Source organism: Corynebacterium sp. TUM25015, assembly GCF_056393505.1.
This window is the reverse complement of the sequence record NZ_CM150783.1, coordinates 346,029-576,714: the sequence shown is the minus strand read 5'-3', so window position 1 is coordinate 576,714 and position 230,686 is coordinate 346,029. Positions and strand designations below refer to the sequence as shown.

Genomic DNA, 230,686 nt, shown 5'->3' with positions numbered 1-230,686 from the left:
GCCGGATGCTCCGGCTGAGAAGCCTGACTGGAAGGATGATTCCGGTAAGCCTGGCGACAAGGTTGAGATCCCGAACAACGGTGGCGATGTTCCGGCAGGCACCACGGTTGAGACCGAGGGTCCGGGTAAGGCTGAGATCGATGAGAACGGCAAGCTGATTGTCGACATTGATAAGGACGCTAAGCCGGGTGACAAGATCACCGTCGTTGTCAAGGACAAGGACGGCAATGAGATCGACCGCGTAGTCGTTGAGGTTGAGCAGCCGGATGCTCCGGCTGAGAAGCCTGACTGGAAGGATGATTCCGGTAAGCCTGGCGACAAGGTTGAGATCCCGAACAACGGTGGCGATGTTCCGGCAGGCACCACGGTTGAGACCGATGGTCCGGGTAAGGCTGAGATCGATGAGAACGGCAAGCTGGTTGTCGACATTGATAAGGACGCTAAGCCGGGTGACAAGATCACCGTCGTTGTCAAGGACAAGGACGGCAATGAGATCGACCGCGTAGTCGTTGAGGTTGAGCAGCCGGATGCTCCGGCTGAGAAGCCTGACTGGAAGGATGATTCCGGTAAGCCTGGCGACAAGGTTGAGATCCCGAACAACGGTGGCGATGTTCCGGCAGGCACCACGGTTGAGACCGAGGGTCCGGGTAAGGCTGAGATCGATGAGAACGGCAAGCTGGTTGTCGACATTGATAAGGACGCTAAGCCGGGTGACAAGATCACCGTCGTTGTCAAGGACAAGGACGGCAATGAGATCGACCGCGTAGTCGTTGAGGTTGAGCAGCCGGATGCTCCGGCTGAGAAGCCTGACTGGAAGGATGATTCCGGTAAGCCTGGCGACAAGGTTGAGATCCCGAACAACGGTGGCGATGTTCCGGCAGGCACCACGGTTGAGACCGATGGTCCGGGTAAGGCTGAGATCGATGAGAACGGCAAGCTGATTGTCGACATTGATAAGGACGCTAAGCCGGGTGACAAGATCACCGTCGTTGTCAAGGACAAGGACGGCAATGAGATCGACCGCGTAGTCGTTGAGGTTGAGCAGCCGGATGCTCCGGCTGAGAAGCCTGACTGGAAGGATGATTCCGGTAAGCCTGGCGACAAGGTTGAGATCCCGAACAACGGTGGCGATGTTCCGGCAGGCACCACGGTTGAGACCGAGGGTCCGGGTAAGGCTGAGATCGATGAGAACGGCAAGCTGGTTGTCGACATCGATAAGGACGCTAAGCCGGGTGACAAGATCACCGTCGTTGTCAAGGACAAGGACGGCAATGAGATCGACCGCGTAGTCGTTGAGGTTGAGCAGCCGGATGCTCCGGCTGAGAAGCCTGACTGGAAGGATGATTCCGGTAAGCCTGGCGACAAGGTTGAGATCCCGAACAACGGTGGCGATGTTCCGGCAGACACCACGGTTGAGACCGATGGTCCGGGTAAGGCTGAGATCGATGAGAACGGCAAGCTGGTTGTCGACATTGATAAGGACGCTAAGCCGGGTGACAAGATCACCGTCATTGTCAAGGACAAGGACGGCAATGAGATCGACCGCGTAGTCGTTGAGGTTGAGCAGCCGGATGCTCCGGCTGAGAAGCCTGACTGGAAGGATGATTCCGGTAAGCCTGGCGACAAGGTTGAGATCCCGAACAACGGTGGCGATGTTCCGGCAGGCACCACGGTTGAGACCGATGGTCCGGGTAAGGCTGAGATCGATGAGAACGGCAAGCTGATTGTCGACATTGATAAGGACGCTAAGCCGGGTGACAAGATCACCGTCATTGTCAAGGACAAGGACGGCAAGGTAATCGACGAGGTCACCGTCACGGTCACCGACAAGGATGACCAGGGTGGCAACCAGCCGGGTGGCCCGTCCGGTTCTCTGAACGATCCGAACAAGATCGGCGCCATCATTGGTGGCACGATTGTTGGCTCCGGCCTGATTGGTGCTCTGCTGGGTAACCACGGTGATGGTGCTGGCTCCTCTGCTCCGGGCAAGCCGGGTGAGGCTAAGCCGGGCAAGCCGGGTGCTGAGAAGCCGGGTAAGCCGGGCAAGGGTGCCGATAAGGGTGCTAAGCCGGGTAAGGCTGGCGACCAGGGTGCCGATAAGGGTGCTAAGCCGGGTAAGGCTGGCGACCAGGGTGCCGGTAAGGGCGCTGACAACGGTGCCGCTGGCAACCAGAGTGCTGGCAAGGGCAGCACTGGTGCTACTTCCCAGAGCACCGAGGCTGGTTCCCGTGGTGGCAGCCTGGCTGTGACCGGTGTATCCGGCCTGGCCATCACGCTAGGTGCGTCTGTGATCGCCCTGGCTCTGGGTGGTGCCCTGATGGCACTGCGCCGCCGCCAGAGCTAACCCCACAGAGTTAGCCCCCCAAAGCTAGCCCGCCCGGGCTAGCTACCCCGCCTAGCTGGCGCGGAAAACCTCCGCAACCAGCGGCAACTCCTCGAGCCCCGCTCCCGGTGTACGCACCAGGAGCGGGGCTCCTGGCATTCCAGAATCAAACCCCACCCACTTCAACCTCCGCGCATCCACCGCCCGGCGCCCCACCCTAAACCACCACAAAGCGTGCCCCACCAACGCCCACGAATCATCCCTAAAACGCACCACAAACACTCGATCCCCCAACTCCGCGCGCCGCAGCCCCTCCAGCGCCACCTCATTGTGCTCCGGAGCTACCGAAAACTCGGCAGCCGTCAGTCGCTCCACCACGCCTAAACGGTGCGCAAACCCCTCCGCATCCTCCACCACCAAAGGAGCCCCCGCCCGGCACGCCCGCACCGCCCGAAATCGCCACACCACCGGCTGAACCCCCGCTCGCCGGCCACGCACTACCACCCACCCCAGTGGCTCCCCTGGCTCCACGGAAAGCGTCACCACTGGCCCCGGATCGGCCGTCTCCACCACCACAGTGCGCGGCGCAGCTGAAGCCGAGGGGGCGTCACCACCAGGCGCAAAAGAATAAGGATGGCGGCGCAACAGCTCATCGCACGCCTCCACCAGCTCCGCATCAGTGGCGTTGAAACCCACCCCCACCGACTCCAACTGCGCCCACAATTGCGCAAACGGCACCGAAGGCTGAGCCTCCCACGCCGCGCGCAGACGTTCCACCACGGCGGGGATGCGCGTCGGATCCTCCGGATGCACGGCGCTAGTCAGCCTGCGGGGAGGTCTGCGGGCCAGCCGACTCAGCGCCCGCCCCAACCAACCCAGCGGCAGGCAACGCACGATCCAACGCGCGGAGCAGCACATCCGTCTCCTCCGCCGTCGTCACCGTCACGCGCACGCCCTCACCGGCGAAACACCGCGCCACCACGCCCTCGCGCTTCAGCGCCTCATCCAGCGCCTCGGCGCGCTCGCCTGCGTTCAACCACACAAAGTTCGTCTGCGACGGGTACGTCAGCGGCTCGCCATCTGCACCCGCACCGCCGGAAGCCGAATCCTCAGCGACCCCCGCCAGGTATGCCTCCACCCGCTCACGCTCCACGACCGTCGCACCCACACGCGCAGCCAGCTCGGCTTGCGCGTCCACACTTGCGACCCCCGCCGCCTGCGCCAACGCATTCACACCGAAAGGAATCCCCACCTTATTCACGGCCTCCACCAGCCCCTCCGAGCCGATCAGATAGCCCAGCCGTAGACCCGCCAGCCCATACGCCTTCGAGAACGTCCGGCACACCGCCAAGTTCGGGTAGCGCTGCAGCTCCTCCAGCGCCACCGGCGACTCCGCATCCCGGTTGTACTCCACATACGCCTCATCCAGCACCACCGTCACATCCTCCGGCACACGCGCCATGAACTCGCGGAACTCCTCGCGCCCCACCGTCGTGCCCGTCGGATTGTTCGGGTTGCACACAAACACCAAGCGCGTGCGCTCGCCGATCGCTTCACTCATTGCCTCTAGGTCATGACGCCCCCTCTTCAGCGGCACACCCACTCCCACCGCACCAGCGATCTTGCACAGGATCGGGTATGCCTCGAACGAGCGCCAGGCGTACACCACCTCATCGCCATCCTGACAAGTAGCCTGCACCAGCTGCTGGCACAAGGCGGAACTGCCGTTACCTACGGCGACATTGTCGAGGTCCACGCCCAACCACTGCGCCAACTTCTCCCGCAAAGCGCCCGAAGCCATATCGGGATAGCGGTTGAGGTGCGAGGTGGCGTCATTAATAACAGCACTCACAGAAGGCAACGGAGCCAGCGAAGACTCGTTAGAGGCCAACTTCAGTGCGCCCGGGATCGAAGCACCAGGGACGTAGGCGGGCAAGGATGAAAGGTCGGGGCGAATCATACCTATACAGTGTAATAGGCGGTAACGGGCGCAGTGGGCAGGGTAATGCGCGGGGATTTTGGGAGGGAGCGGGTGGTTGTGTAGGCTAAATGCGGTCGAGATTGTGGATACCTGAATCGGTATGCCGTGATACGACATCCGGAGGCGTGCCAGAGCGGCCGAATGGGGCTCCCTGCTAAGGAGTTGTCCCTTAGGGGACCGCAGGTTCAAATCCTGTCGCCTCCGCAACTTCGACAGAGTGCGTTACGCGCATGAGCTGCCCATAAAGCTGCCCGGTTACTTGTGGTGAGGTTCCGGGGCTAACAGCTGCGGACAGTGTTGTGGGGCGTGTGGTGCGCCTGTGGTGGTCCGCTGGGATTGTGCCGGCGTGTACGCACTTTGTCGAAGTTTCCAAGCGCCCGTAGCTCAACGGATAGAGCATCTGACTACGGATCAGAAGGTTGGGGGTTCGAATCCCTCCGGGCGCACGATTTCCTCGGTGCCGTCGGCTACTGAGTATGCGACATTCCTGCTGGTGAGGTGGGGATTTGTTGTTTTGTGCCCGTGGTGTGTAGAGTAAATCTTCGTTGCAAGGGCAACCTTGCAGCACAAACGTGATACTGGAAGCGGTAGTAGATATCGGCTCTGGTATTAGCAATGCGCCCGTAGCTCAACGGATAGAGCATCTGACTACGGATCAGAAGGTTGGGGGTTCGAATCCCTCCGGGCGCACCATTTCCCCCGTAGCTAGCGTTAATCCGCTGGCTGCGGGGTTTTTGCGTTGCTGGGTGCGGTGGCTCCGGGGTGTGGTGTGGGGGCTGTGCAGGGGCCCCAGGGTGGGTGCTGTGCGGTGGCTCCGGAGGGCGGTGTGACGGCCGGCGTGGGGCCAGTGTGGCTGGTGGGGTGGGGATGTCCAAAATTCCATATCTTAGAATATAACTATCCTGTTTGCGCAGGTCAGAGGCTTGCAGTTTTAGGCTTCGTACTTGCTACTTTTGATAACTCGTAGATTTTGGACATTGGGCCTCGTAAGGCGTGGAAAGCGGCACGGTTTCAGGCAGGTCGGGGCTAGGTTGGCGGAAACTTAGAAGGAACTAACAGGGGGCTCACAAAGACGGGGCAGTGGGGCTCAAGGATTGGAGATTAAAAAAGACAATCGTTCCGCTTTAGCGGGTCGGCGTGCGAACCCTGCGTGCCGACTGCCGCAGTGCGGTTTGTTTGAGAATTTGAGAACTAAAAAGGAGATAGCTGGGTGGTTAGCACACCTACCTCTAAGAGCGCCGCGCGGGAGCCCGGGAAGCGGCAGCGCATTCTCGGGCTAGACATTGCCCGCGGAGTCGCGATCATCGGAATGATCTACCTGCACCTTGGGCATCCGCTGTGGCAGGCGAAGGTGGTGCTCTCCGGACTCCCGGCAGCACTATTCGCCGTTATCGCGGGCGTGACCATGATGCTTATTTGGAACAACGCCAAGCGCAGGGCCACTGTTGCCTCTGCCGCCTCTACTGCCACCGTCGCCTCTGCTGCTACCACGTTGCAGACGGTAGCGAAGCTTGCTGCACGTGGAGCAATCATCACGCTCATCGGCCTGGCGCTGCTGCCGGTTGGTGGTGAAATCCAGGTGGTACTCGTCGTGCTGGGCATTACGATGCTCGCCACCGCCTGGATTCCTCCACTGCCCACAGCTGCGAAAGTTGCCCTACTGCTGCTTGCTACAGCCGCCGCAACGTGGCGCTACGCCCCGCTGGAACTGCCACTTCCATACCCTCACTTCGCGTGGGTCGCATACATCATCGCCGGGATGGTCCTCTTCGACGTGTACGTGGGGAAGGACGGCACTGGGGCTGGTGGCGTCATAAAGAAGGCAACGACTACCGCGTGCCTCATCATCGCAGGCATCGGCATTTACCTGCGCTTCCAGACGGACCTACCCGGCTGGGCGCGCACCACCGGCCACACGGGCGTGCTCGGCGAGATCGTGCTATCCGTTGCCGTCGCCGCTATCGTGCTGCATCTCTGCCTGGTCATTGGCCAGCGTATGCGGGCAACGAATCCGCTGGTCGCGCTAGGTTCCATGGCGCTGACGGTGTACATCCTGCACGTGCTATCGGCCTTCTGGTGGCAGACACACGTGGCGCTGCATTCGGACCTGTGGGCGGCGGCGTTTATCGCGGTGTTCCTGGTGTTCGCATGGCTGTGGAAGAAGCTCGCCGACGGCCCGGCGAATACGTTGTTTGCAGGACAAGGGCCGGCAGAGCGCTGCGTCGCGCAGACTGTCCGAGTGATTTCGGGGGAACGAGCATGAGCCGTGGAAGGACCAGCATGAAGAATTTTGTAACCAAGGGAGCTGCCGTAGCGGCAGTTGCTGCAACTTTGAGCGGCGCATGCATGGCGCCCGCCAGCGCAATGGAATTCGGCGAGCGCGCCGCGGACAACGCGGAATCGCGGGCCGTGGCCTCGCTGCGGATCGGGCGCGTAGGCAACTTCGGAGACTGCACCGGTACGCTCGTCGCCCGGCAATGGGTGCTGACGGCCCGCCACTGCCTGGAATCCGTCTCCAACGAGGGCACGCAGGCGCGCATCGGAGGTGCTGTGTATGACGCGGACTCGTGGTCGCTGTCTCCTGTTATGGACGCCGGGCTCTTGCACCTCACCCGGCCCGTCGAGGGAGTCGAGCCGGCGAAGTTGGCCGATAGTTCGCCAAAGAACGGCGACGAGGGGAACCTGTACGGCTGGAGTAGCAGCTCCCTGATGGCTCGCAAGGGTCAGCTGCCTGTGGCGCGAATGCGAGTGCGGGAGATTTTGACCGGGCCAGGCGCCTCCGGTTCGCCGGGCGGCAACGGAGGCGAAGGCGGTGCAGGTGGTGCCGCTGGAGTCGCTGGAGTCGCTGGATCGGATGGCAAGGTCGATGGCGGAGTTAAAGTGGCTCCGGGCGGCCCGGAGGTCCTCCACGGCGACAACTCCGAACTGATCCCCGGTGCACCTGCACCAGAGGCTTCCAAGAAGTCTGGCGCGAAGAAAGCCACTGAATCATCCAGCCCGGAGGGCGTGGAATCTGTTCCCGCAGACATTGCCATGGGTGGTGGGGCGATTCCCGCAGATGGAGCGGGTGGCGTCATGCCGAAGATCGCCGGGGGCATCCTTGAGGCAGAATCCCTCACGCGCGCAGCTATGCAAGGCGGCGACTCGGGAGCGCCATTCTTCGTCGGCGGGCGGCTCGCAGGCCTCGCAACCGCCGGTACCGCAAATGGTGACCCGGATCTGCCTTCGCCGACGGCGGCTATCACCACGCTGTCCGACGCCAAGTCCTGGATCGAGGACGTCACCAGCGGACGCGACACATCGAGCGTGCTGACAGCGGCCACTACCCCCACTCCGCCGAGAACCCCGCAGACCAGCGCCGATTACGTTGGGCGATATCTCGCGGGAGCACTGGCCGGGCTGGTGCTTACGGTGGCGATTGGCTGGTTTGGCCGACGGAAGGTGTCGGAGTTGCGTCAGGCCTGACCGGCGCCGGGCACTTGGCGCGTCTGACCGGCGCCTGGCGGGTCCCTGAAGTCCCTGGCTCGCGTCTGTAGCCCTCGCGGGACCGGGCCCCTGGCATCCCAGGGCGTCTCAGGTGCAAGGAGTCTTGGAGGGTAATGTCCCAAATTCCAGCTCTTAGAATATAACTATTCTGTTTTTGCAGGTCAGAGCGTTGCGTTTTTTTACTGCAAACCCGCTACTTTCAATAACTCGTAGATTTGGGACATTCAGGCTTTCACGACCGCGCCCGCTTGAGGGGTTTAAGCGTGGCGTCGTTGGAGACTAAGAGTATTGCTGCAGGGGGTTAAGAGTCTCTGCAATGGAAGTTGTACGGGGCGCAAGCATGGGGATTCCTGGCTAGACTGAACGCGATCGCTCTCGGTGGTGATTTGTCGCACAGTGGAAACGCTGCTCGGAAGCGTTGAGCGGCGGAACGCTGCGTGGTGAAGTGCTAGGCGGTGGAAACGTTGCTCGGAAGTGTTGCGCGGCTGAGCTGCTGTATGGCGGACGTGCCACGCGGCGGAGAATGCGCAGCCGAGACGGAAGAGTTCGAAGAGACTGCTGGTCAAGGAGGAAAAGTGGCGAGCAATGAACGCTCCGAAGAGAAGCCGCGGAGCGGAGGTGCCGGCGGCCGCGGTGCCAGCGGCGGACTCGTCGCGAGCCTCGGAGTGGGAGCCGCCGTCCTCGCCATCACGGTCGGTCTGGTAGTGGGGCTAAACGGCGGGGAAGGGGGCGTCGAGGAGAAGGGCGAAGAGAGCGCACCCGCCGCCAACACCGCCGCCGCGCCCGACAACGGCGGCAACGACAGCACTGACGGCGCAGACGCCACCCCGCCCACCGACGAGGAACAGCAGGCGAAGCTGGACAAGCTCGCCGCCGACATCGCCAAGAAGAACAATGTGCAGGTCGGCGTGGCAATCCTCGGTCAGGAAGGTCCGCTCCACGCGGGCACGCTCAACGCGGAGAGCGCCTGGTCGACCATTAAAGCCCCCATCGCAGGCGCCGTTGAAGAGAAACTGCGCTACGCCGAGGCTCACCACCAGCCCGCCCCGCGCGCGGCAATGGAAGCCGACATGGATGCGGCGATTCACTATTCGGATAATGACGCCGCCTTCCGCCTCTGGATGTACCTAGGCGACTGGTCCGACAGAACTGCCTCGCACAAAATCCAGGACTACCTCAAGCGCACGGGCGACCCGACCGCGCCGGGGAAGGAATACGACGAGGGGAAATACGTTGGATTCGGCGGGCTGACGTGGAAGCTGACGGATCAGGTGCGTTTCATGGATGGCTTCCGCTGTATGAACGGCTCCGACAAGGTGTTGGAGCGCATGGGGCACATCATCCCGGAGCACAGCTACGGCCTGTCGAAGATTAAGGGATCGCAGTTCAAGGGCGGCTGGGGGCCGGAGGACGACGGACGCTTTATATACCGCCAGCTGGGGCTGGTGCCCGGTAAGGACGGGGAAATGACGCCCGTTGCGATCATGGCGATCCCCAACGATGGCCTGGAGCCTACGTCGTGGGCAGGCGTGGATGCGCTGGCGAAAGGGCTGCCCGACCTGCTGGACGGCGCGCCCACCGCGAAGACGAAGGCGGACTGCTAGCTCGCGTAGCACTCCTGCGGTTGCTAGAAAATGCCGATCTGCGCGCCCATGGATTCCGCCGAACGCAGCTGATCTACCCACCCCGGCGCGCCCGGGCGCACGCGGATAATCGGACGGTTGGTGGCATCCCCCTTGTTGCGACCGGCCCGTGCCTCGAAGCGCCCGCGCGCTGCGTTGCCTTCCTCAGCCAGGGTTTTGAGGGAACTCTCTGGGTTGGCAATATCCTCGCGCGCGCCCTGCAGCAGCTCAATGGTCTGGTCCAGGGCATTGAGTACAGCGGGACGGTTGTTCTCCACCATCGCGCGGACTAGATCCGGCTCGGTGCCTGCCACGCGGGTGCCGTCGCGGAAACTCGACGCCGCCAGGCTCAGTGCCAGCGGGCCGCCAGTATCGCCTGCCACGGCCAGTGCCTCCGCCAGGATGTGCGGCAGGTGGCTCACGCGCCCGACGGCATCATCGTGCCTCCGCGCGATGGCGGGGACGACCGCCGCGCCAGCTTCCTCCGCCAGCCCGACCACGCGCACCCACGTGTCTAGCCAGCGCTTATCGTCCCGCGCGTTGTCGTACGTTACGACCCACACTGCCCCCTGGAAAAGTCCGTGCATAGTGGCCGCCCAGCCAGAGTTCGCCGTGCCCGCCATTGGATGCCCACCGACGAAACGGTCGGACATGCCCTTGGCCTCCACTAGGTCATGCACTTCCTGCTTCACACTGGTCACGTCAGTAAAGCCGCAGCTCGGGGCATGCTGAGATATGGCGTCAAGAAGGAAAGACAGCGCGGGCATCGGCACCCCAAGAATCAGCAGCGCATCGGCCTGTTCGGCGCGGCGCAGGGTGGCTTCCAGATCGCCCGAAACGTCGTAGCCGTCGCGACGCGCGCGGGAGACCGTTTTCTCCGATCGATTCCAACCGAACACGGGCCAGCCTGCTGTCTGCGCATCGCGCATCAGGGACCCGCCGATCAGGCCAAGCCCCAGGATGCACAGTGGTCGGCGATCCTCGGGGACGGTGCTAAGGCGGTAATCGGAAGAATTTTCGTGGCTCACGCTTCCCAGTGTTCCACAAAGCCGACTAGCGTTGGGGGACATGAGCACCGACAGCTTTGATAACGACGGCGACTTAACCTTCGCCGTTTCCGCCATCCGCGCCGACGGCCAATGGCACTTGCGTGAACTACCCACCCGAGCCACGGAAAACCTGCAGGATTTGGTCGAGGAGTTGCGCTCCTCGCGCGCGGAAGGGCCGGTCGTGGGACTGCTCTGCGTGGAGGATGACTGGTCCGCCGTGCTCCGCCCTGTGCCGGGTGGCGTGCGGATCTTACTTAGCGACGCCACCGCAGCGTTGGATTACGACATTGCCAGCGAGGTGCTGGATACGTTGGACATCGACGAGCCTTCGGAGGAGGAAGCCGACGCTTCCGACGAACCGTGGCCCGAGGGCGACTTCGACATGCTGGAGGATCTCGGAGCCAGCGAGCAGGTGATGTCCATTATCTTCTACGACGAGGATTTGTACGGGGCGGAGCAGGTGCTGCGCGTGGCCGACGAGTTGGGCTTCGCCGACGAGCTGGCGAACTTGGTTGGCGTGGAGCTGGAGTTTTAACAGGTGACGCGAAAGCGTGAAGCGGACGCTGCTGCAAGTGCCAGTGTGGATTCAGGGGGCGTAGATGCTGGGGTGGCGGCTTCAGGGGTCGTAGGCGCAGGGCTTCCGCGCCCCGAGCGGAGTGTGGACGCGGAGGCACGGATGCGCCGGGCTTTGGAGATCGCGGCGACCACACCCGCGGGGGATGTGCCCGTAGGCGCGGTGATCTTTGGGCCAGATGGCCGCGAACTAGGGCGGGGAGTGAACCGCCGCGAAGCGGATCGTGACCCGACCGCACACGCGGAGGTACTCGCCATCAAAGAAGCGGTGCAGCAGCTCGGAGACGCTTGGCGATTGGAAGGCTGCACCCTCGTCGTCACTTTGGAACCGTGCGCCATGTGCGCTGGAGCCCTGATGGGGGCGCGAATCGGCAACATTATTTTCGGAGCCTATGAGCCTCGCACAGGTGCATGCGGGAGTGTTTGGGATGTACCGCGGGAATCTCCACTGCATTGGGCGGACGTCCGCGGAGGCGTGCTGGCCGAAGAATGTGAGGAGTTGCTGCGGACGTTCTTCGCGGGCTTGCGGTAGACCGTTGGCGGTGGTTCCCCACGAGGCCTGGCGGACGGGCGGGGAAGGGGAGGACGAGGTGGCGTCCAGAACTTTTATAGAAAATTAACAACTGGTTCTGAACAGGTGTTTTTGGGGAGTTTGGTGGTTACCGAGCCCAGTGAAGCACCTCGACGGTGGCGAGAAACCGGAAGCGACCCTACTTTGGGTAGTGCGCTTCTGGTCGTACGAGTTGCGGCTAGGGCGCACAAATTAGAACTAAAATAGCTACCTCAAAAACAAGGAGAGATCAGTGGATCTGAACAAGGCAAAGGACCTGGCAGGCGAGCACCGCGACAAGATTCAGGACGGTGCTGACAAGGTTATCGACAGCAAGCTGGACGGCGACAAGGCTGACAAGGCTAAGGACGGCCTGAACAAGGGTCTGGACAAGGCTTTCGGCGAGAACTAAGTCTTCACGCCTTCAAGCGCTCCAAAGCGCTAAGCGGCAAGCTCGTTGCGAACTGGTGGAGGTTCGCAACGAGCTTTTTGCGTGCATAGATGCATAGGTACGCTGTTCATCGTAGGTCTCGCGCGCTGCATCGCCATGGTCTTGGTGTGGTCTGACCTGGCATGCGCCGACCGCGAGGCCACAGCCGTACTGGTGGCGATCAACTCCGTATTCCAGGTGGCCATGTTCGGTGTGCTGGGGAGCTAAGCGCAGCTGGACATGCCCGCTGATGCGCACGGTACCCTTGAGCGTTGGCGCACCGATGAACCTTCTACTCGCGGGATCGAGGGGGCTGAGAGGATGCGTTTGATTCGCGATGATATTGACGCCAGGATGCGTCAGCTCATTGAGGAAATGCTGAACGACTAGGGCTCCGGTTTCGGTATTTTTCGCATGTGGACAGGGGTTTTGTTGCGAAAATGTGGGGGTGTTACGCTAGTACGAGTCTGCAATTGTGGACTGGGGTGGCGTGTCCGAGCGGCCGAAGGTGCTCGCCTCGAAAGCGAGTGTTGTTAGTAGCAACCGAGGGTTCAAATCCCTCCGCCACCGCCAAAGTGCTGAACCGCGCGTTGCTGTTGGGATTTTCCCAGTGGCAGCGCGCGGTTTTCTTTTAGCTGTGGGGTGCTGCAGGTCTCGCCAGCCTGGTTGGAAACTTCTGCAACACGCGTAACATTGGTAACATTCCACCTGCGGATTTAGCTACGGTAGGATGTATATTTCGAGAACTATCTGCGAATGCTGCGCAGCTCAACTACACACCTCACAAGCCGGCGGAAGGTCAACCAGTGGCGAAAATCCTGTTTAACCTTGGGCGATGGTCCTACCTACACAAAAAGCGGGTGATCGCCGCCTGGCTACTGCTCCTCGTCGGCATCGCCGCAGCCGCCCTCGGGTTCCAAAAGGGCTTCAACGACGTTTTTGAAATCAAAGACGTCCCCTCCACACATGCCACCGAGATGCTGCAGGAGAAATTCCCAGGCACCAAGAACCCGGCTGAATCCACCGACGTCAACGTAGTCTTTGAAGCCCCCGACGGGAAGAAACTCGAAGACCCAGAGCTGATGGCGGCGATGGATGAGACTGTGGCGTCGCTAAAGAACAACGTGCCCGATTTCAAAGAGGGCATGCAGTTCGGCAACCCCGTAACCCTCAACAAGAAGCTCGGCACGATGCTGGTCGAGCAGATGACGAAGCAAGGGCTGCCCGAAGCTACCGCGAAGTCCGACGCCGAGAATCTGCGGATGTACTCCGCCGACGGGCGCTACGGCACGATGTCTTTCAGCTTCGATGTGCCCCTGCCTGCCGACGTGACCAAAGAAGACCGCCAGGCGGTGTACGACGCTATCCAGGTCTCGCGCGACGCGGGCATGACCGTGGAGGTCGGCGGCCCCGGCTTCGGCGATCCGATCGCTGTCGAACCGATCTCCGAGATCGCGGGCGTGGTGGTCGCGCTCGTTATTCTGGCCTTTACATTTGGCTCGCTGCTGGCGGCGGGATTGCCGCTGATTACCGCGATTGTGGGTGTGGGTATCGGCGCACTCGTGACGGTGGGGGCGACGGCATTCCTGCCGTTGAACTCCATCACCCCGACGTTGGGCCTGATGATTGGCCTGGCCGTTGGCATCGACTACGCGCTGTTCATCATGTCGCGCTACCGCGACGAACTGCGGCAGGGGCGCTCGCGCCCGGATGCGATTGGCTTGGCTGCAGGCACCGCGGGCTCGGCAGTAGTGTTCGCCGGGCTGACCGTGACCGTCGCGCTGCTGGGCCTGCGCCTGGCGAACATCCCATTCCTGTCGTACATGGGATACTTTGCGGCCGTTAGCGTGGTTGTCGCCGTGGTCGTGGCGCTGACGTTCCTGCCTGCTGTGCTTGGTGCGTGCGGCTCGCGGGTCTTTCGTAAGGACGCCACGTTCGGGTCACGGTACGCCTCCGCCCTCGCGGGGGAGGATGCGGCGCACGGGTATTTCACCGGTGGTCCGGCGGGGCTGGGCAACCGAAGCGGGCGTGCTGTACGCGCTGATGCAGAGGGCGACGGGGCTGGCGCAACCGCGGCGGCTACGGCGCGCGCGGTCCGCGGCGAGCACCAGCGCGTGGACGACAGTAAGCGCAAGCACGGCTTGGCGAGCCGGTGGATCAGGATGGTGTACAACTTCCCTGGCATTTCCATTGCAGTGGTCATGCTGGCATTGGCAGCGCTGACCCTGCCCGCGCTGAATTTGCAGCTTTCGCTGCCGAATGACAAGACGTCCAACGTGGACTCCACCCAGCGCAAGGCCGCCGAGATGACAGAGGCCGGCTTTGGGCCAGGGCGCAACGCCCCGTTCCTGGTGGTGGTCAACGGTGAGAACGCAAAACCGGATTCGCCCGCACTTGCCACCTACATCACCGGCCAGGCGGACATGCAGGCCAACAAGCCGGCTGAGGGCGAGGCTGGGCAGGGCGAGGCAAGTCAGAGCACGCCTGAACAGGGCGACGCCGGGCAGGGCGCCGGCGACTTGCGCAAGGCCGCCGCGCAGGCGTCATTCATGTACACGATGGAGAACCTCGGCAGCAACATCCATGTGAAGCATGCACAGCTGATCGGCCAGAGTGAAGACGGGCTGACCGCGCAACTGCTGATCACGCCCGAGGGTGGGCCGACCGACGAAGGCACCGCCGCATTGATCCACGCGTTGCGCAGCCAACAGAGCGTGATCGAGAACGAAACCGGCGTGGACATGGGCATCACCGGCCTGATCCCCATTCAGCAGGACGTTACGACACAACTTTCAAACGCCATGCCGGTGTACTTGGCGCTGGTCGTCGGCTTGGCGCTGGTTCTGCTGCTGATGATTTTCCGCAGCATCACCGTGCCGATCATGGCCGCACTCGGATTCCTACTCTCCGTCGGTGGTGCCTTCGGCCTGACCGTGCTGGTGTGGCAGGAAGGCTGGGGCGGCCTGTGGGACTCGCCGGGGCCGCTGATCAGCTTTATGCCGATCTTCCTCATTGGCGTGACATTCGGGCTGGCGATGGATTACCAGGTGTTTATCGTTTCGCGTATGCGAGAACGCTTCAAGCACGAATCCTTCGAGGCTGCTAAGAGCTCCAAGTACACACCCGTGGAAGACTCCGTGATCTTCGGATTCGGCATGGGCGCGAAGGTCGTGACGGTGGCGGCGCTCATCATGATCGGCGTATTCGCCAGCTTCATTTTCCAGCCACTGCCGTTCGTGCAGATCTTCGGCTTCGCACTGGGCGCGGCCGTGCTATTCGATGCATTCCTGGTGCGCATGACATTCATCCCCGCCATGATGATGCTGCTCGGCAAAGCCACCTGGTACATGCCCAAGTGGCTGGACCGCGTGCTGCCGACCTTTGACATTGAAGGCTCGCAGCTGGAGCGGGACTTCCGCTCCGGCGCCATCCAGCGCTTCGACAACGAAGGCCGGACGCTGGAGCGCGTGCGCTAGCGCGCAGGCGCGCGACATGCATGCCCGCGCCTGCCCGCCGACCATCCGGCCTGCCCGCGCTAGTGCTGACCCAGGCGCTCCTGCCAGGTTGGGCCGTAGTAGCGAGACATGAATTCCTCCCGGAACTCATAGAAACGCCCCTGCTCCATGGACTCGCGGATCCGGTCCACCAGCCCCACCATAAAGTGCAGATTATGCAGCGTGCACAGCGTGCCAGCGAGGAATTCCTTCGCCTTTAGCAGGTGGTGAATGTACGCGCGCGAATAATTCTCCGAGACGTAGCCGCCTACTTCGGCGTCAATAGGAGAAAAATCCCTCTTGAACCGAGCGCCCATAAGATTCAGGCGACCGTCGAGCGTGTACACGCCACCGCGGCGGCCCAGGCGGGTGGGCGCGACGCAATCGAACGTGTCGGCGCCGGCCTCGATCGCGGTGAACAGGTCGTCCGGCTCCGATATGCCCAGCAGGTGGCGGGGCTTATCCTCCGGGAGTTCCTCGGCGACCCAGCGGACGATAGTGCCGAGGTTTTCCTTCTCCAGCGCGCCGCCGATGCCGAAGCCGCCGAACCCGCGGTTGCCCTGAGCCTCCGCTTCGCGGGAGAGCTCCACCAGGCCGCGTGCTGCCTGCCGCCGCAGATCCTCGTACTGTGCGCCCTGCACCACGCCCCATAGGGACTGCAGTGGCCGGTGTTGGCGAATGTCCGTCAGACGCTGGTGTTCCGCCAGGCAGCGGCGGGCCCAGCGGTGCGTGCGGGCGACGGATTCCTCCTGGTAGGAGCGTGTATTCACCAGGGTGGTCAGCTCGTCGAAGGCGAACATGATGTCCGCGCCCAGCTGGTGCTGGATCTGCATCGACACCTCCGGCGTGAAGCGGTGCTTGCTGCCGTCGATGACGCTGCGGAAATCCACGCCGTCCTCGTCGACCACGGCCATGCGCTTCTTCTGCTGCTGGATGATGTCTGCCTCGCTGCGGCCTTTTGTGTCCATGGCCAGGACTTTTTTGTAGCCCACGCCGAGGCTCATGACCTGGAAGCCGCCGGAGTCCGTGTACGTCGGCCCGTGCCAGTTCTCGAATTCCGCGAGCCCGCCGCCTTCGTCCACGATGTCTGGCCCCGGCTGCAGATATAGGTGGTACGCGTTCGAAAGCATGGCCTGCGCGCCCGTCGATCGCACCTGCTCGGGTGTGAGGGTCTTCACCGTTGCTTTTGTCGCCACCGGGATGAACGCGGGGGTGCGGATCGTTCCATGCGGTGTTTCTATGACGCCCGTACGCCCCAGCGGTCCCGCTTCTCCCTTTTCGCGGGAGGGGCCGTGGGCTGCGGCCTCTGCGGTTGTGTCGTCGCTGGTGCTTGCGCCCCCGGTTGCGGTTCTGCGGGTTGTGCGCGTGCTGGCGCCTTGCGCGCCGGGGCTGTCAGCCAAGCGAGTGCATACCTTAAAAGACAGGTCCGCTGCAGCACTTTGGAGTCCCTGACCTGCGCGAACGTCATCGTCTGCGCCGGTGTTTTCCTGATCATCGGTCATGGCACCCCAGTTTATCGTCCGCTTCGCTGTTTCCACTTTCCGCGCTGCCGATTCCCCGCCGTCCCCAACCTCGGCGCTCTCATTCTCCGTCCTCGCGCCACTCACCCCGCCGTTTCTTGCTTCCTTTCGCGGGTGCCCCCTCGAAAGCCGTCACATCAACCCCATCGGTCACACGTCGCGCAGCTGCTGGCTCGGGCTAAAGTGCGGATGTCCAAAATCTACGAGTTATTGAAAGTAGCGAGTGTGCAGCACAAAATTGCGACGCTCTGACCTGTGCAAATAGATTAGTTATATTTTAAGACGTGGAATTCTGGACATTCCGCGTCGTGAGTGTCGGAAAATGTGCAAAACCTCCCCTGCTCGCCTGGCTGATCGGCGCGCCCCTGCCCCTGCCGGCGCATCAAAAATCGCTTAAACGGGCTGAGAATCGCTTAGCCGTCACGGGGCTTCCCACGCTGGCACGCCTCCCCGGTAGTTGGCGACGGGAAACTCGAGCCCATGCTGCGTCATCTGCCTGTGGATCCTGCATATGTCTGCCACGGCAGTGCCGTCGCGGAAGTTATCGCGGTCCACTCGGTAAATTCGCAGCCCCAGATTCTGCAGTTTGCGCTCGCGTGCGCGCTCGCTGATGATTTGCCGCGCTGCGAACACCTCTTCGTTGACCATCCCGCCAGGCAGGCCACCGGACAGGCCGCTGGACATCCTGCCGGACAGGCCACCGGACAGGCCGCCGGCCTGACCGGGTTGGTACTTGCTCTGACCGTCGTATTCGATCACCAGCCCGCACGGGTAGAAAAAGTCCACCCGACCTGCGAAGTAGCCCTCGTAGTGCAGCTCCACTTGTTGCATAGGCGCAGGTAGTCCGGCCTCCCAGAGCTTCACCTTCAGCGCGGATTCCCGTGGACTCTCGGACGCGCCATTGATCAGCCGAAGCGCTTCCCTCGCCTTCGCAATCCCCCGGAGTCTCCGCAGTCCGTTTGCGTCGGCGCGCAATTCCGCTATGAACTCCGGAGTTCCCAGTCCGCCCATTGCGGCTCGGGCTGCGAACTCTGCGGCCACGACTGCGTCTGCCACACTGTGCCACCGAGCGAGATCGATGATCGTATCGTTAACGCCGGTGAGCCGCACCTCCCGCAATCCGTTCGAGGTTTCTATTTGCAGCGTTTCAGCACGTTTGGCGGCGGTCGCGTGCAATGGCCGTGGGGTTCGGAGCTGCAATTTCGCGGTTGTCCCTTCCGGCGGATGGAAGCCGATTTCCGCGTTGGGGTCAGCCCGCCTGGCGATCGGCAGCCCCCACATCAACGCTGCGGACTGTCCGCAGAGGATCCCGTTCGTGCAGCTCAGCACATGTGCAATCCCGTGTAGTCGCAGTTTATCGTCGCGCGACAGTGCCTCCCATCGCGCGCGCTCGGCGTAGATCCCCGGCGCAATCTTGTAGTACCGCTGCCCGCGCCCAAGCCCACGCCGCGCACCGGGCGGGAGTCTCTTCCCCTCTATAAGCAGCGTTGTGGTTTTTGCTTTGTGACGCCCCCACGTCTCCAAACCCACATTCCCCCTAAAGGTCTGAACCATCCCCCTTTGGCTTAAAAGTATGACAGATCTACGGGTAGCCTTGCCAGGGAAGCGGAACAGGAGGCGTTGGCATGGAGGATCTGATGTGGCGAGGGGCGGGGCGGTACGCGCCCAGCCCCTCTGGGGATCTGCATTTGGGGAATTTTCGGACTGCTGTGCTGGCGTGGATGTTCGCGAAGCATGAAGGCCGTGAGTTTCGGATGCGCGTTGACGATATTGATGCTCAGAGGTCCTCTGAAGCCGCTGCGCATCAGCAACTACTGGACCTTTCCACTATGGGGATCACTTACGATGGGGAAATTCGGCGTCAACAAGAAACCTGGTCGGAGTACGAAAAAGCGTTAAACGATCTGCGCGAACAAGGGCTCGTGTACGAGTGCTATTGCTCGCGGAAGGACATCGCGGAGGCCGTTCGTGCGCCGCACGCCGCGCCGGGGGCATACCCGGGAACGTGTCGAAACTTAGGCGAGTCGGCGCGGGCGGAGAAGCGCGAGGAGCTGGCGGAGCGGGGGCGCGTACCGGCACTGAGATTGCGCGCGGGCGTTGGAGAATGGGAAGTCCGCGAAAGCTTTGCTGCAGGCCGGCGTGGGGGCGGAGCGTACCGCGGGGTGGTGGATGACATGGTGCTGCGGCGCGGTGGAAACGCTCCCAAGGGCGCGGGCAACGCCGGCGCTGTCGGCCACGAGGCGGTGAACCGGGATTACGCCTACAACCTGGCAGTCGTCGTCGATGATGCGCTGGCCGGGGTGGGGCAGGTTGTGCGCGGGGATGACCTGCTGAGCTCCGCCCCTCGGCAGGCGTACCTTGCGCACCTGTTGGGACTTCCACCTGTGGAGTATGTACACGTTCCGCTGGTGATGGGACCCGACGGGAAGCGTTTGGCGAAGCGGGACGGGGCCGTCACGCTTCGGGACTTCCCCGGCGGGGCGGAAGGGATGCTGCAGTGGATCGCGGAATCGCTGGGTCCGGCAGTGGATATCCGCGCGGCCGGAGGGGTGCAACCCGCCGAGCTGCTGGCGACCTTCGAGCCGGAGCAGCTGCCCCGCGAGCCAGTCACCTGGGCACCTGTGGATTAGCGCACCGCGCGGGGGCGGAACTTCGGCGGGACCTTCTTCTGCGCAGCCTTCCGCGCTATAGCCGCATTTTTGCCGACCAGCAGCCGTGCCTGGCGCAACCGCTCCTTGGCGAAGGTACGCCGCGGCCCAAGTTCCCACGTCTCGTCGACCAGCTTCTTCGCCAAGGCCACCGAATCCGGCGAGCGCTCGATGATCTTTCGCGCTAGTTCTTCTGCTGCTGCCAGCGGATCCTCGGCCACCTCGGCCAGGCCTAGCTCCGCGGCGCGTTCCCCGGAGAAGGTCTCCCCGGTCATGGCCAGCTTTTTCACCACGTCAACCGGCAGCAATTGCTTGAGGGACATGATCCCCGACATGTCCGGCACCAGGCCCCATTTCGCTTCCAACACGGACCAGTGGGCGTCATTGCTAGTAAACCTAAAGTCCGCACCAAGAGCGATCTGGACACCACCGCCGAAACAGTAGCCCTCTACCGCGGCAATCACCGGAAACGGCAGACGACGCCACGCCCACGGCGCTTCCTGGAAAGTGTTGGTGCCGCGCAGGGGACGCGGGATGAAATGCGAAAGCATACGGGGTGGGCTTTTCAGGGTATCCGCGAAGTCCAGACCGGAAGAGAAATTGCCGTCTGTGCCGGAGAGGATGACGGCGCGGACGGAGCGGTCGCGGCGCAGCGTGTGAGCGGTATCGATGAGCTGCTGGAGCAGGTCGATCGTCAGAGAGTTCAGCTTGTTGGGCCGGTTCAGGCGGACGTGAACGAGGCCGGGAATGGACTCGGAGTATTCCGTGGTGACGAGAGGGGCAGTGGTGGGGGGAGTGCTCGTCGGCGTGCTCGGTGCGTTCATGCATTCCAAACTAGGGCACGGGAAGGGGAGTGCGGGCGGGATTGGTGAATCAGTGAGAATGCGAAAACCGGCGCCCCGAAATCAAAGTTTCGGGGCGCCGGTTTCAAATGGCGGAGGATGTGGGATTTGAACCCACGAGGGATGTGACTCCCGCACGCGTTCCAGGCGTGTGACATAGGCCGCTAGTCGAATCCTCCATGGCGAACGGCAGAGCAAAAAGCAATGGCTCTGGCGTACTCGTGACAGGTTACACAACGCGGCCTGTGGTTTCCAAATCGGGTGCTGGCGGCTGGAAAGTGGGCGTCAATAGGGAAGAAGGGCAGGCCTTTGGAACAACGAGCGCACGTGCGTTACTATGGGCAACGGATTCCGCGCGGCGTGTATCTTGTGAACTCCCCCAGGGCAGGAATGCAGCAAGGGTCAACGAGCTCTGACGGGTGCGCGGGGTCCCCTTTTTTATCTATTACCGGGGGACGGGACTTGGGGTTCGGGAGCTGGACTATAGCCAGTTGTTGTGCTTAAACCACCACCACATCAACGCGACTACGCCAACCATCGCCGCTAAGCAGACGTAGTACGCGTAGTGCCACTGCAGCTCAGGCATGTTTTCGAAGTTCATGCCGTACACACCCGCAATCATTGTCGGGGCGGCGGCCATACCGACGACCGCGGAAATCGTGCGCATATCTTGGTTTTGACGCAAGGAAATGATCGCCGAACCCGCCTGAATAAGGGAGGACAGGCGCTCGTCGAAGGAATCGATCTTGTCCTTTGCCAACATGGCGTGATCCAGCACATCGCGGAAGAAAGCCCGAATCTGCTTGGACGTGAGGTCCTTATGATTTTGAATCAACGCGCGCAGGGCGGGGATCAGTGGGTCGATAGCATGCCGCATTTCCAAGATCTCGCGCTTGAGGGTGTAGATGTTCTCGATGTCGAACTCGTCCCGGAGGGTGAAGACCTCCTCTTCGAGATCATCGACCCGGGTTTCGAGCTGTTCGGCGATGCGTGTGTACTCGTCGACTAGATAATCCGAGATAGCCCACGCAATAGAGAGCGGCCCTTTGCTGCGTAGCTCCGGAGCCTGGTGGAGCCGCATCTCAGGGTTGGGGAGATCCGTGCCGTGGGAAATGACGATGATGAACTTCCGGCCAATGACCATCTGCACTTCGCCGGTTTGAATGATGTCGCGCCGGTCGATGATGTCCTGGTTATCCGCATATTGGACGGAGCGGATGACAGAAAACAGCTGATCCTCGTAGCGCTCCACCTTTGCACGCTGGTGGGCATTGACGGCATCTTCAACAATCAGTTCGTCGACGCCATAGCGCTGGGCGACACGCAGCATCTGTTCCTCGGAGGGCTCCTCCAGGGTCACCATGACAAAGTCCTGACTGGTGCCATCCGACAGCTCCTCGATGTCCTTGAGAGCCGTGATGTAGTTGGCCTGACCTGGGTACTGCTTGCCCTGTACATAAAGGCGACACTCGCGGATAGCTCGTTCGACGGGGACCCGGATCCGGTTTGGTTCGTGCTTTGCCATGGTGAGTCCTTTCCAACTAAACCCGGTGGTTCGCGCGGTGCTACACCGCTGCTTGTCCCTCGCAGCCTGTCGATATCCTAACCGTCAGCCCGTAGCACTGCAGATGTGGGTGCCGGTGCGCTGTCCGAGGGTTCAGTTAGACTTGCACACAAAGCTAAATCCAGTACGCCACAAGCGGGAGAGACATTTTATGAACATCGATAACGTCAACACCGACCTCCTCCTCAGCATGAAAGAGGATGTGCGCCAGGCTTACGAAGAACTACATTCTAAGGGCTTGAACCTGGATCTCACGCGCGGCAAGCCGTCGGCGGAGCAGCTCGATTTCTCGGTTGATCTGCTGAGCCTGCCGGGGGAGAACTTCACCTCCCCTTCGGGATTGGATGTACGCAACTACGGCGGTGGCGTAGGACTGACCGAGATTCGCGAGCTGTGGGCCGATGTGCTGGGCCTGCCGGTGGAGAACGTCATCGCTGGCGATTCCTCCAGCCTGAACATCATGTTCGACCTCATCAGTTGGGCATACGCCTTCGGCACAAACGATTCCGAGCGTCCATGGTCTGCGGAAGAAAAGCTCAAGTGGATTTGCCCTGTACCGGGCTACGACCGCCACCATTCCATTACGGAACTATTCGGCTTTGAGATGGTTACCGTCGATATGACAGACGAAGGCCCCGACATGGATCAGGTACGCGAGCTGGCGAAGGATCCGGCGGTCAAGGGCATGTGGGCCGTGCCGATGTTCGCCAACCCGACTGGTGTGACCTACTCCCAGCAGACTGCAGAGGCCCTGGCTGCAATGGAAACCGGTGCGCCGGATTTCCGCATCGTGTGGGACAACGCCTACGCAGTCCACACCCTGACCGACGAGTTCCCAGAGATCATCAACATCCTCGACGTAGCCGAGAAGGCGGGCAACCCGAACCGCTTCTGGGCTATGTCTTCCACCTCCAAGATCACTCTCGCGGGCTCTGGCCTGGCCTTCTTTGCTTCCTCCACGGAAAACCTGGAGTGGTACAAGAAGATCGCGAACGTGCGCGGTATCGGGCCGAACAAGGTCAACCAGCTTGCCCACCTACAGTTCCTGAAGGATGCCGAGGGCGTACGCGACCTCATGCGCAAGCACGCAGGCTCGCTGGGGCCGAAATTCACCCGTGTGGTGGAGATCCTGGAGCGCCGCCTGGGCGAGGCCAATGTTGCCGAGTGGACCGTGCCGGAGGGTGGCTACTTCATTTCTGTGAACCTGCTAGATGGCACCGCTTCTCGGGTGGTGGAGCTGGCTAAGAAGGCCGGCGTGGCCCTCACCGCAGCGGGCTCTACATACCCGCTGAAGCAGGATCCCAACGACCGCAATCTGCGCCTGGCTCCCTCCATGCCGACGATCGAGCAACTGGAGGTTGCCATGGATGGTTTCGCCACCTGTGTGCTGTACGCCGCCATTGAGATGGTCGAGCACGCCGCCGGGCAGCGCTAGATCCCACTGGAACCAACCAAGGGTTAGCCCCACAGTGAGCGCCATTAAGCAGGAGGATCGCCATTAACACCGAAGAAACATTCGTTTGGGTTCAGGGGTTGCTGCCCGGCGAGCCGACCATCGCACGCCGCAGGATCAACGATTCCTTCCCTGAGTTCGCTGTCGCCGAGGTGTTTCTTGGTGACGCCCCCACGGATCAAAACCCCTCATCCCATGAGGGCGCTGTAGAGGCCGTGCTGGCTGAGACGGTTGCCATGACCATCGACGCGGGGCGCATGGAATCCGGCCTGCAGACCGAGGACGGTTCCGATCTGCGCGTCGAATTGCTGACGGTGGTCAGCGGACACGACGATACCGCTGCTGATTTGTTGGCACATGCAGCCTCGATGATCTCCCAGGATCCAACTCACTGGCCGCCGCAACCCGGCACGCTCCTGCCCGACGTTGTCCAGCAGATGGACGCAGAATCCGAGCGGAAGATCACCGCCCGCAATGGCCTGTTGGTTGTGCCGTACGTATGGGACGATGGCGTGCCGCACGTTCACGAAGTCACCTCTGGCGGAGCGAGCCGCCACTCCAAGGAAGATGACGCGGACGTGGAGTTCACGCACCCTGGCCGACTGACCATCGCAGCTCAGCTGGTGATGCTCACCGATGAAGAGCTGGAGCTGGCGCAGACGGCCGGTGTAGCCGCGGTGCAGGAGCGGTTGGTACGTGAGGGCGTCAATATCAATGACATCTGGCGCTAGACCAACCGTAATGGGTCGTCGCAGGCGGAATGTAGGCTAGGTTCGTGGCACTTTATAGGAAATACCGTCCGGCAACATTTGCCGAGGTCGTGGGGCAATCTCACGTGACCGAACCGCTGTCCGTGGCGCTGGATAGCGGGCGGATTAACCACGCATATCTGTTTTCGGGGCCGCGCGGTTGCGGTAAGACTTCCTCCGCGCGCATTTTGGCCCGCTCTCTGAACTGCGTAAAGGGGCCGACGTCTACGCCGTGCGGGGTGTGCGAGTCTTGCGTATCACTGGCGCCGGGCGGGCCGGGAAACCTGGACGTCACGGAGCTGGACGCGGCGACGCATAACGGTGTGGACGATATGCGTGAACTGCGCGAACGTGCTTTCTACGCGCCAGCGGAATCGCGCTACCGGGTGTTTATTATCGACGAGGCGCACATGATCTCCACGGCAGGTTTCAATGCTCTGCTGAAGATTGTGGAGGAGCCACCGGAGCACCTGATCTTCATCTTCGCCACGACTGAGCCGGAAAAGCTGCTGCAGACGATTCGTTCGCGTACCCACAACTATCCCTTCCGCTTGCTGGCACCGCCGGATATGCGCGGGCTGTTGGAATCGGTGGTGTCCGGTGAAGGCGTGCCGGTGGAAGATGCCGTATATCCGCTGGTTATCCGTGCGGGCGGCGGGTCGCCACGCGATTCGCTATCCATCATGGATCAGCTGCTCGCCGGTGCCGGCCCGGAAGGCGTGACATATAACCGCGCGCTCGCTCTGCTGGGAGTGACGGATTCCACCCTGATCGACCGTGCCGTGGACGCGCTGGCGGAGCATGACTCCGCGGCATTGTTCGCCGTGGTCGACGAGGTGATCGATGCAGGCTATGACCCGCGCAGATTCGGCGAGGACTTGTTGGATCGTTTCCGTGACTTGTTGGTCGTGCAGGCTGTGCCGGATGCCTTTGACCGGGGGCTGGTAAATGCGCCGGAGGAGTCCCGTGAGACTTTGCGTGAGCAGTCGGAGAAGATGGGGCAAGCGACGCTGACCCGCTGTGCTTCCCTGGTAAATGAAGGGCTGGCGCAAATGCGCGGGGCGACGGCGCCGCGACTGCTGCTGGAGATTCTATGTGCCCGCATGGCGCTGCCTGCTGCGGGTATGACAGTGGAAGCACTGGCGCAGCGCGTGGAGGCTTTGGAAAAGGGGCGCGGTGGCGCAGCTACCAGCGCGGGTACCGGCACCGGTGTGCGCGGTAGTCGAGCGGAAATGTTTGCGCGCCGGAGGAAAGCTGCGACCCAGCCGGATCAGCCAGGCCAACCAGCACAGGAGGAACAGCCCGACGAGCAAGCGCAACAGTCGCAACAGCCGCGGCAGCTACAGCAGCCGCCGCAAATGCAGCCTGAGCAGCCTAAACCTGAGGAGGCTGGTCCACCGGTCGCAGGACCGACTGCGGAGGAAGAATCCCCGGCAATCGCTGAGGCGCGCCGGGCTCGGGACATCATGCAACGCCACCGCAGAGCCGGAGCTGCGGAACAAGCAGGATCAGCTGGACCAGCAGAACCAGTGGTACCAAAGGAGCCGACGGAACCAGTGGCTCCAGCGGCTCAGGCAGAGCCTGCTGCTACGGCAGAATCTACGGAGACGACTGACTCCGCTCCCGCCGAGCCTGCGCCGACGGCAATGGATTCGGAAACGTGGGCGCGGATCATGGATGCCGTCCATGACAAGGACCTGAGCGCCTGGATTGCGCTACGGGGAGCAAGCCCGCGTGCAACCCAGCCCACTGCAGGCGAACTGCATGTGAACCACCACACCGGATCGTTGGCGCGCCTTGTCGGTGGGCAGAAAAACGCAGGCGTCTACTCGGAGGCGATCAAAACCGTCACGGGGAGCCCAGCCCGCATCGTGGTCTACGTCAGCGGAAAACCTGTTGGGGACGAAGCCGCAGGAGGCGATGCAACGGGAAAAGCTGAACCGGCGGAGGCTCAGCCCGCCGCCGGTGAGGATCAGGAAACAGCCCCGACGTCCACCGCGCCCACTGCCACTCCTTCCTCCACCCCGGTGAACCCCGTACCAGCGGAAACGCCGATGGATGCGGTGGCCTCCCGCAGTGCCGCCAACAGCGCCCTGGAACGAGCCCGCGCGATGGAAGAAGCGATGCGCAAAGCCTCGCACTCTCACCGCAACGGTAAATCCAATGCTGATGCCAACCAAACGGATACTCCTGCGCAGGACGATCCGAACTCCGGCTGGCGTGCGCGCGCCGAGCGGGCCAAGGCGCGCAAGAAGTACAACATGGAAAATGGCTTTAACGGAGTGCCTTTGCCCGATGAGCCGCCTGCTGATGCTTTTGCCGACGGACCAGTCGACGCCTGGGACGGCAGCGCTGCCGCTTCCGTTGCCAACCCCGCCGACTCAGCTCGGGACTATGCGGCCGATGCTCCGCTACCGCCGGAACCCATGGAGGCCGAACCTCAGCCAGCGGAGAACCTCCCGCAACCCCAACGTGAGATTGGGGGAAAGGAGAGCGAGGGGGCGTCACAAAGAAATGAACAAAGAGAACGCGACGAGCTGCTCGCAGACATCGAGCGCGCCCCCGGCGAGCGCGATCACCGCACACCATTGGAAATCGCAGGTGAGCTGATCGAAAAGAGCCTCGGCGCGGAGCGAGTTCGCTAAGCGTGAACACCACAGCGACCACACGCGACGGCGCCTAACACGCCTGTCGGGACCGACCGGTAGAGTTGTGGAAGAGCAAAATCCAAGCATGGAAAACACCCCATGAAAAACACCAACGAAAGGTAAAAACACATGAGCCAGCCAGACATGAACCAGCTAATGCAGCAGGCACAGCAGGTACAGGCACAGCTGCAGGAAGCACAGCGCGAGATCGCAGCTTCCACCGTTAAGGGCGAGGCAGGCAACGGCCTGGTCACCATCTCCGTCGCCGGCACCGGCGAGGTCACCGACATGGAGATCGACCCCAAGATCGTCGACCCAGAAGATATCGACACCCTCAAGGACCTGCTGCTCGGCGCGTTCAAGGATGCGAACCAGAAGCTGCAGACCCTGGCTGAGGAGAAGATGGGCCCGCTGTCCCAGGGCATGAACGGCCTGGGCTTCTAAGCCTTCTAAGAACTCCAAAGAGAGATCTAGTTGTTCGAAGGACCACTACAGGACGTTATCGACGAGTTCTCACGGCTCCCCGGCATCGGGCCAAAAAGCGCACAGCGCATCGCCCTGCACCTGCTGAATGAGGAGCCGGAAGATATCGAACGCTTCCAAAGCGCACTCGGCCGCCTGCAGCGCGGCGTGACGTTCTGCCGTATCTGTCACAACATCTCCCAAGAGGACGTGTGCCGGATCTGTGCGGATTCCCATCGCGACAAGAGCATCATCTGCGTGGTGGAGGAGTCCAAGGATATTCAGGTCATTGAGCGCACCGCGGAGTATCGCGGGCGCTACCACGTGCTCGGCGGGGCGCTTGACCCACTCAACGGAATTGGGCCAAAGGAACTCAACGTAACCCCCTTGGTGCAGCGCATCGGCGGGGCACTGCCGGATGTTGCGCTCGGCGCGAAGGGCAGCGGTGCCTCACTTAGTGACGCCACATCCACCGTCGGTGACGATTCCCGCACCGGCGACGTGGAAAATGATATCGAGTATGACACAGCCCCCGAGATCGCCGAGGTTATTATCGCCACCGACCCCAACACGGAGGGCGAGGCAACGGCCTCTTATCTAGCTCGCCTGCTGCGCGACTTCCCCGGGCTGAAGGTCACCCGCCTGGCCTCGGGCATCCCGATGGGCGGGGACTTGGAGTTCGTCGACGAGCTCACGCTTTCCCGCGCGTTTGCGGGGCGCACCGCGCTGTAGTCTCTACACCCCTGTCGCCTGTGTACCCCTGTCGCACGGCGGGACTACAGTGGCGCCCATGAGTAAAAACCCTTTGCACAACGCCATCCGTCCGCACCACCTGTCCCGCGCGGCCGGCATCCGCTCCGCCGTATGGGGAACCGTCTTCGGCATCGCAGGCGTACTGCACTTTGTTAAGCCGGAGGGCTTCGACCAGATCGTTCCAGAGGAACTCCCCGGCACCCCGCGCGCCTGGACGCTCGGCTCCGGAGCCATGGAAATCGCCCTGGCCACCAGCATCGCGGCATGTAGCCTGAAGCCCGAATGGCGCCGCGCGCTACGCAGTACAATCGCCCCCGCCGCCGCACTCTTTCTAGTCGGCGTGCTCCCCGGCAACATCAAGATGGCCTGGGACTGGCGCGCCAAACCGCAGCCTGCGCGCGCCATCGCCTTCGCGCGCGTCCCCCTTCAGCTGCCGATGATCCTTAGCGTGGCCAAGCTCGGTGCTTAGAGGCGCTCCTTTCTTAACGACGCCACCTCACGGTTCAACTGTTCCGCCAGCTCACCTTGGAACTCGGGCAGCTCGTTGAATGCAACCCCCATCGCGCGGGCGAGCAGCCAGTCCGCCAACTGCGGATTCCTGGCCAGCACGGGGCCATGCATGTACGTTGCCACAACCGAACCCTGCACCGCGCCTTCGGCGCGAGTCTGCCGGTGAGCATCCTCGCCGGAGAGCCCGGCGGTCTCCGCACCATGGCTGTCGGTGTTGCCCGTGCCCCGGGTAAGGCGCCCCAGGGGCTCGGCATCCGCGCCCAGGATGGTGGCACCCATGTGGTTGGCAAATCCCGTCAGTGGTTCGGTCAGGCCTGTTTCCCCGCCGATTACGGCGGAGGCTGCCGGGGTGGAGGCGATTTCGCCGATCATGCGCTTGGCGAGTTGAGACGTGGTGGCGTCGATAAGCCCCAGTCCCTCAACGGTGCGACCGTGGCTGGTGAAAGACTCGCCAAACACCTGTAGACCAGCACAAATGGCCAGCACCGGGCGGCCGGCGGCGACGGCCCGGGTAATACCACCATCGCTGATAAGGTGCTCGGCGGCCAGAACCTGCGCGGTATCCTCGCCGCCACCGACGGTGTAGATGTCGAAGGTCTCTGGGACGGGCTCTCCCAGGTGGATTGGCTGGATCTCCGCCGCAATACCGCGCATACGGGCGCGCTGCCGCAGCACCAGGGCATTGCCATCGTCGCCATAGGTGCCGAGCACGTCGGGCAGGATCAGGCCGATGTTGAGGTCTGCAGGTTTGTTGGCACTGCTCATTTACGCTTCCCCTTCCTTGTCCAGCACCCGCTTCAAATCGCGGAACGCTGTGTAGTTCGCCAGAACCTCCACGCAGCCCGGCGGGCAGGAACGGATCGCCTCGACCGTATCCTTAATCAAGTTGTGCTCGACGGCGGCGTAGCCCAGGCGAACAGCCAAATCAGTACCGCGCTCGCCGGCGGCCACCACGTGCACGCCCTCGAAGTTCTCGAAGCGAACGTCCCATAGCCACGACAGGTCCTGCCCGTCGGCAACCTGACCATTTACGCTGATCACGAGGCTATCGGCGGTGCGGTCCACCATGGAAAGTGCCTCTTGCCAACCGGCTGGGTTCTTCGCCAGCATCAGGCGCACCTCGTGGTCGCCGAAGCGCACCACGGAGTAGCGGCCTGCGACATTATCCACCTTCTCAGCCGCGGCGATGGCCTGCTCGGTGGGGATCGGACGGTGCAGCAGTTCTCCCACGGCCACAGCCGCTGCGACGGCCTGCGTGGCATTGCCGCGGTTCGCGTTGCCGGGAAGGGTTAGATTCATGGGGTGCAGTTGGCCCTCACGGTCGATTAGCCCTTCATCCGTGATTCGCCAATCGGGGGTTGGCCTGCGGAATTCGCGACCGTCCGGGAGTTTCTTTGCGGCGAACCAGTCCACCACGCCATCCTCGCCGGTGCGGTGGATGATCGCGCCTTCGGTGCGCGGGCAGCTGGTGGAATCGCCCGCCCACCCAAAGCCGGCGCTGACCCACTGGACGTTTGGGGAATCCCAGGCGGCGGAGGTGACAGAAACGTCGTCGCAGTTCGCGATGATCTGCATGTGTGGGCGTGCTTCCACGCATGCCCGCAGTGCCCGTTCGATCTTGTTGATCTCGCCCACGCGGTCCAATTGGTCGCGTGAGAGATTCAGCAGCACCAGTACATCTGCGTCCAATTTCTCGGCAATGCTGGGGACGTGCAGCTCATCGACTTCGAGAACCAGCGCTTCGGCATCGCGCCCGGCGAGTAGAGCGCTAATAACACCAGCATCCATGTTGTCGCCGCCCTCGTTGGTGCAGACGGTGGCTGCAGAGCGAACGGCGCTGGCCAGCATGCGTGTGGTTGTGGACTTGCCATTCGTGCCCGTGACCAGCGCCGTTGGTCGCTTCACGCCACCTTTGCCCGGCCCCAGGCTCGCCATCAGCTGCGGGTCGATGGCCCCGCCGACCAGGCCGCCGATCATGCCGCCGGCTCCGCGGCCCGCTTTTCTTGACGCCCACGTGGCCAGTTGCGCCATGCGGATCGCCACGGAGCTGCGGATCCGCTGCAGGCTGGAGCGACGTGCGCCGGCGGGCTGCCGTTCTCCGTGCTGCGTGGAGCGCTGCGTGGCCGTGCGCTGTTCAGTGCCGGGCTGAGCGCCGGTTCGATCTGATTTACCCATGGGGACTAAGTGTACCCGCAGGGGCGTGCTGGAATTTGGAGGCTGGTGCGCCGGAGATGGCGAGCGTTAGTCCATTTGGAGAACAGCACGAAGTTCAGCGAAGAGTTCGGGCTTTACTAGGTGTGTAACAGTGCGACCTGTTCGGGCCTTGCGGAGCAGACCTGCATCGGTAAGCCGTTTTAGGTGATGTGAGACCGTGGGCTGGCTTAGTCCCGTGATGTCTGTTAGCTGGTTTACGCTGATTGGTTCGCAGCCTTTGGCTGCCAGATGGGAGAGTATTTGCAAGCGGGCGGGGTCGGATAGGACCTTGAACAAGGTGGCATAACGGGTGGCCTCAGGATCCGATAGCGGTCCTTTGCTCAAGGAGCAACATGTGGAGATGTCTGCGAGCGGGAAAATCTGCGGGGTGGCCATACGGGCATCTTATATTGACAGATATCAATATGTCATTTATATTGACGGACGTCAATATGTCATTTGGTTTTATATCGACGTGTGTCAATATCTAAGGAAGGTTGCATGACAGCTTCGTTGCGTCCACGGATGTCCTTTTTGGATAGGTTCCTGCCCGTGTGGATTATCCTCGCGATGGTTGCTGGGCTGCTCGTTAACCGGGTGGTGCCAGAAATCGGAACGAAGCTCGGGGAACTGGAGGTGGGAGGGATCTCGCTTCCGATCGCACTCGGCCTGCTGGTCATGATGTATCCGCCGCTAGCGAAGGTTCGCTACGACAAAACCCGGCAGATTGCGGCGGATAAGCGCCTGATGGCGGTTTCCCTCGTCCTCAACTGGGTCGTTGGGCCCGCGTTGATGTTCACCCTGGCCTGGGTATGTTTGCCCGACGAGCCTGAGCTGCGCACTGGGCTGATTATCGTCGGCCTGGCCCGGTGCATCGCGATGGTTCTGGTGTGGTCGGAGCTGTCCTGCGGGGATAGAGAGGTGACCGCCGTCCTTGTGGCGATCAACTCTGTGTTCCAAGTGCTCATGTTTGGAGTGCTGGGCTGGTTTTATCTGCAGATTCTCCCTGGCTGGCTGGGGCTTCCTACAACCTCGGCAGACTTTTCCTTCTGGTCGATCGTGGTATCCGTCCTGGTTTTCCTGGGTATCCCGTTGACGGCTGGCTTGGCTTCCCGCGTGCTCGGGGAGAGGCTGAAGGGGCAGCAGTGGTACGAGGAAAAGTTCTTGCCCGCGGTTTCTCCCCTCGCGCTGATCGGCCTGCTTTATACGATCGTGCTTCTGTTTGCGCTGCAGGGAGAGCAGATTACGGACCACCCGTGGACGGTGGCTCGCACGGCGGTCCCGCTGGTGGCCTACTTCGCTGGAATGTTTGCCCTGGCGCTGGCTGTGTCCAAGGCTGCGGGGTTGAATTACGCCCAGTCGGCCTCTGTGTCTTTTACCGCTGCGGGCAACAACTTCGAGCTTGCCATCGCCGTGTCTATCGGTACTTTTGGTGCGACCTCTGCGCAGGCACTGGCTGGAACGGTCGGCCCGCTGATCGAGATTCCGGTGCTAGTCGGTCTGGTCTACGTCATGCTGTGGGTGGGTCCTAAGCTCTTCAACGGCGATCCGACACTGCCCGTGCAGCACAGCAGTCCAGCACGTTCCGTCTCGATGGGGGAGGATTAAACCATGACCAATAAACCCAAGGTACTTTTCGTCTGCGTAGGCAACGGCGGCAAGTCGCAAATGGCGGCCGCTTTGGCGGACAAGCATGCTGGCGAGGCCATTGAGATTCATTCCGCTGGCACCAAACCGGCAACGAAGCTCAACACGGAGTCGGTGGAATCCATCAGCGAGGTCGGCGCGGACATGTCCGACGGCCGCCCAAAAGCAGTAGACCCGCAGTTGCTGCGAGAGGCTGACCGGGTGGTCATCCTCGGCAAGGACGCTCAGCTGGAGCTACCCGCCGACGCGCAGGGGACCCTCGAGCGGTGGGTTACTGACGAGCCCTCCGAGCGCGGTATTGAGGGCATGGAGCGCATGCGACTGGTGCGTGATGACATTGACGCTCGCGTGCGCGCACTTATCACCGAGCTGAAGGGCGACTAACCGGCGCCGAGCTGCCAGCTGGCTTTGGGGAGTGATGTCCAAAATTCCAGGTCTTAAAATATAACTAATCTATTCATGCAGGTCAGAGGGTTACGTTTTTGGGCTGCAAATGAGCTACTTTTAATAACTCGTAGATTTTGGACATTGACGCTCTAGCCGCCCCCTGCTCCGGCGCCTTCGAGGGGGCGGGGCACGCCGGGCTAGTTTCCGCCGTTGGCGGAACCCCCGGAACTCTTGCGGCGCCGACGCCTCCGACGATTTCGCTTACCGCTGGGTCCCGGGATTTGCCCCTCGCGGCCGCCAGAGGTGGCGTTGCCCTTGTGGCCGGAGTGGCCGGAGCTGCCAGAGTTGGCGTTGCCCTTGTGGCCGGAGTTGCTGGAGCGACCGTTCTTGTTCGACTTCTTAGACCTGCCGGATTTCCCCGAACCCGACCCGCCAGCGCCGCGCCCACTGGAGCCCGACCCGCTAGCGCCCGACCCGCCAGCGCCTGAGCCGCCACGCGGACCTGCCAGCCCACTGGTCCGGGGACGCGCGCCGGCACCCGGCTTCGTTGGCTTGGCCTCCTTCTCACCGGGCTGCACATTAGCCAGCAACGCCAGGAAGTCCTCATCGCGCACCAGCGGAATGCTCTTCCGGTCAGCGTGCATCGCCTTACCGCGCAGCTCGTAGTTCTCGTTGCACACCACAAGCGAGCTGCGACGATTTAGCTTTTCGCTATACGCCAGACCCGCGGCAACACCTTGGCCAATCAGCTCGTCCGGGTCGATTGCCACGTCCGGGCTGACCACAAACTCCATACCTTCAACCAGCGGCTCCCCGCTCTTCCACACGCCAGGATTCACGAAAGGCCGGGGAGAATTAGCGGCGTCAATACGAAGGCCACTGCGGCGCAGCCCGAACTGATCGGCTGCGAGGTCTTCGGGATCCAGCACCGTCAGCTCGCCGCCTCGCTGTTGTGCGACCGCGAGGGCCGCGGTGAGTCGCGCGTTTGCTTCTAGCAGCTCGTCGGGGTCGATCTCTCTCTTGGTTAGTGACGCCGCCGCACCAACCTCCGGCAGTGCTGTCGCAGGGACGTGCACGGCGGGCCTGCTGGGGCTTCCAGATGCGTTTGTGCTGGTGGAAGCCTCAGTCTGGGAAGCGTCACCGGCAATACCGTAGCTGGCGACGATAGCGCGCAGACGAGGGTCGGTGGAATCGATGGCCTGGCGGCGAGCGGTGGCGAGCGTGTCGATGATGGAAACCGGTGCGGGCATTGGAATGCGCCGCCCCCCGCGACCGCGGCCACGGCTGCGGCGGCCGCGGTTCGCGGAGCGTTGTACCAGCTTGAACTCATGAGTGAGGAAGCCCCACACATAATCGGACTCATGCATGATGAGTGTGCGCCCGTCCAGCGCCTGGTGGATCAGCTGCGCGCTGGAGTTAAAGCCGAGAGCTTGGGAAAGCTCGTTGACCTGGTAACCGTGGAGGTGCCAGGGGCCTGCGTCCTCGCCGGGGTTGAGGTGGCGGGTAAGCGCAGTGACCTCCTGGCCGATGTTGATGGTGGGCAGGTCGGCTGTGTCGGTGACGCTGGCAGCATTGTTCGTCGTGGGGGCTGCGCCGGGGCCGAAGAACACCACGGAAAGGGCCACCAGACGAGAGGTCTTCGGGTGGATACCGGACGTGGAGATGCTGACAGCCGCGAACGGCGCCTCTTCCAAAGACGGGAGGTCGTGCAGCGCGGATTCGAGTTCCTCGCGTGGGCTCGACTGGTCGGCGTTTTCGGGGGAGCCGGAGGAGTCAGGGGAGGAACCAGCGTCTACGTCAGCGCGTGAACCAGCGTTATGGCTTGCACTCACATCCGAAAAAGTTACAGCGAGAGAACCTGCCGGGCGGCTAACCCTCCGGCGCGGGCGCCGGCGGCGGCGCGCGCCGGTGTGCTCGGGGCCGGGGACGGCCGAGTGATCGTTCTCATTCATGGATTACATACTACCCAGCAGGGTGGGGGCTCCTGTGGCCAGGCTGCAGCCCGGCAGACAGGGCCTTTAAGCACCCTGGGAAACGCCCGCAGCAGCGTCCTGGGAACGGTTCACCGCAGAGGTAATGGCCTTCAGCGAGGCGTAGGTAATAGAGCTTGCAATGCCCACACCCCAGTACTTTGCGCCGTTAACCTCCGCCAGGACGTAGGCCGCAGCTTCGGCGTCATCGCCCGAGGTACGAGCGTGCTGGCTGTACTCCTGCACCTCCACGTCGTAGCCCAGCTCTTCCAGCGCGTTGCAGTATGCGCTGATCGGACCATTTCCGCGGCCCTGCACGGTCTGCGGTTCGCCGTTGAACTCGATCTGGCCGGTGACCTTGGCTTCCTCACCCTCACTCTGGCCGCCGTCGACGGTCAGAGAGATCGTCTCGATCGGGGAGACGCGATCCAGGTATTCGCCGGAGAAGATATCCCACATGGCTTTCGGGTTAACCTCGCCGCCTTCGGCATCGGTCACAGCCTGTACGACGGAGGAGAACTCCACCTGCATTGGCCGCGGCAACTGCAGGTTGTGGTCGGTCTTCATGATGTAGGCCACGCCACCCTTGCCCGACTGAGAGTTCACGCGGATCACGGCCTCATAGGAACGGCCAACGTCCTTCGGATCGATCGGCAGGTAAGGAACCTCCCAGGTATCTTCCGCGAGAGCGTCCAGACCCTTGTTGATCGCATCCTGGTGAGAGCCAGAAAACGCAGTGAACACCAGGTCGCCGCCGTAGGGGTGGCGCTCCGGCACGCGCAGCTGGTTGCAGTATTCAACGGTGCGGCGTACCTGGTCGATGTCAGAGAAGTCGATCTGCGGATCCACACCTTGGGTCAGCATGTTGAGCCCCAGGGTCACCAGGCAGACGTTTCCGGTGCGCTCGCCGTTGCCGAACAGGCAACCTTCAATTCGATCCGCACCGGCCATATAACCCAGCTCGGCGGCGGCCACACCGGTGCCGCGGTCGTTGTGCGGGTGCAGCGACAAAATGATGGAGTCGCGGCGGTTCAGGTTACGGTGCATCCACTCGATGGAGTCCGCGTACACGTTCGGGGTGGTCATCTCTACCGTGGAGGGCAGATTCAGGATGATGGGGTTCTCCGGCGTCGGATCCATAACCTCCACGACTGCATCGCAGACTTCCTTGGCGTAGACGACCTCGGTGCCGGTGTAGGACTCCGGGGAGTACTCCCAGCGCCAGTTGGTATCCGGGTAGTCGGCGGCGATGGTCTTGATCAGCTCGGCGGCGTCGGTGGCCAGCTTCTTGATGGCTTCCTTGTCTTTGCGGAACACGACCCTGCGCTGCAGCTTCGAGGTGGAGTTGTAGAAGTGGACGATGACGTTCTTTGCGTCCTCGCAGGCTTCGAAGGTGCGGCGGATCAGGTGCTCACGGGCCTGCACCAGCACCTGGATGGTGACGTCATCGGGGATCATGTTGTTCTCGATGATCTCGCGGACGAAGTTGAAGTCGGTCTGGGAGGCGGAGGGGAAGCCGACCTCGATCTCCTTGTAGCCCATGTTGACCAGCAGTTCGAACATGCGGCGCTTGCGCTCCGGGCTCATGGGGTCGATCAGCGCTTGGTTGCCATCGCGCAGATCTACGGCACACCACTGCGGGGCACGGTCGATGACCTTGTTGGGCCAGGTGCGGTCCGGCAGAGTGATTTCCTCTACCTCTTCGAAGAAGGGCTGGTAGCGGACGTGGGGCATGGAGGAGTTGCGCTGTTTGTTCCATGCAGGTTGATCCGCGGGGATCTCGCCGTTGGGGGTATTGATGCGGGCGGGTGCGGAGATGAAAGTGTCGTTAGACATAGGTGGGGGCTCCTGAAAAGACGGGGAAGAAGTTGTTTGTTCTTTGTCGTGATTCCCGACCGGCAACACCAAACTCCGCGACGGGGTGCCGGTCGGTGGGTGAGCTGTTTGCTCACTATCGCTTAAAACCTTTGAGCCCCGCCGCGTCACAGAAGCAGGTTGCGCGCTGGCGTAGTCATGTTTCCGACTATAACCCGACTATTAGCTACGTCACATGAGAATGATGTTTTATCCCACTATTTGGGATACGTGTCCCTCATTGTGGGGTGGTTGTTGTGCTATTTGGTGACGCCGTCATGTCGGTTGCCCCAGTTTCGGCGGTCGCATTAGTCGCGCTAGTCGTGGTTGTATTGGTCGTTGTATTGGTCTCTTCGTCGCCATCCTCTTCGAGAGACTTCCGGCTGAGAATCACTGTCGAGATCAGCATGACGGCGGTCGCGGCTGCCATGTAGGCGTATTCCCATTCTGTGATGCGGAACTTCTCGCCCAGCACGATATATCCCAGAATGAACGCAAAAATCGGCTCCACTACCGTCATTGCGGGCAGGGAATTCTTAAGTGGGCCGGCGTTAAATGACGCTTGTTGTACTGCCGTGCCCACTGCTGCGAAAGCGATGAGCGTCCATAGCTCCCAGGAGGCGAGAAGTGCGGGCGCCCCGGAATCACTAAAGACGTCCACCACAGCCTTCGATAGCACGGCCACATAGCCCATGATCGCGCCGGTGATGGATCCCAAAATCAGCGCGCGCAGCGCCGCTGCCTGCTCCAACGCGTAAACGAAGAAGGCTAGTAGAACTACTGCTCCAATGCCCAGGCAAATAAGCCAGACTGTCAGATCGGGCTCGCGGTGCCCAGGTGCGGGGTTGCCGCGTATCACCAGTACAGCTACTGCTGCGGTTAATAGTCCCGCCCATGCGGTTTCGGACGCCGATATCCGTCGTCCGTCGTACTTCGCCGACAGTGGCAGGGTGAACATCAAGGAGAGGACCAGGATCGGCTGTACTACCAGCAGTGTTCCGAATGCCAGCGCAATGATCTGCAGTAAGTATCCAAAAAGGGCGCTGGCAACACCGACCCACCACATGGGCTGTTTGATGGCATCCATGATGGCGCCGCTGCGGTTTTCGCCGGAAGCGATAGCGATGCGGTGGCGTACCACCGTCCCCCAGGCGATGGTGAGGGCTGAGCCGAGGGCGAAAACAACTGCAAGAGCGTTGTTTTCGATCATCGCGCCCCCTTACCTTTTCTATGCCGTTTCTATCTGCTGTGTTATCTGTGCTGCGTTGTTATCTGCACTACGTTTTTCTCAAAGCTTTACTGGGGTAACTGTATCGGACTCGGGGAGGGGAGTCGATTATTGGCCAGTGGTGCGCGTGTTACGTAAGTGGCGTATGTGATTGCCTGGGGTGGGGCGTCATAAAGAAGAAATAGTTCCCCGAAACCTAGCCTCAACCAAACAGACCAACTAGTCTAAAATCTGATTAAGAATAGAACCGGAAGGTGGCAACAACCAGTGGCGCTCATCGTTCAGAAATACGGCGGCTCCTCGCTGGAAAGCGCGGAGAGGATCCGGCGCGTAGCCGAGCGAATCGTGGAAACCAAGAAGCAGGGAAACGACGTGGTCGTCGTGTGCTCTGCCATGGGAGACACCACCGATGATCTGCTGGAGCTTGCCGAACAGGTCAACCCCGTGCCGCCCGCACGCGAGATGGACATGCTGCTGACCGCCGGTGAGCGCATCTCTAACGCGCTGGTCGCCATGGCTATTAACTCCTTCGGTGCCGAAGCGCAGTCCTTCACCGGTTCCCAGGCAGGTGTGCTGACCACCGAGCGGCACGGCAACGCGCGCATCGTCGACGTGACGCCGGGGCGCGTGCAGGAAGCGTTGGACAACGGGAAGATCTGCCTGGTCGCGGGTTTCCAAGGTGTGAACCGCGAGACGCGCGATGTCACCACCCTGGGCCGTGGCGGATCGGATGCCACCGCCGTCGCGCTCGCCGCCGCGCTCAACGCCGATGTGTGCGAGATCTACTCCGACGTCGACGGCGTGTACACCGCGGATCCGCGCATCGTGCCGAATGCGAAGAAGCTCGACACGATCTCTTTCGAAGAAATGCTGGAAATGGCAGCCGTCGGTGCGAAAGTGCTGATGCTGCGCAGTGTGGAGTACGCTCGCGCATTCGATGTGCCCCTGCGCGTTCGCTCCTCATACAGCACCGACATCGGCACCCTCGTCTCTGGATCAATGGAGGATATTCCCATGGAAGAAGCAGTACTCACCGGCGTGGCCCACGACCGCTCCGAAGCTAAGATCGCCGTCCTCGGTATCCCGGACTCCCCGGGGGAAGCGGCGAAGGTTTTCCGTGCCATCGCTGATGCGGAAATCAACATCGATATGGTCGTGCAGAACATCAGCAAGATCGACAACAACCGCACTGACATCACCTTTACCTGCCCACGCACGGATGCAACCCGCGCGATGCAGCTGTTGAAGACCATCAAGGAGCAGAACGACTGGCAGGACCTCATCTTCGACGATCACGTGGGCAAGGTGTCCTTGGTCGGCGCGGGCATGAAGTCCCACCCCGGCGTAACCGCCGACTTCTGCGAAGCTCTGCGCGATGTAGGTGTCAACATCGAACTGATTAGCACCTCCGAGATTCGCATCTCCGTGCTGATCCGCGACACCGACGTGGACAAGGCCGTACGCGCTATCCACGATCGTTTCCAGCTCGGTGGCGATGAAGAAGCCATTGTGTACGCTGGGACGGGACGCTAAAGTAGTCAAAACAGCAGCTCACATGTGCTGCATGGGCAGCTGAAGAGCGCTAAGCAACACCCCGAAAGATAGAAGAGGTAGATCCCCGAATGACCACCATCGCCGTCGTTGGAGCAACCGGCCAAGTGGGCCGCGTCATGCGCGACATCCTCGTCGAGCGGAACTTCCCGGCGGACAAGGTGCGTTTCTTCGCCTCCGCCCGCTCGGCGGGCAAGGCCCTAGAGTTCCGTGGCGAGCAGATCGTCGTCGAGGACGTCGCCGCCACCGCCACTGAGGATTTGCGTGGTATCGACATTGCCCTGTTCTCCGCAGGCGGCGGAACCTCCCGCGAGCACTCCCCGCGCTTCGCCGAAGCTGGCGCGATCGTCGTAGATAACTCCTCGGCATTCCGCAAGGACCCGGAGGTGCCGCTGGTGGTCTCCGAGGTCAACCCGGAGGATGCCAAGCACACCCCAAAGGGAATCATCGCCAACCCGAACTGCACCACCATGGCTGCCATGCCCGTGCTGGGCGTACTGCACAAGGCCGCGGGGCTGAATCGCCTACACGTCAGCTCCTACCAGGCGGTTTCCGGCTCTGGACTGGCCGGAGTGGACGCGCTGGTGCGTCAGGTGCTGGATAACCTGGGCAGTGATGTCAACGGCGAGGCCGACAATAGCGAGGTCGATCAGTCCGAGGGGCTGCGTAAGCTGGTCCACGACGGCTCTGCCCTGCACGCCGACAACCTGGAGCCATATGTAGCGCCCATTGCCTTCAACGCACTGCCGCTGGCTGGCAATCTCGTGGACGATGGTTCCGAGGAAACCGATGAAGAGCAGAAGCTGCGCAACGAGTCCCGCAAGATTCTGGGAATCCCCGAACTGCGCGTCGCTGGCACCTGTGTCCGCGTGCCCGTCTTCACCGGTCACACCATGACGATCCACGCAGAATTCGACCGCGAGATCACCCCGGATACCGCCCGCGAGCTGCTGGCCGAGGCTCCGGGTGTGAAGGTAGTGGACGTCCCCACCCCACTGGCTGCCACGGGCATCGACGAGAGCCTGGTCGGACGCATCCGCCAGGATCAGACCGTCGACGGCAACCGTGGCCTCGTGCTGGTCGTTGCTGGCGACAATCTGCGCAAGGGCGCGGCTCTGAACACCATTCAGATCGCGGAGCTGCTGGTTTAGCGGCTAAACCTCGCTACCGCAGCAGCCCGGAGCACACGGCTTGCCGTTGAACGTGTGGCCGAAATCCGGAACCGTGGTCAGTTCACCGACCACTCGTGCCGCCAGGTTTCGCGCGGCCAGCTGATCTTCAGAGAGGTTGGAACTGGGGGCGTCGCTACCAACAACAAGATCGACGACCATCTCGGCGAAACCGGCGGTCAAGCCCGGAGTGGCAACACGCACGAAGGGGATGCCCGCCTTCGCAGCGGCATCGCGTGCCTCGGTATCCAGGTCCCACTGCACCTCCACGTGATCGGTAATGAAACCGACCGGGCACAGCACGATAGCGCGCTTATTGCCAGCCGCAGCGCGCGCCTCAATATGGTCGCACACATCCGGCTCGAGCCACGGCACATGCGGGGAGCCGGAACGTGACTGCCACACGACCTCGACGTCGAGGTTCGTGCCGACGCCGACATCAACCCCTACCGTTTCACCCGTGTGAGCAGGGCCATCCCCGCGGCCACCGACGTTATCGTGCCGAGCCAAATGGCCGGTCCAGCCATAATCCGCGCCGCTGCCGGGGTGGTCGGCGAAGCTGCTGGACTGCTGAATCAAGCGCGAAGCATCCAACACCTGCTGGGAGTACAGATTCCCGCCGAACTTATGCGGACCGGCGGCCTTATCCGCCACAGTCGGCACGGAGTGCGCGGTGAAGATCAGGTCAGCCTCCTCCGCGATGTCTGCGCCATAATCAGCCCGCAGCTGAGCGCGGGCAGCATCCACTGCCTGGGAGAACTCTGCGATGAAAGTAGGGTGGGAGTGGAACTGCGGAAGTCGCTCCACGGTCGGGGGCTGCAGGCCAGCTTTCTCGCACGCATCGATCGCCCTGCGCAGATCTTCCTGGTACTGCGAACAACCCGAGTAACCACCCCAGGCACTGGTGGCGAATACGTAGACGTGGCGGATGCCATCACGGGTCATTTGCTGCAGCGTGTCCTCTACATAAGGCTCCCAATTGCGGTTGCCGAAGTAGACGGGAAGGTCGATGCCGCGCCGGGAAAGCTCAGCCTCGATATTGCGAATCAGCTGCTTATTTTGGTCGTTGATCGGGGAGCGGCCACCAAGCGCAAAGTAGTGCTCGCCTACCTTTTCCAGGCGTTCGCGGGGGATGCCACGGCCACGTGTGACGTTTTCCAGGAAGGGCACCACGTCTTCGGACTTCTCCGGGCCGCCGAAAGACAGCAGAAGGAGAGCGGAGTCGGGGGCGATGGGCTGGTTGCTGGCGCTCGTGCTCATGTAGACAAGCCTAGCCCTAGCTACCTGACATTCCTTAAACCAGCTGCGCGTCTTCTCGCCCCAGTTCGTGCCGCAGCGCAGCCTCCACAGTGCGGTAGCGGAATGGGTGGCCCAGTTCCTCCAGGCGCTTCGGCACCACGTGTTGGTCGGCCAACGCCAGCTCTCTAGCGCCCTGCTTTCCCAGTAGCACCTCCGGGGCCTGCCTGGGCACGGGGATCAGCGGGAAACCACCTCCGACCTTCGCCAGGATCTGTGTGAACTCGGCATTCGTCAGCACTTGCGGGCCCACCGCGTTCACCGGGCCGTGAAGGTTCGGGTCGATGGCCGCACGGTGGTACACATCCACCACATCGTCCAGAGCCACCCATGCGAAGTGCTGGCTGCCGTCACCTAGATGCCCACCGCCCATGCGCACGCTGGTGAGCAGTAAATCCAGCATTTGGGAACCGCCGCCCAAAACCAGCCCACTGCGAACATTTACTACCCGCTTACCCGCTGCACGAACCGGTTCGGTTGCCTGCTCCCAACCCGCTACGATTTCCGCCAATACGCCACCGCCCTGTTCTGCGGATTCATCCGCTAGGGTGGCGCGATCATTGCCGTAAAACCCGACGGCAGAGGCACACACCATCGTCTCCACGCTAGGGGTTTCCGCCACCAGTCGCGCCAGCTTCTCGGTCGGGCCCAACCGAGAATCGCGTACTTTCGCCACATGCTGGTCGGTGAACCGGCCTGCGATGGGGTGGCCACCCAAGTGGATCAGTACGTGCACTCCGTCGAGCAGACCGCGCGCCGGGTTTTCTGGGTTCCACTTCCGCACCGTATCGCTTAAGCCCCTACCCCCAGCGCCGTGGGCGCTGCCATTGCCGCGCTGCAGACGAATTACCTCATGCCCCGCCAGTTCCAATAGTGCGCACAGTTGCGTTCCTACCAAGCCACCAGAGCCAGTGACCGCGATGCGTAGTGGATCCTCGTGCAAACGCCGGGCGAAATTCAAGTGCTGCACATCAGCCTGCAGCTGGTTCTGCCGATATGCGAACACCCCTTCAAAAGCCTTTTTCGCAGCCCACCTCGGCAGATTGGTGTGCACAGTGTCAGTGATGACTGTCGCCGCTGCCTTGCCTTGTGTGTCCGCAGACCGGAACTCATGTGTGTGTTCCCACCCCGTGAGCGTGCCGAGCGCCGGGGTTGCGCACACATCGCGAAAAGCCCGCCGATCCGGTGCAGCTCCCTCATAACCTCCAGCCTGGTGCTGTGCCACCCAGGTCACCCCGCCGGGCAGCGCAAACGTCGTCACCCCATCGCGCAGGGACTCTGCCTGTTCGATGAGTTTCATGCGCGTGAAACCTGGCGTCAGACGACGAACGATTCCTGGGCGCCCGTGCAGCGCCCAGACGTCGTCCAAGCCCAAAGGAATGCGGTGAGAAAAGGCGATGGTGCTCATGCCCGCCACCTTATATAAAGCTAGGCTACCCCGAAGCGGCGCTTCGGGCTCTTCTGCCCTTCCTTGGTGACGCCACCGTGCCCCTCGCCGGCCATCTCAACCAAATCCGCACGTGCGCGAGCTACACGGGAACGGATCGTGCCGACGCGCACATTCGCGATCTTTGCGGCCTCGGCGTAGGTGTAGCCCAACACTTGCGTAAGAATCAGGGCCTCGCGCCGGTCGGCTTCCAGCCGGTCGATGAGGGTGCGGGTATCCACCCATTCCGCCCAGCTCTGACCGCCAGTGGTCTCAGCGGCGGGAGTGGAGCTGGTGGCGTCCTCGATCTCCATGACAGAGCTACGAGGACGAGCCATATCGTGGCGAACACTATCGACCCACACGCGGCGCGCCAGAGACAGGATCCAGGTGCGTGCCGTGGAACGCGCAGCGAAACGGGGGAGGGCACTTAAAACCCGCAGGTAGGTCTCCTGCGTTAGGTCATCCGCGCGGTCTGTATCTGCCAGGTGTGCCAGGAGGCGCCACACGTCGTCGTGTGTTGCAGAAATAAACTCCGTGAGTGCCTGGCGGTCGCCACTGGCGGCGCGCAGGGCGAGATCGGTGACAGCGGCATCGCGTGCCTGGCTGTCTGGTGCCTGGCTGGTCATGGAGTGATCCTAACACGCGGTGCTCGGAATTCTGGCAAGGTGGATTGAAGAGCCGACTCAGGTATCAGGAGGTACCCATGACTGCTACAAACGACAAACACAACAACACAGAGGCCATCACATCCGCGAAGGACGTAGCCTCTCGCGGCGTGTGCCCATACTCCGGGGTTTCAACGAACGTGAACGGTTCCCCGGTCAGCACCGAAGAGCACTCTGCCTCGGTGGGCGAGCAAGGTCCGCTGCTGCTGTCCGACGTACACCTCGTGGAAAAGCATGCGCACTTTAACCGCGAGCGCATCCCGGAGCGCAATGTGCACGCCAAGGGTTCCGGCGCCTTCGGCGAGCTGACGATCACCGAGGATGTATCCAAGTACACCAAGGCCGATCTGTTCCAGCCGGGTCGCGTGACCCCGATGTTGGCCCGTTTCTCCACCGTTGCAGGCGAGCAGGGCTTCCCCGATGCGGTACGCGACGTGCGCGGATTCTCGCTGAAGTTTTACACCCAGGAAGGCAATTACGACATCGTGGGCAACAACACCCCGGTGTTCTTCCTGCGCGATGGCATTAAGTTCCCCGACTTCATCCGTTCCCAGAAGCGCCTGTCGGATTCCGGTCTGCGCTCGGCGGATATGCAGTGGGATTTCTGGACCCGTTCCCCGGAGAGCGCACACCAAGTGACCTATCTGATGGGTGATCGTGGTATCCCGACCGATTTCCGTCACATGGACGGCTTCGGCTCCCACACCTACCAGTGGATTAACTCTGCCGGCGAGCGTTTCTGGGTGAAGTACCACTTCAAGACCCGCCAGGGTTGGAAGTTCTACAGCGATGACGAAGCCGCCGAGGTCATTGCTTCCGGTAACTTCGATTCTTCACGCCAGGATCTTTATGACGCCATCGAGCGTGGTGACTTTCCGACGTGGGATGTAAAGGTACAGATCATGCCTGTTGCCGAGGCCGAGGGCTACCGTTGGAACCCCTTCGACCTGACCAAGACGTGGTCGCAGAAGGATTACCCGTTGATCCCGGTCGGCCACTTTACGCTCAACGAGAACCCGCAGAACTTCTTCGCGCAGATCGAGCAGGCTGCTTTTGCGCCCTCGAACCTCGTGCCGGGTATCGGCCTATCCCCGGACAAGATGCTGCTGGCTCGCGCCTTCGCTTATGCCGATACGCAGCGCTACCGACTGGGTGTGAACTTCCACCAGCTGCCTTCTAACCGCTCCGTGGTGGCAGAGAAGAACTACTACACGGCCAAGGACGGCGCGGGTAACCAGGAGTTCCCACCGGCAGGTACGCCCGTGTACTCCCCGAACCGCTTCGAGCGCCCCGAGGGCGCCAACGACGTCAACGATGGTTCCGGCGCCGTCGAGCAGGGAGTTGGTGCTGGTGAGTCACAGTACGGCTTTGGCCGGGGCCAAGAATCCGCCCGCACTGCCGCCGAGGAGTTGGGTCTGTTTGATGACCTGCACGGCACCGACCTCACCCGTGGCGCCTATGTCCGCCACCCGGAGGATGATGACTTTATCCAGGCAGGCCAGCTGGTGCGCGAGGTATTGGATGACGCTGCCCGGGAGCGCCTCGCCGGCAATATCGCTGGCGCTATGGAGGGTGTATCTGACCAGGTGGCAGAACAGTGCTGGACTTACTGGGGCAAGGTGGACGAGAACCTGCGCGACCGGGTGAAGGAGATCTTCACCAGTAAGTAGGCACTATGCGCCCCGGAGCCATGCGGAGGCGCGAGGTAAGCGAGTTCACGTAGGCTGGTCGCCGAGCGGTGGCGACAAGATCACCCCGCCCAGAGCGAGCTTTAGAAATAACGCTAGAGATCACTTCGACAAGCAGATTGAAGAAAGGACTGTTCTTCACATGAGCGACGTACTGTACACAGCAAAGGCAATTTCTACCGGCGGTGGCCGCGATGGCCACGTCGCTACCGATGACCGTCAGATCGATCTGGATGTTCGCCCGCCGCAGGCACTGGGTGGTTCCGGCGAGGGCACCAACCCGGAGCAGCTTGTATCCGCCGGTTGGGCAGCATGCTTCAACGGCGCTCTGCAGAAGACCATCAAGGAAGCCGGCGTCGAGCTGGAGCAGACCCCGGAGGTTACCGTCGAAACTTCCCTGAACAAGGTTCCGGAGGGCTTCCGCCTGTCCGCTAAGATCACCGCCACCATTTTCGGCGTGGATCAGGCTAAGGCCGATGAGCTGGTCGCTGACGCACACGCGTTCTGCCCTTACTCCAAGGCCATGCGCGGTGAGATCGACGTGGAAGCCGTTGCCGTCGTCGGCTAAGAGTTTTTAGCTTTCGCGGGAGACCCCCGTACAGCGAATCCAAAACAAGGGAGCCAGCCCCCCACCTTTGCGTGGGCGCTGGCTCCCTTGATGTTTGCGAGACTGGGAATCTCGCTCTGCCTGGAAGCCTACTTCGGCTCCTTCGCTTTTTGACCGCCAGACAGCGGCACCGTGTGATCCCAGTGCGTGGCGTGCAGCGCACGGCCCATCACATACGAGCCGACAGCACCCACCACCAGCAATGCGGTAATGGCCACAATGGCGCGGATCAGCTCTCCTAGAATGAATCCCTCCGTCGACCAGGAGTACACAAGGTTGGAGCAGATCAGCAGCGGAAGTCCCACGCCGACAGCTGGGCCTACCATGTTGACCTGACTGAGGGCGTCCGGAGCAAGGTACATCGCGCGGGCAGAAACAAAGATAAAGATGGACCCCAGAATGGCAAGCACACCTGCGGTAATTGCGCCGAGCCACCCGGGCTCGCTGAACTCGACCATGTCGCCGGCAGCGGCGAGGAGTGTGGTGGACATTTAGCGCCTCCCTCGGGAAATGATGCGGGCATAAGCGATCGTCGACAGTGCGCCGAACAATCCGGCGAAGAGCGCGACCTCGTAGGTGATTGCTGTGCGGTGAAAGATCGAATAGCACAGGAACAACCCGGCCATCGCCATGAATACCATGTCGGAAAGGACGGCGCGGCGGGCGTCATTATGGGTAGACACCGCGCGCCACAGCACCGTAAACAGGGCGATAACAACGATGGTGGCGGCGATGCCCACCAGGATGTTGAGTAGGTCCTTGGGCTCCATCTACTTGCCTTTCTGCTTCGGGGTTTTCTTGGCTCTGCCTGGGTGTTCCTTCGGATACAGCGGATCGTACAAAGTCTCTCCGGGTTTGGTCTTCCCCTCCTGGTCGGGTAGCGACGCCCCCAGGTTGTCCCCGCGGAAAGTATCAATATCGGGGGTGGCGTTCGAGATCCGCGCCTTGGCGCGTTCCGCGTTTCGGCGGGCGATTTCGTAGCGCTCCTTTCGATCCATATCCCGCACGTCGGAGGGGTTCTTCTCTTCCTCATCAGACTGCAGGATCGCGGCAACGAAGGCAGCGGCGTGTGGGGTGGAATCCACCTTCTCCACATCGAAAACCGTCTCGTCGGAGGCGCGGCCGCCACGGGAACCTCGGAAACCGCGCGGACCGGGGCGCCCCTTCTCCACCAGGTACTGCACATCGAAATTCAGCGGCTTTTCCTTCACCGAAGGAGCGAGGTGCTCCTCCATATCCGCCAAGCTATCCAGCAGTTCCTGGGGATCTGAACCGTACATGGCGTGCACTGCCAGGAAGCGTTGTACGTGGTACAAACCGTGAGTGTTGAACTCCGAACGGGCTACGGCGAATGCGTCCTTTGAGTTGCGTTCGCCCGCCGCCGCGTCGTAGTCAACCTCTTTCGGGCCCGTCACACCCAAGGACAGGGTGCCGGGGGTCATGGTGATCGAAGCGATGAAAGCGGCGATATCCCGCTCGCTGGTTACGCGCAGCGGGTAGTAGATCACCACCGGTGCGATATTGCGGCCAGTGCCGAGGGTATCGATGGCCATCACTACAGATTCCTTGATGATCTGCCCCGTCAACCAGGTGGCGTACCACAGCGCGTGGCCGGTGGATTTCACCGCGTGGACAATACTGAACTTTGCCATGGCTTAGTGTTCCTCCCCGTGCTGGGTCGGTTGCTCTTGGTTCTCCCTTTCGACACGCTCCTTAAAGGCGTCATCGTTCGTCGAACTCCGAGCGTCCGTAGGGACGTTATCCAATCCGCTTGGCCCGGGCGGCAGAACCACGCCGATGGCCTCATCTGGATCGCCGAGCACCGCTTCAACGTAGGCCGTCGTATCGGTTAGGTTGTCGGCGGCTTTGTTGATCTGCTGGAAGACCGGACCGGCACCGATGAACATGCCGACGGAAATCAGCATCATCACTGCCGACGGCCATACGTAGCGGCTCGGCACGCGCAGCTCCGGGTTGGTTTCGTTGGCGTTCATTTGTCGTCCCCAGAACACCTCGCGCCATACGTAGATCATGGAGACCAGGGCACCAATTGAGGAGATGATGATCGCGCCGATGGCTACCCATGTCCTCCATGTACCGTCCTGAGCTACGCCGAAGACGAGGGCGAGTTTGCCCCAAAGACCGGAAAACGGAGGTAGGCCGACAATCGCCAGGGCGCCTGCGGCGAAGACAATGGAGACGAAACGGTCGCGGCGTAGCAGGCCCGACAGTTTGCGCACACGGCCGGAACCGTACGTTTCCTCGATCGCGCCGGAGGCCATAATCAGTGCCCCGGCGACGATCATGTGGTGCAGCATGTAGAACAGCCCGGCGCTGATCATCAGGCGCGCATTATCGCTCAAGAACGCCAGGCTGATCAGGATGAATGGGATGCCATTGACCATCTGATAGGCAAGGACGCTGCGCATTGTAGTTTCGCCAAGGCCGGCAAAGCCACCGATCAGCATGCCCAGCACCATGATCACCAGGATGGCCCACGACCAGGTGGGATCCCCCTCGAAGACGGTAAGGTACACGCGGAAGATGGCGTAGATGCCGACCTTGGTATGCAGGGCGGAGAATAGTGCCATCACCGCGGGGGAAGTTGAGGGGTAGGCGCGCGGCAGCCAGGTGTGGACTGGTGCCACGCCTGACTTAACGGCAAGTGCTAGCAGCACCATGCCAAGGGGGACTACCAGTTGCCATTGATTGCCGAACACGCCCTCGGCGAACTCGGTACCGCGCGGGCCGGCGGCGCCCGCCAGAGCCGCGAGGTTGGTGGTGCCCACAACTGCATAGACCAGCACCACGCCGGAGAGCAGCAGCAGGGAGGTCACCAGGTTCACGACAATGAACATCCTGCCCGCGGCCAGGCGTGCCCACGTGCCCGTCATGGCCAGCAGGCCGAAGGAGGGCATCAACATGACCTCGATAAACACAAAGAGGTTGAACAGATCCGCGGTAAGCAACGCACCCCACACACCGCCGATAAGCATCAGGGTGAGGGCAGGGTAGAAGCGGGTTCGTGTCTCCCCAACCACGTCGGCAAACCAATTGGCGACAAGAGCGACGACGGAGGTCGTCAGGATCATGATGCCCGCCAGATTGTCGGCGGCCAGGGGGATGGAGATACCACCGATAAAGCCGCCGACGTTATCGACCATCACCGTATGGGGTTCGCTGACCTTGGTCAGTACCCACAGGCTAGCGCCGATGCCGAACATGGGCACCAGCAGGCCGAGTGCGCGACGCACAGCACTCCATGGAGCCATCGCAGCGACGGCAGCAGAGAGCAGTGGAACGGCGATAAACAGGCTAAGTAGGGAGCTTCCGGTCATTACTTCTGTCCCTCCTGTAGGCCATCTTCGTCCGCGCTTGAATGCACCTCGGTGTAGTCGTTCGCGCCGAGTTTCTTGGACTTGTGCTCCTCGACCACACCGCCGTGCGTCTTGGCCTCCTCGTAGTTCTTCCACCCCATCGTCTGCAGGGTGCGCAGTCGGCGGGAGGCGGTCTCTACGTCATCGGTGCCGATAGTGTCATCGTCGCGGCCAAGCGCGGCCATGGCGAGCATGACGGCGGTGGAAGCCATTGAAATCACGATCGCGGTCAGCACGAACGCCTGCGGCAGCGGGTCGGCAGCCTGCTCCGGGGTAGCCCGATCCATGAGGGGATCCGTGCGCCACGCGCCAATGCCCGCGGCGAGGATCAGCAGGTTCACACCGTGGCCCAAGAGCGTGATGCCCATGATGATTCGCAGCATTCCACGCTGCATCACCAGGTACACGCCGCCGGCGACCAGGATGGCGATGATGGCTGCGATGATCACTGTTGCTCTCCCTTCTGCTCGTCTGGTTCTTCATTGGTGACGCCGTCAGGCTCATCTGCCTGCACAGTCCCGTTGTCTTTCTGCGTCGGCACCGGTGCACGGGCCGCTTCGCGCTCTGCCCGGTGGGCTTCTTCCTCCGCCTTTGCAGCGGCTGATACCTGGGAAGGATTCAACGGAATATTGCTGCCACCAACGGTGACGGCGACTGGCGAAGGTTTCTTGGCCGGGGTTTCCTTGCCCTCGATAGGGGCGGGGCGCTTGCCCTTGGAGTTCAACCCCATCTTCTGTTTTGCGTTCTGGGCACGGAACTTCGACTTCAGTGTTGCCGGGTCCGTACCCGGCCGTTCGCGACCACCCATCTGGTTGATAACAATGACCACCAGGCCGAGTACTGCCAAGTACACACCACCGTCGAAAATCAGCGAGGTGGATACGTGCTGCCCCAGAATCTCTCCGTGGATGGGGGCGAGGAAGCCGTCACTGATGTAGCCGATCAAGCCGGTGATAAGTGCCATCGCCATACCGGCACCGACGAAGGTGTAGGCAACCTGGTCAGTGAACATCTTCTTCGCCCGAGCCTGCGCCAGGTAGTACATGAAGATGCCACAGGCCGCGATCAGGGCGGCGACGAATCCGCCGCCGGGAGCCTGGTGCCCGCGCCAGAACGTCGCGGCAGACAAGAGCGCCAGGATCGGAACCAACGGATATAGCGTCATCCGGGAGTTAATTGAGTTCAAGTGCGTGGAACGCAGGTATTTGGAGTAGAACGGTGCCAGCTCCGGAACCTTGTGGACATCCGGAAACCGAGTGGAACCAGGCGCGCGGAATAGCTCTGCGGTAGAACCCGGGCCATAGCCCGGAACCGGGGAACGCGGGATGGACTTGATCAGTGCGGCAATCACAATGCCCGCCATGCCCAGCACCGACAGCTCGCCCAAAGTATCGAAAGCACGGAACTCAACCAGGATGACGGCGACGACGTTGTTGCCGCCAGAGATCTCCGGGGTCTTTTCCAAGTACCACTGTGCGATCTCGGGTTTGTCGTGGCGGCCGATAAGCAGCCACGACCCCAGGAAAGTAACTAGGCCAACGAGCACCGCCAGAACCGTGGCGAAGCGCGTGCGGTTGGCTCCTTCGCGCAGGTACAAGCGCGGTTGGTGGCGGATAACCAGCATCATGATGACCACCACGCAGAACTCAACCAGCAGCTGGGTCGTAGCCACATCAGGTGCGCCCAAGGTCAGCATGACCCAGGAAACACCCACGCCAACGATGCCAACCAGCACAACGGAGGCCAGACGCGAACGCGTTCCGATCATCGCCAATACACCCAAGCCAACGATCACCAGCCCCACCAAGTCGACGACGTTGTCGATTCCCTCGACCCGCGGGCTCAAATCCGCCAGACCCTCGATACGCCCCGGCCCCAGCAGGGCAAAGCCCGCCAGCAGAATCAGCATGGAGAAGATCCACACCACGTGCCGGTTGGGGTTCACAGAGTTCGCCAGGCGGCCAAAAGCGCGCCCGAACTTCGTGGAACGTTCGATGAATGCGGTAATCATCTCCGCGCCCGTTGCCACCCCGAGTCGCTTGCCCTCGAGCGGCTGGAGCAGGGGGCGTCGATAAATAACAACAATAAGACCCACGACCAGTACCGCGACAGAGATACCCAAAGGCACCGTCAGGCCATGCCAGAGCGCTAAGTGCGTATGCGCATGGCCGAGCCCTGTAGCCTCCACCACCTGATCGATCGTCTCGTCGAAGATGCCCATGAACGCGACAACCGGCAGCGATAGCACGCCGGGCAGTACGGCAGGCAGCCATAGATTCACCGGGGCTTCCTTGACATGCGAGACATCCTTGGGCCCGTCGACAAAGGCACCCAGCACATAGCGGGCGGAGTACACGAGCGTGGCGATTGCGCCGATACCCGCTGCGACCAGCAAGACGATGACGCCCACATTGCTCAGTGGCGCATCTTCGAAGGCAGTGAGCATGCCTTCCTTCGAAACGAAGCCGAAGGTTGGGGGAATCGCTGCCATTGACGCCGCCGCGATCACAGCGGAAACGAAAGTGAAAGGCATTTGGCGCCACAGAGGGCCAAGGCGGCGAATATCGCGCGACCCGGCTTGGTGGTCGACCACACCGGCGATCATGAACAGGGAGGACTTAAACAGCGCATGGGCGGCGGTATGAACCAGCGCGGCGCTGATAGCGAAGGGAGTGCCCACGCCGATGGTCGCGACGATCCAGCCCAACTGGGAGACAGTGGAGTAGGCGGTGAGCTTCTTTAGATCCGTCTTTTGGATCGCGAACACGGCGCCCATGATGGCGGTCGTCATGCCGATGACGATGAGCAGCGTATGCCAGGCCATGACGCCCTCGAAGAGGCCGGAGAAGCGCAGCAGCAGATACACGCCCGCCTTCACGACGGCGGCGGCATGCAGAAAGGCAGAGACCGGGGTGTCAGCGGCCATGGCCTCGGGCAGCCAGAAGTGGAAGGGGATTTGTGCGGCCTTTGAAAACGCGGCAAGGGCGATAAGGACGGCGACGATAGCCAGACGCACGTCCTGGCCGTCCCAGGCGGGGGAGTGCAGCATGGCCGTGAGATCCGTCGTGCCCGTGGTGACCACACCGATACCGAGTGCCGCCAGCAGGAACAGACCACCGACAAAGGTCAGCAGCAAGGTGCGGATCGAACCGGCCTCGCCGCCGGAACCCGAGCGGGCGATAAGGAAGAACGAAGCCAGGGAGACAAGCTCCCAGCCGATGAACAGCAGCGCTACGTCGTCCGCCAGTACCAGTAGTAGAACTGCCAGCATAAACGAGGTCATGAGCACGTAGAAGCTCATGATTTTGTCGCCCCTGTGCAGGTAGGCGGCGGAGTAGATAAAGACCACGGCACCGATAAGGAGAGCCAGGAGGGTGAAGAACAGCCCCAGAGAGTCCATCTTCAGAGACAGATCGAGGGCTGTTGAGTTGCCCGTGGATGCTGCGCCCGCGCTTGCGTTACCTGCGCCGCCCGCTCCGGATAGGAAGTTTTGGATCCAGGTGACAGACCACGTGGCAGTCTCGCCATTCAAGACCGGGTCGGCATGTTTGATCACGTACCCCGCGAGCGCCAGGAAAGTCAGGCCCAAGGGCCAGCCGGCGTTTCGGTCAAGAGTCTTGACCAACAGGGGGACGAGGATGAGTGCCACCGCTATGGTGGCGGGGACGGCCAACAATGCCACGTGTCTACAACACCCTAACCAACGAGTTCGACGACGATTTCTTAGGCAAACACATAATCGCCTTCAACGTCCCGAACTACGGAGCCGATCGATCGCTCCTAGTGTCCCCAAGATGCGCGGGAGTGTGGCTCCGGGGGCTAGAAAAAATTGGGCGGTCCGTCACGTCGGAACATGAACGGAAAAAAATTTATGTGACTCGCCAAGTTTAGCAGACCCTCAAATGGCTCTTGACGTGGTGATCGCTACAGTCCCATCGCCGGTGGGCGTGACAGTTCCATCGACTCGGTAGACTTCTCGCAACATGTTCTCGGTGAGTACTTCCTCCACGGCTCCGTGTGAGTAAACGGTGCCATTGTGGAGCACTACGATACGATCGGCGAAACGCGCTGCGTGCGATAAGTCATGCATCGTGACCACTACCGCTGCTGGCGCCTCGACGGCGTAGGTGCAGATATGCTCCATCAGTGTCAGCTGATTGCGCAGATCGAGGGCACTGGTTGGTTCGTCCAACAATAGGGCTTGGGGTCGGCGCACGATCGCCTGGGCGAAGCTCACCAGTTGGCGCTGTCCACCGGATAGCTGGGACATCGTCCGGGCTTGGAGGTTTTCCAGACCCAGTCGTGCGAGGACCGTACTGACTCGATCCTGTGTAGTTGTGGCCACTCGCAATCCTCTGAACCCTGTGCGGGAGTGTTGGAGCGCCAACAGCACTGATTCGAACACTGTAAGGGTGCTTTCCGGCGGGGGATCCTGTGGCAAATAAACCGCGTCAGGTCCGGTGATGCTGCCACTGAATCGGCACAGCTGAGCCATGCAGCGCAGCAGGGTGGATTTACCAGCGCCATTGGGGCCGACAAGGGCGGTGACGGTTCCGGCGTTGATCCCCGGAAGAGACACGCCATTCAGGATCTGCGCTGCTCCGTGGGAAAAACTGAGGTCGGTGACCTGCAGCGCGGTGGCTGACGGAACCGTGGCGGGCTGTTCCACGAGGTTGTCCTTTCTGGGGTGAGGGAGGGGCTGGAGCGAGAAGAAGTGGGCGCGGCGAGGGGGTATTAGGTTGGAGAGGAGACGGTTCGGGGGCGGCGCAGAACGATGAGGACGACGAACGCCGGCACGCCCACAATCGCCGTGATGATGCCGACGGGCAGGATCGCGCCGGGCTGGATCAGCTTGGAGACCACGGAGGCTGAGGTAAGCAAGAGCGCCCCGGAGAAGATGGATGTAGTGAGGAAAAAGCGCTGATCCTCGCCGACAAGCATCCTGGCGATGTGCGGGCCGACGAGGCCGATAAAGCCAATCGTCCCGGCCATCGAAACGGCCGTCGCAGCCATGAGGGAGACGCCCACCAGTGTGAGCGTGCGCAGCCTGTTGACGTTGATTCCCATGGACCTGGCGCGGTCGTCTCCCATTCGAAACGCCGTCAGTGTCCACGCGTTGCGGTAGAAGAATGCGATGACGATCAGCGAGACGAGTGCCAGGAGGCCGATCTGGGGCCACGTGGCGCGCGTGATACTGCCCATCGTCCAGAAGACCACCTGCTCTAGCTGGGTCTGCGAGGCGAGGTATTGCATCAGTGCCAGGAGAGCGTCGAAAAGGAACACGATTGCAATGCCTAGCAAGATCATTCCCTGCGTGCCGGCGCTCTTTGACCGGGAGAAGAGGACAATCACCGCGCATGCTGCGATCCCGAACACCCACGCGCTGCCGGCCATCCCCAGCGTTGCACCAATTCCTGCGGCGGTGAATCCGGAGACGGTGGCGAAGGCGGCGCCGAAGCTGGAGGCGGCGGAAATACCCAGTGTGTAGGGCTCTGCGAGGGGGTTGCCCAGGATGGTTTGCATCTCTGCACCAGCGGCAGCGAGGGCAGCGCCGATGAGGACCGCCGTGATGGTCATTGGCAGGCGAATATCAAAGATGATCTGTCGGTCAACAGGGCGGGAATCGCTGGGGTGAAATAGCACATATATCGCCTCATTAGCAGGCATGCTGCTGCCGATGAGGAAATCTGTGGCGGTGACTGCACATAGCAGAGCCGCGAGCCCGGCGATGATTGCCACCTTGCGCCTGCTGGCTGCTCGGTACCAGCTCACGCCGGGACGTTGACGTTGCGGGATGCTGTCTTTGTGATCCTTCCCGTTTACGGCAGGGATTGACCGTGTCGGGGCGACGTGGCTCATGGCAAACCAGTCCAGAAGGTGCCGCTCGCCTCCACGGGGAGGAATTTTTCGTGCAGTTCCTTCATGTCAGCCTGCGGGTCAATGTCGGCAAACAGGTCGGGGTGCATGGCCTTGGCGAACCACTCGATGGCCAGGTAGTTGTACGGAGAGTCGTAGAAGTGATGCCACGCGGCGTAGGCTCTCTTGTCCTTGACGGCTCGCATTTCCTTGAGGACAGGTTGCCCGTTAACGACGCGCTGAAAATCCCGGGCTGCCTGATCGGCGGACTCGTCGTAACCGAGGGGGATAAAGCCAGTCTTTTTTGGCTGCTGCTTGGCACCAGTCCAGTCAGCGCCAGTGGCAATGATGACGTCCGGGTCTTTTCCGGCCAGCGCTTCGGGGGATACTTGGCCTTGCTTACCTTCGATCATGTCGTCTCCCAGATTCTTGCCGCCTGCCGCCGTAACTAATTGAGCCAGGTTGGATTTCGCGAAAGTGGAGCAGCAGTCGAAGTAGCCGGGGGCTCGCCAGAGGAAGGTTGGGGTGGGAGTGGCCTTGGCTTTTTCCAACCGGTCGTGAACCATGTCCACCTTGGATTCGTAGAACCGGGCGTACTTCTCCGCCTCCTTTTCGTGCCCGAGTACTTTGCCGAGCAAGCGCACACTTGGTGCGGTGTTTTTTACTGGGTCAGTGAAGTAGTCGACGGCGACGGTGGGGATTCCGGCCTTGTTAAGACCGTCGACGATGCCGGCGTCTTGGGCGGCGTCGAAACTGTTCGCGGAAACAATGAAGACATCTGGGCGAGATTCCAGGGCCTGCTCGACGGACATCGAGCCATCGTAAACCTCACCGGTCTGCTTAATATCCCCGATCTCGGAGAATCTCTGTTGGTACTTCTTGTAAGTGCCGGGGTCGTTCTGCTGCAAGTCATCGGGCCAAGCGACGATCCCCTGGAGCGGGTTTTCCTTGTTGAGGATAGCGGTGGTGTAGAGCATTCTCTGTCCGCCCATGAGAACCCGCTCAACCTTCTTCGGAACCTCGACATTGCGTCCGAGGATGTCGGTGATCTGCTGTTTTTCTCCGTTGGTTGCGGAGTTCGTTCCATCACTGGCGCTACAGGCGGCGGTCATGAAAAGGCCGGTGGCGGCGACCGCTGAGACGACTGCGCGAGCTAGGCGAAAATGAGGGCGCATGGGGGAGCGGGGGCTGCGAGTTCTAAGTGACGTGAGGGTCAACTGCGTTCCTTTCTTTGGGTCGACTTACTTAGGTTAGTCACACCTTATTTAGATGGCAATGCTTGGAAGAGAATGTCGTCATTTCGCTGCCCCACACCCCGTTAGCTAAGTGAAGCGAGGCGTCGAGAAAAGGCTCGTAGTAGCAGCACCGCAGTGGTGGCGAAGCCGACAATCAACCCCCACCACACGCCGTAGCCCTCCCAATTCAGGAACTTGCCCATCGCCAGAATCCCGGGTACGCCGACCAGCCAGTATCCAATGAGAGTGCAGCGCAGCCCGGAAGTAGTGTCCTTGAGCCCCCTCAGTAATCCCACCGCCACATTCTGAATTCCCTTAGAGAACTGCTGTAACACCGCGAGGCACAGAAGCAGGACGGCGATATGGAAGGTGGTGGCGTCGGCATCTCCCAGGAACGGGCTCAGCACCCAGCGTCCCAGTAGGAGCCATATTGCGCCCATAACCCCCAGGTACGTGACCACGACGAGTAATACGCGCCGGGTCACCGCGCGTACCGCGTTGGCACCTTCGGCTCGTGCCCTCGTGATGAGCACCGACCCGCCGTGGGAGAAGCCGATGCAGACCTGGTAGACGATGTATGCCAGCTGGTTTACCACGTTGTGTGCAGCCAACATCTGCGGACCGAGGGTTCCCATTACCAATCCGGCGATTGTAGTAATCGCCGCCTCCGAGCCATAGGTCAGGCTGACTGGTACTCCGAGACGCACTAGGTGGCGTATAGTCGCCCCATCGCCTGCGCGGGGAAAGATGTGAAAATAGGGTTGCAGCTCAGGTATGCGCAGCACCATCACACGGAAGGCCAACAGGGTTAATAGTTGGACGATAGTCGTGGACAGTCCGATGCCCGCCACCTTCCATGCGTCCGACGTCGACCAGGCCATAAATGCCCAGTTCAGAGCTATGTTGACGAAGATTGATACCAGCGTGATGCCTAGAAGCGAGCCTGGTTTCCGCATGCCTACGGCGAACTGGCGCAAGACATTGAGCCACAACATAGGGATGAGTCCCGGCGCCAATGTGAGCGTCATGGCGAAGGTGAGACGGGCGACCTGCTCGTCGATGGGCAGAGCAAGAACCAGTGCCCCGAAGGAGATGGCTAGTAGCGCGCCGAGAATTGAAGTACCCGTGCCCACGGCGAAAGAGGAGCGCACGGCTCGGCGGATCCTCTCCGCGCTTTCCTCGGAAGGTGGATCTGAAGGATCCTTCCGCTCCATCTCTGCCGCAGCTTCGGCTACGAGATTTGAGCTGGCTGTCACCATACCCACGCACATCGTGCGGATCTGGTTGTAGAGCTGCATCGCCAGGCCACCGCCGGCGATCGCCATTACGCCCACGGATTGCAACATCAGAACGTCCGTGGTGGTCAGCGCTACCCCAGCAAGCTGCACCCCGGCGATGGGAAGAGAAATTCCCAGGACTTCGCGATACTTCTGCATGGAGCTCAACCTCGCGGCTACCTTCATCTCCGCACCGCGCTGCAGGTCTGCAAGGTCTGCACTCCTTCATGGATTGCTGCCCCGGCGGTTCCTCCCACCAATAATCCGTGTCGCCGGGCGAGTACACGCGAGGTGGCGAACATTATTTCCTCATGTCCCATTCTCCTAGGTTCATGTGTGGTTCCGCAGAATGCGCTGTCCGTGCCCACGACGGCGACGAGCACGTCAACGCTGTCCCGGTATGAACCGGAATTGGCTGAGCGTTCCATAGTTGTGCGTGTTGAGCCTTGTCTCGTGAGGGGGAAGTTTCCATTTGTCCCGGGCTGCCTGCGACGCAATCCCGGTGCCTCCAGAGGTGGCGATCACTTTGAGGGAGTGATCTTTTCGTGTAGCAGATGTTAGGTAAGGCTAGGCTACTAAACTCCGGGGCTAATAACTTCTTACACTGTGAGGGATAGGGGGCGCAAGGATACGAAAAAGCCCCAGCCTGTGACCTGTGTGGAGCCACTGACTGGGGCTATTGTTGGTCGGGATAACAGGATTTGAACCTGCGACCCCCTCGTCCCGAACGAGGTGCGCTACCAAGCTGCGCCATATCCCGGTCTGGAGCGGCACGTTAGTTCTGCGGACTGCGAGCAACCTCGCAAATGATGCAAAGCCAACGGCTGCAACTCGAACAACTATAGCCCGCAGAGGGGCCAATTTTCAAAATGGCTGTATAGAGGGCATTTTCCCCTCTTCTTCTTCGCCGGTTATTCCGACGGCTTCTCCACGATGTGGATCAGTGTTGCCGACGGGCGACAGAAGGTGCGGAAGGGCACATACTTCGAGTTACCCAACCCGTTGGTCACGTGCAGCCACATGCGCTCGGTCCAGCGCGATAGCCCACGCACACGGCTACGGTCGATGCCACAGTTCGTCACGATGGCGCGCCCACCAGGCAGGCACAGTTGCCCACCGTGCGTGTGACCGCTCAGTACCAGCTGATATCCGTCAGCGGCGAAGCGGTCCAGAACGTGCGGTTCCGGGGAATGACTGAGGCCGATGGCCAAGTCGGCGTCACTATTCGGACGACCAGCAATCTGCGAGTAGTCGTCGAGCTCGTGGTGAGGGTCGTCCACACCAGCGATGGCCAGCTTGATCTTTGCAGGGCTAGTAAGCGAACCCGTTGCCGCCGGGTCGATAGCGAACTCAACCGTGGCATTCGAGGCATCATGCCAGCCACGTTCGATAAAGGCGGCGCGCATCCCCTTCCAAGGCAGCTGCTCATCGGAAGGCTTGCGCTTCTTGCCAAGCAGATAAATGAAGGGGTTCACAGGGCGCGGCGCAAAATAGTCATTGCTGCCGAATACGAACACTCCGGGGCGTTCCAGCAGCGGACCGAGTGAACGGAGAACTCCCGGCACGCCCTCCTTTTCGCCCAGGTTGTCGCCGGTGTTGACCACCAGGTCAGGATCCAACTCGTCGAGTGCCGCAACCCATTCCTGCTTGTGGTGCTGCTTATCCAGCATGTGCAGGTCGCTTACGTGTAGCAACCGGAAGCTATCCCAATCAGCAGGTAGGGTGCCGGGCTCTAACAACGGCACGGTGACCTCGTGGAGCTGGAACTTGAGGGTTTCTCTATATGACGCCGCAGCTACCGCTACGCCAGCGGCTCCAAGTCCGGCCACGCACGCCAGCAGCCTGGCAGGAATTGAACGTTGCTTGTGGGGCTCAGTATTGGCATTGCGGGAGTTCTTTTTCACGTCTTCCAGAGTATCGCTTCGCGCTCTTTGAGGAAGGCGGTGGTCAGCCTGACGCTACTGGAACTGGCGCAGTAGATCGTTCAAATCGTTGAGCCCTCGCCGAACTTCAGGTGGCAGGTTGATCTCCGGAGGTGGGGTGTTGGTCTGCGGCGGCGCTGCGTTGTTTGTGCTGGTTCCGCCTCCGCCAGTGTTGGCTACGGGCGCGCCCCATTTACCGGGGTTCGTACCTGCGTCGTACTTCTTGTTATAGGACGGGAGCTTGCCACCACCGTATTTGTTGATAACCGGCTTGGAGGTCTCGAAGAAGATTTGTGCCGGCTCGTTACCACCGTAGAGATTGCCATTGCCACATTGGCGCACAGGCGCCGTGCACAGATTCTTGGCAGTGCCGCCGTCGTTGAAGATGTAGGAAGATCCAGCCCAGCCCGGGGTGAACCCTAAGAATGCGGCGGAGAAGCTGGTTTCCGTCGTACCGGTCTTCGCGGATACCGGGGCGCTCCATCCCGTTGCGCGCGCAGAAGCGGCAGCTGTTCCGCCTTGTACATCGCTACCCATGCCGTTGGCCAGCGCATCCGCAATATCTTTATCGATGGCTTGCTCGCATTTCGCTTCGTCGAAATCCACCTTCTTGCCGTTGCGATCCTTGATGCCTAGCACGGGAAGTGGCTCGCACCAGCGGCCGTGATCGGCGAGGCTGGCGGCAACGTTGGAGAGCTCCAGTGGATCCACGGCAGTGGGACCCAAGACGAAGGAGCCAAGGTTATTGTCCTTGATGTACTCCTCCACAGAGTGCTCGCCGTCGAAACTGCCTTTTTCCTTATAGGAACGCAGCCCCAGTTTGATGGCGATATCCACAATGCGCTTCATCCCGATCTTCTCCGCCATCTCGACGAAAGGCGTATTCGGACTTGTTGCTAGTGCTTCTTTTAGAGTCATGTTCGGCTTGTAGGAGCCAGCGTTTTCCACGCAGTACTTGCCTGGCGGGCAGCCGCGAGCGCCACCTGCACCCATGCCTTCGACCTCCGCGCGGGCAGGAACGGCGAGGTTAGTGTTCAACCCCATGCCGTCTTCCATTGCAGCTGCCGCGGCAAAGATCTTGAAAACGGATCCGGCGCCGTGGCCCTGCATAGAGTGCGTCAGTGGTAGCACAGTCTGCTGCTTGTCCTGATTCAACCCGTACTTGCGCGAGGAAGCCATGGCTAGAACTTGGTGCATGCCGTCCTTGGGAGCCAAGTAGTCGGTAGCCGCCGATACACCCTCCTGAGTCGGTGACACTTTGCTGCGTGCCGCCTTCTCCGCGCTTTCCTGTGCCTTCGGATCCAGTGTGGTGCGAATGGTGTATCCGCCCTTTGTGATTTCGTCCTTAGGAATGCCCTTCTTGTCCAGGTATTCCAGAACGTAGTCGCAGAAGAACCCGCTTCCGCCTGCGCCGATGCAGCCGTTAGTTGGGATCTTGGGGGCCTTCAGCACGCCCAGTGGCTTCTTGGCGAGAGCATCTGCCTCGCTCTGTGAGAGAGTCTTGGAATTCACACGCGTCTGGAGCACGGCGTTGCGTCGATCCTTTGCACCATCGGGGTTCGTATACGGATCCAAGGCGCTAGTCGACTGCACAATTCCGGCGAGGAATGCCGCTTGGTTATCGTTCAGATCTGCCGCGTTGACGCCGAAGTAGGTCTGTGCCGCAGCCTGAACGCCAAAAGCACTGTTGCCGAAGGAAACCAGGTTGAGATAGCGAGTCAGGATCTCGTCCTTCGTCAGTTTCTTATCTAGCTGGCCGGCCATCTTCATTTCGCGCAGCTTACGCGGCAGAGAAGTCTCGATCGCTTCCGCTGCTTGGTCCTCGTTTTCCGCCGAGATCAGCCACAGATAGTTCTTCACATACTGCTGATTGATCGTCGATGCGCCCTCGGAGACCCCACCACTGGAGATATTTGCCACCGCGGCGCGCAGGGTGCCACGGATATCCACGCCTTCGTGTTCATAGAAGCGCCGGTCCTCAATAGCGACAATGCTGTCTTTCATTGCCTGTGAAATCTTGTCCGATGGCACTTCGGTGCGGTTTTGGTTGTACACCCAGGCAATGGTTTTGCCATTCCGATCTGTGATCCGCGAGCGGAGCGGAACGGTGTTGTTCTCCGAAATGTCTTTCACACTGGAGTTCATCGTGTCCGTGCTGGCGTTAACCATCCAGCCGCCGGCCCCGGCAAACGGCAGGATGGCTGCGGCGAGCAGCACGCCACCGGCCAGGATGGCGAGGAATAGTCTTAGAAATGCCTTCGGTGCTTCCACGCGTATCACCATAACCCACGCCCCGGACAACCCTCCGCCCCTTTCTTTTTGACGCCTACATTCCAGCTGTCGGGGGTGATCCTTGAACTCTTGCATATACGCATTTCGTGGGGGAGGAGCGCAGTGCAGCGCAGGACAGGAAATTCGCTAGTTTGTGATGTGCGACACGTTTTACTGATAGTGCTGACCAGCGGGATCGTGAGGGCGTCAAAAGAAAAGCGCTTTGCGCAGTGTGTGATGTGGGAGGTTTTCCCTGGTTAATTGAATCCCTACTCGACAAGTGTCGCGTGGATATCAATTACCCCCAAAATGTGATGTATTCGACACTTCTAAAAACGTGTGAATAAAATTACTACTACAGCAAGCCTCATATGGCAGTTGGTGGTAAGAAACGACAACCGACGCACAAGGAGCGACGGCCACCCTGCCGAAAGGAACGTTTCGGAGGAGAAAATGACTGCATCGCTCGCCCACACAAAGGTCAGCAACGGTTCGAAGCCGACCTGCCAGCCTGCCGAACAAATCACGACCCGCGAGTCTTTCAATAATCGCGGCGAGTGGATTACCCAGGCGCACTGCCGCAACGTGGATCCGGACGAGTTGTTTGTAAAGGGTGCAGCTCAGCGCAAGGCCGTAGCTATCTGCCGCCACTGCCCTGTAGTGCTCCAGTGCCGTGCTGATGCACTGGATAACAAGGTGGAGTTCGGCGTGTGGGGTGGCATGACCGAGCGTCAGCGCCGCGCCCTGCTGCGCAAGCACCCCGAGATCACCAGCTGGGCAGACTTCTTCGCCGGCCAGCTGGAAGCAGCTAAAGCAGCTAAGTAAACCGCCGAACCGCTAAGGTGGTGGCCATGACTAACTGGGAATACGTAACCGTACCGCTGCTCACTCACGCGACGAAGCAGATCCTCGACAACTGGGGCCAGGATGGCTGGGAGCTCGTTTCCGTGCTGCCCGGACCGACCGGCGAGCAGCACGTCGCTTACATGAAGCGCCCCCTGGAGCAGTAACCATGGCGCAGCAGAACTTCCGTTCCAAGCTCGAAGAGCTCGGCCTGCAGCTCCCACCGGTGGCCGCACCCGTCGCCGCCTACGTCCCCGCTGTGCGCAGCGGCAACCTCGTCTACACCTCCGGACAATTGCCTTTCGTAGACGGTAGCCTGCCTGTCACTGGCGTGGTCGGCGCGGATGTCACTGAGGCGCAAGCCTATGACGCCGCCCGTACAGCTGCACTAAACGCCATTGCCGCGATCGATGATCTGGTGGGAATCGAAAACATTGAACGAATTGTAAAGGTCAATGGTTTTGTTGCCTCCACCGCCGGCTTTGGTGGCCAGCCCGGCGTAGTCAATGGCGCTTCCGAGCTGCTGGGAGAGATCTTCGGCGAGGCGGGAGTGCATGCTCGCGCAGCTGTCGGCGTGGCCGCACTGCCGCTGAACGCCCCCGTAGAGGTAGAAATCATCGCGCAGATCAGCGCATAGTTTGTAGGTTCGTTCTACACTGGGAGGCATGGAGCACCCCGCTTATAGCCAACTACGTCCCGTAACCCCGAACATCGGTGTCGTCCTCGCACCGAACCCCAGCTATGCAGCCTTGGAAGGCACGAACTCCTGGGTAATCAAGGGAGAAAACGACACAGTATCTGTTGTGGTGGATCCGGGTCCGCAGGATGAGGGCCACCTGAACGTACTCAACACTAAGGCCACCGATGGTGGCGCGGAGATCGGCGCTGTGCTGTTGACACACCGCCACGCGGATCACGCCAATGGAGCTCAGCGCTTCCGCCAGATTTCTGGCGCTCCGATCCGTGCCTTCGACAAGCAGTACTGCATCGCTGGTGAGGAGCTGAAGGATGGGGAGATTATCTCCTTCGAGGGCCTGACCCCTACCATCGAGGTCGTTCACTGCCCCGGCCACACCTCTGACTGCGTGGCTTTCTTTATCCACTCCAACGGCGGTACTGATGATTCCGACGTAGAAGGCATCATCACTGGCGATACGCTGGCAGGTCGTCACACCACTATGATCTCCGAAACTGATGGTGATCTAGGCGCTTACCTGGAAACGCTGGCCAAGCTGCGCGAGCGTGGCCAGGATAAGCCTCTGCTGCCAGGACACGGCCCGGATCAGCCGGATCTAGCTGCCGTGGCACAGAAGTACATCGACCGTCGTGAACAGCGCCTGGAGCAGGTCAAGGCCGCCCTAAAGAAGCTGGGCGATGATGCTTCGGTCAATGAGATCGTGGACGAGATTTACACGGACGTCGATCCGGTGCTGCGTGACGCTGCGGCACAGTCCACTCGCGTGACGCTGCGTTTCCTGCGCGGTGACGAGAACTAACACGACGAACGCTAACTCGTAACTGAACGAAAGCAAGCCCCGCTAGAACTCCTAGGAGGATCTCTAGCGGGGCTTTTGTTTCTACCCCAGTGGGCTAAAAGTTGCCTTTAGCGGGCGCGCTTAGCCAGGCGCTCGGTGTCGGAGATCAGCACCGACTTTCCTTCCAGACGGATCCAACCGCGGTGGGCGAACTCGGCCAAAGCCTTGTTCACGGTCTCGCGGGACGCGCCGACCAGCTGGGCGATCTCTTCTTGCGTGAGGTCGTGGTGGACGCGAAGAGCGGTGCCTTCTTGGGTGCCGAAGCGGTTCGCCAACTGCAGCAGAGCCTTGGCCACGCGACCGGGAACATCGGTGAAGATAAGATCAGCCAGGGAGTTGTTGGTGCGGCGCAGACGGCGGGCAAGCACACGCAGCAGCTGCTCTGCAATCTCCGGGTGCTCGCTGATCCAGTTGTGCAGCATGGTGGAATCCATCGACGCCGCGTGCAGCTCCGTCACGCAGACAGCGGAGGAAGTGCGAGGACCGGGATCGAAGATGGACAACTCGCCGAACATGTCGGAAGGTCCCATAACGGTCAGCAGGTTCTCACGTCCATCAACGGAGTGGCGGGCGAGCTTCACCTTGCCGCTGATAATGATGTACAGCTGGTCTCCCGGCTCACCTTCGTCGAAGATAGTGGTGCCACGAGGAAACTTGACGGTATCCAGTTGTTCGATGAGGGTACGCACGGCGGTGGGTTCAACACCCTGGAAGATGCCTGCCCTCGATAGTATTTCGGATACTTCTGCCATCCCTTGTTTCACTTCCGTTTCTGGCATTGCGGTGGCTGGGGTGAACCACCTCGCGTACATCTAGAGAAAAATATGTATCGTTCGTCTCTTCTGTTAGAGCATACCCAACTATGTCACAGCGCAATTCCACGGGAAGGTACATTTAAGAATATTATTGGCTGCCGTTTCCGACTGCGGAACGAGTATCCTCGCTGTTTTTTAAGTTCCTTCCTTCAGCCCTCGACATTCTAAAGGTTTTATGTCCCTCCCGTCTTCCCCACGAACCTCCCAGAATACAAACCAGAAGAGATCCCAGAAGCAACCGATTCCGCCAACCCTGCCGCGTATCGGCTCTCACATCGCTGCGAAGGGCGAGGAAACCCCGTTAGGCCGCAAGCGTCGTGCGCGCAAAATCAACCGCGCTCTCGCCGACGCCTACCCGGGGGCACACTGCGAGTTGGACTTCAAAAATCCCCTTGAGCTGCTGGTTGCCACCGTCCTTTCCGCACAGTGCACCGACAAACGCGTCAATGCCGTCACCCCGGCTCTGTTCCGTCGCTATCCCACCGCTGTTGATTACGCAGAGGCGAACATCGAGGACGTCGAACAGATCATCAAGTCCACCGGGTTCTACCGCTCAAAAGCCAAGAGTATTGTCGGCCTGGCCCAGGCAATCGAGGACAACCATGGCGGGGAGGTTCCCGGAACTCTCGAAGAACTGGTCAAACTCCCCGGGGTGGGGCGGAAGACTGCAAACGTGGTGCTCGGCAACGCTTTCGGAGTGCCGGGTATTACGGTGGATACCCACCTTGGTCGCCTGGCACGCCGCTGGAAACTCACGGAGCACGAGGATCCTGTGCAAGTCGAACGCGACCTTATGGAACTCATCGAACGCAAGGAATGGACCCTTTTCTCGCACCGGGCGATATTCCATGGCCGTCGTATCTGCCATTCGCGCCGCGCAGCGTGTGGAGCCTGCTTCCTCGCCCGCCAGTGCCCAAGCTTCGGGGTGGCGGGGCCAGCTGACCCGGAGGTGGCGTCAAAAATGATTAAGTCCGATGACCGCGACCACCTGCTGGGCATTGCCGGATTCTAACCGGTACGACGAACAGGCCGGGTACACTGACTTTTTGTTATGTCTGCACCTGCCGAACACTCTCCTCGAACACGCGCGATCATTATTGCCGTCACAGTGGTCGTTGGCATCGCCATTGCGTGCCTGCCGCTCATTGCAGCGCTGCGCGAGGACGCTCCGGACGATGCAGGTGCGACTAGTTCTGCCATGGGGGAGGACGCCCCCTCAGCGCCAGCGACCAACGGGCCTGTCGAGGTAGCGCAGAAAGTACGCTGCCCGGAAGGTGCAGGCAAAGATGCAGGGAAAGCACAGCTCAGTCCCAATGCGGAGCTGCGGGATGTGCGCCTACCGTGTTTGACTAATGGCGAAGGCGATGGCGCAGAAACCTCGCTGGCCGAGCAGCTGGCCGGAAAGCCCACGGTGGTCAACGTCTGGGCCTGGTGGTGCGCTCCCTGCCGTGAGGAGTTGCCGACGATTCAACAGCTAGCGGACAAGCACCCCGAGTGGAATGTCGTCGGCGTGCATCTGGATGCCAAGGCACAGGCAGGTGCCGATATGCTACGCGACCTGGGCGTAGATACTTTGCCGAGTTACCAGGATTCCAACCACACCTTCGACTCTGCAGCGAACCTGCCAAAAGTCGTGCCACTAACCGTGGTCTACAACCCGGACGGCACCCGCGCGCGGTTATATGCGCAGACTTTCCATGGTGCCGAAGAGCTAGAAGAGGCGGTGCAAAAAGCCCTATGACGCACCCGCACAAGCAACTTCAACAGTGGCTTACAAATATAGACATCCAACCGAGATTACCTTCTGACCTGCCCGAATGGCTGCGTGAATTTGCCCGCGACTGTCGCGAAGTGGACATCCACCAGTACCTGAATGACTCCGCTCGGATCGTGCCGGAGACGGACGACCAAGGGCGCCCTCCGCGCTATTCGGCGGTGCTGGTTCTGCTTTCTGGTGACGCCGACTTCCGCCGCCCTGCTGGAACCACAGGCAGACAAGCCTTCCCCGCCGATGCAACGATGCTATTGACGCATCGCGCACCGACCATGCGCAACCACAGTGGGCAGGTTGCCTTCCCCGGCGGGCGTGTGGAGGATGCTGATGCCGGGCCGATCGACACTGCCCTGCGAGAGGCGGAGGAGGAAACCAGTTTGGATCCGACGACGGTGGAGCCTTTCGCAATCTTGCGACCGATATATATTGACCGCTCAAATTTTGCTGTGGTGCCTGTGGTGGCGTGGTGGCGTCAACCTCATAAGGTAAGCTGCCCCACAACCGAAAACGATTGGGTCGAACCCTTTCCCTTAAGTGAGCTGGTGAATCCGCAACGGCGTTTTGAGGTCGGCTTCGCTGGCTGGCGCGGACCGGCCTGGAACCTGCACATCGGTGCGGATAGCCCGCTGGTGCTGTGGGGGTTCACGGGAGGCGTGATCAATGCGCTGTTACAACGTGCGGGATGGGAAGAGCCTTGGTCCAGTGGTGGTGCTAGCGGCGCGGATGAGCCGTGGAACCTCTTTGAGACCCTTGCCGGATCCGCTAATGGCGAAGCGCTGAAAGAGATGCAGGAAGGGTTCGACCGAGCCAATGAATCAGGCAGAAACGGAGGCGCACCATGAGCGGAACCACGGGGTCGCTAACCCTCGATATTGTGCTGGTCTTTTTGTGCCTCGGCGCTCTGCTATCCGGTTATCGACAGGGCGGATTTAGCGCCGTACTTAGCTTTGCAGGCGTGATCCTGGGCGGGTTCTTTGGCGTAAAACTCGTGCCCTTGGCAGTGCACCTAGCAGAGGATAAAGCACCGGATAGCTACAGCGCCCGATTCTTCGCCGCATTGCTCACCGTGACCGTGGTCGTGGTGGTGGGCTACGCAATCGGCTCGGGAATAGGAACCAGACTGCGGGACAAGATCCGCACCCGCGAGGCTTTGAGAGCAGAGTCCATAGTGGGCGCGATTGTGCAGGTCTTCACAACCCTGCTGATTGTGTGGTTGATCCTTGTACCCATCGCAGCCGGCAATATCGGCGGTCTAGGGAAAGCCATTAGAGGCAGCAAGATTTTAAGCAGCGTGGGCAATGCTGCCCCGGCGTGGTTCAAGCAGCTACCTGCCCAAACGTCGCAGCTGATTAACGACTCGGGCTTCCCCATGATCGCCGACCCGATGGAGAACCTGCCTACCGCAGAGGTCGACCCGCCAGATAACGCGCTGATGCGCTCGCCGGCGGTGACAAACACACGCGATAGCGTGCTGCGCGTCGTCGGTGAGGCAGAAAAATGCAAACGCCTTCTGCAGGGCAGTGGTTGGGTGGTTGCCGAGGACACCGTGATGACGAATGCGCACGTGGTGGCGGGAACCAATAAGGTGACGCTCGCTACGAAGGACGGTCCGCATGAGGCTGAGGTTGTGTACTACAACCCGCAGGTGGATATCGCCCTGCTGCACAGTGACAATCTGCCGTATGTGCCTATGAAGTGGGCTGAGGGAGAAGGCCAGCAAGGCCAAGACGCCATCGTGATGGGTTACCCGAACGGCGGTCCATTCAAGGCCTCGCCCGCGCGAATCCGTGAAAAGTTCGTGGTCAGCGGGCCGAATATCTATGCCGACTCCCGTGTGGAGCGCGAAAGCTACTCACTGCGCGGTTCGGTGGTGCAGGGGAACTCCGGTGGCCCGCTGATCGATACCGATGGTCACGTGTTGGGGCTAGTGTTCGGTGCGGATATGAATGAGAAGGACACCGGCTACGCCCTGACTAGGGAAGAAGTAATGAGCCACGTTGGAGACGTGACCTCCCACCGCGAGCCCATCGAGACTGGCGCCTGCGTGGCGGACTAGCGGCTTTCGGCGCGCATGTGTTCGCGGAGGAGCTCCGCGATGCAGGGTGGATCTTCCACGTGGGGATAGTGCCCCACACCAAACAAGAGTTTGCGTTCCACAGCTTCGGCGCGCTGGGCGGACTTTGCCGCCAGGGCCTCGTCAAAGATGGGATCCATGCTGCCGTCGATAGCCAACAGAGGAACTGGGGTGGTGGCGGGGAAGGTCCGCTCAAACCTCATGCCCTCGGGGCGGAAGCGACTGCGGAACGGCCAGCGCAGATACTCACAGGACAAATGCGCGACCTTATCCACCTGCATGGCTTCGCGGCGGAGTGCGGCATTTGTGAAGTAGGCGTCCGTATCCCTAAACCCCGGGGCCACACCGGCCCTAAAGATCTTCTCGGCGGCCGCGGCGTTATCCGCCAAAAGCTTGCGCTCCGGAAGGCGCGGCAGCTGAGCGGAGAGAACCCGGCGGGCAAAATTCGGCTGTGAGAACGGCTGAGCCAGGATGCCACGGAAACGCAGCAACGGGTTAATGGAAGACAGAGTGACAAAGCTGCGGACACGTTCCGGGGTATGAGCCACGAGCGTCCACGCGACCATGCCACCGTAGCCATGGCCGACGACGGTGGCCGTCGTGTGCCCGAGGCCGCGGATCACCCCGGCCATGTCACTGGCGGCGGTGGTGAGGTCATAGCCGCGCGGGGTCTTATCCGAGCGACCATAGCCCCGCAGATCCACAGCGGCGAGGCGGAAGTGCTCACCAGCTAGCTGCTGCATCAGCGGATGCCAGTCGAAAGCACCCCCACCGAAGCCGTGGATGAAAAGTATAAGCGGCGCCTTGCGGGGGCCTTGTACGTCCACGCGAAGACGCACACCCCGCGAATGCACGAAAGTGGCATGCGGGGTGTGCGGATCTGAAGCGTGAGTGTCTTCGGACGTCATCTAAGGAGCGGCAGTTTAGGTGTACATTCCCGGCTGACGTGCAGAGGCGCTGTTCCTGCCCTTCTGCGGGATGACGGACTTAAGCTCTCCGACGGACTCGATGGTCTTCTCCGGCTTCTTAACACCCTTAACCTTCTTCAGACCGATCAGCGCCAGGATGGCCACCAGAACCAGCATGAACAGGAAGACGACCAGGAAAGCCGCCCAGCGCCACATGAAGGTATCCAGTACCTCGGCGATGGTGAAGAAGAGGAAGAAGGAGCTGTAGGCCAGAATCACGGCAGCTGCGCCGAACAGGCCAGCGCCGATGCCCGCCTTCTTAGCGGACGTAGCGATCTCGGTCTTTGCCAGCTCAACCTCAGAGCGGACGAGGGAGGAAACCTGTGCAGAGGCATCCTTCACCAGGTCGCTGATACTAGCCTGACCCTTGGCATGAGTATCCACATCGGACAGTGGAATAGCGTTGACCTGCGGGTTGAAGCTATCGCGGTCTGTGAACATGCCCTCGCGATCGTTGTTGCTCACTGTAAAACTCCTGTGGTTACACCTAATTGACTTCCCCTAGTTTGCCAGACCATGGCAAAGAATGCGCGCGCGGGTGCATTATTGTCTTAAATATGGATGACAAATCTGCGCACGACCCGCTCGCTGGACTAGCCGAATTGCCCGGAGTGCCGGAGGCTGTGGCTCAGACTAATGACCACCTGGCGCGGCTACATCGCCACCCTGCAAACCTACGTGGGTGGGATGTCACGGGAGCCGAAGCGGTGCTACGCGGAGCACGCGCCTCGGCGCAGCTGGATGGTGGATCACCGCGTCTGCCAGAGGATGGCCAGGTGGAGGATCCGATCCTGGCCGGCGCGTTGCGTGCCGCTGAGTTTTTGGCGCCGGACGGGATCACAGAAACAGTGACTACGTGGCGCCGCGCCCCGCTGCAGATCATCGCTCGCATCAATGCAGTTGCCAGCCCCCAAATGTCCGATCCTGCATTCCGTCAAAAAGCTGCAGGTGATGCGGAGTTTTTGGTACCGGGGCGCCCACGCCGTTCGACCGATGCACGCCTGCAGCTGCTGGGTAAGTTCATTACGGGTGGCACCAAGGTGAATGCCACGGTGCTATCGGCAGTGATCCATGGTGAGCTGCTGACATTGCGACCTTTTGCGGACGCCACCGGCGTTACCGCTCGTGCTTGTTCCCGTCTGGCGACCATCGCCACTGGCTTGGATCCACGTGGTCTGGGTGTGCCGGAGGTGTGGTGGAACCGCAAGCGCGACGAGTATCTGGCTAAGGCCGAGGGGTTCGCCAGCGGCACCCCGGAGGGGGTGGCCGAGTGGATCGTTTTCCACGCCACGGGGCTATCCGAGGGGTCGCTGGAGGGTAAGTCGATCGCTGACGCCAAGCAGGGGTAGTGCGCTTGGGGGCGATTGAGGTTGCTTAGGCGTGTTTAGGCGTCCTCGTCGCGCCCGCGCCACCACATTGCAAGGCCAGTAGCGGCGATACCCAGCAGGGCGAGTGTGGCACCGGCGCCTGCAATAACTGCCGCCTGTGGGAACAGCGGTTCCGGGCGGTTGAACTGCTTGATCGGCCAGCTCTCTTCCGTAGCCCGCTTCTTTAGGGGGCGGTCCGGGTTCACGGCAACCGGGTTGCCCACCAGCTCCAGCATGGGGATGTCGGTGGCGGCGTCGGAATAGGCGTAGCTTTCGTCCAGGTCATAGCCGTGCTCGGCGACAAGTTCTCGGATGCGCTCGACTTTCGCGTGGCCTTTGTTGAAGTGCGTGACGGCGCCCGTGAACCGCCCGTCCTTTTCTTCTAGCTCGGTGGCAAAGAGGTGATCCACGCCCAGTTCCTTGGCGATGGGTTGCACCATGATGGACGCGGAGGCAGTGACGATGGCGATGCTGTGCCCTTGTTCGCGGTGCCATTCGATGAGTTCGCGCGCTTCGGCATAAATAAATGGAGTGATGACCTCTTGCAGTGCGTCTTGTGCGACCTGTCGCAGGGGTTCGGATTCACGGTCTTTAATGATCCTGGTCAGCGCTTCTTTTGTGGATTCTAGGCTGTCCTCGGAATGGGTCGTGAACATGTAATTGCCCAGCATGGCCATCATCTTCAGCACCTCGCCGGTATTCAGCAGGCCACGTTCGGCCATCGGGCGGCGGTAGGCCAGGGATGCCGACGTGTCGATGATCGTTTTATCGAGGTCGAAAATGGCCAGTACGCGCTTCTCGCCCGAGGTGTCGCGTGGTTCCTGGTGCTGAGTCACATTTGTCATTCTAATTACATTGCGACACTTGTGTCACTCTCATCTTTTTGCGTTGCGGGTTATCCACAGGATCCAGACCCTTTTTTATGACGCCATCCCGACTTTTCCACAGCTCAGAAATCAGGGGTATACCTACGAGTCCGAAGCTGCGAGTCTTTGGTTCATGGGTGGAGCGAAGAGACAGAGAAAAAGAAAAACGCCGGCCGCGACAGAGTCGCTGCGACCCGTAATCATTGATATCGCTGATCCCCTGTGGAACAACGAGGCTCGCATGGTGGTTGCGGTGACCCGGCGACCAATGATTATTCACGACGGCACGGCGGAATCGACCGCGGAGCTCTTACAAGAACTGGACCGGAAAGACGGGTTTGCCTGCCAGAACTCTGCGATTGTTCTGAGCGACAAGGAAAGCGAGCTCACCCGGCATCACTTGGTGCGAACCATCCGCGTGGATCGCCTGGAGCCCTCCCTGGATGCCGGGGGTGCGATGGTGTTAGCGGAGATGATCGGTTCGACAGATGCCCTGCGCATTGCGGTTAGCTCGGCGACTGGTGGTGCTGGATCAAGTTTGTTTGCGGCACAGTTGGCCTATTACATGTCCTGTGAAGGCAGGCCTGCGGTATTGGTGGACGCTGATCCCCACTCCTGTGGTTTGGATTTGGTGCTGGGCAAGGAACGGCGACCCGGCCTGACGCGTAACCAGATTCCCGCCGATTGTGATTTCGATCAGCTGCGCAGCCACCTGCTGATGCTGGGTTTCGACAGTGCAGGTGGAAAGAAGATCGATGCAGAAGGTGGGGCGGTACCCGTGATCTACGCTGACCGATATCCGACTTTCGGCGCGCACAGCGGCGGACGGGGGCTCGACATCGGGCAGATCGCGCACCTTATGCACGCTGACGACCTAGTCGTGGATTGCGGACGCAGCCTGCCAGTGGCTGATAGTGCGAGTGCAGGGTGGTCAGAACAGTGGGGCGCAGCGGAACCCGACGTACACGTAGTTGTGGCTCCATTGACCATCCAGGGTGTGACAGCCGCCGGTGCGTTGCGTAACCGGATGCTCGAAAACGACCGAGCACAACCACTGATAGTCCTCCGTGAGATCCCTGGCGCATCGACCTCTGTGGCCGTCGCCGCGATGATGCTGGATGAGGTTCCCGTGGCCGTTATTCGGCACGATACTCACTGCACGCCGGCGTTGGATAGGGGAGAGGCTGAGTACTGGATCGAAAGCTCACTGAAGAACGACCGGGTTCGTGGGCCGGTGCGTGAGGTATGGGAGAAGATCCTGCACATCGTTGGCGAATGTGCACTGCCGCTAGCCAGTTAGTGGCCTCAAAGAAAGGGGGAGACGTGGGGGCGTCACGAAGAAAGAATACTGAGCTGAAGAAGCTTAAGAAACAGCAACAGCGAGAATCCGCGCGTAGTCTTCTCGCGATTGTGCGAGATGACCTGGCAGAACAAGGAATTAGCAGGCCGGACGAGCGAGACCTTTCGCAGAGTTTGCACTTGATCGGCAAAGCGAGCGTGGAGAATGTACGCACACTCCAGCGCGAGTTCAGTGGGCTGGGACCCCTGGCAGAGCCGCTGCAAGATCCGTTGGTGACGGACGTGGTGCTAAACGGTGATGGCAGCGTGTGGGCAGATCGTGGCGAGGGAATGCAGCGAGTTGACGGGGTGAACATCGGAGTAGAAGCAGCACGTGAACTGGCTGTTCGAATGGCAACAATGTGCGGGGAGAGACTGGATGAGGCAAGACCATTTGCAGACGGGGTGCTGCGCGAGCTGCCGCCGGACGTGGCTGCCCAGACGATCCGTATACATACCTTGCTGGCTCCTCCGGCAGCGGGAGGGAGCTGCATTAGCTTGCGTGCGATCACCGGGCAGAAGAACAAGTTGGATGCGCTGGTTGCAAATGGACTGACGAGTCCGGATATGGCAGATGTGCTGCGGCGAATTGTGCGGGCGCGACGCAACATCCTGATTAGCGGCGGGACGGGTGCGGGAAAGACCACCCTGTTGGCGGCGTTGTTGGCGGAGGTGGCGCGCGATCAGCGGTTGATCGTGGTGGAGGATACCCCGGAGCTGCTGATCGACCATCCACATGTGGTGGCGCTAACCACCCGTGAGGGCAATGCGGAGGGTGCGGGTGCGATCTCCATGACTGCATTGGTGAAGCAGAGTCTGCGGATGCGGCCGGATCGCATCGTGGTGGGGGAGATTCGTGGCCCGGAGGTGGCAGATTTGCTGGTGGCGCTCAATACCGGGCATGCGGGCAGTGCAGGAACCATCCATGCTAACGATCCGGCGAGCGTTCCCGGACGGTTGGAAGCGTTGGGTGCGATGGCTGGCCTGGATCGGATGGCTCTTTCGCGCCAGGCGATCGACGGGATTGATGTGGTGCTGCACGTTTCCCGCACGGAGAAGGGCCGGCGACTAACGCACATCGCGCGATTGGTCGGGGATGAACGGGCACGCATCGAAGTGCTGTGGCAGCGGCGGGGTGGGCAAGAATGTGTGCCGGAGGGTTTTAAGGAGTTCTGCGATGAACTGGGCTGAGGGAACGCTCATGATCTCCGTTTTGGCGGTCGTTGCGGCAGCGCTGATGGTCGCTTTTACGTTGAAGATCGTGATCGGGCGTGTGCTGAAAACCCGCCGACACATGAAGACTTTGGCCGAGGTACGTGACGCCGTGGATGCCATTGCTCGCGAGGTGATGGCCGGCGGGCGACCATTGGATGCGGTTGAGCACGCCACGTCGGGGCTGAAGTCTGAGACTCTGCGTCGCGAGTTGGATGTTGCCTGTGTGAAGGTGCGCTTGGGAGCCGCGCCGGGCCCGGACATTGCGGGAGCAGAGGTGAAGGAGAGCGACGCCTCCAGTTTCTTCGCCCACCTTTTCAATATTTGGGGAATTTCCCACCGTCACGGTGTGGGGCTGGCTGGACTGGCACAGTCGCATGTTACCGACATAGATGCACAACTAGCCCACATTTCTAAGTCCACGTCCGCGACAGCGGGAGCACGACTGACGGTAACGGTGCTATTGGCATTACCGATCGGCGCGGTGGGATTGGGACAAAGTAGCGGGCTCGGCACTCTGAGCTTCCTGCTGACCAATGTGCTGGGGGTGCTGCTCTTTCTCACTGGGACTGGTCTGGTGTGCGCGGGCACTTTGTGGACGGAGCATCTCAGCGAATCACTGACTACATCACCGCTGGGAGGAGTGGGTGTGCGGGCTGGACCGTCTAGCTCCACACCCATGGGGCCACTGGATGCTGCTCGCGCCCTCGATGTCACAGCCGCAGCATTACACGCCGGAAAGGCACTGCTACCTGCGTGGACGCTAGGGGTGGGACCGCTTGCCCAACAGGACGAAGGAACGCTCAGGCACGCTATGGCTCTCCTGCATCTCGGTGGAGGAGCCCAGGCGTGGCTCACTCTGGCTGACCATCCCCTGCTTGGGGCCATTGCCCGCCAAGCTGCACAGCAGACTCGCGCCGGAACATCACTGGCCGATGGAATGCACCAGCAGGCCGAACATCTCCGGCGCATTGCCGCAGACAAGGCAACTGCCGGAGCTGAAAAGGTCTTGATAGCTTTGGCGGCCCCGTTGACCCTCTGCTTCCTCCCAGCCTTCGTTTTTGTCGGCCTCATACCACTGGCCATTGGCATGGCTTCGTTATGAGGCTTTGGGAAGGGGAGATAGAGGTGTTCCTCAAATGACTACACCGACAACCGAAAAAGGGTGCGCGGACACTGCGACCCGGGAAGGAAAACTGACCATGACTACTTCGACTCTGACCACACCGACTCTGACCACATCAAACATTGAACACACCGCTTTCGAGCCGTGTGCCCATGTGCTCGCCAACGATCAGCTCAAGGCCGCGCCCGTAAAGACGGACCCCGCTTCGGGCGTAAACTGCGAATTCTCTGAACAAGTCAACCCACTCAGCAGTTGGTGGAACCAGATTATTGGTGCAATCTACTCTCGCTACACAGATGAAAAAGGAATGTCCACTATTGAGTACGCCCTTGGATGCGTTGCGGCGGCCGCTCTTGGCGCTCTCCTCTACACGGTCGTCACCTCGGACACCGTAGAGCAGGCACTCAGTGGAATCTTCGAGAAGGCGCTGAACACGAAGTAACCGAAGGGCTTAGGAACTGCCCACTTTCCGTCGTGCCCCCTTCGCGCGAGTCTGATCCGAATGGATCGGGCACGCAAGAGGGGTGACACCAAAACATAAATCAACATCCAAGAATATCCAGGAACACTGATGAACACAGTTGAAGGCGCCATCGTCTTGTCTGCCATGACTCTTGTCGCCGGAGGAGCCGCTGCGGGCTTGACCACCATGTCACAGGCGGCTACGGCACAATCACTCGCGCGGACAGTCGCCCGGGTCGAAGCGCGCGGCGGAGATGGGGTTGCTCTGGCTCGGCAGCTCGACGCCAACGCGAGCGTCTCTACTACTCGCGAAGGTAGTGCGGACTCGTCGCTTGTGAGGGTAAAGGTCTCCAAAGACGGAGCATTGTTCGACGTCCATGGTGAAGCCGTCACGATGGTGGAGCCTGACGAGGGATAAGGGGAGGCAGGGAACCAGTCCATGAGTACCGTGTACGGGGCGCTGATTACCCTCGGCATTCTTTCGATCGTTTCGCTTCTTGCCCTCGGTGCGGCGATGCTGGGGCATAAGGAACAGGCGAGCACCGCTGCCGATATGGCTGCACTATCGGCGGCCATGGCTATTCAAGCTGGTGAGAATTCGCCGTGCGATACTGCCCGGAGCATTGCCGATGCAAATGGGGCGAACATGGAGAACTGCGAGGTCAAAGGAGAGTTTGTGACGGTGGAAGTTGTCACCCGCCCAGGCTCGAACTCCCGTATCCTTCCACAGAAAGCGCAGGCCATGGCCGGGCCAGTGGAATAGGGAGTGGCCTAGGCCTTGCGGAAAAGATCGGCTAGGAACGGGGTGGAGTGCTGCTGCGATACGGGCACTGTCCCGCCATGGTCGGTGGGGTACCAGTGAACCTCGACACGCTTATTCCGGCTGCGCATGTCGCCGATAAATTGGTGGATCCACATGTCCGAGTTCAGCATGATGCCGATGGGAGTGGGAACGTCCTTATCCATGAGGCCATGGCCTAAGAAAACAGGTTTGTCGTAGCCAGTGGCGGGAGTCTGCATGAACGCTCGTAACGCAGGCTCCAAACCCGGCACCTCGCGCAGTGGCTTCGAGAATGCACGAGCCACATTTGTGCCCTTTAAGGCGGACGATAGCTCGTGGTAACAGGATCCCTCGGCGGCCTTTACCATCTGCTTGCCCTCCGGGGTGAGCGCCGAATCGACATCGATGTTTGGGTTTGCCTCACGGAAAGCGGCGAGAATGTACATCGCATAAGTGTTCAAGCCAGCTGGTAGAGGAACAGGTGGGAAGGTTGGACTACCTGCCAACACAATCTCCTCGACATAGGCCGGGGCGCCTGTCGCGACTGTGCCTACAAAGTTCAGATTCGCCTCCTTGCTACGGCTCGTCGCGCGCAACGCAACATGGAGAGCCGCGCCGCCACCCTGAGACTGGCCAATAACTGCCCAATTGCGCGAAAGCTTCTGCTTTCGCTGCTTCACCACAGGTAGCCCCTGGGCGGCGATGACGGAATCCACAACGTTAGCTGCAGTGGACTTACCGTTGAGGTAGCTCATGAGACCATCGGTGCTCATCCCGGCATAGTCGCTGGCTACGATGGCATAGCCCTGGTTCAGCCAGTGATTCAGATAATCCGTATCCCGCGCAGACCGCGGATTCATGGATGGGGTGCACTGATCTGCCAACCCCACGGTCCCGTGAGCCCAGGCCAGCACGGGCCAACCGCCCGCCGGAGGCTTGCCCTTAGGGAAGAACATCGCACCTGTGGAAGGGGCGACCGTGCCGTGCTGATTGGTTGTGGAATAGCTAAACCGGAACTGCTGCCCCGCCGCCGACAGCCCAACATTCGGGTCGAGGTGAACAGTGTTCATAAGCATTCCCGGTTTGGCGGGTACCTTGCCGATTTTCAGACCACTGTCGAAAGTAGCGCCCGCATAGGGGGCAGGAGTTCGCATGGCTTCCCCACGATTGGCCAACGAAGCGGCGCTGGAATGCACCCCAGACGGTGCTAATGGCTGCGCTGCAGCAAGGTTAGTTGAACCGAAAGATACCGCTAGAGCTGTAACTCCGGCGATGGTTGCTGCGGCTCCTTTGCGCAAGTCAGAATGATTTTTCCCAACAAATGACTTCATGAGGGAAAGTATATGGTTAAAGCAACCTCCCCGTGTGGCGTCATAAAAAATCGGCGAACTAACCCGCGGCATTGGCCAGCGCCCGCAGCAACAACACCGCACCTGCCTTAAACAGTGGATCGTTACCATTACCGCACTTCGGCGATTGCACGCAGGAAGGGCAGCCGGACTCGCACTCGCAAGTCTCCACGGTCTCGGCGGTGGCGACCATCCACTCGGCAAAGCGCGCGAAGCCTTGCTCCGCAAAACCTGCGCCACCGGCATAACCGTCATAGACGAACACCGTCGGCAGACCCGTATCTGCATGCAGGGCAGTGGACACCCCACCGATATCCCAACGGTCGCACGTCGCGATCAAAGGCAACAGGCCAATCGCCGCATGCTCTGCGGCGTGCAAAGTGCCCGGCCAGGTCGGCTCCGGCAGGCCCAGATCCAGTAGTAGATCTGGTTCCACTGTGTAAGCCACCGCGCGGGTACGCAAGGATTCCGGCGGCACATCCAGCGGCACGGTTTCTAGGATTTCGCCACCCGGCAAACGCTTCCGGTAGCCACTGACGGTGTGGGAAACCTCCACATCCACATCTGCCAGCCACACCCCATCGCAGATCCTGTGCGTGCCTCGAGTACGCCGCACCGTGATGTCCGTATCGCGGATCACCTGCGTGGTGTACTCAGGAAACTCGGGGCGGACCCATGCTACGGATTCCTCTAAATTCAACAGCTGCACCACGAATGTCTCGCCCTGGTGCATATACACCGCCCCGGTGTGCACATCCGACGTCGCCCGCGACTCATCGACAGTGCCCAGCAGGCGCCCGGAATCGGCCTCCACGATCGCCACCTGCTTCGCCGCGCCCCCGCGGATAGAGACCTGCGCATGCACCTGCTCGGCAGCCTGCAAGTCCGCAAAAATGCCCCGTGGTCTGCGCTTCAATACACTCCGGCGCAAAAGGTGCTCCACCACGCGCTCGGCACCCCAGTGGGTAACCTCCGCCTCCGACAGCGGCTTTTCCGCGGCTGCGCACACTACGTGGTCAGCCAGCACATAGGGGTTGCCCGGGTCGAAGACCGTGTTTTCCACGGGGCGATCCAGCAGAGCCTCTGGATGGTGCAGTAAATACGTATCCATCGGATCATCCGCGCCCACCAGCACCACCAGCGCGCCCTGGCCGCGCCTGCCTGCACGCCCTGCCTGCTGCCGGAAACTCGCAATCGTGCCAGGGAAGCCACTGGTCACCACAACATCCAACCCGCCAACATCGATGCCCAGCTCGAGCGCATTCGTCGAGGCGATTCCCAACAGCTCACCATTATCAAAACGCCGCTCTAGTTCACGGCGATCCTCCGGGGTGTAGCCCGCCCGGTATGCTGCCACCCGCACCGCATCCGCACTGCGGCCCATCGCCCCCAGTTTCTCTGCAGCGGCGACGGACACCACCTCCGCACCGCGCCGGGAACGTACGAATGTCAGCGTCCGCGCACCCTGGGCGATCGCCAGCGCCATCACATCTGCGGCCTCGGAGTTCGCGGCTCGTCGCACCGGCGCACCATTTTCTCCCTCAACTTTCGGCAGAAAACCCGGTTCCCATAGTGCGATGGTCCGCTCACCAGTGGGTGCGCCGTCTTGCGTCACCGCCACTACGTCCTCGCGACCCGTCAGTCGGCGGGCATGTGCTGCCGGATCCACGCTGGTCGCGGAAGCTAGCACAATCGTCGGTGCCGTCCCGCATAGTCGCAGCAGTCGCCGTAGAACCATCGCTACATGTGCACCGAACACACCGCGGTAGACGTGGCACTCGTCGATCACCACATAACGCAAGGTGCGCAGCAGTCGGCTCCACGACTGCGGATTCCCCAAAATCGAGGCGTGCAGCATGTCAGGGTTCGTCACGATCACCCGTGCCTGGTCGCGGATCACCCTACGTGTCTCCGGCGGGGTATCGCCGTCGTACGTGGCTACCATGATGTCGTTTAAGTTCGCTGTGCCCGCACACATCTTGGCCAGCGCCGCCCGCTGATCCTGCGCCAGCGCCTTCGTCGGTGCGAGGTATAGAGCCGTCGCGGTGCTCGCTGTTGCCAGGTCGCTCAAAACGGCCAGCTGGTAGCCAAGGCTTTTTCCTGACGCCGTGCCGGTCGAAACCACCACATCCTGGCCCGCATGGGCGTGGGTAGCGGTCTCTACCTGGTGCGACCAGGGCGCGAAAATTCCCTGCTCGTGCAGGTATTCCACTACTGATTCGTCGGCCCATTCCGGCCACTTGGCTGTCTGCGATGGACGGGCGGGGATGGTGCGTGTGTGGGTGACCGTGGAGCGTGGAAACTCCGGCGTCAGGTCGGCCAGTAATTCCTCACCGAACGACGGCGCAGAGCTGGTGGCGTTGCTAGACCCAGAGCTGGGCGCAGTGCCGGACGAGGAATCGACGGCGGAACCAGAGGTAGGGGGCGTGAGCTCGGACATTAACGATAGTTCTAGACCCCATTAGGGGGTGGATACAAGTCAATTGTCTCCCGGATTCCGCACTCGCCTGATCGTTCGCTCCGTGGACATGGCAAACTGGCCAATGGTTTTTAAAATCCTCGGTACTTTTCCGCTCGCCTCGGCGTGAGGTGGGGTCTCGTTGGGTTTTAGCCGATTGGGTTGGAAACGAAGTATCTTCCGACCTCGGCGTTTGGTGGTCTCAGCAGACTTGCGCCGGACAGATTCAACAAGATAGGTAGAAATTCATGGCACAGGGAACCGTCAAGTGGTTCAACGCGGAGAAGGGCTTTGGCTTCATCGCCCCGGACGACGGATCTTCCGACGTCTTCGTCCACTACTCTGAGATCCAGGGCAGCGGCTTCCGCACCCTCGAGGAGAACCAGAAGGTTGAGTTCGAGGTTGGCGAGGGCGCTAAGGGGCCGCAGGCTCAGAATGTCACGGCTCTATAAGACCCACAGGGTTGAGCAAGCCCTCGCCTCGGCGCCTCGCGCGCCTGGCGGGGGCTTTGCCTTATCCATGCTCCCACCCCGGTTGCAATGGAATTGCGGAAACCGCGTAGTGTCACTTAGAAATGCGTAAGTGGCACCATTGAAATAAATCTGTAGAACAATGGCACCCGGCAAACCCATAGATTCTTGAAGGATGTGTGAATTCAACCGATGGGAAACGATGGCGTCAAACGTCTAGTGATCGTTGAGTCGGCGACGAAGGCGAAGAAGATCGCACCGATCCTGGGAGCGAATTACATCGTCGAGGCTTCCGTCGGGCACATTCGCGACCTTCCTCGGGGCGCCGCAGACGTTCCGGCGAAGTATAAGAAGGAACCATGGGCACGGCTGGGCGTCAACGTCGATAAGGACTTCGAGGCGCTCTACGTTGTTAGCCCGGACAAGAAAAAGAAGGTCGCTGACCTCAAGGCAAAGCTCAAGCAGGTAGACGAGCTCTACCTCGCGACAGACCCCGACCGTGAGGGTGAGGCAATTGCCTGGCACCTGCTGGAGGTTCTGAAGCCAAAGGTGCCGGTGCGCCGCATGGTCTTCCACGAGATCACGAAGAATGCCATCCTGGAGGCAGCGCAGAACACCCGCGAACTCGACTACGACCTGGTGGATGCTCAGGAATCCCGCCGTGTACTGGATCGCCTCTATGGATATGAGGTCTCGCCGGTGCTGTGGAAGAAGGTCATGCCGCGCCTGTCGGCGGGTCGCGTACAGTCCGTCGCCACTCGCGTGATCGTCGAGCGCGAGCGCGAGCGTATGAAGTTTGTCCCCGCCGAGTACTGGGACTTGAGCGCTACGTTCGGCCTGGTCGATGCTCTTTCTTCGTCTCTTGATGACGCCGCCCCGGATTCCTTCGAAGCACGGCTGACTGCGGTCGCGGGCAAGCGCGTGGCGCAAGGGCGTGACTTTAGCGATGACGGCACGCTCAAAGCCAGCGCAAAGGATACTTTTGTGCTGGATGGGGCGAAAGCAAAGTCCCTGGCTGAGGGGTTGCAGGGGCAGGAGTTCGCTGTGACTGCGGTGGAGGAAAAGCCCTACACTCGCCGCCCGTACCCGCCGTTTATGACGTCTACCTTGCAGCAGGAGGCGGGTCGTAAGCTCCGTTTTACCTCGGAGCGCACGATGCGCATTGCGCAGCGTCTGTACGAAAACGGTCATATCACCTATATGCGTACCGACTCGACGACCTTGTCGACTGCCGGTATTGAGGCCGCACGTAAGCAGGCGAAGGAGCTATACGGTGCGAGGTTCGTTGCCGATGGCCCGCGTCAGTACACCCGCAAGGTGAAGAACTCGCAGGAGGCTCACGAGGCGATTCGCCCGGCAGGCGAGACTTTCCAGACCCCTGGCCAGTTGAGCGGTCAGCTGGATGCCGAGGAGTTCAAGCTCTACGAGCTGATTTGGCAGCGCACTGTCGCCTCCCAGATGGCCGATGCAAAGGGCCAGTCGATGAAGGTCACCGTCGCAGGTGATGCGAAATCGGGTGAGAGCTGCGAATTCAGCGCTACGGGCCGTACCCTGACCTTCCCAGGCTTCCTCAAGGCCTACGTGGAGGTCAGCCGCACCGCCGATGGTCGTGATGTGGCCGACAATGCGGAAAAGCGTCTGCCGCAGTTGACCGAGGGGGACGAGCTGAACGCCCGGGACGTGGAAGCCGACGGGCACTCGACGAACCCGCCAGCCCGCTACACCGAGGCTTCACTGGTCAAGAAGATGGAAGAGATGGGCATTGGTCGCCCGTCGACTTACGCTTCCATCATCCGTACCATCCAGGATCGTGGCTACGTGCTGCCGCGCGGTAATGCGCTGGTGCCTTCATGGGTGGCGTTTGCCGTGGTGGGTCTTTTGGAACAGAGCTTCGGCGCGCTGGTGGACTATGATTTCACTTCCGCCATGGAAGACGAACTGGATGCCATCGCAGCGGGCGACGAGGATCGTGTGAACTGGCTTAAGGGCTTCTACTTTGGGGATAACTCTCGCCCGGAGGCTCCGGGCGCCGTTGTCCCACGCCTGGGCGGCTTGAAGCACATTGTGGGCGACAATCTGGAGCAGATCGACGCCCGCCGGGTGAACTCCCTGCACATTTTCGACGACGAAAACGGTGTGCCGATTGTCGTTCGCGTGGGCCGCTATGGCCCCTACCTGGAGCGCATCAAGCCGCTGCCGGAGGACGCCCCTGAGGGCACGGAACCCGAGGTACAGCGCGCGAACCTGCCGGAATCCATGACCCCGGATGGTTTGACGCTGGAGGTTGCCGAGAAGCTCTTCGCCACCCCGCAGGGCGGTAGGGAACTGGGCGTCAACCCCGACAATGGGCGCACCATCGTTGCCCGAGAGGGACGCTATGGCCCTTATGTCACCGAGGTGCTGGGCGAGGACGAGGAAGCCCGCGTGGCCGAGGAGGCCGTGAAGACGTGGGAGGCTGAGCGCGACGAACAGGATCGCGCTCGCGAGGCCGAGGGCAAGAAGCCTCTGAGTCGCGAGACAAAGACTGCCCAGTCGCAGAAGGAAAAGCGCGTCAAGCAGATCGTCGAGGAGACGCTGAAGCCTAAGACCGCCAGCTTGTTCAGCGACATGGAGCCCTCCAGCGTGACACTGGAGGAAGCCCTGAAGCTTATGAGCCTGCCGCGCGAGGTGGGCGTGGATCCCAGCGACAACGAGCTGATCACCGCCCAAAACGGTCGCTATGGCCCGTATCTGAAGAAAGGCAATGATTCCCGCTCTCTGGCCAATGAGGAACAGATCTTTAACATCACCCTCGACGAAGCTCGCCGCATCTATGCCGAGCCGAAGCGCCGGGGTCGCGCCGCCGCCCAGCCGCCACTGAAGCAGCTGGGTGATAACGATGTTTCTGGCAAGCCCATGTCCGTCAAGGACGGCCGTTTCGGCGCCTATGTCACCGACGGAGTCACCAATGCATCGTTGCGCAAGGGCGATACCCCGGAGACTATTACTGACGCCCGCGCGAATGAGTTGCTCTCCGAACGCCGCGCCAAGCAGGCTGCAGAGGGCCAGGCACCTGCAAAGTCGAGCCGGAAGGCCACCAAGAAGTCGACCAAGAAGTCCACTAAGAAGACCGCCAAGAAGTCGACCAAGAAGACGGCTAAGAAGCCGCCGACGCTGACGAAGCGCACGGTGAAAAAGTCCCACTAAAAACGGTCATACTTTTGGGTGGGAACTGATAAGTTCGGGAGCATGAATCAGCTCCCGAGCTTTAGCGTCGTTACCCTTGCCCCGAACCTTCCCGGCCCCGTCGCTGCAAAGCGTCTGCAGGAATTGGGTGGCACCGTCATCAAGGTCGAAGGCCCCGGCAAAGCCGCTGACCCCATGCGCCTGTACTGCGAGCCGTACTACCAACACTTGGTAGACGGGCAGGATGTGCGCCATATCGACCTCAAGGCGGAGCCTGGCCTCCAGGAGCTGCATGAGCTCCTGGAGGGGGCAGACCTACTGCTTACGAGTTCCCGACCGGCCTCGCTGGAACGCCTCGGATTGGGGTGGGAGGATCTGCACGCTCGTTTCCCTGTACTGTCGCAGGTGGCGATTGTCGGCCACTCCGGTGAGCACGTTGACGTAGCCGGGCACGACCTCACATACGAGGCGCACGCCGGCACGCTCTCCTTCCACGGGGATACACCCGCCATGCCGGTAGTTCCCATCGCTGATCTGGCGGGTGCAGAGCGTGCAGTCTCCCAGGCTCTGGCCGCTCTGTGGCAGACTGCGGCCACCGGGCAGGGAAGCTACCACGAGGTGGCGCTGGCGGACATGGCTACTGAATTTGCCACTCCGGCCCGCTTCCGGCTCACCGGTCCCGACACACTGCTCGGTGGTCTGTTGCCGGGGTATGGACTCTACCAAGCTCAATGCGGTGGTTGGGTGGCGATTGCAGCGCTGGAACCGCACTTCTTTGCAGGCCTGATCGAAGCCTTGCATGTGGAAGGGCTGCTACCTACGCAGGCCACTGTCGCCCAGCTGCAGTCGGAGGGGATCACCGCAGAGCAGCTGGCGGCAGCGGTGGGGCAGAAGACGGCAGCGTGGTGGGACGGGATGGCGTCGGAAAGGAACCTCCCTATCGCATCCGTGCGGCGAGGTTAGCAGTGTCGCCTTGTGGCAGTGTCGCCATAGGGCACGCGCCTAGAACGTGGATCGATCGGCGAGAGTGGCGCGAATAGGACGGGCGATCTGGGTCATCTCACGGCGACCGCGCAGTTCCACGGACTTCATCATGGTCCAACGAGCCTGCTCAGCTTCATTGGCTGCGCGTAGGGTCGCTGCGCTGGTGAGAACCTGACCGGGGGTCTTCTTCGCCAGATCCGTCAGGCGGGCGGCCTGGTTCACAGCATCGCCGATGACGGTGTATTCAAAGCGATCCTTCGCGCCGATGTGACCCGCAACAACGGAGCCAGCGGCAACTCCAATCCCGGCGACGAACTCCAGCCCTTGCAGCTTGGCCTTCAATTCGCGGGCGGCAGCCAGAGCGTGTCCGGCCACATCGTCCAAAGGCAGAGGGGCGCCGAACACTGCCAGGGCCGCATCGCCTTCAAACTTGTTGATGATGCCCTTGTTCGCGTGCACAACCTCCACCACTCGGTCGAAGAACTCGTTGAGGGCTTTCACCACGTGCTCTGGTTCCTTCTCAGTAGCGAAGCCGGTGGAGCCAATCACATCGACGAAGAGCACTGCCACGTGCCGAGCCTCGCCACCCAGCTCCGGTTTTTCCTCCAGCGCCCGGCGCGCGACCTCAGTGCCGACGTAACGGCCAAAAAGATCCGATACGCGCTGGCGCTCTTGTAACCCGCGCATCATCTCGTTAAAGCCAGCTTGCAGCACTCCGATCTCGGAGGAATCGTAGATCCGCACGGTCGTATTCACCTCACCGCGACGGACGCGGTTGATGGCGTACTGCAACTCACGGATCGGGTCGGCCACAGCCATGGAGAACAAGGTGGTGCCCATGAAACCGGTCAGCAGGGTGGTCAGCGCCAGCGCCAGCATCGCCGGGATGATGCCACGGGAGTTCTCAGGGTAGAAGTCGGTAGCTGCCGCGAACAGCAGCAGCACCATGCCCAGCACCGGCACGGCGGAGGTCAGCGCCCAGGTCGTCATCAGCCGGTGAGAAAGCGGGGACAGGCGCGAATGATCCGGGGCACCCTTGGCTAGAGCCTTCGCGGCGACGGGACGCACCAGGCGTTCGGCCTCCATATAAGTCATTAGGCTCACCATCATGCCGCCCAACGTGGCCGTCACAGCGACGGTGATGCCCCATTCCGTACTGTGCCGACAGGCCACGACAGTAAACAGCACCACACCTATTGCCCACAGCACGATGCCCGTGATGGTCTGCAACAGGGGGATGCGCAGCACCAGGTCGCGCACCATATTCGGATCATAGGCTTTTGGTGTGCGCTGCCACCTCAGCACGGGCGCGAAGAAGTACAAGGTCATTGCAATGCCAGCCAAGACGGCCACACCGAAATAGATGATGTACAGCGTGGCAATAGTGGTGTCCGGACTTGTTAGTTCGCGCGCGGCAGGCAGAGGGATGAGGAAACGCAGGAACGTGGCCACTGCAGTGGCGCCGATGACATTGGTGGCTAACACGGTTGCTGCGTACAGGGGCCAGGAGGTTCCCCAGGCCCAGGACAGGTAGCGCAGCAGTTGTTTCATGCCATTCAGACTATCGCACCGGCACCCCCGCCGGGTGCGTCTACCTATGCCCTACCTATGCCGAGGACACGCGGAGGGTGGTCGGGGCGAATAGCTAGACTAAGTAACCATGATGGAAACCACGGCGCCAGCCACACCGGGGCACGCAGCGGGAGTCTTTGGGCGGATCACTGCGGAATCTGTCCGCCGTCCCCTGCAGCGGGCCGTGGAGGATCCGCAGGCGATGACTCACTCGTGGTTGTTCACCGGCCCTCCCGGCTCCGGGCGTTCTATCGCGGCGAAGGTTTTCGCCACGGCTCTGGTGTGCCCGCACGGCGGTTGTGGGCAATGCGATCAGTGCCGTAGCGCTGCTGCGGGAACCCACCCGGACATCCTGTGGGTGTCCACTACTGGTGTGGTTCTTTCGGTCGACGAGATCCGCGGGGCCATCCACGAAGCCGCGAACATGCCCACTGTTGCGCGCTGGCGTGTGGTGGTTGTGGAGGATGCTGACCGGCTCAATGACGCTGCCGCCAACGCTTTGCTCAAGTCGGTCGAGGAGCCCCCAGCCCGCACCGTCTTTCTGCTGTGCGCGCCGTCAACAGATCCATCGGATATTGCAATCACGCTGCGGTCGCGCTGCCGTCATGTTTATGTGCCTACTCCTTCTCCGGCGGCGGTGAAAGGGGTCTTGCTTAGTGACGCCACCCTCGGACTCAGCGAAAGCCAAGCCCAATGGGCCGCCGATGTGTCAGCCGGCCATATTGGTAGAGCTCGACACTTGGCCAGCGACGAGGCCGCCCGAAACAAACGCGCCACTGCTCTAAAACTGCCGAAGCTGGTGTACGAGCCCAATGCGCTGTACCGTTTCACGTCCGAGCTGGTAGCCAAGGCAGCTGAAGAGGCCGCCAGCGAGTTGGAGAAATTGGATCAGCGGGAACGCGAAGATTTGGAGAGCAGCCTTGGCGTAGGCGCGAAAGGTAAGGGTGCTGCAAAGGCCCAGCGGGGGGCGTCGGGAAGAATGAAAGAGCTAGAAAAAGAACAGAAGAACAGGCGCACAAGAAGGACCCGTGATTCGTTAGACCTGGCGCTGATCGACATCGCCGGGCTGTATCGCGACGCGATGCTTCAGGCCGCGGGTGCAGTGGACGACGAAGGTGTGCCGGTAGGTGGACACCAGCATCCAGACATGGCAGCGACGTCGAAGGAACTGGCGCGGCGCAACAGCGCGTCTGCGTTGGTGAGCTGCATCGATGCGGTGATGGAGTGCCGCGAGGTGCTGGGCTATAACGTGCGGCCAGAGGTGGCGCTGGATGCGATGGCGGGGCGCCTACAGCAGTGCTGCGGGGTGGCTTAACGAAGGTTCCGAGCTGGCTACTAAGTGTGTTTTGGTGCTCAGGGTTTGCGTCGGCTAGGATAACGCTTCGTACTTAGTGTACGCGCCGCTTTAGCTCAGTCGGCAGAGCGTTTCACTCGTAATGAAAAGGTCGCGAGTTCGATTCTCGCAAGCGGCTCCATGTGATGTCCCACAGTATTCTTGACAGTTTGCTGTGGGACATTTTGATTGCTAGCGACTGCTAACGTTTCGCCACTCATAAGCGTTTGGTTAAACAAAGCACTTCTAAGCTCGCGAGTTTGCGTCCAATCATTAATGGAACCGTATCCGGGGCAAAGAAGGTTTTTGCACATCTCTACCCGAACCCCTTCAGAAAGGATTTTTCCCCAATGAAGATTCGCAAGTCGCTCATCGCCGGCGTTACCGCCGCAACCGTCACCGCGTGTCTCGCCGCACCTGCCCAGGCCGAAACCCACACCCCCACCACCCAAGTACAGGCTGCGGAAACTCCGAACACTAAGTCCCCGCTCGGCTCAGTGAACACCATCTGGGAAAACACCCCGGCTTGGCTGCGCGGCCCCCTCTTTACACCGCTGGCACTCATCTGGGCCATTATTTACGGCCTAGTTGGCGCTAAGAACTCCACAGCGCCATCCGGCAGTCTTTCTCTCTAAGGCGACAGCGCGAACCCTAGTAGCTCAGTGGATACAGCATGCCTAACCGGCACCTCAGTTGTTTTTGTTATGGGGTGCCGGTTAGCCGTGCTGTTGGTGCATTCGCGGCGAGCTTTATTAGAGGGAGGAAGGCAGGGGCAGCTTCTCGAAGGGGCTCAACCCACGGATGGCGGAATTGGCGAAGCTGGCCACCACTAAGATCGTAAACATTACGGTCGCCGACAATAGCTGCACTCGGGAACCCGGATCCGTCAACATGAGGACGGCCAGGCTGGCGAGCACTGCGAGCGTGACGATGGTCAGAATAGGGAAAGCCCACATGCGGATTGGCAGCGTTCCACCGGCATGCCGCTCTAGTCGACGGCGCAGACGCAGCTCGGAGACGGCGATGAACGTCCACACGATCAACAATGAGGCACCTGCAGAGTTCAACATGAAGGTCAGCAGCCAGCCCGTGTCCAGGTAATTCAGCACCACCATCACGATGGAAAGCGCGACGGAAAGGATAATCGCGTTGACCGGTACGCCTCGGCGGTCAACGCGGGTGAAGATCTTTGGTGCCTCGTGGCGCTTAGCCAGGGAGAACATCATGCGGCTGGAGGCGTAAATCTGCGCATTGAAGGCTGACAAGAGCGCCAGAACGATGATGGCTTCCATAAAACCGACGACGCCCGGAATGCCCGCCAGGTTCAGTACTCGGGTGAAGGGACTATCGGCCGCGCTTTCTGCCTGCCCCAGTGAAGAGTGGGGGAGCAGGAAGGTAATCACCAGTACCGAGCCCAGGTAGAACAGCGAGATGCGGGTAATGGTGGAACGCACGGCATTGATCAGCGACTGCTGCGGGTTTTCAGACTCCGCAGCGGCGATAGCAACCACCTCGATGCCGCCGAAGGCGAAGGCTACGGCCAGGATTGCCGTAGCTACACCGCCTACGCCGTTGGGCATGAATCCATCGGCGGTGAAGACCTCCGTGCCGATGAATGTGTGCCCCGGTAGCAGGCCGAATATCAATAGGAAACCGATGACCAGGAAGGCCACCAGTACGGCCACCTTGATGAACGCGAACCAGAACTCGAACTCGCCGAAGGCTCGGATCTGTAGCAGATTCACCACGCCGAAGAAAAGCACGCAGATGGCGGCGGGGATCCAGGCGTCAATACCGAACCACGCACCCATAAAGCTCGCCGCACCAGTAATTTCGGCGCCGAGTACCGCGACGGTGGCAAGCCAGTAAATCCATCCTTGCGTGAAACCAGCCCAGCGTCCAATGCCGTGCTCGGCGTACTCGGAAAAGGAACCCGAGGCAGGGATGACGGTGCCCATCTCTCCCAGCATCTGCATGACAAGAATGGCGATGAGTCCCGCGACGATATAAGCCAGCAGTACGGCCGGCCCAGCCGCTTCGATCCCCACGCCGGTGCCCAGGAACAGCCCGGCGCCGATGGTGGAACCCAGACCCATCATCGTGAGGTGACGGACTTTCAGACCATTGCCGAGCTTCGCATCGCCGGAACGGGAGTCCGGGTGCGAGCTGGCGCTATTTGGGGAGGTGGAGGGGGTGGAGGTCATTCTCTAAGAATACGATGTGGGGTTCGCGCTAGAGAATGCAGGTGTTGGAAAGCCCGCCTATCCCTCCTGCCCGGCGGCGGGGTCGGACTCGTACTTCGGCACCATCGCGTCGTAGTCCTCCATCAGCTTCAGCTCTGTGATGTGGTCCGGGATGCCGAAAGCATCTACCAGCGTCTGCGACCACGGCCCCAGGGAATCCACCAGGTCGTTCAGAGCGGCACGTGCAGCCTTGGTGCGGGTACCTGTAAGCAGGTTCTGCTCGAGGTACCAGCTTGCGTTGTCCACGATGCAGCTGAGGAAGTACACGTCGCGAACCTGCTCCAGCACGCGCTGGGCGTCCTCCGACTCCAGCTTGGACTCGGCCTCCACGAAGGCCTCGAAGACAATGCGATCCACGTGGGCCCAGCCGACGGCCAACAGGTGATCTTGTGCGCGATCCACGAGCTGGGCTGCTTCAACCACTTCCATCTTGCGGGCCGGGCGAAGGCGCCGGGCGAGCGAGCGCATTAGACGATCCTCCCGTTCGGTGAGCAGGTTGATTTGGTAGGCCGGGTCGAATAGCGAGGTCTCCTCGGAGTCGCTGAAGGTATCCACCAGGTTCTGGATCAGCGCATCTGCGGCGGTGCGGCGGCGCAGCAACGTGCCGAAGCTATCCAGCCCGAAGCGCACCATTTCCATCGGGTTCAGGCCGCCGAGTTCCTTGGCGAAGCCGGTCATCAGTTCCTTGGCGGCAAGTTGCATCATCACGACGTTGTCGCCCTCGAAGGTGGTGAACACATCCGAGTCGGCCTTCAACGTAGTTAGCAGGTTTTCCGCCATGTACCCGGCGCCTCCGCAAGCTTCGCGGACTTCCTGGATCGTGTCGGTGGCGTGGGCGGTGTTGGCGGCCTTCAGCGCTGCAGCGTGCGCCTCAACCTCGCGTTGGTCGGCCTGCTGTTCCTTGGTGTGCTGTGTGGGATCCAACCCGAGCTGATCCAGCTCGTGCACGCGCGCGATCAGCTTGTTCGTAGCGAACTGCAGGCCGTAGGCGCGCGCTACACGTGGGATGAGGCGCAGGCGGTGCCATCGGTGTTCGATCAATCGGTTTTCTGGAAGCGAATCGTCGGGAGCGAATTGACGCCGCAGGTTCGCGTACGTTACACCGATGTCTAGCGCGGTGCGGGCGGCCGCACCGGCGGCAGCTCCCACAGTCACGCGGCCGCGCACCAGGGCTCCGAGCATTGTGAAGAAGCGTCGGTTTGGGTTTTCGATAGGGGAGCTGTAGTTACCTTCTTCATCAACGTCGGCAAAGCGGTTCAGCAGCGCTTCGCGTGGCACGCGGTAGTTATCGAAGCTGATAGTGCCGTTGTCTACGCCTTTCAGCCCGCCCTTGTAGCCGTGGTCGCCGATGCGTACTCCGGCGATGGCAGAACCATCGTCCTCGCGGATGCGCACCAGGAGGCAGTGCACACCCTGGGAATCGGACGGGGATTCTTCCTGTCCTTCGGCATTGTCGTTGTTGGGAACGATGAGCTGCGCAAACACAGCAGCCCAGCGACCATCGCGTGCGGCGTTACCGATGTACCACTTTTCGGCAGAGGCAGTGGGGGAGTTGATGATGAACTCCCGCGTCGCCGGGTCATAGGTTGCCGTGGTCTCCAACTGCTGCACATCGGAGCCGTGGCCGCGCTCTGTCATGGCAAAGCAGCCAAGCGCGTCGAGATTCATTAGCTGCGTCACCATCTCCTGGTGGCGTTCAGTGCCCAGGTTGCCCACGGCACCGCCAAATAGACCCCATTGCACGCCGGACTTCACCATCAGGGAAAGGTCTGCATGGCCCAGCATCTCAATTGAGGTCAGGCAGTGGCCCGTGTTTCCCGTGCCGCCTTGGTCTTTGCGGAAGGCATCCTTTGGCATTCCAGATTCGCGAACTTGCTGAAGTTGTTCGGTAGTGCGGGCGCGAGACTGTTCGAGGTCAAGATCCGCACGCGGGAGAATGTCGGGATTCGCCAACACCTGGCGGGTCGCTGCACGCGCGGTGGGGAAGTCACCGTCGAGAACAAGCTTTAGCTCTTTTGCTATCGACGCCTGCTCTTCAGCGTTGGGAGCGCTGGCCAAAGTCTTGGGCGCCGACGTCGATCGGCGGAGTGCAAAGCCCGAATTGTCGGAAATTCCATCAACTTTCTTTGATGTGACCGAGTTATCAGTCGGAGTGGTGCTTTCGGTAGCGTTTTTGGACTGGTTTGGTGACATAGCCTCAAGGGTACGTAAAAATGTGATCTGCGACTCAAAAAATTAGCAATAAAATTATGTCTAAATTGGCTAGCTTGGAGACTTCGACTTCGATAGTGCGTTGGTAGTCCCCAATGAGGGTGGCTAGGCTCTTCCCTATGACCGAGGACACATTCGACGAAGCACAGCAGGAAGTGAAGCAACCCGCGCAAGGCCAATCCATGCAGCGTGAAGCTATGCGTAGCCACAAAGTCAACCCCTCCACTCGCGGAGCGGCAAGCCGTGCCCAGAAACGGTATTGGCTGCTCGTGGCCTGTGGCGTGCTGGCGGTGGCCTACGCCGGTAATGAGTTCACTCCAATGATGGTTTTCTACCGTGGGGAAAACGTATTCGGCTCGGTCTTCGTCGATGCTCTGTTGGCCTGCTACGCCGCAGGAATCGCAGCTGGTCTGCTGCTGTGCGGTCCACTATCCGACCGCTACGGTCGTCGCATCGTCATGTTGCCCGCACCGGTCATTAGCCTGGTCGGCAGCGTCCTTATTGCAATGGGCGAAATGAATGAACCCCTGATCTTCACCGGTCGCGTGCTGAGTGGTTTTGCAGTCGGCATGGTGATGACCGCAGGCGGTGCCTGGATCAAGGAACTATCCACACCTTCGTTCGACCCGAGTGCCGGGGAGGGGGCAGGTGCTCGCCGAGCAACGATGTCCCTCACCTTCGGTTTCGCAGTGGGCGCCGCTGTGGCGGGCCTGCTTGCCGAGTGGGGTCCTGCGCCGGGACAAACGCCCTACATCATCAGCATCGTGCTGTGCGCCTTGTCCATGGTCGGCCTCTTGGGCGTTCCGGAAACCCGACAAAATGCCCACCTCAAGGTCAAGGGATCCTTCTGGTCGGATCTTAACGTGCCCTCCCTTCGCCACCCCCGCTTCCTCACCGCCGTTATTCCCATCGCCCCGTGGGTTTTCGGCTGTGCGGGCGTGGCCTACGCCATCATGCCGAGCTTGGCGCAGGATGAGGTCTCTTATCCCATCGCCTTTTCGGCAGGCATCACCGCAGTTGCATTGTTGTTCGGCTTTGGCATTCAGCAGGTGTCCAATAAGTACATCAACCCGAACAACTCGCAAGCTCAACAGCTCGGCCTGGTGCTGGTGATCATCGGCATGATTGTGGCAGCCTGGACCGCCCACGTGGGCTCGCTCATCGGCACTATTGTCGTCGGGCTTATCCTGGGTACCGGATACGGCGTGTGCCTGATTTCCGGACTGACGGAAGTCCAACGAATCGCCAGCGCTGATGATCTCGGTGGACTGACCGCTTTCTTCTACACAATCACCTATATCGGCTTCTTCTTCCCGATGATCCTGTCCCGTTTGAAGGATTGGTTCACTTACACCGAGATGCTGGGCTTTGGTGCGGTGGTTGCCCTTATCGGCCTTGTCGTGGTGACGCTGACCTCCAAGAAGTTCATTCCTGAACCACAGCAATCGGAAGCCTAGCTTTCGGTCCTCTTTTCCCCGCCCGCCAGCGCAAGCACACCCAGTTGCACCGCTGCACCGATGGCCGGACCGGTCGCCAGCGCCCAAATGGCGCGCGTATCGGGGGAGTAGTCCATCAAAAGAACCACCGTTGACAAAGCAATAGCGATTAACCAGCCAGCGGTGTAGAGATTGTGACGATCCGCTGCCAGCGCAGCCGAGCCACTGATCATCAGGATGGCTGTCGCTCCGGAAACGAGGGTTAGCCACCCGAGGGTGGCAGGGGAGGAGATCACGGCGGCGTCAAAAAACAACCCCATTAGTGGCGCGGCCAGGAAGTAGGCCGCGATGCCACCAATAGCAGCGACGCCCCCCACCGCTGCAATGGGCAAAGTGGCGGCACGCAGCACCTGTTCGCGGTGCTTAGTGAAATGCACAATCAGCGCCGGCTGGAAGCGCTGGAGGGGGACCAGAATCGGCGCGCGGGTGAGGGTAATCGCGGTGATAGTTGCGGCGAGCGCGCCGGGGCCGACATCTGCCCCCGAGGTATAACGCAGTAACACGCTAAAGCCCGTAATCATCACGGCATTAGCTCCGGAGGCGATCATGGCCTTCACCGTGCGTGCGAGGAAAGGGCGAGCGGCGACATCCGCGCGGTCGCTCAGTGTGGCACGTGCTGAACGAGAACAGAACAGGATAAGCAGCCACGTGGCTGCGCCGATCACCGTGACAAACAAATAGGCCAGCAGCTGCCATCCCAGTAGCCAGGCAACCACGGCCAACGCTAGACGCACTCCGGAATCAATGGCCATCAACCAGGCGAAACTAGGCCAGGAATGGTTCGCAGACAGTAGGCCACACACTGTCGCTTGGAACGTATAACAGGCTAGGCCCACAGCCAATAAGACAAGACCCCATCCAGTTAACCCGGGGACGAGCTCGCTGATCCACAGCGGGCCGGTAATCAGTACCAGCGCTCCAATTACGAGTGCGATGTAGCCTGTCAACGCGAACGGGCGGGGCGCTGGGCGGGGGTTTGTCTGCGCACGTCGGGTGGAGACCGCCCGTGCGGTCTCCTGCATAAGCCCATCCAGCACGCCCGTCATTGCAAAGAAGAGCGACCAATAGACCATGAAATCTTCATATCCGGCGGTGGGAAGCCCCTTATTGGCAACCCAAATAACCAAATATCCGGCGATGGCCACGAAGACGGTGGCAAGCGAAATGGCGCGCATCGTTAACCCCGCGAAAGGTCGCTCTGCTAGTCCTGCAGCCTGTCGCTGAGCTCGCCGAGTTTCTGGCCTACCCGCTTCAGCGCATCTACTGCGCGCGCCGGGCCAGACGCATCGACCATCTCCGCAGCTGGCCCTGCGGGTAGTTCGCGCAACTGCGCATCGCTGAGCTCAAGACCCTCGCCGCCAGGGAACTCGGGCAGGTCTTGGTGACGCAACCAGCGATCGAAAAGCCCTTGTACCTCACTGCGGGCAATACCGTTTTCCTCCGCGATGGAGTGTGCCAGGTTTTCCAGGTCGCGAGTTTCCACCAGTCCCATGCGGTGTTGGGTGGTCCAACGTTGAACCATGTCGAAGAAGGCAGCGTCGCCCAGCAGCACCCGCAGGGCGTGGACGGTGAGTGCGCCGCGCTTGTAGACCCGGTCGTCGAACATATCGTCCACACCGGGGTCGATCAGCAGAATGTCCTGCGGTTTTTCGGCCAGCGCCCGGTGATGAGCCCATGCGTGGTGAGCAGCGGGAATGCCCTGCGATTTTTCAAACCACAGCCATTCGGAGTAGCACGCGAACCCCTCGTTGAGCCAGATATCCCGCCATTCGACTAGTCCGACGGAGTTGCCAAACCACTGGTGGGATAGCTCGTGGGCGATCAATCGTTCCCAGGTGTGCTTGCCGTCGGCGTGGTTGCAGCCGAACATGCTGATGCCCTGAGCCTCGAGTGGAATTTCCATTTCCTCGTCAGTTACCACCACCGAGTATTCCGGGAAGGGATAGGGGCCGAAGAGATCCGAGTACACCTCGACCATCTCCGTCTGCTGGCCGAAGTCTTCCTGTACTAGCTCACGAACTCGCTTAGCGTGTTCGGTGCCCTGCGGAAGCCAGCCGAAAACCGGGACGTTCCTGCGACCGAGTTTCGCGCTACGGAAATCCACACGTTGGTACGTGCCTACGTATACCGCGGCCAGATAGGTGGCCATGGGATAGCGTGTTTCGAACACCCGGGTTGTGTTGTTTCCCTTGTTGAATTCCTCTACCAGGGTGCCATGGGCAATGGCGGTGACATCCCGGTGTGCGGTGATTGCCACGCGGAACATTGCCTTCTCGTCCGGGGTGTCATCGCAGGGGAACCAGCTAGGAGCGCCATTGGGTTGGCCGGCCACGAGGGCACCGTTGTCGGTCTCCTCCCAGCCGACCTCACCCCATTTGGAGCGCAGAGGGCGCGGGTAGCCGCCGTACCTGATGGTCAGGTCGAAGGACTGATCCTCGGCAATCTCTTCTGTGAAAGTGATCGTCAGCTTGTTGCCGTTGTGCCGGAAGCGGCGGATCTTCATCGTTCCATTCGCGGCGGCAGCGCCGTGGCCTGACACCTCAACTCGGTTGACAGCCAGATTATTAGCCAAATCCAACGTCATCGACTTCAGCGGCCGGTAGTTTTCAACCGATAGGCGAGCGACACCGTTGAGGTGGTTGGGCTCGACGTTGTAATTCAGTTGCAAGTCGTAGCTCAGCACGTGGAAACCGAGGTTGAAGTCCACACCCGTGTACGCATCCCGAGCTCCAGCGATAGGGGAACTGCGGAAAGGGCGGGGCTGCTGTTGCGTTTGAGTCATGTAAGGCACACTACTCTCTGCATAGGACAACCCCCGCCACGGAGGTGGTCTGTGGCGGGGGATGTGGTGGTCTAGCTGTTTAAGGGTTTGTGCTAGGCGTTTAGGAACCGGAGGTGGAACCTGCCCAGTAATCCTCTGGGGAGATCGGCTTGGTCGGCTCCAGCGGCGGACGCTTGGCGCCGGTGCCCAGGCCAGCTACCAGGTCGCCCCAGTAGCCGCGCAGGTCGTCCTGCCAGTAGCCCCACTGGTGCGTGCCAGCCGGACGGAAGTTGTAGGTCACCGGGATTTTCAGCGACTTGGTCTTGCGCTCCAGGTCGCGGGTGCAGGCGTTGGTGGCGCCCTCGATGACGGAGCCTTCGAAGATCACCTGTGCAGCGGCGGAAGGTTGGCCGTTAACGCGCTTCGACCAGGGCATATCGTGCTCGCCCGGGAAGCCGGAGCTAGTGGAGACGTAGATGTTCTTCTGACCGCGCAGCTTCTCAGCGTTGATCAGAGCATCGTTGTTGCGAGCAACCTTGCCGTTGACCGGACCCCACATCTTCGTGAAGTCCGTACCGCCACGGTTCAGCACCAGGTCGATAAACTTCGGAGTCAGACCCGTGGTGGTTGCAGCGCAACCGGAGAAGGAGCCGACGGAGTCGTAGAAGCCCGGGTGGTGCTCGGCGAATAGCAGGGAGGTGGTGCCGGTCATGGACATACCAGCGATAGCGCGCTTGTCGTTAGCCTTCAGAGCCGGCTCGATGGCCTGCGGCAGCTCGCGGGTCAGGAAGGTCTCCCACTTCTGCGGGCCCTTGATGTAGGGAGTGTTCGGCTCGGTGATCCAGTCGGTGTAGTAGGAGTAAGCGCCGGACATGGGGATTACGATGTTGGCGCCGATACCGGGGCTGACGGTGCCCTTGTTAGCGTCATCGTTGCCGCCGTAGTAGGTCACGATGTCAGTCTGGCGGATCCAGTTAGCGATACCCTCGCCACCGTCAGCGCCGTTCAGCATGTACAGGGTCGGCGCATTGTCGCGCTTCTTTACATCACGGGGCTGGATAACAACCAGCGGGACGTGGCGCTTCATGGAGGGAGAGTAAGCGGAGACTTCCTGCACATTGTCAAAGCCCTTGGCTCGCAGGGACGAGATGATTCCGCGCCATGCAGTAGCCTCTGAAGGCTGGTCTGGAGTGCTGGTGTTCATCTTCAGCTCTGCTGGGGCGATACCTGCCGCCTTCTGTGCTGCAGTAACGGTAGCGGCCTGGGTGGCCGGAGCAGTGACTGCAACCGTGGCGAAAGGTGCGATTGCGGCCGTGACGGCAGCAAGGGTGCGGGCGATGCTTCGCTTCATTTAGTTGATCCTTCTGTGGGGCCACGCCCGGGGAAACGTCAGAAACTCAAGATCCGATGCGTGGATGATCAGTTGAAAGATTGAGAGATTCGTAGGCAGTTGCTAGAAACCTCTCAGGTCATAGGGGACTTTACCTAACCTTAGTGAGCAATGGGAACCCGAGGAGCTAATTAGTTTTTATGGGGAGCCCGAAAACGGGGGTGTTACTCATGTGGCTAGCGAGGCGGGAGTTAAGTCTTGAGTCGGGGTGTGTGCTATGGGAGGCGTGTGGGCGTCACATAAATAAAGAAGATTAAGTACCCTTGGATCTTGTGGCTAAAGAACATTTTGACGTAGTAGTACTCGGAGCAGGCCCTGGCGGATACGTGGCGGCGATTCGCGCCGCTCAGTTGGGTCTGAAGACCGCCGTTATCGAAAAGCAGTACTGGGGTGGCGTATGCCTCAACGTGGGCTGCATCCCCTCAAAGGCGCTGATCCGCAACGCTGAACTCGCGCACACCATCACCAAGGAAGCCAAGACCTACGGCATCACTGGCGATAACATCTCGATGGACTTCAAGGTGGCGCACCAGCGCTCCCGCAAGGTCTCGGGCAACATCGTCAAGGGTGTGCACTACCTGATGAAGAAGAACAAGATTCAGGAGATCCACGGCCGCGGCAACTTCGTCGACGATAAGACCATCGAGGTTTCCGATGGTGACGACGCCGGAAAGACCATTACTTTCGACAACTGCATCATCGCTACCGGCTCCGTTGTGAAGTCCCTGCCGGGCGTAGAGCTGGGCGGCAACATCGTCTCCTTCGAAGAGCAGATCCTGGACGAGAACAAGCCGGACTCCATGGTTGTCATCGGTGCCGGAGCTATCGGCATGGAGTTCGCCTACGTGCTGTCCAACTTCGGTGTGGACATCACCGTGGTCGAGTTCATGGACCGCGTCCTGCCGAACGAGGATAAGGACGTCTCCAAGGAGATCACCAAGCAGTACAAGAAGCTGGGCGTAACTCTGAAGACCGGGCACAAGACCACCGCCGTTCGCGACCTGGGCGAAGGCAAGGGTGTTGAGGTGGACATCGAATCCGCTGATGGCTCCAAGTCCGAGACCCTGAAGGCCGACCGCGTGATGGTTTCTATCGGCTTTGCACCGCGCGTGGAGGGTTACGGCCTGGAGAACACTGGCGTGAAGCTGACCGAGCGCGGTGCCATCGACATCGACGACGAAATGCGCACCAGCGTTCCGCACATCTACGCCATCGGTGACGTCACCGCCAAGCTGCAGCTGGCACACGTCGCAGAGGCGCAGGGTGTGGTTGCGGCTGAGGTTATCGCCGGCGAAGAGACCGAGCTGCTGGGCGACTACATGATGATGCCGCGCGCCACCTTCTGCTTCCCGCAGGTTGCTTCCTTCGGTTACACCGAGGAAGCTGCCAAGAAGCAGGCAGAGGAGGAAGGCCGTGAGGTGAAGGTCGCTACCTTCCCTTACACCGCAAACGGCAAGGCACAGGGCCTGGGCCACGGCGTGGGCTTCGTGAAGCTGGTGGCAGACGCTGAGTACGGCGAACTGCTAGGTGCTCACATGGTCGGCCCGGATGTCTCTGAGCTGCTGCCGGAGCTGACTCTGGCACAGCGCTTCGACCTGACGGCTGAGGAGATTTCCCGCAACGTTCACACGCACCCGACCCTGTCGGAGGCAATGAAGGAAGCCGCCCACGGCATCGCCGGCGGGCACATGATCAACCTCTAAGAAGGTTCGATCGGCCAGTATTTCCCTGGTTAGGTGCAGGTGGAGTAGGATTTCGGGCAAATCCTTCCCCTGCCACGATTGGTGCCCAGACTTGCCAGAGAAGATTGGCTTGCTGGCAGACCGAGGACTGCCAGCGGTGCGTGTGCGCGCCATGCTCCAACAGCTCGCTAAGGCCTCGGAGAATCACGTCTCCGGGACCAAACCCATCCTCGAATTCCGCACCGGAACGCTGCCGATGGACGAGTTCGGAAACGTCCGCCTCGCCGACACTGCCCCCGGAATCCTACGCGACTACGGCTGGGATCGGCTGGTGTACGTCACCGACCTGCCGCTGACCACCCGCAGGCCGGTAATCAGCCAGACCGTCGAGCAGGGCAAGGCCACCATGTTGTGCCTGCCTGCCTTTGGCCTGCTGCGAGCCAAAGAAGGACTGTGGCAGGAGCTGTCGCGCCTGGTCTGCGGCAAGCACGCCGGAGCTGGCCAGCGCGAAAAAGGCGTAGACGAGATCGAGGGCGGCGACGTAGAGGCCGATACCACCCGCGTACTCGAAGGCCGTGGGCGCACCCTGCGCCTGCTGTTGGGAATGATCCGCGGCAACCGTCCCGGCCAATTGCTCAAGGTGCTCTCCAGCTGCCTGGCCACGGGCGTGGCCACAGGCGGTTTCGGCATCTTTTATGGTTCTGTGTGGGAGATGTCCTACCTGATCAGCCCGTGGCGGCAGATCATGATCACCATCCTTTCCATTACTCTCCTGACCTTCTGGTTGATCTACAAGAACGGCCTGTGGAATGGGGGATATAGCCGTAAGGCGGAACCGTCCGTGTTGAGCGTCGGCGCCGATGCAACCTCCACACAGGCTTCCTCCGACAGTGTCGAGTGGTGGCGCGCCCGGATGGATAACCTGGCCACCATCGGCACGGTGCTGATCTCCGCTACCGGCGTCTATGCCCTGATCTACCTGACGATGCTGCTGGTCAGCGCCGCGGTTGTGCCGGTGCCCTTCTTTGAAAACAAGGTGAACTCCACTATCACGCCGCTGGATTATTTGACGCTGGCATGGTTTGCGGCGTCACTAGGTACACTCGGCGGAGCACTCGGCTCGAGCTTCGATACCGACGAATCCGTGCGAGAGGCAACATATAACCGTCGGGAGCTGCAGCGCAGGCAGATCGTTGGTCTCTTCGACGGCGATTAGCCCCTCATTGCGGGGCTCCTCATCGCACGGGCTAGTACTAGTACGGCGACACGCTCGAACGGTGCGGGTCGATCTCCAACGAGCGGTGGATCGGTGGAAACGCGCGCTGCGGACAATTGTCGCGCGGGCACAGTCGGCAGCCGGAGCCGATTGGCACCGCCGCGGACGTATCCTTCAGATCCAACCCATCCGAATACACCGTTCGGTCGGCGTGCCGCAGCTCGCAGCCCAGCCCGATGGCGAACATCTTTCCCGGCTGGCCCCAGGCCGCGCGGTGGTGGTTCACGGTGCGCGCGATCCACAGGTAGGTTCTCCCGTCCGGCATCTGCGCGATCTGCCGCATGATCTTGCCGGGGTAGCTAAACGTCTCGTACACATTCCACAGTGGGCACGTGCCACCCGAGTTCGATAGGTGTAGGCCTGTCGCTGACTGGCGTTTGGACATGTTGCCCGCACGGTCCACGCGCACAAAGGTCCAGGGCACGCCACGGAGGCTGGGGCGCTGCAAGCTGGAAAGACGGTGGCAGACGGTCTCGTAGCCCACGCCGTATTCGCGCATGAGGAATTCGAGGTCGTAGCGCGATTCTTCGGCCGAGCTGTGGAACTGCCGGTAGGGCAGCAGAAGTGCGGCGGCATAATAGCTAGCTAAGCCACGGCGCGCCAGCGCGCGGGATTCTTCGGATTGGAAGTGCCCCAGCTCCACCAGCGAGTCGATCGTTGTGCCCGCTTCCAGGTAGGCCAACTCTGTAGCCAGTCGGAACGCAATCTGCCCGGGGCGCATCTTCGACGACACGTGGAGTGTCTTTTTCTGCGGGTCGAACTTGTGCTGCGTGTCGCCCAGGTCTCGCGAGTAAATCACCTGTACTTGGTGTACCTGTTGTAGGCGCTCGGCGATGATCTGTTCGGTGTGGTGTATCTGGTTCGCCCCGATGTTTATTTTGGACGCCAACTTTTCCGCCGCCACATCGAGAACATCGATGTAGTTCTGCCTGGCGTAGAAGAAATCGCGGACTTCATCGTGTGGCATAGAGAACGCTTCTGGCCCGGAGGCTCGCCCGAAGAGTTCACCCTTGGGAGTGATGGAGAGGATGGCGGATCCCTGCACACGCTCCTCTGTGAGCAGTGAGAGCGTATCCGAGACATTGCGGTAGCGGGAGTGTAGATCCACGAAGGCACGCGCGAGATCTGGGTGGTTCTTTACAAGCGCGGCTAGTTCGGTGACATCCGCCGGGGTGGGGCTGATTTCCGGATCGAGGGTGACATCTTGGATTTCCGCAAGGAGGCGGGTGGAATCTTGATCTGCGAAGAAGGTTGGGTCGATGCCGAATGCAGCGGTGATGCGCTCCAACACGGCGGTGGTTAGCGGGCGTCCGTCGTGCTCGATCTGGTTTACGTAGCTGGCGGAGAGGTCCAGGATCTCGGCTAGGCGTGCCTGGGAGATTCCGCGTTCCTTGCGCAGTTGGCGGAGGCGGGAACCAACAAAGGGGCGCTCTGCGCCTGTCTCGGCGGTGGAGTTTCCGCCGCCTCTGTTTTGTGATCCTCGTGTTGGTTCAGTCCGTTTGGCCATGGTGTTCACCAGTATATTCCCCGCGGCCTGGTCTGGGGCTCAAGTAAGACGCCCAGGTGAGTATGCGAGTTCAAACCGAAAGAGAAACCCCGGCCAGCACTTGCGTGCTGACCGGGGTTTGAGCATGTCACAGGCCTAGAAGCCCGCGCAGCTAGTTCCTAGCGCTTGGAGAGCAAGCGGCTTAGTGGAACTGGCCCTCCTCGGTGGAGCCCTTCAGGGCGGTGGTGGAGGAGTTCGGGTCGACGGTGGTGGCAATCTTGTCGAAGTAGCCTGCACCGACCTCGCGCTGGTGCTTCACAGCGGTGAAGCCGCGCTCCTTGGCGGAAGCGAACTCGCGGTTCTGCAGCTCCACGAAAGCGGACATCTGGTTGCGGGCGTAGCCGTAAGCCAGGTCGAACATGGAGTGGTTCAGAGCGTGGAAGCCAGCCAGGGTGATGAACTGGAACTTGAAGCCCATTGCGCCCAGCTCGTTCTGGAACTTGGCGATGGTGTCGTCGTCCAGGTGTGCAGACCAGTTGAAGGACGGGGAGCAGTTGTAAGCCAGCAGCTGATCCGGGAACTCGGAGCGAACGGCCTCAGCGAACTTCTTAGCCAGCTCCAGGTCCGGGGTGCCGGTCTCCATCCAGATCAGGTCGGCGTACGGAGCGTATGCCTTCGCACGAGCGATGCAAGGCTCGATGCCGTTCTGGACGTTGTAGAAGCCCTCAGCGGTGCGGCCGCCGGTCAGGAACGGCTTGTCGCGATCGTCAACGTCGGAGGTCAGCAGGGTAGCGGCCTCAGCGTCGGTACGAGCAACAACCAGGGTCGGGGTGTTGGCAACGTCAGCTGCTAGACGTGCGGAGTTCAGGGTACGGATGTGCTGCTGGGTCGGGATCAGAACCTTGCCGCCCAGGTGGCCACACTTCTTCTCGGAGGCCAGCTGGTCCTCCCAGTGGGTACCTGCAGCGCCGGCCTTGATCATGGCCTTCTGCAGCTCGTAAACGTTCAGTGCGCCACCGAAGCCAGCTTCGCCGTCAGCAACGATCGGAACCAGCCAGTTGTCAACGGAGGTGTCGCCCTCAACGCGAGCGATCTCGTCAGCGCGGGACAGCGCGTTGTTGATGCGCTGAACAACAGACGGAACGGAGTTAGCCGGGTACAGGGACTGGTCGGGGTAGGTGTGGCCGGACAGGTTGGCGTCACCAGCGACCTGCCAACCGGACAGGTAAACAGCCTTCAGGCCTGCGCGGACCTGCTGAACAGCCTGGTTACCGGTCAGTGCGCCCAGAGCGTTGATGTAGGAATCGTCATCCTTGTTGACTGCTTCCCACAGGATCTCAGCGCCGCGGCGTGCCAGGGTGTGCTCTTCAACAACGGTGCCCTGCAGCTCAGCGACCTGCTCTGCGGTGTAATCGCGCTCGACGTTAGCCCAACGGGGGTTCTCGTCCCAGTCCTTCTGGATTTCTTCAGCGGTACGTGCCTTGCCGACGTTCGACATGTAGGGGTCACTTCCTTACTAATTAAGGGGAGAGTTATGTCTTGGTCCCTGCCCGGGGGTTCCTGGCGGGGGGACAGCGATTCGCACACTCGGAGGCCTAACGTCACCGTTAGGTGAAGTCTGCGTTTCGTGTCTCTGCCTATGAGAGTACCAACCCAAATAACCGCGTCAATGCCGGTCAGGCGGATATTTATGTGTGGGGGTGGTCACTCTTTTTGTTAATTTTGTGAAGTTTTTCTCCCTACTGTTTCTTAATGACGCCCCAGGGTTAGAACGTGATCTGGCTCTCTTGCTGGACTTATAGGTGTGGTGCGCCACGGGATGAGACGCGGCGTCAAAAAGAAAAAGAGAAATAGTCATGCCCGAAAGTCCCCGTCTGTGGGGGTGAGAAAAGTGCGATCTATAACCAACTTCGTGCCCATGGTGAGGGAAGTCACCTAGTCTTTGTGAGTAGAGACCTTTGAATAGGTAGATCGACCAATAAGTGAGGAGTCACCATGACCCAGACCGAGCGTGTAACCGCCGGCGGCCTTCAGGTTGCCAAGACCCTTTACGACTTCGTGAACACCGAGGTACTTCCTGTCATTGGCAAGGATTCCGCCGAGGAGCAGGAGAAGTTCTGGGATGGCTTCGGCAAGATCGTCGAGGAGTACACCCCGCGTAACCGCGAGCTGCTGAACACTCGCGACGAGCTGCAGGAGAAGATGGATGCCTGGTACGCCGACCACAAGGGTGCACAGAACCCGGAGGAGTACACCGCGTTCCTGAAGGAGATCGGCTACCTGGTTGACGAGCCGGGCGAGTTCGAGATTAAGACCCAGAACATTGACCCGGAGGTTGGAACCACCGGCGGTCCGCAGCTGGTTGTGCCGATCCTGAACGCCCGCTTCGCGCTGAACGCGGCGAACGCCCGCTGGGGTTCCCTGTACGACGCCCTCTACGGCACCGACGCTATCTCCGAGGACAACGGCCAGGAAAAGGGCACCGGCTACAACAAGGTTCGCGGTGACAAGGTCATCGAGTGGGGTCGCGAGTTCCTGGACCGCGTTGTACCGCTGGAATCTGGCTCTCACAAGGACGTCACCAAGTACGCGGTTGAGTCCGGCCAGTTCACCGCCACCATCGACGGCAATGACGTTCACCTGCGCGAGCCAGAGGTATACGCAGGTTACGCCGGCGACAAGGCTAACCCGACCGACATTCTGCTGTACAACAATGGGTTGTACATCGACATTCAGATCGACCCGGAATCCCCGATCGGCAAGACCGACAAGGCTGGCGTCAAGGACCTGAACCTCGAGTCCGCAATCTCCACCATCATGGACTTCGAGGACTCCGTCGCCGCTGTCGACGCAACCGACAAGACCCTGGGTTACCGCAACTGGCTGGGCCTGAACACCGGCAACCTGACCGAGGAGGTTCAGAAGGGCGGCAAGACCTTCACCCGTAAGCTGAACGAGGATCGCGTGTTTACCTCCCGCGATGGTGAGGAGCTGCGTCTGCACGGCCGTTCCCTGCTGTTCGTGCGTAATGTTGGTCACCTGATGCAGAATCCGGCGATCCTGGATCAGAACGGTGAGGAGATCTTTGAGGGCATCATGGATGCCGTTATTACTTCGGCTGCTGCGATCCCGGGTCTGGATGAGAACAACCCGCGTCGTAACTCCCGCAACGGTTCGATCTACATTGTGAAGCCGAAGCAGCACGGCCCGGAGGAGGTTGCGTTCACCAATGATCTGTTCGGTGCGGTGGAGGATCTGCTGGGTCTGGAGCGTTTCACCCTGAAGGTTGGTGTGATGGATGAGGAGCGTCGTACCACTGCCAACTTGGATGCCTGCATTGCGCAGGTTAAGGAGCGCCTGGCGTTCATCAACACCGGTTTCCTGGACCGCACTGGTGATGAGATCCACACCTCTATGCTGGCTGGTCCGATGGTGCGTAAGGCAGATCTGCAGACCGCACCGTGGAAGCTGGCATACGAGGACAATAACGTTGATGCTGGTCTGGCTCATGGCCTGCCGGGTAAGGCACAGATCGGTAAGGGCATGTGGGCTAAGACCGAGTTGATGGCTGACATGCTGGCGCAGAAGATTGGCCAGCCGAAGGAGGGCGCGTCTACTGCATGGGTTCCGTCCCCGACGGGTGCAACACTTCACGCAACCCACTACCACGAGGTGGATGTTTTCGAGGTGCAGGACAAGCTGCGTACCGAGGGTCGTCGTGAGACGCTGGGTGACATCCTGACCATTCCGGTGGCGGAGTCCGCTGACTGGTCTGCGGAGGAGATCGCCGAGGAGATCGATAACAACTCCCAGTCCATTCTGGGTTATGTGGTTCGCTGGGTGGAGCAGGGTGTTGGTTGCTCTAAGATCCCGGATATCCACGACATTGACTTGATGGAGGATCGCGCTACCTGCCGTATTAACTCCCAGCACTTGGCTAACTGGTTGAAGCACGGCGTGGTGACCGAGGAGCAGGTTCTGGAGTCTTTGCAGCGTATGGCTGCGAAGGTGGATGAGCAGAACGCTGGTGATGCGAACTACCGCAACATGGCTCCGAACTTTGATGAGTCGGTGGCTTTCCAGGCTGCGAAGGATTTGGTGTTTAAGGGGCTGGAGCAGCCGGCTGGTTATACTGAGCCGATTCTGCACGCCCGTCGCCTGGAGTTCAAGGAAAAGAACGGCATCGCCTAAAGCGATACGGATCTAACCGCCGGTGTGAGCCCGCCTCACCCGGCGGTTTTCCTTGCCCGGACAGGTGTCCGATCCCCTGGCTAGACTGGTGGACGCACGAAAAATAGACATCAACAAGCACGCACAACAAGGCGCCCCGGAAGGAGCCTCCGACTTGTCTGTCACCACCTTTGGGAGTTCACTCGACCGCTCTCTTTTTGATTTTGACGCCGTACTTTTCGACCTCGACGGCGTGATCACCCCCACCGCCGAGCTCCACCGCCAGGCGTGGGCACGGATGTTCACCGCGTTCTTGGAATCCAAAGGCGCGCGGCCATATACCGAACAGGATTACTTCGACTACCTGGATGGACGCCGCCGCGACGAGGGCGTAGCCGCACTTCTGGCCAGCAGAGACATCGAGCTTCCGGCGGGTACCCCGGAAGACAATGCGGAGGAGGATACGATCCACGGCTTGGGTGCGCGGAAGAACGAGGACTTTCTGAAACTGGTGGAAGAAGGCGTACAGCCCTACCAGGGCTCCGTGCGACTGCTCGATGCTATCCAGGAACGCGCTACAGCAGGGGAGAAGACCCCAAAGATCGCTATTGTTTCCTCCTCCAAGAACGCGCGTCCGGTGCTGCAAGCAGCGGGGCTGCTCGATCGGTTTGAGGTGGTAGTGGATGGCGTGGTGGCGTCAGAAAAAGAGCTACCAGGTAAGCCCGCACCAGACACGTACCTGTACGGTGCGCAGCAGCTCGGTGCGAGCGCTTCGAATGCAGTGGTGGTAGAAGATGCCACCAGTGGTGTGGCCAGTGGAAAAGCGGGACAGTTCGGGTTGGTCATTGGCGTGGATCGCGGAGCTGGTGCAGAGGCGCTGCGTGACCACGGTGCGGATATCGTGGTTGACGATCTAGCGGATCTGCTGGGATAGATCGCGCCAAAGAGACGCTTTAACCAAAGAATTTTTAATTAACGACTCGGAGAATCGCAGAACAACATGGGAATCAACGCCCAAAGAAAGACCAAGCGCACCCCTGCTGACCAGCGTCTAAAGGATTACCTTGCCACTCGGCGCGAAGGCGCAGAGACCGGCTTTAAGCGCCCTATCGACGACGGCGACCTGCGTGCGGAGGGATTCCGCGCAGACATGAAGCACAGTGCTGTGAACCCGCTGGAGGCAGTGGATCGGGATAACAACCCGGTCGACGAGTGGGCGCTGGTCGAGACGCGCCCCAACTTCATGGATTTGGGTGTTGCCGAGACCCTCTTTGCGCTATCCAATGGCTACCTGGGATTGCGCGGAAACCCGGAGGAAGGGCGCGATTCCAAGACTCACGGCACCTTCATCAACGGTGTGCATGAGACCTGGGATATTGAGCATGCCGAGGATGCCTACGGTTTGGCGCGTACAGGCCAGAGCATCGTTTCTGTGCCGGATGCCAAAGCCATGCGCCTGTATATCGATGACGAGCCGCTGCGCCTGGGCAACGCGGAGGTTATGGAATACAACCGCAGCCTGGACTTCCGCGAAGGTGTGTTGCGCCGCAGCTTGGTCTGGCGCACTCCAGGTGGCAAGCATGTGCGCGTGACCTCCGAGCGCATGGTGAGCTTCCAAGAGCGCCACCTGGCTTTGCAGTCCTTGGAAGTCGAGCTGCTGGATGCACCGGCCGCAGTGGTGGTTTCCTCTCAGCTGCTGAACCGTGAGGATGGGCAGGGGGAGTTCCCGGATAATAATGCCCGCGTAGCGGGCGAAGAAGGCTTTGATCCGCGCAAGGGCGAGCAGTTCCAGGATCGCGTCTTCATCCCCAAGTACCAGTCCAGTACAGAGCCGGAACGCGCGACGTTGGGTTACCAGATCAACCACTCGGGCATGACCGTCACCGTGTCCATGGACCACATTCTGGAAGTCGATAACCCTGTAGATGATGCAGACGTGGGCATGGATACCGGCGTGGAGGTTTCCACGGAGGTGGAAGAGGACGTTGCGCGCGTAACGTACCACCTCAACGGCAGGAAAGGCATGAAGATGCGCCTGGAGAAGTACACGGCGTATCACTCTTCCCGCCACGTCGCCCCGCAGGAGCTCGCGTTCCGCTGCGCGCGTACGATCAACCGTGCGAAATCGGTGGGCTTTAGCAACTTGATGGATAACCAAGCCGAATGGCTTGCTCGCTTCTGGGAACGCTCTGATGTGCGCATTGAGGGGCAGCCTGCTCTGCAGCAGGCAGTGCGTTGGAATATCTTCCAACTGATCCAGGCCTCTGCGCGCGCGGAAACCAACGGAATCCCGGCGAAGGGCATGACCGGCTCCGGCTACGGCGGACACTACTTTTGGGATACGGAAATCTACGTCATGCCGTTCCTGTGCTACACCAACCCCAACCTGGCTCGAAATGCCCTGCGCTTCCGCTATGACATGCTGCCTGCCGCCAAACAGCGTGCGCTGGAGCTCTCGCACGATGGCGCGCTTTTCCCCTGGCGAACCATCAATGGCCAGGAGTCCTCGGCTTACTACGCTGCGGGAACCGCGCAGTATCACATCGATGCTGACATTGCGTTTTCCCTTATGAAATACGTCTATGCCACCGGCGATACGGAATTTTTGCTGCAGCAGGGGATCAGCCTGCTGGTGGAAACCGCTCGCTTCTGGATGTCCATTGGCTTCTTCAACAGCCAACAGGACAAGTTCGAGATCCACTCCGTGACCGGCCCGGACGAGTACACCACCGTGGTGAACAACAACCTGTACACAAACGTGATGGCTCAGTACAACCTGGAAGTTGCGGCGGCAGTGGTGCGCCAGATGAGGGAAGAGCGACCGGAGGAATATCGCAACCTACAGCATCTGAAGAACATCACGGTTGCCGAGGTGGATTTGTGGCGCAAGGCCGCTGATTGCATGTACATCCCTTTCAACGAGGAGTTGCAGGTTAACCCCCAGGACGATCAGTTCCTGCATCGCCGCATTTGGGATCTCGATGATCCGGAAGTGGGGCCAAAGCGGCCGCTGCTGCTGCACTATCACCCGTTGACGATCTACCGCTATCAGATTCTGAAGCAGGCCGACGTGGTGCTGGCGCTATTCCTACAGGGGCAGCGTTTCTCCACAGAGGTTAAGCGTGCGGACTACGACTACTACGACATTCTGACCACGGGTGATTCCACCCTTTCTGCGGTCGTGCAATCCATCATCGCTGCAGAGCTGGGTTACAAAGAAAAAGCAGAGGAGTTTTTCTACCGCGGTCTATTCGTGGATATGGGTGACTTGCACCACAATGCCTCGGACGGTGTCCACATCGCCTCGTGTGGTGGCGCGTGGACGGCGCTGACCCATGGTTTCGGCGGTTTCCGTGATTTCTATGGGCAGTACACGATTGATCCGCGCCTGCCGGATGAGTGGGAATCTTTGACTTACCACATCACCCTGCATGGCGAGCGTCTGCGTGTAGAAGTCCGCCCCGGTGAAGTGGAGCTGGTAGTTGAGGAAGGCGACCACAAGGTTGGTCCGATTTGGGTCATGGGTGAGGAAGTTGTTGTCGGTCATGAGCCCGTCATTGTTAAGGGGCAGACGTTGCTCAGTGAACATCGCGCCGATAGTGACTTTCCAGCCGGCACTCCGGACCACCGGGTAAACTTATAAAAATATATATTTATTGACGCCTACCGTCCCCGGGGATACGTATTCCGAGTTGCTTGTTTAGTGGGGGAGCAGCCTAAGGGGTGGGAGTGTGGCGTCATTAATAAAAATAGTCAAGAGTGGCACGAAAGTCGTGTGACCAGTGTGACGCAACGCTATGACCACCTCTCATAACGAACTTAACAGTACGGATGTACCGTTAGTCGTATTTTTGCAAGGCTTATATTGCGAAAATGTCATACCCCATAACGGGGTGTAAGTGGGTGAATCTGCAGGTACACAAGTAGTCCGAGGGGGGTCGCAAGATTTACAGTGTCTATGACACTGGAGGTGCCATGACTGTTAAATATGACGACCGTGAGGCAATCGCTCACGGAAAACTGAGAACTTCGAGCCTGCGCGAGAAGCCAGGCTTCCCTTCGTGGGCGATGAAGCTGACGATGGCCATCACGGGCATCATCTTCGCGCTGTTCGTCCTGGTTCACATGGTTGGAAACCTGAAGGTTTACATGGGGGCCGAATCCTTCAATACCTACGCCGACTTCCTGCGTGAATTTGGTTACCCGCTGCTGCCGCACGAGTCCTTCCTGTGGGTTGCTCGTATCGTGCTGCTGGTTTCCCTGATCCTGCACGTTTGGTGTGCTTTCGCGCTGACCAGCCGTGGACACCAGTCCCGTGGCCGCTACCGCCGCAAGGGAATGGTCAGCAGCTGGAACACGTTCACCGCACGCAGCATGATCGTTACCGGTATCGTGCTGCTGCTGTTCATTATCTTCCACATCCTGGATCTGACGATGGGCGTGAAGCCGGTCGCTTCTGAGGACTTCCAGGGTCCGGTTGACGGTGCACACGCCGCGTTCCAGAACCTGGTTGCATCCTTCGATCGCCCGGCTGTGGCTATCTTCTACATCCTGGCGATGCTGATCCTGTTTATGCACCTGTCCCACGGCATCTGGACTGCTACCTCGGACCTGGGCATCACTGGCCACCGCACCCGCAAGGTCATGCTGTGGATCGCTTACCTGCTGCCCGCGATCGTGATGATCGGCAACATCTCCATCCCGCTGGCTGTGATGTTTGGGTTGGTTGATCAGGCCTCGTTCGTCCCGGTTGGACAATAACGGCGAGTCTGATTTCAAGGAGAAGAGAGTTAAATGAGCGAAGTAACTAACCACCCGCACAATCAGACCGCGGACTTCGACTACGACAAGGCCGTAGCGGCTTTCACCGCACCGGAATCTGTCGTGGAGGGTGTGACCGTCGGCAAGGTGCTGAAGGATAACGCACCGCACGCGGTCAGCCAGGATAAGCAGTGGCAGTACGCCAAGGAACACTTCGGCATGGTGTCCCCGCTGAACCGCAACAAGTTCCGCATTCTCATCGTCGGCACTGGCCTGGCCGGTGGCGCTGCAGCTGCCGCACTGGGCGAGCTAGGCTACGACGTGAAGGTGTTTACCTACCACGACTCCCCGCGTCGCGCGCACTCCATTGCCGCGCAGGGCGGTGTGAACTCCTCCCGCGGTAAGAAGCTGGATAACGACTCCACCTACCTGCACGCGAAGGACACCGTCAAGGGTGGCGACTACCGTTGCCGCGAGAACGATTGCTGGCGTCTGGCCATGGAGTCCCCGAAGGTTATCGACCACATGAACGCCGTGGGCGCTCCGTTCTCCCGCGAGTACGGCGGCACCCTGGCCACCCGTTCCTTCGGTGGTGTGCAGGTTTCCCGCACCTACTACACCCGTGGTCAAACAGGTCAGCAGCTGCAGCTGGCTACCACTTCTGCGCTGTACCGCCAGATCGGTGCCGGCCACGTGGAGATCTTCACCCACAACGACCTCGTTGACCTGATCGTCAAGGATGGCCGTTGTGAGGGCGTTATCATGCGCAACCTGCTGACCGGCGAGCTGAAGGCTCACACCGGCCACGCAACCGTGCTGGCTACTGGCGGTTACGGCAACGTGTACCACATGTCCACGCTGGCCAAGAACTCCAACGCCTCGGCTATCATGCGCGCCTACGAGCTGGGTGCCTACATGGCGTCCCCGTCCTTCGTCCAGTTCCACCCGACGGGCCTGCCGGTGAACTCCACCTGGCAGTCCAAGACGATCCTGATGTCCGAGTCGCTGCGTAACGACGGCCGCATCTGGACCCCGAAGAAGAAGGGCGACGACCGCAAGCCGAACGATATTCCGGAAGATGAGCGCGATTACTTCTTGGAGCGCCGCTACCCGGCCTTCGGCAACCTGGTTCCGCGTGACATCGCTTCCCGTGCTAACGCTCAGCAGATCAACGCTGGCTACGGCGTGGGGCCGATGAATAACTCCGTGTACCTGGATCTGGGCGACGCTATCCAGCGCCTGGGCAAGGACACCATTCGTGAGCGTTACTCCAACCTGATCCAGATGTACGAAGAGGCCATCGGCGAGTCCGCTTACGAGACCCCGATGCGCATTGCCCCGACCTGCCACTACACCATGGGTGGCCTGTGGACCGACTTTAACGAAATGACGTCCATCGACGGTCTGTTCTGCTCTGGTGAGTCCTCCTGGATGTACCACGGTGCGAACCGCCTGGGAGCTAACTCCCTGCTGTCCTCCTCCGTGGAGGGCTGGTTCACTCTGCCGTTCACCATCCCGAACTACCTGGCGCCGCACCTCGGCGAGGAGATCCCGGCTGCGGATTCCCCTGCCGCACAGGAAGCTCTGCAGCGTGCAAAGGATCGCATCGAGCGTCTGACCAGCATCAAGGGTGACAACCCGCACGGCCCGGAGTACTACCACCGCCAGCTTGGCGAGATCCTGTACTTCTCCTGTGGTGTGTCCCGCAACGTGAAGGACATGAAGGACGGCATCGAGAAGATCCGCGCCCTGCGCAAGGACTTCTGGGCTAACCTGCACATCCCGGGCGGTACCGAGGAGATGAACCAGACCCTCGAGTACGCAACCCGCGTTGCCGACTACCTGGATCTGGGCGAGCTAATGTGCGTGGACGCACTGGATCGCGACGAGTCCTGTGGTGCCCACTACCGCGATGACCACCTGTCCGAAGACGGCGAGGCAGAGCGTGACGATGACAACTGGTGCTTCGTTTCCGCTTGGGAGCCGAATGGCGAGAACAAGTTCATCCGCCACTCCGAGCCCCTGTACTTCGACCGTATCCCGCTGATGACAAGGAATTACAAGTAATGAAACTGCATCTTGAAATCTGGCGTCAGGCGGGCCCGAATGCCGAAGGCCACTTCGAGTCTGTTGACGTTGATGACGCTGCCGAGCAGATGTCCATCCTGGAGCTGCTTGACCACGTAAACAACAATTACGTTGAGGCGGGCAAGGAGCCCTTCGCTTTCGCCTCGGATTGCCGCGAGGGCATCTGCGGTACCTGTGGCCTGATGGTCAACGACCGCCCCCACGGCCCGGACAAGAACAAGCCTGCTTGCCAGCAGCGCCTGCTCTCCTTCAACGATGGTGACACCATCAAGCTGGAGCCGCTGCGCTCTGCCGCATACCCGGTGATCAAGGACATGGTCGTCGACCGCTCCGCACTGGATCGCGTGATGGAAAAGGGTGGCTTCGTCTCCGTCATGGCCGGCACTGCCCCGGACGCTGACTCCCTGATGGTTAACCACTCTGACGCTGAGAAGGCTCTGGATCACGCAGCCTGCATCGGCTGTGGTGCCTGTGTTGCAGCGTGCCCGAATGGTGCGGCTCACCTGTTCACCGGCGCAAAGCTGGTACACCTGACGCTGTCTCCGCTGGGTCGCGAGGAGCGCGGTCTCCGCGCCCGCAAGATGGTTGATGAGGTCGAGGGAACCTTCGGTCCTTGCTCGCTGTACGGCGAGTGCGCTGACGTCTGCCCGGCGGGTATCCCGCTGACGGCTGTGGCAGCTATCACAAAGGAACGCACCCGTGCCGCTTTCCGCGGCAAGGATGACTAAGATCAACTCCAAGATAAGTATCAGGAAAGTAGGAGAGAACCATGGCACTCAGTGAGAACCTGCACATGGAGCGTTACTACGTTGATGGCTACCAGCCGTCCAGCTTTGATGCGCCGCACTCTTCCCTGCAGCGCTCCCTTACTTGGATCGGCATGGGCTTTTGGCTGCTGCTGATGCCGGGTCTGGGTACCATCGTGTTCGGTCTGGCTACCAACATGTCCGGCACTCAGGAAGACGGCATGCTGTACCTCATCATCGGCATTGTCATGTCCGTGGTTGCTGTTGTTGCGGGTTCTGCGTGCATCCGCGCAGGTCGCAAGAACTACCGCGCGTACAAGAGTCGCTCTGGGCGCATCATCTAGCGTCGGCTAGTCGCCGCTAAGCACCGTCTGCCGGTGCTTGCATGCACCTCCATTTGCGTAGACCGCGTCGCTCCTCTTGGGCGGCGCGGTTTTGCTTTGCCCAGTGTGGTTGTGGGTTGGCAGGGGGCATGTCGTTAGAACGGGAATGTGTACGCCCAGCTACCCGACTTCCGAAAATAGTCAGCGCTCTGACCAGGAGTTTTGGATAAATGAGAAGGGTTGTCTTTAACGCATTCCCGATCTAGCGACATCGCCGCAGTGTACCCGCACTGGCAACCAGCACATGCGGTGATCGCTGGAACCCAACGGGACCCATATTGACGCCCCAAGTGGTGCCATAATTGAACAATGACTGCTTCCGAAAACTCCACTGCATCAGGCCGACCCGAGCCTGTGCATCAGCAGCAACCAGCGGCCCAGCCAACATCGCCCCAGACCCCCAGGCCGTCATCGCCACAGGCCGCCCTGGCATCACCACACTTGGACTCACCACTGTCCCAAGTGCCCGGGCCAGATCCTGCCACCGAAGCTGCTCGCCGAGCCGAGTTGAGAAAGCATAAGACCATCGCCACTGGCCTCCTGGTCATCGCCACCCTGATCTACATCACCATGCGCTGGCTCGAATACCAGGGCAACCCCGGTGCCTGGATCGGCTACGTTCGCGCAGCTAGCGAAGCCGGTATGGTCGGCGCACTCGCCGACTGGTTCGCCGTCACCGCGCTATTCCGCCACCCGCTGCACATCCCCATCCCCCACACGGCCATCATCAAGCGCAAGAAGGATCAAGTCGGCCACGCGCTCAGCGAATTCGTTGGCGAAAACTTCCTCAATGCCGCTCTCATCAGCGACAAGCTTCGCAAGGCACGCATTCCACAACGCGCCAGCAACTGGGTCGTCGATGGGGGTGGGGCGCAGCGCGTCTCCCAGGAAGTCGGAAAGATCATCGACCTCACAGTCAACGGCATCAATCCCGCAGAAGCAGAGCAAGTCCTCCGCGCCCTGGTCATCGACAAGCTCAGCGAACCCACCTGGGGCCCGCCCCTGGGCCGCGGCCTGGAGCAACTCATCGAGGAAGGCCGCACCGAGCCTGCCGTCGACGCAATCGTCGTCTGGATGGACGATAAAGCCCGCACCTCCGAGGACTTCGTCGTGCGGCTCATCGACGAGCGCACACCCACCTGGGCACCGCGCTTCGTCCGCGAACTCGTCGGCTCCCGCGTGTACCGTGAACTGGTGGAATTCACTGGCGACGTCCGCCGCGACCCGAACCACGATGCCCGCCGCCAACTGCGCTCGTTCATTTACCAACTCTCCCAAGACCTGCAACACGACGAAAAGATGATTGCGCGCGTTGAGGGGTTCAAGAACGATGTAATGACCTCCGGGCCTGTCACCGCAATGCCCGGCCGCCTGTGGGAGTCCGCCCGCGTGACACTTACCTCCTGGTCCCGCGACCCAGATTCCCTGCTGCGTCGCAGGATCGCGCAATGGGTGGAGGACTATGGGCGTCGAGTCCAAGAAGAACCGAAGCTCCGCGAAGAGCTAGAACGCCGCATCGTCGGAGCAGCCAGCTACCTTGCCGACAATTACGCAGGCGAGGTCACCGGCATCATTGGCGAGACGGTCGAGCGCTGGGACGCGCAGGAGGCCTCTGACAAGATCGAGCTGATGGTGGGCAAAGACCTGCAGTTTATTCGCGTCAACGGCACGATCGTGGGCGCATTAGCTGGCCTGGCGATTTACTCCCTGACTGAATTGATCTTTGCGTTAGGCTGAGGGGCATGAATACGGTTTTCACGGCGTTCTATTACGCCTACTCGGGCATTAGTCTGGCGCTGACTGTCGCGATTTTCGTGCTGGCGGCAATCGGGCTGGCGCAGCTGCTTAGCACCCGCGACGATGCCTTTACGGTGATTGATCGCGAGAAGCAGAACTGGTCGATGCTGATGGGCGCTGCGGTGGCGCTGTCCATCCTTAGCTTCTTCATTTCCATCGAGCTGCTGTGGATTATTGCAGCCGTCATCGTCGGTATTTACTGGCAGGACGTGCGCCCTGCAATCCGCGATGTGCTGGATAATGCGGGTGGTTCCTGGTGAGCCCGCTCGACCGCGCTGAACCGAGCCGTGAGGCCGTCGCCGCAATTCTGGATGCGACTCTGTTGAAGCCCGAAGCCTCGCGCGATGATGTCGCCACCTTGATCCGCGAAGCCAGCGACTTGGGATGTGGCGCGGTGTGCGTCTCGCCCTCGATGCTGCCTGTGGGTTCTTTGGTTGATGACGCCACGCTGCGCATCGCCACCGTGGCAGGGTTCCCCAGCGGCAAGCATGCCTCCTTGGTGAAGGCCACTGAGGCGCGTTATGCCGCGCAGTGCGGCGCCGACGAGATTGACGTGGTGATCGACGTAGCCGCGGCGCTGGCGAAGGATCAAAACGCGCTGCTCGGAGAACTGATCACCGTGCGCGAGGCCGTGCCGCACCCGTTGGTGCTGAAGGTAATCCTGGAGTCTGCAGCGCTAGATGAGGAGCAGCTGCGCACGGCTGTGCGCGCGAGTGTGCAGGCCGGGGCGGATTATGTGAAAACCTCCACGGGTTTCCACCCTGCTGGTGGAGCGAGCGTGGAGGCTGTGAGCATTATGGCCGACGAGCTGCGCAAGCTGGGGAAGCTAGCGCCATTCGGCATGGGGGAGGAAGAGCGCATCGCCGCGGGACTGGTGGGCATTAAGGCCTCTGGTGGTATCCGCGACTGGAAGGCCGCCGTGGCGATGATTGAGGCCGGGGCTACGCGCCTGGGTGTTTCCGCTGCCGCGCAAGTGCTGGGCAGCTAGCCAGGCCTGTTGGAGGGCTGTTAGGCCGCCAGGGCGGAGGAACCTACCGGGCCGTCGTTCTTCCAGGGGCGGGTGACATCGGTGTTCTTGCCGGAATCACCAGAACCGCTGTCGCTGTTTCCGCCGTTGGTTGTGGTATCTGATTCCAGTTCGTTAAGGCTAATGTCCTGGCCGTACAGGTGAATCTCCATACCTGCGTCGGTTACATTGATGGACTCGAACTTCATACCGCCCTGCAAATCAGTTGGGACGGAATCCTCCAACTGAGATTCCAGCTGGCTAGTGAAAGACTCCGGGAGTTCGAAGCCCAGCAAGGAGAAGCTGTCCATCTCCATTTTCATCTTGCCGTCCTGGACAGTTGGCTTGACCTCGAAAGTAGCCAAACCACCGGTGATTTCGAAGGTCAGGGTTTGTTTATCCGGGTTCGGCTTGACGTCAGTAAGCTGCATCATCCCGCTGATTGGATCACTGCTCTTGTCATCGTCGGCGCTCTCATTTGCTTGTGCCAGGAGCATTTCCTTGGGGATGGTCGTTTGACCCTTGAGCTCGCCTGCTGTGGACTTGTTCGCATCCTGACTGTCAAACTCGATGTCTCGCAGTTCCATGTGCACCGCAGGCTGTCCCTTGACAATCGGCTTGGATTTATCCTGCCCCTCGTAGGAAATATCCAGCGTAGAAGGAATGTCGACCGTCATCTGAGGGATCTTTTGCTGCACCAGTCCCAATAGGAGGGGTGAGGTGCCGAAGGATACCTTGGGATCCTCAGAAGTAGAGATGCCGGATTCCTGCATCTGATCCTTGAAACCGGCTTTAATTTGATCCTTCATGAACCACCGCACACCGAACTCGGCGAGCAGTAAGAGCAAGACGATGACGATGAGGAGGCTGATGAAGATCTTCAACCCTAGATGCCTCTTCTTCGGCTGCTGGATCATACCCTGACCCGGCTGGCCGAATTGCGGCTGCTGGTTCGACTGCCAGGGCTGTGCGCCATGCTGCTGGGCACCATACTGCTGATTCTGCTGCGCGCCGTATTGCTGGGGCTGCCGAGTCTGTTGCCCGCCGTACTGTGGTGCGTTTCCGGACATGCCGTTACCCGCATTGTTGTTCCAGACGGCCGTCTGATTTTCGTCATTGTGGGAACCGCCGAAACCGCCGCTGGGGATTGGATCCCCGTTGCCGGAGTTCGGATTCGGATTCTGTGAAGGGTTTTGTGGGGTAGTCACCCGTATCAGTGTTCCTTATCGTCGAAATTGTGCCAACCCGTATCTTAGCTTTCGTCTGTGTTTGTCAGGGAACGGACAATTAATCCACAGACTCGCACACCACTGACCATGGCAGAGTTATTGAGTTGTCCGCCAGGCGGCGGCGCGGGTTGAGCCGCGCCGCGGGGAGGTAGGCGTCGCCAAGAGAGTCCAAGAACTCCCGCTTTGCCGAGCGCCACCGCACCCGCGGGCCAAAGACAGCCAAGGGAGCAGCGTGCTCCCAGCAACGGTCGAGCTCGGCCAGGACGTCGTAGATGCGATGCCCCGGAGTATTCCGGTGGATCAGGACTTTCGGCAGGCGTTCGGCAAGGTCGGACGGGGTTTCTATGTCCTGTGGATCCCAAGCAAGGGTCAGCGATTGTGGCCCCTGTTGGTCGAGCAGAACCCAGCATGAGCGACGACCGATCTCATCGCATGTGCCCTCGATAATCACCCCACCGGGGCGCAGATTCGCGCGCATTACGTCCCACGCAGCCTGGACTTGGTCTACGTCGTACTGCCGCAGCACATTGAAAGCCCGCACCACGTCGGCCTGTAACCCCGCCAGCTCGAACCCCCCGAGGGCAAAATGTACGCCCTCACGGTCCGGTAGCACACGGGAAGGCTCAATCTCCAACCCCGTAACGTCCACAGTGGGCGCGATCGTACGGAGCCAGCGAGCCCACTCGCAAGTAGTGGTGTGGGAGGCTCCGTATCCCACGTCTACAGCCACTGGAGTGCGGTGTTCGTGGAGTACCGCATTCCGCAGTTGGGCTTGCACTCGCGGCTGCGCTATCAGCCACCGGTCGGATTTGCGTAGTCGGTTGTAGCCGGTGGTGCCACGGGTAGGTACGCCAACAGGGCCGTCCGTGTTCCACGAACGGGCCTTGAGATTGTGGGCGTGGTCAGCCACGCGGGTTAGCCGAGCCTTTCGGTTTTGGTGGGTTAGCTAGAGTGAGTTGGTTTTGAGGCGAACGCCCCGAACCTTAGGCGTTCGGTCCTTAAGCGTTGTCGCTGATCCACTTCTGAATCAGAGAAGCTTCGCGGGTCAGGAACTCCTCGACCCACTCGGCGACCTTGGGCTCCAAAACGGCGCCCATCATAGGGATCTTCACGTCCACGGCGCAGTCGGCCTTCAGCTCGGAAGCGTCGCCATTGCCATTCAGGGTGACGTCTGCAGAGAAGGAAACCGGAGCGCCCTTGACCTCCGCGTTGACCTTGCCGGTAGTGGTGCCGTCAGCCAGCGGACCGAACTCGACGACGCGCTTGAGCTTCAGATCCTGGGACACCATGCCGCGCACGGCCTCCGGCAGCGCGGACTTCGGCAGCAGCTCGTAGAGGACGACCTCGATCGGATCCGGGGTGAAGGAGTTCACCTCGCCCGGCTCGTCGCCAATGTTCTCGGCTTCGTAGGCCCAGTAGTTCGCAGAGGAGAGTGCCTCGTAAACCTTTTCAATAGGGAAGTTAATCGTTGCAGTGTTCTCGCTGTGAGTAGTCATGCCAACAGACTACCTTTAGTGGTGTGACTGATTCGACAAACTTCGCACAAATCACGCCCGAAGAACGCGCGCAGCACCTTTTGGAGCGGTTGCGCGGCAATGTAAACGACTCCGCAGCCATCCCCGGCGTGCACGTCACCAGCCGTTCTTTCGCCGACATGACTACTTTGCGCATCGGCGCCGCGCCCGCCGGAGTTGTAGTGTGCTCGTCGGCTGAGGCTGTTGCCCAGGTTGTTTTTCTTCTTGACGCCCACAAGCAACCACTCTTGGTCGTCGGCGGAGGATCCAACCTCGTGGTCGGCGAGGGGGATGAGGTATCTCAGTTGATCGTGGTGCTGATGAGTGCCGGCGACGGGGGAGCGGGCGTCGAAAACCAGGGCGCCGGTGCCGAGGCCAATGGAGAGGCTAAATCCGAGGTAGAGGTTGTGATTGACCGCGAAACCGGTGTGGTGCGCGCGTTTGCGGGCATCGAGTGGGATCAGCTGGTTGCGGCGACCGTTGAAGCTGGGCTCGGCGGACTGGAATGCCTGAGCGGGATTCCTGGATCCGTTGGAGCCACGCCGGTGCAGAATGTGGGAGCTTATGGCGCAGAGGTGGCTCAGGTGCTGCGACGTGTGCAGTTGTTCGACCGGGCAAGCGGGGAGCTGGAATGGGTTGAGCCAGCTGCGTTGGAGTTGGGATATAGGTACTCGAACCTGAAGTTCACGTCCCGGGCGGTGGTGACGGCGGTGGAATTCCAGCTGACCACCGATGGGTTGAGTGTGCCGTTGCGTTTCGGCGAGCTGGCTCGGCGCCTGGGGGTGGATGCAGATGAGGCTGCTGCCGGGGAGATCCGCCGGCCCGCCGCTGATGTGCGACAGGCTGTGCTGGGGTTGCGCGCCGGGAAGGGCATGGTTCTGGATGCGCCGGACCACGATACGTGGTCGGCCGGTTCGTTCTTTACGAACCCGATTGTCACTGGTGAAGAGGCTCGCGATGCGGTGGTGGCTGCAGTGCGTGAGCGATGCGGCGAGGCGGAGGCGGAGTCGATGCCGCTGTATCCGGTGAAGGGTAGCGGTGCTGGCGGCGTGCAGCAGTTCAAGTTCTCGGCGGCGTGGCTGATCGAGCGTGCTGGCTTTGCCAAGGGCTGGCATGTTCCGGGTAATGACCGTGCATCTTTATCCACTAAGCACACCCTTGCCCTGACTAATCGCGGGTCTGCCACCAGCGAAGATGTAGTGGAATTGGCTCGGGCTGTGCGCGCCGGGGTACACGAGGCTTTCGGAGTAGTGCTGGAGCCGGAGCCAATCTGGGTGGGCGTGAGTATCGACTAGCTGGCTGCTCAAATCGGCTCCAAGCCACCCCCTGAATGTCGCTAGAACGGGAATGTGTCCCTGCTTTGGTGGCTTTTGGGGGCGCGCAAGCAGTTCAATGTCGCTAGAACGGGAATGTGTCGCTGAGTTTGCAGGTGCCCAATTTTTTGCAGCACTCTGAACTGGGCTTTTGTTTAAGTGGTGATAATTCTCTTTAGGACATTCCCGAAATAGCGACATTGCGTCGCTTGGTGCCCCGCTAGAAGGGCAGTAGCTTTCTTTCATAGAGCTCTAAAACGGCAGAGCTCTAAAACGAAAAGGAAAGGGGCGACCATGGCCGCATCCGCCCAGCTCAACTGGGAAGGTATCACTGGCGGGGTAGTGCACGCGCTGCCTGAAGATCTCGGCACCGCCCTTCGCGCCGATGCTCGCATCCTTGAGTTGTGGGAAAGTCTCACTCCGCTTGGTCGCAACGAGTTTATCTGTTGGGTCACGGACGCTAAGAAAGCCGAAACCCGAGCCCGGCGTATTCGCCGAACTCGGGAAGAGCTCGAAGAGGGGAAGCGCCGCCCGTGCTGCTGGCCCGGTTGCAAGCACCGCGAGCGCACCGGCCACGCCTAGGGCGCCTTTCTTCGACGCCCTCACGCCCCCACTACAGCATCGTCAGAATTAGATCCTTTACTTCGCGGCGCCGGATTTTGCCGATCAGATCGGTCGGCATCTCATCGATCACAAAGAAGCGGCGCGGCACCTTGTAGCGGGTCAGTCCCTCGCGAGCCCACTCACGCACAGCTTCCTTGTCGAAGTCGGCCTCGCTGACACCATCCGCCAGGACAACCGCTGCGACGACTTCCTCGGAGCCGTCGTCCTGTGGCAGACCAACCACGCCGGCGTTCTGGATCTGCTCGTGCTCTTCGAGGAATTCTTCAACCTCGGCTGGGTAGACGTTGAACCCGCCGGTGATGATCATTTCCTTAATGCGCGAGACGATCTTGATGAATCCATCCGGCTCCATTACGGCCATGTCGCCGGTGCAGAACCAGTCCTCGTGGAAAGGCTGATCCTCGTCTGGGATGTTGATGTACCCGTTGAACACCTGGCGGCCGCGAGCCAGCAGCTCGCCGGCCTCGCCGTCGGGCACGGTCTTGCTGAAGTCCTCCGGGTCAGCCACGCGCAATTCAGTATCCGGGAATGGGATGCCAATGTAGCCTGCGCGACGCTCCGGAGTGACGGGGTTCGCCACAAGGATCGGTCCGGACTCGGTCAGACCGTAACCTTCGACGATCTTTCCGCCAGTCTGCTTCTCCCACTCCATGGTGGTGTGTACTGGCAGGGGAGCGGCTCCGGACAACGCGTTGGCGATGCCGCTCAGGTCGAGGTTGTGCTCCTTGGCGGCCGTCAGAATCTTGTCATACAGGGTCGGCACACCTGGCATGTAGGTGGGAACCTCGCGCTTCAGCTGGTCCACGATCAGTGGGATCTCCGGCTTCGGCAGCAGCAGAAGTTTTCCGCCGGTGGACACAGCCAGTGCAGCGGTGAGCGTCAGTCCGTAGATGTGGAACAGTGGCAGGGCGGCGAGGAATTTTTCCTGGCCGCGTTCGCCGATGCCACTGATCCAAGAACGCCCCTGGACAACATTGGACATGACGTTGCCGTGCGTTAGCTGTGCGCCCTTTGGCTTACCGGTTGTGCCGGAGGTGAACAGGATGAACGCAGGGGAGTCCTGGTTCGTATCCGGGCAGTTCTGAATATCGGCACCGTCGCCGCCCATCTTGGGGCTCTGCAGCTCAGAGAAAGGAATGGTGCCCGGCGCCTCCGCGTGCAGCTGTTCACGCTTTTCCTTCAGCGACTTGATCGGCAGTTTCAGTGCCAGGCGCTTAACTAGCGGCATGGCATCGATCATGTTCACGCTGACGACCTTTTCGATCGGCGTGGTACGCGAAAGCTCCTGGAATAGCGGGGCGATCTTGTCCCATACTACCGCGACCTTCGCGGCATGGTCCTTGCACGGACCTTCCAGCTCGCGTGCGGTGTACAACGGGTTGTGTTCTGCCACGACGGCACCGAGCTTGTGCGCGGCGAAAATTGTCAGCAGGTGCTGCGGGCAGTTCGGTAGCGCCACCGCTACACGGTCGCCCGAACGAACTCCCAGCTCGCGCAAGCCGGCGGCAACGCTCTTTACCTGCTTCAGGAATTCGGCGTAGGTCATGGTTTGGCTGAAGAAATCCAAAATGTCGGCGCTCGAGTGTTCGGCGACGGTGCGGTCGAGAAGCTTAGCCATGGTGTCATCCGTGTACTCCAGGCTGTGCGGGGTCCACTCCGCGTAGTACTTCAGGTAGGGCTTGTCCTTCCAGGCCGTTCCCTCTGGGCGCTCGGTGTCAGTCATGTAGATCCCTTTGGTCTTAAAGAAACAGTCTTTAACGTGATGCACGTTACTTTGGAAGGCTAACTAACTTCTTCTCTTTCTTTGGCCGAATTAAGCAAATTTTATTGACGCCACCTCGCTCCCCAGCTCCGCCCTAATCTGTCTAAGCTGGGGCGGTATGCGCGTCGCAATGATCTCCATGCACACCTCACCCCTCGAGCAGCCTGGTACGGGGGATGCCGGCGGAATGAACGTATACGTCAAAAATGCCGCTGAGCAGTTGGAACGTATGGGCGTCACCGTCGATGTATTTACTCGTGCCACACGTCCACTGCAGGGCGAAGTGGTCAATGTTCGGCCGGGGTTGCGGGTGATTAACTGCGTGGCTGGCCCCTACGAGGGGTTGTCGAAGGAGGAGCTGCCTACGCAGCTGGCGGCGTTTACTGGGTCGATCCTGGCTTTTTGTCGCGAAGAGGGGGTCACCTACGACTTGATCCACTCGCATTATTGGCTGTCTGGTCAGGTCGGATGGCTGCTGCGCGATTTGTGGCAAATCCCTTGGGTGCATACCGCCCACACGCTAGCGGCCGTGAAGAACAACTCCTTGGCCGATGGTGATTCGCGCGAGCCGGAATCGCGCCGCATCTGCGAGCAACAGATTGTGGACAATGCGGACTTGTTGATCGTCAACACGGACCAGGAGGTGCAGGATCTTATTGAGGGCTACGACGCCACAACGTGCGCTATTAAAGTCGTCCCGCCTGGCGCAGATGTCAACCGGTTTACGCCTGGATCGGATCGTGCGACTGAGCGTTCGCGCCGCGATCTAGGTATTCCCTTCCGTGCGAAGGTGATTGGTTTTGTCGGTCGGCTGCAGCGATTGAAAGGCCCACAGGTGCTGCTGCGGGCGGTGGCGGAGCTGCGCCGCCGGCATCCGGAACAGCAGTTGGCGGTGGTAATTTGTGGTGGTTCTTCTGGGGCAGGCGGCAACGAACTGGAAAGGCTGCAGCTGCTGGCCCAAGAGCTGGGGATTAGTCGGTTCGTGCGTTTCTTGGCGCCGCGCCCGCCCGAGGAACTGGTGGGCGTTTACCAGGCAGCCGACATTGTGGCGGTGCCCAGCTACAACGAATCCTTCGGTCTTGTGGCGCTGGAGGCGCAGGCGTGCGGCACACCGGTCGTTGCCACTCGGACGGGCGGTTTGCCGATCGCAGTGGACGATGAGAAATCGGGCCTTTTGGTGGAAGGGCACGATACGGAGGCCTGGGCGGATGCTTTGGGCAGACTCGTGATGGATGATGACTTGCGCATCGCTATGGGGGAGTATGCCCCCAGTCATGCTGCGAAATTCTCCTGGCGGGCAACTGCGGAAGCTTTGTACGACCTGTACGAAGAGTTGCCGCCGGCGGGGCACCGTGGGGAGCGCCAGCCTGCCGGGTAGAAGCCAAGCATCCAGACAAACCTCATCTCTGGATAACTGCTAATCTCCATAAAAGGATTGGAAGAATAGTTTCATTACACTTTCTCAAAGCTATCTAGGAGATAAATAAGAATGCCTGGAAATGTTTACGGGGAAAATGAGGAATCGCTCGACTTGGCGCGCATTGGATTGTGGTTCGTATCGATCCTATTATCACTGTCGACTATTGCGTTGTTATGTAGTTGGCTATTCTTTCACCGCTATGCAGATGCTTTTGTTGCGTCTCACTCCTCCTCATTTGAAGGGATGGATGATCCAGAGATTCGAAACGGCGTGATCCTTGGAGCACTAATCCTCCGTACTGTGGTCGCTCTTACCTGGGGTTTCTCTGCCGTATACCTGTATAGGGAGTTGCGGAACCGGCGCGAGCAGGCTGGGTTGATTTTGACGCTCTACGCGGGCGTGTGCCTAGTAAGTTTTTCGTACCTGGCGTTCCATGCAGATTTACCCGTGATTACCGCGGTGCGTATCGTTCAGTTAATGGTTTCAGTAACGTTATTGCTTTACCTTTTCTTAAGGAAAATTCGCAGTTTTTAGTCTTGCTGAGATAATAGTTTCGTTGTTACCGTGGAGAGGTAGTTGGAGACCTTGAATCAGGAGTTTTTCGGTAATGGATCGCCTGAAAATTGAACGACTCAAAGCGGTGGTCATGTCGATCATCGCATTGCTTACATTGGTCGTTGCTGCCATGACACATGACTATGCAATGACCTGGGTTCCCGTTCTGCTAAGTGCTTTTGCTGCTTGGTTCTGGTGGAAGTGGAGCGCGCTTTCCCAGCGCGGGGAGTAGCTTCCTTGGATAAAGACTGAAGCTACCTGCGCCGGGGCAAGGGGAAATGTAGTTTGGGGCGTATGGATCGCTCAAGAATTTGTGAACTTCTGGACGAGGCGGAAGTTGAATACACCGTCCCCGAAGGACCGGCCGGTAACGATGGCAATGTTGTAGTTGTGCTGCCGGGGGAAAAGCGCCTGAAGACGAATTGCATCTTCATCCCGCAGGATGGCATGTTCCGCGTGGAGGCTTTCGTCTGCCGCGCCGTTGAAGAAGGCCAGGAAGAGGTCTACAAGCTTCTGCTGCACGCCAACCGTCGCTGCTATGGAGTGCACTACACGCTGGATCGAAACAACGACATTTATCTGGTCGGCCAGTTTTCGGACAATACAAGTAGTGAGGAAATTCAACAGATCCTCGGCCAAGTGCTGGAGAGGGCGGATGCGGACTTCAACCGCATTTTGGAACGCGGTTTTGCGTCCTCCATCCGCCACGAGTGGGCATGGCGCCTGTCGCGCGGCGAACCCACGATGAACCTCGCTGCATTTGCACACCTCAAGCCCTCCGAACAAGAGGTTCAGTTGTTGGCTCCGCCACCGGGCTCCAAGTTGGCGTCCGAAGCAAAGAGCCCGAGCGTCCCGGATCTAGCCGGTGACGGCGAAGGCGAAGAAACAGACACAGAATCGGGAGAATAGCCACGGTACCGCCGTATCCGGGGCGCGCAGGCGCGCAGCATGGCAGAATTGAGAGTATGAGCGAGCAAAATAATTCCCACGGAAATCTGATTCTGCTGCGTCACGGCCAGAGTGAATGGAACGCCTCCAACCAGTTCACCGGCTGGGTGGATGTAGCGCTGACCGAAAAGGGGCGCGAAGAGGCGGTTCGCGGCGGCGAGTTGATCAAGGAAGCCGGCCTGGCTCCGTCCATTCTGTACACCTCCCTGCTGCGTCGCGCTATTACCACCGCAAACATCGCCCTCGACGCGGCGGATCGTCACTGGATCCCCGTTGTTCGCGACTGGCGCCTGAACGAGCGCCACTACGGCGCACTGCAGGGTCTGAACAAGGCTGAGACTAAAGACAAGTACGGCGAAGATCAGTTCATGGCATGGCGCCGTTCTTACGACACCCCGCCACCAGCTATCGACGCTGACAACGAGTACGCACAGACCAACGATCCGCGTTACGCCGACCTGCCAGAGGTTCCGGCCACGGAGTGCCTGCTGGATGTCGTCAAGCGCTTCATCCCCTACTACCAGGAAGAGATTGAGCCACGGGTGAAGAACGGCGAGACCGTACTGGTGGCCGCACACGGTAACTCTCTGCGCGCGCTGGTTAAGCACCTGGACAACATCTCCGATGAGGACATTGCGGCCCTGAATATCCCGACCGGCATTCCGCTGGTGTACCGCATTGACGCGAATGGTCAGGTTCTCAACAAGGGTGGCGACTACCTGGATCCGGAAGCGGCAGCAGCTGGCGCTGCTGCCGTTGCCGCACAGGGTCAGGCTAAGTAATAGTCTTGGATTTCCTTACCTCTGGGCTTGCCCTCGGGGTTCTTCTGGGGCTGGTGTTCGGCGTATGCCTCGGCGCATTCGGCATGTGGGTATACCGCAAACGAGTGCAGGCTCAACGCAATACCCGCACCCAAAAGGAGCTCGAGGGCAACCGTGTTTCTACCGTCGCCCAGGTCCTCCACTTCACCATTCAATCCGCACCCGATGCAGTGGCGGTGGTGGACCGTAAGCGCAACGTGGTGCTGTCGAATCCCCGAGCCCACGAGCTCGGGCTGGTGCATGAGCGAAACCTCAATGCCGAGGCGTGGAAGATGGTGGAGCGAGTCTTTGCCGACCAGGAGCCGCGGCAATTGAACTTTCTGCCGCCGCCGCGCCGCAGTAACCGTCCCGTTATTGCGGTAGCCGGTCAGGTACAGCTGCTCTCGTTAGCGGATGATCGTTTTGCGGTGGTGTACGCCGCAGATGACTCTGAAACAGTGCGCATGGAATCCGCACGCCGCGATTTCGTGGCCAATGTCTCCCATGAGTTGAAAACCCCGGTAGGGGCGATCTCTTTGCTGGTGGAGACTCTTATGTCGGTGCGTGACGATGAGGAAGCGGTTGAGTACTTCGGCTCGAAATTGATCGTTGAGGTACGCCGCATGAATCAGATGATCACTGAGCTGATCAGCTTGTCTAAGTTGCAGGGTGCCGAATCGCTGCCGGATCTGGAGGTCTTGAGCATCGATAAGGTCATTGAAGATGCGATCGATCGCTGCCGACTCGCAGCGGAGGCGCGAAACATCGAGATTGTGAAGGATTCGCGGTCCGGCGTGATGGTGAAGGGTGATAAGGGACTCTTGGTTACCAGTGTCTCCAACTTGCTGACCAACGCAATCAACTACTCGCTCGAAGGATCACCCGTTTCCATCTCCCGCGATGTGCAAAACGACATGGTAATTATCCGAGTCACCGATCGGGGTATTGGCATTTCGCAGGATGATCAAAAGCGCGTCTTTGAGCGGTTCTTCCGAGTGGATAAGGCACGGTCCCGCAACACGGGAGGCACAGGCCTGGGGCTTGCAATCGTAAAGCACGTCATGGCCAACCACGGGGGCAGCGTGTCTTTGTGGTCCCGCCTCGGAACTGGCTCAACCTTCACTCTGGAGCTGCCGCGATTCGAGGAGGGCAACGCGAAGAACTTGCCCAGTGGTGAGATTCCGGTGATTCCCGATAAGCGGCGGCTGGACGATGCGAAGGCTGCAGGGAATACAGAAGTTACAAGTAACAAGAAGGCCACGGGGGATGAAGAACGCGGCCGTGAAGGGTAGCCGCCCGGTTATCGTCAGGTAATTCCCCGATGAATTACGTGTATTTGGGGTTGCTACAGCCTAAATCCTGCGCGGACGTTAGCATAGGGGGCGGTAGCTTGAAAATATTCTTTTGAAAGGTATTCGGCAGCTGTGACGAGCGTTTTGATTGTCGAAGACGAAGAGTCTTTGGCGGAACCCCTAGCGTTCCTTCTGAAGAAAGAAGGTTTCGAAGTCTTCATGGCCCCGGATGGCCCGACTGCGTTAGACACCTTCGCAGCTGAGGACATCGACATCATCCTTTTGGATTTAATGCTGCCCGGCATGTCCGGCACGGAAGTCTGCCGACAGCTGCGCCAGACCTCCAGTGTTCCGGTAATTATGGTCACCGCTCGCGACAGCGAAATCGACAAGGTCGTTGGCTTGGAACTCGGCGCCGATGACTATGTGACCAAACCTTATTTCGCCCGCGAGCTGATCGCCCGCATCCGCGCGGTGCTGCGCCGCGGTGGCGAAATCGAGGTTGAGACTCCAGCCGAGGATGGTCTAGTACTGCAGGAAGATCGCGTGATGATGGACGTTGAGCGCCACATTGTCACCGTTGACGGCCAGAAGGTTCCGATGCCGCTCAAGGAATTCGACCTGCTCGAATACCTCATGCGCAACAGCGGGCGCGTGCTCACCCGTGGCCAGTTGATCGATCGTGTCTGGGGCGCCGATTATGTCGGCGACACCAAGACCTTGGATGTCCACATCAAGCGGTTGCGCTCCAAGATCGAGCGCAACCCCTCGCGCCCAGAGATTCTGGTGACCGTCCGCGGCTTGGGCTACAAGTTCGAGGCTTAGAGCCCGCGCCGCCGTGCCTCCGCCGTCGCCGGGTGGATCGATAGCAGTGGGAATCCGCTCGGTGAGATCTGCGCCAGCTTCTCACGTTCCGCGCAGTGAGCCGCGACGACTTCATAGGCTTCTGCACCGATGAGCTCTGTCAGCTCCTCGCGTCCGGTGCGCCATAGCGCCTCGCTACCCGCGTGGCAGTTCGGATCCGAGGAGCAGTACCAATCGAAGTCCTCGCCGCCGTCGCCCCACCCGCGCCGGTTGTATTCAGTGACGGTCGTACGCAGCATCTCCACCCCGTCGGGCCGCGTTTCCCAGTCCTCGAGTCGCCGCAGTGGCACCTGCCAGCACACCTCGGGCTTTGCTGCAGTCAGTTCCACGTCGTTGCGCAGCGCCCAGGCATGCAATGCACACCCCTGACCTGCCGGGAAGCCCTCGCGGTTAGCGAAAATGCACGCACCGTTCGTGGTTACCGTCTTGAGGGCGGGTTCCATCTCGCCCTCGTCGTTTTCAAGCTCGTCCCATTCGAGCCATGGCTCGATTTCGTCTGTGTTCTCGTTGTCGTTGCTGTAGTCGCTGTGTTTTTTATGACGCCCAGTCGCCTCCCATTCTTCCATTTCAGCGGGACGGTTCTGCCAATCTTCCGCGGTGAGCTTTTCCGCGACATTTCGCAGGGTCGCACGGTCGTCTTCATCCGTGAGAAATGCTCCGTGAGTGCAGCAGCCGACGTCCGGATTCTCGGCGTCAATACCTAAACACGCTTCGGTGCCAAACCGGCAACGGTACGTGGACAGCAACCAGGTGAGATCCACCTGAATAATGTGTTCTGAATCGGCGGGGTCGATGAATTCCAGCCATTCGCGTGCGTGGTCAGCGGGCATTTCGCGGCCGGCTCGGATGGAAAGATCGGCAGGGGTTCCCTCCGGGTAGCCGGTAGCCAGATCGTTGTTGAGGCCTTCTGGCTGGACCGTCGAGGGGGTTGCAGATTCGCTTTCCATAGACGTTTCATTCACGAGTTCCACCGTAGACGCATTAGGCTGGGAGGCGTGCGATTAGGTGTGCTTGACGTAGGTAGCAATACAGTTCATCTGGTGGTCGTCGATGCACAGCGCGGCGGACCGCCGACCCCCATGAGCAATTGGAAAACACCCATGCGCTTGGTGGAGTACCTGGATGACAAGGGAGCCATTAACCACAAAGGGCAGGAAAAGCTCCTCAACGGTGTGGCATTGGCGAAGGAGATGTCCGAGCAGTTCCGCTGTGAGGAAATGCTGCCTTTTGCCACCTCCGCAATCCGTTCAGCGGAAAACTCCGACAAGGTGTTGGACAAAGTGGAGAAGGAAACCGGGGTGCGCCTGCGGATTCTTTCGGGGGATGATGAAGCGAGGCTGACGTTCCTGGCGGTGCGACGTTGGTACGGCTGGTCGGCGGGACGGATTTGCGATCTGGATATTGGCGGTGGATCGCTGGAAATGTCTATCGGAATGAACGAGGATCCGGATGTCGCCTGCAGCGTGAACCTGGGCGCTGGGCGGTTGACTCGTGAGTGGTTCGATACTGATCCGCCGTCGAAAAAGAAGATCGCTGCGCTGAAGGAATTCATCGATGAAGAGCTGAATGATCCGGTGGAGAAGCTGTTGGATTCCGGTGATATTGACTTGGCGGTGGGTACGTCTAAGACCTTCAGAATGTTGGCGCGACTCACAGGTGCCGCGCCTTCTTCTGCAGGCCCGCGGGTCAAGCGCAGGCTGACTCAGGCTGGTCTGCGCCAGTTGATTGCCTTTATATCCCGCATGACCGCCGCCGATCGCGCGGAGTTGGAGGGAGTAAGTGCCGAGCGCTCTCACCAGGTGGTTGCCGGTGCACTTGTGGCGGAAGCGACGATGCGCAAGCTAGAGATCGATGTGCTGCACATGTGCCCGTGGGCGCTGCGCGAAGGAGTGATCTTCCGGCAGCTCGACCATAGTTCGCAGACGAACTAACAATCCTTAACCTGGTTGATAGACCCCGTGGTGCTGTTGCAAAGTTGGGGCAGTAGGAAGAGCGACGTGAACTAATCACAGCCATGGGTATCTTCTCTGGTCGTCATTTCCCCCGTGACATCATTCTGTGGGCAGTGCGGTAGTACTGCCGCTACGGGGTGAGCTACCGCGATCTGGAGGAAATGATGACTTCAGCGGGGCGTGCCAGTCGATCACACCACGATCTACCGCTGGGTCCAGAAATACGCCCCTGAGCTGGACAAGCAAACACGGTGGTACCGGCAGGTACCTGACTGGCAGGCCAGTTCCTGGCGGGTGGATGAGACCTATATCCGGGTCGGCGGCAGGTGGTGCTACCTCTATCGGGCGATTACCGCCGGTGGCCAGACCCTGGACTTTTACCTCTCTCCGAAGCGAAACGTGGCCGCAGCGAAGCGTTTCCTGCCAAGGCCCTCAAATCCAATGCGTCAGCCGGGTATCCCAGAGTGATCAACACCGATAAAGCACCCTCCCTAGCCAGGGCAATCGCCGAGTTGAAGTCAGAGGGAATCTGCCCGCCAACAGTGCAACACCGGCAGGTGAAATACCTCAACAACATCCTGGAAGGCGACCATGGTCGGCTGAAGCGGATCCTCGGGCCGAAAGGCGCGTTTAAGAACCGGACATCTGCATATCGGACGTTGATAAGGGATGGAGGTGATGCACTCATTGCGGAAAGGGTAAGGCGCGATGTTTGCCTACGGGCAATCGAACCCGGACGCGGTGATCGTCAACCGGGTCTTCGAGACGGCCTAACAACGCCCACACGCAGCGGCGATCAGGGAATGAGAAACTGAGTCTACGCTGCCCTCCCCCCCAACTTTGCAACGGCACCCATACGAGCCAGGTGCGCGTCATGCGGGCAGCCCATTCAACAACGGCTGCACCAGTCGACGCTGCGTCGGTCGCGGCCTGTGTTTGTTTTGTACTCCATAGTCCATAAACTGCTAGCATCGCGGACATGGGTAGACCACGAACGTTTGACGAGGCGACAGTGCTGGATGCCGCGGCCGCGCAGTTCAGGGTGCGTGGATTCGCGGACACGTCGACTGAGCAGTTGTGCGCGGCGGCCGGGGTGCGGCGGAGCAGCCTGTACAACGCCTTCGACTCCAAGGATGAGCTGTTCGTTCGAGCACTGGAGCGCTATGTCGAGGTCACTGGTGAGAGTCAGGAGGCGGTGCTCGCCGATGCCGAACTGGATGGCTTCGCACGCGTGAGCGGCGTTCTGAATCTCATGATCGCCGAGGAGTACGAGGCGTCCACTGAAGGGCACGCGGCCGGGTGCATGGTCGTGACGACACGCATGACGCCGGACCGCGGCAGTCAGGACCCGCGCGTCGCCCGCATCCTCGACCGTGCACTGGGACGCCAGCTCGCGATGCTGGAGCACGCCGTCAGGGCCGGCAGGTTCGACGGCAGCCTCCGGCCGGACCTGGACGCTCGGGACACCGCACTGCTGGTCGTCACCCTGATCTCAGGGATTCGCGTCATGGCACAGGCCGGCTCCGCACCCGAGGAACTGCGGCGGATCGTCGCACTCGGCCTCAGTGCCCTGACACCTTGATACGCCACTACTGAGAAATCCGTGAGCTGTCGGGCTCACCTGCACCTTTATTTTGTACTAGAGAATCCACATTGGAGACCGAGCAATGAAGAAATACCTGTACGTACTGATGCTCACGATCATGGTGGTGGTCATGAGCGAGTTCCAGACCGCGGGGATGATGCCGCAGATCGCCGCAGACCTGGGCGTCTCGACCGGCCAGGTCGGGACGGTGGTCACTTTGTACGCGCTCGGCATGGCGCTCGGAGGCCCGCTGCTGGTGTACCTCCTGCGGCATCGCCCACCCAAAGCCTCGCTGTTGATCGTCATCGGAACCTATGCCGCGCTGGAGGTCCTGGTCCCGCTGATCCACGAGTTCTGGTGGCTGGCACTGCTTCGCGTCCTGACCGGATGCCTCTCCGGCGCCGCCTATGGCATCGCCGTGTCCTACAGCGCCCGACTGGCCCCGAGTCCGGAGAAGATCGGCGAAGCAGTGTCCATCGTGCTCGGCGGCATCATGATCGGAACCGTCATCGGCCTGCCGCTGTCGCACTTCCTCGCGGCCCGCTGGGGCTGGCAGTCCAGCTTCTACATCCTAGGCATCGCGGCCTTCGCCGTGTTCCTCATCAGCCTGCTCACCCTGCCCGCCCGTGAAGCCGCCACCCAGGAAGCCGCCGCACAGGACCTGCGCAAGCTGCGCTCGCCGAAACTCTGGTCCAGATACCTGGTCAGCCTGCTGACCATCGGCGCAGCCTTTGCCGGCTTCTCCTACTTCACCCCGCTGCTGGAACAGAACGCCGGCTTCGCGACGAATACGACGACCCTGATCCTGCTCGCCTACGGGATCGTGTCCTTCATCGGCAACCTCATCGTCGGCAAGTTCGCCGACCAGCACGCCATCGGCATCCTGCGCATCGGACACACACTGCTATTCATCTCACTCGCGCTCCTTGGAGCCTTCAGCAACGCACAGCCGCTCGTGCTGGCCATGGTGCTCATCGTAGGCGTCGCCGGAGTGCCGATGAACCCCGCCATGGTCGCCCGCGTCGCCGAAATCGGAGGAACCGGGAACATGGTCAGCACGGTGCACACCTCCGTCATTACCATGGGCGTCGCCCTGGGATCAGCAATCGGCGCGCTCACCATCGGCCGAGCCGGTGACGATCCCTCCGCAGCCATGTGGATCGGAGCAGCCTTCGCCGTTCTCGCCACACTCACCCTCGCAACACAAGCACGAGGCAGAAGACAACCTCTTCGACCGCCCCATGCAACTGAAACAGTAGATTGTGTCTGATCTGCTGATCTGATCAGATCACATCTCCAATCGGCAGGCCCGTCGATCTCCTGGACCATCAAACAGACGTAGCTATTTTCGCATCCCAACGGCGTTCTCGTCTCCATGTAGCGCTGTGTCGCTTATGACACTTGGTCGAGCGGGTCGGACTACTTGAGCCCGACGGGTGCGGCGTCCTCGTCCGCCGAACTCAGGACGGATGCCAGGAGTCCGGGGAAGCGTTCTTCGAGGTCGTCGGCGCGCAGATGGACGTAGCAGCGGGTGCCCTCGTCGCGGGTGCGGGTGATGCCCGCGCTGCGCAGCGTTTTCATGTGGTGGCTCAGCGTCGACTTCGACACGGGGGCATCCAGTTCGCCCCACTGCCGCTCTTGCCCGTCGGAGAGCAGGCGGACGATGCCGAGGCGTAGCGGATCGGACAGCGCGGAGAGCACTCGCGTGAGCGAGAGGTCCGCGGTGGCCGGGTGCTTGGTGTCCGCATGGTCGGTCGGGGGCATGCCTCGATCCTACCTTGTTCGCCGCCTATCGAACGATCTGCTAACGTGTTCGATGTTCGTGAAACATAGAACATCACCATGCTTCGACTCGACCGGAGGTGCCCATGCTCCGCAGTTCCCTGTGGCTTACCGCCCTGTTCATCGCCACGCTCTCGCTCGGCACCGACGAGTTCGTGATCGCCGGTGTGCTCAACACCGTCGCCACCGACCTCGACGTCACCCCCGGCGCGGCCGGCCAGCTCGTGACCGGCTTTGCCTTCGCGTTCGCCCTGGGCGCTCCGGTGCTCGCGGTCTGGTTGGATCGCTACCCGCGCCGGCTCGTCCTGTTCGGCGGGCTGAGCGTGTTCGTGCTGGCGAACCTCGGCTGCGCGATCGCACCCGACCTGACCACGCTCTTCATCCTGCGGATCGTCGCGGGCTTATCGGCTGCAGCGGTCTCGACCACCGCGTTCGCCGCCGCGGCCGAGGGCGCGCCCGAGGGCAATCAGGGCACCTACCTGTCCGTGGTCACCGCAGAGCTCACGGTCGCCCTGTTCACCGGCGTGCCGGTGGGTACCTGGCTCGCCGGCGCGTGGGGCTGGCGCGCTACGTTCGTGCTCATCGCGATCGTCGCCGCCCTGGCCGCGATCATCGCGCTGACGACGATGCCCCGCCTGCCCGGAGCGAAGCCCGGCACTCTCGGCGAGCGTCTTGCGCCGCTGCGCAACCCCGGCGTGCTGCGCATGGTCGCCGCGGTGTTGTTGCAAAGTTGGGGCAGTAGGAAGAGCGACGTGAACTAATCACAGCCATGGGTATCTTCTCTGGTCGTCATTTCCCCCGTGACATCATTCTGTGGGCAGTGCGGTGGTACTGCCGCTACGGGGTGAGCTACCGCGATCTGGAGGAAATGATGACTTCAGCGGGGCGTGCCAGTCGATCACACCACGATCTACCGCTGGGTCCAGAAATACGCCCCTGAGCTGGACAAGCAAACACGGTGGTACCGGCAGGTACCTGACTGGCAGGCCAGTTCCTGGCGGGTGGATGAGACCTATATCCGGGTCGGCGGCAGGTGGTGCTACCTCTATCGGGCGATTACCGCCGGTGGCCAGACCCTGGACTTTTACCTCTCTCCGAAGCGAAACGTGGCCGCAGCGAAGCGTTTCCTGCCAAGGCCCTCAAATCCAATGCGTCAGCCGGGTATCCCAGAGTGATCAACACCGATAAAGCACCCTCCCTAGCCAGGGCAATCGCCGAGTTGAAGTCAGAGGGAATCTGCCCGCCAACAGTGCAACACCGGCAGGTGAAATACCTCAACAACATCCTGGAAGGCGACCATGGTCGGCTGAAGCGGATCCTCGGGCCGAAAGGCGCGTTTAAGAACCGGACATCTGCATATCGGACGTTGATAAGGGATGGAGGTGATGCACTCATTGCGGAAAGGGTAAGGCGCGATGTTTGCCTACGGGCAATCGAACCCGGACGCGGTGATCGTCAACCGGGTCTTCGAGACGGCCTAACAACGCCCACACGCAGCGGCGATCAGGGAATGAGAAACTGAGTCTACGCTGCCCTCCCCCCCAACTTTGCAACAACACCCTATTCTTTCTGCTCGATCGCTATGGGGCACGATAGATTTTTACCATTGGAGCTCTTTGTTGTCGCCGATTTACCTAGTCGCAGCGTTGTATGCTAGGTCTCCATTGAATACCCAGCCAACAAGAAATGATGGGAGATAAAGTGCGGGTGCGGCAGTCATATGCAGAGCGTGCTTTCGAATACGTTGCGGCGCTAGGTGATGTTGACAGCATGGATCCACTAGACGTTAACCTTATAACTGATTGGGGGATGAATATTCATGGTCCTTTGCTTGATGCTGGCTCAGGGCCAGGTCATTGGACTGAACTCCTGCGTAGTTTGGGCTGTGACGTCACGGGTCTCGATATAGTTCCAGAATTTGTTGACTCGGCACGCCAGCGATTTCCTCTAGCCACCTTCGAGACAGGTAACCTTTTGGATATGCCGTTCGAAGCTTCTAGATTCGACGGGATCCTTGCTTGGTATTCACTCATCCATATGACACCAAAAGAACGCCGCGCAGCTTTAAGAGAGTTTTCTAGGGTCCTCAAACCGAAAGGAACTCTCCTTATCGGGGCGTTCCTAGGGCAGCAGGGCGTTTCGTTTAACCATGCGATCACAGAGGCCTTCTACTGGTCGGAAGCGGGATTGGTTACCTATTTGGAGTCTGCGGGTTTTCAAGTGATCTCCGTCGATACTCGTGATTCCGAAGGTAGGCGACCTCATATTTCAGTGCTAGCTCGACTTCCTTAGGAAGACTCATGGAGCACGGATGGGTTCTTCGTGTTTGGCATGATCTGTTCTTGATCTACAGGATTCCGATAGAACGTGAGGCTGCATTTAGGGGCGCACACCACAGGAAAGATGACAACAGGGTAAACGCTGAGAGGTAAAATTCGGGACAGCGCACTAAAATTGTTGAAGGAGCGATACCGCGCGTTATCTATTGTCTAAGAAGGTGCTTCAATGAACTCTTTAGCAACCCGTGGAAATTATCTGCTGGCCTCGGTTCTTGCCGGGGATGCGTTAATGTCGATTAAGCCTCCGAAATTCATCAGCCGATGCCTCAACGGTGTGAACTTTCCCAAAGACTGGTGGTGGGCGCTCATTGGAATCAAGTCGCTCGCAGCGACAGGTTTAGTCACAGGAACAGTGAGCAAGAACAACTCGATGACGGCAACCGTGTCGGTAGGGGTTTTGGGCTACTTCATCTTCGCCATCATTGCTCACATCAGAGCAAACTTCCTCGGGCGAGAATTTTGGGTTAATTGCTTAGGTATGACAGCACTCAGTGCCACAGTCGTCTCAATGAATCTGACGAAACGATAACAAAAGCTATTACTAGATATGGCCTACCCCTAGGAAGAATGTCTGAGGTTGACTACCGATAGTGCTCGAACCTCGAAGTAATCAAGCTAGTTGTTGTTAAAAAGGAAGTCTATGAACCCTGCTGCACTGATCGTGATCGATGTTCAATATGCCTTTGATGATCAAACATATTGGGGAAAGCGTAACAATCCGGGCTGTGAAAGCAATATTTCCCGTCTGGTGAGTACTTGGCAGGATAGGGGTTGGCCGATCGTGGTTGTGCGCCATGATTCCGATCACCCAGGGTCGCCACTACATCCAAGTTCCGCAAAACATTCATTCAAAGATTGCGTGCCGCAAAACTTCGACTTGTTAGTCACCAAGAACGTGAATTCGGCGTTTTACGGTACCCCGTCCTTGGAAGAGTGGTTGCACACACGGGGGATCAACAAGCTCGTAATTTGCGGCATCACTACCAACCACTGCTGTGAAACTACCGCACGCATGGCCGGAAATCTGGGATTCGACGTGTCATTCATTCTAGATGCCACTGCTTGTTTCCCGCGCACTGATCATGAAGGAAAAACTGTATCCGCAGATGAGATCATGCGTGCCACTGCTGCAAATCTTCATGGCGAGTTTGCCAACGTAATGACAACGGCGAACTATGTGGAAACCTGTGCGAGAAACTTCAATTAGTACGTTGCACTTTAGCTATATACAGCTTGTTGCAGTCGTGAGAGGTGAACGGTTGCTAAGGCTTACAGGGGCTGCGAGTGCTGTGAGTACAAACATAACCTATGTGGGATCTGTCTGAGCTGCCCCAGATTTTCCCGTCTGCTCTAACGGAACAAAACTTGGGGTACTTCAAAGAATGCCCTATGACAGTAACCTGCCGGTTAGTTATCGTGTGGTGTGGTCGGCCCAGAACTGGATTTCTTATAAGTGGGGCGACAAGCGCCAGTTGCTCCAAGCCAGGTGCAGGGGAGTACAGTACTCTGTTTGAAGACATATGTTTAAAGTGACACTTGAGGGCAGAACGTAGGCGAATGCCTCGTGCCTCTGTTATTCAGGTGGTCAAGTGATGGGATCAATGGATGAGTGAGAAGCTGACAGTCGCCGAACTCCTCGCCCGCAATGGGCGAGAAAGCAGTTCCGCTGACACTGGCCGGCGTCGACGTCGTCACCGCAACTTGGAACAGGGCGGCGTGTCCGTTGCCGAGCTGACGGGTTCCATTCCAGTAGTCCAGACTGAGGACGACGTAGCTAAGGCAGCTAAGCCGGAAGACGCGGCTGCGAAGGTAACTGAGAAGCCCGCAGCACCGAAACAAGAGCCAGCAACTACGCAAGAGATCCAGCAGGATCAGCGTTCCGTGAGCCGCACTTCGGAGCGCCCGGAGGAAAAGACTGGTCAGCTTTCCAACGTTGAGTCTTCCCCAAAGAAGGCTGCCGAGGCGCCAAAGGAGCGTAAAGCAACGGAGCCTACCTTTGGAGATGTTGCGCGTGGTCGCATAGCGGAAAAGCCCGCTGAGCCCACTCAGCCCGCTGAGCCCGCTAAGACTACTAAGGCCACCAAGGTCACCAAGCCGATCAAGCCATCCAAGTCTGCAGCAGCCGGCACGGCCGCAGGAACCGCGGCTGCAGGCACCGCTGCGACTGAGGCGGCTTCGGGCACTGACGCTAAGACCCCTGAAAAGGGTGGCGTCACAAAGCGCGATAAAGACAGCGCTGAGAAGAAGGCCGTTACAGCTGCAGCCGCGCCTGGCGTGTCGAGTGACGAGCGGGCGCAGTTCGCGGAGCTCGAGCGCACTCTCGAGGATGGCGAAGTCGTCGAATACGAAGACGACACGATTTCCTGGCCAATGATGATCCTGCAGGCGATCCTTGCTATCGCTGTGGGCGTGGGCGTGTTCTTCGGATTCAGCCTGGTATGGGCCAAGGCGCCGACGATCTTGGCACTGGTACTGGCAATCGCCGTGACGCTGCTGCTCGTCGGCTTGGTACACGCACTGCTACGCCACCGCGACAAGCTGCTGATGATCCTCGCAGCCGTCGTTGGACTCGTGCTCACGATCGGGCCGCGTTTGGTTCAGGGGCTATAGAAGCCCAACATGTTCGCTGGCATGGGGGGAGCCAGCGGGGAGGTAGCAGGAAGCCGCCAATCCTGGCACGCTGGGTTACATGACTCAAATTGGAATTATTGGCGGAGGAAATATCGGCGAGGCCCTGCTGGCCGGAATCGTTGCGGATACGAAGGATGCCGCAGACGCTAAGAAAATCATCGTTGCGGATCCGTCGCAGGAGCGACTCGACGAGCTGAAGGATAAGTACGGCATGGTCACCGCCCACGAGGGGCGCGAGGCTGCTGAAGGTACCGATATCCTCTTCATCTGTGTGAAGCCCAACATCGTCCCCATTGTTTTGGATGAGGTGGCGGAGGTGCTGGATAGCAACTCGCAGGACACGATCGTGGTTTCCCTGGCTGCGGGCGTCACCATCGGCACTATGGAATCCACTTTGCCGGCCGGTACCACCGTGGTGCGCACAATGCCGAATACCCCAATGCTGGTCGGTCAGGGCGCCATCGGTATTGCGGGCGGTCGCTTTGCCGAAGAGGGTCAGCTGAAGACGGTGCAGGACATCATGTCCAAGGTCGGCGAGGCTGTCATCGTCAAGGAAAAGGACCTGGATGCGGTGACGGCTGTGTCCGGCTCTGGTCCGGCCTATATCTTCCTGGTTGTGGAAGCCATGATCGAATCGGCAGTGCAGCTGGGGCTGGCACGCCCGCTGGCGGAGCAGCTGGCTATCGCTAACGTGCAGGGGGCGGCCACCATGATGTCCCAGAACTTCGCCGAGGGCGGGGATACACCGTCCGTTCTGCGCACCAAGGTCACAAGCCCGGGCGGTACCACGGCGGCGGCTCTGCGCGAGCTGGAAGAGTCCGGCCTCCGCGGAGCCTTCTACCGTGCGATGGAGGCATGTAAGGATCGTTCTGAAGAGCTGGGTGCGCCGAAGCCGAGTACACAGTCTGCGAACAACGACGACTAGTTCGGCGCATAGCGGTAGCGTCACGCCCATTTGGGGTTAGTTTCACCGCTACACAGTCGACCCCAGTGATCTTTTTAGACACATTTATTTAACACAAATCACGCCTGTTCAATCCAGTCACGAGCGATCACTGGCGTGAGCTTTATTACCCCGAGTTGCGTGAGTCACTCGGGGCAAACTGCCCTCAATGGTTCCCCTTGTTGCACATTGTTCACAGGTTTCACGTTATGATGGTTCGCGAGCGATCACGTGTGACGTCCTGCAGGAGGGGAAGCCTGCAGCGCATGAGAGCGCAAAAGAAAGAGAATGATCTATGGCTAACACCGATAATGGAACATTTCTGACCGTCGCAGAGGTCGCTGATCTGATGCGCGTGTCGAAGATGACTGTTTACCGCTTGATCCACTCGGAGGAGCTGCCTGCTGTTCAGGTTGGCCGCAACTTCCGTGTTCGCGGATCTGCCGTTGATGCGTACCTCGGAGCTTCCGAGTACAACCCCGGCCAGACCGGCTAAAGAACCGTACCTGCACTTCTCAGATACGGTCTGCTTTAGCAGAAACAACAGTCCTCCATTATCGGTACTCAGTGGCTTCGACCGCTGACCCGGTGATGGGGGATTTTTGTTTCTCCGCGGTGGGGGAGGCTAAACTGTGGAACATTCGTGTCTGCGAGTGTGAGCAAACTCTTATGCGGTCGCCCGTCGCGGCGGCTCGCGCACATTCGAGGACACATCTTCCCTGCCACCGTAAAAGGTCCGGCGGTGGGGGAGCAGACCTTTGCATTGAAGAGATAACTAACCGAGAGAAACGAGGCTTACCCCATGGGTTCTGTCATCAAGAAGCGCCGCAAGCGCATGTCCAAGAAGAAGCACCGCAAGATGCTGCGCCGGACTCGCGTTCAGCGTAGGAAGCTCGGTAAGTAACCTCCGCTGCCGCATATAAATAAACCCACCGCGGGCGCCCCGGTAGAAGGCGCAGCCCCGGTGGGTTTTTGCGTGCTCGCGGGGTGACACTGGGCGCTAGCGGGACTGCTTCCGCCAAACCCACGCCCAACCGCTAGCCAGCCCCAGTGCACCGGCTCCTAGGACGAGGCGCAGGCCACCTACTCGTCGGAGCATGCGGCGTAGTCGCCGATAGTCACGCACCTCCCAGCCCCGCTCGACCGCAGCCTTTCGCAGCTTCGAATCCGGGTTAATAGCCACCGCCGTGCCCACGGTCGACAACATTGGCAGGTCATTTACGGAATCGGAGTATGCGGTACAACGGCTCAGATCCAGCCCTTCGTAGTTCGCCAGGGCGATCACCGCATGCTTCTTTTCCTCCCCATGCAGCAAGTCGCCGACCATGCGGCCGGTAAAACGACCATTCTTTACCTCGGCCACCGTGCCCAATGCGCCGGTGAAGCCAAGCTCCTTAGCGATGATCTGAGCCAGCTGCACTGGCGAGGCCGTCACCAACCACACCTGTTGCCCTGCCTGGATATGCATATCGGCCAGTTCCTTGGTGTCCGGGAAAATTCGCTCCGCTATGGTCGCGTCCCAGATCTCCTGTGCCATCTCGATAACCTCGGACTCTTTACGTCCCTTCACGAGTGCCAGGGCTTGTTCGCGGCCGCTGGAGATATCGTCGACGCTTTCCTTACCCAATGTGCGAAACTTCAGTTGCACCCAAATGAAGCCAAGAAGCTGCCGCGCGGTGAAGAAGCGACGCTTCGCCAGGCCACGCGCGAAGAGCAAAATTGAAGCTCCTTTGATGAGCGTGTTGTCCACGTCGAAAAATGCACCTACACCCGTGTCCTGCGGAATCGATGGATCCGGATGTTCCAGGTGGCGCGGTGGCATCGTTGCGATGCCCGCACCTTCCAGGTTCGCTAGGCCGGTGCGTAGCTGATTGCCGTCAATCGCGTAGTTGTGCGCGAGCTGATCCAGCTGCGCTTCGCTGAGTTCCCACAGTGCTTTTGGCGCCCCGGTGCCGTACCCGACCTGTAGGTTTGGAGACGACGCCACCTTTTCCTTTATTTCATGCTCAGTAGCGGCCTCATGATCTGCGTGGTGAACCTTTGCAGCGCGCTCGTCGCGGAGCTCGCGGAAATATGCCCTGGCGCTCAGCGACAGGGCGCGTAGGTAACCACGCCATTCGCTACTGGTATAGCGCCAACCCACGCGCCAGCGAGGGGCTGGCTTGGGGCGGTCCGACGGTTCCAGATCAGGCGCTTCATTCACATAGACAAAGTTACCCTGAAAGCACCGCATAAGCGTCCCTCTGCAAGAGCGCTTGTTCCGTCCAGGCTGACGGGTAGCATGATCACCCGTGAGTTCCGACAACATCGCAGCAGATAATGCTTTCGCCACAGCTGGGCAGCCTCAGGCACGTGTGCAGCTGATTACCCGTTCGACTTGCGGATCCTGTGCCCGCGTACACCAGCAAATCCTCCCCATCGCACATCGCTATGGCACGACGGTGGAAGTGATTGAACTGGACCGTGGTGGCGTCACAAAGGAAAAAGAAGAATTGGCACAAGAATTCGGCGATCGCGTACCGGTCGTGCTCGTCGATGACGAGGAAGTCGCCTGCTGGGAAATCGACGACGATGACCTGATCGCAGCGCTGGAACAGAACCACTAACTGAATCGATCGGGCGCAAGGGGACCCCAGCAAGCCCCATATATCAGCCGTGGGAACTCGTTTTGGCAACGGGGTGGGTTAAGGGCTACCGTAGACACTCGTAACAACTTGGGGGTGAGCCACGTGCTGCCGCCCTAAGTGATCCCCGCAGGAGGCCTGAAGACAAATGAGTAGTAACACCCGGACTGGTTCCGCGTCGGTGTTGCTGGTCGGGCTGTCTTTCCGTTCGGCGCCGGTGACGATGCTGGAGCAGGCCTCGGTGGCTGATGCGGATCTTCCTAAGCTGCAGCTTTCGTTGGTGGATAACGATGTGATTTCCGAATCTCTTGTGCTGTCCACGTGTAACCGCATGGAGTTTTACACCGTCGCCAACGCCTTCCACTCCGGATTGGATCATGTGGTGGAGACGATTGCGCAGTTCTCTGGCTTGCAGGCCGCGGACTTGGAGCCGCATTTGTATGTGCACTACGCCGACTCCGCGGCGGAACATATGCTGAAGGTCGCTTCCGGGCTGGATTCCATGGTCGTGGGGGAGCAGCAGATCATCGGCCAGCTGCGCAGCGCCTATCAGTCCGCCAATGAAACGGGCACAGTCGGGCGCACCCTGCACGATCTGACGCAGCGCGCCCTGCGCACGGGTAAGCGCGTACACGCCGAGACCAGCATCGATTCGGCAGGTGCTTCCATGGTCTCCTTCGCGGTGGATCAAGCTCTGCGCTATGTCGAGCCCGCGCACGTTCTTTCCTCTGTTGTGGATGACGCCCCTACGTCCCAACCCCTGGCAGGCCACCGCGCGCTGATCATTGGTGCGGGAGCGATGGCCTCCCTGGCATCGACCTACCTGGGGAAGCTGGGGATCGACCACGTGACTGTGGCCAATCGCACGCTGTCGCGGGCGGAGAACTTGGTAAACCATGCTCGCGAAGCCGGGGTGGATGCCTCTGCTGTGCCACTTGATGGAGTGGCGGATTGCCTGAATGCGGTGGATATTGTGGTATCCGCGACGGGTGCTGTCGGAAATGTCGTGACCGAACAGGCCGTGCGAGCCGCAGTAGATGCCGGGGTTGGCTTCGGTTCCGCCTCCAGCACCGGGACAAAGGTGCTGATCGATCTATCTATGCCGGCGGACATTGAGCGTTCCGTGGCCGACGTTGAGGGCGTCAAGCTGCTGAACATCGAGGAACTCACCACGATGGCGGGCGATCGTGTGAAGGACGAGGATCCCGCCCGAGCGATCGTCGCTGACGAGTTGCAGAGCTTCTTGGAACAGCAGCGTGCGCAGTCCGTAGTGCCCACTGTTAAGGCTCTGCGCAAAAAGGCCGGTGAAGTGATGGCCGAGGAGCTCATGGCATTGGAGCGCCTGACCCCCGACATGTCCGAAGCGGATCGCGCAGCGGTAGCCAAGTCGATGAAGCGTGTGGTGGATAAGTTGTTGCACACGCCGACGGTGCAGGCAAAGAAGCTTTCCGCCGGAGGCCAGCAGGTTAGTTACCCGGATGCGCTCGCGGCGTTGTTCAACTTGCCGAACGGCATGGTGGATTCTGTTACGCAGCCGGGGCAGGTTAAAGCAGGCACAACCCAGACTGTGAGATCTACTACAGGAACCGTTGCCCGCGCCGATCAAATCCCAAGCGCTGCCCGTATTAGCCAGGTAGCGAAGGAGGCTTAAGACTTTTCATGTCCAATACCACGCCTAACCCGACCGCTGAACACAGCCGCACTTTCCTGATTGGCACCCGTAGATCCGCCCTGGCAACCACTCAGACCAGCCATGTCCGCGCAGCCATGCTCGCCGCGGGCTACCAGGCGGAACTGCATCTCGTCCATACCCCGGGTGATGCCTCGCAGGCCGCACAGACACCGGTCGCGCAGATCGGCGTGGGCGTCTTCACTGAGACCTTGCGTAAGGCCCTCGAAGCTGGCGAATGTGATGTCGCCGTGCACTCCTTCAAGGATCTGCCCACCGCACCCGACCCACGTTTTCGCACCGTAGTCCCGCGGCGAGTGGATCCGCGTGAGGTGCTGGTGAGCCGCAATGGCGAAGCATTGCTGGAGCTGCCACAAGGCGCCAAGGTAGGTACGTCTGCTCCCCGCCGTGTCTCCCAGATTCGGGCAGTCCGCCCCGACCTGGAACTAATGCCACTGCGCGGCAATATCGATACCCGCATGGGTCGCACGGAAAAAGATCTGGATGCGGTGGTTCTAGCCCGCGCCGGGTTGGAGCGCGTCGGCCAGCTGGACCGCGCTGCCGAGTCGATCGACTCGAGCACGATCATGCCCGCACCAGCTCAGGGTGCGTTGAGCGTGGAGGTACGCGCTGACGATGACGCTGCCTGGGAGGCGGTTAGCCACCTGGATCACCTGCCCAGCCACATGGCTGCCGTCGCGGAACGTGCCGTGCTTTCCACCCTGGAAGCCGGCTGCACCGCCCCCGTAGCGGCGTATTCCCTGTGGACAGAGCCGGAGGACACCGCAGACAGTGCGCCGGAACAGCACGTTCTGCGCGTATTCGGTGGCGTATTCGCTATGGATGGATCCCGCAAATTAGTGCAGGTTGGCGAAGCTACCTTCGACATACCATCTCCCACCTCTGATAAGGGATTCCCGGCAGCTGAGGAACCCCGTTGGCAGGAGTACATAGATGCCGCCAGAGCCATAGGCACTGACATAGGCAAAAAACTTCTCAAGGATGGTGCCGTCGAGATAGTGGCTGAAGCCGATTAACTCACTTTCTTTGTGGCGCCCTCAGGGGATGAATCACAGCCCTTTCAACTCGGCAGCGAAGTGCCAAAAGTCCTGGAGACATCCACATTTCCTGTTGAGCACTGCTTTCAAAAAATCTTAATAACCCCGACAAAATAGAAAGTTCCACCATGACCGATTCCGGATTTGCCCAGGTAGGGGGCACTGATTCCGCTACCGTGGCGTCAGTAGCCGACCTGGCTCCCACTGGACACGGCCGGATCCTCTTCGTGGGCGCGGGCCCCGGAAACCCGGAGCTGTTGACCATCCGTGCGCGCGACATTCTGGAGACCACCGCTCACGCTTGGGTCGACCCGGCTGTATTGGGATCCGTACGGAACATCATTGCCACCCGGCTCCCGGTGCCGCAGGCCAAGCTGGATGCCGCCGAAGCTGAGTGGGAGGCACAGGTAAAGGCAGCTAAGGAAGCTGGCGCTCGCCGCCGCCCGCCACGCCCCGCCCCGCCGACCGCTGCCGAGATCGTGCTGGCTGCCCCGGCGGCAACGGAAAATACTCCGCAGGCTACGGAAGAACAGACCTCCGGCGAGTCCGCGGAAGAACTCGATTCCACTGGAGTTTCCCTGGCCGTAGCCCCAGACGTGCTGGCCGAGCAGATGATCGCCTGTGCAAAGGCAGGCAACGACGTTGTGCGACTCGTCGCCGGTAATCCGCTGAGCAACCCGGCCGTCATGGATGAGCTGCAGCACGTCGCGGCCAGCTCCGTGGACTTCCAGGTGATCCCGGGCATGACAGGTTCCGTGGCCGTGCCCGCTTTCACCGGCATCGGCGTGGGACCTGACGTTACCGAGGCGGACGTACGCGGCGGAACTGATTGGGATCAGCTGGCCGCCGCCGGCTTGCCGCTGATTATCACCGCAGCCCCGGACGACCTGGCCACAATCGCACAGGAACTGAAGTCCCGTGGCATTGCGGGAAACACCCCCGCGACAGTGACACTGCACGGCACCACCCGCCGCCAGCGCAGTTACGACGCCACGCTGGATACGATGAAGTCCATCACCACGCAGTCCGGCCCAGCCGCCAAGGACGGCGAGCTGCCTGATGAGCTGATCGTGACTATCGGTTCCCAGGTCGGCAACCGCTCCAAATACTCCTGGTGGGAAAACCGCGCACTCTATGGCTGGACCGTCCTGGTGCCGCGTGCGAAGAACCAGGCCGGCCCAATGAGCGCCCGTCTAGCCTCGCACGGCGCAATCCCGGTGGAGGTTCCCACGATCTCCGTCGAGCCGCCGCGCAGTCCCGTACAGATGGAACGCGCAATCAAGGGGCTCGTGGACGGTCGCTACCACTGGATCGTCTTCACCAGCGTTAATGCCGTGAAGGCAGTCTGGGACAAGCTTCGTGAGTTTGGCCTGGACGCCCGCGCTCTTGCAGGTGTGCGCGTGGCCGCTGTAGGGCCGAAGACCTCTCAGGCGGTGAAAGATCTGGGCATCACGCCTGAGCTGTTGCCTAAGGATGACGCACGTAACGCCGCTGGTCTGGTGGATGTCTTCCCACCGCACGATCCAGACCTGGATCTGGTGGACCGTGTGCTGCTGCCACGCGCAGATATCGCCACAGACGTGCTGGTCGATGGCCTGATTGAGTTGGGCTGGGACGTCGAGGACGTGGTGGCTTATCGTACAGTCCGCGCCGCCCCGCCGAGCCCGGAGATCCGCGACATGATCAAAACCGGTGGTTTCGACGCGGTCTGCTTCACCAGTTCCTCGACCGTGAAGAATCTGGTGGGAATCGCCGGCAAACCGCATAACCGCACGATCATCGCCTGCATCGGGCCGATGGCCGCGCAGACCGCCCGTGAGCATGGCCTGCGCGTCGACGTGATGCCCGAAGCAGCTGGGGTACCGGAGCTGGTTGACGCCCTCGCTGCCCACGTCGCTGACCTGCGCGCCAAGGGACAACTTCCGCCGCCGCGAAAGCGGAGGCGGCGTCGGAAAAAGACCACCGAAAAGTAAAGCACTGAGCGGCGGACAAGCACCTCGGCGACCGCGTGACAGGGCGATGAACTCCCGTCCGGGCGCGGGAGTAGCATCGTGGACATGACTTCGAACTACACTCCGTTTCGCCGTCCCCGCCGACTTCGCACGTCCCCGCAGATGCGTAATTTCACTGCGGAGACGGATCTGAACCCCAACAGGCTGGTGCTGCCGATGTTTATCGCTGATGGGCTGGATGCGCCACGCGATATTACGAGCCTGCCGGGGGTGCAGCAGCACACCGAGGATTCGCTGTTGCGCGCAGTGGAAGAAGCTGCAGAGGCGGGCGTGGGCTCCATCGACCTGTTCGGTGTGCCCCGGGACGAAGACAAGGATGCAACCGGTAGCCAGGCGGTGGCCGAAGATGGCATTCTCAACCGCGCGGTGCGCGCCGTTCGAGAGCGTTTCGGCGACGATATTTTGGTCATGGCCGACACCTGTCTCGACGAGTTCACAGACCACGGCCACTGCGGTGTACTATCCACGGATCGCTTTGGCCACCAGATCGTTGACAATGACGCCACCCTGCCGCAGTACGCCAAAATGGCAGTAGCCCAGGCGGAGGCCGGCGCCCACATTGTGAGCCCCTCCGGAATGATGGATGGACAGATTCGCTACATCCGTGAAGCACTGGATAATGCCGGCTTCCAGGACGTGTCAATCATGGCGTATTCCGCGAAATACGCCTCCGCGTTCTTTGGACCTTTCCGCGAGGCCGTTGGTTCCTCGCTGCAGGGCGATCGACGCACCTATCAACAGGATCCGCGCAACCTACGGGAATCCATCTTGGAAACCCAACTGGATATCGACGAGGGTGCGGACATGGTTATGGTCAAGCCCGCAATGCCATACCTGGACGTGCTGCGTGAAATAGCTGATATTTCTCCGGTGCCGGTCGCGGCCTACCAGGTCTCCGGGGAGTACGCGATGATCTCCGCAGCCGCCCACAACGGGTGGATTGACCTGGACGCTTCGATTATGGAATCCATCTATGGCATCCGTCGCGCCGGAGCAGACATCATCCTGACCTACTGGGCCACCCGCGTAGCCCAGACGCTCAATGGCAAAGATGCTTAAACGACAGTAATCACAGTAGGCTAGGTGGCTGTATGAACAGCACCGACAGCAGCGCACGAATGAATACCCAACAACAAGATCCACGCCAGATGGGTGGGCCGCACACCGGCTCCCAGCAGCGGCCACCGATGGCGCCACAGGGGTATGGCATACCCCAGGGAGCCCCTGGACAGCAGGGGCCGCTGGGCACCCCGAAACCGCCGAAGCCGCCGAAGGTGGGCCGCAAAGACGGCCTAGCTCCGGATATCAAGAACGCGCCAGAGGACGTACGTTACGGCGTGTGGGCATGGCTGAGCGTCGCCGTTTTACAGCTCTTGGCCAGTGTGGTGCAATTCGTGGCAAACATTGTGGATCCGCGTGCGCTGACGCAGAGCAGCCAGGGGATGCTGGACAGCCAAAGTGGCTTGTTCGCCAGCGTTTTGGCAGATCAGGATGCTTCGCAGATCGCCACGCAGGTGAACATTAGCTCGCTGGTGTGGGGCATTATTGCTTCCGCCGTCTGTGCATACCTGGCCTGGCGTGCGGGACGGGGCGCACCGTACTCGCGTCTCTTCCTCAACGTGGCCTCCGTGTTCATGATCTTCAATGCAGTGCTCATCACGTTTGCCAGCGGGCCAGAGTACATGCCCGTAGGGTTCGTGCTGATCATCGGCATCTTGACCATTCTTTCTGGAGTGGGTGCCGCGCTGGGACTCTGGTTTATGTCCCGCCCGGATAACCGTGATTGGTTGGGCATCCCCAGCGACAAGGAGATGGATAAGTACGCCAAGGAGCTCGACGAGTATCGGGCGGAGACGCGGCGTCAAAAAGAAAACCGTCAAAAAGAAAACAGGGACAGGGCTAAGGACGCGGCTAAGGAAAAGGCGAACGCCAAGACAAACGCAGGCACGGGCGAGGACAGCGACCGCACCAACCACAACGACCACACCTGGGGAGGGCGCTAAGCATGCCTGCAATGTTCCCTTCGATGGTGCCGAGCGGTGACGACCAAAACCGCAAGGTCCACTATTGGAAGCCGGGCGACCCCACACCGCGCATTGTTATTGTCTCGTTTGCGATGCTGCTGATCCTGGGGATACTGATGATTTTCTTTGGGGTCCTGTCGTTGACAGCCTCGTGGGATCGCGAACCGCTGAATCCCGAGGAAGCAGAGCGTATGGACTTTGTCCGCAACAATGTGCGCATTCTCGGTGCAATCAGCATCGTGGTCGGCACCGTGTTGGCGTTCTTCTCCCGCGGCATACGCGATGGTAATCGCAGCAAGCGACGCCTGGTGCTGTGGGCTGGTGCGATCGGTATCTTCTTTATGCTGGCAGGGTGGGTTTTCCAGTTCACCGGACCGGGGCAGGCTGTTTTAGCGTTGCTGTTGGCCGTAGCGTTGCTTTTGGCCTACAGGCCCGCTGCCAATCCCTATTTTGACGCCGGGAAACCGTCGACCGAAGCTCCCGTCGAGGGCGATGGCACCCTTCCGGGAGACACACTGCGGGGCTAGGAGAAATGTCAGAAAACGATTCTCAGATCGTACCGACCAGTAGCCGAGTCGCGAGCCAATCTTCCGTGGAGGTCGACGACGTCGACGAAGCCATCCTGCAGGCACGCGAGGCTGCGGCGAAGGCTGGCTTCTATATGGATCGCTCTCCCCAGTCGCCGGAAGAAGTCGAACGCGCGACCCGGGAGCACTGGGGGTTGACCAGCTTCGCCTATCGAGTGGAGGGGCTGGAAAGCGCGGTGGATGCCACCACCGTAGAAACCGAACTCAACAACATCTCGGGTGTGCAGGCCGCCGTGGTGTACTCCACGGGAATGGTGTGGATCTCCGCAGAAGATCAGGTGAGCCTGACGCAGATCCAAGAGGTGCTGGAAAAACACAACCTTGATAGCTGGCTGACCGATTCCTCGCTCCGCCGTCGCGCCGCCAGGCTGGAGATTGAGGAAACCCGTCGACGTATGCGGCGCCACGCCAGTGCCCACCGACGCGCGTGGGCGGCAGCAGAAAGCCGCAAACGACGCGATGCGGGCAAGGTGGAATTCGAGCGGTTCCGGCGCAATAACCCCTTCGACCCGACGGAAGGATTACACACTGCCCGGCAGCTCATTACCCGCATGCGGCTGATCGTCGCTGTGCTGCTTGGGTTACCGGTGGTGGTAATGCAGCTGGTTTCCGCCTGGCAGTTCGATTACTGGCAGTGGATCTGCCTCGCACTAGCCACCCCGGTGGTCACATGGTGCGCGTGGCCTTTCCACAGGGCTTTTCTCGGTGGGCTTAGGCGCGGACAATCGGCACTCGACGGTGCCAGTTCCGTGGCGATCTTATTGGCCTATGTGTACTCGGCGTGCATGTTGATCTTCTCCTCGGCTGGCAATGTGGGCTGGCAGAGCCACCAGGTGCTGTTCGCAGGCGTGTGGTCTGCCCAGCACCTCGAAGGTGCAGTGTTCTTTGACGTGGCCTGTGGCGGAACGATCCTGCTGCTGTTCGGCAGGTTGCTATCCCGCCGAACGGCGCTGCGCTCCAAGTCGATCTTGTCCGTGCTCACGGTGCCCGCGGCCAAGGAAGTCACGGTGGTGCGCAAGACACGCAAGTCGAAAACTGAAAAGAAGAACATCCCGATTGCGGAGATCCGCACGGGGGATGACATCATCATCCCCACCGGCATGATGGTGCCAAGTGACGGCGAGATCATTAGCGGTAAGTCCCTTGTGGACATGGGGCCGGTCGGTGGTTTGCACCGTACCTTTGAGGTCTCTGTTGGCGATCGGATTTACGCCGGCGCCCGAAACCACGGCGCCGCATTGAAGATGCGCGTGCATGCGACGGGTTCTTCTACCCGCCTGGCCGCGATGCACCGGTGGGTGCGCGGTTCAGCTTTGGACGAAACCCGCTTGTCCCAGCTGACAAACCGCACCGCCAGCCTGCTGGTGCCGTGGGCGTTCGGCCTGGCCATTGTAGACTTCATTGCCTGGTTGGCGATCACCAAGTCCGTCGACGCAGCAATGGCAACGGTGCTTTCGTTGTTGGCCGTCGTGGCTCCGGTCGCATTGGCTCTGTCCGCTCCGCTGGCGCTGCGCTTGGGACTTTGGCGTGCTGCCACTTCCGGCGCGTTGCTGCGCGATACGGGTACGATTCACAAGCTCGCTGAGGTTGACGCCATTATCTTCAACCGAGTCGGCACTCTCACTGAAGGACCGATGCACGTCATCGGCGTAACCCCTTCCAAGGGAGAGAACCCGGATTTGATCCTGCGCGTGGCGGGAGCGCTTTCCCTGGAATCGAACCACGCCGTTTCTCGCGCGCTGGTGCGTGCCGATCGAGAAGCACGCGACGCGGGTACAGGTGGGGAGGGGATCCCGCACTGGTTGGATGTCGGTGAAGTGAAGATCACCAAGGACGGCACGTTCGAGGGCATGGTAGAGCTGCCAGTGGAAGGGGAGATGCGCAATGTGAAGGCGCGTCTGTGGCGTCCGCATGACCTCGGTGAGGTGCGCGATCCACACCTGGCGACTGCCGTGCTGAGCGGCGGTTCCCCCGTCATCGTGAGCTGGAAGGGCAAGGACCGCGGGGTAATTAGCCTGGCGGATAGCTTTAAGGACGATGCCCCGGCTGCCATTGATCGGCTGGAAGACATGCAGTTGGAGACCTATATGCTCTCCCGCGACATCTACCCGGTGGCTCGCCGCACAGCTAACTCTATTGGCATCTCCACGGTGCTGGCAGGTATTGCGCCGAACCGCAAGGAGGCGACGGTGCGCGGTGTGCACGCCGCGGGTGTGCGCGTGGCAATGGTGGGTGACAGTGATGTGCTGGGTGCCCTACGAGTGGCGGACGTGGGCATCCTCATGGCCTCTTCGAACCGTATTGACCCGACTGCTTCTGAGGTGGCGGACGTGGTGATGCAGCGCGAGGACGTATCGGCTCTGCCGGAGCTGGTGAATTTGGTTCGCCACGTGCGCAATACCACTGACTGGAATGTGTGGTTGTCCTGGACCTATAACGTCGTCGGCGCGATGCTAGCCGTTGCCGGTGTGCTTAACCCACTGTTGGCAACTTTGTTTATGCTGCTCAGCTCTACGCTGATCGAAAGTCGCAGCGCGCGTATCCTGCACCGCAATTACGCGCGGGGCACATTGCGCCAGACGCACTCGTGGCAGGGATGGGTAGCCCGTCGTAGGGAGATCCGCGAACTGCGCAAGCAGGAGAAGCAACGCGCCGAGGCTATTTCTCTAGCCCGTGCTGAGGCATTGGACGAGGAGATTGACCAGGCACAGGCCTAGCCGCGCTAGGCTGGTGGGGATTGCAAGCTAACCACTTTTCCCGAAGTGGCGGAAAGGATTCCTTTCGTGTCTGTCAACGTCGATGCGCAGCACTCTGACAACTCCAACCATCAGGCCAGTGCCGAGGCCATGGATCGGGCGCGTGCCCTGATCCCGGGCGGCGTGAACTCGCCAGTTCGCGCCTTCGGTTCGGTAGGCGGCACCCCACCGTTTATCACCTCCGCGCAGGGATCCACGCTGAACGATATCGACGGTAACTCTTATGTGGATTTGTTCTGCTCCTGGGGGCCGATGATTCACGGTCACGCTCACCCGCAGATCGTCGAAGCAGTCCGGGAGGCCGCAGGCCATGGCCTGTCCTTCGGCGCCCCGACCACGGTGGAGGTGGATCTGGTGGAGGAGATCGTCCGCCGCACCTCGGTAGAAAAGGTGCGCTTGGTCAACTCGGGTACTGAGGCCACCATGTCCGCTATTCGTCTGGCGCGAGGCTATACGCGACGCGATAAGATCCTGAAGTTTGAGGGCTGCTACCACGGCCACGTGGATTCACTACTGGTTGCGGCTGGTTCAGGCGTCGCTACCTTTGGCCTGCCAGATTCCCCGGGCATCACTAAGGCCGCCGCCGGCGACACTGTCGTGGTTCCCTACAGCGACGTGCAGGCCGTCGAGAATGCTTTTGCCTCCCACGAGGGCGAAATTGCCGCGATCATTGTCGAAGGCGCGCCGGGCAACATGGGCACGGTAAACCCGCAGGGCTTCAATGCAGAGCTGCAGCGTATCGCCCACGCCAATGGCGCTCTGCTTATCGTCGATGAGGTCATGACTGGCTTCCGCGTCACCGAGTCCGGCTGGTTTGGCAAGGACGGTGTGGCCGGCGATCTCACAACCTTCGGCAAGGTTGTTTCCGGAGGCCTACCTGCCGCCGCATTTGGCGGTAAGGCGGAGATCATGGACCACCTCGCGCCGGTCGGCCCGGTGTATCAGGCAGGCACGTTGTCGGGCAATCCCGTCGCCGTTGCGTCGGGTCTGGCCTCTTTGAAGCTCGCCGACGCCGCCGCGTACCAGAAGCTCGATGCGAATGCCGATACTTTGGCAGGCATCCTGTCCGATGCTTTGACCAAGGCCTCCGTCGCCCACAACATCCAGCGGGCAGGAAGCATGCTGAGCGTGCGCTTTGCCGAGGGGGAGGGCACGAACTTCGCCGATATGAAGGCAGCAGATACCTTCCGCTACCCGGCGTTCTTCCACACCTTCTTGGACGCTGGGGTATTTGCTCCGCCGAGCGTGTTTGAGACCTGGTTCGTCTCTACGGCGCTCAGCGATGCGGACTTTGAGAAGATCGCGGCAGCTGCCACTCCGGCCGCCGCGGCTGCTGCGGCAGCCACCCGACCCGCTGAAGCCTGATACCACAAAGCTAAAACCCCAGTAAGAACCCCTTAAAGCAGGGATCGCCTTACTTGGGTTGAGGTGGTCGGCACGCTAAGCTAGGTGACCATGGCAACGATCGTTCACCTTGTACGGCACGGAGAAGTGCACAATCCGGATCGCATTCTCTATGGCCGTCTGCCCGGTTATCACCTCTCCGAGCGCGGGCGGAACATGGCACACGCCACCGCCGCTGACCTCGCTGATCACGATGTGGTTTACCTGGCCGCGTCCCCACTCGAGCGGGCGCAAGAAACCGCCCGCCCCTTTGCAGAGAAGCTCGGGCTGGAAATAACGACGGATGAGCGGATCATTGAGGCAGGTAACGAACTCCAGGGTCTGCACATCAAGGGTGTGCGCAGTGCTCTCTGGAATCCGAAGCGTTGGCCGATGCTGAAGAACCCCACCATTCCCAGTTGGGGTGAGCCTTACCAGGAGATCGCCGAACGCATGTGGCAGGCCATTGACACCGCGCGTGAAAAGGCGCGAGGGCATGAAGCCGTATTGGTGAGTCACCAGTTGCCCATCGTGATGATCCAACGCGACGTCCAGGGGCTGCCTTTGGCACACAACCCAGCGGATCGACAGTGCGAGCTGGCATCTGTGACCTCGCTGGTGTACGACGGCGGACACCTGACGGATATCTTTTACTCCGAGCCAGCACAGGAGATTTAACCGTGCGTAAAACCACCACCGCAGCGCTTGCGGTCTGCCTCCTTGCCAGCGGCGCGGCACTTTCTGCGTGCGGCGAAGACAACACCGCAGGCACTAATGCCGTGGCTAGTGGCGGCAAGTTTGAATTCGTGTCTCCCGGCGGACAGACAAGCATCCACTACAAGCCCGAGGAGCGCAAAGAGGTCGCCGACTTCACCGGCACAAACCTGAATGGTGACAAGGACATCAACCTCAGTGACTTCGAGGGACAAGTCGTGGTGCTCAATGCCTGGGGTCAGTGGTGCGGCCCCTGCCGTAGTGAATCCGATGACCTGCAACGAGTGCAGGAGAAGCTGGAGAAGCACGGAGGCGGTACCGTCCTGGGCATTAACGTGCGAGACAGTGTTAAGGAGAAGCCACAAGATTTCGTGAAAGATAACGGGATTACCTACCCGTCGATTTACGATCCGCCGTTTAAGACTGCTCTGGCACTAGGCGGCGTGCCGGCCTCCGTCATCCCCACCACCATTGTGTTGGACAAGAAGCATCGCCCGGCACATATCTTCTTGAAGGAAATCACGGATAAGGAACTGTGGGAGCAGGTCGAACCGCTGTTGAATGAGGACAAATAAATGATCCTCGCGGAGTCGATCGGAGAGACCTTCGCGGATACGGCAGCCGCCGGTCCGTTGTTGCTTGCACTGCTGGTCTCTGCGGCTGCGGGCCTAGTTTCCTTCGCCTCGCCGTGCGTCATCCCGCTCGTGCCGGGCTATATCTCCTACCTAGCGGGAGTCGTTGGCGCGGAAACTGAATTCACCGAAGAAGGCACGGTGGTTAAGGCCAAGCGGGGCCGGGTGGCCACTGCTGCACTGTTGTTTGTGCTGGGCTTTACCGTCGTGTTTGTGCTGGCCACGGCCACCGTCTTCGGTGTGATCAGCGCGCTGAGGCTTAACCAGGACCTGCTGATGCGAATCGGTGGTGGAGTGACGATCGCCATGGGCGTGGTGTTCTTGGGATTCATCTCCCCGTTGCAGCGCGATACGCGCCTGAGCCCCAAGCGCTGGACCACCATCGCCGGCGCGCCCCTGCTGGGCGGAGTGTTCGCCCTGGGCTGGACCCCCTGCCTAGGCCCCACCCTCGCTTCCATCGTTTCGGTTTCCGCTGGCACCCAGGGCATGACCGCCGCCCGGGGCGTGATCCTGATCGTCGCTTATTGTCTGGGCCTCGGGCTACCATTCATTGTCGTGGCATTGGGATCCTCCAAGGCGCTGTCGGGAATTAGCTGGCTGCGCAAGCACTCCCACACCATCCAGATGATTGGCGGCGCGATGCTGATCATCGTGGGGCTGTTGCTGGTCACGGGGCAGTGGGCGACATTTGTGGAATACATCCGAGAGGTATTTATCTCTGACAAGACCCTGCCGATCTAGAGCCGAACCCATGCTGTCGGCCTGAGGGAAACGGTCGCGGCCGGGCAGTGGGCGTCAATAAAGAACGAGAGAGCGAAAGTACGAAAGAGCAACCATGCTGAAGAAGATCCTGAGCTTGCCGAAGAAGGGCTGGCAGTGGCTCACGAAGATGAAGACGGCCCTGGTGCTGCTTTTCCTACTGGCGCTGGCCGCGATCCCGGGCGCGCTGCTGCCACAGCGGTCGCTCAACGAGGGCAAGGTTGCCGAATATATTGACGCCAACGGCAAGACCGCCCAGGTTTTCGACAAGTTGCAGCTTTTCGATGTTTTTAGCTCCTCGTGGTTTGTGGCGATCTACGTCCTGCTGTTCGTTTCCCTGGTTGGCTGCATCCTGCCGCGCAGTATCGACCACTACAAAGCACTGCGTTCCTCCCCACCACCGGCGCCGAAACGCTTGGACCGCATGCCGTATCACTACTCCGGCACCGTCGATGAACCGGTGGAAGAGGTACAGAAATCTCTGCGGAAGGAATTCAAGGGCTGGAACCTCAACGAGGTCGATAAAGATAACGACCGCGCCGGGGCATGGTCCATCTCGGCGGAAAAGGGATATCTGCGTGAGGCTGCGAACCTGGTGTTCCACTTGTCGCTGGTTGGCATTCTCATCGCCGTGGCGGCGGGCAAGATGGTCTACTACGAGGGACAAGTCGTCGTGGTGTCCGGCACCGAGGGTGAACAGTCGCAGTTCTGCAACTCTGCGGTGTCTAACTACGATTCTTTCCGCAATGGTCCCCTCTTTGACGGCACAGGGCTGACCCCCTTCTGTGTTCACGTCAAGGACTTCAAGGGTGACTATCTTCCAAACGGCCAGGCAGTGGGCTTTGAGTCCAACATTGACTTTGCCGACAAGGAGACCGCCTTTAAGTCCACGGATCAGTGGCAGCACGAAACGCTCAAGGTGAACCACCCACTGCGTTTCCAGGGCAACCGCGTGTACCTGCAGGGGCACGGTTATGCTCCAACGTTCACCATTACGTGGCCGAACGGAGAAAAGCGCACAGAGACCGTACAGTTCCGCCCGGACGACATGACCTACTTCTTGTCCTCCGGCGCGGTGCGCTGGGACCCACCGGCAGGTATGTACCCCGACCTACAGGAACGGCGCAAGCACCAGATTTCGCTGCAAGGACTATTTGCACCGTCGGCAGAGTGGACCGGTCCAAAGGGTAAGATCCTTTCCTCCAACTTCCCGGCGATGCGAGATCCGGCAGTGGCCATCGACGTCTACCGCGGTGATACTGGCCTGGACGGTGGCCGTAGCCAGAACATCTTCTCGCTGGATCGTGAGGCGTTGCATTCCGGTCAGATGCAGATGCTGGACCGAGTGAACCTGATGAAGGGTGAGTCCGTCACCTTGGACGACGGCACGAAGATCACCTTCGATGGGGCAAAGGAGTTTGTGAACCTGCAGATCTCCAAGGACCCAACTACCACGTGGGTTCTGGTGTTCGCCCTGCTCATGCTGGTTTCTTTGGTCGGCTCCCTGGCTGTGAAGCGTCGTCGTTTCTGGGTACGCGTGACCCCTGAGGGTACCGGCACGCGTATCCAGATCGCCGGGCTTTCCCGTACAGATTCCGCCGGTTGGGGTAAGGAATTCAACCGTCGCGCCGAGCGCGTACTGGGGTTGGAAGAAGAAGCCCTCGACGAGGATTACGACGTGGACACTGCCGATTGGGAAGATCACGTGGACGATCACCTGTCTTCTCACCCAGATAGGTGATTGTGGAAGCGCGTGAACAGGGGCTAAGCTGTCACTTTGTAGCGATTTAAGACTTTTCTTTAGAAGGATTTTCGATGCAGATCGATCCACAGCTATCCGATTTCTCCGACTTAGCCTTCCGCACCGCGGAGGCTTTGTATCTGCTGGCCCTTGCCGTGTCGCTTGTGTTCTACGGCATTGTGCGTATGGCCAATGACCGTCGCCACCAGCGCGCCGTTGAGCTGGAGAAGCTACGTGCCACGGAATCTGCGAAGGTCAACTCCACTGCGAAGGTCGCCGTCGGTGCGGGCGTTGGCGCTGGGGTGGATTCGGTTGCTGACGAAAGTAGGGCCGAGGAGCCTGACTATGCGGTTTTCGAAGCACAACTGCCCGAGCGCCTGCGCTCTGAGCAGGTAACCAAGTCTCTGAATCGCGCGGACAAACTGGGTGGTATTACTCAGGCTCTGGTCTGGCTGGCCGTGGCGATGCATGCCGTGTTCGTGGTTCTGCGTGGCATGGCTACGAACCGCTTCCCGTGGGGCAACCTCTTCGAATACGTCGGCGTGGTCACGTTGTTTGCCATGGTCATCGCTGCGTCTATGGTGCGCCGTAAGGCCATGCGTGTGATGTGGCCATGGATTCTGACCCCGGTCGTGGGTCTGCTGTTCTACGCAGGCACCAAGCTATACGCAGAGACCGCTCCGGTGGTACCGGCGCTGCAGTCTTACTGGTTCGTCATCCACGTATCCGTGGTCTCTATTGGCGCCGGCATCGGCTTGATCTCCGGCATGGCTTCGCTGATGTATCTGGTACGCCGTGCACAGCCGAAGGGCGAGGAAAAGGGTTGGCTGCGGACGTTCGCCGCTCCGCTGCCAGAGGCTAGCAAGCTGGACGCGCTGGCTTATCGCACCGCCGTGTGGGCGCTGCCGATTTTCGGCCTGGGCGTCATCTTCGGCGCCATCTGGGCGGATGCTGCATGGGGACGCTTTTGGAACTGGGATCCGAAGGAGACCGTATCCTTCATCACTTGGATTCTCTACGCCGCTTACCTGCACGCCCGCGCCACCCCGGGCTGGCGTGGCCCGAAGTCGGCGTGGATCAACGTCTTCGCCTTCGCCACGATGGTATTCAACCTCTTCTTCATCAACATGGTGGTCTCCGGCCTGCACTCCTACGCCGGCCTGAACTAGTCACCAAAGGAACAGCGTGAGCACTTTCTCTACTGTCCTCGTCACCGGCGGGGCGGGTTTCATCGGAGCTAATTTCGTCCACCGCACGCTGGAAACCAGGCCGGACGTCAAGGTTTTTATTTTTGACGCCCTCACGTATGCCGCTAATCCGCTGAATTTACGGACGGACGAGGGCATCCCGCTGGAGGATGCCTATCCGGGGCGGGTGGAGTTCATCGAAGGGGACGTGGCAGACGCCCCGGCATTCCGGGCCGCCTTGGAGCGAGTGATCGCGGCGAGCGGCACCAGCGGGCAGCCTTCCTCTGAGAGGGTAGCGATTGTGCACTTCGCGGCGGAAAGTCATAACGATAATTCGTTGGCCACACCGGCGATTTTCGCCCGCACAAATGTGGAGGGCACCTTGAATGTTGCTCAGGCTGCCGCTGATTTTGGTGTGCGCCTGCACCATATTTCTACCGATGAGGTTTTCGGCGACCTTGCTTTGGATGACCCGAATCGTTTCACGGTGGATACCCCGTACAATCCGTCCTCGCCTTACTCGGCTTCGAAAGCTGCGGCGGATCACTTCGTACGCGCGTTCGTCCGCTCGCGGGGACTGCAAGCGACGATTTCGAATTGTTCAAACAACTACGGTCCACGCCAACACCCCGAAAAATTCATCCCTCGCCAGATCACCGGCCTAATCGAAGGGCACAAGCCCCGGTTGTACGGAACAGGTGAGAACGTGCGCGACTGGATTCACGTGGATGATCACAACGACGCGGTGTGGGCGATCCTCGACTCCGGAAAAGTGGGGCAGACCTACCTGATCGGCGCGGAGGGGGAGCGATCCAACCTACAGGTGGTACGCGATCTACTGGAGATCTTCGACCGTCCGGCGGATGATTTTGTGCATGTTACGGATCGCCCAGGCCATGACCGGCGCTATGCCATCGACCCCAGCAGTATCGCCGAGCTGGGGTGGCAGCCGCACTTTACGGATTTCGCTTCCGGGCTCGCCAAGACAGTGGAGTGGTATCGCCGCAATGAGAAGTGGTGGGTTGAATCCAGGGCGGCGTCCGAAAGAAAGTACCGGGATAACGAGCAAGAGATAGATCCCGCGTAGCGCCGCTAAAGTAGAAGCTATGAGTGATACGACCTCGCGCACCGATGAGCTACTAGCCGCCGCTGAACCCGGCAGCATCGTGGATTTACCGATCCCCGGAACCTGGGCGTATGTGCCTCGCGTACATGGCGATAGCCGGGGCAGTTTCCACGAGAGCTTCAAAGCGGAGGCTTTTGGTGAGAAGCTCGGTTACCCCTTCGAGGTGGCACAGGGGAATCTCTCGCGCTCGTCGCGAGACGTGGTGCGTGGCATCCACTTGGCAGACGTTCCTCCGGGACAGGCGAAGTTTGTCAGCTGCCTATCGGGCGCTATTACTGACGTACTCGTGGATGTGCGGGTGGGGTCGCCGACATTTGGCCAGCACATCACCGTGGAGCTGTCGGCGGAGAATAATGTCAGCGTCTACGTGCCCTTGGGCGTAGGGCATGGTTTCCGTGCACATGCAGACCGCACGACGGTGAACTACCTGGTCACCGAAGCGTATAACCCAGAGCGGGAATACGGCATCGACCCGTTTGATACGGAACTGGCTGTGGCGTGGGGCGTCACAAAGGAAGAAGCCGTGCTCTCGGAGAAAGACCATGCGGCGCCGAGCCTCAGTGAGGTACGCGATCGTTTGCCGAACTACCGGGAGGTACGGGCATGGGAAGCACAACTGCGCGCGGATTGGGCCGAGGCGCTGCAGTCGGCTGATGAGTGGGCTCCCGAGCAGGGAGATACCAACTAATGAAGGGCATCATCCTGGCCGGAGGAACCGGTTCGAGGCTTTGGCCGATTACACAGGGCGTCTCCAAACAGCTAGTGCCCGTGTACGACAAGCCGATGATCTACTACCCACTGACCACCCTGATGCTGGCAGGGATCCGCGACATTCTGGTGATCACCACGGGTGCGGATGCGCAGCAGTTCCGCAGCCTCCTCGGCGATGGCTCGCAGTTCGGAGTACAAATCAGCTATGCGGTTCAGGATCAGCCGAATGGTCTGGCTGAGGCCTTTATCGTTGGCGAAGACTTCATCGGGGATGACTCCGTGGCTCTGGTTCTGGGCGACAACATCTTTTACGGCACCGGCCTGGGAACCCAGCTGCGGCGCTTCCACAACCCCGAAGGCGGAGCGATCTTTGCCTACTGGGTGGCCGAGCCAGAAGCTTATGGCGTGGTGGAGTTTGACCGTGAGGGCACGGCGCTGAGCTTGGAGGAAAAGCCCGCCGAGCCGAAGTCCAACTACGCGGTACCGGGACTGTACTTCTACTCCAACGACGTAGTGCAGATCGCTAAGTCACTGGAGCCCAGTGAGCGCGGGGAACTGGAAATCACCGACATCAACCGTCGCTATTTGGCCGAAGGACGCCTGCACGTGGAGGTACTGCCGCGCGGAACCGCCTGGTTAGACACCGGAACGGTAGATGATCTCGCCGCTGCTGGCGACTTCGTCCGTGCCGTCGAACAGCGGCAAGGCCTGAAGATCAGCTGCCCGGAGGAAGTTGCTTGGCGCCTGGGGTACATCGATGATGCACAACTGCGGGCGTCAGCAGACAAACTAGGCAAAAGCGCATATGGACAGTACCTCAGCGCATTAATGAAACGCGGAAAAGAGCGGTAGACAAGTGGCTATCTCTATCGAGACGATCCCCGGCCTGGTGGCACGCACATGGCGCGATCTGGAATGGTCGGGGCAGCGCGTGCCGAAGCAGGGCATCGACCATGCGGTGGTGATTCTGGACGGGCTGCGATCCAAGGAATACGAGCTTAACGACATGCTCCCGGAATCTGTCGTGGTTCGCGTGCCCTTCGAAAAAGAATACCGAGCGCAAGCCATGCTGGAATCTTCGCTGATCGCGCAACTGTTCCGCCGCACAAAGGTACGTGTGCCGGGGACAGTGCGGCAGGCCTACGCGCGCGGGACTTTCAACACCACTGAACCCGTGATGCTGACCATGCAGACGGAAATGCTGGGCGAACCACTGAGCGCGGAATTGTGGCAGTCGCTTTCCGCCAGTCAACGTGCCTGGGTGGCCGAGCAGCTGGGAAGTCTACTGGCCACGATGCACGCCTTCGACCCCGATGTACTGCCAATGAGCCGAGTGGATTCCTGGTGGACTGACGGTGCTGCGACCTCCACTCTGAGCCATGCCCCGCGCACTCTTCCGGGCAAAAACGAACTGATGAAGTCTCGCGTGGAAGCGAATCTGGTTCCGCACCTCACGGCCGCGGAGTTGGACTTCGTAGAGCAAATATTTGGCCAGATTGATGACCTTCTCGCCCGGCCGAACCAGCAGCGGGCGCTGACACATGGCGAACTGCACGAGGAACACATGCTGTGGAACGCTGAAGGAGGCGTGGGCGTCATCGACTTCTCTGACATGACGGTCGGTGACCCGGCGCTGGACTATGCACATTTCGCCGGCATTTCTCCGAATCTTCCGGAGCTGGTGTTCGAACAGGCGATTATTCAACATGAACAGCGTCGCCAGGCGCCTGCCGTGCCAGGAGTGCCGCCGCCGATGCCTGGACCGTTGTATCGTGCGGCCGACGGGGGCCGAACCTCGGAAAGCTCCGAGGATACGGATGTGTTGCGCCGTGCTGAGATCTACAAGAACTGGGACAATATCTTCCTGCTGATCGACCACTACCGGACGGGGCGCTCACCCCGCGTGGAGCTTTTGTAGGTCCGCTAGCGCTACTCCTGCTCAGGATCGTTGTTGCTCTGGTTCGGGTTGTGCTGCTCTGGTTCCTGCTGCTCGCGTCGCCGGAGTTCCTCCCGTCGCTCCACGCGTCGTTGACGCTCAGCCTCTTCGGCTTCCTTGGCCTCTTGTGCACGCCGCTGCTTGAAGCGCTCTTTCTCGATGTTCCATAGAAAATCCGGGTCGTCGTCCGGCCCCTTGTGGTTCTTCGCCACCTCGTTTTTCCTTTTGACGCCCCCACGCCGGCGCTGCTGAGCATTTCCCCAGGTCTGTGGACCGAATGCTTTCCACAGCAGTACGAGAGTGACGATGAACAAAGCGAGCAAAAGAAGTCGACCCATGTATACAATCCTAAAGGATCCTCAGACGAGCACCTGCGGCTTGACGATTAACGGAACTTCACGGGCTAAACGTAGTGTGGTGTGCGTGGCTAACGAAGATGTGAATGCGAAGAACCAGGCTAAGGCTTCGGCTGATACTGCGGCCGCTGGCGATGAGGGCGTCAACAAGAAAGACGGCAAGAACCTCGACAAGGGCAAGGCCGTCCGTGACGTAGCGCTATATGCCTTCCTGCGCCTGCTGCTGTTCCTGGTGCTGACGTTCATCATCCATTCGATCGTGATTTTGCTGGGCATGGCAGACTACTTCCCACTGCTGGTGAGCATGACGCTGGCGCTGATCCTGGCGCTGCCTCTGTCGATGTTTATGTTCAAGGGGCTGCGCCTGCGCGTCACCGAACAAATCGCGCGGTGGGATGCCGAGCGCCAGGCTCACCGGCAGGAGCTACGCGACCAGCTGCGCGAGCGCTTGGACGATTAATTTCTCTACAGTTTGTCCACCGATCTTGGTGGCGGTCATCTGCGGATTAGACTCGCTGCTATGAACGGCAAACCGCGGGACGTGGTTGTATGGGCAGACTCCCGTCATCAACGCAAGAAGCAGATCGGCGGCGCTACGATAACGTGGCGAGCAGGGCTTACCCGCGAGATCGAAGCGAAGGTTCGTTTCCACGGGGTGGAGTTTCGCTAGGCCAACAGCGCGGCGACAAACTCCAGGATCGACCACAGCAGCATTCCACGCCCCAGCATGCCCAGCACGGGGATTAGCGCCTTTCCTTCGGCGCCACGAGTTACAGGGCTGGCGGCAATCACAAACAGCGGCACAGCCAGCAGCGCAAGCAGCCCCCACCAGTGGCCGACGCTAATGCCGATAGTCACCACCACCGCCAGGGCGACCAGCCCCACCCACAGTCGGCGGGTGTTTGCATCCCCCAGACGCACAGCCAACGTGATCTTTCCGGTGACAGAATCAGTGGGAATATCGCGCAAGTTGTTGGCTAGATTCACCGCGCTGGAAAGGCTACCGACGGCAATGGCCAGCAGCCCGCCCCGCCAGCTCACGGCGCCGGTCTGGGTGAACTCCGTGCCCAGCACCGCCACCAGGCCGAAGAAGACGAACACAGCTGCTTCGCCTAGTCCCCGATAACCGTACGGGTTCTTTCCACCGGTGTAGAACCAAGCGCCCGCAATGCAGGCCACACCTACGAGTACTAGCCACCAAGCGCTCAGCACGCTCAGCACAATGCCGGCAACGGCACCCACTCCGAAGGCGGCAAACGCGGCGTACTTCACCTTCCGCGGTTCCACAAGGCCACTGCCGGTCAGACGCAGCGGCCCGGAACGGTCGTCGTCCGTTCCCTTGATGCCATCGGAGTAGTCGTTGGCGTAGTTCACGCCCACGATCATCGCGAGGGCAACAACCCCGGCCAGAACCGCCCGCAGTGGGTTGGCGGCACCCTCCAGGGTGGCGGCAGCTGTGCCCGCAAGCACAGGGGAAATGGCGTTGGCCCAGGTGTGCGGGCGTGCCCCTTCGAGCCACTGAGCTGGGGTTGCTCCGGGGTGCTGCCTGCTGGTGGAGGTCATGGTTCGCCTTTCTAGAGCTCACACTCTTAATGGCACTTGTACAAAAACCTTTATTCTAGTCCCCCAAGAGGCGCGGCTTTCTTAGTGCTCTCCTGCAACATTGCGCGCAATATTTTCGCGGCCCGTTGGCGGTCGGTTTTCCCCGGGCCGGTGGTTGGCATTTCGTTGATTACCCAGGCGCGCCGGGGGAGTAGTTCGGGCTTCACCTGCCCGCGCATGGCTGTACGCACCATCTCGGTAATGTCGGGCGCGGTTATGCCGGACGCAGTGGTGTCGGGCACGGTGGCTCGGGCAACGCCGTCGTTGAGAACTACCAGCACCCCAATCGATTCGCCGAACTCTGCATACTGTGGGTCTTCTATGCCCGCGGCAAAGGCAGCTTCCGCGCCGGGAACGCTTTGACAAAGGGCCTTTTCAACCTCCTCGGGAAGTACCTTGTATCCGCCCGTGTTGATCGCCCCGTCGGCGCGCCCCAGAATCCGCAGCGCGTCACCGTCCAGCACTCCAATGTCGGAGGTTAGAAACTCTCCCGCAGTCGGGAACGCCTCTGCTGAGTCCACGTTGCGGTAGCCGTCGGCCACCATCGGTCCCGCGATCCGCACCCGCCCGGCTCCGCGCTCGTCGGCGTCACTAATCCGCACCCGTGCTCCCGGTAGGCAATGCCCGTTGTATACCATCCCTCCGGCCGTTTCGCTCGACCCGTAGGTCAGTGCGATCTTCGCTCCTGCTTCCGCCATCTTCTTTATGACGCCCTCACGCGCTGCTGCCCCGCCGACCAGTACACAGGCGTAGCGTGTCAGTGCTTGCACGGCGGCGGGGTCTGTGGCGATCCTTTCCAGCTGTGCGGGGACGAGGGAAGTGTAAAGATCTGCACCTGGATAAGTGTCTGCGAGGTGCAGCGTGTCCGCGACGAAACCAGCTGTGTTGAAGTGCGATCCCTGCTGTAAGTGCTGGGCTGCGATGGGAGTATAGCCCGCTCGGAGGCTACGGAGTAGGACTTGCAGCCCGGCGATGTGATGCGCTGGAAGTGTGAGCAGCCATGCCCCTGGTTGGGCTTGAAAGTGGTGCTCCATGAAGGAGACGGTGGCGTCCGCACTGGTGGAGAGTTGGCTGGGGCCGAGCACTGCGCCTTTCGGGGTGCCTGTGGAGCCGGAGGTACAGGCGATGAGTGTGCCCGGCGCTACGCTGTCTGCTTTGTCTGTGCTTCCCGCGCGCATTTGTTCCGGCAGGTCGGGGCAGGTTTGTTGCCAGTCTGCGGGGAGTGGGAGGAGGGAGAGTTCCTCTGCGAGGAGTTGCTGGAGTGCCTCCAGGGAGTCGGCGAAGAGTTCGGGCGAGGAAGCGCTGATGACAGTTGGCTGCAAGGGAACGGAGGCGGGATTTCCGGTCATGCTGACCAATGTACAACCTGCCTAGATGTACTGATCGGGGACGTTTGTTAATCGCGTGAAGGGTGGCTGGTTGCCGCAGGCGGTGTGGGGCCTGTGGTGGTTGTAGTAGTGCAGCCAGCCCTCGAGCTCACCGCGGCGCTCGGCTTCAGAGGTGTAGCAGCGGGCGTAGGCCCAGCCGTCGGCCAGGGTGCGGTGGAATCTCTCGATCTTCCCGTTGGTCTGCGGACGATAGGGCCTGGTGCGCTTGTGCTTGATCCCGAGCTCATGGCAGGTGTCTCGCCACAGGTGTGAGCGGTAGGCGCCTCCATTGTCGGACAACACCCTCTCGACGGTGACGCCACGCTGGTTGAACCACTCGACAGCCCGGACCAGCACGGCAGTGGCGGTGAGGGCGGTTTCGTCGTCATGGATCTCGGCGTAGGCGACACGGGAGTGGTCATCGATGACGGTGTGGACGTACGCCTTTCCCATCAACGGGTCCCGCCACTTGTTGCGAGGCTTGTCCGGGGTGGCAGCGCGGTTGCGGTCGCCTTGTTGTCGGCCGACGTAGCGCCAGCCCCGCCGTCAGGGATGTTGCCGAGCTTCTTCACATCGACGTGCAGCATCGCCCCGGGATGGTCGTGCTCGTAACGGCGAACGGGCTCTCCCGTGGCGCGGTCGACATGGGAAAGCCGGTTCAGGTGCGCGTCGACCAGGATCCGATGGACCGTCGACGGGGCGATCCCGAGCCGGCACGCGAGCTGGACCGGTCCTTCGCGCAGGCGCAGGCTGAGCTGGATGCAACGCCTGGTCGTGGCTTGGCTGGTCTTGTTCGGCGACCGGTGGGGCCGTGAGGAGCGGTCCTGCATGGACTGGCCGGTGCGGTAGCGGTCGGCCCAGCGCTTCACGGTGGGCCAGGAGACCTGGAATCGGGCTGCGACTTCGCTGACCGGCCAGCCCTGGTCGACCACGAGCCGGGCGACGATCAGTCGGTGGCGGGGTGTGAGGGGCAGCGTTGGGGTGGCTCATCGCGGGTTCTTCCTCGACCTGCGGGAGCGGGTGAAAGTGACCAAGACCAGGACGGCTGCTCCGACCCACCAAAGTCCTGCTGCGGCTCCGGTTCTCACGAGCAGCGGCGTTCCGCTCCACCATCCGGCTGCCCAGCTTCCGAGGGCCACGCCGAGGCTGGTTCCTGCCTGTCGGAGGGCGTTGTTGAGCCCGCTGGCCACTCCTGGGCGGCCAGGCCAGGCGGACAGGCTTTCGCCCACGATGGCGGAGGTCATCAACCCGAGGCCGACCCCGATGCCCAGCAGCCCTGGGGCGAGACCCATGGTTCCCGGCAGCCGGCCCAGCGTCGCGAGTCCCACGGCGCCGACGGCGAATCCCAGGGCAGCGACGCGGCGTCGGCCGAGGCGGACGACAGCCCTCCCCGAGAGGGGGCCGAGCACGACGAATGGCGCTGTGGCGAGCAACAGCAGCAGTCCAGTCGGCCCGGCACCCATCCCGAGCCCGGACTGCAAGTGGACCGTGACGGCCTGGAGAGTGCCGTTCGCGCCCGAGGTCATCATCGCTGCCGCGATCACGGACCCGACCAGCGCACGCTTGGCCATCTCGCCTCGACCAGCGGCGGCGGGCGGGCCGGCGTGCAGGACCGCAGGGCGAGCCGCATGCAGCTGGCGCCCGGTCCCCCACGCGGCGAAGAGGCCGAGGGGCACATTGATCCAGAACACGGCCCGCCATGACAGCGCGGCGACGAGTAGACCGCCCACGGCGGGTCCCAGCGCGGTCGCCACGGCGCTGATGCTCGACCAGGCCCCCAAGGCCTTGGCTCGCTCACCGGGCTCGGGCCATGCCTGGCTCAGGGCGGCCAACCCGGCCGGCAGCATCACGGCAGCAGCCAACCCCTGACCCCAGCGGGCCGTCAGGACCACGAGCCATGTCCCGGCCAGCCCTCCGAGCAGCGACGCGGCGGTGAACACGGTGATGCCGACCAGCAGGGCGCGACGTGGCCCGATGCGGTCGACCAACCACCCGGCGGGCAGCAGCGCGAGGGCGAGGGGCACGGTGTAGGCATCCACGACCTGGGCCCAGCGCGCCACGGGCACATGGAAGGTGCGGCCGACCGTGGGCATCGCCACGTTCATGGCCAACACATCCAGCAGCACCAGGAACATGGGGATGCACAACACTACGAGCAGGAATGTCCCGCCGTTGCGGCGGGCACCACCCCGGTGTGAGGCGGGGGCATCAGGAGAGAGGTTCATGTCGACCACGATAAGGTATGGACGCTTCGGTGGCGGTCGAAGTGTGACGGGGTGAGAATGGGTGACATGGACCCACAACCAGACATCGCCTCGGTGGCCGCGCACTTCGCCGATCGGTCACGCGCCGCGATGATGCTCGAACTGCTCGACGGCAACGCCCGCCCCGTGACGCGCCTGGCCCAGGTGGCAGGGGTGCGCACCTCCACCGCCAGCGAGCACCTGTCCCGCCTGGCGGGGGCAGGACTGCTCGTCGTCGAACCCGAGGGACGGATGCGTCGCTACCGGCTCGCAGGCCCCCACGTCGCGGTGGTCCTGGAGTCGTTGATCCCTCTGGCGTCCACCCCTGGCGTCACGGGGCTACGCCAGGCCAGCCAGTGGGACCGGTTGCGGGTGGCGCGCAGCTGCTACGACCACCTGGCCGGCAGTCTGGGCACCGACATCCTGGCGGGCCTGGTCGAGGTCGAGACGCTGCGCCGCACCGACGGCATCCAGGGCACCGTTCGGGGTCCGCTCGATGCCATCGCCGGCCCGACGGCCACCGGCTACGTGCTGGGTCCCCACGCTGCCCAGCACTTCGCCCGGATCGGTATTGACCTCGCCGTGGTGCAGGCTGGGCGTCGTCCCCTGCTGAAGGTGTGTACGGACTGGACCGAGCAACGCCACCACCTCGCTGGAGGACTCGGAGCCGCGCTCATGCGCGCCCTCATCGACCGAGGGTGGATCGAACGCCGCCCCGGACGGCGCGACCTCCTAATCCACAAACCAGAGGACATTCAAGACTGGCTCACCACTGCCTGACTCGATCAACATCTCCGGTCAGTACACCTAGAGGTGTGCCCTGTCCCTGTGACGGCTTGTAAGGGGTGCGACATTCGGAGGAGGGGGAGGGGGCGAAGCAAAACCCCCGCGCGCAAGAGGTGCGCACGAGGGCTATGTTGCTCCGGCGAGGGGTTAGTCGGCCTGAAGACCGAATTCCTGGACGCGCTTTACAGTGGCTTCCAGCTCCTCCGGGCCGGGTAGACGCTTATGGATGGCCAAGAAACTAGCCTGTACATCCTGGCGAGTGGCCGGGGTTTTCCCGGTGTCGATGAGGTAAGCGACGATGTCGAGGTAGGAGGGGCTGCGTGTATCCAAGGCGTTCAAAGAAGGGGTCGGGAGATCGTTGTTTGCCTTTAGGTAGTGGCGATACTGTGCGGGAAGGAGGAGGGAATCTGTCTCGGTTGGTGCGTGTGTGTTGCGTGTGCGGTGTGCATTTGCGACGCGTGTGCCGGCGGCGTGAATCGACGCAAAATGCGCAGCCGGATCAGGGCCCTTGGTGGTGACAGCGGTTCGGAGCTTAGCTCGGAGCTGGTTGAATGGGTTAAACATGATGCCTACCCTCCTTCCTTCGACGACGTTGAGTTTCTAACGATAGAACATAGGGTAGTTAACAACTGTTGGGAACGTCAAGTATTTTTTGTTCCAACCTTAAGTTCGTACTTGAAAGCAACAAAACCCGCCGGGAAGCTATCAGCTCCTCCGGCGGGGTAGTGGTGGGCGAACCTTAAAAGTGGCTCGCGGATGGCGTTTGGCCTTTAGTCGCCACCGCCGCCATCTCCGCCGCCGTCACCGCCAGCATCGGAGCCACCGTCAGAGCTGGAACCAGAACCAGAGCTGGAGAAATCGCCGAAGCTGTTGCTCGACGGTCCATTGCCCTGGTTGCTGTTCCACTGGGTGGTAGGCGCATCGGCATTGGAGCTGTCGCCATATTGGGAGCTACCAAACGGAGTGGCATTGCTGCCGCCGATGACACCGGCACCACCCGCGGCGGCGCTGGTGTCGCGGCGTGCGTTATTCCACATGTTGTTGCTCTGGTTGTTAGCACCTTGGTTATTCAGGCTCTGGTTGTTAGCGCCTTGGCTATTCAGGCCCTGGCTATTCGAGCGCTGAGCCGGGGAACCGTAATTGCCGAAAGGATTCTGCCCCGGATTCTGCCTCTGAGCCTGACCCTGCGCCTGCCCCGAATTCGGAGCCATATTCTGATTCCCGACCGATCCAGCCGGCGCACCTGCGGGTGCAAAGTTGCTATTGTTCAGGCCGAAAGCTTCATTGCCCCTAGCCGTTTCAGCCTCCTTGGCCGTCTTTTCCTTACGTTCCTTACGGGCACGTACGGGCGTCATAAAGAGGTAGTCCAAGCTAAAACGGCCGGAGCCATGCGCTGCCAGGGCGAGACCCGCGGCGCCCAGAAGCCCGACAAGCTCCCAGCCGCCATCGGAAACGAAGACACCCTTACCCCAGTGTGCGAAACCAAATGCGAAGACCATTTGCACAAACAAGATTGGGCCGACGATCCGAACCAGCAGGCCCAGGATGAGCAGCACACCGGCAGCAAGTTCGAAATATGTTGCGAACTGTGCGGAAGCGTTCGGCCATGGGACGCTCATGGACTCGAAGGATTTAGCGGTACCGTCGATGGTCCAGGAATTGTATTTTTGCCAACCATGCGCCAGCAGCACGATGCCCACCAGAACGCGGGAAATGGTGATGCAAACATCTTTATAAATGTTCATGCTGCTAACGCTACCAAGTTAGCGCTGCTCCGGGCTGGCTAAAGCAAGAGCGGCTAAAAGCAAGGGCGCACCCTAGTTAGCCCTAGTAGTAATAGGGGAACGGTTCCCAGCGTGGCTCTCGCTTCTCCAAAAAGGCCTCCTTGCCCTCGACCGCTTCGTCGGTCATGTAGGCCAGTCGTGTGGCCTCGCCCGCGAAGACTTGCTGCCCCATCAGACCGTCATCGGCCAGGTTGAAGGCGAACTTCAGCATGCGCTGGGCAGTGGGGGACTTCGTGTTGATCTCGCGAGCAGCTTGAATAGCCTCGTCCTCCAAGCTGCCGTGGTCGGCAACGATATTCACCGCGCCCATCTGCTGCATCCGCTCGGCGCTATATGTCCGGCCCAGGAAGAAGATCTCACGCGCGAACTTCTGCCCCACCATCTGCGCCAGATACGCCGAGCCATAGCCTGCGTCGAAAGACCCGACATCCGCATCGGTTTGTTTGAACCGCGCCTCCTGCCGGGAGGCAATTGTCATGTCGCACACCACGTGCAGCGAGTGTCCACCACCTGCAGCCCAGCCGTTTACCACGGCGATGACAACCTTCGGCATCGTGCGGATCAGACGCTGCACTTCCAGGATGTGCAGGCGGCCTCCCTCGACCTTTTCGCGTGCCGTATCCACACTCGACTCATCCGCCGCTGCCACGTCCCCAGTGTGCTCGGTGGCATAGCGGTAGCCAGAACGACCACGGATACGCTGATCGCCACCGGAACAGAAAGCCCAGCCGCCGTCCTTCGGGGATGGCCCGTTGCCAGTCAGCAGGATCGTGCCGACATCCGGGGTGCGACGCGCGTGATCTAGCGCCCGGTACAGCTCGTCGACGGTATGAGGACGGAAAGCATTGCGCACTTCAGGGCGGTTAAATGCGATACGCACGATACCATTCGCCCGACCTTCGCCGACGTGGCGATGGTAGGTGATGTCGGTGAAATCGTTGACGCCGGGGGCGTCCACGGGTCGCCATAGTTCGGGCTTGAAGGGGTTGCTGCTGTTTTCGCTCATGTTCGCCATTCTATCGGGCAGCAATTTTTGGCAAGGTAGGGAGAATGAACACTGAGGCTTCCAAATCTGCTGCCATTGCCCTACCGCCGCTCGCCGAGTTGCTTGAGCGCTCTCATGTGGTTGCCATGCCGATGCGGGTGCCTTTCCGCGGTGTGGCTGTCCGTGAGGCCTTGCTTATTGACGCCCCGTCCCAGTGGGCAGAGTTCGCTCCTTTCCCGGAATATGAGCCGGCGGAAGCCTCCTTGTGGCTGCGCTCGGCGATTCAGTTCGGATACAGCGAGCAGGGTGAGCAGGAGGAATGGGTTCCCGTGAATGCCACCATCCCCGCAGTTGATGTGGCGGCACAGCCCGAGATCATTGATGACCTCATGGCGCGCTACCCCGGTTGCACTACGGTGAAGGTCAAGGTTGCGGAAAAATCTGCTTTGGCGAAGGATCCTGGGATCAGCATGCAGCAGGATATTCAACGCGTCCGCGCGGTTCGAGAATGGTACGCCGACCAGGGGGTTGTGGCTCCGAAGATTCGCATGGACGCTAACGGCGGCTGGACCGTACAGCAGGCATTGGAAGCGGTGGAAACCCTCGCTGCGGACGGTCCGTTGGATTATGTGGAGCAGCCTTGTCGCACCATCGCCGAGCTGGCGGAGGTACGCCAGAACCTCATGCGGCGGGGGCTTTTTGTGCGTGTGGCCGCAGACGAGGCCATTCGCAAAAGCATCGACCCGATCGCCGCAGTCAAAGAGGTAGCGAGCGCGGGCGCATGCGACGTTGCCGTCCTCAAAGTGCCACCGCTGGGAGGTGTGGACCAATTGCGCCGGGTAGCCAGCGAGGTAGCCAAGCGTGGGGTATCCATCACGGTGAGTTCTGCATTGGATACCGCAGTGGGGCTGGGAGCGGGGCTGCGAGCAGCCGCCAGCCTGGCGCATATAGATGACGACGGCATGGTTGCCGAACCCAATGCAGCCGGCTTAGCCACAGGTACTCTTTTCGTCTGCGACCTCGCTGAACGTCGGATCGTGGATGGGCGCATGCACGCCGGCGCAGTTACTCCGGATCCGGACCTCCTCAACGAATTCCGCGTCACCGGCGAGCGTCGCGACTGGTGGATCAACCGCCTGAGTGCGGCCTATCGTTTCCTAGAGTGAGCGGATCTTTCCGCGAGGCTGTCCGAGGTGAAAGGTAAATTGAGGAACTGTGACTAACACCGATAGTTCTTCCCAGGATTCTTCTCCTGCGGCTGTTGAGCCGCTTTCCAGCCCTGTCGCCGTCCACGCTGCCTTAGTGCTGGTGGATCAACTAATCCGTTGTGGCGTGCAAGAGGCAGTGCTGTGCCCCGGCTCGCGCAATTCCCCGCTGAACTTGGCTTTCGTGGAGGCTGAACGGGTGGGACGGGTGCGCCTTCACGTGCGTACGGATGAGCGTTCCGCAGCCTTCTTGGCTCTGGGGCTGGCGAAGGTTTCCCGCCAACCCGTCCCGGTTGTCATGACTTCCGGGACAGCCGTGGCTAACTGCCTGCCGGCAATGGTAGAGGCCAGGCTATCCGGCGTACCGTTGATTGTTCTCTCGGCGAATCGGCCGCTTTCGATGCTGGGGTCTGGCGCAAATCAGACCATCGATCAGGCGGAGATTTTCGGATCCCATTCTGTGTGCACCCTGAATACAGGAAACCTGGCGCTGGAGGGGGAAGACATCAAGGTACCGGGCGATGTCGCTACTTCCCGAGCAGGCGGAGCTGCCGCGCAGCTACGCGATCTGGTCTGTCAGTTAGTCGCTGCCGCGGTTGACCCCATCGACGGCGGTGGCGTGCATTTGGATGTTCCTTTGCGGGAGCCGCTGGTGCCACCGACTCTCGACGAGCTTTCGCTATGGGCTAGCGCGGTCACCGGTAATACACCGGAACCCCGGGGGGTTCGCTCGCTTCCCTTTGGGCAGGTTGAGGTTGATCTTTCACGCCGTACTCTCGTCATTGCCGGTTCGGTAAGCGATGTTGCCTGGGCGCGAGCGATCATGGATGAACTGGCGGACGTGCCGACCATTGCGGAGCCTATTGCCCCCGCCCCGGACTTCCCTGTCCATAGCGCGGCCGTTGACATGTTTAGCACCCAGGTCGTCGGTGATGGCGAGTATTCGGCGGTCACCACCCCGGAACAGATCGTGGTGATTGGTCGGCCTACTCTCCACCGCGGCGTCACAAAGCTCCTAGCTAATAAAGACATCCACATTATTGCCCTCAGCGATACCCGCAACGTGACCGATGTATTCGGCAATGTGGACGAAGTCGGCAGTTCTGTCCGCCCGCACGGCGAGCAACCAGAAACGTGGCTTCAAGTAGCGCGCGCCATTAGCGACATGGGAGCTGGACAGGTGCGCGACGCACTCGCTGAACACGACCCCTTCACGGCGGTACACGCTGTCGCCGTTGTTGCTGACGCCCTGCGCGACGGTGACCTCTTGGTACTAGGGGCTTCGACAGCGGTGCGAGATGCCTCCCGCGCCGGGCTGCCCTTTGACGGCGTGCAGACGATAGCTAATCGTGGGGCGGCGGGGATCGACGGGACGATCTCCACCGCAGTGGGGGCCGCGATGGCTCACGCTCATGCTGACCCGACGGCTATCCGCGCTCCGCGCACGATCGCTGTGATGGGGGATCTGACTTTTGCCCATGATCTCGGTGGGCTGAATATCGGACCATTGGAACCGCGTCCAGATAGCCTGCTTATCGTATTGACCAACGATAGCGGCGGCGGGATATTCGAGACCTTGGAGCCGGGGGGAGAGAACCTGCGCACCTTTGCTGATGGCACCGCGGCTTTCGAACGGGTCTTCGGTACTCCGTTGGACTTGGACTTTGCAGAGCTTTGCGCTGGATTTGGGGTAGAACACAAGCTAGCGACCAACGTAGAGGAACTCGCAAAGGCCATCGATGAACATGCTGAGACCGGGGCACATGGGATCACGGTGCTGGAAGTGAAGGTGAGCAGAGGTGGGCGTCGAAAAATAGAAAAAAGAATTGCGGGCGCTTGATGAATCGCTTGAGAAACCACGAGCTCACCCCGAAGCAATTTCGAATTGCGCGCCGTTTAAGGCGAATCAAGCAGGTGGTGATCGGGCTTGCGGCAATAGTGATCTTGGTCTGCGGTGGCATGATCGTCACCTCTGCGATTGATGACTATGCGATCTCGCGGGATAAGGGGGAGGCGACGGCGGAGGTTGTGTCGGTACAAACCCTGCGAACGACCGTGCGTTTCCGCGATGCAGAGGGCAATTTTCAGCAGCCGGAGGAAGGGCTAAAGTACCCGTCCGGTCTTATTGAAGGCCAGAATGTGCGCGTGGAATACCAGGTTAGTGACCCGGAAAACGTCAAGGTGCAGGGGCGAGGATGGACGTTGGCATTTCTTCCTGCGTTGTCTTCAATGACTGTGGGGCTTGCCGTGTGCGCTGTTCTGATGCTGCTGATTCGGCGATGGGAAAAGAAACATAAACTTTGAGTAGCGAAAGTAACCTTTTGTTTCCCTAGACTTGTTAATGTTTTTACCCAGACGAAACGCGGGCGTGAACTACAAAAGGGATGCTGAAGGGTATGCGAGTTGCGATTGTTGCCGAGAGCTTTCTGCCCAATGTTAATGGGGTTGTAAATTCCGTACTCCGCGTGCTGGAGCACCTGCGAGCCAATGGGCACGAAGCACTGGTTATTGCACCGGGTGCGAAAGACGGGCAAGAAGAAATTGCGACTTATGAGGGGTTCCGCATTGCGCGCGTCCCTGCTGTCGATGTGCCGGGTATTAACTCTCTGCCGATCGGCGTGCCAATGCCGAGCGTGTACACCGAACTGAAGAAATTCCAGCCGGATGTTGTGCATCTGGCTAGCCCTTTCGTGCTGGGTGGTGCGGGTGCTGTGGCAGCTCGGGCGCTCAAACTTCCCTGCGTGGCGATTTTCCAGACTGACGTGGCCGGATTCGCCAACAACTACAAATTGAAGTTCCTGTCCAAAATGGCTTGGCGCTGGGTGCGTGCCATGCACAACATGTGCGCAATGACGTTGGCGCCAAGCTCCGTAACCATGCGCGAGCTGGAAGAAAACAAGGTGCGTGGTGTGGCGCATTGGGGTCGCGGAGTGGATACAGAACGCTTCCACCCCTCGAAGCGCTCGCCGGAGCTGCGTCGTGAGTGGCTGCTGGCTGGTGAAGAAAAGCGAGGTGGAAAGGCGGGCGAAACCGACGTGGTGGAGCTGGAGAACCGCCGAAAGATCGTCGGTTTCGTGGGGCGCCTGGCTGCTGAGAAGTCCGTGGAGCGCATGGCAGCGTTGAATGGACGAGACGACGTGCAGATCGTCATTGTTGGCGATGGCCCGGAGATGGACTCCCTGAAAGCACTGATGCCCACCGCGGTGTTTACCGGCGGACTCTACGGCGAGGATCTAGCCCACGCATTTGCCAGCCTGGATATTTTCGTACATACCGGCCAGTTCGAGACGTTCTGTCAGGCCATTCAGGAGGCGCAGGCTTCCCGTGTGGCAACCATCGGCCCGGCAGCCGGGGGTCCGATCGATTTGATTAAGCCCGGCCACAACGGCTTCCTGTTGAACGTGGAGAACTTCGAGGCCGAGCTGGTTGACGCAGTAGATACCATCCTCGCTGGGGGAGTGGATTCCTACCGGGACAACGCCTTCGAAGGTGTGCAGAACAAGAGTTGGTCTAGCCTATGTGACCAACTACTCGGCTACTATTGTCAAGCCATTGCACAGGGTGGCAAGGCCGCACCCCGCACCAATTCGCAGCGCGACTTCACCGGTGTACGCGAGGTGCGTCAGACCACCGTCGAATCCCAGCCGGAGCAGGCGGCTGTAGAAGCAGACCTAGTTGCCGAAGCGAAAGGTTCCGCAGAACCAGTGGTGCGCTAACGCAACCCCCAATCTGTGGATAGCCCCGCCCCCTTAGCCGGGTGCGGTCGGGGTATGCATCGAGGCACGCTAAGATGTGTGTCGTGTCTCGGGCAAGTTTGGAAAAGAAACCGCAGGAAGTTGCGTCGATGTTCGACGCAGTGGGTAAGAAATACGACCTCACTAATACGGTGTTGAGCTTCGGCCAGGATCGCTATTGGCGTAGCCGCACCCGCAAGCGCCTGGACCTAAAGCCCGGCGACCTGGTGCTCGACCTTGCCGCTGGTACGGGCGTATCCACCGAAGAGTTCGCCCGTACGGGAGCGACATGCATCGCCTGCGACTTCTCCTTCGGCATGCTGTCCGCGGGCTCCCACCGCGACGTGCCAATGGTGTGTGCCGACGGCACCAACCTTCCTTTCGCAGACGAGACCTTCGACGCCGTAACGATTAACTACGGTCTGCGAAACATCGTGGACTTCCGCGCTGGCCTGCGTGAAATGGCGCGCGTTACAAAGCCAGGCGGCAAGCTCGCCGTGGCAGAGTTCTCCACCCCCGTCATTCCCATCTTCAAAACTGTCTACAAGGAATACCTCATGCGCGCCCTTCCGAAGGTCGCGAAGGTCGTCAGCTCTAACACGGATGCCTACGAGTACCTCGCCGAGTCAATCCGCGCCTGGCCCGGCCAGGAGGAACTCGCCGCCGAGATCCGCGAGTGCGGTTGGGACGAAGTCGGCTGGCAGAACCTCACAGGCGGAATTGTCGCTCTCCACAGCGCCATTCGCCGATAGTCCTGCGCTACTAGCCCAGCGCCGGTAGTTCTGCGCGTCTAGCCCCGCGCGGCGAAGGGCTTATCGATCGGCGCGAGGTTCACCACGCGCCCTGCACCTCTCCAGATCCGCGCAGCAAAATCGCGATCTTCCGGGCTGACCAAATTCCCCATCAGGCGCGTCGCCACCCCCATCGTGCGGTTCGCCAGCGGCCCGCGCATACCCAGCGGCCCGAGTGCACTCATTAGCCCCGGCATCGTCAGAACCACCGCCAGTCGCCGCGCCAACCCGAATGCCTGTCCATACTGTTTTTCGAGCTCGGCCGTCCATTCTGGCTCGATGCCGGCGCCGTTGTTGCCCTTAATTCGGGACGCCCACTTCTCCGGCCTTCCCCATTCCTCCACCAACAACCGGATGAGTAGTTCGGCGGATTCCAAGGCATAGTCGATGCCTTCACCATTCAGCGGATTAACCAGCGCCGCCGTATCGCCAATTGCAGCCCAGTTCGGCCCTGCCACCCGGCTAACGGCACCGCCCATCGGTAGCAGTGCAGAGGTGATAGATTCCGGCTCTCCGTCGATTTCCCAATCCTCACCAACCTGTTGGGCATAATCGCGCAGCAGCTTCTTGGTATTCACCTTTGCCGGGCGCTTAGTGGTGGCCAGCACACCACAGCCGAGGTTAGCCCGGCCGGTATCACCGCCATTGCCTAGCGGGAATACCCAGCCGTAGCCAGGCTGCGCGGTGCCGTCAGCATCGTTGAGCTCCAGATGCGAGTGAATCCACGGCTCATCGCCGAAAGGAGTGTTGACGTAACTGCGGGCGGCAATGCCATGGACCAGACCTTTATCCCACTTCACACCTAACTTCCGGGCGATGCCACTTCGCACGCCTTCGGACAGCACAAAGAAACGCCCGCGCAGCCGCAAGTGTGTGCTTGCTTTTGACTTGCTCTGCACTCCTGCACCGGTGCGAGTGCCCGTCACCTCGACGAGTTGCTGGGTGGTTGGATCGCAGGTGGCGTCACCCACCTTGGCCTGGATAAAACGCGCACCCGCAGCGATAGCGAGCCTTGCTAGGGAAGCATCCAGGCGTGAGCGGGGGATAGCCGAACCGCGGCGCGGAAAGCTGCCCACGGGCCACGGGGCAGTAATGGAACCGCCGAAACCATGCAGTTTAAGGCCGCGGATGTGGGGCGCATCGTCGAGGAGGTCCGCTGCGCCCATTGATTCGAGTGCAGCGACGGCGCGGGGAGTTAATCCATCGCCACAGGTCTTATCACGCCCAGTGGATTGGGTAGGGGAACTCTCGGCGGATAAAGCGCCGGTGCCGGGGACATCAGCCATGTCCACCAATGCGACATCCAGACCTGCGCGGGCGGCGTGGAATGCGGCAGCGGAACCGGCTGGTCCTGCGCCCACGACGACGAGATCGACGTCGACCTTGGCAGGCGCATTCGTGGAGGTTTCAACGAAAGGGGAATTCATCGACCACCATTGTTTCACGGAGGTGGGGGCGGAGGTGGCGTCGGTGCTGGGTAAACGGTAGCGGAATTAAGAAGCGTGAAGTATGCATGTGGGTTAAACACCGTCCCGCCAATCGACTAAAGTGTCGATAGACATGTAAAAAACACATGCGAAGTACACGGCTGTACCAGCATGTGGCGTTCAAGAGGAAAAGTCGAGGCTGACCACGGACATGCCAAGTGCCACACCCCGTAAACCGGCGCTCCCTGACGTCGGGGACGCGCAACTAAACGAGGCCTTGGGCCAGTCGATGCAGCAGGTAGAGCAGCTGCTTAAGGATCGACTGTCGGTTGGCGAGTCCTTCCTTACCGACAAGATCAGCCACCTTTTCGACGCTGGTGGTAAGCGCTTCCGCGTGATGTTTGCGCTGCTTGCCGCCCATTACGGTAAGAATCCAAGCTCTCAAGAGGTGCTCGAAGCGGCTGCGGTAGTGGAGCTGACCCACCTGGCGACGCTATATCACGACGATGTGATGGATGAGTCTGATCAGCGGCGTGGTGCAGAGTCCGCAAACAAGCGGTGGAACAACTCGGTGGCCATCCTGGCGGGCGACTACCTGTTTGCTATTGCCAGCGACATTATGGCGAAGCTGGGCACCGAGACAGTGCAGCACTTTGCGGAGACCTTCCGTGAGCTTGTGACCGGGCAGATGCGCGAGACTATCGGCGCCAGCGGGGGTGAGGATGAGATTGAGCACTATCTGACTGTCATTCAGGAGAAGACTGGTGTACTCATTGCTTCTGCTGGTTGGCTGGGTGCGCTGCACAGCAGTGCTTCAGACGAACACCGCGAGGCGCTGTTTAAGTTTGGCCGCAATGTCGGTCAGATCTTTCAGATCGTCGATGACATCATCGACATCTGGGCTGATCCCGAAGTCTCCGGAAAGGTGCCTGGCACGGACTTGCGCGAGGGCGTGTTCACCCTGCCGGTTCTTTATGCAATGCAGCAGGATGACGCCACAGGGGCGCGACTGCGCGAGATCCTCACCGGACCTGTCACAGAAGACGCCTTGGTGGACGAGGCGCTGGAGCTTATCCGTAGTTCCGAAGGCCGTGAGAAGTCCTTTGAGGTTGTGCAGCGCTACCGCCAGTACGGCGAGGATGAGCTGGCCAAGCTGCCCGAGAACCAGGTGACTCAGGCGCTGCGTCACTTGATGGACTTCGCCTTGGAGCGACTGGGATAGTCGGCTGGGGAGTCCGCCGGTTGTCTTCCTTTCGGTGGCTAGGGGTGGATTCGGACGGCTTTTGGTGGGGCGGGATTCCGGTGGCTTGAGTGTGTGGTCTGAAGGTGGGTGTGGCCTCCCTGTGCAGGCGATTTGCATAAGTTGGGGCTGTTCGTAGTAGAGTTACCAGCGCACCGAATGGTGCATGCCAGATTGCCCGAGCGGCCAAAGGGAGCGGACTGTAAATCCGCCGGCTCTGCCTTCGTTGGTTCGAATCCATCATCTGGCACAACAGTTACCCGGTGGTTGCTTCCCTGTGCGGGGGAGTGACCACCGGGTTTTGCTATCTGGAGTTCTGGGGTTTGCTGTGTGAGTGTGGGTTTTTCCGGCTCAACGGGGCAGGGACAGTGGGAATGTCGCTAGAACGGGAAAGTGAAGACCTACATTTTTGGTGACCGAAAAATGGAAGAATCTGAGCTGGGGTTATGCATACATGAAAACCAGATGCAGTAACAGATTCCCGATCTAGCGACATTTCTCGCTAAATGGAGGTGCATATCCACAGTTGGGGGCGAGGGCGGAAATTGGGGCAAGAGTTGGGTGACAGAAGTTCGTGCGACGCGAGCTACTGGCGCGCAATAAACTATCGGCACGCAATGAGGAGTTAGCGCGTGATGTGCCGTCGGGGCACAACAAGCTATCGGCTGAAAGCTTGCAAAGGTAGTCGTGAATGAGTTTGAAATCTCTATCTGAGCTGCCGATTTGTGTAAAACGCTGCTAGGTGGTTAAGCTAACTCAGGCTTCAAGCGATGCGGTTAAAACAAACTGCAATGCAAACGAAGTAATGCCCCCTTAGCTCAGTCGGCAGAGCGTTTCCATGGTAAGGAAAAGGTCGACGGTTCGATTCCGTCAGGGGGCTCTGTCATTTTATGCGCCCCGTCACGCGACGTTAGACACAGACCGTTGGCGGTCCGTATCAAAGTGGCGATGATGGCGGTGTAGCTCAGCTGGTTAGAGCGCACGACTCATAATCGTGAGGTCGAGGGATCGAGTCCCTCCACCGCTACCAAATCAAAACACCCGGAGATGGAAGATCTCCGGGTGCTTTTTCGTTTTCGGAAGATGCTGCATGTAAGGGGGTGTGGGCATGGTGGCATTCTAGAATGCTCCATGCACTACGCGCGCAGAGCATGTGCAAGACCGGGGAGGGGCGCGCGCCATACGAGGACAAGTTCTGAGAAACCCGCGCCCTATTTGGTTGCAGGCTTAGAACCCTGCTATTGTTCTTGAACGTTGCACTGAATGTGTGCCGTGGAAGCAATGCCCTAGCAACTTGGCGCTGTATCTTCCCCGTTCACAGGACGTTGCTTCACCTACGTTGGTCTGATCACGTACACTCGTGAGTCAGAACTTCGATAGGGGCGTGGCTCAATTGGCAGAGCAGCGGTCTCCAAAACCGCAGGTTGCAGGTTCAAGTCCTGTCGCCCCTGCACGATCTTCCTTGTAGGTACCTTTAAGGAGAACTTAGACGTGAGCGACGAGAGCAAAAAGACCGCAGCCGGCGAATCCGGTAATGGCGGCAGCCTTCGTCCGTCTGGCAAGCGCCAGGTGGCTGGTCAGGCCACCACGTCTCGCGCTGTCGCCAGCTCCAAGTCCAAGGCGCCAGAGGTTGTAAAGACCCGCAAGAATCCCTTCAGCGCCATCGTGGATTACATCCGCGGTGTTGTCTCTGAGATGAGCAAGGTTATCTGGCCTACCGGTCGAGAGATGGTGAACTACACCATCATCGTCCTGCTGTTCCTCATCTTCGTATGCCTGCTCGTTGCTGGCAGTGATTGGGTTGCTAGCTGGGGCTTGCAGCAGATTATGCGTTAATTGTGCTAAGCTGACGAACATCAACTTTTATACCGCCTTCGCCGCCCCGGCGAGAGGCGGATTTTTAATGATATGGAGGGTATTTCCATGGCAGAGGAAAACCAGAACGACCAGGCCGTAAGCGCCGAAAGCTTGGCCGCAGCCGCACAGGAAGACGTGCAGCAGGCGGTAGCTGAGGCACAGATGGATGCTTCGGGTGCTGAGGCTGAGGGCGTCACTAATGGTGACGCCGCAGCGCCAGCTACCGAAAACAGCGAAGAAACCGCTGCAGCTGCACCGGCCGACGCGGAGCAGGCGGAGGGGGCAGACAACGCTGAACAGTCCGCAGAGGACGCAGCAATGGAGGCGTACAAGACGCGCCTGCGTCAATTCATGCGCCAGCTGAAGAAGCTGCCGGGCGACTGGTACATCATTCAGTGCTACTCCGGGTACGAGAATAAGGTGAAGACCAACCTGGAGATGCGTGCGCAGACCCTGGGCGTAGACGAGCAGATCCATGAGGTCGTGGTACCGATCGAGGAGGTCGTGGAGCTGCGCGACGGTAAGCGCAAGCTGGTTAAGCGCAAGCTGCTGCCAGGCTATGTGCTGGTTCGTATGTCTCTTGAGGACGCCTCCTGGTCCGTGGTTCGCGATACCCCGGGCGTGACTAGCTTCGTCGGCAACGAGGGCAAGCCTACCCCGGTGAAGATCCGCGAAGTCGCAAAGTTCCTGCTGCCTCCGGAGACTGCGAAGCCGCAGGAGACCGAGGACGGCGAAGAGGTTCCAGCTACCGGAGTGGACGTTTCCGCTACCGGCGTGGCTACCCCGCCGAAGCCGGCCAGCGAGCAGGTTGTGGTGGACTACGAAGAGGGCGAGTCCGTCACCATCCTTACCGGCCCGTTCGCCTCCGTCTCTGCAACCATCAGCGAGATCGACACCGAGAACAACCGTCTGAAGGCCATGGTCTCCATCTTTGGCCGTGAAACCCCGGTTGAGCTGGAATTTGATCAGGTAGAGAAGCTGAACTAAAGTTATGCAGGTTGTCTGTGGCTAAACGCCGCAGATCGACACGCAAGTTTTCCATTTTCCGGTGGCCGGTGAAACTCCGGCATCCGGTCGACGCGATAGCTCTGCACTGGCCATCAATGGTGCAGTACCGTGTGCTGATCATTCTCTTTGATAGTGAATCGCCCGCGGATTGCGTTGATAACAGAAAGAAGGTTTAAAGATGGCAAAGAAGAAGGTCACTGGCCTCATTAAGCTGCAGATCCAGGCAGGCCAGGCTACCCCGGCACCGCCGGTTGGTCCGGCTCTGGGTGCCCACGGCGTGAACATCGTTGAGTTCACCAAGGCATACAACGCTGCAACCGAGTCCCAGCGCGGCAACATCGTGCCGGTGGAAATCACCGTCTACGAAGACCGCTCCTTCGACTTCAAGCTGAAGACCCCGCCGGCAGCTAAGCTGCTGCTGAAGGCTGCGGGTATTCAGAAGGGCTCCGGCGTTCCGCACACCGACAAGGTCGGCTCCGTTACTTGGGATCAGTGCAAGGAGATTGCAACCACCAAGAAGGAAGACCTGAACGCTAACGACGTTGAGGCTGGCGCTGCCATCATCGCCGGCACTGCTCGCTCCATGGGCATCACCGTCAAGGACGCTCCGCAGAAGTAGATTTTTCAGACCGTGGTAAGGCTACTTGCTTCGCCTGCACCACAACTCCAACGTTTCAATAGATTGGAATCATCATGAGCAAGACCTCTAAGGCATACCGCGCGGCAGCGGAGAAGATCGACGCTGGCCGCCTGTACACCCCGCTGGCAGCCGCAAAGGCTGTCAAGGAGACCTCCTCCAAGAACTTCGACGCCACCGTTGACGTTGCGATCCGCCTGGGCGTTGATCCGCGCAAGGCTGATCAGCTGGTTCGTGGCACCGTATCCCTGCCGAACGGCACGGGTAAGGAAGTTCGCGTTGTCGTCTTCGCTGAAGGCCCGAACGCTACCGCTGCTGAGGAAGCTGGCGCGGACGTCGTTGGCACTGCTGAACTGATCGAGAAGATCCAGGGCGGCTGGACCGACTTCGACGCTGCGATCGCTACCCCGGATCAGATGGCCAAGGTTGGTCGCGTGGCTCGCGTGCTGGGTCCCCGTGGCCTGATGCCGAACCCGAAGACCGGTACCGTCACCACTGACGTTGCCAAGGCTGTTTCCGAGATCAAGGGCGGTAAGATCTCCTTCCGCGTGGATAAGGCTGCTAACCTGCACGCCATCCTGGGCAAGGCCTCCTTCTCCGAGAAGCAGCTGGCTGAGAACTACGGCGCTCTGATCGACGAGCTGCTGCGTCTGAAGCCTTCTTCCGCTAAGGGTCGCTACTTCAAGAAGATCACCATGGCCTCCACCAACGGCCCGGGTGTTCCGGTGGATAACACCATCGTGAAGAACTTCACCGAAGAGGACTAGTCTTCTCTTCCTAGATTTTTCTAGGAGTTTATAGCGCCCTCGTTGCCTTCGGGTAGCGAGGGTGCTTTTTGTTTCTTTTGAGCCTTGACAGTGCTGCAGGGGGAGGGGTGGACAGCCGATCCGACCCCGTGTTTGAAAATGATTACCGCTTCACTATAGTCCTTAATGAAAACTAGACTCATTGTTTATTAGAAGGGCTATAGCTGGTGCACAACTCACCCCTCACGGCCTTTGGCCAGCACGGCGGCGCCGCACGCCGTCCCCTTGCGATCCTCGCAGCCGCATTTCTTACCGCTTTTACCGCCTTCATCGGCGCTGGCAGCTTTGGGCTGCAGAGTTTGCCTCAGGCAAAGGCTGAATCCGTGACCCTTAACCAGGGGCACATTGATGCTTTCCATGTGACTTCTTCTGGCTCCGGCAACCTCAAGCTGGATCTCACCGAGGATTCCACGGGTTCCCATGTTGTACGAGATCCGAATAACGTCACTCTGGAAATCGGGGCACACGCCTACGAAACTCGCACGAAGGATATTAAAGGGATCAGCGCGCCGACCTACTACCTTCCGCAGACGCAGCAGGAGAAATTGATCTGGCCTGGCTGGGATACGCAGGGTGTTGCCCCTCACTACCAGGGCGTAAACATCAACTTCAACCGGGTATGCGGCCCAGGCCGAGTGTTTATGTGGAGCCAGGGCGAAATTGGCGGAATGACACCGCTGCTCACGGATGGCATCGAGGTGAAGTCCGGCAATAGCATCAACCAGTCCTACCCGAGCCATGTGCACGCCAACTGGGCCTTCGAGCGCCCTGGCCGTTACTCCATGCAGGTGCAGGCTACCGCGGACGGAGCCAAGTCCGAGGTAAAGACCTACACCTGGGTAGTGGGCAAGTCCGATCAGGATGAAAACGCTGATCAGCCTTCCGAAGGTGCAACCCCATGCGGTAGTGAAGACGCTGCTGGGGGCGGCGGATCGGCTGACGGAGACAGCACCTCCGGCGGTGCCACAGGTGGAGGAATTACAGGCGCAACTGGCGCTAGCGGCGCACAAGGTACGTCCAACAAGTCCACTTCCAACGGCAAGTCCAGCAGCAACTCCACCTCCAACAACAAGTCCGCATCCACCGCCAGCGGTAACAGCACTTCTTCTACTTCGAGTGCAAATGGAAAGTCCGAAGGCTCCGCTACTTGCAAGAAGGGCGAACCAGCCCTACGCCCGCAGATCAAGGACGACCGCACCCAACCGCCAAAGTGGACCAACCCCACTGCGCTCAACTTCGGCCTCGGCTCGGCAGCCAAGACGAACCTGCCTCAGGCCCTTGGCCCTGTTGGCGCCGGCACTGCATGGATGATCGGCGCCACCCAGACCAACGGCGTGCCGTGGGTGGGTGTCAACACCATGCACCCGGATCTTCTGGCTAACACGCAGGGAGACGTCACATTCCAGCTGACCTCTTTCAGTGGCCCCGGAAGTATGTACGTCTTTGAACAGGGCAACCTCGGTCAGGTCGTGGGCAAGGAATGGTTCAAGGCTTCCGGCGGCAACCCTTCCGGCTCCCACGTTGTTCCGCGCAACTCGCATGTCCACCCGAACTGGGTGTTCTCCAAGCCTGGCACGTACAAGGTAGGCATCACGCAGACTGCCACCACGAAGCAAGGCAAGAAAGTAAGTGCACCCGCTACGCTGACCTTCACTGTCGGCGGCAGTGGCAACGCCAATAGCGGCCACTTCGACTTCGGCTCAAGCATCACCACCGACGGCGACTGTGCTGCCGGTGCAGCCGGTGGATCCGGTTCCGCCGACGGTGGGGCTGGCGGATCCGGCTCGGGCGCAACGAACTCCGATGGCTCCCTGGCGGACACCGGATCTGCCTCGGCAATGCTGGCTCTCGCCATCGCAGGTGCGGGTCTGATCGCCCTCGGCGCAGGTGTGGTGTACATGCTGCGCACGAATACTCTGTCGTCTGAGACCTTGCTGCCTTCTCGTTCTATGACGCCCCCTCGTTCCAAAGGCTCCAAGTTTTAGGGATGGAGCGTCACGATTCATCGCGTAGGGGAGCAGCCAAATCCCTTTGCGCAAACGTCAGCGCAGCGCTGCTGGCTACCGGTTTGGCGGGCTGTGCGGTGGCAGGCGGTGAAAGCCTGCCCAGCCGCGAGGATGGCATCACCGATGTCGTGGCTTCTACCCCAATCATCGCCGATATCGCTCGCCACGTGGCGGGAGACTCCGCCCGTGTAACTTCGCTGATTCCGAACACCGCGGACCCGCACTCCTACGAACTAACCCTGCGTGATGTGCGCAATCTCGCCAACGCCGATATTGCCTTTAATAACGGGCTTCTGTTGGAACAACAGTCGGTGCTACGAACCATGGACAACGGTGTATTGCCCGGTGTGGAGGTCGTGTCTCTCGCGGATGTCGCTGCCAACCAGGGCGCCACAGTTATTCCGCTGGTGGAGAACATGGCGCTCGACACGGTGTGGCTGGGCATTCGAGCTCAGGGCATTGGCGCTAAACACGGTGGTTCCGCACACTCCGAAATGCACCTCAGCGTCACTGATGTTGAAGGGCCAGGAGATTCTGCGGCGTATATCACCGGAACATTTGGTCAACCGGAAGTGTTCTTCAACTCCCGCGATGGTTTCGATGCCTCCCGCGGCTACGAGGGCGATACCGCCACGCTGCCTGTCGACGCGCACACCCACATGAGCTGGTCTTTCTCCAAACCTGGCACATACACCCTGCACCTTCGTGCTTCTTTGGTTCCGGATGAAGGCAAACCGCCGCAGCACATCGCGGATCAAACCGTGCAATTCAATGTGGGTACGGATGACGGGGCGTCCAAAAAGATAGACAGTGGGCACTACGACATTTCGGTGAATGCGGACGAAAACAGCATCAACCTCGTGGGCGACGGCGGCACCTTCGACCCCAAGAAAGCTGTGGTCAACGTGCCAAACCAGACGTTGCAGCCGATCCCGGGAGACCCAACTTTCCGCTTTCTCGGAAACGCTGGGGATGAGACGTACCTGCTGCCGCAGGCTGTGCTGGGCAAGCACGTTCACGGTGAGCTCGACCCGCACCTGTGGCACAACGCGAAGAACGCAATGGCATACGTGAAGGTGATTCGCGACAAGCTCATTACCGTGGACCCCGACCACGCCGCAGACTACCAGGAGAACGCACAGAACTACCTGGATCAGCTGGATGGCCTTGATCGTGAAATCAAAGGCAAGATCCGCACAGTTCCGGAGCACCGCCGCCACCTCGTGACCGCTCACGATGGCTATGCCTACTTTGCGGACGCCTACGGCCTGGATGTCGCAGGTTTCGTTACTCCGAACCCGGAAATCGAGCCGAGTACACGGGACCTTGTGAGTCTGACGCGCACTCTGGAAAACCTGAAGGTTCCGGCGGTGTTTATCGAGCCGACGATGGCGGGGCGCACCCGTGAGCTGCAGCAAATCGCCGACCGATTGGGAGTTAGCGTATGCCAGATTCGCAGCGACACACTCGACGATAAAGCCCCGACATATGTGGACCTGATGCGCACCAATGCCGAGTCGATGGCCGACTGCCTGAGCAGCGCATGATCCGCAGTCGCGGTGGAGTCGATGGCCACGCGGGCGAAGCGCCGAAGACGTCCTTCAAGAACTTTTAGAACAACCGACGAACACAAAAGTCAGACGACAAGAGGAAAAGAGTAATGGCAACAATCAAGAATTCAGCAGCTAAGGTTTTCCTGGCGCCGGCGACGGCCATGCTGCTAGCCGGGGGAGTATTAGCAGCAGGCTCTCCAGTGGTTCTGCCGGTAGCGGCGGCGCAAGGGGCGCAAGGAGCAGAAGATCCCGCGCTGAAGCAGACCGTGACGGACAAAGAAGAGCACATCCCCGCCGGCACTGCGCATGTATTCGATCGCGGACATGCGGACCTGGGCATGCGCTTGGACGGTGGAAAGCTGGATGTGCAGCTGCGCGACGATGCGGAAGAAAAGCCCGTGTGGCGTGTGCTGGACGATGTCGTCTTCGACGTATCCGACAAGGCCAAGCAGCAGCTGCCCGCCGATGGCGGCTATGAGTTCACCGGCGCGCAGCCGGGGCAGGAAGTCTGGGTGTTGCCGCAGACCGAGGTGCAGGGCGTGCCGTGGCTGGGATGGAACACGCAATCCCCAGCACTGATCGCACAGGCAAACCGCGGTGTGACCATGGAGTACCTGGGCCACCAGGGGCCGGGACAGATGAGCATGTTCCTGCAGGCCGGTGGTTTCGAAAAGCCCCAGGAGCTGTGGAACTCCGCGCAGCCCACTCCGCAGGATCTCTGGGTGGATCTCAACACGCACACTCACGCGAACTGGGTTTTTACCGAGCCGGGAGTGCATCGCGTTGCGATGGGAGTGCGAGTGAAGATGAAGGATGGCTCTGAGAAGACCACGACGAAGGTGCTTACCTTCGCTGTGGGAGTGGATCCTGCTGAGGCCCAGAACTCTGGTTGGGAAGGCGAGCTGCCGAAGGCCGGTGCTGCTTCTTCGGGTGACGCCAACGCTTCCAATGCCAACAATTCCAACTCCGACAACGACGCCGATGGAAATTCGAACAACGCCAGCGACGAGGATTCCTCGGAGAAGAGCTCTTCCGCCCTGCCGTGGATCCTCGTTGGTGTGGGCGTGGTGGTCGTCGCGGTATTGGTGCTTGGCTTCCTTTCCCTGCGAAAGGGCGCCAAGGAGCGCAAGCGCATTGAGGACGAACTGTGGGGTCAGCTGAAGTGACCGCACTCCAGATAGCGGACCTGCACGTGCGCCTGGCGGGACGGCAAATCCTCACCGACGTGAACCTGGAGGCACGTCCCGGTGAGCTGATTGGCCTGCTGGGGCCGAACGGCGCGGGCAAGACCACGTTGATGCGCAGCATCCTGGGGCTAATTCCGCGTACCAAAGGTAGCATCAAGGCCGCCAGCGTGGGCTATGTTCCACAGCGCCACGAGTTCGCATGGGACTATCCCATCGACGTGCGCCACACGGTACTCAATGGCCGTGCCGGCCTCATCGGTCCGCTGCGCAGGTCCCGCCGGGCGGACTTCGCAGCGACGGCACATGCCCTGAAGCGTGTAAATCTGCAACATTTGGCGGATCGGCCCATCGGACAGCTCTCCGGCGGCCAGCGTCAGCGCGTGCTGGTAGCCCGCGCCCTGGCCGTGGAACCCACTCTGCTGCTATTGGACGAGCCTTTCACAGGCATGGATTTCCCCAGCATCGAAGCTTTGGTGGAGATCCTGCAGTCCTTGGCCGCCGATGGCATGAGCATCCTCATGGTCACCCATGACCTCGCACAGGCGGTGCATGTATGCGATCGCCTGGTGTTGCTGAACGGGCGGATTATCGCGGATGGCTCACCTAGCGAACTGCAGGATGCGGAGCCATGGATGGAGACTTTTGACGTTCAACCTGATTCGCCATTGCTGCGGGGAGTGGGGTTGTCACAATGATTTCCTTCTCCCAATTCTTGGCTGACCTGACCAACCCTGCGTTGGCTTTCCTCCCGAAGGCGCTGCTTGTGGCGGTGCTTTCTGCATTGGTCTGTGGCGTTATCGGAACCCATGTGGTGTTGCGCGGTATGGCTTTTATCGGTGATGCGGTGGCACATGCCGTGTTCCCCGGCCTCGCAATCGCTTTTGCTTTGCAGTTTTCTGTCATCGCCGGTGGTGCAATCGCCGGTGCCGTGGTCGCTTTGCTGATCGCCCTGTTCTCGCAGCGCAGGCGTGTCAAAGAGGACACGGTCATCGGTATTTTCTTCGCAGCAGCCTTTGCGCTGGGGTTGGTCGTGATCTCGAAGGTGCAGGGCTACACGGCCAGCCTGAATAGCTTCCTTTTCGGCTCTATTACGGGTGTGTCCAACGAGGACATCATCTTCAGCGCTGTCGTCGGAGTCACCGTGATCGTTGTGGTGGCTGCCTTGCACAAAGAGATCGTTGCCGTCTCCGTCGATCGCGAGACAGCAGCTGCCATGGGAATCCGCGTGTTGCTGATCGATGTGGTGTTGTACCTGGCTGTCACAGCTGCAGTGGTGATGTCGGTGCGCACCGTGGGCAACATCCTGGTGCTTGCATTGCTGATTACCCCGGCTGCTGCTGCACGTCTATGGACCGACCGACTGGTCGTGATGATGGGCTTGAGTGCGTTCATCGGCACGGTCGGTTCCTTCGTCGGCGTGTATGTCTCATGGGCCATTGATGTGCCCACGGGTGCGACGATCGTCCTGGTGCTCACCCTCGTTTTCCTCCTCTCCTTCTTCCTAGCGACGCCCATTCGCGCCGCCAAACAATCCAACAACCCCTCACAGGTGGTAGCTACTGATGCAGAATAAGCGTGATCTTCTCAAGCAGCTGCGGTCGAAACAGCTGAATGGCCTTGAACGGGCACACCTTGCCGAGCTCAAGCGCAGCCAGCATAAATCCGCGCGGATGATGTGGGCGGCCAAGTCCATGTTGGCGGTATTGGGAGTGCTGGTGTTGACGGTGGTGTTCGGTGCGTGGAATGCGGCGTCACCACTACGCAGTGACCATCAGACCGCCGATATCCTGCAGCGGGCGCAGGCGACGCCGACGGGACACAAGCCCGGCGAGGTCAGCAGCGGGCCGACCGTGGGGAAGGATGTAAAGAACACTGCAACTGGTAAACCGCATGTGTGCGCAGGCAAAAAATTGCTGTACAAGGCGCATGTTGATGCGATCTACGGCACGTACAACAAAGGTAAGCCGGATGTGATGGTCGTGGACGGGCAGCAACCCGTTCCGGCCGACGACGTCTGCCTACGCCTGGCGCCCGACGCAGTTGACGGTAGGGAAGTCTCCCGCATTAAGGTACCGAACAAGAAGGCGCTGTCCTTCCTGGGTAAGCCCGGTACGGTGTTGTGGAATGCCCCGCAGGCCGTGGACTTTTCCTCCCAATGGCGCCCTATCTGGGCCGGCCTGGGTGCTTTTGATCCGGCACATGAGGTAGAGGTGCCAAAGGACTTCGCAGAGGGGGCGTTGCACTTCCACATGAAGAAGTTCTCCGGTCCCGGCAACATGGAGGTCTTCTTCCACAATTCCGGCACGCCTACCCCAGAGCGCGTGCTTTCCACCAAGGATGGCCTCAAAGACTACGACTATGAGGTCGGTGGTCATGGACACTTCAACTGGACTTTCTCTAAAGCGGGGCTGTACCAGCTGACGATGGCTTGGGATGTGAAGAAGTCCGACGGCACCACCGTCAAGTCCGCTGAGCGCACCATCAATTGGCTGGTGGGTAGCGACAAGCAGGTGGGATTGCCGGAGGGAACAACGACGGGATTGGAGAAGATCACAAAGCCTGTCGCGCCCTTTGACAAGGAGAAGCCGGATGAGGGGGATAAGCCGGGGCAGCCTTCGGATACTGAATCTACTGATCCGGCCGATCCCACGGCCCCGACTGATCCCACAGACCCGACTGATTCGACTGATTCGACCGAGGGGACTGATCCCACAACCGGGGATTCCGGAGATGCCGGAACCGGTGAAGAAGGTGCCGAGGAGCCGACCGATCCCGAGGATGGCACGGAGGAAACGGAAACCTCCTGCGAGACTCCGAAGGAGGTCTCCGATGAGGAAGTCCGTGGGGAGATTGACGAGGCCTTTGGATCCAATGAAGGTACTGAGAGAGCGGTGATCCCCAACGGCCACATGGATCTGGGCGTGGGTACCAATGATGCTTCGGATGCAGACCCGCACACCTTCCTCAAAGACGGTGCGGATCCGGCAAATGTTCAGGAACGCGAGTCCGGCAGCTTCATCTTCCTGGTTAATAGTCCAAAGGCTAAGGTGCGCGTGCCGGATGAGTACCGCGAGGAGCTGGGCAAGAGCGCCATTTCCTTGCCACAGGCGCAGCAAGAAAACCGCGATGTTCCGTGGCTGGGATTTTCCACCGAGCACCTGAACTCCGCGAAGGAAGGAGTGGACCTCTCCATTAAGGATTTCGAGGGGCCGGGTCGAATGGTGACATTGGAATCCACTGGCTTGGATACCCGACTCCGCCTCGATTCCGAGCACCGTGAAAACAAGCTCCACTATTCGGTGGGCGCTCACAATCACCAGCAGTTCCTCTTCACCAAGCCGGGTGCGTATCGAGTCGTCTTCCGCTACGAAGGCACCACCGTGGATGGCAAGAAGTTCGATAGGGAGCTAGAGACCTTCTTCGTCATCAAGGACAGTTGCGGTGAAGAAGGTAACGCAAAGAACGGTAAGTCTGGGCTCGAGGAGCTACAGGAGCTCCAGAAGCACCTCGATAGCGAGAACGTGAAGATCGGCAAGTACATGGACACGATTGTCGGTGGTATCGAGGCACTGCGTGGAAACAACAAGTCTCCACAGTCGGATGCTAAGAACAACTCCGGCAACACCGCCGCGGGTGGTGCAAGCAGTGGTGCAAACAGCGGTGACGGAGCGAGCGGTACAGCGACCGGCGCATCCAGCGGCACAGCGACCGGTATGTCCAATGGACACTCCAACGCTGCAGGCGCTGCATCCAATGGTGGTGCAAGTAATGGCTCCGGTTCCAATGGAACCAGCGGCAGTGGTACTGATGGTGGACACTCTGTGAGTGGCGGTTCTACTGGTGGTAGCAGTGGAGCGGCGGATGTGTCTAGCGGTTCTGCTGGTGGTGACATCGCCTCCGCCTCGGACGGTGGTGCTGGGGATGCTGGAATCGCCGAAGAAGCCGGCAGCGTCGAGGGCGAGGCAGCAGGTGAAGAAGCCGGCGGCGGTGGTGGCATTCACCGCATCAACGCCGCCCAGGGGCAGCACAATGGCAACGCCGCACCTGCGCACTCCGATGGTGCACAGAACGTGGAGACCAAAAAGACTGCCGCCGAATCCTTCCTGGATTCCCTCACCAGCGGTGGCTGGACCACTGGTTTCCTGTTGGGCTTAGGCCTGATGGGGCTTCTCGGTGGCGCATTGCTCTTCTTTGTGGCGGCACGCAATATGCAGCGCGCTCACACCATGCAACTTCTGCAGGCCTACCGGGAAATCAGCCGCGACCGCGCTGAGCAGGCCTATGCAGAAGGCACCTATGAGGAGGACGGCTGGGCTGAAGGCCAGGAGCGCTAACCGCGCCTCCGCGGCAGCCGGAACTCTCCCATCAAAGGCAGCACCATCCCGCGCTTCAGCGGGTTGGCTGCACGGTAAGTCTCTGGGCCGTCGTCGCCCGGTGCCAGAGCTTCCAAAATCAAATCAACCACACGCGGCGAATACAGCATTGCCAGGTGCCCAGATAGATCCAGCGGGTTACCATCCTGCACACTCAGGTTGCGCACCCGGGCGCCTTCACCCGCAACCATCACCTGCTTCAAACGGGGCGTCGCAATACCGTCGTACTTGGCCGTAATCATCGTGTAGTCGACGCCCGGCGTGGTGTCGCCTTCGCGGTTCAGGTAATCACCGAACTCACTGCCGACGCGCTGATCGATAGCGGCACCACCAAGGAACTTCTCCAAGAACCCAGCAAGCTTATTGTTCGGGTCGATCCGGTCGCCCAGTGTCGATATGCCAGACAACGTGGTGCCATGGTGTGCCGGCCCTACTCCGATCAGTCGAGCCACTTTATTGCGAGCCACGTCCACCCGATCCGCACCGCCGGAATCGGAGAGGTAAAGGCGCGCCTGAGCGACTCCCTGCGAGTGCCCCACAAGGTTCACCTTCTGCGCCCCTGTGCGCTCGATAACCTCATCGATAAAGGCTGCGACCTCCAGTTGGGAGGTGCGCAGGAAATTGTTCGCATATACGCCCGCGGCTTTTCCTGTGATCGCGGATCGATCCTTGCCGTAGTTCACGGCAAAAACCGGGTGGCCCGCCGCGATGAGGTGCTTGGCGATGTAATCCCACGTGTTATAGGCATTCAGCCACGTGCCGTGGATCAGCACCGTCGGTGTTCTGCCGTCTAAAGGCTCTTCCCATTTATTGACGCCCTCCGGTAGGGGATTGTCGCGTCGCAGGCTGGATAGGAACTTGGGGATAAATGCGTCCATAAAACCCAAGGATAACTAAATGGGGATCCTCAAGTTTTGTAAACGAAAGAATTGATAGAGGTAAAAGCCGCGATTTGGAGAAGTTGTGAACAGGGGTGTAACCTCCTTCGAGGAAGTTTGACTAGATCAACAACGAGATCAGCAACGTCAAGTTTTCACCGAAGACCGTCGGTCATCACCGTCTACATATTCCTTGAAAGGGAGAATGTGGACAGGAGATTGAAGGATCATCGTCATAGATGACGGCCCACGCAGGTAACACGATTAGACGTTCGGATCGGATTCCAGCCTTTAAAAGCCGGGGATCCTACGAATGCGCCTTGTGCTTCTTGCGTATCACGCCGGAAAACAAGGCGCTTTGTCGTTTATGTACAGTGTTGCCCTTCAACAATGATCGTCGGTGGACGTATTGCGTAAAACGTACACCGTATACATCAGGAAGGAGGCGAGAGTATGGCTAATCCGAAGAACACCGCTTCGCTGGAAGAGCTCAAGGCACGCTTCGAGCAGGCTCAGTCCACTCTGTTGACCGAGTACCGTGGCCTGTCTGTGGCTGAGACCACCGAGCTGCGTCGCGCTCTGGGCTCGGACGTTACCTACTCCGTCGCCAAGAACACCATGATCAAGCTGGCTGCACGCGAAGCCGGCATTGAGCTTGATGAGTCCCTGCTGACTGGTCCGACTGCTATCGCATTCATCAACGGCGAGGCCGTAGATGCTGCGAAGGCTATGAAGGACTTCGGCAAGGATCACAAGAACTTCGTGATCAAGGGTGGCTACATGGACGGTGCCACGATTGATGCAGCTCAGGTTGAGGCAATCGCCGAGCTGGACAATCGCGAAACCACGCTGGCCAAGCTGGCCGGTGCCATGCAGGGTTCCTTGGCAAAGGCCGCAGGCCTGTTCAACGCACCAGCATCCCAGGTTGCACGCCTGGCCGCTGCACTGCAGGAGAAGAAGGAACAGTAAGTTCCTTCCCCACACACATAAGACATAAACCACTTTGCCGGTTGGGTCACCAACACTTTCTGACCCTCCGGCGCAACTACGAAAGGATGCCATCATGGCTAAGCTCACCAAGGACGAGCTCATCGAGGCTTTCAAGGAAATGACCCTCATCGAACTGTCTGAGTTCGTTAAGGAATTCGAAGAGGTCTTCGACGTTACCGCTGCTGCTCCGGTTGCTGCCGTTGCTGCCGCCGGTGCTGCTGAGGGCGGCGCTGCTGCTGAGGAGAAGGACGAGTTCGACGTCGTTCTGGAGGACGCAGGCGCTAAGAAGATCGGCGTTATTAAGGTTGTCCGCGAGATCGTCTCCGGCCTGGGCCTGAAGGAGGCTAAGGAGCTGGTTGAGGGTGCTCCGAAGGCCATCCTGGAGGCTGCTTCCAAGGACGACGCTGAGGCTGCTAAGACCAAGCTGGAAGAGGCTGGCGCTAAGGTCTCCCTCAAGTAAGCTCGTCTTACTTTCCGCACGTCGGCCACGTGCCGACGGTGCGAGCGAACTGAACCGCTGGGAATCACTTTTTGTGGTTTCCGGCGGTTTTTTGTTGCCTTGCTACGCTAGGAGGACAATATTGAAAGCGTGCTTGCTGTTGTGGGTATGCGAAAGAACTAAAACGCAGATGGTGGCAGAGAAGTGACGAAAGATTCCAGCTCCACGAAGGGGACCGGCAAAGGCCTCTACATACTGGGTGCGCTCGGTGCACTGATTGGCGTTGCGCTGATTACTGTGGGCGTCATGCTTCCGAAGGTGGTGTCGAACGAGAAAGCGGTACCGCTAGACCTGGCTGCGACGACGATTACCCTGAACGATCCCGCGGCGGTGATTGGCCCGAATTACCAGGGCTTGGATGGCAAGAAGGACGTTACGGCGCCGGTCAATAGGCAGTTCAAGATCACTCTGGAGGAGCCTGCGACCGATGAGGAGGCGAGCGCTCGAGTAGGCGTCACTACGGCTCGCACCGACGTCAAGGACGACCTGAAATCTCTGCTTGATGCACAGGTGTGGAGCTTCACTGTGGATCGTAGATCCGGTGAGGCTAAGGGCGGAGCGAAGGTATCCGACACTCCTGCTACTCCCGCGACTGAGGGAGAGATTGCCGGCTATTGGGCCAAGTTCCCACAGGGGACGGAGCAGCGTTCTTATGACTATTTCGATATGACGCTACGTCGCGCGTTGCCCGCCGAGTTCACTGGTACTCGCACGGTGACCACTGCCGATGGTCACGATCACGAGCTTTACGTGTTCCGTCAGGAAATCCCTGCCACGTCCGTAGCTAAGGAATATGCGGGTATCCGCAACACCATCACTGTTGAGGGAGGGGATGGGAAGCCTCAGCGTGCGCAGCTATTCCACGAGGGGTGGCGAGAGCTAACTGTGGAGCCGAAATCGGGTCTGCTGGTCGGCGTCGAGGAGGATATTAAGGACACGTACCGAGACAGCTCGGGCAAGGAAGTGCAAAACCTGTTGAAGTTCCACGGTAAGACGCCACAGAGGGTGACGTCGTCCATGCTGGATCAGGCCATGGAAGTCAGTGGTCAGCGGCACACCGACAAATGGGGTCTTGCATTGATCGTTGCGGGTGTTATTGTGGCAGCAGCATCCGTAGTGTTGGTTCTGTGGATCCGGGCTAAGAGGCGGGCTCGGCAGTGGTCTGAGCGAAAGGCTCAGAAGTCGGCCGAGAAGGCGGCTGAAAAACGGACTGAAGAACAGGCTGAGGGAAGAGCAGCGGGGGCTGCAGACGAAGCCTAGACAATCGCGCAGCGATGCTATAGGATAGTTCGTTGCGCTGGATTTGAATTGTTGAGCTATTCGCTTCGACGAAACGATTATCGGGTTGCGTAGACGTGATGCGAGAGCATTGCTCGAAAAGCAGACTTTGCCAAACGTGCCAAAAAGGCCATTTGACAAGGTCGTTTAGTCGTTTCTGCGTGGCGATAGTTTGGCAGGGAAAATCCATCTAAATCGACCATCACGAGACCGTACACACACAATCACGACCGTGCACTACAGCTCCACCACGTAGTGCCGACCGATGTTGTGCTGGAAGGACCCATCTTGGCAGTCTCCCGCCAGACCAGCTCAGTGGCCGGAATTCCCGGAGCTCCGCAGCGACACAGCTTTGCGAAGATCGATGCTCCGATTGAGGTTCCAGGCCTTCTAGACCTCCAACGAGAGTCCTTCGCTTGGCTCGTTGGCACGCCTGAATGGCGCGCCCGTGCCCAAGCTGAGGCAGGGGAGGACGTCCGCATCATGAGCGGACTTGAGGAGATTCTCGAGGAGCTTTCTCCGATCGAGGACTACTCCGAGAACATGTCCCTTACCCTGTCCGAGCCCCGTTTCGATGACGTGAAGTCCACCATCGACGAGGCGAAGGATAAGGACATCAACTACGCGGCACCCCTGTATGTGACCGCGGAATTCACCAACTCCATGTCCGGTGAGATCAAGTCCCAGACCGTTTTCATCGGTGATTTCCCGATGATGACGGACAAGGGCACGTTCATCATCAACGGCACCGAGCGTGTTGTCGTGTCCCAGCTCGTCCGTTCCCCGGGCGTGTACTTTGACGCTTCTATCGACGCCTCTACCGAACGTCCGCTGCACTCTGTGAAGGTGATCCCTTCCCGCGGTGCATGGCTGGAATTCGACGTTGATAAGCGCGACACCGTTGGCGTGCGCATCGACCGCAAGCGCCGTCAGCCGGTAACCGTTCTGCTGAAGGCTCTGGGCCTGACCACGCAGGAAATCACCGACCGCTTTGGCTTCTCCGAAATCATGATGTCCACCCTGGAAAAGGACGGCGTGGACAACACCGACGAGGCACTGCTGGAGATCTACCGCAAGCAGCGTCCGGGCGAGTCTCCGACGCGCGACTCTGCACAGGCTCTGCTGGAAAACTCCTTCTTCAAGCCGAAGCGCTATGACCTGGCCAAGGTTGGTCGTTACAAGGTCAATCGCAAGCTTGGCCTGGGTGGCGATACCGATGGCGTGATGATCCTCACTGAAGAGGACATTCTGACCACGATCGAGTACCTGGTGCGCCTGCACGCAGGCGAGAAGTCCATGACTTCCCCGGACGGTACCGAGATTCCGATCGATACCGACGACATCGACCACTTCGGCAACCGTCGTCTGCGTACCGTAGGCGAGTTGATCCAGAACCAGGTTCGCGTTGGCCTGTCCCGCATGGAGCGTGTAGTGCGTGAGCGCATGACCACCCAGGATGCGGAGTCCATCACGCCGACCTCCCTGATCAACGTTCGTCCGGTTTCCGCAGCAATCCGCGAGTTCTTCGGCACCTCCCAGCTGTCGCAGTTCCTGGATCAGAACAACTCTCTGTCTGGTCTGACCCACAAGCGTCGTCTTTCTGCGCTGGGTCCGGGCGGTCTGTCCCGTGAACGCGCTGGCCTGGAGGTTCGCGACGTTCACCCGTCTCACTACGGACGCATGTGCCCGATTGAGACCCCTGAGGGTCCGAACATTGGTCTGATCGGCTCCCTGTCCTCCTTCGCCCGCGTGAACCCCTTCGGCTTCATCGAGACCCCGTACCGCAAGGTTGTGGATGGGCAGATCACCGATGAGGTTTACTACTTCACCGCGGATGAAGAAGATCGCCACGTGATTGCTCAGGCGAACACTCCGTTCGACGAGAATCACCGTTTCACCGAGGAGCGCATTGAGGTTCGCCTGCGCGGCGGCGACGTGGAGGTCGTCCCGTACACCGAGGTGGACTACATGGATGTGTCGCCGCGACAGATGGTTTCCGTGGCAACTGCGATGATTCCGTTCCTCGAGCACGACGATGCTAACCGTGCGCTGATGGGTGCCAACATGCAGCGTCAGGCTGTGCCGCTGCTGCGCTCCGAGTCCCCGTACGTGGGTACCGGTATGGAGCTGCGCGCTGCGTACGACGCCGGCGACATGATCATCGCTCCGAAGGCCGGTGTGGTGGAGTACGTTTCTGCCGATTACATCACCGTCATGGACGATGAAGGTGTGCGAGATACCTTCATGCTGCGCAAGTTTGAGCGCACCAACCAGGGCACCTGCTACAACCAGAAGCCATTGGTGGACGAAGGTGACCGCGTTGAGGCCGGCCAGGTTCTGGCTGATGGTCCGGGTACCGACAACGGTGAGATGGCACTGGGTAAGAACCTGCTGGTTGCCTTCATGCCGTGGGAAGGCCACAACTACGAGGACGCCATCATCCTGAACCAGCGCATGGTTGAGGAGGACGTCCTGACCTCGATCCACATCGAGGAGTACGAGATTGACGCCCGCGATACCAAGCTGGGGCCGGAGGAGATCACCCGCGACATTCCTAACGTGGGTGAAGACGTCCTGGCAGACCTCGACGATCGCGGTATCGTCCGCATCGGCGCCGATGTCCGCGACGGCGACATCCTGGTCGGTAAGGTCACCCCGAAGGGTGAAACCGAGCTGACCCCGGAAGAGCGCCTGCTGCGCGCCATCTTCGGCGAGAAGGCCCGCGAGGTTCGCGATACGTCCATGAAGGTTCCGCACGGCGAGACCGGTAAGGTCATCGGCGTCCGCGTCTTCTCCCGCGAAGATGATGACGACCTGGCAGCCGGTGTCAACGAGATGGTTCGCGTCTACGTTGCTCAGAAGCGCAAGATCCAGGACGGCGATAAGCTCGCCGGTCGCCACGGCAACAAGGGTGTCGTGGGCAAGATCCTGCCGCAGGAGGATATGCCGTTCCTGCCGGACGGTACCCCGATCGACATCATCCTGAACACTCACGGCGTGCCGCGTCGTATGAATATTGGTCAGGTTCTGGAAGTGCACTTGGGCTGGCTGGCTAAGGCCGGCTGGAAGGTCGATACCGAGTCCCAGGATCCGAAGATCCAGAAGATGCTGGAAACCCTGCCAGAGGAGCTTTACGACGTTCCGGCGGACTCTCTAACGGCTACCCCGGTGTTCGACGGTGCTTCCAACGCCGAGCTTTCAGGGCTGCTCCGCTCTTCGCTGCCGAACCGCGACGGTGAGCGTCAGGTCGACGACTTCGGTAAGTCCAACCTGATCGACGGCCGCTCCGGCGAACCCTTCCCGTACCCGGTTTCCGTGGGCTACATGTACATGCTGAAGCTCCACCACCTGGTCGATGAGAAGATTCACGCTCGTTCCACTGGTCCTTACTCCATGATTACCCAGCAGCCGCTGGGCGGTAAGGCACAGTTCGGTGGCCAGCGCTTCGGTGAGATGGAGGTGTGGGCAATGCAGGCTTATGGCGCTGCCTACACCCTGCAGGAGCTCCTGACCATCAAGTCCGACGACGTGGTTGGTCGTGTGAAGGTGTACGAGGCGATCGTGAAGGGCGAGAACATCCCGGATCCTGGTATCCCGGAGTCCTTCAAGGTTCTTCTGAAGGAGCTGCAGTCGCTGTGTCTGAACGTTGAGGTTCTGGCCGCTGACGGCACCCCGATGGAGCTGTCCTCTGACGATGACGATGAGCTGGAGAACGCTAACGCAGCTCTGGGCATCAACCTGTCCCGTGACGAGCGTCCGGATGCTGACATGGATGTCAGCTAGGGCGTTGACGACCCTAAACATCTGACTTTCGTACATTCGCCGTATTTTCGGCGTTTAGCCCGACAAACAACACAGCTAAGCGCCGCAACTACCCAAAGCCCTCCGCTAAGAGGAGGGGAAAGGAAGTCCACGTGCTGGACGTCAACTTTTTCGATGAGCTTCGCATCGGGCTAGCGACCGCTGACGACATCCGTCGTTGGTCCCGTGGCGAGGTCAAGAAGCCTGAAACCATCAACTACCGCACCCTGAAGCCGGAGAAGGATGGCCTCTTCTGCGAGCGCATTTTCGGCCCGACCCGCGACTGGGAGTGTGGCTGTGGCAAGTACAAGCGCGTTCGTTACAAGGGCATCATCTGTGAGCGCTGTGGCGTTGAGGTGACCAAGTCCAAGGTTCGTCGTGAGCGTATGGGCCACATCGAGCTGGCCGCTCCTGTTACCCACATCTGGTACTTCAAGGGCGTGCCTTCTCGCCTGGGCTACCTGCTGGACCTGGCTCCGAAGGATCTGGAAAAGATCATCTACTTTGCTGCCAACATCATCACCTCCGTCGACGAGGAGGGTCGTCACAACGACCAGTCCACGCTCGAGGCAGAGATGCTGCTGGAGAAGAAGGAAGTTGAGCAGGATCGCGACGCAGAGCTGGCCGACCGAGCCAAGACTCTCGAAGACGATCTTGCTGAGCTCGAGGCAGCAGGTGCTAAGAACGACGCCAAGAAGAAGGTCCAGAGCGCAGCCGATCGCGAGATGCGCCACATTCGTGAGCGCGCCGAGCGCGAGATCGATCGCCTAGACGAGATCTGGAACACCTTCGTCAAGCTGGCTCCGAAGCAGATGATTGTGGATGAGAACATCTACAACGAGCTGGTCGACCGCTACGAGGACTACTTCACCGGTGGCATGGGCGCGGAGGCTATCCAGACCCTGATCCGTAGCTTCGACCTTGAGGCCGAGGCTGAGGCTCTGCGCGAGATCATTCGTGACGGCAAGGGCCAGAAGAAGCTGCGCGCTTTGAAGCGTCTGAAGGTTGTCGCTGCGTTCCTGCGCTCCGGAAACGACCCGGCCGGCATGGTTCTGGACTGCATCCCGGTGATCCCGCCGGAGTTGCGACCGATGGTGCAGCTGGACGGTGGCCGCTTCGCGACCTCCGACCTGAACGACCTGTACCGTCGCGTCATCAACCGCAACAATCGCCTGAAGCGCATGCTGGATCTCGGCGCCCCCGAGATCATCGTGAACAACGAGAAGCGCATGTTGCAGGAGTCCGTCGACGCACTGTTCGACAACGGTCGCCGTGGCCGTCCGGTTACTGGCCCGGGCAACCGTCCGCTGAAGTCCCTGTCTGACCTGCTGAAGGGCAAGCAGGGCCGCTTCCGCCAGAACCTGCTGGGTAAGCGTGTGGACTACTCTGGCCGTTCCGTGATTATCGTCGGTCCTCAGCTGAAGCTGCACCAGTGTGGTCTGCCTAAGCTGATGGCTCTCGAGCTGTTCAAGCCGTTCGTGATGAAGCGTCTGGTGGAGAAGTCCTACGCGCAGAACATCAAGTCCGCAAAGCGCATGGTGGAGCGCCAGCGCCCTGAGGTGTGGGACGTCCTGGAAGAGGCCATCGCTGAGCACCCGGTGATGCTGAACCGTGCGCCTACGCTGCACCGTCTGGGTATTCAGGCCTTCGAGCCGATCCTGGTCGAGGGTAAGGCTATCCAGCTGCACCCGCTGGCCTGTGAGGCCTTCAACGCAGACTTCGACGGTGACCAGATGGCTGTTCACCTGCCGTTGAGTGCCGAAGCACAGGCCGAGGCTCGCATCCTGATGCTGGCTTCCAATAACATTCTGTCCCCGGCGTCCGGTAAGCCGCTGGCTATGCCGCGTCTGGACATGGTGACCGGCCTGTACTACCTGACCCTGCTGAAGAAGCCAGAAGAGTTCGGTGGCCAGGGCGCTTACGCGGCGGCTACCGAGGAAGGCCCTGCACAGGGCGTTTACTCCTCCCTGGCCGAGGCAATCATGGCTTATGACCGTGGTGTTCTGGGCCTGCAGGCTCCAATCCGCGTGCGTATCAACCACCTGCGTCCGACCGCTGAGGTCGAGACGGAGCTGTTCCCCGATGGTTGGCAGCGCGGCCAGACCTGGCTGGCGGAGACCACCCTGGGACGCGTGCTGTTCAACGAGCTGCTGCCGTGGAACTACCCATACGTAGAGGGCGTCATGGCGAAGAAGCCGCAGGCTGCCGTCATTAACGACCTTGCGGCGAAGTACCCGATGATCACCGTTGCACAGACGGTGGACAAGCTGAAGGACGCTGGTTTCTACTGGGCAACCCGCTCCGGTGTGACCATCACCATGCACGACGTGCTGGTGCTGCCGAACAAGCAGGAAGTTCTGGACAGCTACGAGGCCAAGGCTCGCGTCATCGAGAAGAAGATGGCACGCGGCAAGATCAACGAGGCCGAGCGCTACCAGTCTCTGGTGGACCTGTGGAAGGAAGCTACCGACTTCGTTGGTCAGTCCGTTGAGGATCTGTACCCGGACGACAACCCGATTCCGATGATCGTGAAGTCGGGTGCTGCCGGTAACATGCGTCAGATCTGGACCCTGGCCGGCATGAAGGGCATGGTTACCAACTCCCGTGGTGAGTACATCACCCGTCCGGTGAAGACCTCCTTCCGTGAAGGTCTGTCCGTGCTCGAGTACTTCAACAACTCCCACGGTTCCCGTAAGGGTCTGGCCGATACCGCGCTGCGTACCGCTGACTCGGGTTACCTGACCCGTCGTCTGGTGGACGTGGCACAGGACGTCATCGTGCGCGAAGACGACTGTGGCACCAAGCAGGGCGCTGTCACCCCTGTGGCCGTTCCGGTATTGGACGCTGAGGGCAACCCGACCGGCAACTACACCCCTGCAGACTTCGTCGAGACGTCTGTCCTGGGTCGCTACCTGGCTAGCGACGCCACCGCCTCCGACGGCACCGTTATCGTCGCCGAGGGCGACGTCATTGGCGAGGCAGAGCTGAAGGCTCTCCTCGACGCTGGTGTGGAGGAAGTAAAGGTCCGCTCCGTGATGACCTGTGCTACCAACACCGGTGTCTGCTCCACCTGCTACGGCCGCTCTATGGCGACCGGCAAGAAGGTCGAGATCGGTGAGGCTGTCGGTATTGTTGCAGCTCAGTCCATTGGTGAGCCGGGCACGCAGCTGACGATGCGTACCTTCCACCTCGGTGGTGTCGGTGGCGACATTACCGGTGGTCTGCCGCGTGTTCAGGAGCTGTTCGAGGCTCGCGTGCCGAAGGCGAAGTCCCCGATCGCTTCGGTGGACGGCAAGGTTCGCATCGAGGACGACGACAACTTCTTCACCCTCACCATCGAGCCGGACGACGGCTCCGACGATGTGGTGTACGAGAAGCTGTCGAAGCGTCAGGGTCTGGCAACGCTGAATAACGGTGGTGCAGAGCGCCCGATCCGCGATGGCGACCACGTGAAGATGGGGCAGCAGCTGCTGAAGGGCGCTGCGGATCCGCACGAGGTCCTGCGTGTGCTCGGTCGCCGTGGCGTGCAGCAGCACCTCATCAACGAGGTGCAGAAGGTCTACCGCGATCAGGGTGTGGCTATCCACGATAAGCACATCGAGATCATCGTGCGCCAGATGCTGCGCCGCGTGACGGTCATCGACTCCGGTTCGACCGAGTTCCTGCCGGGCTCCCTGGTGGATCACGCCGATGCAGTGGCAGCGTCCAAGGAAGCCGTGAAGGCTGGCGGCCGTCCGGTAGAGGTTCGTGCGGAGATCATGGGTATCACCAAGGCCTCCCTGGCAACCGAGTCCTGGCTGTCCGCGGCTTCCTTCCAGGAGACCACCCGCGTGCTTACCGACGCTGCTATCAACAAGCGTTCGGACAAGCTCATCGGTCTGAAGGAAAACGTGATCATCGGTAAGCTGATCCCGGCCGGTACGGGTATTTCCCGCTACCGCAACATCAGTGTTGAGCCGACCGAGGAGGCCCGCGCAGCGGCTTACTCCCTGCCGTCCTCCTTCGGCGATGGTTTCTACGCCGACGACACTTACGGCGAGTTCACCGGCGCAGCCGTGCCGCTGGACGATATGGATCTGATGTAATTCAGTCTCCAGTGCGAACCAGCAAGTTCGCTTAAAGCGGGTGCTTCCCTAACGCAAGGGGAAGTACCCGCTTTTTCTTGCGGTGCCTTATCATGTGCTGCATGGGCTTTATGTTTCGCGATTCCAAAAATTTCGGTCCCTTCAAGGTGAATACCTCTTCCGGCGGAGTGGGTGGCTCCACCCGTATCGGACCAATGCGCATTACCCAGCGCGCCGACGGTCGCCAATCCGTGACGATCCACACCCCGATCCGTGGTCTGAACTTCACCAAGACATTCGGCAGCAAGCGTCGCTAATTTCGCGCCACCGCGCTGATTTCCTAGTGCCTTAAGGCGCGTTTAGTCTTCTTCGTTGCTGTCGCCGACCATGGATCCTCGGGCCATGGGTGCTTCGGATAGCGCCCCCGCATGTCTTTGCGCACGCCCTGGTAAGGGCCGTCCCAGAAGCTTTTAAGATCATCGGTGACAGCTAGTTCGCGCCCCGCTGGCGAAAGCAGGTGGAACAGAACTTTTTTACCTGCAATAGTGGGGGATTCCGCCAGTCCAAAGCATTCCTGCAGCTTGACGCGCACGATCGGCCGTCCGGTCTCGTATCCAATCTTCGGTGCAGACCCACTGGGCACTTCCAGTCGTTCCGGCACCAGTTCATCCATTCGCCCTGCCTCAGGCCACGGGAGTTGGCGCATGATCGCCTGGTAGGCGTCGATTTCGGCGATTCTTTCGCCCGCGACCACTCGCTCGGCCTCTGGCGTGTAATCGCCTGCGGCAAGATCCGGCCAGGGTTCCCCCAGTTGCTGACGCAGGTAGTCGACTCTCTCTTTTACTATTGACGCCCCCTCCGTCATCTGTAGCCACCCAAGTCCCTCGGCTGCTAAGGCTGCGACGGCCTGGTGCCTATCTGCCTCGCTGAGTTCGCTGACCGAAACTGGCGTACTGGAAAGCTCGATGGCTCCGAGGTGGCGGGTGCGCCGGGCCCGGAGCTTGCCTTCAGTTATGTGTGCGGTGACGTCTTCCCGGATCTGCGATGAGCTTGGCTGCTGCAGGCTTGCTGCGGCACGGATCAGGGGAGTACGTCCTAATTGCACTTCTGCCACTGCCAGCCATTCGGAGCCACTGAGTGTGCGGCGCAACTCAGGGGCCAGTATGGCACGGGTGCCGGAGGCCAGCAGATACACTGCCTGGTCGGCGTCTGTGCCCACGAGTTTGGCCACACGGTCGGGATAGGCAGAGGCCACGATGTCGCCCGGAGTAGCCGGGCCATGGTCATTCACCATCCGGGCGAAGCGACGGACCTCGGAAGCTGGTGGCTTTGCTTCGGCCAGATCCCCTTGCAAACCGGTAGCCAGCGCCGCGACAACTTTGGCTGCGCCTGCGCCGTGCGCCAGCAGGGCTGCTCCGAGGCGTGGGTCGGCGGGAATGCGCGCAAGCTTCTGGCCTAACTCGGTAATGGAACCCTTTGAGTCCAGGGCACCCAGATAGTGCAGTTCCTGGTGGGCAACGGTGAGAGTTGCGGCCGGAGGGGCGTCGAGAAGAGAGATATCGGGGGAACCCCATGCGGCGAGCGTGAGAGCAGCGGCGACAAGATCCGAGGAGAGGATCTCCGGGGTGATGTCGGGTGCAAAGTGGGAGTAGTCAGCGGCAGAGTAAGCACGGTAGACCTGGCCTGGGCCAAGGCGCCCTGCGCGACCAGCACGTTGATCGGCGCTAGCTCTGGAAGTGGAGGTAGTGACAAGCCCGGACATCCCGCGTGCTTGGTCGCGGCGGGGTGTGCGAGAAAGGCCTGCGTCGATGACCGCGTGGACACCGGGAACAGTCAGGGAAGATTCGGCGATGGAGGTCGCGACCACGATGGGGGAGTCTCCGGTCAGTGCTGCGTCTTGTTCCTGGGACGTCAAGCTGCCATGTAGCGGGGCAGCGTCGGGGAGGTGGGTGCAGACCCAGTCGATTTCTTTACGTCCGGGGACGAAAACGAGTGTGCGGTGATCCGCGTGACCAGACTCGCGCTGGTTGTCGATAGCCTGTTGTGCGAGTTTGGCAACATGGCGATAGAAAGCGGGTGAGCCCTGTGCACGTTCGGGGTGAGGGTGATAAGAAATCTCGAGGGGGTAGGTGACTGCTGGAGTGGATACAACCTGCGCACCCATGTACTCCGCGAGCTTCTGCGTGTCGACAGTGGCGGACATGGCGCACAGGTAGAGCTCCTCGGTGGGGTCGCCTTCACGCAGCATGGCGACTTCCTGGCACATGGCCAACACAAGGTCGGAGTCCAATTGGCGCTCGTGGACTTCGTCGATGAGGACCGCACCCACGCCCTCTAAGGCGGGGTCTGCAAGCAGGCGATTGAGGAGCACGCCGGGGGTAACGAAGTTCACGAGACTTCCTGGGTGATGTTCGCCGCGGATGCTATAACCGACCCGGTCACCTACGCGGGTGCCGTCCAATTGCGCAAGGCGCCGGGCAGCCGCGCGGACGGCTACGCGACGAGGCGCGGTGACGAGTACTTTCTGCGGAGTGGCTACTTGCGCTGAGCTCTGCAAAATATTGGAGAGTGCTGGCGGGACTAGGGTTGTCTTACCAGTTCCCGGCGGTGCTTCCACCACCAAAGGGCCGCGTTGGGGGATTCGGGGGAGCAGCTCGGCGGCGGGTAGCCCCTCGCCGATGGATGCAAGGTCGAACGGGTAAGGAAACATCGCGATGATTGTAAGCCAGTGCGTTTAAGAAAATGGGATTTGGTAGCTGGCACAAGGTGCACTAAACTTCTTCCCCGTAGATTGTATTGTCTCCGCTGGTGCAGTGGTGGCCACAGGTTAGCCGAGGTTTATGCCGGGCTAACGTCTAGGCCGGTTGTGCAGCTGGAGTGCGATGCAGGGATCTCCACGTTATTGCGTGGGGTGATACACCACGGAAGAGGCCCCGTAAGGAAGAGCCCCTTATTTTTCGTGTGTGCGCATCCTTTGGGATCCCCAAAGCTACAAATGCTCAACCCGCAGGGCAGTCACCACTTCGGTGGCCGCGTTGCGATACTGCACCGAAAGAACCGAAAGAAAGTTCATCTATGCCAACTATTCAGCAGCTGGTCCGCAAGGGCCGTCACGATAAGAGCACGAAGGTTGCCACTGCTGCGCTGAAGGGCTCCCCGCAGCGCCGCGGTGTGTGCACCCGTGTGTACACCACTACCCCGAAGAAGCCGAACTCCGCACTGCGTAAGGTCGCTCGTGTTCGCCTGACCTCCGGTATCGAGGTTTCCGCCTACATTCCGGGTGAGGGCCACAACCTGCAGGAGCACTCCATGGTGCTCGTCCGCGGTGGTCGTGTGAAGGACCTCCCGGGTGTTCGTTACAAGATCGTGCGTGGTTCCCTCGACACCCAGGGTGTTAAGGACCGCAAGCAGGCACGTTCCCGCTACGGCGCTAAGAAGGAGAAGTAAACAATGCCACGTAAGGGTCCAGCACCTTCCCGACAGCTAGTCAAGGATCCAGTTTACGGCGACGTTCTCGTCTCCCAGCTGGTTAACAAGGTTCTCCTTGACGGTAAGAAGTCCACCGCAGAGCGCATCGTTTACGGCGCTCTGGAGCAGTGCCGCGAGAAGACCGGCACCGATCCGATCCTCACCCTGAAGAAGGCTCTCGACAACGTTAAGCCGGCTCTTGAGGTTCGTTCCCGCCGTGTTGGTGGCGCTACCTACCAGGTTCCGGTTGAGGTTCGTCCCGGCCGTTCCACCACCCTCGCACTGCGTTGGCTGGTGACCTTCACCCGCCAGCGTCGTGAGAACACCATGACCGAGCGTCTTGCCAACGAGATCCTGGACGCATCCAACGGTCTGGGTGCATCCGTGAAGCGTCGCGAAGACACTCACAAGATGGCAGAGGCCAACCGCGCCTTCGCCCACTACCGCTGGTAACAGTGGTTTTATAGCCTCACAACCCTCAACTTCATATAGGGGTAGTGGGGCTATCGTGCTATTAAGCGCGTGAGGGCGCTAACTAGTAGACACGAGAAAACACTAGAAAACAGCAGACCCTCAACGAGACGTGACAGCGTAAAGCTGGCACAATAGAACGAGTACGTAATCGCCTGCGGCTTTCGGGGCTTTTAGAAGCACTACTGAACAACAATGTGAACAACATGGAAGTTCCAGCAAAGTCGCTCAACAACGAAATGAGCGGGGTAACCCAGTGGCACTTGAAGCGTTGACCGACCTGAAGAAGGTCCGCAACATCGGCATCATGGCGCACATCGATGCTGGTAAGACCACCACCACGGAGCGCATCCTTTTCTACACCGGTATTAACCGTAAGATCGGTGAGACCCACGATGGCGCCTCCACGATGGACTGGATGGAGCAGGAGAAGGAGCGTGGTATCACCATTACCTCCGCTGCTACCACCTGTTTCTGGGAAGGTAACCAGATCAACATCATCGACACCCCCGGCCACGTGGACTTCACCGTTGAGGTGGAGCGCTCCCTGCGTGTCCTGGACGGTGCGGTGGCTGTGTTCGACGCCAAGGAAGGCGTGGAGCCGCAGTCCGAGCAGGTTTGGCGCCAGGCAACCAAGTACGACGTTCCGCGTATTTGCTTCGTCAACAAGATGGACAAGCTGGGCGCAGACTTCTACTACACGGTGCAGACCATCGTCGACCGCCTGGGTGCAAAGCCACTGGTAATGGCCCTGCCGATCGGTGCTGAGGATGACTTCGACGGCATCGTTGACCTGCTGAACATGCGTGCTGTTACCTGGCGCGGCAAGGTGGAGATCGGTGCGGAGCCGACCTACGAGGACATTCCGGAGGACCTCAAGGACAAGGCCGAGGAGTACCGCGAGAAGCTCGTCGAGACCGTTGCTGAGTCCGACGAGGAGCTCATGGAGCGCTACTTCGCCGGTGAGGAACTCACCGTTGATGAGCTGAAGGCACAGATCCGTAAGCTGACCGTTAACTCCGAGGTTTACCCGGTTTACTGTGGTTCTGCTTACAAGAACAAGGGCATCCAGCCGATGCTGGACGCTGTTATCGACTTCCTGCCGAACCCGATGGACGTCGGCTCCATCAAGGGCCACGACGCTAAGGATCCCGAGGTTGAGGTTCTGCGCAAGCCCTCCAAGGACGAGCCGTTCTCCGCTCTGGCATTCAAGGTTGCCGTACACCCGTTCTTCGGCAAGCTGACCTACGTCCGCGTTTACTCCGGTTCCGTTGAGTCCGGTGCGCAGGTCACCAACTCCACGAAGGACAAGAAGGAGCGCATCGGCAAGCTGTTCCAGATGCACTCCAACAAGGAGCAGCCGGTGGATCGTGCATCCGCTGGTCACATCTACGCCTTCATCGGCCTGAAGGACACCACCACCGGTGACACCCTGTGTGACGCTCAGGATCCGGTCATCCTGGAGTCCATGGACTTCCCGGATCCGGTTATCGAGGTCGCCATCGAGCCGAAGACCAAGTCTGACCAGGAGAAGCTGGGTACCGCTATCCAGAAGCTGGCGGAAGAGGACCCGACCTTCACCGTTAAGCTGGATGAAGAGACCGGCCAGACCGTCATCGGCGGTATGGGCGAGCTGCACCTGGACGTTCTGGTTGACCGTATGCGCCGCGAGTTCAAGGTTGAGGCGAACATCGGTAACCCGCAGGTTGCTTACCGCGAGACCATCCGCAAGCCGGTCGAGAAGCTGGAATACACCCACAAGAAGCAGACCGGTGGTTCCGGTCAGTTCGCGCGCGTCATCATTGCCGTCGAGCCCTACGCGCCGGAGGAGGGCTCCGAGGAGACCTACGAGTTCGTCAACGAGGTCACCGGTGGTCGCGTGCCGAAGGAGTACATCCCGTCTGTCGACGCTGGTATCCAGGACGCTATGCAGTACGGCTACCTGGCCGGCTTCCCGCTGGTAAACATCAAGGCCACCCTGCTGGATGGTGCTTACCACGAGGTCGATTCCTCTGAGATGGCCTTCAAGCTGGCCGGTTCTCAGGCTCTGAAGGAAGCAGTTGCCAAGGCAAAGCCGGTTCTGCTGGAGCCGCTGATGGCTGTTGAGGTCATCACCCCTGAGGAGTACATGGGCGACGTCATCGGCGACATCAACTCCCGTCGTGGCCAGGTTTCCTCCATGGACGACCGTGCTGGCGCCAAGGTTGTCAAGGCTAAGGTGCCGCTGTCTGAGATGTTCGGCTACATCGGTGACCTGCGTTCCCGCACCGCCGGTCGTGCAAACTTCTCGATGATCTTCGACTCCTACGGTGAGGTTCCGACCAACGTTGCTTCCGACATCATCGCGGAGCGCACCGGAGGCCAGGCCTAATACTGGGGTCGTTTCCGCCCCTCTCTAGCTAAGGCTTCCTTCATCTTTGTGACGCCCAAGGCTCCGTCGTAACGGGGCTGACAAGAGGGTTCACGGGGTGAGGGGCCTTGCGGGGTAGGGGTCAGCACGGCGCAGGCCTGCGTCAAAAAGTAACCAAATAGATAACTAGCTAAGACGGCTAGAAATAGTTGTCTCTAAGGGCTTACCCTAATTTATGTGGGGTTTTGGCTTTGCTTACAGAGGCTAATTTTTCTAGATGGGGTACAGTGACGTAGGATGCGGTGTGCTGGCCGTTACCCAGTTCGCGTGTAGCGCGACTGGCCTCGAAACACAAAGTCGAGGCGAAGATGTTCGTTACACGGATAATCTGAAATTCGGCAAGAAGTAAGAAAACTAGCCAGTGAGCAATCCGCAAACTGCGGGGAAGCAGCTGGTTGGGAATAAAAGTTAATGTGGCTGCGAGAGTCGTAGCCACCGAGCAGTCCAGGAGGACACAAAGTGGCGAAGGCTAAGTTCGAGCGTTCCAAGCCGCACGTAAACATCGGCACCATTGGTCACGTCGACCACGGCAAGACCACCACCACTGCCGCGATCACCAAGGTTCTGGCTGACGCATTCCCCGAGGCCAACAAGTCCTTCGCTTTCGACGCCATCGATAAGGCGCCGGAGGAGAAGGAGCGTGGCATCACGATCAACATCTCCCACGTTGAGTACGAGACCGAGAAGCGCCACTACGCTCACGTTGACGCTCCGGGTCACGCCGACTACATCAAGAACATGATCACCGGTGCTGCTCAGATGGACGGCGCTATCCTGGTTGTTGCTGCAACCGATGGCCCGATGCCGCAGACCCGCGAGCACGTTCTGCTGGCTCGCCAGGTTGGCGTTCCTTACATCCTGGTTGCACTGAACAAGTGCGACATGGTTGACGATGAGGAGCTGCTGGAGCTCGTCGAGATGGAGGTTCGCGAGCTGCTGGCCGAGCAGGAGTTCGACGAGGAAGCTCCGGTTGTTCACATCTCCGCACTGAAGGCCCTGGAGGGCGACGAGAAGTGGGGCAAGCAGATCCTCGAGCTCATGCAGGCTTGTGACGACTCCATCCCGGATCCGGAGCGCGAGACCGACAAGCCGTTCCTGATGCCGGTTGAGGACATCTTCACCATTACCGGTCGCGGTACCGTTGTTACCGGCCGTGTTGAGCGTGGCATCCTGAACCTGAACGATGAGGTCGAGATCCTGGGTATCCGCGAGAAGTCCCAGAAGACCACCGTTACCTCCATCGAGATGTTCAACAAGCTGCTGGACACCGCAGAGGCTGGCGACAACGCTGCACTGCTGCTGCGTGGTCTGAAGCGCGAGGACGTTGAGCGTGGCCAGATCGTTGCTAAGCCGGGCGCGTACACCCCGCACACCGAGTTCGAGGGCTCCGTTTACGTTCTGTCCAAGGACGAGGGCGGCCGCCACACCCCGTTCTTCGACAACTACCGTCCGCAGTTCTACTTCCGCACCACCGACGTTACCGGTGTTGTGAAGCTGCCGGAGGGCACCGAGATGGTTATGCCGGGCGACAACGTTGACATGTCCGTCACCCTGATCCAGCCGGTCGCAATGGACGAGGGCCTGCGCTTCGCTATCCGTGAGGGTGGCCGCACCGTTGGCGCTGGTCGCGTTACCAAGATCACCAAGTAGTAATCACTACTTCACGCTGATCTCCGCTTAGCGCTACGGCGCTAAACGGAAAACGCTCCGGGTTCTTTAAAGAGCCCGGAGTCTTTTTGTATTCAGGAAGGTATCCGTGCAACCTATTCCCAGGGGAATTGATTCAACGTGGTCCAACTGAGAACGTTGTTCTTTCCAGACGTCGGGACGGCGATACTAAGGGCGTCGGCAAGATAGCGATCCTCACTCATCTCCAACGGCGAGCCTTTAGCATCGCGTGACAAACGGCGGTGTACCAAAACTGGATCACCAGCAGCCAGCGGCAACCACTGGGCATCAACGGTTCCAGCTTTAGAGGCCGAGAAGACATTGTCTGCGGCGAAGAAGTGGATATTGTGACGCGCCGCTAGTTCGTTAGTGACAGAGGGACACGTTGGATCCATAGCTGCGACCTTCGCGCCCACCCAAGCGGGGTAGCGTGTGCGTTCTAGCATGACAGGTGCACCGTCAATGGTGCGGACGCGTAGAACCGTGAGTACCTGTTGGCCGTCGGGGATTCGCAACAGCTGTGAGTCTTGCTCAGTTTGTTCGACCCATTCTTGTTTGATGACGTGCCCGCCAGGGGTTCGTCCGCGTCCATAGGCCCATTGTGCGAAACTTCGGAACTTGGAGATCTCCGGAAAGCGAGCGGGCATCCGCATGACGACCTTGCGGGCACCGCGTTTGGAACTAAGGGTTCCTTCGTCTACCAGCACGTTAAGAGCCTGCCGCATAGTTCCGGGGGCTACGTGAAAGCGCTCCGAAAGCTCCTTCTCACTCGGTAGTGGTTCCCCGACCGCGAACCGCTCGCTACGGATGTCCTCACGCAGCTCGTGGGCGATCTGCTGGTAAAGGGTGGTCACTCGTTGTCTCCCTCCTGATAGCCGCGCCGAAACTCCTGGGGCAGTTTGTGGAAGAGGGTACGGCGGACATTGCCGGCGAACCTTCCGGCGCTGCGTGCAAGATTCTCGGCCACGCCAACGGCTTGCTCAGCGGCGTCCAAAGCCTGGTCTGCCGTCTCCTCAGAAATGAAGCTAGGTCGGTGTTCTTGCACTTGTCGGCGTAGTCGCGCGCGCCGATCCCAGGCCGCGTCTAATACTCGCAGTGCCTCGATGAGTTCTGCGTCGCTTCCTCCCGCGTCGGGGTGGTGCTTCCGAACTAGTGCGCGCCGTTGGCGCAGATACTCAGGGTTGCTTCGGTAGTCGCTCATTGGTGTTCCTTCTTCGGGTGACGCCACCTCGGTGCCATTCGGCCTAAAAATCCACTATGTGGCGATTGTAGTGTTCAACAGTCGTAGGGGAGTGGAAGGCGCCACCGAATACATGAAACCCACCCCCTGCACGGCGTGGCCGTGAGGAAGGTGGGTTCAGGAGTTTGTGCGCTGAGGCGCTTTGCGGCTTAGCCGCCTTAGGCCTTAAGCGAACAGCTTGCGGCGAACAGCGAAGGCGCCGGCTGCAATCATTGCAACGACGGCCAGGGCAGCCAGGCCACGTGCAGCGGTGTTGGAGCCGGTCTGTGCCAGCATGCCACGCTCAGTGGTTGCCTCGGTAGCGTTGCCGGTGTTGTCGCCAGCCAGCTTGCCACCCTGGGCAATGACCTCGTCCTTGTTGTTCTGCAGCATCTTGTCGGAAGCTGCCTTCTCCTCGGCAGACGGAGCTTCCTTGCTGTTCTCGTCCTTGACGTAGGTCTTGCCGTCGTTAGCGAGGTGCCAGACGATGCCACCGATAATCAGGGTAGCCGGCAGTGCCAGCCAAGCCAGCTTCTTCTTGTCGAACTCCGGGTTCTGCTCGGTATCGGTGGCGCACTCTGCGCGCATCTCGTCGGTGATGGGAGCGTTGACCTGGTTACGATCCTTCACGTACACAGTTGGATCCTGCAGGTGCTGGTAGCAGGTGTTGCCATCCTTGTCCAGCTTGGTAGCTGGTGCCGGGATGCCCTCCGGATCGTTGGAGTCCGGAGCGGTCTGGTCACCCTCGCCCTCAGCGTCCGGAGCGGTCTGGTCACCCTCGCCCTCGGTGCCTGGGGCAGGCTGCGTGCCCTGCTGCTTCTCCCACTCGGCCTGAGCCTGATCAGCGGTCAGGGTCTGTGGATTGCCGAGGTCGGTCTTGGCTTTGTAGGAACCGTCGGCCTGCTTCTGGTACAGGACACCGTCGACGGTGATCTCAGCGGGGGCGGGGATCTGAGCCTGTGCGACGGTCGCGCCACCGATGGTCAGCGCGCCAGCCATTGCGACTGCGGTCAGGGACTGCGAGAAACGCTTCATGGTATCTCCTTCGAGAATTTTGGGTCGTGTGATCGTGTTACAGTTCACGTCAAAGTAACACGGGTAACACTAGCAACATACGCCACTACTGTCATTAAGTTATATTAAGAATCTTATGGAATACGTTCATATGGGGGTGAAGCGTTTCGACTAGGCGCAATCGGCTATCGCTGTACTCTGGACGCTCTGGAGGCTGAGGGGGATTCCTAAGAATCTTTCGAGTCAGAATTGTTAGCCGTATTTGAAGTTCCTTGGAACTGCCAACCTACAACCGCATTTCGAATAGATGATTGCAAAGGGTTTGCCGGTTGGATACAGCTGATCGTCAGCAGGCGCCCCGGGCTGGCGCCCTCGCCCCAAATGCTGGAATCCTCTGAGAGTCCTTCCTTCATGGGGTCGTGTAAATCAGTGGCCGTATAGACCAGCCAGTTATCACCCGAGTCCACCGTGCGGACATAAAGCTTGTCGCCGACCTGAACCCTATGGTGGTCGGCTGATCCGTCATAGAGGTTGTTAAACACTGCGGGTACGCCGGCGCCCGTATGTCCGGCAATTACCACGATGTCCGGAGAGTTTGTGCCCGGCAGAGAGTAAGGACGGTCGCCCGCTGTGTAGGTGCATGCCTTATCCATCGTTTCCGGATTGATGGCGCCATCCTTCACCCGGCAAGAACTATCTTGAAACTCGGCGTGCACATCAATCGCGGGAATAAACATCTCTACTGCCTGCGACGGGGAAATAGGAGGCGATTGCTCTGCAATGACTTCATTGGATTCCAAGCCTTCTGGGGGTTGGACCGGATCCTCCCTCTGCCAAAGCGCCACCGTGATTAGGACAGCAAAAATCGCTACCCCAATGCGCGCTACTGTGAGGCGAATGCGATCGCTGCGCCTCCGAGTTTGTGGCACGCTCTTCCCTTGTGAACGCTTCTGCCTATGGAGGTCACGCTTGCGATGCTTCGGTCGGCTCTTAACCCGCCCGATTGCTTCTGCTTTCCTACGCTGAGCTACTTGGGCACGTTCGCTGTGCGGTGTTGAAAACTCCGCATCAGGTTCTTCAGTCGGCCTTCTAAACTGCGCTGGCCGATTAGAGGATGCCGATTTCGGTGGAGGGATGCGCCCAATCACGCGCTTCGGGGAGTCGCTCATTGCAGTGTCTCCTTATCGATGACGCCACCTAGAAGTCATCCACTTTCCAACTTGACTATGGGGCGATTGTAGTGCTCAACCCTTCGGTGGAGTGTAAGGCGGTGGGTGCGTTGGGGCGTCACAAAGAAAAGAAGAAAGGGATTTGGTTTCGGCGCGCCCGGTGTGGTTGAATACTTGACGTTGCTTTAACACGGCACATGAGGCTAGTTGGATACGCAGAGTGTCCAGCATCGCGGCCAAGAAGGTGTCGATGGTGAAGTGAGCATGATCCATCGTCGGTGAAGAACCTCGCGACAGTGATCCGAAAGGATCGCAGTGGGGCTACTTTGCTGTGCGGTACTTAAAAAGTGGAAGGGCGACACGCCCGACCGCGGGTGCCGGAGGATGGGGCATGGTAAATGAACAGCGGCAGTAAGCGAAGGACAATCCTTCCGACAAGGCGCGGAACGCGTTTCCAAGCTTTGCTCCATATATAAGGTTTATAAAAGGTCTCGGTTGAACCAGACTGATCGTGGAGCGAGTAAGGGGCGGGAACCGGGTGTTGTTACATCACTTGATAATCCAAGTGCTGATGGCGTGTGTTCATTAAAACCAAAATGACCCGCATTCCGTCGATGGCACAAACAAGTAAATGTAAGACACAAGCGACACTGGCGACTGGACCAGGCCCCTAGGCCGGACAGCGTTAAGACTAAGACAGATAAGAAGCGTGCTTTTCTGCTGTGAATACAGCAAGAGCGCTTTGAAGGAAGAGGACAAGCGTGGCGGGACAGAAGATCCGCATTAGGCTCAAGGCCTACGATCACGAGGCTATCGACGCTTCTGCCAAGAAGATCGTCGAGACGGTAACCCGTACCGGCGCTCGTGTTGTCGGCCCAGTGCCACTGCCAACTGAAAAGAACGTGTACTGCGTCATCCGTTCTCCGCACAAGTACAAGGACTCGCGCGAGCACTTCGAGATGCGTACGCACAAGCGTCTGATCGACATTCTCGACCCAACCCCGAAGACCGTTGACGCTCTCATGCGCATCGATCTTCCGGCCAGCGTCGACGTCAACATTCAGTAAGCGGCAAACGAGTCTGAACTACTGAAACGGCAGCGGAAGAGAAACTATGAGTGATATTGAGATCAAGGGCATCCTGGGCAAGAAGCTCGGCATGACCCAGATCTTCGACGAAGAGAACCGTGTTGTACCGGTTACCGTCGTCGAGGCTGGGCCTTGTGTCGTAACCCAGGTGCGTACCAAGGAAACCGACGGCTACGAAGCCGTACAGATCGCCTTCGGCGAGATCGACCCGCGCAAGGTAAACAAGCCGGCCGCTGGTCACTTCAAGAAGGCTGGCGTGACTCCGCGCCGCCACGTCGCTGAGATCCGCGTTGCAGACGCATCCAGCTACGAGGTAGGCCAGGACGTCACCGTCGACATCTTCAACGATGTCAAGTTCGTCGACGTGACGGGCACCACCAAGGGCAAGGGCTACGCCGGCGGCATGAAGCGCCACGGCTTCGCTGGCCAGGGTGCTGCTCACGGTAACCAGGCTGCACACCGCCGCGTGGGCTCCATCGGACAGGCTGCCACCCCAGGCCGCGTGTTCAAGGGCAAGCGCATGGCAGGCCGCATGGGTAACGACCGCGTTACCCAGCAGAACCTGAAGGTTGCCAAGGTCGACGCAGAGTCCAACCTGCTCCTGATCAAGGGTGCAGTTCCGGGTGTCAACGGCGGCCTCGTCGTTGTCAAGACCGCAGTGAAGGGCGGTGCACACGCATGAGCAATCTAAAGCTTGATGTCCACACCGCTGACGGTAAGACCAACGGCACGGTCGAGCTGCCCGCATCCATCTTTGATGCAGAGGCAAGCGTCGCACTGATGCACCAGGTCGTTACCGCTCAGCTCGCAGCAAAGCGTCAGGGTACCCACGCTACGAAGACTCGTGGCCAGGTCTCCGGCGGTGGCCGTAAGCCGTTCCGCCAGAAGGGCACCGGTCGCGCACGTCAGGGCTCCATCCGCGCTCCCCACTTCACCGGTGGTGGCACGGTGCACGGCCCGCAGCCGCGCGATTACTCCCAGCGCACCCCGAAGAAGATGAAGGCTGCCGCTCTGCGTGGCGCCCTCACCGATCGCGTGCGCCACAACCGCATCCACGTGGTTGAGGAGCTGGTTCCAGGCCAGACCCCGTCCACCAAGGCTGCTCGCACTTTCATCGAGCGTCTGACGGATCGTAAGTCCGTGCTGGTCGTTCTGACCCGCGAAGACGTCACCGCATGGAAGTCCGTAAACAACCTGCCGCAGGTGCACACCCTGGTTAACGACCAGCTGAACACCTACGACGTTTTGAACGCAGACGATGTTGTGTTCTCCGTGGAGGCACTGAACGCCTTCATCAACGCCGCAGATAAGACCAAGGAGGAGGCAAAGTGAGCACTGTAGCTGATCCTCGCGATATCATCATCGCTCCGGTCGTGTCTGAGAAGTCCTACGGCCTGATGGAGCAGAACGTTTACACGTTCCTGGTTAACCCCAGCTCTAACAAGACCCAAATCAAGATTGCCGTCGAGCAGATTTTTGGTGTGAAGGTCGCCAGCGTTAACACCGTTAACCGTGAGGGCAAGCGTAAGCGCACCCGCACCGGCTACGGCCAGCGCAAGGCAACCAAGCGCGCCATGGTGACCCTGGTCGCCGGCAGCGATCCGATCGACATCTTCGGTGGAGCGACCGCCTAAGGGCGGCCGGATACCGAAAGGTAAAGAGGAAGCAAGAGTATGGCTATTCGTAAGTACAAGCCGACTACGCCGGGTCGCCGCCAGAGTTCTGTCTCCGAGTTCGCGGAAATTACCCGTTCAACTCCCGAGAAGTCTCTGCTGCGCCCGCTGTCGAAGACCGGTGGCCGTAACGTTCACGGCCACATCACTACCCGTCACAAGGGTGGTGGCCACAAGCGCCGCTACCGCGTTATCGACTTCCGTCGTAACGACAAGGACGGCGTGATCGCCAAGGTCGCTCACATCGAGTACGACCCGAACCGCACCGCTAACATTGCGCTGCTGCACTACCGCGATGGCGAGAAGCGTTACATCATCGCTCCGCGTGGCCTGAAGCAGGGCGCTCTGCTGGAGTCCGGCCCGAACGCTGACATCAAGGTTGGTAACAACCTGCCGCTGCGTAACATCCCGACCGGTACCACCATCCACGCTGTGGAGCTGAAGCCGGGCGGCGGCGCCAAGATGGCTCGTTCCGCTGGTGCCTCCATCCAGCTGCTGGGTAAGGAAGGCAAGTACGCAATTCTGCGTATGCCGTCCACCGAGATCCGTCGCGTTGACATCCGTTGCCGCGCAACCATCGGTGAGGTCGGCAATCAGGAGCAGATCAACATCCGCTGGGGCAAGGCTGGCCGTATGCGCTGGAAGGGCGTTCGCCCGACCGTCCGTGGTGTTGTGATGAACCCGGTTGACCACCCGCACGGTGGTGGTGAGGGTAAGACCTCCGGTGGTCGTCACCCTGTGTCTCCTTGGGGTCAGCCTGAGGGACGCACCCGCAAGCCGAACCGTCCAAGCGACCGGATGATCGTTCGCCGTCGTCGCTCCAACAAGAACAAGAAGCGCTAAGAGGAGGTAGTAGAGAATGCCACGCAGCCTGAAGAAGGGCCCATTCGTCGACGAACACCTCCTTGCGAAGGTGGACGCTCAGAACGAAAAGGGCAACAAGAACGTCATCAAGACGTGGTCCCGTCGCTCGACCATTCTTCCCGATTTCATTGGCCACACTTTCGCCGTCCACGACGGTCGCAAGCACGTGCCGGTGTTCATCGATGATTCCATGGTCGGTCACAAGCTAGGTGAGTTCGCTCCTACGAAGACCTTCAAGGGTCACGTCAAGGACGACAAGAAGGGTCGTCGATAATTATGTCTGACACCGTAACCACCGCACGCGCAACCGCGCGTTTCGTCCGCGTTACTCCGATGAAGGCTCGCCGCGTGATCGACACGATCCGTGGCAAGTCCGTCGAGGACGCCCTGGCGATCCTGAAGTACGCTCCGCAGGCCGCTTCCGAGCCGGTCGCGAAGGTCGTTGCTTCGGCAGCCGCCAACGCCGAGAACAACTTCGGCTTGGATCCGCAGACGCTGGTCATCTCTGAGGCTTACGCCGATGAGGGTCCGACCATGCGCCGTTTCCGTCCCCGCGCCCAGGGTCGTGCTTTCCACGTCCGCAAGCGCACCAGCCACATCACTGTGGTCGTCGAGAGCCAGAAGGGAAGTGCTCAGTAGTGGGCCAGAAAATCCACCCCCACGGCCTCCGGCTGGGTATCACTTCCGAGTGGCGCTCCCGCTGGTACGCCGACAAGCAGTACGCTGACTACCTCGCTGAGGACATCAAGATCCGCGACTTCCTGTCCGAGGGTCTTGACCGCGCCGGCATCGCCGACGTTGTCATCGAGCGCACCCACGACCGGGTTCGCGTTGACATCCACACTGCCCGTCCGGGCATTGTGATCGGCCGTCGTGGCTCCGAGGCTGACCGCATCCGCGGCCAGCTGGAGAAGCTCACCGGCAAGCAGGTTCAGCTGAACATCCTCGAAGTCAAGAACATCGATGCCAATGCACAGCTGGTGGCACAGTCCATCGCTGAGCAGCTGACCAACCGCGTTGCCTTCCGTCGTGCAATGCGCAAGGCAATCCAGGGCGCTATGCGCCAGCCGCAGGTCAAGGGCATCAAGGTTGTTTGCTCCGGTCGCCTGGGCGGCGCGGAGATGGGCCGCACCGAGCGCTACCACGAGGGTCGCGTTCCGCTGCACACCCTCCGCGCTGAGATCGACTACGGCACCTACGAGGCTCACACCACTTTCGGACGCATTGGCGTCAAGGTGTGGATCTACAAGGGTGACGTTGTCGGTGGCCGTCGCGAGAGCCTGATGAATGCACGCGACGAGCGCCCGTCTCGCGGTCGTCGTGAGCGTCCACGTCGCGGTGGCGCACGTCGCCAGCGCGCTGAGCAGAAGCAGGAGGGCTAAGACAAATGCTTATCCCGAAGCGCGTTAAGTACCGTCGCCAGCACCGCCCGACCCGTCGTGGCGTGTCCAAGGGCGGCAACCGCGTAACGTTCGGCGACTACGGCCTGCAGGCCCTGGAGCCGACCTACATCACCAACCGTCAGATCGAGTCCGCTCGTATCGCCATTAACCGCCACATGAAGCGTGGCGGCAAGGTGTGGATCAACATCTTCCCGGACCGTCCGCTGACCCAGAAGCCGCTCGGCGTGCGTATGGGTTCCGGTAAGGGTCCTGTGGAGAAGTGGGTTGCCAACATCAAGCCGGGTCGTATCCTCTTCGAGGCCTCTTACCCGAATGAAGAGGTTGCTCTGGAGGCCCTGCGCCGCGCTGGTAACAAGCTGCCCTGCAAGGTTCGCATCGTGAAGAAGGAGGATCAGTTCTAATGGCTACCGGAACTCCGGCACATGAGCTCCGCGAGCTCAACAACGAAGAGCTGACCACCCGCCTGCGCGAGGCGAAGGAAGAACTGTTCAACCTTCGCTTCCAGGCTGCGACCGGCCAGCTGACCAACAACCGTCGTCTGGGTGTTGTCAAGCGCGACATCGCCCGCATCTACACCGTCCTGCGCGAGCGCGAGCTCGGGCTGTCTACCAACCCAGGTGGTGACGCAGCATGAGTGAGGCAACCGTGAATGACAACGCAGCTGTGGAGAACGAGAAGGGCGCCCGCAAGGTCCGCTCCGGATACGTTGTTTCCACCAAGATGAACAAGACCATTGTGGTCGAGCTTGAGGACCGCAAGCAGCACGCACTGTACGGCAAGATCATGCGCCGTAACTCCCGCGTGAAGGTCCACGATGAGAACGAGACCGCCGGCGTAGGCGACCGCGTTCGCATCGAGGAGACCCGCCCGCTGTCCAAGGACAAGCACTTCCGCCTGACCGAGATCATCGAGAAGGCTCGCTAGTCCCTGCAGCTCTGAGAGCTCAGCCTGCTATGGCAGCTACGGCTGCTTAGGCGGCTGTAGCGCTAGACCCCCTCCCGCACTTTGCTGTGGTAGGGGTCTTTTTCGTTTCTTGCTAACGCCCTCGCAGGGGACAAATGCTGTTGGGGTGTAGCGGAGGTAGGTAACTGCCGGCGTGGGGGTCTAACTTCGGGGCGTTTAGGACATTTGTCCCGGATGACCCGTGGAAAGTGCAGCGTTGAGCGTGGAGAGTGGAGGCACGGGTGAGGTTTGGAGGGTGGACCATGGCGAGTGGAGACCCTCACGGTGCGTCCGCGTGTACACGTGACCGAGTCATGCCACACCCACCTGCATCTGTTCGGGTGTCAGCCTGTTGCCCGCCTAGACCCACATCTAGCTTAACTATCCAGCAGTTCGATCCAGGCCGTCAGCCGAGTATCCTCCGCTAAGTCGGCGAAGCTCACATCGTAGCCTTTCTCCTGCAGCCAAGTGAGAACCGTAACTAGCTGCAGAGAGTTCATACCCTGGTCATAGAGTTCCTCGGAAACCTCGATCTCCGCTGGCTCCATCTTCATCGTCTCGGCTACACATCCGCGCAACTGGTCTTCAGTGATTGGTTCCATTAGTTCGCTACCTCAATCTTCCGTTCGGCCGTGCTATCTGCGTTGTTCTGTTGGATTCGTTTATTCACTTTGCCCACCCCGGTGGTGGGGAACTCCTCCACGATGTGCACGTGGTCCGGTACTGCGAACCGCGCGATACCGGCAGTCCGAGCATGCTTCCGGACAGCAAGTGGCGTTAGATCATCCACCCCATCCCTCAGGATCACATAGGCCGTGATGGCTTCGCCCAGATTGTCGTCCGGAGTGCCAACCACCGAAACATCGTGGATATCCGGATGGCTGAGCAACGCGTTTTCGACTGCTTCCGGAGCCACCTTTTCCCCACCGCGGTTGATCTGGTCCTTTGCCCGGCCGACAACCGTCAGAGCACTATCGTCGACGGTGACGATGTCGCCAGTAATGTAAAAGCCATCTTCGGTGAATGCCCTAGAGTTGATCTCTTCAGCACGGTGATAGCCCCGGATCGTGTACGGCCCGCGGGTGAGTAGGTGTCCGGGGTGGCCTTCGGGGAGGGGGAGCGTGGCGTCATCAACAATGCAAATCTCATCGTGGCTGCTCATGGGGCGACCCTGTGTATTGATTATTTCCTCGGTCGAGGCGCTTAACGGTGTGAAGTTTACGAGTCCCTCAGCCATGCCGAAAACCTGTTGCAGTTGACAGTCGAGTTCCGGCCGGATGCGGCGGGCCACCTCGGCAGATAGCTTCGCCCCACCCACCCATAGCGTGCGCAGAGTGCGTAGGTCGTGGCGATCGCGGGCCGGTGCGTGGAGAATGCCCAGTACCGCCGGAGGTACCAGGGCGAGGTGAGTCGCACCGTGGCGGTCAATGGCAGGCAGCAGATCGCTGGGCATCGGTGATTTGGCGAAAACGATGTGCGCTCCGCGCAGCAGCGCACCCAGAATTCCCGGCGAGCTGAGAGTGAAGTTATGCGCCGCGGGCAAAGCGACGAGCAGGCAAGATTCCGTCTCCAAGTCACAGGCTTGCAACGCACAACGGATCGAATAGAGATAATCCGCATGGGTTCGCGGGATTAGCTTCGGTAGGCCGGTCGTGCCACCGGAGAGTTGCAGGAACGCAAGCTCGTCTGCTTCTACATCGGCGGTTGGAGGGGCGGGTGACTCTTCGTTTGCAGCCTCCGAGTGCCCCGTTGATTCGGTAGCCCAGGGAGATTCGGCGGTCTCGTCGATGAGGATCGCTCGAACAGTGCGGCCATCGTCCAGCGGCTCTTGTAGCGTGGCGTGGACGCCCGCAAGGTGCCGATCGGGGCGTGACGTGCTGATGTAGAAGCGTGCTGGCGCGTGGCTGGCGAAGTGGCGCACCTCCGTGGAGCCGAGGTCAGGCAAGGCGAAGATGGGAATGGCGCCGAGCTTCCATAATGCCAAGAGAGTTTCGAGGAACACCACACTATTGGGAAGCTGCAGGATGCAGCCATCGCCCCGGCGTACTCCGGCTTGGTGAAGGTAGTGGGCGGCGGTCTCGACGCTGTTGTCTAGTTCGTGCCAGGACAGGCTGCGGTGGCCGTCCGTCGCGGCGGGTCGATTGGGAAAGGTGGCAACCGTTTGCTGGAAGACATCCCAGTGGGTGTGGTGGGTCCATATTCCCTGGCGGTGGTATTCCTGCGCGAGGGTACGGGGCATGTGGTTGGCCAGTACCTCTGGGCCGTGGCTTCCGTTAAGCGGGCTGAGGTGGGGCTCGGGATTGGGCGCTATGTGTGCTGACGGGGGCTGCGCGGTGCCTTCTGTATCTCCCTTTGCGGCCAGTCCCAACAGCGCACGCACCGGACCGAGTTTGAAGTTGGTTTCCTCGATCTCCTGGTCTGGCTGGGATTCGGCAACGATTCCGCCGCCGGCTCGGGCAGACACTTGGGAGCCTTGAACCGTGGCACTTCGGATAGCTACCCGCCACTCGCCATCGCCGTGGGAATCTGCGTATCCGATGGCGCCGCCGTACAGACCCCGCTCCGGCTCCTGCTGGCGCAAAAAGTCCAACGCAGCAGCGGACGGTGCTCCATTGACTGCCGGAGTGGGGTGTAGCAACGCAGCCAACTCCAGAACGGAGGTATCAGGGTTCCGCAACGTGCCTTCGATATGGGTTCCTAGGTGCCAGGTGTGCGACGTGGCGGTCAGCGTGGGTAATTCCGGAACGTGTAGCTGAGTACACAGGGGTTCAAGAACCTTCCGGATGGCTGTGGTCACGAAGCGGTGCTCGGCGATGTCTTTGTGGGAGAGCGTGAGCTCAATTGCCCGCGCCCAGTCCGTCACCGGGTCCTCCGATCGAGCGATAGTTCCGGCCAGCGGGTGGGAAACAATCCGCGCGCCTTCCTTGCGGATCAGTAGCTCCGGGCTAGATCCGACGAAGAAAGCTTCTTCGGGGCCGTTAGTCGTAGCTACCAGGTGCCCGTGCCCCGTGGCGGAGGTTTCCATGAACCCTCGTAGCAGGGCTTCCGGCTCCACAGGGCTAGCCAGCGTGTACTCCTCCTCGCGGGAAAGCACCACCTTTTGAAACTCGCCACGCCCAATCGCCTCCACGGCACGGCTAACCCGCCGGCCATGCTCTTGCAGGCTGGGGCGTTGTGAGATGTCCACCACGTCGGGAACCAATGGAGCCGTCTTCCAACGCGGAGCTCCCGCGTGCCGCTGAAAGCTCTCGGGGGCCAGCAATACCGGTGCTGTGTCTGGATCGAAGGGCAGCGCTCCCACCACGACGTCTTCCCGTCCTGCCTCCGCCGCCCTACGAAGTGCTGCGGCGGCTTGCTCTACCGTGCCATAACGAGTTTTGACGCCGCAGGTTGTCAGAGTCTGGTCGCTGTCGCTCATGACAAAGCTGGGTGGGCCACTAGCCTCCCCACTGGGCGGACCATCGTGCACCTCCAGCTGTTTCAGCGCGCTGGCCGTATCCAGGCTTCTTCCACAGCGCTTGGCTACCCAATCAATCGTTTCCTGGTGGTCCTGTGCCGTGAAATCCGCAATTCCGTCCGTGATCACAAACGGCTGAATGTCCTTCATAAACGCATCCACCGCGGTGACCTTGCAGCCCATGTGGCCATATACCCCGGTGATAATTAGCTGATCCCGCCGAGCGAAAGCCAGCGACTGGTAAAGGTCCGTGCGCTCGAATGCGGAATAGCGCCACTTCGTGAGTATCTGGTGATGCTTGCCTGGCGCCAACTCTTTGATGATCGACGCTTCCTCGGCTGTTTGTAAACCTTGTCCCCACATATCGCTTAAGAGCCCTCGTCGGGTGGGGTGCTGTTGCGGCGGCTGGGCGGAATAGAACACAGGAATACCCAGCTGATCCGCCGTGGTGATGAGGCGCGCGATGTTGGCGAGCGCCGAGTGTAGCGGTTCTTTGTTCCAGTCATAGGCAGCTAGGAAGTACTTCTGCATGTCGTGCACCAGCAGTGCTGCGCGTGCGGGCTCCAGGGCCCAGGATCTCGCCGGACAATCGGCGGGCAGTGTGGTGGATGGAGTGGGGATGGGATAGGGCGAAATGGGTGGAATCGCCATAGAGATAACCTTTCGTTGGGCTGGTGGGGTACAGAGGCTAGGCATCTAGGGTGGCGCCACCATCAACACGGAGGTCGTGCATGGTGATGTGGCAGGCTGCAGGGGAGATAAGAAAGAGGCATGCTGCCGCGATATCTTCTGGCTGCGCGATGCGTTGTAAAGGGATGCCTAACCGGTAGTCCTCCGGTACACCGGCAAGGGTCTGCGCGGCTCGATCCTCGCCGTGCCAGCTGGTGCGTAGCATCGCGGTGTCTGTGGAACCAGGGGATACGCTGTTGCAGCGCACCCCGTGTGGGGCGCACTCTAGCGCCAGAGTTTTCAACCAGGCAGTCGCTGCCGCTTTGGAAGCTCCATAGGAGGCCATGCGTGCCCGGGGCTGTGCTGCTGCATTGGAAGTCACTGCCACAATTGCTCCAGTGCCGCGATCCACCATGTGCTGGGCGATTGCGGAGCATGTGCGGGCTAAGCCGGTGACGTTGACAGCGAAGTTGTTTTCCCAGGCTCCGGTCTCGTCGGGGTCCGTACCGATACCCGAGACTGTGTCAACTGTGTCAACTGCCGTGGGGCCCGTCAGTGCGCTATCTGGGATTAAGGTTCCCGCGCAGTGGATGAGTGCATCAATGTGCCCGTGAGCTGCCAGTGCTTTCGACAGGTGACTTTCCACGCTGCGTGGGTCAGTCGGGTTTGAAGAGGTGATGTCTACTTCCGGTAGATCCCAGCCGATCACGGTGTGATCGTTCTGTCGTAGCAGGCGCACACACTCGCGGCCGATGCCTCCAGCAGCACCTGTCACGATCACCGTTTGTTGTAGTTGCGCTTGCTCCGGCGGCGACTCGGTTGGCTGCCGTGTGGCTAGGTGCGGAGGAATGTTGAAATCCATAGCGGACACTGTAATCGACTTAGGTTAGGCTAATCAAGGGTGCTAGTTTTGGATTTCTTGAGAGGGATGATGAGCGGGTCGCCAGTCTCCGGATCTTCGATCACCCGTGCTCGCAGGTCGAAAGCCCGCTGCAGTAGCTCTGCAGTAATGATCTCCGAAGGCGAACCGGAGGCCATCACCTGGCCTTCATTCATGACCACTAGATAATCGGAATAACGCACCGCAAGATTTAGATCGTGCAGCACCATAACCACGGTGCGGCCAAGCCGTTGGCACAGGTCCTCAACCAGTTCCAAGATGTCCACGGAAGTCGCCAGGTCTAAGTAGGTGGTCGGCTCGTCGAGGAAAAGGATGTCGGTGTTCTGCGTCAACACCATGGAAATCCACACGCGCTGGCGCTGGCCGCCAGAGAGTTCATCCAGCGTGCGGTTAGCAAGATCCTTGGAATCTGTTTGCTCCAGGGCCTCGAGTACCGCCCCTTCGTCCGTGGAAGACCATTGCCGGAACCACGCCTGGTGTGGGTGCCGCCCGCGAGCCACCAGATCGGAGACCAGCAGGCCCTCTGGGGCCACGGGCGATTGGGGAAGTACGCCCAATAGTCGGGCGACCTCCTTGCGTTTCATGGCCGTGATGTCCTGGTTATTCACACGAACGGTTCCCGTATTGAGGTCAAGTAGGCCGGACATGGTACGCAGCAATGTGGACTTACCGCAGCCGTTGGGCCCCACGATGGTAGTAATCTTGCCCGCCGGGAACGTGGCGCTAAGGTCGCGGATGATGGTGCGCTCGCCGTAGCCCACCGTGATCGAGGACGCAACTACGCCGCTGGTGTCGCTTGGCTGTGCTGTATTTGGTAGTGCCGTGTTGTGCTGTGCTGTATTTGGCTGGGGTGTGGAAGAGGTCATGCGTCTGTGCTCCTAGTGCGTTGAACGAGCAGATAGATGAGGAAGATGCCACCTAGGGCGGAGGTCACAATGCCCACCGGAAGTTCCACCGGCAGAATCGCTTGGGTGACGATGTCCGCCCCCAGCAGCAGTACTGCACCGGTGAGCGCCGAAGCCGCAAGCGGTGGGGTGGGTACGCCGCACATTCGAAGGGCCACCTGGGGTGCTA

The 230,686-nt window shown here is 60.3% G+C and carries 200 protein-coding genes, 11 tRNA genes, 1 other RNA gene and 5 pseudogenes (2 of these 217 only partly in view); 146 read left to right on the top strand and 71 right to left on the bottom strand.

All coding sequences use genetic code 11. From position 1 onward, the window contains the following. Nucleotides 1-2,344, top strand: partial view of a YPDG domain-containing protein gene (locus AC06DS_RS02680; RefSeq protein ID WP_477100922.1) — the final stretch only. 4,778 nt of this gene lie to the left of the window's left edge; only the last 2,344 of its 7,122 coding nucleotides appear in the window; the start codon falls outside the window, past its left edge; the stop codon is at nt 2,342-2,344. 51 nt (nt 2,345-2,395) lie between these two features. Here AC06DS_RS02680 and AC06DS_RS02675 read toward each other — a convergent pair whose 3' ends face one another. Both AC06DS_RS02675 and hisC read right to left on the bottom strand, forming a co-directional pair. After that, complete coding sequence (locus AC06DS_RS02675; RefSeq protein WP_477100921.1) at nt 2,396-3,136, bottom strand: hypothetical protein; 741 nt, start codon at nt 3,134-3,136, stop codon at nt 2,396-2,398. 4 nt (nt 3,137-3,140) lie between these two features. Continuing rightward, on the bottom strand, nt 3,141-4,283 hold the full coding sequence (hisC, locus tag AC06DS_RS02670; protein WP_477100920.1) for a histidinol-phosphate transaminase: 1,143 nt from the start codon (nt 4,281-4,283) through the stop codon (nt 3,141-3,143). A 140-nt stretch (nt 4,284-4,423) separates the two neighbouring features. Between hisC and AC06DS_RS02665 the strand changes: the two genes are divergently transcribed. The 6 genes from AC06DS_RS02665 (at nt 4,424) to AC06DS_RS02640 (ending at nt 9,394) form a co-directional block, all read left to right on the top strand. After that, a tRNA-Ser gene (locus AC06DS_RS02665) sits at nt 4,424-4,508 on the top strand. 169 nt (nt 4,509-4,677) lie between these two features. After that, nucleotides 4,678-4,750, top strand: a tRNA-Arg gene (locus AC06DS_RS02660). A 171-nt stretch (nt 4,751-4,921) separates the two neighbouring features. Then, nucleotides 4,922-4,997 (top strand) — tRNA-Arg (locus AC06DS_RS02655). A 616-nt stretch (nt 4,998-5,613) separates the two neighbouring features. Continuing rightward, nucleotides 5,614-6,567, top strand: coding sequence for a DUF418 domain-containing protein (locus AC06DS_RS02650; protein ID WP_477101166.1), 954 nt, complete (start codon nt 5,614-5,616; stop codon nt 6,565-6,567). 17 nt (nt 6,568-6,584) lie between these two features. Continuing rightward, complete coding sequence (locus tag AC06DS_RS02645; protein WP_477100919.1) at nt 6,585-7,769, top strand: trypsin-like serine protease; 1,185 nt, start codon at nt 6,585-6,587, stop codon at nt 7,767-7,769. 596 nt (nt 7,770-8,365) lie between these two features. After that, nucleotides 8,366-9,394 (top strand): hypothetical protein, encoded by a 1,029-nt coding sequence (locus tag AC06DS_RS02640; RefSeq protein WP_477100918.1) that lies wholly within the window; start codon nt 8,366-8,368, stop codon nt 9,392-9,394. 23 nt (nt 9,395-9,417) lie between these two features. Here the strand turns inward: AC06DS_RS02640 and AC06DS_RS02635 are convergent, their stop codons facing one another. Continuing rightward, nucleotides 9,418-10,440: a prephenate dehydrogenase gene (locus tag AC06DS_RS02635; RefSeq protein ID WP_434830100.1), complete on the bottom strand. Its 1,023-nt coding sequence runs from the start codon at nt 10,438-10,440 to the stop codon at nt 9,418-9,420. Between the two features lie 40 nt (nt 10,441-10,480). On the opposite strand from AC06DS_RS02635, the gene AC06DS_RS02630 reads away from it, so the two are divergent. From AC06DS_RS02630 to AC06DS_RS02600, 7 genes and pseudogenes are all read left to right on the top strand, one after another. Beyond that, entirely contained in the window at nt 10,481-10,996 is a 516-nt protein-coding gene (locus AC06DS_RS02630) for a tRNA adenosine deaminase-associated protein (RefSeq protein ID WP_434830101.1), read from the top strand. Between the two features lie 141 nt (nt 10,997-11,137). After that, entirely contained in the window at nt 11,138-11,566 is a 429-nt protein-coding gene (locus AC06DS_RS02625) for a nucleoside deaminase (RefSeq protein WP_434825111.1), read from the top strand. A 271-nt stretch (nt 11,567-11,837) separates the two neighbouring features. Beyond that, a complete protein-coding gene (locus tag AC06DS_RS02620; protein WP_434830102.1) occupies nt 11,838-11,996 on the top strand; it encodes a hypothetical protein in 159 nt (52 codons plus the stop codon). A 102-nt stretch (nt 11,997-12,098) separates the two neighbouring features. Further along, nucleotides 12,099-12,236, top strand: a pseudogene (locus AC06DS_RS02615) (ACR3 family arsenite efflux transporter); the annotation flags it as partial. A gap of 6 nt (nt 12,237-12,242) precedes the next feature. Then, nucleotides 12,243-12,404, top strand: a pseudogene (locus AC06DS_RS02610) (arsenate-mycothiol transferase ArsC); the annotation flags it as partial. 94 nt (nt 12,405-12,498) lie between these two features. Beyond that, nucleotides 12,499-12,587, top strand: a tRNA-Ser gene (locus tag AC06DS_RS02605). A 233-nt stretch (nt 12,588-12,820) separates the two neighbouring features. Continuing rightward, a complete protein-coding gene (locus tag AC06DS_RS02600; protein ID WP_477100917.1) occupies nt 12,821-15,490 on the top strand; it encodes an MMPL family transporter in 2,670 nt (889 codons plus the stop codon). Between the two features lie 59 nt (nt 15,491-15,549). Here the strand turns inward: AC06DS_RS02600 and tgt are convergent, their stop codons facing one another. Beyond that, complete coding sequence (tgt, locus tag AC06DS_RS02595) at nt 15,550-17,010, bottom strand: tRNA guanosine(34) transglycosylase Tgt (protein WP_477100916.1); 1,461 nt, start codon at nt 17,008-17,010, stop codon at nt 15,550-15,552. Between the two features lie 438 nt (nt 17,011-17,448). After that, on the bottom strand, nt 17,449-18,357 hold the full coding sequence (locus AC06DS_RS02590; protein ID WP_477100915.1) for a hypothetical protein: 909 nt from the start codon (nt 18,355-18,357) through the stop codon (nt 17,449-17,451). 296 nt (nt 18,358-18,653) lie between these two features. Here AC06DS_RS02590 and gluQRS point away from each other — a divergent pair, with 296 nt between their 5' ends. Continuing rightward, nucleotides 18,654-19,658: a tRNA glutamyl-Q(34) synthetase GluQRS gene (gluQRS, locus tag AC06DS_RS02585; RefSeq protein ID WP_477100914.1), complete on the top strand. Its 1,005-nt coding sequence runs from the start codon at nt 18,654-18,656 to the stop codon at nt 19,656-19,658. Here the strand turns inward: gluQRS and AC06DS_RS02580 are convergent. Together AC06DS_RS02580 and AC06DS_RS02575 are read right to left on the bottom strand one after the other, a co-directional pair. Beyond that, nucleotides 19,655-20,500: a crotonase/enoyl-CoA hydratase family protein gene (locus tag AC06DS_RS02580; RefSeq protein WP_477100913.1), complete on the bottom strand. Its 846-nt coding sequence runs from the start codon at nt 20,498-20,500 to the stop codon at nt 19,655-19,657. The genes gluQRS and AC06DS_RS02580 overlap by 4 nt on opposite strands. Nucleotides 20,501-20,608: 108 nt before the next feature. After that, nucleotides 20,609-20,697: transfer RNA gene (locus tag AC06DS_RS02575), tRNA-Ser, on the bottom strand. Nucleotides 20,698-20,861: 164 nt separating this feature from the next. On the opposite strand from AC06DS_RS02575, the gene ffs reads away from it, so the two are divergent. Beyond that, an RNA gene (gene ffs, locus AC06DS_RS02570) (signal recognition particle sRNA small type) lies at nt 20,862-20,956 on the top strand. Between the two features lie 43 nt (nt 20,957-20,999). On the opposite strand, the gene AC06DS_RS02565 is transcribed toward ffs, so the two are convergent. Continuing rightward, nucleotides 21,000-22,043 carry a magnesium and cobalt transport protein CorA gene (locus AC06DS_RS02565; protein ID WP_011274287.1) on the bottom strand — a complete coding sequence of 348 codons (1,044 nt, stop codon included), beginning with the start codon at nt 22,041-22,043 and terminating at the stop codon, nt 21,000-21,002. Nucleotides 22,044-22,272: 229 nt separating this feature from the next. On the opposite strand from AC06DS_RS02565, the gene AC06DS_RS02560 reads away from it, so the two are divergent. The 6 genes from AC06DS_RS02560 (at nt 22,273) to AC06DS_RS02535 (ending at nt 28,616) form a co-directional block, all read left to right on the top strand. Beyond that, a complete protein-coding gene (locus AC06DS_RS02560; RefSeq protein ID WP_477101219.1) occupies nt 22,273-23,517 on the top strand; it encodes an aspartate aminotransferase type Ic in 1,245 nt (414 codons plus the stop codon). Between the two features lie 170 nt (nt 23,518-23,687). Beyond that, entirely contained in the window at nt 23,688-24,266 is a 579-nt protein-coding gene (locus AC06DS_RS02555; RefSeq protein ID WP_477101218.1) for a hypothetical protein, read from the top strand. 44 nt (nt 24,267-24,310) lie between these two features. Then, nucleotides 24,311-26,929 (top strand): DNA polymerase III subunit gamma and tau, encoded by a 2,619-nt coding sequence (locus AC06DS_RS02550; RefSeq protein ID WP_477100912.1) that lies wholly within the window; start codon nt 24,311-24,313, stop codon nt 26,927-26,929. Between the two features lie 132 nt (nt 26,930-27,061). Then, nucleotides 27,062-27,376 carry a YbaB/EbfC family nucleoid-associated protein gene (locus AC06DS_RS02545; RefSeq protein ID WP_293790906.1) on the top strand — a complete coding sequence of 105 codons (315 nt, stop codon included), beginning with the start codon at nt 27,062-27,064 and terminating at the stop codon, nt 27,374-27,376. Between the two features lie 30 nt (nt 27,377-27,406). Continuing rightward, nucleotides 27,407-28,126, top strand: coding sequence for a recombination mediator RecR (recR, locus tag AC06DS_RS02540; protein WP_477100911.1), 720 nt, complete (start codon nt 27,407-27,409; stop codon nt 28,124-28,126). 58 nt (nt 28,127-28,184) lie between these two features. Beyond that, the gene (locus AC06DS_RS02535; RefSeq protein WP_477100910.1) at nt 28,185-28,616 is read left to right on the top strand and encodes a DoxX family protein; all 432 of its coding nucleotides are present in this window, start codon (nt 28,185-28,187) and stop codon (nt 28,614-28,616) included. Here the strand turns inward: AC06DS_RS02535 and AC06DS_RS02530 are convergent. From AC06DS_RS02530 to AC06DS_RS02520, 3 genes are all read right to left on the bottom strand, one after another. Beyond that, the gene (locus tag AC06DS_RS02530) at nt 28,613-29,422 is read right to left on the bottom strand and encodes a type 1 glutamine amidotransferase (RefSeq protein WP_477100909.1); all 810 of its coding nucleotides are present in this window, start codon (nt 29,420-29,422) and stop codon (nt 28,613-28,615) included. The genes AC06DS_RS02535 and AC06DS_RS02530 overlap by 4 nt on opposite strands. Next, nucleotides 29,423-30,832 carry a MurT ligase domain-containing protein gene (locus AC06DS_RS02525; RefSeq protein ID WP_477100908.1) on the bottom strand — a complete coding sequence of 470 codons (1,410 nt, stop codon included), beginning with the start codon at nt 30,830-30,832 and terminating at the stop codon, nt 29,423-29,425. It lies immediately after the preceding gene. Nucleotides 30,833-30,898: 66 nt separating this feature from the next. Next, on the bottom strand, nt 30,899-31,246 hold the full coding sequence (locus AC06DS_RS02520; RefSeq protein ID WP_005292343.1) for an ArsR/SmtB family transcription factor: 348 nt from the start codon (nt 31,244-31,246) through the stop codon (nt 30,899-30,901). A gap of 105 nt (nt 31,247-31,351) precedes the next feature. Here AC06DS_RS02520 and arsB point away from each other — a divergent pair, with 105 nt between their 5' ends. After that, a complete protein-coding gene (arsB, locus tag AC06DS_RS02515; protein WP_477100907.1) occupies nt 31,352-32,458 on the top strand; it encodes an ACR3 family arsenite efflux transporter in 1,107 nt (368 codons plus the stop codon). Nucleotides 32,459-32,461: 3 nt separating this feature from the next. Next, nucleotides 32,462-32,881 carry an arsenate-mycothiol transferase ArsC gene (locus AC06DS_RS02510; protein WP_239387169.1) on the top strand — a complete coding sequence of 140 codons (420 nt, stop codon included), beginning with the start codon at nt 32,462-32,464 and terminating at the stop codon, nt 32,879-32,881. Between the two features lie 200 nt (nt 32,882-33,081). Here AC06DS_RS02510 and AC06DS_RS02505 read toward each other — a convergent pair whose 3' ends face one another. From AC06DS_RS02505 to AC06DS_RS02495, 3 genes are all read right to left on the bottom strand, one after another. Then, nucleotides 33,082-34,836: a DNA polymerase III subunit epsilon gene (locus AC06DS_RS02505; protein ID WP_477100906.1), complete on the bottom strand. Its 1,755-nt coding sequence runs from the start codon at nt 34,834-34,836 to the stop codon at nt 33,082-33,084. A gap of 66 nt (nt 34,837-34,902) precedes the next feature. Then, complete coding sequence (gene leuA / locus AC06DS_RS02500) at nt 34,903-36,690, bottom strand: 2-isopropylmalate synthase (RefSeq protein WP_477100905.1); 1,788 nt, start codon at nt 36,688-36,690, stop codon at nt 34,903-34,905. Between the two features lie 256 nt (nt 36,691-36,946). Continuing rightward, the gene (locus AC06DS_RS02495) at nt 36,947-37,918 is read right to left on the bottom strand and encodes a DMT family transporter (protein WP_477100904.1); all 972 of its coding nucleotides are present in this window, start codon (nt 37,916-37,918) and stop codon (nt 36,947-36,949) included. 285 nt (nt 37,919-38,203) lie between these two features. On the opposite strand from AC06DS_RS02495, the gene AC06DS_RS02490 reads away from it, so the two are divergent. Together AC06DS_RS02490 and AC06DS_RS02485 are read left to right on the top strand one after the other, a co-directional pair. Next, nucleotides 38,204-39,469, top strand: coding sequence for an aspartate kinase (locus AC06DS_RS02490; RefSeq protein WP_293790898.1), 1,266 nt, complete (start codon nt 38,204-38,206; stop codon nt 39,467-39,469). Nucleotides 39,470-39,558: 89 nt separating this feature from the next. Beyond that, entirely contained in the window at nt 39,559-40,638 is a 1,080-nt protein-coding gene (locus AC06DS_RS02485; protein ID WP_477100903.1) for an aspartate-semialdehyde dehydrogenase, read from the top strand. Between the two features lie 3 nt (nt 40,639-40,641). Here AC06DS_RS02485 and AC06DS_RS02480 read toward each other — a convergent pair whose 3' ends face one another. The 3 genes from AC06DS_RS02480 to AC06DS_RS02470 are packed head-to-tail and all read right to left on the bottom strand — an operon-like array spanning nt 40,642 to nt 44,007. Then, the gene (locus tag AC06DS_RS02480; RefSeq protein WP_477100902.1) at nt 40,642-41,916 is read right to left on the bottom strand and encodes a ferrochelatase; all 1,275 of its coding nucleotides are present in this window, start codon (nt 41,914-41,916) and stop codon (nt 40,642-40,644) included. 34 nt (nt 41,917-41,950) lie between these two features. Continuing rightward, nucleotides 41,951-43,360, bottom strand: a complete 1,410-nt coding sequence (locus tag AC06DS_RS02475) for a TIGR01777 family oxidoreductase (protein WP_477100901.1) — start codon at nt 43,358-43,360, stop codon at nt 41,951-41,953. A 20-nt stretch (nt 43,361-43,380) separates the two neighbouring features. Further along, a complete protein-coding gene (locus AC06DS_RS02470) occupies nt 43,381-44,007 on the bottom strand; it encodes an RNA polymerase sigma factor (protein WP_477100900.1) in 627 nt (208 codons plus the stop codon). Between the two features lie 77 nt (nt 44,008-44,084). Here AC06DS_RS02470 and AC06DS_RS02465 point away from each other — a divergent pair, with 77 nt between their 5' ends. Both AC06DS_RS02465 and AC06DS_RS02460 read left to right on the top strand, forming a co-directional pair. Beyond that, on the top strand, nt 44,085-45,716 hold the full coding sequence (locus tag AC06DS_RS02465) for a catalase (RefSeq protein WP_477100899.1): 1,632 nt from the start codon (nt 44,085-44,087) through the stop codon (nt 45,714-45,716). A gap of 160 nt (nt 45,717-45,876) precedes the next feature. Further along, nucleotides 45,877-46,302, top strand: coding sequence for an organic hydroperoxide resistance protein (locus AC06DS_RS02460; RefSeq protein WP_477100898.1), 426 nt, complete (start codon nt 45,877-45,879; stop codon nt 46,300-46,302). Between the two features lie 128 nt (nt 46,303-46,430). Here AC06DS_RS02460 and AC06DS_RS02455 read toward each other — a convergent pair whose 3' ends face one another. From AC06DS_RS02455 to AC06DS_RS02395, 13 genes are all read right to left on the bottom strand, one after another. Next, nucleotides 46,431-46,832 (bottom strand): Na+/H+ antiporter subunit G, encoded by a 402-nt coding sequence (locus AC06DS_RS02455; RefSeq protein ID WP_293790891.1) that lies wholly within the window; start codon nt 46,830-46,832, stop codon nt 46,431-46,433. After that, the gene (locus tag AC06DS_RS02450; protein ID WP_477100897.1) at nt 46,833-47,111 is read right to left on the bottom strand and encodes a monovalent cation/H+ antiporter complex subunit F; all 279 of its coding nucleotides are present in this window, start codon (nt 47,109-47,111) and stop codon (nt 46,833-46,835) included. Then, nucleotides 47,112-47,993: a Na+/H+ antiporter subunit E gene (locus AC06DS_RS02445; RefSeq protein WP_477100896.1), complete on the bottom strand. Its 882-nt coding sequence runs from the start codon at nt 47,991-47,993 to the stop codon at nt 47,112-47,114. Between the two features lie 3 nt (nt 47,994-47,996). Further along, nucleotides 47,997-49,679, bottom strand: a complete 1,683-nt coding sequence (locus AC06DS_RS02440; RefSeq protein WP_477100895.1) for a monovalent cation/H+ antiporter subunit D family protein — start codon at nt 49,677-49,679, stop codon at nt 47,997-47,999. After that, the gene (locus tag AC06DS_RS02435) at nt 49,679-50,167 is read right to left on the bottom strand and encodes a cation:proton antiporter subunit C (RefSeq protein ID WP_293790887.1); all 489 of its coding nucleotides are present in this window, start codon (nt 50,165-50,167) and stop codon (nt 49,679-49,681) included. Before AC06DS_RS02435 ends, AC06DS_RS02440 begins: the two co-directional genes overlap by 1 nt. After that, nucleotides 50,164-53,400: a DUF4040 family protein gene (locus AC06DS_RS02430; RefSeq protein WP_477100894.1), complete on the bottom strand. Its 3,237-nt coding sequence runs from the start codon at nt 53,398-53,400 to the stop codon at nt 50,164-50,166. The genes AC06DS_RS02435 and AC06DS_RS02430 overlap by 4 nt, the downstream gene beginning before the upstream one ends. Before the next feature lie 216 nt (nt 53,401-53,616). After that, nucleotides 53,617-54,387, bottom strand: coding sequence for an ABC transporter ATP-binding protein (locus tag AC06DS_RS02425; RefSeq protein WP_477100893.1), 771 nt, complete (start codon nt 54,385-54,387; stop codon nt 53,617-53,619). A 65-nt stretch (nt 54,388-54,452) separates the two neighbouring features. Then, a complete protein-coding gene (locus tag AC06DS_RS02420) occupies nt 54,453-55,577 on the bottom strand; it encodes a FecCD family ABC transporter permease (RefSeq protein ID WP_293790884.1) in 1,125 nt (374 codons plus the stop codon). Then, nucleotides 55,574-56,749, bottom strand: a complete 1,176-nt coding sequence (locus AC06DS_RS02415) for an ABC transporter substrate-binding protein (RefSeq protein WP_477100892.1) — start codon at nt 56,747-56,749, stop codon at nt 55,574-55,576. The genes AC06DS_RS02420 and AC06DS_RS02415 overlap by 4 nt, the downstream gene beginning before the upstream one ends. A gap of 143 nt (nt 56,750-56,892) precedes the next feature. Next, on the bottom strand, nt 56,893-58,245 hold the full coding sequence (locus AC06DS_RS02410; RefSeq protein WP_477100891.1) for an MATE family efflux transporter: 1,353 nt from the start codon (nt 58,243-58,245) through the stop codon (nt 56,893-56,895). Nucleotides 58,246-58,769: 524 nt separating this feature from the next. Continuing rightward, a tRNA-Pro gene (locus tag AC06DS_RS02405) sits at nt 58,770-58,846 on the bottom strand. A gap of 151 nt (nt 58,847-58,997) precedes the next feature. Beyond that, nucleotides 58,998-59,939: a metallophosphoesterase gene (locus AC06DS_RS02400; RefSeq protein ID WP_477101217.1), complete on the bottom strand. Its 942-nt coding sequence runs from the start codon at nt 59,937-59,939 to the stop codon at nt 58,998-59,000. A 105-nt stretch (nt 59,940-60,044) separates the two neighbouring features. Continuing rightward, nucleotides 60,045-62,291, bottom strand: a complete 2,247-nt coding sequence (locus AC06DS_RS02395) for a transglycosylase domain-containing protein (protein WP_477100890.1) — start codon at nt 62,289-62,291, stop codon at nt 60,045-60,047. Nucleotides 62,292-62,732: 441 nt separating this feature from the next. Here AC06DS_RS02395 and AC06DS_RS02390 point away from each other — a divergent pair, with 441 nt between their 5' ends. The 4 genes from AC06DS_RS02390 to AC06DS_RS02375 are packed head-to-tail and all read left to right on the top strand — an operon-like array spanning nt 62,733 to nt 64,618. After that, nucleotides 62,733-63,104: a WhiB family transcriptional regulator gene (locus AC06DS_RS02390; protein WP_293790876.1), complete on the top strand. Its 372-nt coding sequence runs from the start codon at nt 62,733-62,735 to the stop codon at nt 63,102-63,104. A gap of 26 nt (nt 63,105-63,130) precedes the next feature. Then, entirely contained in the window at nt 63,131-63,289 is a 159-nt protein-coding gene (locus AC06DS_RS02385) for a DUF4177 domain-containing protein (RefSeq protein WP_011274258.1), read from the top strand. 2 nt (nt 63,290-63,291) lie between these two features. Beyond that, the gene (locus AC06DS_RS02380; protein ID WP_476728407.1) at nt 63,292-63,759 is read left to right on the top strand and encodes a RidA family protein; all 468 of its coding nucleotides are present in this window, start codon (nt 63,292-63,294) and stop codon (nt 63,757-63,759) included. Between the two features lie 28 nt (nt 63,760-63,787). Next, nucleotides 63,788-64,618, top strand: coding sequence for an MBL fold metallo-hydrolase (locus tag AC06DS_RS02375; protein WP_476728408.1), 831 nt, complete (start codon nt 63,788-63,790; stop codon nt 64,616-64,618). Nucleotides 64,619-64,725: 107 nt separating this feature from the next. Here AC06DS_RS02375 and glxR read toward each other — a convergent pair whose 3' ends face one another. Then, nucleotides 64,726-65,409: a CRP-like cAMP-activated global transcriptional regulator GlxR gene (glxR, locus tag AC06DS_RS02370; protein ID WP_293790873.1), complete on the bottom strand. Its 684-nt coding sequence runs from the start codon at nt 65,407-65,409 to the stop codon at nt 64,726-64,728. 238 nt (nt 65,410-65,647) lie between these two features. Between glxR and nth the strand changes: the two genes are divergently transcribed. The 4 genes from nth to AC06DS_RS02350 are packed head-to-tail and all read left to right on the top strand — an operon-like array spanning nt 65,648 to nt 69,302. Then, entirely contained in the window at nt 65,648-66,484 is an 837-nt protein-coding gene (nth, locus tag AC06DS_RS02365; protein WP_477100889.1) for an endonuclease III, read from the top strand. A gap of 39 nt (nt 66,485-66,523) precedes the next feature. Next, nucleotides 66,524-67,213, top strand: coding sequence for a redoxin domain-containing protein (locus AC06DS_RS02360; RefSeq protein WP_477100888.1), 690 nt, complete (start codon nt 66,524-66,526; stop codon nt 67,211-67,213). After that, on the top strand, nt 67,210-68,088 hold the full coding sequence (locus AC06DS_RS02355) for an NUDIX hydrolase (RefSeq protein WP_477100887.1): 879 nt from the start codon (nt 67,210-67,212) through the stop codon (nt 68,086-68,088). Before AC06DS_RS02360 ends, AC06DS_RS02355 begins: the two co-directional genes overlap by 4 nt. Next, nucleotides 68,085-69,302, top strand: a complete 1,218-nt coding sequence (locus AC06DS_RS02350) for a MarP family serine protease (protein WP_477100886.1) — start codon at nt 68,085-68,087, stop codon at nt 69,300-69,302. Before AC06DS_RS02355 ends, AC06DS_RS02350 begins: the two co-directional genes overlap by 4 nt. On the opposite strand, the gene AC06DS_RS02345 is transcribed toward AC06DS_RS02350, so the two are convergent. Together AC06DS_RS02345 and AC06DS_RS02340 are read right to left on the bottom strand one after the other, a co-directional pair. After that, nucleotides 69,299-70,228: an alpha/beta fold hydrolase gene (locus AC06DS_RS02345; RefSeq protein ID WP_448307769.1), complete on the bottom strand. Its 930-nt coding sequence runs from the start codon at nt 70,226-70,228 to the stop codon at nt 69,299-69,301. The genes AC06DS_RS02350 and AC06DS_RS02345 overlap by 4 nt on opposite strands. A gap of 15 nt (nt 70,229-70,243) precedes the next feature. Further along, nucleotides 70,244-70,729, bottom strand: a complete 486-nt coding sequence (locus AC06DS_RS02340; RefSeq protein ID WP_293790920.1) for a phage holin family protein — start codon at nt 70,727-70,729, stop codon at nt 70,244-70,246. 116 nt (nt 70,730-70,845) lie between these two features. On the opposite strand from AC06DS_RS02340, the gene AC06DS_RS02335 reads away from it, so the two are divergent. Next, nucleotides 70,846-71,637, top strand: coding sequence for a Fic family protein (locus AC06DS_RS02335; RefSeq protein ID WP_293790867.1), 792 nt, complete (start codon nt 70,846-70,848; stop codon nt 71,635-71,637). A gap of 35 nt (nt 71,638-71,672) precedes the next feature. On the opposite strand, the gene AC06DS_RS02330 is transcribed toward AC06DS_RS02335, so the two are convergent. Then, nucleotides 71,673-72,500: an HAD family hydrolase gene (locus tag AC06DS_RS02330; RefSeq protein ID WP_448307771.1), complete on the bottom strand. Its 828-nt coding sequence runs from the start codon at nt 72,498-72,500 to the stop codon at nt 71,673-71,675. Between the two features lie 154 nt (nt 72,501-72,654). Between AC06DS_RS02330 and AC06DS_RS02325 the strand changes: the two genes are divergently transcribed. The 6 genes from AC06DS_RS02325 (at nt 72,655) to AC06DS_RS02300 (ending at nt 77,422) form a co-directional block, all read left to right on the top strand. Further along, nucleotides 72,655-73,821, top strand: coding sequence for a CpaE-like family protein (locus AC06DS_RS02325; protein WP_477100885.1), 1,167 nt, complete (start codon nt 72,655-72,657; stop codon nt 73,819-73,821). 110 nt (nt 73,822-73,931) lie between these two features. Then, entirely contained in the window at nt 73,932-75,050 is a 1,119-nt protein-coding gene (locus AC06DS_RS02320) for a TadA family conjugal transfer-associated ATPase (RefSeq protein ID WP_473964221.1), read from the top strand. Then, entirely contained in the window at nt 75,037-76,176 is a 1,140-nt protein-coding gene (locus tag AC06DS_RS02315; protein ID WP_293790863.1) for a hypothetical protein, read from the top strand. Before AC06DS_RS02320 ends, AC06DS_RS02315 begins: the two co-directional genes overlap by 14 nt. Before the next feature lie 97 nt (nt 76,177-76,273). Further along, nucleotides 76,274-76,639: a DUF4244 domain-containing protein gene (locus AC06DS_RS02310; protein WP_448307775.1), complete on the top strand. Its 366-nt coding sequence runs from the start codon at nt 76,274-76,276 to the stop codon at nt 76,637-76,639. A gap of 129 nt (nt 76,640-76,768) precedes the next feature. Beyond that, complete coding sequence (locus AC06DS_RS02305; protein ID WP_293790862.1) at nt 76,769-77,077, top strand: hypothetical protein; 309 nt, start codon at nt 76,769-76,771, stop codon at nt 77,075-77,077. A 21-nt stretch (nt 77,078-77,098) separates the two neighbouring features. After that, complete coding sequence (locus AC06DS_RS02300; protein WP_293790861.1) at nt 77,099-77,422, top strand: Rv3654c family TadE-like protein; 324 nt, start codon at nt 77,099-77,101, stop codon at nt 77,420-77,422. Between the two features lie 8 nt (nt 77,423-77,430). On the opposite strand, the gene AC06DS_RS02295 is transcribed toward AC06DS_RS02300, so the two are convergent. Then, nucleotides 77,431-78,771 (bottom strand): alpha/beta hydrolase family protein, encoded by a 1,341-nt coding sequence (locus AC06DS_RS02295; protein ID WP_477100884.1) that lies wholly within the window; start codon nt 78,769-78,771, stop codon nt 77,431-77,433. Nucleotides 78,772-78,829: 58 nt separating this feature from the next. Continuing rightward, a complete protein-coding gene (locus tag AC06DS_RS02290) occupies nt 78,830-81,229 on the bottom strand; it encodes a DEAD/DEAH box helicase (RefSeq protein WP_477100883.1) in 2,400 nt (799 codons plus the stop codon). A gap of 266 nt (nt 81,230-81,495) precedes the next feature. On the opposite strand from AC06DS_RS02290, the gene cspE reads away from it, so the two are divergent. From cspE to AC06DS_RS02275, 3 genes are all read left to right on the top strand, one after another. Beyond that, nucleotides 81,496-81,699: a transcription antiterminator/RNA stability regulator CspE gene (cspE, locus tag AC06DS_RS02285; RefSeq protein WP_293790858.1), complete on the top strand. Its 204-nt coding sequence runs from the start codon at nt 81,496-81,498 to the stop codon at nt 81,697-81,699. Between the two features lie 210 nt (nt 81,700-81,909). Then, nucleotides 81,910-84,903 (top strand): type I DNA topoisomerase, encoded by a 2,994-nt coding sequence (gene topA, locus AC06DS_RS02280; RefSeq protein ID WP_477100882.1) that lies wholly within the window; start codon nt 81,910-81,912, stop codon nt 84,901-84,903. 42 nt (nt 84,904-84,945) lie between these two features. Beyond that, entirely contained in the window at nt 84,946-85,845 is a 900-nt protein-coding gene (locus tag AC06DS_RS02275) for a CoA transferase (protein WP_477100881.1), read from the top strand. 39 nt (nt 85,846-85,884) lie between these two features. Here AC06DS_RS02275 and AC06DS_RS02270 read toward each other — a convergent pair whose 3' ends face one another. Continuing rightward, nucleotides 85,885-87,417, bottom strand: coding sequence for an adenylate/guanylate cyclase domain-containing protein (locus tag AC06DS_RS02270; RefSeq protein WP_476728413.1), 1,533 nt, complete (start codon nt 87,415-87,417; stop codon nt 85,885-85,887). A gap of 112 nt (nt 87,418-87,529) precedes the next feature. Here AC06DS_RS02270 and AC06DS_RS02265 point away from each other — a divergent pair, with 112 nt between their 5' ends. The 3 genes from AC06DS_RS02265 (at nt 87,530) to AC06DS_RS02255 (ending at nt 89,406) form a co-directional block, all read left to right on the top strand. After that, nucleotides 87,530-88,753 carry a DNA polymerase III subunit delta' gene (locus AC06DS_RS02265; RefSeq protein ID WP_434825203.1) on the top strand — a complete coding sequence of 408 codons (1,224 nt, stop codon included), beginning with the start codon at nt 87,530-87,532 and terminating at the stop codon, nt 88,751-88,753. 84 nt (nt 88,754-88,837) lie between these two features. Continuing rightward, nucleotides 88,838-88,913, top strand: a tRNA-Thr gene (locus AC06DS_RS02260). 208 nt (nt 88,914-89,121) lie between these two features. Continuing rightward, nucleotides 89,122-89,406, top strand: coding sequence for a hypothetical protein (locus AC06DS_RS02255; protein ID WP_477100880.1), 285 nt, complete (start codon nt 89,122-89,124; stop codon nt 89,404-89,406). A gap of 117 nt (nt 89,407-89,523) precedes the next feature. Here AC06DS_RS02255 and AC06DS_RS02250 read toward each other — a convergent pair whose 3' ends face one another. Beyond that, a complete protein-coding gene (locus AC06DS_RS02250; protein ID WP_477101216.1) occupies nt 89,524-90,870 on the bottom strand; it encodes an amino acid permease in 1,347 nt (448 codons plus the stop codon). Nucleotides 90,871-91,032: 162 nt separating this feature from the next. Beyond that, complete coding sequence (locus AC06DS_RS02245; RefSeq protein ID WP_477100879.1) at nt 91,033-93,207, bottom strand: acyl-CoA dehydrogenase family protein; 2,175 nt, start codon at nt 93,205-93,207, stop codon at nt 91,033-91,035. 137 nt (nt 93,208-93,344) lie between these two features. On the opposite strand from AC06DS_RS02245, the gene AC06DS_RS02240 reads away from it, so the two are divergent. After that, nucleotides 93,345-94,682, top strand: coding sequence for an MFS transporter (locus AC06DS_RS02240; protein ID WP_448307781.1), 1,338 nt, complete (start codon nt 93,345-93,347; stop codon nt 94,680-94,682). On the opposite strand, the gene AC06DS_RS02235 is transcribed toward AC06DS_RS02240, so the two are convergent. The 3 genes from AC06DS_RS02235 to AC06DS_RS02225 all read right to left on the bottom strand — a co-directional run bounded on the left by AC06DS_RS02235 (nt 94,679) and on the right by AC06DS_RS02225 (nt 98,833). Continuing rightward, a complete protein-coding gene (locus AC06DS_RS02235) occupies nt 94,679-95,896 on the bottom strand; it encodes a hypothetical protein (protein ID WP_477100878.1) in 1,218 nt (405 codons plus the stop codon). The genes AC06DS_RS02240 and AC06DS_RS02235 overlap by 4 nt on opposite strands. Before the next feature lie 26 nt (nt 95,897-95,922). Continuing rightward, nucleotides 95,923-97,503, bottom strand: a complete 1,581-nt coding sequence (locus tag AC06DS_RS02230; RefSeq protein WP_477100877.1) for a M1 family metallopeptidase — start codon at nt 97,501-97,503, stop codon at nt 95,923-95,925. A 100-nt stretch (nt 97,504-97,603) separates the two neighbouring features. Continuing rightward, complete coding sequence (locus AC06DS_RS02225) at nt 97,604-98,833, bottom strand: alpha/beta hydrolase (protein ID WP_477100876.1); 1,230 nt, start codon at nt 98,831-98,833, stop codon at nt 97,604-97,606. A 311-nt stretch (nt 98,834-99,144) separates the two neighbouring features. On the opposite strand from AC06DS_RS02225, the gene lpdA reads away from it, so the two are divergent. Together lpdA and AC06DS_RS02215 are read left to right on the top strand one after the other, a co-directional pair. Next, complete coding sequence (lpdA, locus tag AC06DS_RS02220) at nt 99,145-100,575, top strand: dihydrolipoyl dehydrogenase (RefSeq protein WP_434825171.1); 1,431 nt, start codon at nt 99,145-99,147, stop codon at nt 100,573-100,575. 91 nt (nt 100,576-100,666) lie between these two features. Then, on the top strand, nt 100,667-101,770 hold the full coding sequence (locus AC06DS_RS02215) for a hypothetical protein (RefSeq protein ID WP_293790845.1): 1,104 nt from the start codon (nt 100,667-100,669) through the stop codon (nt 101,768-101,770). Nucleotides 101,771-101,807: 37 nt separating this feature from the next. Here the strand turns inward: AC06DS_RS02215 and ramB are convergent, their stop codons facing one another. Then, nucleotides 101,808-103,337 carry an acetate metabolism transcriptional regulator RamB gene (gene ramB / locus AC06DS_RS02210; protein WP_293790844.1) on the bottom strand — a complete coding sequence of 510 codons (1,530 nt, stop codon included), beginning with the start codon at nt 103,335-103,337 and terminating at the stop codon, nt 101,808-101,810. A 181-nt stretch (nt 103,338-103,518) separates the two neighbouring features. Next, a complete protein-coding gene (gene aceA / locus AC06DS_RS02205) occupies nt 103,519-104,814 on the bottom strand; it encodes an isocitrate lyase (RefSeq protein ID WP_043012375.1) in 1,296 nt (431 codons plus the stop codon). Nucleotides 104,815-105,311: 497 nt separating this feature from the next. Here aceA and AC06DS_RS02200 point away from each other — a divergent pair, with 497 nt between their 5' ends. The 10 genes from AC06DS_RS02200 (at nt 105,312) to deoC (ending at nt 118,249) form a co-directional block, all read left to right on the top strand. Then, the gene (locus AC06DS_RS02200; protein ID WP_477100875.1) at nt 105,312-107,507 is read left to right on the top strand and encodes a malate synthase G; all 2,196 of its coding nucleotides are present in this window, start codon (nt 105,312-105,314) and stop codon (nt 107,505-107,507) included. A 154-nt stretch (nt 107,508-107,661) separates the two neighbouring features. Next, nucleotides 107,662-108,420 carry an HAD family hydrolase gene (locus AC06DS_RS02195; RefSeq protein WP_477100874.1) on the top strand — a complete coding sequence of 253 codons (759 nt, stop codon included), beginning with the start codon at nt 107,662-107,664 and terminating at the stop codon, nt 108,418-108,420. A 66-nt stretch (nt 108,421-108,486) separates the two neighbouring features. Further along, nucleotides 108,487-111,129, top strand: a complete 2,643-nt coding sequence (locus tag AC06DS_RS02190; protein ID WP_477100873.1) for a glycoside hydrolase family 65 protein — start codon at nt 108,487-108,489, stop codon at nt 111,127-111,129. Between the two features lie 332 nt (nt 111,130-111,461). Next, entirely contained in the window at nt 111,462-112,247 is a 786-nt protein-coding gene (locus AC06DS_RS02185; RefSeq protein ID WP_293790840.1) for a succinate dehydrogenase cytochrome b subunit, read from the top strand. 33 nt (nt 112,248-112,280) lie between these two features. Beyond that, a complete protein-coding gene (locus AC06DS_RS02180) occupies nt 112,281-114,314 on the top strand; it encodes a fumarate reductase/succinate dehydrogenase flavoprotein subunit (RefSeq protein ID WP_477100872.1) in 2,034 nt (677 codons plus the stop codon). After that, the gene (locus AC06DS_RS02175) at nt 114,314-115,063 is read left to right on the top strand and encodes a succinate dehydrogenase/fumarate reductase iron-sulfur subunit (protein ID WP_293790838.1); all 750 of its coding nucleotides are present in this window, start codon (nt 114,314-114,316) and stop codon (nt 115,061-115,063) included. Before AC06DS_RS02180 ends, AC06DS_RS02175 begins: the two co-directional genes overlap by 1 nt. A gap of 41 nt (nt 115,064-115,104) precedes the next feature. Continuing rightward, nucleotides 115,105-115,425, top strand: coding sequence for a hypothetical protein (locus AC06DS_RS02170; RefSeq protein ID WP_293790837.1), 321 nt, complete (start codon nt 115,105-115,107; stop codon nt 115,423-115,425). Nucleotides 115,426-115,773: 348 nt separating this feature from the next. After that, nucleotides 115,774-117,201: a DUF445 domain-containing protein gene (locus AC06DS_RS02165; protein ID WP_477100871.1), complete on the top strand. Its 1,428-nt coding sequence runs from the start codon at nt 115,774-115,776 to the stop codon at nt 117,199-117,201. Between the two features lie 5 nt (nt 117,202-117,206). After that, on the top strand, nt 117,207-117,521 hold the full coding sequence (locus AC06DS_RS02160) for a DUF2516 family protein (RefSeq protein ID WP_476728026.1): 315 nt from the start codon (nt 117,207-117,209) through the stop codon (nt 117,519-117,521). Beyond that, the gene (deoC, locus tag AC06DS_RS02155; RefSeq protein ID WP_476728025.1) at nt 117,518-118,249 is read left to right on the top strand and encodes a deoxyribose-phosphate aldolase; all 732 of its coding nucleotides are present in this window, start codon (nt 117,518-117,520) and stop codon (nt 118,247-118,249) included. The genes AC06DS_RS02160 and deoC overlap by 4 nt, the downstream gene beginning before the upstream one ends. Nucleotides 118,250-118,269: 20 nt before the next feature. Here the strand turns inward: deoC and AC06DS_RS02150 are convergent, their stop codons facing one another. From AC06DS_RS02150 to AC06DS_RS02140, 3 genes are all read right to left on the bottom strand, one after another. Continuing rightward, nucleotides 118,270-119,475 carry an LmeA family phospholipid-binding protein gene (locus tag AC06DS_RS02150; protein ID WP_477100870.1) on the bottom strand — a complete coding sequence of 402 codons (1,206 nt, stop codon included), beginning with the start codon at nt 119,473-119,475 and terminating at the stop codon, nt 118,270-118,272. Between the two features lie 79 nt (nt 119,476-119,554). Further along, the gene (locus AC06DS_RS02145) at nt 119,555-120,406 is read right to left on the bottom strand and encodes a class I SAM-dependent methyltransferase (RefSeq protein WP_448307791.1); all 852 of its coding nucleotides are present in this window, start codon (nt 120,404-120,406) and stop codon (nt 119,555-119,557) included. An 88-nt stretch (nt 120,407-120,494) separates the two neighbouring features. Next, nucleotides 120,495-120,992 (bottom strand): DUF2505 domain-containing protein, encoded by a 498-nt coding sequence (locus tag AC06DS_RS02140; protein WP_448307792.1) that lies wholly within the window; start codon nt 120,990-120,992, stop codon nt 120,495-120,497. Nucleotides 120,993-121,015: 23 nt separating this feature from the next. Between AC06DS_RS02140 and AC06DS_RS02135 the strand changes: the two genes are divergently transcribed. Together AC06DS_RS02135 and AC06DS_RS02130 are read left to right on the top strand one after the other, a co-directional pair. Continuing rightward, nucleotides 121,016-122,305, top strand: a complete 1,290-nt coding sequence (locus tag AC06DS_RS02135; protein WP_477100869.1) for a UDP-N-acetylmuramate dehydrogenase — start codon at nt 121,016-121,018, stop codon at nt 122,303-122,305. A 312-nt stretch (nt 122,306-122,617) separates the two neighbouring features. Continuing rightward, entirely contained in the window at nt 122,618-122,905 is a 288-nt protein-coding gene (locus AC06DS_RS02130) for a YdeI/OmpD-associated family protein (RefSeq protein ID WP_477100868.1), read from the top strand. Between the two features lie 31 nt (nt 122,906-122,936). Here AC06DS_RS02130 and AC06DS_RS02125 read toward each other — a convergent pair whose 3' ends face one another. Further along, nucleotides 122,937-124,670, bottom strand: a complete 1,734-nt coding sequence (locus AC06DS_RS02125; RefSeq protein WP_477100867.1) for a long-chain-fatty-acid--CoA ligase — start codon at nt 124,668-124,670, stop codon at nt 122,937-122,939. Nucleotides 124,671-124,827: 157 nt separating this feature from the next. On the opposite strand from AC06DS_RS02125, the gene mshA reads away from it, so the two are divergent. The 7 genes from mshA (at nt 124,828) to AC06DS_RS02090 (ending at nt 130,549) form a co-directional block, all read left to right on the top strand. Then, nucleotides 124,828-126,087, top strand: coding sequence for a D-inositol-3-phosphate glycosyltransferase (gene mshA / locus AC06DS_RS02120; protein ID WP_477100866.1), 1,260 nt, complete (start codon nt 124,828-124,830; stop codon nt 126,085-126,087). Between the two features lie 111 nt (nt 126,088-126,198). Beyond that, nucleotides 126,199-126,663, top strand: a complete 465-nt coding sequence (locus AC06DS_RS02115) for a hypothetical protein (protein WP_477100865.1) — start codon at nt 126,199-126,201, stop codon at nt 126,661-126,663. A gap of 73 nt (nt 126,664-126,736) precedes the next feature. After that, nucleotides 126,737-126,916 (top strand): hypothetical protein, encoded by a 180-nt coding sequence (locus tag AC06DS_RS02110; protein WP_293790822.1) that lies wholly within the window; start codon nt 126,737-126,739, stop codon nt 126,914-126,916. Between the two features lie 62 nt (nt 126,917-126,978). Next, nucleotides 126,979-127,593: a type III secretion system chaperone family protein gene (locus AC06DS_RS02105; protein ID WP_448307797.1), complete on the top strand. Its 615-nt coding sequence runs from the start codon at nt 126,979-126,981 to the stop codon at nt 127,591-127,593. Between the two features lie 56 nt (nt 127,594-127,649). Next, a complete protein-coding gene (locus AC06DS_RS02100) occupies nt 127,650-128,414 on the top strand; it encodes a phosphoglyceromutase (RefSeq protein WP_293790820.1) in 765 nt (254 codons plus the stop codon). Between the two features lie 5 nt (nt 128,415-128,419). Further along, complete coding sequence (locus AC06DS_RS02095; RefSeq protein WP_477100864.1) at nt 128,420-129,724, top strand: sensor histidine kinase; 1,305 nt, start codon at nt 128,420-128,422, stop codon at nt 129,722-129,724. Between the two features lie 132 nt (nt 129,725-129,856). Continuing rightward, entirely contained in the window at nt 129,857-130,549 is a 693-nt protein-coding gene (locus AC06DS_RS02090; protein WP_293790818.1) for a response regulator transcription factor, read from the top strand. Here AC06DS_RS02090 and AC06DS_RS02085 read toward each other — a convergent pair. Beyond that, the gene (locus tag AC06DS_RS02085) at nt 130,546-131,418 is read right to left on the bottom strand and encodes a DUF3109 family protein (RefSeq protein ID WP_477101215.1); all 873 of its coding nucleotides are present in this window, start codon (nt 131,416-131,418) and stop codon (nt 130,546-130,548) included. The genes AC06DS_RS02090 and AC06DS_RS02085 overlap by 4 nt on opposite strands. Nucleotides 131,419-131,583: 165 nt before the next feature. Between AC06DS_RS02085 and AC06DS_RS02080 the strand changes: the two genes are divergently transcribed. From AC06DS_RS02080 to AC06DS_RS02065, 4 genes and pseudogenes are all read left to right on the top strand, one after another. Further along, on the top strand, nt 131,584-132,519 hold the full coding sequence (locus AC06DS_RS02080; RefSeq protein ID WP_477100863.1) for a Ppx/GppA family phosphatase: 936 nt from the start codon (nt 131,584-131,586) through the stop codon (nt 132,517-132,519). An 83-nt stretch (nt 132,520-132,602) separates the two neighbouring features. Beyond that, nucleotides 132,603-133,314, top strand: a pseudogene (locus AC06DS_RS02075) (IS6 family transposase). Between the two features lie 205 nt (nt 133,315-133,519). Beyond that, nucleotides 133,520-134,122, top strand: coding sequence for a TetR/AcrR family transcriptional regulator (locus AC06DS_RS02070; protein WP_042529878.1), 603 nt, complete (start codon nt 133,520-133,522; stop codon nt 134,120-134,122). An 85-nt stretch (nt 134,123-134,207) separates the two neighbouring features. Beyond that, nucleotides 134,208-135,395, top strand: a complete 1,188-nt coding sequence (locus tag AC06DS_RS02065; protein ID WP_477100862.1) for an MFS transporter — start codon at nt 134,208-134,210, stop codon at nt 135,393-135,395. A 149-nt stretch (nt 135,396-135,544) separates the two neighbouring features. On the opposite strand, the gene AC06DS_RS02060 is transcribed toward AC06DS_RS02065, so the two are convergent. Then, the gene (locus tag AC06DS_RS02060) at nt 135,545-135,889 is read right to left on the bottom strand and encodes an ArsR/SmtB family transcription factor (protein ID WP_055090314.1); all 345 of its coding nucleotides are present in this window, start codon (nt 135,887-135,889) and stop codon (nt 135,545-135,547) included. A 104-nt stretch (nt 135,890-135,993) separates the two neighbouring features. On the opposite strand from AC06DS_RS02060, the gene AC06DS_RS02055 reads away from it, so the two are divergent. The 9 genes and pseudogenes from AC06DS_RS02055 (at nt 135,994) to AC06DS_RS02015 (ending at nt 142,724) form a co-directional block, all read left to right on the top strand. Continuing rightward, nucleotides 135,994-136,668 carry an MFS transporter gene (locus AC06DS_RS02055; protein ID WP_477100861.1) on the top strand — a complete coding sequence of 225 codons (675 nt, stop codon included), beginning with the start codon at nt 135,994-135,996 and terminating at the stop codon, nt 136,666-136,668. An 8-nt stretch (nt 136,669-136,676) separates the two neighbouring features. Next, a pseudogene (locus AC06DS_RS02050) lies at nt 136,677-137,388 on the top strand (IS6 family transposase). 205 nt (nt 137,389-137,593) lie between these two features. Next, nucleotides 137,594-138,199: a class I SAM-dependent methyltransferase gene (locus tag AC06DS_RS02045; RefSeq protein WP_477100860.1), complete on the top strand. Its 606-nt coding sequence runs from the start codon at nt 137,594-137,596 to the stop codon at nt 138,197-138,199. Nucleotides 138,200-138,412: 213 nt separating this feature from the next. Next, complete coding sequence (locus tag AC06DS_RS02040) at nt 138,413-138,775, top strand: DoxX family protein (protein WP_034972524.1); 363 nt, start codon at nt 138,413-138,415, stop codon at nt 138,773-138,775. Between the two features lie 111 nt (nt 138,776-138,886). Further along, nucleotides 138,887-139,453, top strand: a complete 567-nt coding sequence (locus AC06DS_RS02035; protein ID WP_049358769.1) for a cysteine hydrolase family protein — start codon at nt 138,887-138,889, stop codon at nt 139,451-139,453. A gap of 398 nt (nt 139,454-139,851) precedes the next feature. Further along, a complete protein-coding gene (locus AC06DS_RS02030; RefSeq protein ID WP_477100859.1) occupies nt 139,852-140,856 on the top strand; it encodes a DUF2157 domain-containing protein in 1,005 nt (334 codons plus the stop codon). Nucleotides 140,857-140,935: 79 nt separating this feature from the next. Next, nucleotides 140,936-141,802: a pyrroline-5-carboxylate reductase gene (gene proC / locus AC06DS_RS02025; RefSeq protein WP_293792388.1), complete on the top strand. Its 867-nt coding sequence runs from the start codon at nt 140,936-140,938 to the stop codon at nt 141,800-141,802. A 313-nt stretch (nt 141,803-142,115) separates the two neighbouring features. After that, nucleotides 142,116-142,316 (top strand): helix-turn-helix domain-containing protein, encoded by a 201-nt coding sequence (locus tag AC06DS_RS02020; RefSeq protein WP_293792386.1) that lies wholly within the window; start codon nt 142,116-142,118, stop codon nt 142,314-142,316. A 306-nt stretch (nt 142,317-142,622) separates the two neighbouring features. Beyond that, nucleotides 142,623-142,724, top strand: coding sequence for a 30S ribosomal protein bS22 (locus AC06DS_RS02015; protein WP_003855542.1), 102 nt, complete (start codon nt 142,623-142,625; stop codon nt 142,722-142,724). A gap of 96 nt (nt 142,725-142,820) precedes the next feature. On the opposite strand, the gene AC06DS_RS02010 is transcribed toward AC06DS_RS02015, so the two are convergent. Further along, the gene (locus AC06DS_RS02010) at nt 142,821-144,023 is read right to left on the bottom strand and encodes an HAD family hydrolase (RefSeq protein ID WP_477100858.1); all 1,203 of its coding nucleotides are present in this window, start codon (nt 144,021-144,023) and stop codon (nt 142,821-142,823) included. 88 nt (nt 144,024-144,111) lie between these two features. Here AC06DS_RS02010 and AC06DS_RS02005 point away from each other — a divergent pair, with 88 nt between their 5' ends. From AC06DS_RS02005 to AC06DS_RS01920, 18 genes are all read left to right on the top strand, one after another. Continuing rightward, nucleotides 144,112-144,426 (top strand): glutaredoxin family protein, encoded by a 315-nt coding sequence (locus tag AC06DS_RS02005; protein WP_448307803.1) that lies wholly within the window; start codon nt 144,112-144,114, stop codon nt 144,424-144,426. A 166-nt stretch (nt 144,427-144,592) separates the two neighbouring features. Beyond that, nucleotides 144,593-146,095: a glutamyl-tRNA reductase gene (locus tag AC06DS_RS02000; RefSeq protein WP_477100857.1), complete on the top strand. Its 1,503-nt coding sequence runs from the start codon at nt 144,593-144,595 to the stop codon at nt 146,093-146,095. Between the two features lie 8 nt (nt 146,096-146,103). After that, nucleotides 146,104-147,150 (top strand): hydroxymethylbilane synthase, encoded by a 1,047-nt coding sequence (gene hemC, locus AC06DS_RS01995; RefSeq protein WP_477100856.1) that lies wholly within the window; start codon nt 146,104-146,106, stop codon nt 147,148-147,150. Nucleotides 147,151-147,299: 149 nt separating this feature from the next. Beyond that, on the top strand, nt 147,300-149,144 hold the full coding sequence (locus AC06DS_RS01990) for a uroporphyrinogen-III synthase (protein ID WP_434828317.1): 1,845 nt from the start codon (nt 147,300-147,302) through the stop codon (nt 149,142-149,144). Between the two features lie 84 nt (nt 149,145-149,228). Further along, nucleotides 149,229-150,242, top strand: a complete 1,014-nt coding sequence (gene hemB / locus AC06DS_RS01985) for a porphobilinogen synthase (RefSeq protein WP_477100855.1) — start codon at nt 149,229-149,231, stop codon at nt 150,240-150,242. A gap of 32 nt (nt 150,243-150,274) precedes the next feature. Next, nucleotides 150,275-151,186, top strand: coding sequence for a hypothetical protein (locus tag AC06DS_RS01980; protein ID WP_477100854.1), 912 nt, complete (start codon nt 150,275-150,277; stop codon nt 151,184-151,186). A 2-nt stretch (nt 151,187-151,188) separates the two neighbouring features. Beyond that, complete coding sequence (locus AC06DS_RS01975; protein ID WP_477100853.1) at nt 151,189-151,734, top strand: hypothetical protein; 546 nt, start codon at nt 151,189-151,191, stop codon at nt 151,732-151,734. 5 nt (nt 151,735-151,739) lie between these two features. Continuing rightward, nucleotides 151,740-154,511, top strand: a complete 2,772-nt coding sequence (locus tag AC06DS_RS01970) for a heavy metal translocating P-type ATPase (RefSeq protein WP_477100852.1) — start codon at nt 151,740-151,742, stop codon at nt 154,509-154,511. Between the two features lie 129 nt (nt 154,512-154,640). Next, on the top strand, nt 154,641-155,915 hold the full coding sequence (gene hemL, locus AC06DS_RS01965; protein ID WP_477101214.1) for a glutamate-1-semialdehyde 2,1-aminomutase: 1,275 nt from the start codon (nt 154,641-154,643) through the stop codon (nt 155,913-155,915). Between the two features lie 90 nt (nt 155,916-156,005). Continuing rightward, nucleotides 156,006-156,611, top strand: coding sequence for a histidine phosphatase family protein (locus tag AC06DS_RS01960; protein ID WP_477100851.1), 606 nt, complete (start codon nt 156,006-156,008; stop codon nt 156,609-156,611). A 2-nt stretch (nt 156,612-156,613) separates the two neighbouring features. Beyond that, nucleotides 156,614-157,222, top strand: a complete 609-nt coding sequence (locus AC06DS_RS01955; protein WP_293792203.1) for a TlpA disulfide reductase family protein — start codon at nt 156,614-156,616, stop codon at nt 157,220-157,222. Continuing rightward, nucleotides 157,223-158,020 carry a cytochrome c biogenesis CcdA family protein gene (locus tag AC06DS_RS01950; protein WP_477100850.1) on the top strand — a complete coding sequence of 266 codons (798 nt, stop codon included), beginning with the start codon at nt 157,223-157,225 and terminating at the stop codon, nt 158,018-158,020. 94 nt (nt 158,021-158,114) lie between these two features. Next, nucleotides 158,115-159,779, top strand: coding sequence for a cytochrome c biogenesis protein ResB (locus tag AC06DS_RS01945; RefSeq protein WP_477100849.1), 1,665 nt, complete (start codon nt 158,115-158,117; stop codon nt 159,777-159,779). Nucleotides 159,780-159,853: 74 nt separating this feature from the next. Next, nucleotides 159,854-160,948, top strand: coding sequence for a c-type cytochrome biogenesis protein CcsB (ccsB, locus tag AC06DS_RS01940; protein WP_476728003.1), 1,095 nt, complete (start codon nt 159,854-159,856; stop codon nt 160,946-160,948). Nucleotides 160,949-160,964: 16 nt separating this feature from the next. After that, the gene (rfbB, locus tag AC06DS_RS01935; protein ID WP_477100848.1) at nt 160,965-162,053 is read left to right on the top strand and encodes a dTDP-glucose 4,6-dehydratase; all 1,089 of its coding nucleotides are present in this window, start codon (nt 160,965-160,967) and stop codon (nt 162,051-162,053) included. Between the two features lie 19 nt (nt 162,054-162,072). Next, nucleotides 162,073-162,780: a dTDP-4-dehydrorhamnose 3,5-epimerase gene (gene rfbC / locus AC06DS_RS01930; RefSeq protein ID WP_477100847.1), complete on the top strand. Its 708-nt coding sequence runs from the start codon at nt 162,073-162,075 to the stop codon at nt 162,778-162,780. Beyond that, nucleotides 162,780-163,655 (top strand): glucose-1-phosphate thymidylyltransferase RfbA, encoded by an 876-nt coding sequence (gene rfbA / locus AC06DS_RS01925; protein WP_293792191.1) that lies wholly within the window; start codon nt 162,780-162,782, stop codon nt 163,653-163,655. Before rfbC ends, rfbA begins: the two co-directional genes overlap by 1 nt. A gap of 4 nt (nt 163,656-163,659) precedes the next feature. Beyond that, entirely contained in the window at nt 163,660-164,721 is a 1,062-nt protein-coding gene (locus AC06DS_RS01920; protein WP_477100846.1) for a phosphotransferase family protein, read from the top strand. Nucleotides 164,722-164,732: 11 nt separating this feature from the next. Here AC06DS_RS01920 and AC06DS_RS01915 read toward each other — a convergent pair whose 3' ends face one another. Continuing rightward, complete coding sequence (locus AC06DS_RS01915; protein ID WP_473963883.1) at nt 164,733-165,077, bottom strand: hypothetical protein; 345 nt, start codon at nt 165,075-165,077, stop codon at nt 164,733-164,735. Between the two features lie 85 nt (nt 165,078-165,162). Here AC06DS_RS01915 and AC06DS_RS01910 point away from each other — a divergent pair, with 85 nt between their 5' ends. Both AC06DS_RS01910 and AC06DS_RS01905 read left to right on the top strand, forming a co-directional pair. Continuing rightward, a complete protein-coding gene (locus AC06DS_RS01910) occupies nt 165,163-165,555 on the top strand; it encodes a DUF4229 domain-containing protein (protein WP_293792185.1) in 393 nt (130 codons plus the stop codon). Nucleotides 165,556-165,615: 60 nt separating this feature from the next. After that, complete coding sequence (locus AC06DS_RS01905) at nt 165,616-165,765, top strand: hypothetical protein (protein WP_293792184.1); 150 nt, start codon at nt 165,616-165,618, stop codon at nt 165,763-165,765. On the opposite strand, the gene AC06DS_RS01900 is transcribed toward AC06DS_RS01905, so the two are convergent. From AC06DS_RS01900 to AC06DS_RS01885, 4 genes and pseudogenes are all read right to left on the bottom strand, one after another. Beyond that, nucleotides 165,762-166,658 carry a 1,4-dihydroxy-2-naphthoate polyprenyltransferase gene (locus AC06DS_RS01900; RefSeq protein ID WP_477100845.1) on the bottom strand — a complete coding sequence of 299 codons (897 nt, stop codon included), beginning with the start codon at nt 166,656-166,658 and terminating at the stop codon, nt 165,762-165,764. The genes AC06DS_RS01905 and AC06DS_RS01900 overlap by 4 nt on opposite strands. Nucleotides 166,659-166,708: 50 nt before the next feature. Further along, nucleotides 166,709-168,046 (bottom strand): AMP-binding protein, encoded by a 1,338-nt coding sequence (locus tag AC06DS_RS01895; RefSeq protein WP_477100844.1) that lies wholly within the window; start codon nt 168,044-168,046, stop codon nt 166,709-166,711. A 21-nt stretch (nt 168,047-168,067) separates the two neighbouring features. Next, nucleotides 168,068-169,054: pseudogene (locus AC06DS_RS01890) on the bottom strand (IS481 family transposase). Further along, nucleotides 169,051-170,289 (bottom strand): MFS transporter, encoded by a 1,239-nt coding sequence (locus AC06DS_RS01885; protein ID WP_473963880.1) that lies wholly within the window; start codon nt 170,287-170,289, stop codon nt 169,051-169,053. Before AC06DS_RS01885 ends, AC06DS_RS01890 begins: the two are co-directional and overlap by 4 nt. 321 nt (nt 170,290-170,610) lie before the next feature. Between AC06DS_RS01885 and AC06DS_RS01880 the strand changes: the two genes are divergently transcribed. Then, on the top strand, nt 170,611-171,087 hold the full coding sequence (locus tag AC06DS_RS01880; RefSeq protein WP_293792180.1) for a hypothetical protein: 477 nt from the start codon (nt 170,611-170,613) through the stop codon (nt 171,085-171,087). A 153-nt stretch (nt 171,088-171,240) separates the two neighbouring features. Here AC06DS_RS01880 and AC06DS_RS01875 read toward each other — a convergent pair whose 3' ends face one another. The 3 genes from AC06DS_RS01875 to AC06DS_RS01865 all read right to left on the bottom strand — a co-directional run bounded on the left by AC06DS_RS01875 (nt 171,241) and on the right by AC06DS_RS01865 (nt 173,883). Then, nucleotides 171,241-171,657: a hypothetical protein gene (locus AC06DS_RS01875; protein WP_448307824.1), complete on the bottom strand. Its 417-nt coding sequence runs from the start codon at nt 171,655-171,657 to the stop codon at nt 171,241-171,243. A gap of 206 nt (nt 171,658-171,863) precedes the next feature. Further along, complete coding sequence (locus AC06DS_RS01870) at nt 171,864-172,838, bottom strand: DoxX family protein (RefSeq protein WP_477100843.1); 975 nt, start codon at nt 172,836-172,838, stop codon at nt 171,864-171,866. An 82-nt stretch (nt 172,839-172,920) separates the two neighbouring features. Then, nucleotides 172,921-173,883, bottom strand: coding sequence for a 1,4-dihydroxy-2-naphthoyl-CoA synthase (locus tag AC06DS_RS01865; protein WP_473963877.1), 963 nt, complete (start codon nt 173,881-173,883; stop codon nt 172,921-172,923). A 44-nt stretch (nt 173,884-173,927) separates the two neighbouring features. Here AC06DS_RS01865 and AC06DS_RS01860 point away from each other — a divergent pair, with 44 nt between their 5' ends. The 5 genes from AC06DS_RS01860 (at nt 173,928) to AC06DS_RS01840 (ending at nt 179,553) form a co-directional block, all read left to right on the top strand. Further along, the gene (locus tag AC06DS_RS01860; protein ID WP_477100842.1) at nt 173,928-175,028 is read left to right on the top strand and encodes an o-succinylbenzoate synthase; all 1,101 of its coding nucleotides are present in this window, start codon (nt 173,928-173,930) and stop codon (nt 175,026-175,028) included. A gap of 49 nt (nt 175,029-175,077) precedes the next feature. Next, entirely contained in the window at nt 175,078-176,907 is a 1,830-nt protein-coding gene (gene menD / locus AC06DS_RS01855; RefSeq protein ID WP_477100841.1) for a 2-succinyl-5-enolpyruvyl-6-hydroxy-3-cyclohexene-1-carboxylic-acid synthase, read from the top strand. Beyond that, nucleotides 176,907-177,371: a DUF3592 domain-containing protein gene (locus AC06DS_RS01850; RefSeq protein ID WP_477100840.1), complete on the top strand. Its 465-nt coding sequence runs from the start codon at nt 176,907-176,909 to the stop codon at nt 177,369-177,371. The genes menD and AC06DS_RS01850 overlap by 1 nt, the downstream gene beginning before the upstream one ends. A gap of 92 nt (nt 177,372-177,463) precedes the next feature. Next, a complete protein-coding gene (locus AC06DS_RS01845; RefSeq protein ID WP_477100839.1) occupies nt 177,464-178,783 on the top strand; it encodes a glycosyltransferase family 4 protein in 1,320 nt (439 codons plus the stop codon). A gap of 83 nt (nt 178,784-178,866) precedes the next feature. Continuing rightward, a complete protein-coding gene (locus AC06DS_RS01840; protein WP_477100838.1) occupies nt 178,867-179,553 on the top strand; it encodes a demethylmenaquinone methyltransferase in 687 nt (228 codons plus the stop codon). A gap of 38 nt (nt 179,554-179,591) precedes the next feature. Here the strand turns inward: AC06DS_RS01840 and AC06DS_RS01835 are convergent, their stop codons facing one another. Beyond that, nucleotides 179,592-181,019, bottom strand: a complete 1,428-nt coding sequence (locus AC06DS_RS01835) for a geranylgeranyl reductase family protein (protein ID WP_477100837.1) — start codon at nt 181,017-181,019, stop codon at nt 179,592-179,594. Nucleotides 181,020-181,230: 211 nt separating this feature from the next. Between AC06DS_RS01835 and AC06DS_RS01830 the strand changes: the two genes are divergently transcribed. From AC06DS_RS01830 to AC06DS_RS01760, 15 genes are all read left to right on the top strand, one after another. Next, the gene (locus tag AC06DS_RS01830) at nt 181,231-182,241 is read left to right on the top strand and encodes a polyprenyl synthetase family protein (RefSeq protein ID WP_477100836.1); all 1,011 of its coding nucleotides are present in this window, start codon (nt 181,231-181,233) and stop codon (nt 182,239-182,241) included. Nucleotides 182,242-182,427: 186 nt separating this feature from the next. Beyond that, nucleotides 182,428-182,509, top strand: a tRNA-Tyr gene (locus AC06DS_RS01825). A gap of 557 nt (nt 182,510-183,066) precedes the next feature. Continuing rightward, a tRNA-Thr gene (locus tag AC06DS_RS01820) sits at nt 183,067-183,139 on the top strand. A gap of 73 nt (nt 183,140-183,212) precedes the next feature. After that, nucleotides 183,213-183,289 (top strand) — tRNA-Met (locus AC06DS_RS01815). 348 nt (nt 183,290-183,637) lie between these two features. Further along, nucleotides 183,638-183,710 (top strand) — tRNA-Trp (locus tag AC06DS_RS01810). A gap of 40 nt (nt 183,711-183,750) precedes the next feature. Next, on the top strand, nt 183,751-184,095 hold the full coding sequence (secE, locus tag AC06DS_RS01805) for a preprotein translocase subunit SecE (RefSeq protein WP_477100835.1): 345 nt from the start codon (nt 183,751-183,753) through the stop codon (nt 184,093-184,095). Nucleotides 184,096-184,182: 87 nt separating this feature from the next. Continuing rightward, on the top strand, nt 184,183-185,103 hold the full coding sequence (gene nusG, locus AC06DS_RS01800) for a transcription termination/antitermination protein NusG (RefSeq protein WP_477100834.1): 921 nt from the start codon (nt 184,183-184,185) through the stop codon (nt 185,101-185,103). A 199-nt stretch (nt 185,104-185,302) separates the two neighbouring features. Next, a complete protein-coding gene (rplK, locus tag AC06DS_RS01795; RefSeq protein WP_293791653.1) occupies nt 185,303-185,743 on the top strand; it encodes a 50S ribosomal protein L11 in 441 nt (146 codons plus the stop codon). A gap of 74 nt (nt 185,744-185,817) precedes the next feature. Next, nucleotides 185,818-186,528, top strand: coding sequence for a 50S ribosomal protein L1 (rplA, locus tag AC06DS_RS01790; protein WP_293791651.1), 711 nt, complete (start codon nt 185,818-185,820; stop codon nt 186,526-186,528). Between the two features lie 206 nt (nt 186,529-186,734). Beyond that, nucleotides 186,735-188,552, top strand: a complete 1,818-nt coding sequence (locus AC06DS_RS01785) for a TIGR03773 family transporter-associated surface protein (protein ID WP_477100833.1) — start codon at nt 186,735-186,737, stop codon at nt 188,550-188,552. A gap of 2 nt (nt 188,553-188,554) precedes the next feature. Beyond that, complete coding sequence (locus tag AC06DS_RS01780; RefSeq protein WP_477100832.1) at nt 188,555-190,120, top strand: anchored repeat ABC transporter, substrate-binding protein; 1,566 nt, start codon at nt 188,555-188,557, stop codon at nt 190,118-190,120. Between the two features lie 113 nt (nt 190,121-190,233). Then, nucleotides 190,234-191,292, top strand: a complete 1,059-nt coding sequence (locus tag AC06DS_RS01775) for a choice-of-anchor M domain-containing protein (protein WP_477100831.1) — start codon at nt 190,234-190,236, stop codon at nt 191,290-191,292. Next, nucleotides 191,289-192,008, top strand: coding sequence for an anchored repeat-type ABC transporter ATP-binding subunit (locus AC06DS_RS01770; RefSeq protein WP_293791645.1), 720 nt, complete (start codon nt 191,289-191,291; stop codon nt 192,006-192,008). Before AC06DS_RS01775 ends, AC06DS_RS01770 begins: the two co-directional genes overlap by 4 nt. Beyond that, nucleotides 192,005-192,886, top strand: a complete 882-nt coding sequence (locus AC06DS_RS01765; protein ID WP_293791644.1) for an anchored repeat-type ABC transporter permease subunit — start codon at nt 192,005-192,007, stop codon at nt 192,884-192,886. Before AC06DS_RS01770 ends, AC06DS_RS01765 begins: the two co-directional genes overlap by 4 nt. Next, nucleotides 192,876-195,647 carry a choice-of-anchor M domain-containing protein gene (locus AC06DS_RS01760; protein ID WP_477100830.1) on the top strand — a complete coding sequence of 924 codons (2,772 nt, stop codon included), beginning with the start codon at nt 192,876-192,878 and terminating at the stop codon, nt 195,645-195,647. The genes AC06DS_RS01765 and AC06DS_RS01760 overlap by 11 nt, the downstream gene beginning before the upstream one ends. Here the strand turns inward: AC06DS_RS01760 and AC06DS_RS01755 are convergent. Next, the gene (locus tag AC06DS_RS01755) at nt 195,644-196,564 is read right to left on the bottom strand and encodes an esterase/lipase family protein (protein WP_477100829.1); all 921 of its coding nucleotides are present in this window, start codon (nt 196,562-196,564) and stop codon (nt 195,644-195,646) included. The two genes, AC06DS_RS01760 and AC06DS_RS01755, sit on opposite strands and share 4 nt — an antisense overlap. Nucleotides 196,565-197,017: 453 nt before the next feature. Here AC06DS_RS01755 and rplJ point away from each other — a divergent pair, with 453 nt between their 5' ends. The 6 genes from rplJ (at nt 197,018) to AC06DS_RS01725 (ending at nt 207,513) form a co-directional block, all read left to right on the top strand. Next, complete coding sequence (gene rplJ, locus AC06DS_RS01750; protein WP_293819055.1) at nt 197,018-197,533, top strand: 50S ribosomal protein L10; 516 nt, start codon at nt 197,018-197,020, stop codon at nt 197,531-197,533. A 94-nt stretch (nt 197,534-197,627) separates the two neighbouring features. Then, the gene (gene rplL / locus AC06DS_RS01745) at nt 197,628-198,014 is read left to right on the top strand and encodes a 50S ribosomal protein L7/L12 (RefSeq protein ID WP_293791639.1); all 387 of its coding nucleotides are present in this window, start codon (nt 197,628-197,630) and stop codon (nt 198,012-198,014) included. A gap of 183 nt (nt 198,015-198,197) precedes the next feature. Further along, nucleotides 198,198-199,313 (top strand): cell envelope lipid trafficking protein PgfA, encoded by a 1,116-nt coding sequence (gene pgfA, locus AC06DS_RS01740; protein WP_477100828.1) that lies wholly within the window; start codon nt 198,198-198,200, stop codon nt 199,311-199,313. Between the two features lie 288 nt (nt 199,314-199,601). Further along, on the top strand, nt 199,602-203,114 hold the full coding sequence (rpoB, locus tag AC06DS_RS01735) for a DNA-directed RNA polymerase subunit beta (protein ID WP_293791660.1): 3,513 nt from the start codon (nt 199,602-199,604) through the stop codon (nt 203,112-203,114). Nucleotides 203,115-203,245: 131 nt separating this feature from the next. Then, nucleotides 203,246-207,217: a DNA-directed RNA polymerase subunit beta' gene (locus AC06DS_RS01730; protein WP_477100827.1), complete on the top strand. Its 3,972-nt coding sequence runs from the start codon at nt 203,246-203,248 to the stop codon at nt 207,215-207,217. Between the two features lie 101 nt (nt 207,218-207,318). Continuing rightward, complete coding sequence (locus AC06DS_RS01725) at nt 207,319-207,513, top strand: DUF4236 domain-containing protein (RefSeq protein WP_005292014.1); 195 nt, start codon at nt 207,319-207,321, stop codon at nt 207,511-207,513. Between the two features lie 23 nt (nt 207,514-207,536). On the opposite strand, the gene AC06DS_RS01720 is transcribed toward AC06DS_RS01725, so the two are convergent. Next, nucleotides 207,537-209,906, bottom strand: a complete 2,370-nt coding sequence (locus AC06DS_RS01720) for an ATP-dependent helicase C-terminal domain-containing protein (RefSeq protein ID WP_477100826.1) — start codon at nt 209,904-209,906, stop codon at nt 207,537-207,539. Nucleotides 209,907-210,271: 365 nt separating this feature from the next. Between AC06DS_RS01720 and rpsL the strand changes: the two genes are divergently transcribed. The 4 genes from rpsL to tuf all read left to right on the top strand — a co-directional run bounded on the left by rpsL (nt 210,272) and on the right by tuf (nt 215,195). Beyond that, on the top strand, nt 210,272-210,643 hold the full coding sequence (gene rpsL, locus AC06DS_RS01715) for a 30S ribosomal protein S12 (protein WP_034971062.1): 372 nt from the start codon (nt 210,272-210,274) through the stop codon (nt 210,641-210,643). A 3-nt stretch (nt 210,644-210,646) separates the two neighbouring features. Then, nucleotides 210,647-211,117, top strand: coding sequence for a 30S ribosomal protein S7 (rpsG, locus tag AC06DS_RS01710; protein ID WP_005291999.1), 471 nt, complete (start codon nt 210,647-210,649; stop codon nt 211,115-211,117). A gap of 274 nt (nt 211,118-211,391) precedes the next feature. Further along, nucleotides 211,392-213,506: an elongation factor G gene (gene fusA / locus AC06DS_RS01705; RefSeq protein ID WP_005291997.1), complete on the top strand. Its 2,115-nt coding sequence runs from the start codon at nt 211,392-211,394 to the stop codon at nt 213,504-213,506. Nucleotides 213,507-214,004: 498 nt separating this feature from the next. Continuing rightward, nucleotides 214,005-215,195, top strand: coding sequence for an elongation factor Tu (tuf, locus tag AC06DS_RS01700; RefSeq protein ID WP_005291995.1), 1,191 nt, complete (start codon nt 214,005-214,007; stop codon nt 215,193-215,195). A gap of 113 nt (nt 215,196-215,308) precedes the next feature. Here tuf and AC06DS_RS01695 read toward each other — a convergent pair whose 3' ends face one another. The 4 genes from AC06DS_RS01695 to AC06DS_RS01680 all read right to left on the bottom strand — a co-directional run bounded on the left by AC06DS_RS01695 (nt 215,309) and on the right by AC06DS_RS01680 (nt 218,246). Then, nucleotides 215,309-216,067 (bottom strand): GntR family transcriptional regulator, encoded by a 759-nt coding sequence (locus AC06DS_RS01695; RefSeq protein WP_477100825.1) that lies wholly within the window; start codon nt 216,065-216,067, stop codon nt 215,309-215,311. Beyond that, a complete protein-coding gene (locus tag AC06DS_RS01690; protein WP_005291991.1) occupies nt 216,064-216,414 on the bottom strand; it encodes a hypothetical protein in 351 nt (116 codons plus the stop codon). Before AC06DS_RS01690 ends, AC06DS_RS01695 begins: the two co-directional genes overlap by 4 nt. Nucleotides 216,415-216,618: 204 nt before the next feature. Further along, nucleotides 216,619-217,467, bottom strand: a complete 849-nt coding sequence (locus AC06DS_RS01685; protein ID WP_477100824.1) for a hypothetical protein — start codon at nt 217,465-217,467, stop codon at nt 216,619-216,621. Nucleotides 217,468-217,673: 206 nt separating this feature from the next. Next, nucleotides 217,674-218,246: a sortase gene (locus tag AC06DS_RS01680; RefSeq protein WP_477100823.1), complete on the bottom strand. Its 573-nt coding sequence runs from the start codon at nt 218,244-218,246 to the stop codon at nt 217,674-217,676. A 1,130-nt stretch (nt 218,247-219,376) separates the two neighbouring features. Here AC06DS_RS01680 and rpsJ point away from each other — a divergent pair. Genes rpsJ through rpsQ form a run of 11 tightly spaced genes read left to right on the top strand, consistent with a single transcriptional unit; the run spans nt 219,377 to nt 224,567 of the window. Next, nucleotides 219,377-219,682, top strand: a complete 306-nt coding sequence (rpsJ, locus tag AC06DS_RS01675; RefSeq protein WP_010120790.1) for a 30S ribosomal protein S10 — start codon at nt 219,377-219,379, stop codon at nt 219,680-219,682. 46 nt (nt 219,683-219,728) lie between these two features. Next, complete coding sequence (rplC, locus tag AC06DS_RS01670; protein WP_005291985.1) at nt 219,729-220,385, top strand: 50S ribosomal protein L3; 657 nt, start codon at nt 219,729-219,731, stop codon at nt 220,383-220,385. Next, nucleotides 220,382-221,035, top strand: coding sequence for a 50S ribosomal protein L4 (gene rplD / locus AC06DS_RS01665; RefSeq protein ID WP_005291982.1), 654 nt, complete (start codon nt 220,382-220,384; stop codon nt 221,033-221,035). Before rplC ends, rplD begins: the two co-directional genes overlap by 4 nt. Then, nucleotides 221,032-221,337 carry a 50S ribosomal protein L23 gene (gene rplW / locus AC06DS_RS01660; RefSeq protein WP_005291980.1) on the top strand — a complete coding sequence of 102 codons (306 nt, stop codon included), beginning with the start codon at nt 221,032-221,034 and terminating at the stop codon, nt 221,335-221,337. Before rplD ends, rplW begins: the two co-directional genes overlap by 4 nt. Nucleotides 221,338-221,376: 39 nt before the next feature. Then, complete coding sequence (rplB, locus tag AC06DS_RS01655) at nt 221,377-222,219, top strand: 50S ribosomal protein L2 (protein WP_005291966.1); 843 nt, start codon at nt 221,377-221,379, stop codon at nt 222,217-222,219. 16 nt (nt 222,220-222,235) lie between these two features. After that, on the top strand, nt 222,236-222,514 hold the full coding sequence (gene rpsS / locus AC06DS_RS01650; protein ID WP_005291963.1) for a 30S ribosomal protein S19: 279 nt from the start codon (nt 222,236-222,238) through the stop codon (nt 222,512-222,514). Nucleotides 222,515-222,516: 2 nt separating this feature from the next. Continuing rightward, nucleotides 222,517-222,879 (top strand): 50S ribosomal protein L22, encoded by a 363-nt coding sequence (gene rplV / locus AC06DS_RS01645; RefSeq protein WP_111711900.1) that lies wholly within the window; start codon nt 222,517-222,519, stop codon nt 222,877-222,879. Next, nucleotides 222,879-223,622 (top strand): 30S ribosomal protein S3, encoded by a 744-nt coding sequence (gene rpsC, locus AC06DS_RS01640; protein ID WP_035012120.1) that lies wholly within the window; start codon nt 222,879-222,881, stop codon nt 223,620-223,622. Before rplV ends, rpsC begins: the two co-directional genes overlap by 1 nt. 5 nt (nt 223,623-223,627) lie before the next feature. Continuing rightward, nucleotides 223,628-224,044 (top strand): 50S ribosomal protein L16, encoded by a 417-nt coding sequence (gene rplP / locus AC06DS_RS01635; RefSeq protein WP_005291957.1) that lies wholly within the window; start codon nt 223,628-223,630, stop codon nt 224,042-224,044. Continuing rightward, nucleotides 224,044-224,277 (top strand): 50S ribosomal protein L29, encoded by a 234-nt coding sequence (gene rpmC / locus AC06DS_RS01630; protein WP_005291954.1) that lies wholly within the window; start codon nt 224,044-224,046, stop codon nt 224,275-224,277. The genes rplP and rpmC overlap by 1 nt, the downstream gene beginning before the upstream one ends. After that, nucleotides 224,274-224,567, top strand: coding sequence for a 30S ribosomal protein S17 (gene rpsQ, locus AC06DS_RS01625; protein ID WP_005291953.1), 294 nt, complete (start codon nt 224,274-224,276; stop codon nt 224,565-224,567). The genes rpmC and rpsQ overlap by 4 nt, the downstream gene beginning before the upstream one ends. Nucleotides 224,568-224,962: 395 nt before the next feature. On the opposite strand, the gene AC06DS_RS01620 is transcribed toward rpsQ, so the two are convergent. The 5 genes in view from AC06DS_RS01620 to AC06DS_RS01600 are tightly spaced (at most 37 nt apart) and all read right to left on the bottom strand, a layout consistent with a single transcriptional unit that may run on beyond the window. After that, nucleotides 224,963-225,187: a phosphopantetheine-binding protein gene (locus AC06DS_RS01620; protein WP_034984987.1), complete on the bottom strand. Its 225-nt coding sequence runs from the start codon at nt 225,185-225,187 to the stop codon at nt 224,963-224,965. Beyond that, a complete protein-coding gene (locus tag AC06DS_RS01615) occupies nt 225,187-228,693 on the bottom strand; it encodes an isochorismate synthase (protein WP_477100822.1) in 3,507 nt (1,168 codons plus the stop codon). The genes AC06DS_RS01620 and AC06DS_RS01615 overlap by 1 nt, the downstream gene beginning before the upstream one ends. Before the next feature lie 37 nt (nt 228,694-228,730). Beyond that, a complete protein-coding gene (locus tag AC06DS_RS01610; protein ID WP_049780521.1) occupies nt 228,731-229,573 on the bottom strand; it encodes a 2,3-dihydro-2,3-dihydroxybenzoate dehydrogenase in 843 nt (280 codons plus the stop codon). A gap of 29 nt (nt 229,574-229,602) precedes the next feature. Then, a complete protein-coding gene (locus AC06DS_RS01605) occupies nt 229,603-230,478 on the bottom strand; it encodes an ABC transporter ATP-binding protein (RefSeq protein ID WP_477100821.1) in 876 nt (291 codons plus the stop codon). Continuing rightward, nucleotides 230,475-230,686: the 3' end of a FecCD family ABC transporter permease gene (locus AC06DS_RS01600; protein ID WP_011274155.1), read on the bottom strand. The gene runs 892 nt beyond the window's last position; the window shows 212 of its 1,104 coding nt (coding positions 893-1,104); the start codon falls outside the window, past its right edge — the gene reads right to left on this strand; its stop codon occupies nt 230,475-230,477. The genes AC06DS_RS01605 and AC06DS_RS01600 overlap by 4 nt, the downstream gene beginning before the upstream one ends.

Bases quoted from the DNA above. Each gene is read 5' to 3' on its own strand.
- hisC (WP_477100920.1), bottom strand. From the start codon at position 4,283: ATGATTCGCCCCGACCTTTCATCCTTGCCCGCCTACGTCCCTGGTGCT.
- AC06DS_RS02650 (WP_477101166.1), top strand. From the start codon at position 5,614: ATGATCTACCTGCACCTTGGGCATCCGCTGTGGCAGGCGAAGGTGGTG.
- AC06DS_RS02645 (WP_477100919.1), top strand. From the start codon at position 6,585: ATGAAGAATTTTGTAACCAAGGGAGCTGCCGTAGCGGCAGTTGCTGCA.
- AC06DS_RS02630 (WP_434830101.1), top strand. From the start codon at position 10,481: ATGAGCACCGACAGCTTTGATAACGACGGCGACTTAACCTTCGCCGTT.
- AC06DS_RS02625 (WP_434825111.1), top strand. From the start codon at position 11,138: ATGCGCCGGGCTTTGGAGATCGCGGCGACCACACCCGCGGGGGATGTG.
- tgt (WP_477100916.1), bottom strand. From the start codon at position 17,010: ATGACCGATGATCAGGAAAACACCGGCGCAGACGATGACGTTCGCGCA.
- gluQRS (WP_477100914.1), top strand. From the start codon at position 18,654: ATGGAGGATCTGATGTGGCGAGGGGCGGGGCGGTACGCGCCCAGCCCC.
- AC06DS_RS02580 (WP_477100913.1), bottom strand. From the start codon at position 20,500: ATGAACGCACCGAGCACGCCGACGAGCACTCCCCCCACCACTGCCCCT.
- AC06DS_RS02565 (WP_011274287.1), bottom strand. From the start codon at position 22,043: ATGGCAAAGCACGAACCAAACCGGATCCGGGTCCCCGTCGAACGAGCT.
- AC06DS_RS02560 (WP_477101219.1), top strand. From the start codon at position 22,273: ATGAAAGAGGATGTGCGCCAGGCTTACGAAGAACTACATTCTAAGGGC.
- AC06DS_RS02545 (WP_293790906.1), top strand. From the start codon at position 27,062: ATGAGCCAGCCAGACATGAACCAGCTAATGCAGCAGGCACAGCAGGTA.
- AC06DS_RS02535 (WP_477100910.1), top strand. From the start codon at position 28,185: ATGAGTAAAAACCCTTTGCACAACGCCATCCGTCCGCACCACCTGTCC.
- AC06DS_RS02530 (WP_477100909.1), bottom strand. From the start codon at position 29,422: ATGAGCAGTGCCAACAAACCTGCAGACCTCAACATCGGCCTGATCCTG.
- AC06DS_RS02525 (WP_477100908.1), bottom strand. From the start codon at position 30,832: ATGGGTAAATCAGATCGAACCGGCGCTCAGCCCGGCACTGAACAGCGC.
- AC06DS_RS02520 (WP_005292343.1), bottom strand. From the start codon at position 31,246: ATGGCCACCCCGCAGATTTTCCCGCTCGCAGACATCTCCACATGTTGC.
- arsB (WP_477100907.1), top strand. From the start codon at position 31,352: ATGACAGCTTCGTTGCGTCCACGGATGTCCTTTTTGGATAGGTTCCTG.
- AC06DS_RS02510 (WP_239387169.1), top strand. From the start codon at position 32,462: ATGACCAATAAACCCAAGGTACTTTTCGTCTGCGTAGGCAACGGCGGC.
- AC06DS_RS02505 (WP_477100906.1), bottom strand. From the start codon at position 34,836: ATGAATGAGAACGATCACTCGGCCGTCCCCGGCCCCGAGCACACCGGC.
- leuA (WP_477100905.1), bottom strand. From the start codon at position 36,690: ATGTCTAACGACACTTTCATCTCCGCACCCGCCCGCATCAATACCCCC.
- AC06DS_RS02495 (WP_477100904.1), bottom strand. From the start codon at position 37,918: ATGATCGAAAACAACGCTCTTGCAGTTGTTTTCGCCCTCGGCTCAGCC.
- AC06DS_RS02485 (WP_477100903.1), top strand. From the start codon at position 39,559: ATGACCACCATCGCCGTCGTTGGAGCAACCGGCCAAGTGGGCCGCGTC.
- AC06DS_RS02480 (WP_477100902.1), bottom strand. From the start codon at position 41,916: ATGAGCACGAGCGCCAGCAACCAGCCCATCGCCCCCGACTCCGCTCTC.
- AC06DS_RS02475 (WP_477100901.1), bottom strand. From the start codon at position 43,360: ATGAGCACCATCGCCTTTTCTCACCGCATTCCTTTGGGCTTGGACGAC.
- AC06DS_RS02470 (WP_477100900.1), bottom strand. From the start codon at position 44,007: ATGACCAGCCAGGCACCAGACAGCCAGGCACGCGATGCCGCTGTCACC.
- AC06DS_RS02465 (WP_477100899.1), top strand. From the start codon at position 44,085: ATGACTGCTACAAACGACAAACACAACAACACAGAGGCCATCACATCC.
- AC06DS_RS02460 (WP_477100898.1), top strand. From the start codon at position 45,877: ATGAGCGACGTACTGTACACAGCAAAGGCAATTTCTACCGGCGGTGGC.
- AC06DS_RS02455 (WP_293790891.1), bottom strand. From the start codon at position 46,832: ATGTCCACCACACTCCTCGCCGCTGCCGGCGACATGGTCGAGTTCAGC.
- AC06DS_RS02450 (WP_477100897.1), bottom strand. From the start codon at position 47,111: ATGGAGCCCAAGGACCTACTCAACATCCTGGTGGGCATCGCCGCCACC.
- AC06DS_RS02445 (WP_477100896.1), bottom strand. From the start codon at position 47,993: ATGGCAAAGTTCAGTATTGTCCACGCGGTGAAATCCACCGGCCACGCG.
- AC06DS_RS02440 (WP_477100895.1), bottom strand. From the start codon at position 49,679: ATGACCGGAAGCTCCCTACTTAGCCTGTTTATCGCCGTTCCACTGCTC.
- AC06DS_RS02420 (WP_293790884.1), bottom strand. From the start codon at position 55,577: ATGAGCCACGTCGCCCCGACACGGTCAATCCCTGCCGTAAACGGGAAG.
- AC06DS_RS02415 (WP_477100892.1), bottom strand. From the start codon at position 56,749: ATGCGCCCTCATTTTCGCCTAGCTCGCGCAGTCGTCTCAGCGGTCGCC.
- AC06DS_RS02410 (WP_477100891.1), bottom strand. From the start codon at position 58,245: ATGCAGAAGTATCGCGAAGTCCTGGGAATTTCTCTTCCCATCGCCGGG.
- AC06DS_RS02395 (WP_477100890.1), bottom strand. From the start codon at position 62,291: ATGGTGATACGCGTGGAAGCACCGAAGGCATTTCTAAGACTATTCCTC.
- AC06DS_RS02390 (WP_293790876.1), top strand. From the start codon at position 62,733: ATGACTGCATCGCTCGCCCACACAAAGGTCAGCAACGGTTCGAAGCCG.
- AC06DS_RS02385 (WP_011274258.1), top strand. From the start codon at position 63,131: ATGACTAACTGGGAATACGTAACCGTACCGCTGCTCACTCACGCGACG.
- AC06DS_RS02380 (WP_476728407.1), top strand. From the start codon at position 63,292: ATGGCGCAGCAGAACTTCCGTTCCAAGCTCGAAGAGCTCGGCCTGCAG.
- AC06DS_RS02375 (WP_476728408.1), top strand. From the start codon at position 63,788: ATGGAGCACCCCGCTTATAGCCAACTACGTCCCGTAACCCCGAACATC.
- glxR (WP_293790873.1), bottom strand. From the start codon at position 65,409: ATGGCAGAAGTATCCGAAATACTATCGAGGGCAGGCATCTTCCAGGGT.
- nth (WP_477100889.1), top strand. From the start codon at position 65,648: ATGTCCCTCCCGTCTTCCCCACGAACCTCCCAGAATACAAACCAGAAG.
- AC06DS_RS02360 (WP_477100888.1), top strand. From the start codon at position 66,524: ATGTCTGCACCTGCCGAACACTCTCCTCGAACACGCGCGATCATTATT.
- AC06DS_RS02355 (WP_477100887.1), top strand. From the start codon at position 67,210: ATGACGCACCCGCACAAGCAACTTCAACAGTGGCTTACAAATATAGAC.
- AC06DS_RS02350 (WP_477100886.1), top strand. From the start codon at position 68,085: ATGAGCGGAACCACGGGGTCGCTAACCCTCGATATTGTGCTGGTCTTT.
- AC06DS_RS02345 (WP_448307769.1), bottom strand. From the start codon at position 70,228: ATGACGTCCGAAGACACTCACGCTTCAGATCCGCACACCCCGCATGCC.
- AC06DS_RS02340 (WP_293790920.1), bottom strand. From the start codon at position 70,729: ATGTTCACAGACCGCGATAGCTTCAACCCGCAGGTCAACGCTATTCCA.
- AC06DS_RS02335 (WP_293790867.1), top strand. From the start codon at position 70,846: ATGGATGACAAATCTGCGCACGACCCGCTCGCTGGACTAGCCGAATTG.
- AC06DS_RS02330 (WP_448307771.1), bottom strand. From the start codon at position 72,500: ATGACAAATGTGACTCAGCACCAGGAACCACGCGACACCTCGGGCGAG.
- AC06DS_RS02325 (WP_477100885.1), top strand. From the start codon at position 72,655: ATGGGTGGAGCGAAGAGACAGAGAAAAAGAAAAACGCCGGCCGCGACA.
- AC06DS_RS02315 (WP_293790863.1), top strand. From the start codon at position 75,037: ATGAACTGGGCTGAGGGAACGCTCATGATCTCCGTTTTGGCGGTCGTT.
- AC06DS_RS02310 (WP_448307775.1), top strand. From the start codon at position 76,274: ATGACTACTTCGACTCTGACCACACCGACTCTGACCACATCAAACATT.
- AC06DS_RS02305 (WP_293790862.1), top strand. From the start codon at position 76,769: ATGAACACAGTTGAAGGCGCCATCGTCTTGTCTGCCATGACTCTTGTC.
- AC06DS_RS02300 (WP_293790861.1), top strand. From the start codon at position 77,099: ATGAGTACCGTGTACGGGGCGCTGATTACCCTCGGCATTCTTTCGATC.
- AC06DS_RS02295 (WP_477100884.1), bottom strand. From the start codon at position 78,771: ATGAAGTCATTTGTTGGGAAAAATCATTCTGACTTGCGCAAAGGAGCC.
- AC06DS_RS02290 (WP_477100883.1), bottom strand. From the start codon at position 81,229: ATGTCCGAGCTCACGCCCCCTACCTCTGGTTCCGCCGTCGATTCCTCG.
- cspE (WP_293790858.1), top strand. From the start codon at position 81,496: ATGGCACAGGGAACCGTCAAGTGGTTCAACGCGGAGAAGGGCTTTGGC.
- topA (WP_477100882.1), top strand. From the start codon at position 81,910: ATGGGAAACGATGGCGTCAAACGTCTAGTGATCGTTGAGTCGGCGACG.
- AC06DS_RS02275 (WP_477100881.1), top strand. From the start codon at position 84,946: ATGAATCAGCTCCCGAGCTTTAGCGTCGTTACCCTTGCCCCGAACCTT.
- AC06DS_RS02270 (WP_476728413.1), bottom strand. From the start codon at position 87,417: ATGAAACAACTGCTGCGCTACCTGTCCTGGGCCTGGGGAACCTCCTGG.
- AC06DS_RS02265 (WP_434825203.1), top strand. From the start codon at position 87,530: ATGGAAACCACGGCGCCAGCCACACCGGGGCACGCAGCGGGAGTCTTT.
- AC06DS_RS02255 (WP_477100880.1), top strand. From the start codon at position 89,122: ATGAAGATTCGCAAGTCGCTCATCGCCGGCGTTACCGCCGCAACCGTC.
- AC06DS_RS02250 (WP_477101216.1), bottom strand. From the start codon at position 90,870: ATGATGGGTCTGGGTTCCACCATCGGCGCCGGGCTGTTCCTGGGCACC.
- AC06DS_RS02245 (WP_477100879.1), bottom strand. From the start codon at position 93,207: ATGTCACCAAACCAGTCCAAAAACGCTACCGAAAGCACCACTCCGACT.
- AC06DS_RS02240 (WP_448307781.1), top strand. From the start codon at position 93,345: ATGACCGAGGACACATTCGACGAAGCACAGCAGGAAGTGAAGCAACCC.
- AC06DS_RS02235 (WP_477100878.1), bottom strand. From the start codon at position 95,896: ATGCGCGCCATTTCGCTTGCCACCGTCTTCGTGGCCATCGCCGGATAT.
- AC06DS_RS02230 (WP_477100877.1), bottom strand. From the start codon at position 97,503: ATGACTCAAACGCAACAGCAGCCCCGCCCTTTCCGCAGTTCCCCTATC.
- AC06DS_RS02225 (WP_477100876.1), bottom strand. From the start codon at position 98,833: ATGAAGCGAAGCATCGCCCGCACCCTTGCTGCCGTCACGGCCGCAATC.
- ramB (WP_293790844.1), bottom strand. From the start codon at position 103,337: ATGGCCAAACGGACTGAACCAACACGAGGATCACAAAACAGAGGCGGC.
- aceA (WP_043012375.1), bottom strand. From the start codon at position 104,814: ATGTCGAACGTCGGCAAGGCACGTACCGCTGAAGAAATCCAGAAGGAC.
- AC06DS_RS02200 (WP_477100875.1), top strand. From the start codon at position 105,312: ATGACCCAGACCGAGCGTGTAACCGCCGGCGGCCTTCAGGTTGCCAAG.
- AC06DS_RS02190 (WP_477100873.1), top strand. From the start codon at position 108,487: ATGGGAATCAACGCCCAAAGAAAGACCAAGCGCACCCCTGCTGACCAG.
- AC06DS_RS02185 (WP_293790840.1), top strand. From the start codon at position 111,462: ATGACTGTTAAATATGACGACCGTGAGGCAATCGCTCACGGAAAACTG.
- AC06DS_RS02180 (WP_477100872.1), top strand. From the start codon at position 112,281: ATGAGCGAAGTAACTAACCACCCGCACAATCAGACCGCGGACTTCGAC.
- AC06DS_RS02175 (WP_293790838.1), top strand. From the start codon at position 114,314: ATGAAACTGCATCTTGAAATCTGGCGTCAGGCGGGCCCGAATGCCGAA.
- AC06DS_RS02170 (WP_293790837.1), top strand. From the start codon at position 115,105: ATGGCACTCAGTGAGAACCTGCACATGGAGCGTTACTACGTTGATGGC.
- AC06DS_RS02165 (WP_477100871.1), top strand. From the start codon at position 115,774: ATGACTGCTTCCGAAAACTCCACTGCATCAGGCCGACCCGAGCCTGTG.
- AC06DS_RS02160 (WP_476728026.1), top strand. From the start codon at position 117,207: ATGAATACGGTTTTCACGGCGTTCTATTACGCCTACTCGGGCATTAGT.
- AC06DS_RS02140 (WP_448307792.1), bottom strand. From the start codon at position 120,992: ATGACTACTCACAGCGAGAACACTGCAACGATTAACTTCCCTATTGAA.
- AC06DS_RS02130 (WP_477100868.1), top strand. From the start codon at position 122,618: ATGGCCGCATCCGCCCAGCTCAACTGGGAAGGTATCACTGGCGGGGTA.
- AC06DS_RS02125 (WP_477100867.1), bottom strand. From the start codon at position 124,670: ATGACTGACACCGAGCGCCCAGAGGGAACGGCCTGGAAGGACAAGCCC.
- mshA (WP_477100866.1), top strand. From the start codon at position 124,828: ATGCGCGTCGCAATGATCTCCATGCACACCTCACCCCTCGAGCAGCCT.
- AC06DS_RS02115 (WP_477100865.1), top strand. From the start codon at position 126,199: ATGCCTGGAAATGTTTACGGGGAAAATGAGGAATCGCTCGACTTGGCG.
- AC06DS_RS02110 (WP_293790822.1), top strand. From the start codon at position 126,737: ATGGATCGCCTGAAAATTGAACGACTCAAAGCGGTGGTCATGTCGATC.
- AC06DS_RS02105 (WP_448307797.1), top strand. From the start codon at position 126,979: ATGGATCGCTCAAGAATTTGTGAACTTCTGGACGAGGCGGAAGTTGAA.
- AC06DS_RS02100 (WP_293790820.1), top strand. From the start codon at position 127,650: ATGAGCGAGCAAAATAATTCCCACGGAAATCTGATTCTGCTGCGTCAC.
- AC06DS_RS02085 (WP_477101215.1), bottom strand. From the start codon at position 131,418: ATGCCCGCTGACCACGCACGCGAATGGCTGGAATTCATCGACCCCGCC.
- AC06DS_RS02070 (WP_042529878.1), top strand. From the start codon at position 133,520: ATGGGTAGACCACGAACGTTTGACGAGGCGACAGTGCTGGATGCCGCG.
- AC06DS_RS02065 (WP_477100862.1), top strand. From the start codon at position 134,208: ATGAAGAAATACCTGTACGTACTGATGCTCACGATCATGGTGGTGGTC.
- AC06DS_RS02060 (WP_055090314.1), bottom strand. From the start codon at position 135,889: ATGCCCCCGACCGACCATGCGGACACCAAGCACCCGGCCACCGCGGAC.
- AC06DS_RS02055 (WP_477100861.1), top strand. From the start codon at position 135,994: ATGCTCCGCAGTTCCCTGTGGCTTACCGCCCTGTTCATCGCCACGCTC.
- AC06DS_RS02045 (WP_477100860.1), top strand. From the start codon at position 137,594: ATGATGGGAGATAAAGTGCGGGTGCGGCAGTCATATGCAGAGCGTGCT.
- AC06DS_RS02040 (WP_034972524.1), top strand. From the start codon at position 138,413: ATGAACTCTTTAGCAACCCGTGGAAATTATCTGCTGGCCTCGGTTCTT.
- AC06DS_RS02035 (WP_049358769.1), top strand. From the start codon at position 138,887: ATGAACCCTGCTGCACTGATCGTGATCGATGTTCAATATGCCTTTGAT.
- AC06DS_RS02030 (WP_477100859.1), top strand. From the start codon at position 139,852: ATGAGTGAGAAGCTGACAGTCGCCGAACTCCTCGCCCGCAATGGGCGA.
- proC (WP_293792388.1), top strand. From the start codon at position 140,936: ATGACTCAAATTGGAATTATTGGCGGAGGAAATATCGGCGAGGCCCTG.
- AC06DS_RS02020 (WP_293792386.1), top strand. From the start codon at position 142,116: ATGGCTAACACCGATAATGGAACATTTCTGACCGTCGCAGAGGTCGCT.
- AC06DS_RS02015 (WP_003855542.1), top strand. From the start codon at position 142,623: ATGGGTTCTGTCATCAAGAAGCGCCGCAAGCGCATGTCCAAGAAGAAG.
- AC06DS_RS02000 (WP_477100857.1), top strand. From the start codon at position 144,593: ATGAGTAGTAACACCCGGACTGGTTCCGCGTCGGTGTTGCTGGTCGGG.
- hemC (WP_477100856.1), top strand. From the start codon at position 146,104: ATGTCCAATACCACGCCTAACCCGACCGCTGAACACAGCCGCACTTTC.
- AC06DS_RS01990 (WP_434828317.1), top strand. From the start codon at position 147,300: ATGACCGATTCCGGATTTGCCCAGGTAGGGGGCACTGATTCCGCTACC.
- hemB (WP_477100855.1), top strand. From the start codon at position 149,229: ATGACTTCGAACTACACTCCGTTTCGCCGTCCCCGCCGACTTCGCACG.
- AC06DS_RS01980 (WP_477100854.1), top strand. From the start codon at position 150,275: ATGAACAGCACCGACAGCAGCGCACGAATGAATACCCAACAACAAGAT.
- AC06DS_RS01975 (WP_477100853.1), top strand. From the start codon at position 151,189: ATGCCTGCAATGTTCCCTTCGATGGTGCCGAGCGGTGACGACCAAAAC.
- AC06DS_RS01970 (WP_477100852.1), top strand. From the start codon at position 151,740: ATGTCAGAAAACGATTCTCAGATCGTACCGACCAGTAGCCGAGTCGCG.
- hemL (WP_477101214.1), top strand. From the start codon at position 154,641: ATGGATCGGGCGCGTGCCCTGATCCCGGGCGGCGTGAACTCGCCAGTT.
- AC06DS_RS01960 (WP_477100851.1), top strand. From the start codon at position 156,006: ATGGCAACGATCGTTCACCTTGTACGGCACGGAGAAGTGCACAATCCG.
- AC06DS_RS01950 (WP_477100850.1), top strand. From the start codon at position 157,223: ATGATCCTCGCGGAGTCGATCGGAGAGACCTTCGCGGATACGGCAGCC.
- AC06DS_RS01945 (WP_477100849.1), top strand. From the start codon at position 158,115: ATGCTGAAGAAGATCCTGAGCTTGCCGAAGAAGGGCTGGCAGTGGCTC.
- ccsB (WP_476728003.1), top strand. From the start codon at position 159,854: ATGCAGATCGATCCACAGCTATCCGATTTCTCCGACTTAGCCTTCCGC.
- rfbC (WP_477100847.1), top strand. From the start codon at position 162,073: ATGAGTGATACGACCTCGCGCACCGATGAGCTACTAGCCGCCGCTGAA.
- rfbA (WP_293792191.1), top strand. From the start codon at position 162,780: ATGAAGGGCATCATCCTGGCCGGAGGAACCGGTTCGAGGCTTTGGCCG.
- AC06DS_RS01915 (WP_473963883.1), bottom strand. From the start codon at position 165,077: ATGGGTCGACTTCTTTTGCTCGCTTTGTTCATCGTCACTCTCGTACTG.
- AC06DS_RS01905 (WP_293792184.1), top strand. From the start codon at position 165,616: ATGAACGGCAAACCGCGGGACGTGGTTGTATGGGCAGACTCCCGTCAT.
- AC06DS_RS01900 (WP_477100845.1), bottom strand. From the start codon at position 166,658: ATGACCTCCACCAGCAGGCAGCACCCCGGAGCAACCCCAGCTCAGTGG.
- AC06DS_RS01895 (WP_477100844.1), bottom strand. From the start codon at position 168,046: ATGACCGGAAATCCCGCCTCCGTTCCCTTGCAGCCAACTGTCATCAGC.
- AC06DS_RS01885 (WP_473963880.1), bottom strand. From the start codon at position 170,289: ATGAACCTCTCTCCTGATGCCCCCGCCTCACACCGGGGTGGTGCCCGC.
- AC06DS_RS01875 (WP_448307824.1), bottom strand. From the start codon at position 171,657: ATGTTTAACCCATTCAACCAGCTCCGAGCTAAGCTCCGAACCGCTGTC.
- AC06DS_RS01870 (WP_477100843.1), bottom strand. From the start codon at position 172,838: ATGAACATTTATAAAGATGTTTGCATCACCATTTCCCGCGTTCTGGTG.
- AC06DS_RS01865 (WP_473963877.1), bottom strand. From the start codon at position 173,883: ATGAGCGAAAACAGCAGCAACCCCTTCAAGCCCGAACTATGGCGACCC.
- AC06DS_RS01860 (WP_477100842.1), top strand. From the start codon at position 173,928: ATGAACACTGAGGCTTCCAAATCTGCTGCCATTGCCCTACCGCCGCTC.
- AC06DS_RS01850 (WP_477100840.1), top strand. From the start codon at position 176,907: ATGAATCGCTTGAGAAACCACGAGCTCACCCCGAAGCAATTTCGAATT.
- AC06DS_RS01845 (WP_477100839.1), top strand. From the start codon at position 177,464: ATGCGAGTTGCGATTGTTGCCGAGAGCTTTCTGCCCAATGTTAATGGG.
- AC06DS_RS01835 (WP_477100837.1), bottom strand. From the start codon at position 181,019: ATGAATTCCCCTTTCGTTGAAACCTCCACGAATGCGCCTGCCAAGGTC.
- AC06DS_RS01830 (WP_477100836.1), top strand. From the start codon at position 181,231: ATGCCAAGTGCCACACCCCGTAAACCGGCGCTCCCTGACGTCGGGGAC.
- nusG (WP_477100834.1), top strand. From the start codon at position 184,183: ATGGCAGAGGAAAACCAGAACGACCAGGCCGTAAGCGCCGAAAGCTTG.
- rplK (WP_293791653.1), top strand. From the start codon at position 185,303: ATGGCAAAGAAGAAGGTCACTGGCCTCATTAAGCTGCAGATCCAGGCA.
- rplA (WP_293791651.1), top strand. From the start codon at position 185,818: ATGAGCAAGACCTCTAAGGCATACCGCGCGGCAGCGGAGAAGATCGAC.
- AC06DS_RS01780 (WP_477100832.1), top strand. From the start codon at position 188,555: ATGGAGCGTCACGATTCATCGCGTAGGGGAGCAGCCAAATCCCTTTGC.
- AC06DS_RS01775 (WP_477100831.1), top strand. From the start codon at position 190,234: ATGGCAACAATCAAGAATTCAGCAGCTAAGGTTTTCCTGGCGCCGGCG.
- AC06DS_RS01765 (WP_293791644.1), top strand. From the start codon at position 192,005: ATGATTTCCTTCTCCCAATTCTTGGCTGACCTGACCAACCCTGCGTTG.
- AC06DS_RS01760 (WP_477100830.1), top strand. From the start codon at position 192,876: ATGCAGAATAAGCGTGATCTTCTCAAGCAGCTGCGGTCGAAACAGCTG.
- AC06DS_RS01755 (WP_477100829.1), bottom strand. From the start codon at position 196,564: ATGGACGCATTTATCCCCAAGTTCCTATCCAGCCTGCGACGCGACAAT.
- rplJ (WP_293819055.1), top strand. From the start codon at position 197,018: ATGGCTAATCCGAAGAACACCGCTTCGCTGGAAGAGCTCAAGGCACGC.
- rplL (WP_293791639.1), top strand. From the start codon at position 197,628: ATGGCTAAGCTCACCAAGGACGAGCTCATCGAGGCTTTCAAGGAAATG.
- AC06DS_RS01725 (WP_005292014.1), top strand. From the start codon at position 207,319: ATGGGCTTTATGTTTCGCGATTCCAAAAATTTCGGTCCCTTCAAGGTG.
- AC06DS_RS01720 (WP_477100826.1), bottom strand. From the start codon at position 209,906: ATGTTTCCTTACCCGTTCGACCTTGCATCCATCGGCGAGGGGCTACCC.
- rpsL (WP_034971062.1), top strand. From the start codon at position 210,272: ATGCCAACTATTCAGCAGCTGGTCCGCAAGGGCCGTCACGATAAGAGC.
- rpsG (WP_005291999.1), top strand. From the start codon at position 210,647: ATGCCACGTAAGGGTCCAGCACCTTCCCGACAGCTAGTCAAGGATCCA.
- AC06DS_RS01690 (WP_005291991.1), bottom strand. From the start codon at position 216,414: ATGAGCGACTACCGAAGCAACCCTGAGTATCTGCGCCAACGGCGCGCA.
- AC06DS_RS01685 (WP_477100824.1), bottom strand. From the start codon at position 217,467: ATGAAGCGTTTCTCGCAGTCCCTGACCGCAGTCGCAATGGCTGGCGCG.
- rplC (WP_005291985.1), top strand. From the start codon at position 219,729: ATGAGTGATATTGAGATCAAGGGCATCCTGGGCAAGAAGCTCGGCATG.
- rplD (WP_005291982.1), top strand. From the start codon at position 220,382: ATGAGCAATCTAAAGCTTGATGTCCACACCGCTGACGGTAAGACCAAC.
- rplB (WP_005291966.1), top strand. From the start codon at position 221,377: ATGGCTATTCGTAAGTACAAGCCGACTACGCCGGGTCGCCGCCAGAGT.
- rpsS (WP_005291963.1), top strand. From the start codon at position 222,236: ATGCCACGCAGCCTGAAGAAGGGCCCATTCGTCGACGAACACCTCCTT.
- rplV (WP_111711900.1), top strand. From the start codon at position 222,517: ATGTCTGACACCGTAACCACCGCACGCGCAACCGCGCGTTTCGTCCGC.
- rplP (WP_005291957.1), top strand. From the start codon at position 223,628: ATGCTTATCCCGAAGCGCGTTAAGTACCGTCGCCAGCACCGCCCGACC.
- rpmC (WP_005291954.1), top strand. From the start codon at position 224,044: ATGGCTACCGGAACTCCGGCACATGAGCTCCGCGAGCTCAACAACGAA.
- rpsQ (WP_005291953.1), top strand. From the start codon at position 224,274: ATGAGTGAGGCAACCGTGAATGACAACGCAGCTGTGGAGAACGAGAAG.
- AC06DS_RS01620 (WP_034984987.1), bottom strand. From the start codon at position 225,187: ATGGAACCAATCACTGAAGACCAGTTGCGCGGATGTGTAGCCGAGACG.
- AC06DS_RS01615 (WP_477100822.1), bottom strand. From the start codon at position 228,693: ATGGCGATTCCACCCATTTCGCCCTATCCCATCCCCACTCCATCCACC.
- AC06DS_RS01610 (WP_049780521.1), bottom strand. From the start codon at position 229,573: ATGGATTTCAACATTCCTCCGCACCTAGCCACACGGCAGCCAACCGAG.
- AC06DS_RS01605 (WP_477100821.1), bottom strand. From the start codon at position 230,478: ATGACCTCTTCCACACCCCAGCCAAATACAGCACAGCACAACACGGCA.